Genomic DNA, 225,056 nt, shown 5'->3' on the forward strand with positions numbered 1-225,056 from the left:
GCGCGTGAGCCAGTCGCTGAAGGCGCGCACGCGCGGCGAGAGCTGACGGTTCTGCGCATACATCAGCGAGACCGGCGCGGACGGCGGCGGCGTGTTGGCCAGCACCGTCACCAGGCTTCCGCGCTTGAGATCCTCGGCCACGTGGAAATGCGGCATCTGTGCGAGTCCAAGGCCAAGCCTTGTCGCCAGCAGGTAGCTTTCCGGTCCCGTGACCGAGAAGGGCGCGGCAAGCGGCATATCGTGCATCTTGCCATCGACGACAAAACTCAGCGGTTCGAGTTCGCCGGTGGTGAACCGGCGCAGCCCGACGACCTGGTGTCCGGTGCCGAGATCGCCCAGCGATTTCGGGCGGCCGAAGCGCTTGATATAGGCCGGAGCCGCGCAGGTGATGCGCGTCAGCACGGCGAGGCGGCGCGCCACCAGTCCGCTGTCGGCAAGCTCGCCCCAGCGCAATGCGCAATCGACGCCTTCGTGGACAAGGTCGACCCAGCGATCGCTCTCGCTCATCGATATCTCGATCTCCGGATACTGCGCGAAGAACGCCGGCAGGTTCGGCATCAGGAAATGACGCGCCAGCGTGCCCTGCACCTCAATGCGTAGTGTGCCCTTCGGCTTGGTTCCGGCGAAGGCGCCCTCGGCGTCGTCCACGTCCTGAAGAATGGCGAGACATCGCCGGTAATAGGCTTCGCCGTCGAGCGTCGGGCGCACCACGCGCGTCGTGCGCTGAAGCAGCCGCACGCCGAGCCGGCGCTCGAGCTGATGAATGACCTGCGTGGCGGTCGAGCGCGGCAGGCCGATGTCGTTCGCGGCCTGCGTGAAGCTGCGGCGCTCGACCACGCGCGCGAACAGCCGCATCGCTTCAAATCGGTCCATGGCCTATTGTTCGTCAATTTAGAACAATGATGGCACTTTATGGCAGATTATCTATAGGCCTGCCAAGTGCAAATTCGTCCGTGTCAGCCGCAGACAGCGCGGCGTTCAAACACGGAGAAGGCAAATGTCGAAAGCAAACGGAAAAGTCGCTGTTGTCACCGGTTCCTCGCGGGGCATCGGGGCCGCGATCGTGGAGCGGCTCGCCGCCGACGGTTTCACGGTCGTCATCAATTATGCGGCGGGCGCGGCGGAGGCCGAAGCGCTGGCCAGAAAGATCGAGCAGGCCGGTGGCCGCGCGATCACGGCGCAAGCGGATGTCAGCAATGGCGCCGCGGTCGCGCGCCTGTTCGACATGGCGGATGCGGCCTTTGGTGGGGTCGACCTGCTCGTCAACAATGCCGGGATCATGCGGCTGGCGAGCCTCGCCGAAGCCGACGAAGCTTTGTTCGACAGCCAGGTCGCGATCAATCTCAAGGGCACGTTCAACACGCTGCGCGAGGCGTCACGCCGGCTGCGCAATGGCGGGCGCATCGTCAACCTGTCGTCGAGCCAGACCAGCCTGCTGCACCCGAGCTATGGCGTTTACGCCGCCACCAAGGCCGCAGTGGAAGCGATGACGCATGTGCTCGCCCGGGAACTCCGTGGCCGCAACATCACCGTCAACGCGGTCGCGCCGGGACCGACGGCAACGAAGCTGTTTCTTGACGGCAAGCCGAACGAAGTGATCGAGCGGCTGAAGAATCTCGCGCCGCTGGAGCGGCTCGGCGAGCCTTCCGACATCGCCGCGGCGGTTTCGTTTCTCGCCGGTCCCGACGGCGGCTGGATCAACGGCCAGGTGCTGCGTGCCAATGGCGGGATCATCTGATCCCGCGCCTTAACCCAAGACATTCCCAAACCAGACATCGACAAGTCAGAAGGAGAGATTCCATGAGCAAGGTTGTACTGATCACCGGCGCGTCCAGCGGCTTTGGCCGGCTCACCGCCGAGGCCATCGCCAAAGCCGGCCACGTCGTTTACGGATCGATGCGCCACACCACGACGCGCAACGCGCCGGTCGCGGAAGAGATGACGAAGTTCTCGCAAACCAACCACGTCGACCTGCGCGCGCTCGAACTTGACGTGCAGAACCAGGATTCGGTCGACGCGGCCGTCGCCAGGATGATCGCCGAGCAAGGGCGGATCGACGTGCTGATCCACAACGCCGGCCACATGGTGTTCGGTCCGGCCGAAGCCTTCACGCCGGAACAGTACGCCGAACTCTACGACGTCAACGTGCTCAGCACGCAACGCGTCAATCGCGCGGTGCTGCCGCACATGCGCCGACAGGCGAAAGGCCTGCTGGTCTGGGTTTCCAGCAGCAGTTCCGCAGGCGGAACGCCGCCTTATCTCGCGCCCTATTTCGCCGCGAAGGCAGCCATGGATGCCATTGCCGTGCAATATGCGCGGGAGCTGTCGCGCTGGGGCATCGAGACCTCGATCATCGTGCCCGGCGCCTTCACCTCCGGCACCAATCACTTCGCGCGCTCCGGCCGACCGGCCGACGCCGGGCGGGCCGCGGAATACGAAGCGGGGCCGTATAGCGGCTTTGGCGAGCAAATCCAGCAGGCCTTTACGGCGATCGTTCCGCCCGATGCCGACGCCGGCGCCGTTGCCGAGGCCATCGTGGACGTCGTCGACACCCCGTTTGGAAAGCGGCCGTTCCGCGTTCACATCGATCCCACGCAGGACGGCGCCGATGTCGGCTTTACCGTGCTCGATCGCGTTCGCGCCGAGATGCTGCACCGTGTTGGCTTCAGCGACCTCTTGAAGCCGCGAACGCAGGCGTGAGCATTTCACCATCGACATCCGGCGGACATGCCGCCGGATGTTCGTCCGTCGCGTGTCGTCCGCTAGCGGCCGTCGGGCGTGGTGACGCCCACCCAGTTGTCGCGCACCTGCTGATAATGAACGCTGGGATCATAGGTCGGCGTCGAAAGTCGCAGCACCTGGGGCGACAGGCGTCCCATGGCGTTCAACACGGCGTAAGAGGCCACGACGCGGTCGTGTTGCGCGGTCACCAGCGCGACGCGGGCATTCACCAGCGTCTGCTGGGCATTGAGGATGTCGATGACCGTGCGCTGGCCGACCTGCGCTTCCTTCGTGGTGCCGAGATAGGCGACTTCCGAGGCGTCGACCTGCGACTGCGCGGCCGTTACCTGCGCCTTGCCGGCGACGAGCTGGCCCCAGGCGGTCACGAGGTCGGCGCGCGCCTGGTCGCGGACCTGCTCCATCGTGAGACGCTGCTGTTCCAGCGTTTCCTTGGATTGCCGGATCAGCGAATATTCTGCCCCGCCCTGATAGATCGGCACCGTGAGCTGGACGTTGGTCGCCGCGGTGAATTGATTGATCTGCGTGATGGTCTGCTGCCAGACCTTGGAGACCGTCGCCTGCAACGCGAGCGTCGGATAGAGCGCGCCTTCGTTGATTTTCACGGTGAGAAAACTGACGTCGATACCGTACATCGCGGCAGTCACATTGGGGTTTTCCCGGGTCGCAATCTGCGTCGCGCCTTGCACGGTCGGCGGCAGGTAACGGTCGACCGGAGAGGCGGCCTGGAGGTTGGCCGGCTCGTTGCCGATGATGCGGCGGAAATTCGCCCGCGTGGTGGTCAAGGTCGATTCAGCCGCGAGTTCCTGGCTCTGGGCGGCGGCGAGCTGCGCCTGCGACTGCGCGACATCGGTCGGCGTGACCAGGCCCGCGCTGTAGCGGTCGCGGGTCTGCTTCAAGGTCAGTTCGAGCACGTGGGTATTGCTGCGCTGGACTTCCAGGATCGCGGCGTCGCGCAGGTAGTCCATGTAGATCGTCGCGGCGGCAAGCAGCACCGACTGCTCCATCAGCCGCAGTCCCTCGCGCGCGCCAAACACCTGGCTTTCCGCGGAACGGGTTTTATTGGCGGTCTGGTTGCCGTTGTAGAGCGTCTGCGTGACCGTCAGCGCCGCGGCGTGGGGGCCCTGATCTCCCTGCTCGATCTTCTTGCCGGCCGAGCCGTCAGCGAGCTGATTGATGAACTGGCCGCCGCCGCTGAACGTCAGCGCGGCCTTGGGGCGATAACCGGACAAGGCTTGCGGCACGGCTTCATCGGTCGCGCGCACCGAGGCGCGCTGCGCGTTGAGCTGCGGATTGTTGCGATAGGCGCGCAAAAGCGCCGCTTCCATGGTGTCGGCGCGCACCGGAAGCGCCGCCGATTGACCAAACAAAACGACGGCCGTAGCCGCTCCGCCTAAAAGCCTGCCCCCAAGCATATTCAAGTTATCCAACGCCTTACGTGGCGTGACAACAGCCATACGCAATTCAGGAGTGGATCAAAAGCGCATAGCTGTGCGCATCTCTCACGCCGGCGTGATGGCGCCTCCGAATATCGGTCAGTGTGGCTTTTTCGCGCGGACCGCTCGCTCAAAAATGCGGCAGCACCTGTTTACCTCAGTCCTGGATGCCGTAGCGATGCAGATCGTTGCCGTGCGTGTCCAACCACGTCTTGGCGCGGTCGACATGGCTGCACACTTTGCCGACGACCCTCCAGAACCGTGCCGAGTGGTTCATCTCGACGAGATGAGCGACCTCGTGCCCGGCGAGATAGTCCAGCACATAGGGCGGAGCCAGGATCAGCCGCCAGGAGAACGACAGCGAACCCGCCGATGTGCACGAACCCCAGCGGCTCGACTGGTCGCGGATGGAGATCCGCTTCACCCGCACGCCGAGGCGCTCGGCATAGGACATCGAAGCTTTCTGCAAATCCTTGCGGGCTTCGCGCTTGAGATAATCGTGCACCCGACGCTCGGTGTATTCGACCCCGCCGGCGACGCAGATAATGCGCTCGCCGCTGTCGCGGATTTCGGTCCAGACCGTGCCGCGCTGACCGGCGCGGTGCACGATTTTATGCGGAACGCCGCGCAGCGGCACCACGGTGCCAGGAAGAAACGGTGCAGCCTTCGGCAAACGGCCAAGACGCGCTGCGATCCAGCCGCCGTGACGCTGCGCAAAGTCCTTGGCGTCGGCAATGGTGCCGCGCGGAGGGATGGTCAGGATGGCTTCGCGGTCACTCGGATGGATTCGCAAGGTGTAGCGGCGTGCGCGCCGATGGCGGCGGAGCCTGACCGAATAGATTTGCGAGCCGTGCTTGATCAAAAGCCGGGAAGGCTCGTAGGGCCGCCGATAAAGGAGCGCGCGAGTGGCCATGTCTGTCAGTCCGGGGATTAGAAATTCGCCCGGATTCTGCCATATCCGCCGCCAGGGAAATCGCTCGGCGCAAAAACAAATCATTTGCCCAATATACAGGGGTTGGGCCGCCAGCCGACCCCACAGGATGGGGTCGGAACCCAAAAATTCGATCGGAAAGAGTCCCCGGCAACACCCCCAACTCCGGAATTAAGATTCATTACTTCCGGAGGGCTCAGATTCGCGTTTCCTGGAGTCAATTCAGGGGGTTAACGACCCCCCCCGGCCGACAGCAGTGCTCTCGCGCGAACCCTGGTGTGGCGGTTCAGAAGTCCGCATCATCGTGGCCCGCGAGTCCGTCATGCGGACTTCTGAACCAGAGCTGCAAGTTCCGCGTGGACTGTTTGCGTGTTGGTCCGACTACTACTCTGCAGCGTAAGCGAGCGAGGGCTTCACGGTCGCTGAAGACACCATGAAGTCATGGATGCGCGGCACGATTTCCGATTTGAAACGCGAACCGTTGAACACACCGTAGTGCCCGACGCCCTTCTGCACGTAGTGCACCCGGCGATGGTTCGGGATCGAACTGCAAAGTTCATGGGTTGCTTCGGTCTGACCGAGCCCGGAGATGTCGTCGTTCTCGCCTTCGACCGTCATCAACGCGACACGGCGGACCTTGGAAGGCTCAACCGGCTTGCCGCGATGGGTCATCTCGCCCTTGGGCAGCGCGTGCTTGACGAAAACCGTGTCGACGGTTTGCAGGTAATATTCCGCCGACAGGTCCATCACCGCCAGATACTCGTCATAGAAGTCGCGATGCTTGTCGACCAGGTCGCCGTCGCCTTTCACCAGGTTCCGGAACAGGTCCTTGTGCGCATCCATGTGCCGGTCGAGGTTCATGCTGATGAAGCCATTGAGCTGCAAGAAGCCCGGATAGACATCGCGCATGACGCCGGGATGCGGAAACGGCACCTTGGTGATGACGTTATTGCGGAACCAGTCGATGCCGCGCTCGGCGGCAAGGTTGTTCACCGCGGTCGGATTACGGCGGGTATCGATCGGTCCGCCCATCAGCGTCATCGAAATCGGCACGGACGGATCGTTCTCGGCTTCCATGATGGACACCGCAGCCACGACCGGCACCGAGGGCTGGCACACCGCGATAATGTGCATGTTGCCGCCGAGGACGTGCAGCATCTCGATCAGGTAGTCGACATAGTCGTCGAGGTCGAAACGGCCAGCGGCGAGCGGCACCATGCGGGCGTCGGCCCAGTCGGTGATGTAGACTTCATGGTTGGGCAGGAAGGCCTCTACCGTACCGCGCAGCAGCGTGGCGTAGTGGCCGGACATCGGCGCCACGATCAGCACACGCGGCTGCGGGCTGCGCAACGGACGCGTCAGCTTGCGATCGAAGTACAGGAGCCGGCAGAACGGCTTTTCCCACACGCTGCGAATTTCGACCGGCGTGCGGACGCCGTTGACGTCGGTATCAAGAATTCCCCATTCAGGCTTGCCGTAGCGGCGCGTGGTGCGCTCGAACAATTCGCAGGCGGCTGCAATCGATTTGCCGGCCTCGGTGTGCGACCACGGATTGAGCGGATTCTGAAACAGGATTTTTGTCGCGTCGGTGATGGCGCGCGCCGGGTTGAGCGACGCTTGCGCCATTTCGTACATCCAGTACATCGGCGTCGTTAGCGCCGGACTGCCTTCGACAGCCATCGGCGGCGCACCGCCAAACTCCCCAATCGGCATTTTGCGTTCCTTTTGCGTCGCAGCATAGTGCTAAAAGCACAATAAAGCGTCAATGGATAGATCGGCATTGGCGCGCCGCTTCACAAGCAAAATGCGCGAAAATCCCGGGTTTTAACGGGCTATTCCCCGGTCTGGATCAGCGATCCGTGTTGCCGCGCGCTGCGCAGGAGTACCAAAAACAGGGCAAAAGAGGCTGCAAACAGGGCAACATTGATCACGAGCGCGTCTACCATCAGATCGGCGCGGAATACATGCTCCATTAACAACGCCCGCATGCCCTCGAACACGTAAGTCGGCGGCAGCGTCCAGGCCAGAACCTGCAGCCAATCGGGCAGCACGCTCACCGGATAGTAGATGCAGGCCAGCGGCATCATGGCGAACATCAGCGTCCAGACGATGCTCTCGGCCCCCAAGCCGTGGCGCAGCACGAGCCCGGAGACGAAGATGCCGACCGACCAGCTCGTGAAGATCAGGTTGCAGAAAAAGGCGATCAGCGGAAAGCCGATGCCATAGAAATTGAAGTCGAAGACGAACATCGCCAGCAGCGTCATCGGAATGACGCCGATCGCCAGCCGGATCAGGCTCATCACCATCAGCGCGATCAAAAATTCGATCGGCTTCAAGGGACTCATCAAGAGGTTGCCGAGATTGCGCGCCCACATCTCCTCGAGAAAGGAGATCGAAAAGCCGAGTTGGCCGCGGAACAGGATGTCCCACAGGATCACCGCGCCGACCAGGGTGCCGCCGGCGCGCGCAAAAAAATTGGCGTTCTGCGCGATATAGGTCTGAAGGAAGCCCCAGGTGACGATCTGGAGCGCCGGCCAATACAACAGCTCCAAGAGCCGCGGCCAGGACGACATCAGCAGATACCAGTAGCGCATGATCATCGCCGCGATCCGCCGCGGCGAGATACCTGTCGTGACAGCAAGCTCACTCATGACGTTGCTTCCTGAACCCGGCCGCGGGCGACGTCGAGAAACACTTCCTCCATCGTTGCCCGGTTGTAGCGGGCCATGATCTGTTGCGGGCTGTCGTCGTCCTCGATGCGGCCGCGCTTCATGATGATGACGCGGTCGCACAACCGCTCGACCTCCAGCATGTTGTGGGAGGCAAGCAGGATGGTGGCGGCATTCTCCTTGCGGTAGGTCTCGAGATGCCGGCGGATCCAGTCGGCCGTATCGGGGTCGAGCGATGCGGTGGGTTCGTCGAGCAACAACAGTTCGGGCTGGTTGATCAGCGCCTTCGCCAGCGCCACGCGGGTTTTCTGTCCGGCGGAAAGCTTGCCGCTCGGACGGTCGATGAAGTCGACGAGGTCGAGCTCCGAAGCCAGCTTCTCGATCCGCGCCTTGAGATGCATCACCGAATAGAGACGGCCAAAAATCGTCAGGTTTTGCCGCACGGTCAATCGCGCCGGCATGTCAACGTAAGGACTTTCGAAATTCATCCGGCCAAGCACGTGAGCGCTTTCGCCCGGCATCGGGTGGCCGAGCACGGCGATGCGCCCCGACGTCGGCAACACCAGCCCCATGATCATGGCAATCGTCGTGGTCTTGCCGGCGCCGTTGCCGCCGAGCAGTCCGGTGATGCTGCCGCGCGCGATCGAGAACGAAATATCGTCGACTGCCCGGGTGGTTTTATAGACCTTTGAGAGGTGTACGACCTCGATCGCCGCGGCTTCGCGCCGGTCGATCGGGGCAGGATCTAGCGTCGTCCCATGGCTCGTCATTTGGCTTGTTCATTGAGGCATTCAATCCGCCAACGCAAGGCTTCCCGTGGCTTTACGCCGCGCCAGCGTGGGATCGGGACACTGGGTATGATCAACGAAATTTGTCGCCAGTGGAGTGGATTTGACATTCGCTACTCAGCTAGCCGCGGGTCCATAAGGCGAATGTCAAATCCCAAACTCCACTGGGACCCCAAATTTGCTAGTGGTCCTTTAATTCTAACATTCGCAAAAGTGGAAGCTGCGAAGGGATGCGAATGTTAGAATTGGACCACTAGCCGCTTGCGCAGCTAAAACCCATGTCGATGTCCGATACCGCCGCCACCGACTTCCGCCTGCCGCGCCGCCAGGTTCGTCTCGACACGATCCTGCGGCTGCGCTGGCTCGCCGCGCTCGGCCAGCTCGCGGCCATCTTCATCGTCGAACAGGGACTTGAATTCGACGTCGAGGTGGCGCCGTGCCTGGCCATTGTCGGCTTCTCCGCGCTGTTGAACCTCGTCCTTCAGGTCTGGTTCAACCCAATGGAGCGGCTGGAGCCCGCGTTTGCGTCCGCGCTGCTGGCGCTGAACATCGTCGAACTCGCCGGGCTTCTGTTTTTTACCGGCGGTTTGCAGAACCCGTTTTCATTCCTGTTTCTGGCGCCGGTTCTGATCTCGGCCACTGCGCTGCCGATCAGGTTCACCATCGCGCTCGGCATGCTCGCGGTCGCCTGCGCATCCGCACTGGTGTTCGTTCATTTTCCGCTGCCCTGGGACAGCGACGATCCGCTGGTGCTGCCGCCGATCTACTTGTTCGGCGTCTGGCTTTCGATCGTGGTCGCGATTGCCGTCACCAGCCTCTATGCGTTTCAGGTCGCGGAAGAAGCCCGCAAGCTCTCCGACGCGCTTGCGGCAACCGAACTGGTGCTGGCGCGGGAACAGCACCTGACGCAGCTCGACGGTCTGGCGGCGGCGGCCGCGCACGAACTGGGGACGCCGTTATCGACCATCTACCTTATTTCACGCGAGCTCGAGCACGGCCTCGAGGACAAGCCACAGCTTGCCGGCGACATCAAAACCTTGCGTGAGCAGGCGCAGCGCTGCCGCGAAATCCTTGCCAAGATCACCCAGCTGTCTTCGAGCGGCGCGCCGTTCGATCGCATGCCGCTGTCGGCGCTGATCGAGGAGACGGTAGCTCCGCATCGCGACTTCGAGGTCGCGATCAAGGTGCGCATCGCGGTGGCGGGCACTCCGGAACCTGTCGGCATGCGCAATCCGGCCATCATCTACGGCGTCGGCAATATCCTGGAAAATGCGGTCGATTTTGCCGGCACCGCCGTCGAGGTGAACGCCTGGTGGAATGCCGAGACCGTGGAGATCGTCATTTCCGACGACGGCCCCGGCATCGCGCCGGATCTGCTCAAGCGGATCGGCGAGCCTTATCTGTCGCGCCGGCCGGGGGCGGAGGAGGGCGAGGGCCCGCGCAGCGGCCTTGGCCTCGGCGTGTTCATCGCCCGCACCCTGCTGGAGCGCACCGGGGCCAAGGTTTCCTTTGCCAACCGCGTGTTCCCCGATCACGGCGCAGTGGTCCAGATCGTGTGGCCGCGCAACCGTTTTGAGGTTAGGGAACCGGCCACGGAGTTAACCTGAGGGGGTGAAATCGACTTTGGGCGTCTTGGCGTGCCTGTTTCGACGCCATATGTTGGTGGGGTTGGGTCAACGAGGACACGGTCATCTTGAACGCCATTGCCGAACTAGCCGGACACCCCGATCGTTCGCTTCTGATCGTGGAGGACGATAAGCCGTTCCTGGAACGGCTCTCCCGCGCGATGGAAACCCGCGGGTTTGCCGTGACGTCCTGCGACAGCGTCGCGGACGGCCTGAGCCAGATCGCCAAGGCGGCGCCCGCTTTTGCGGTGGTGGATTTGCGGCTCGGCGACGGCAACGGCATCGATCTGGTGTCGGCCCTGAAACGCAAGCGCCCCGAAGCACGCGCCATCATCCTGACCGGCTACGGCAATATCGCGACCGCCGTGACCGCGGTGAAGCTTGGCGCGGTCGACTATCTTTCCAAGCCGGCCGATGCCGACGACGTGGTGTCGGCGCTGCTTGCGCTCGGTAACCAGAAATCCGAGCCGCCGAGCAATCCGATGTCGGCGGACCGCGTGCGTTGGGAACACATCCAGCGGATCTACGAGATGTGCAATCGCAACGTCTCGGAGACGGCGCGGCGGCTGAACATGCATCGCCGCACCTTGCAGCGAATTCTGGCCAAGCGCGCCCCGCGCTAGTGCGGCGAATTTGAAGTTCCTATCAGTTTTTGCCGCGGGTTCACTATAGGAACTTCAAATTCAAGGCCGCACTAGAAAACAAGGCCGCACTAGAAAAACAATAGTTGCTAGAGCTCTTCTGATTCCGAAGTTCGCATTAGAGGCCGCCTCAATGGTTTGCGAACTTCGGAATCAGAGCTTTAGTTGCCCGGCAAGCGAACCTTTCACGCCGCAAGGTGAATGACACCGAATTCATGTTGCTGATCGCAGTATGAACGTCCTGTTCAGCGCGGCTTCTGTTGTGTCGGTCTAGTTTTCTGCCGTGGTGGATGGCTCCCGCATCCACTTTGAACGGAGAAGCAAGTCATGACCCGCATCAAACTGTTTTCGATGGCTGTACTGACCCTTGCAACACTCGGCACCTCGTTGACGGGCGCATCCGCAGAGACCCTGTGGCAGTACAATCATCCGCGCCGCGCCGAAGTGAACGCGCGTCTCGGTTACCAGAACTACCGCATCGACCAGGGCGAAGCCTCCGGCCGTATTTCGCCTTACCGCGCCGAGCGGCTCCATGCCGAAGACCGTACTATTCGCTACGAGGAACGCGCCATGGCGCGCTTCAACGGCGGCTACATCACCCCTGCCGAGCAGCGCGCGCTGAACCAGCAGGAGAACGTGGTCAGCCGGCAGATCGGCTGGTGATCTTTCTCTCTGTCCCCGAGCGACTGGCCCCGTTGCTGATGCAGCGGGGCCTTCTTGCAGCGAATTCTCGCCAAGCGCGCGCCACGCTGATTGACTTCGCTTAGAATTCTTCGTGACCCTGCGGATCGACCAGGCGGTTGATCCGCTGCGCCGCGGCCATGGCAAACCGCACTGTCATCGACTTGCGGGTCGGCGCCGGCAGCCGGTGTTCGGGCGCCGGACGCTCAAGATGCGCGCCATAGGCGTCGGCGATGATCAGCCCGGTCTCTTCGGGAAAAATCTCGCGCGGCAGATCCTGCAGGAGCGCAAAAAACAGCCGGTCGCAATGCGCGCGGTATTCCGGCCATTTCTGGTCGGCGCGCAAATCCTCGACCGAGGATTTGATCTCGACGATCCAGATCTCGTTGCGGTCGTTGATGGCGACGAGATCGGCGCGGCGGCCCGAGGGCAGCGGCAACTCGCTGATGCAGGCAAAACCCAGCGAATATAACAGCCGTGCGGTGCCGCGTGCGATCGCAAGCGCGTTCTCGGACTGGCGGCGATCGGGTGCCGGCACAATGGCGAGTTTTGGGGCGGGCGATTCCATGACGGTCAGAATAAGGCCTGCCCCGATCAAGTGGAAACGGTTTTGCTTGGGATGCGTTGGATTGGGCGTATGCGGACATCGTTCCGCCGGCGCCAGGTGGGCTCAACTTTCCCTTGGCGGACCGCAAAAAATCGGCAATGTGCACCCATGACAGAGACATCCGAAAACAAGGCCTCCGAAAACAAGGCCAAAGCCGGCGCGATGATCGTTCCGGTGACGCCGTTCGAACAGAACTGCACCCTGATCTGGTGCACGGCGACCCAAAAGGCCGCGGTGATCGATCCCGGCGGCGATCTGCCGCGAATTCAGGCCGCGATCAAAGAGGCCAACGTCACGGTCGAGAAGATCTGGATCACGCACGGCCATATCGACCATGTCGGCGCTGCGGCCGACTTGCGCGACGCGCTCAAGGTGGGCATCGAAGGCCCGCATCTGGCGGACAAGTTCCTGCTCGACAATGTGGTGGCGAGCGGCGAGCGCTTCGGCATCACTGGCGTGCGCAATTTCGCGCCGGACCGCTGGCTCGAGGAAGGCGAGCAGGTTTCGATCGGCGAATTGACGTTCGACGTCCTGCATTGCCCCGGCCATTCACCCGGCAGCGTGGTGTTCTTCAACAAGGAGATGCGCTTCGCCCATGTCGGCGACGTCCTGTTCAACGGTTCGGTCGGGCGCACTGATTTGCCGGGCGGCGATCACGCTACCCTGATCCGCTCGATCAAGGACAAGCTGCTGCCGCTCGGTGACGATGTCGGCTTCATCTGCGGGCATGGCGCAGGTTCCAGAATCGGCCATGAGCGGATGACCAATCCGTTCCTCACCGGCGCGATGTGACCGAGCGTCTGGCGCCGTCCGCAACGACGTCAGGAAATCAATCGCCAGCTATTTCATCAGGCCCGCGGCCGTCAGCGCCCGGGTGATGGCCGCGCCGACATCAAGCGTATTTCGCCGCTTGACCGTCGGTTTTGCCGCTTTCGTCTTTGCGGCATTGCCGGTCTTTGTTTTCGCAGTGGTCGCGACAGGCTTGGCCGTCCCGATGAGCGGCTCCAGAACTTTGCTGAGAACGGGAGCGGGCGGCGCGATCGGGGAGGCCACCGGAATCAACTTCGCGCTGGGCGATTCAGCGCGAGGAAAAGGCCTCGCGAGCTTCGGAATGCCATCGGTGAGGCCGAAGAAACTGGCAATATGATGCGACGACGAGATACCGGCCTCGACCATGAACGCGCCTTGGCGGCCGTAGCGCTGGTCGTTCTCGGCCTTCCCGATCGGCGTGCCGTGGGCCATGCCGGTGATGGTGTAGCTCTCGACGACCGTCTCGCCGTCTTCGTTCCACCAGACCTGATGCGGATAGCCGTCGACGGTGCCCTCGGCCATCGGATGCGACGGCAGGTGATGCAGGTCGAGCCACTGTTTGACGATCTCGTCGGCATTGGCGGGATTGACGGTGCGATCCACGCTGCCGTGCCACACCGAAACCTTGGGCCAGGGCGCACGGTGTTTCGAGGCGTGGCGCACCAGGTTGCCCAGGTCGTTGGCCGAACGCGCGGGCGACCGAAACATGCTATTCAAGGCTTCGCGCATGTTGGTCGCGACGCCGAACGGCAAGCCTGCGATGATCGCGCCGGCGGCAAACACTTCCGGATAAGTCGAAAGCATCACCGACGTCATGGCGCCGCCGGCGGAAAGCCCGGTGATGAAAACGCGGTGCTTGTCGATCCGGTGCTGGCTCACCATGCGCGCGATCATCTGCCGGATCGAGCAGGCCTCGCCGTGGCCGCGCTTGGTGTCTTCCGGATTGAACCAGTTGAAACAGGTATGCGCGTTGTTTGACGCTTGCTGCTCGGGCATCAACAGCGCAAAGCCGTAATGCTTTGCGAGTGTCGACCAGCCGGCGCCGACGTCGTAACCGGCCGCGGTCTGTCCGCAGCCATGCAGCACGACAACGAGCGCAGGCTGTGGCCGCAGGTCTGGCGGCACGAAGGAGAACATCCGCAAGTCGCCCGGGTTGGTGCCGAACTTCCGGGTTTCCACCAGCGAACTGCCGATGGCGCCGGGCATCATGTGGCCGAGGCCATCCCAGCCGTTCAATCCGGGCAGCCGGCGCAGGAATTCGATATTTTTCGCAAGCGACACGGCTGCTCCTCAATGCCCAAAAATCGGGACGCACCTCAAAGCAGATAATTGCTGCACTGCGAAATAAAAAGACCGTGTGCTGTCAGTCCTCAGGAAAATATTTTTCATGAGACGTCGCAAAGACGCGTGATGCGTCCTTGACAAAGGTGCCGTGCATTGGCGCGAAAGATGGCGGAATCAGATCGCCTTCAATTTACGATAGGCAAACCACACCATCTTCAAGAGCAGCCAGCCATCGCGAAAACGTGAGATCTGGGTCTCGCCGAACGTGCGGGCCTTGTAGTGGATCGGCGTCTCGACAATTTTGAGATTCTGCTTCGCCGCGCCGAAGATCAGATCGAAATCGCCGAACGGATCGAAGTTGCCGAAATAGCTGCGCTCGCGCGCCAGCACCTCATAGTCCTTGCGCAGGAGCACCTTGGTGCCGCACAGCGTATCGGTCAGGCGCGTGTTGACGAGATAGCTGAAGAGATAGGCAAACACGCGATTGGCGATGAAGTTGAGCGGGCGCATCGCCTCGTTTTCCATCGGATAGACGAGGCGGGTGCCGTTGACGAACTCTGCTTTGCCGGTCTCGATGATCGCATGAAATTTCGGCAGCGCTTCCGGCGGCATCGTCAGATCGGCGTCGAGAATCATCAGGACATCGCCGGAGGCGGCTGCAAAACCCTTGCGCACCGCGTCGCCCTTGCCTTTGCCGTCCTGCTTGAGAACCTTGATGTCCCAGCTCTCTTTATAGGCGTCGCGCACGCGTTCGCATTCGGCGAAGGTGTTGTCGCTGGAGTTGCCTTCGACGAACAGGATTTCCTGCGCCGCGCCAAATCGTGGCATGCGCCGGATCGCATTCTCGATATTGCCGCTCTCGTTGCGGCAGGGAATGAGAATGCTGGCCGAAAATTTCCGCTCTGGAAACAGACGAACGGGACGCCCGACCAGATAGGTCCGCAGGCACAGGTGGCGGATGCCCGGCAGCGGCGCGATGAAGCGGTTGATGAACGGGCCGAGGCCAAGCCAGTGACGCGGTAGCAGCTGGCGCTGCTCCTGGCCGATCACTTCGAAATCGGCAAGGTCCATCAAATTGAGGAAGTCAGCGGTCGCGACGTAGTTGATGGTCGGCTGTTTGGCGCGCAGGCGCAATAGCTCGGCGGCTTTAAGGATCGGCTCCCACAAATGCGAGTAGTAGGAGATGATGAGCCGCGTCGACGGCGCGCACAAATGATGCACCAGCCGCAACGTCGCATCGATATCCTCGAACATGCCGATGGTGTCGGCGATCACGATGTAATCGAACGGTCCTTCGATCGAGTTGAGCGTGTCGGGATCCTCGACGTCGCCCAGCACGAAACTGAGATCGGGATGCAGCTCGTTGGCTTTCGCGATCGTCCTGGCGCCAAAATCGACACCGACGCCGTAAGAAGGCTCCAGCGCTGCCAATAAATCGCCGCGGCCGCATCCGAGTTCCAGCACCCGCTTGCCCGGCGGAATCAGAAAACGCATGAACTTGAAATCGTCTTCGTGATAGGCGGCGTTGAATTTTCGCCAGCGCTCCAGCTCGTCGACATTGCTCTCGAAGTGGTCGACAAGATCGCGCTTGCGCTGCGTGGGCAGCTCAAGGGAGCGCGCGGCGTCGGACGGCCTCAAATACATCTTGACCTCGGCGGGGGACGAAGGGGTCGTCTTAGCCGATGGGTCGGGAGGTGTAAATTCGCCTAGCCGGCCATAAAGCGGCCGATTTCATGGCCGCGAGGCGCTAGTGGAGTGGATTTGACATTCGCTATCCCTTAGCCGGGAATGCGCAAGGCGAATGTCAAATCCAAAACTCCACTAGAAACTTATATTTGCTAGTGGTCCTTTGATTCTAACATTTGCAAAAGTGCCTGCCGCAATGGGATGCAAATGTTAGAATCGGACTACTAGCAGCGGGGTCTTGGAATAGGCGATTGCCTTGATCTTTCCCGCCCCATAGTTTGATAAGGCGCAATCAAAAAAACTGTTCGGAGAAAACCCAGTGGCTCGTCTCAAATTTGGGGCCTTCCTCGCCCCGCATCACCCGATCGGCGAGCACCCGATGCTCCAGTTCCGCAGGGATCTCGATCTTGTCGAGCAGCTCGATGCGCTCGGCTACGACGAGTTCTGGTGCGGCGAGCACCATTCTTCGGGTTGGGAAATGATTGCATCGCCGGAAATGTTTCTGGCCGCCGCCGGCGAGCGCACCAAGCGCATCAAGCTCGGGACCGGCGTGATCTCGCTGCCCTATCACCATCCTTTCAATGTTGCGCAGCGCATGGTGCAACTCGACCATATGACGGGCGGCCGCGCCTTGTTCGGGTCGGGCCCGGGGGCACTTGCCTCCGACGCGCATACGCTGGGCATCGATCCGATGACCCAACGCGACCGTCAGGACGAGGCGATTGCGATTATTCGCCGGCTGTTTCGCGGGGAGCGGGTGACCGCGAAAAGCGACTGGTTCACGATGAACGACGCCGCATTGCAGATCCTTCCGCTCCAGGAGGAAATGCCGTTCGTGGTCGCCTCGCAAATCTCGCCGTCGGGCATGACGCTGGCCGGGAAATATGGCATCGGCATCATTTCGCTGGGCTCGATGTCGACGCAGGGTTTGATGGCGCTGCCGACGCAATGGGGCTTTGCGGAAGACGCCGCGAAGAAATACGGCACGACCGTCAGCCGCGCCGACTGGCGCGTATTGTTGTCCTGGCACGTCGCTGAAAGCCGCGAGCAGGCGAAAGCCGAGGCTGGCGCCGGGCTGATGCGATGGCACAACGAATACAATGTGAAGACGCTGCAGCGGCCGGGCCTCGAGCCCTTCAAATCGATCGATGAGGCACTGGAGAAAACCGCCGGCGGGGTAGGCATTTCGGCATCCACCATCGGCACCCCCGACGATCTGGTCACCACGATCCGGACGTTGATGGAAGTGTCGGGAGGCGTCGGCACGATTATCGGCTTCGTTCACGACTGGGCCAACCCGGAAAATACCAGGCGAAGCTGGGACATGGTGGCCCGCTATGTGATCCCGGAGATCAACGGCTATGTCACCAAGCTTCGCGAGTCGCAGAAATTCCTGATCGAAAATCGCGCCGTGTTCGATCGGGCGGGGCAGGCTGTGATGGCGAAGATCATGGAGAACGACAAGGCTGCCGCCGCCCTGACACTCACCGGTCCCGGCCGGGTCGCCATTCCGCCCATCAATGCGCCGGACCTGCAGAAGGAAGCGGCGAAGCAGCAAAAGAGCTGATTGGCGCTCTTGATAAGCGCGGCCTCAGCTGGTTCTCACGTCTACCGCTCGCCAACTACTTCTGGGCCTGATCGAACGCCTTGCGCAGGGCCACGTAGCCCTGTTGCTGCGCGGTCCAGTTGCGTCCGCCGGTGATCGCGCCGTCGATCACGAGGTCGTGCCCGTTGATGAAGCTCGATTCGTCGCTGGCGAGAAACACCGCCGCATGCGCGATGTCCTCCGGCAGGCCGGCGCGCGGGATCGGCTGCGCACTTTTGTAGACCTCGCGCATGACATCAGGCGTCTTCTCGGCCGCCTCCACGGACAGGCCGAGCGCCTTGCCGAAGATGCCGGTTGCGATCGCGCCGGGCGAGATGCTGTTGACGCGAATGCCGGCTTCGCCAAGCTCCATCGCAACGCATTTGGTCAGGTGGATGACGGCGGCCTTGGCGGCGCCATAGACCACCGACGACGAGAAGCCGGCGAGTCTTCCTGCGATGCTGCCGTTGTTGATGATGCTGCCGGAACCCTGGCGGCGCATATGCGGCGCGGCATGCTTCATGCCCAGCATCACGCTGCGAACCAGCGTCGCCATCGCGGTATCGAAGCGATCCGCTTCGAGGCCCTCGATCCCGCCAGTCTGGGCCGGTCCGCCGGCATTATTGAATAGGCAGTCGATACGGCCGAACTTGTCGACCGCCTCGCCGATCAGGTCGCGGATGTCGGCTTCGATCGTGACATCGGTGCGATGGAAAAGGCATGCAGGGCCGAGCCGCTTTGCCAGCGCCTCACCTTCCGCCGCGCGACGGCCGGCCACGACGACTTTCGCGCCCTCGGCAACGAAGACTTCCGCGGTACGCAGTCCGATGCCGCTTGTCGCACCTGTGATCACCGCGACTTTGCCATCCAGTCGTCCCATCTCGGTCGTCCTCCTTTTTGACACGGTCGCGTAAAACTATCTCAAATCCACGCAACTAGGCAGCGCAGTTCACGTGTTGTGATGCCAATTCGACCGACGGTTTGATGATCCCGACATCCCAAAAGAGGAAACAAGCGAGCGTCGATACCTCGCCATCTGTGGAGCGCCGGTTCCCCCAGCCGGATTTCAAGCCGCGGAATGCCCTGCACGGCCCCGGTGTTCAAGGGGATAGCGTGCTGTCTCCCGGTGCGGCGCGGCAAAATTCGGCTATGGTGAGCGAGTTTTCGGATCCGGAATGCCCTCATGCGGTCTTTGACAGGATTGATCGATGAATTTCGACAGGGTTGGCAAGGAATCTCCCGGCCTTCATTGTCGTTCAGCATAGGCTTTTCGATCGCCTGCCTGGCGTTGTCGACAACCGCGCGATGGTTGCTCGCGATGATACGGCCGGATGTCTACTTCACGCCGTATTTCCCGGCCGTTTTCTTCGCGACCGCGCTTGGCGGATACCGCACCGGCATCGCCACCGCCGTGGTGGGCGGCGGACTTGGCGTTGCCATGAATTTCGGCGATGCGCCGAGCAATTTCTTTCCGCGTGCGGTGCTGCTCGCCATCTACTGCATCGTATCCGGCCTAACGATCTGGGGCGTGGAGCACTATCGCTCGGTGGCCTCCAGGCAGCGCGAGATTTCGAAGCGGCTGATCCGCGAGGAGGACTACCGCAAGCTTGTCGTCGACGAGCTGCAGCACCGGCTGAAAAACAAGCTGTCGACGGTCCACGCGGTGCTGCATCAGGTTTTGCAGAACCAGCCGCAGGTCTGGGCCAGCATCGATCACCGCCTGCGGGCGCTGGCCGCGACCGACGAACTCATCACCAAGGTCGACGGCGACGGCTGCGACATCAAGGACCTCCTGCTTTCCGAACTCGGCCCTTATGGCCACGTTCGCTTCAACCTGAATGGAAATCGGCTGCTTCTCCCAGCCAAGCTTGCCGTCAGCCTCGCGCTGCTCTTTCACGAGCTTGCGACCAACGCCGGGAAATATGGCGCGTTTTCCGCCGAGCGCGGCATGTTGCAGGTGTCCTGGTCGATGATCGATGACCGGCTGAACATCATCTGGGATGAAACCGAAGGGCCGGCGATTTCGGCGGTCGGGGCGCCCGGCTTCGGCACCAAATTGCTGGAATCGGCGCTCGGGCCATTCGATGGTAAGACCGAGATCAGTTTTTTGAAAAGCGGCGTCCACTGCACCATGCAATGCCGCGTCCCGAAGGCATGATTTCCGGCTACCCGTTAGGTCGTTGACGTTCTGTTAATAACGATCGCGGCGTCCGGTCGTTCAGCCGGCCGCGCTCCACCCCGTAATCGCGTACTTAACCAAAAGTACAAAAGAGTTTGTCACCTTCGGGCGGCAATGAAAAACCCGCTCCCCGATCAGATTCCGTCCTCCGCCCAGCAGCAAGCCGAACTCCCGTTCGACGGCGAGCTTGTCCTGTTGAGAGATATTGTCCGCCAGCTTCCCGCAGGCGTCACGGTTCAGGACGAAGACGGCCGATTTCTTTTGATCAATGACGTGGCTGCCGCGCAGCTCGGGCTCGCTGGTGGCCAGGGCGACGATGTCGCCGCAAAACACCTGAACGAGCGCCGGGCCGCCGGGCTTGAGCTGCTTCGGCACGGCCGTGCGACTGTCGCGGAAGTGGCCGGCGCCGGCAGCAACGGCACGCAGGTTCTCCTCGCGGCCCATCGGCCGATCAGCGTTGCCGGCCGCAATCTGCTGTTGTCGTGTTCGGCCGATATCAGCGAGCAGAAGGCGGTCGAAGATCACCTGTTCCGCTCGGCCTATTTCGACGGGTTGACCGGTTTGCCGATGCGGCGGGTGATCGAACACCGCGTGCAGGGCCTGATCCAGCGCTATGAGCCGGGCAACGCCTTTGCGCTCGCCTTTCTCGACATCGATAATTTCAAGCACATCAACGACTATTACGGCCACTCGGTCGGCGATGCGCTCCTGGTCGAGGTCGCCAAGCGGCTCGGGCTCAATTTGCGTGAAACCGACATGCTGTCGCGGATCAGCGGCGACGAATTTCTGCTGCTGCTCGCACCGATCGATAACGAGGAGGAAGTCGCCGATTATGTCGAGGCGACGTTGCAGCGGCTGAAAGCGCCGTTTTTCATTGATGGATCGGAGATCTTTGCCTCGACCTCGATCGGCGTCAGCCTGTTTCCCGATCATGGCCGCAGCTACGACATGCTGCTCCACAATGCCGATATCGCGATGTATCGGGTCAAGAACGATGGCAAGGGAGCGGCCGCCTTCTTCGATGCCGGCATGGAACGCGAGGCGCTCCTGCGCATGAAGATCGAGCAGTCGCTGCGGCATGCGATCCTGGAAAAGCAGTTCTTCTGCGCCTTCCAGCCGAAGGTCGATATCAGGACCAGGGAAGTCAAAGGCATCGAGGCGCTGGTGCGTCTGCGCGACGACGACGGCATCATCCAGGCGCCCGGCACGTTCATCAATCTGGCGGTCGAGCTCGGATTGATCGATGATCTCACCCATCTCGTGCTGGCCGAGATCGTGCGATCGATCGACCTGATCAACGAGACGTTCGGGCCGACGGCGACGATCAGCATCAACGTCGCGGCAAAGCAGGCTGACAGCCCCACTTTCATGCGCTCCTTCGCCGAGGCGCTGGACGCAACCGGCTTCCCGCGGCGTTTCATGATCGAGGTGACGGAAGACGCCTTCGTCACCAAGACCCGGTTCCAGAGCGAAGTCCTGCCGATCCTGCGCAAGCTCGGGGTCGGTATCTCGATCGACGATTTCGGTATCGGCTATTCGTCATTGTCGGCGCTTGCCGATATCACCGCCGACGAAATCAAGATCGACCGGGCCTTCATCAAGGACATTCACCTTCGCCCGCGCAGCCAGGGAATCCTGCGCGCGATCGAATCGCTTGCCGATGCGCTCGGCATGAGCGTGGTGGCCGAAGGCATCGAGACCTTCGAGGAGCTGGCCTATCTTCAGGCCGCCACCCGCATTCGTTATGCGCAGGGCTTTTACTTTGCCCATCCGATCTTCCTCGAGGAACTCAAGACCGGCGCGCCCGCCTCCAGCGACACGCGCGTCAGCGAGACCAGCCGGCCGATGCAGGAAAATCGCCACAGCGACTATGCGCGTCCCGCCCGCTATCGCCGCTGAGCAGGCCGAGCGCGCCTGCCTTTTGTTGCAAATGTGACGATCTATTAATGCAGCAATTGGTGTCTCGGGTCATTCCGGGCAGGCCTCGTCCTTGCTATCTTGTCGTGTGACGACAACGATCGCGAAAGAGGCGCCATGCAACCCGTATCGATATTTCTGAACATCCTGTGGCTGTTGCTCGGCGGCGTGTGGATGGCCGCGGGCTGGGTCCTCGCCGCGATCATCATGGCGATCACCATCATCGGCCTGCCTTGGGCGCGAGCCGCGTTCAATATCGCCATCTATACGCTGTTGCCGTTCGGCCAACGGGCGGTGCGCCGCGATCTTCTGACCGGCCAGTCCGATTTCGGCACCGGACTGTTCGGACTGATCGGCAACCTGATCTGGTTGGTGCTCGCCGGATGGTGGCTCGCGCTCGGCCATCTCGTGACCGCGGTCATCCTTGCCGTGACGATCATCGGGATTCCGTTCGCGTGGGCGCACCTGAAGCTCGCCGGTATCGCGCTGTGGCCGATCGGTAGGGCGATCGTTCCGGCGTAGTGCGCATTATCCTGTTGGATCTTTTCCGGCGCGGGCGCGGATGGCTTCCTCCACGCTCTGAAACTCGCGATCGGTACCGAGCACGGTATTGATGCCGAAGCGGACGAGCGCGGCCTGCGCGCGTGTGGACTCCAGCCGGGCGATGGCGAAGTCGATGCCGGCGCCGTGGCATTGCCGGATGACTTCGGTCAGGACCTGGGCCGCGGTGAAATCGATCTCGACGATGCCGGTCGCTTCCAGCACCAGCAGTCTTATTTTTTGCGACGGAGACTTCAGGGCTGCGAGAATGTCGCGCCGGAAGTCATAGGCGTTGAGGAAAGACAGCGGCGCCTGGAATCCCACGACGATCACGCCCGACTCCTGTTCGCCCGGCAGCTTGGCGCTCACCGGCCACCAGATCGAGGTGCCGGGCACGCGCTCGAACGGCTGCACGCGGGCGCGCGTCGTGCTCCAGATGCCGTGCAACAGTGACAGCGCGATGCCAAGGCCGACGCCTTGTTCGATCGGCAGCACGATGATGCCGGCCGCGGTCGCCAGGATCAGCAGAAATTCGCCAAGCGATTGCCGCAACACGCTGGCGATCTGGCGAAAGCGGATGATCCGCAGCGCGACAAACAACAGAACGCCGGCAAGCGCGGCGTTGGGAATTCGGTGCAGCAGCGACGTGCCGAAGGCAAGCAACAGAACGACGATGGCGACAGCGGTCAGCCCGGCGATCTGGGAGCGGCCGCCGGTTTCGGAAACCACTGCCGTTCGCGGCGGACTTGCATTGACCGGAAAAGCGCCGACCAGTCCAGCCAGGACGCTGCCGATGCCAACCCCGATGAAGTCACGGTTGACGTCCGGCGGCTCGTTGGGGTCGGTCGGAAAGGATCGCGTGGTGGCCGCGGTCTGCACCATCACGACCACCGAGATGATGAGGCTGAGCGACAACAGGCTCGTGAGGCGGCTGACCGATACGATGGGGACGGTGAGCGCCGGCATGTCGACTGAAATTCCGCCGAGCACGCTCACCCCGCGGCTTTCGAGGCGCAGCAACACCACGGCTGCGGCAGCCAGCGCCAGCCCGATCAGGGCGCCGGGAATCCGCGCGTCGATCTGCTCGGACAGCGCAACGATCGCGAGCACGCCAAGCCCGATGACCAGCGTGAAGCCGTTGGTTTCGCCGAGATGTTCGAGAAGCGCCGCCAGACGCTGGAGCATGGGACCTTCGGGCGATGGCAGGCCGAGGATTGCAGGGAGTTGCGAAATCAGGATATGCGCCGAAATGCCGGTGAGGAAACCGATCGTGACGGGGATCGACAACAGGTCGGCGATCCACCCCAAGCGGAAGATGCCGGCAGCCGCGAGCAGCATCCCGGTCATCAGCGCGAGCGCCGCTGCAAGCGTGGCATAATCCGGTGAGCCCACGGCTGCGAGCGCTGCTAACCCGCCGGCGAAGATCGGCGTGATCGTCGAATCCGCGCCCGACGACAGGAAGCGGTTGCCACCGAACACCGCGAAAGCAATCGAGCCCGCCATGAAAGCGAAAAAGCCGATTTGAGGCGCGAAGCCGCCGAGGCGCGCGGTCGCCATCTGCTCCGGGATGACGATGGCGGCGAGCGTCAGCCCGGCGAACAGGTCGCGGCTGAGATAGGACAGGCGATAGCCGGACAGCGAACGAAAGACGGGCCACGCCATGCCGCCACTGGAAGATCCGGACTGATCTGCCATGGTACGCGTCCCCCTTTAAAGCTTTCCCCGGCGCACACCTCACCGGGACACGACAGGGCCTCTAGCCCCTGCCTGTCACCTGCGTACTTTCAGGCTACTGGACGACGTCCGCCTGACAAAATCAAGATCGGCCGCCGCTCGCCGGCAGGCGCCAACGTGCGGCAATCGCGGCCATGGCGGCGCGCCGGCGGCCATTGCCGATAGCGGGGCAATCGGCTAAATGAACCGCAACGCACCCGTAGCTCAGCTGGATAGAGCGTTGCCCTCCGAAGGCAAAGGTCACACGTTCGAATCGTGTCGGGTGCGCCAGCACGGCTCCGCCTGGCCGGCTGGACTTCTGGCCGCGGTCGCCCTCATCCAGCATCTGCTCGCAGGCAGTCAGACCGCCTTCGCGGCAGAGGCGCCAGCGCCGATACCGGAAAAACTTCGTCTCCTCACCGACTTCTTTGAAGAAGAGGTCGCTTCGGGAAAACTGCCCGGGGCCGTCGTGCTGATTCAGCAGCACGGCCGGCCCGTCTATCTCAAGACATTCGGCGTGCGCGATATCAAGACCGGCCAACCCATAACAGTCGATACGCAGTTCGCGCTTCTTTCCATGACCAAGCCGATCACGAGCTTCGCGGCGATGATGCTGGTCGACGAGGGAAAGCTCTCGCTCGACGATCCCGTGGCGAAATATGTTCCATCCTTCGCCGAGCGGCCGGTGGGTGTGGAGGAGGTGGATGCTTCCGGAAAGCCGACCCTTGACTTCGTCGCGGCGCGGCGGCCGCCAACGATCAGGGATCTGCTTCAACACACCTCCGGTATCGCCGGCGACTACGTCACCGGGTGGGTACGATCGGTATATCTGGAAGCCCATCTGTTCGATGGTCGCTTCGACAATGCCGAGTTTGCCGACCGCATCGCAAAATTGCCGCTCACGCAGCAACCCGGCACATTTTGGCGCTACGGCCATTCGATCGATGTGCTCGGCCGCATCATCGAGATCGTTTCGGGCGAAACACTCTATCATTTCCTGAAGCGGCAGCTCTTCGATCCGCTCGGCATGTCGCACACGAAATTTGTGCTGGATACGCCGGAGGAGCGGGCTTTGATGGCGGAGCCCTTGCCGGACGACACGCTTCTCGTTGAATTGGAAAAGGCACGTCGTTTGCATCCGGAGTGGGAATCGGGCGGCTCCGGACTGGTTTCGACGCTCGTCGACTATGCGCGGTTCGCCCAGATGCTGCTCAACGGCGGCGAATTGGACGGCAAGCGATATCTCAGTCGGGCCGCGTTCGATAACATGACGACGGACCATGTGGGACCGGGATCGGGCGTCGGTCACGATCACTTCTACTTTCCCGGCGACGGCTTCGGATTTGGATATGGCTTTGCGGTGCGAACCGCGGCGGGAGAGATGCGGCTGGCGGGCTCGATCGGTGAGCTGAAATGGGACAGCGGCAGCGGAACCTATTTCGGCGTCAATCCCAAGCTCGATATGATCTACATCCTGATGGAACAGGTCGACAAGGAGAGGGGCCCGATCAGGGATTCTTTGAGGAAACTGATCTACGGCGCCTTTCCGTCTGATCCTTGATTACTTCCTCAAGCCTGACGTCTCCAAAAGCTTCACCAGCCACCAGCGCCAGCGGGGCGCCTGGTAGAAAAGTCCGAGGCCGGGCGAGGGGTTTCCATCGACCGTCTCGGTGAGCTGTCCGTTGGCCATCGACTGGTCGACGGTCCCAACCTTTTTGTCGTTTCGCGTGCAACGCCAATTGAGCGCGTCGCGCACGGCGCAATTGCCAAGCTTTGAGGGCGCGTCGTTGCCGATCCAGACGATGACGCTTTGCTGGTCAGGAAATGCCTTGTAGGTCTCCGGGACCGACGTCAGCTCGTCCCTGAGAACGCAAGGGCTGTCGCCCGCGCGTTCGGAGGTGCAGAACATCCGATAGACCGTCGCCTCGCCGGTCAGGTGTTCATAAACCGGCCACATGAAGAAGGCGGCGAGGCCCAGCAACATGCCGCCGATGATTCCCGCTACGATTTTAATCCCGGCCGCTTCGTGCACGGCGACTTGCCCCGCCTGTTTGCCGGCAACCTAGATGGGCTTGGTGGCTTTGTCGATCCGCGGGAAAACGCCGACCCGATCAGGTTCCGCCGAGGTCGTGGGCCTCGGCGAAGAACAGGTCTTTCCATGACGCCGGCAGGCGCCTCAGGCGGCCGACCTTGTGCATGAATTCGGCGTGCTTCATCAGGTTCGCCGGCGTCGTGGTGTAATCGATGTCGGGGTCGGTGATCATGGTCACGAGATCGTCGGCGGAGTTCTTCTTGTCGTTGACGAGCTTCAGATAGATTTCGGCGGCAGCCTTCGGGTCGCTCTTGATGAAGGCATTGGCCTCTTCATGCGCCGCGCGCACCGCCTGGCAGATTTTCGGATTGGCGTCGTGGAAGGCCCTGGTCGTCACCTGGAGGCCGTTGGTGTGTTTGCCGTCGGTCTCGTAGCTGCTCAGCACCTTGTGGATTCCGGCGACGCGCAGCTCGTAATAATTGAACGGCGCCACGCTGAAATGACTATTCACGGTCTGGCCGGAGACGACGGCCTGCATCGCGTCCGGATGGCCCATGGAAACCGTGAACTCGTCGAGCCGGTCGTATTTTTCGAAACCCCATAATTTCGCGGCAGCCATTTGCAGCGCCATGGCCTGGCCGGAAATTTTCACGGTCGGCACCGCGATGCGGTCGGCGGATGTGAAATCGGCAATGGTCTTCACCGCCGGATTGCGCGTCGTCAGCACATACGGCATCGATTGCACGGCGCACACCGCACGCACTTCCGATGGCGTACCTGATGTCTTGTCCCACAAGGTGGCAAGCGACGGCGAGGCGACATTGACGAATTGAATATTGCCGCTCAACAGCCCGTCGTTCAGCGCGCCGGGGCCGCCCATGGTCTGCCAGACGACGGCAAGACCGCTGACGCCAAGACGCGCCGCATGCGCCTCGATCAGCCTGCGATCTTCCATCACCATCTGCGGCAAAAACGGCAGGCCATATTGCTTGCCGAGCTTGATGCCGGAGACTTCTGCGCGAGCCGACCGCACCAGTGCGGGGAGCGCAATGAGACCGGAGACGAATGCGCGTCGGTTCACTTCGCTCTCCGAGGGTGGTCCGGCGATGAGCCTATACGAAACCGAACAGGCGTGCCGGATTATCAGCGAGAATGCGCTGCCGCATCGCAGGCTCCGGCGCCCATTCGGCCAAGAGATTATAGAGCTGGATCGTTCCGACGCGGTCGTGAAACGACAGGTGCGGAAAATCGCTGCCCCAGATCAACTGATCCGGCACCCGCTCGATCAGCGCCTGCGCCATCGGCTTCACGTCGGCAAAATCCGGCGCCGTGGAGAAGCGATAGATTCCGGTCAGCTTGACCCAGCAGCGCTTCGATCCGTCATCGACCAGATCGAGAAACGACTCGAAGCCAGACTGTTTCGGACCGTCCTTGGCGGGGAACAGTCCCATATGCGCGACCGAAAATTCGACCGGCAGGTCGTACAGCGTCGGCATCAACTCGCTGACCAGCCAGCCCGGCGTCAGGAAATCGAGATGCCAGGTGAGCTCGGCACAGATCCTGGCGAGCCGGAAAATACGCTGCCGCATCGACGCGGCAAGCCCGGCCTCGGGCTTGCGGATCGGCGAGATGTTGACGCGAATGCCGCGCACGCCAAGCGCGTCGAGTTCCGACAGTTCGTTGTCGCTGGTTTTTGTTTCGTCGAAATCAATGATGCCGCGCCGGATCGGCGGATCGAGCTGACGCATGGCGTCCAGCATGCATGAGTTGTCGAAGCCATAGGCGCTCGGCTGAACGAACACATAGCGCACCAGCCCCAGGCGCTGCGCCAGTTCGAGATAGCGCTCGAGCGGTTCGTGAGGCGGCTTGTAGCGGATGTCGGTGCCGTAGGCATATTTGTCGGCCGGACCGAACACATGGAAATGCGCATCGCAGGCATTGGGCGGCGCGGCAAAGGCTGGTTCATAACCGGCATCGGGATCATATTCGCTCATTGCATCCATCGCCGTTCACATCGTGGTTTCGAGTTGCGCCGCAAGGCCGTTCGCCGTCATCGCTTTGGCTCCCGCCCAGGCCGTTGCCCGGATCGACGACCATACGGGAATACGAAAATCGCGGCGCAATTGCAGGATCGCGCGCAGCGTCGGCAGTTGCGAACAGGCCACGAAAAGACTTTTGCTCGATGGTGTCACGGTCTGCCGAGACAGTTCCAGCACCTGATCCTCGGTGATGGCCCCGAGTTCGGCCGTCGTCTTGCAGAGGAAACTGTTCAGGGTCTCGACCTGAATGCCGGAGGCCTCAAGATAACGTCGCAGGCCGTCATTGACCGGCGCAAGATAGGGCGTCACGACGGCAGTCTCGGTCACATTGTCTTCGCGCAGCACGTCGACCATGGCGCCCGCAGTGCTGACGACGACAGCGCCGGTACGCTCGCGCAGGCGTTCGACCATGCGCGCATTGCTGTCGGGGCCGCCGAGGAATCCGGCGGCGGTGCAGCCATAGATCACGAGGTCCCAAGGCTCGTTCGAAGGAGGCTTGTTTTCAAATGGCTGGTCAGTAAACGGCGCGATGGCGTCCAGCGTCGCCTCGGCATAGGCCGGCAGGTCTTCGAGCAACAATGTGCGCGGCGGACGCTTGACGCGGGCAACCGCAAGGGGCGCGAGCGCCGGGCACAGCGCGGCAATTTCCGGTTCGATGGTGGTGTTGTTCTCCGGCAGCACGATCATGACTCGGATGGGTCGCGTCATGGTCTTAGCGTCCCGGCCTAGCCCAGCGGCTTGTTGGAAACCGGCAACGGCGGCAAGCCAGCTTTGGCAGCGGCTTCCTGCAACGCGGCCACTTCCCTGGCGTGGAAGGGAACGCCGGTGCGGCGATGCTGGGCTTCCAGTCGGCGCTCGCGTTCGCCCGGCATGATCACCTCGTCAAATCCTTCCGCGGTTGGATTAAGGTGGACGCGCTTCGCCAGCGTATCCATGCGCCGCATATATTCATCGCGGCTGACGAACAGATCAGGCTTCATCGCCATAATGAAGTGGCCGACGTTCTGCGGAGCTTCGTAATCCTCGAAATGGTTGCGCACGTCGCCGGCGAATGCCGCGCCTGAGATGACGCCGCCCATCACGTCCATCAGCATCGCGAGCGCGGAACCCTTTGGGCCGCCGATCGGCTGCACCGTGCCGCCGTCAAGCGCGGCGTTCGGGTCGGTGGTCCGTCGGCCCTTGGCGTCGAGGGCATAGCCGAGCGGGATTTGCTGGCCGCGACGCGCCGCCCGGCGGATTTTCCCGCGTGCGGCAACGGCCGGCGACATATCCAGGTCAAACGGGGTTTCGAGCCCCGCAGGCGCCGCGACCGCAATCGGACTGGTGCCGAGCAGGCCTTCACGGCCGCCCCATGGCGGCATCGCCCGCGACGCATTGGTGAAAACGATGCCGATAAAGCCCGCGTCCATCGCCTGCAGGGCGTAGTTGCAGGCCGCGCCGAAATGCGTGCTGCGGCGCGCCGAGACGATGCCGACGCCGAACTCGCGCGCCATCTCGATCGCTTCCGCCATGCCCTTGGTCGCGACCACGAAGCCGAAGGCATTTTCGCCGTCCAGCGAGCCGGCCATCGGCGTGACGCGTTCCACCTTCAAATTCGGCCGCGGATTGATCAGGCCGCGACGCACGCGATCGAGATAGTGTGGCAGGGTTTGCAGGCCGTGGGTATCGACGCCGCGCAGATCCGCTTTCACCAGGCAGCGCGCCACTGTGCCTGCGTCTTCCTTCGGCAGATCGTGCGCGACCAGAAGACGCCTTCCAAAGGCCTCTGCCGCCTCGGCATCGACATAAAACGGGCCGGTCGTCGCGTCTGTATGTGTTGTCTGTGCAGATGTCATCGCCGCTCGCTCAGCTGCCGTTCAGTCCATGGGCTTCGGGGAAGAACAGGTCCTTCCACGAAGCCGGCTTTTTCTTGATGCGTCCGACTTCGTGCATGAAGTCAACGATCTTCATCAGGTTGATCGGCGTCGTGGTGTAGTCAACGTCGGGATCGGCGACCATCTTCTCAAGCTGATCGAGCGCGATCTTGTCCTTGGTCACATCCAGATAGATTTGCGCGGCCTCGCGCGGATGCGCCTTGATGAAGGCGTCCGCCTCCTCGAATGCGGCGACGACAGCCGCGCATAGTTTTGGATTGGCGTCGTGGAACTTCTTGGCTGTCAAGAGCACGCCGTTGGTGTGCTTGGCGCCAAGTGTGTCGTAGGACTTCAGCACCTGATGAATTCCCGGCGTCGCCAGTTCGTAGTAATAGAACGGCGCGCTGGCGAAATGCGCGTCGATCTCCGACTGGTTCGACATCAACGCGGCCGCGGCGTCGGCATGCGAGCGTGTAATCGTGATGGAATCGAGCTTGTTATATTGATCCGCGCCCCAGACCTTTGCTGCTTCCATCTCGAGCGCGATGGCGTGCCCGGTCAGCTTGACCGCGGGCAACGCGATCTTGTCCTTGTCGGTGAAGTCGGCGATAGTTTTGATCGCCGGATTGCGCGTCACCAGCACGTAAGGCATCGACTGCATCGCGATCAGTGCGCGGACTTCCTGCGGCGTGCCCACCGTCTTGTCCCAGACGGTCGCCAAGGTCGGGATGCCCGGTCCGATGAAATCGGCCTGGCCTGCCAGCAGCGCATCGAGGTCGGCGGCGGGGCCGGCGCGCTGCGACCATTCCACCGTGACCTCGAGGCCGGCGGCCTTGGCGTTCTTTTCCAGGAGATGCCGGTCCTCGATGACGATCATCGGCAAATAAGGCAGGCCGAATTGCCGCGATACGCGCACCTTGCTGACTTCGGCCTGCGCGGCACTGGTGATAGCCAGGGCCATCAGCGTCATCGTCACCAGAATTTTGCGCGAAACCATCATGTCACGGAAATCTCGCGGACCTGCTTGGCCTTCTCATTCATGGCGGCGAACAGAAACTGGATGTCGGTTCCGGTCGAGAGCAGGCGCGCGCCCATGGCGATGAACTCGGCGGCGAGTTTCGGCCGGGTCGAGAGCCCGCCGACACCGACATGCTTGCCGTATTTGCGGCAGGCCGCAATCGCCCGCGCATAGGCCTCGCGCACCCTGGGATGCTCGAACTGGCCAGCGAGATTAAGATCGGCGAGCAGATCGTTGACGCCGATCAAGACCATGTCGACGCCTTCGACGGCGGCGATCTCTTCGGCCTTCTCAACTGCCTCTGCGGACTCGAACTGCACGATCACCATGGTGGCGTCGTTGATGGCGACGTTCGCTTCGGCTGATGGAAACGGGCGGTATTCCAGATGCGGCAGCGCGCCGCCGGCGCCGCGTTCGCCAAGCGGGGCATATTTCGCGGCCGCGACCACGGCGCGCGCTTCCTCGGCCGATCGCACGCCGGGAGCGATGATGCCGAGCGCGCCGGCATCGAGCACGCGCTGGATATATTCCGGCGTGTTGGCGGGAACGCGCACCATCGGCGTCACGCCGGCGCTTAACGCCGCCTGGCAAATCTGGCCGGTTGCCTCCAGCGTCAGCGTCGAATGTTCGAGGTCGACATAGATCATGTCGAAGCCGGCGGTCGCCGCCATCCGCGCGATTTCGACGCCGCGCACCAGCCGAATGGTCATCGACGACACGACCTCGCCGCGCGCGAGCTTTTCCTTGACGATAGTGCGGACGACCCCGTTCGCCTTCACGAAATCAACTCCTTGTTCATTTCGGGTCCGGCAATTCGATCGCCAGCATCACGTTGCTGTAGCTCTTGCCGTGGATGTCCTGCGCCAGCGAGATCGTGACGCCGCCGGCGAGTGCGTTATCGATCACAAAATTGAACGCCTTGAGATTGCGCAGAGGATAACGCCGGATCGGCCCCTTGGCGATATGACGAAATGCCTGCGCGACGCGCTCGATCGTCAGTTCGCGTTCGAGGAACTCCCAGTGTTTGGCGTCGTAGCAGATCACCGAGATGTTCGAGGTGTTGCCCTTGTCGCCGGCGCGGGAGTGGGCGAGGTCATAGACGCGGACGCTCACAGTGAGCCCTCCACGACCACTTGCGGATTGACCGTGTTTTTCGGCAGCAGCACCGACTTGACGGCGAGCACGTCACGCACCCGTGGTTCGCAGGCGCCTCCGGCGCCGCCCGGTCCGTGCATGTGCAGGGCGCGGACCTCGAAGCCGATGGCGTGCGCCGCCTTTCGATTATGGGTGCGGCCGGCCATCCGCAGGCGGACCTCATAGGGCTCGGGCCGGCTGGCGAGATCATCGTGCAGGCTCGACATGCCGATCAGATCGACGCGGAAATCGTCGTAAGTGAAACCTTGCAGCCTCAAGCGCTCCTTGACGATCTCGGCGGCCCATTTGGCGCGTGCGACCGCGTCGATGCCGCCATAGGACACTTCGCCCTCGCCGATATAACCGTCGGCATAGCCGACGTTTACTTTATAGGTCGGCGTCGCCGGCCGGGCGGTGGCGTTCGCGAGCCGCACGCGGTCGGAAGCTTCCTGCGTGAGCGCGATCGTGGAGATGTCTAGCACGCAGTCCGGCGTGATGTAGGCGGTCGGATCGTGGATCTCGTATATCAACTGCTCGGTGCAGGTCATCACGTCGAGGCGCCCGCCGGTATCCGGCGTCTTGCTGATCACGATGGAGCCATCTGCCTTTACGTCGGCGAACGGAAAGCCGTTGCGGGCGAGATCGGGCACGTCCTTCTTGCCGGGCCAACCGAAGCAGCCGCCGGTCGCCGACGCCGTGCATTCGAGCAGGTGGCCCGCCGCGGTGCCTTGCGCGATCTTCGGCAGATCGTCATAGGCCCAGCCGAATTCGTGCATCATCGGCGCCAGGAACAGCGAGGGATCGGCAACGCGGCCGGACAGCACGATCGGGGCGCCGGTATTGAGCGCCTCGCACACGACATCGGCGCCGAGATAGGCGTTCGCCGAAATCATCTTTGGCAGGATCGATTCCAGCGGCTCGCCGTTTTCGATCAGCCGCAACTCGCCCTTGTGCTGAACGAGGCTCGAGACGTCGTCGCCGAGCACGACAGCGACGGGAACATCGCCGAGGCCGAGTTCGGCGGCTTCCTTGCGCGCCGCGCGCGCTCCGCCGACCGGATTGGCCGCGCCCATATTGCTGACGATGCGGATGTTCTTCTTGATGCAGGTCGGCAGCACCATGCGCAGGCGCGCGTGCAGCGATGGCGCATAGCCTTGATTGGGGTCCTTGCTGCGTGACAGGTTTTCCCGAGACACCGTCCGCTCGGCGAGGCATTCGAAGACGAGGTAGTCGATGTCGCCCCGTTCGGCGAGTTCCAGCGCAGGCACCATCCGGTCGTCAGATGTTCCTGCGCCGGAGCCGACACGCACCGTGTCCTTCGACCTCATGCGTTTCCTCGATTTCTTTTTGTTGGCGATGAGTTTGGGCGGGGATGCGCGACGGCGTCCAATCAGGACCTTGGCATGGTCCATAAGCTCTGCTTATGTGTTCTCAAACGACCCAGGGGAAACGCTCGTCGACCCATGAATCTGCGGCATATGGAAGTCTTCCACGCCATCATGCGCACCGGTTCGGTGACCGGCGCCGCGCGCGCTCTCAATGTGACGCAGCCGGCAGTCAGCGCCATCCTCAAGCACTGCGAAAGCCAACTCAGGATGAAGCTGTTCGCCCGCGTATCGGGCCGGTTGCAGCCGACGGCGGAGGCGAAGGCGATCTTTCCTGAAGTCGATGCGATTTTCGGCCGGGTCGACGCGGTCAATGCGCTGACGCAGGACCTGGTCGGCGGCCGTCTCGGTACGCTCTCGATCGCCGCCGCCTTCCCGATCGCCAACGGCTATCTGGCGAAAGCGGTCGCGACCTTTGTCGCCGAACGGCCGAACGTGCGTGTTGCGCTGCAATCACTGACTTCGCCGCAGGTGCTCGACCGCGTCGTGCATCGCGAGGTCGAATTGGGCATCGCCTACGAGCCGGTCGTCAGTTCGGAAGTCGAAACCAGAGTCCTCATGCGCACCGGAATCGCCTGTGTGATGCCGGCAGGCCACCCGCTCGCCCGCCGCAAGGAAGTCGCGGTCAAGGATCTGGAGCCCTATTCGATCATCACCTATCTGCCGCAGGCGCTGTCGCGCATCTATGTCGATCGCGCGCTGAGCGCCGCCGGCATCGTGCCGAACATCGTCGCGCAGGTGAGCCTTTCGCTCACCGGTATCATGCTGGCGCGCCATGGCGCGGGCGTCGCGCTGGTGGAACCGTTGCTTGTCACCTCGATGGGACTGCCCGGCATTGTGATCCGGCCACTCAAGCCGCGCATCGACATCAAAACATTGTTGATCCGGCACAAGACCGCACCGCAATCCAAGATCATGAACGAATTCATCGGCCATCTGGGCAAAGTCATTGCCGCGGAGCCGAGCCAATAGACAGAGTTATGGAAACCGGCCAAATTGTTATTGGACAGTTATGGGCTAGTGTAGCGAAGTCTCAAGAAAAAAGCGGCCCTCGGGAGGAAAGAGCGGATGACGGGAGGTCCTGCACTCGCGTCAAAAACGACCCCGGACACAAGACTACCATCGGCGTCCGCGGCGCCGCGTGGCCGTGCAGCGCCTGAAAGCGAGGCGGGGCAGCGGCTGCTCGACGTACGCGGCGTCACCATGCGTTACAAGACGCAGGCGCATCTCATCACCGCGACTTATCGCGTTTCTTTCAGTGTGCTGCAAGGCGATCGCTTTGTCGTGGTCGGCCCCTCCGGCTGCGGCAAGTCGACCTTGCTGAAGGCCGTCGGCGGCTATCTGACGCCAACCGAAGGCGAGATCACGCTGAAGGGCGAACGGATCACGAAACCCGGCCCCGACCGGATGATGGTGTTTCAGGAATTCGATCAGTTGCTGCCGTGGAAGACGGTGCTGGAAAACGTCACCTTTCCGCTCAAGACCACCGGCGCGCTGAGCGGAAAGGCCGCCATCGATCGCGCGATGCAGTACCTCGAGAAGGTCAAGCTCGCGGACTTCGCCCACAGCTATCCCCACATGTTGTCCGGCGGCATGAAGCAGCGGGTCGCAATCGCGCGCGGCATGGCGATGGAGCCGGATATTCTTTTGATGGATGAGCCGTTCGCCGCACTCGACGCGCTGACCCGCTCGCGCATGCAGGACGAACTGCTGGCGCTGTGGGACGAGACGCGTTTCACGGTGCTGTTCGTCACGCACTCGATCCCCGAAGCGATCAAGCTCGGCAACCGCATTTTGCTGCTCTCGCCGCATCCGGGCCAGGTCAAGGCCGAGATCAACAGCGTGCCGCGCGGTCAGGAGAATTCCAACGAGGCCACGGCGCTGGGGCGCGAAATTCACGACATGCTGTTCGCCGACCAGATCAAGAAGGCATCCAATGCTTCAGGCGAGTGAACGTCCGAACATTTACTGCGAGACGCTCGGCCCCGATCAGTTCGGCATCATCGAGAAGCCGCTGACGCTCGCCGAGCAGATCTACAACAAGGTCTGGCTGCGCAAGCTCGCGATCCTCGTCGTGCTGGCGCTGGCCTGGGAGCTTTACGGCCGCTGGCTCGACAATCCGTTGCTGGTGCCGCCGTTCAGCGCAGCGGTGCGGGCATTGATCGCCGACGTCGCCAACGGCACCATTCCGAAGCGCGCGCTGAGCTCGATCGAGGTGCTGCTGATCGGCTTTGCCGCCGGCACCGTGCTCGCGGGATTGCTGACGGTGTTCGCCATCTCCAGCAAGATCGGCACGGACTTTCTCGACACCATGACCGCGATGTTCAATCCGCTGCCGGCGATCGCGCTGTTGCCGCTGGCGCTGATCTGGTTCGGTCTCGGCAATGGCAGCCTGATCTTCGTCTTGGTGCATTCGGTGATGTGGGCGGTTTCGCTCAACATGCTCGCCGGCTTCCGCGGCGTGTCGACGACCGCGCGCATGGTCGGACGCAACTACAATTTGAAAGGCCTGCGTTTTGTCGGCCAGATTCTGATTCCGGCGGCGTTCCCAAGCATTCTCGCCGGCTTGAAGATCGGCTGGGCCTTTGCCTGGCGCACGCTGATCGCGGCCGAACTCGTGTTCGGCGTGTCGTCGGGGCAGGGCGGACTCGGCTGGTACATCTTCGAGAGCAAGAACCAGCTCGATATTCCGGAAGTGTTCGCGGGCCTGCTTACGATCATCCTGATCGGACTGGCAGTCGAGAACGGTGTGTTCCGCCTGATCGAAGCGCGCACCGTCCAGCGTTGGGGCATGCAGGCGTAATGACGGCCAGTGCGAAATCAGGAAAAGCCGTGATGTTGCACCGGCGGAATTTCTGCAAGGCGGTCGCCGCCGCGCCGGTGGCGCTCGCATCGCCGATGCTGATGCGCTCGTCGTTTGCCGACGAAGTCTCCAGCATCGTGATCGTCAGCCAGCACGGCCTGCCTTACCTGCCGTTGATGGTGATGGATTCGCTTCAGCTCGTGCAGAAACACGCTGCCCGGCTTGGTATCGCTTCGCTGAAGCCGGAATTCAAAAGCCTCGGCGGCACGCAATCACTGATCGATGCATTGTTGAGCCGGCAGATGGATTTCGGCGTTACCGGCGTGCCGAGCCTCTGTACGCTATGGGACAAGACTGCAGGCACGCCCAACGAAGTGCGCGCGCTATCCGCCGTGCAGTCGATGCCGTTCATGCTGGTGACCAACAAGCCCGAGATCAAGACGATCAAGGATTTCACAAGTGCGGACAAGATCGCGGTGCCCGCGATCAAGGTGTCGAGCCAGGCGATCTGTCTGCAAATGGCGGCTGCGAAGGAATGGGGCGACGATCAATACGCCAGGCTGGATGCTTTCACGATCACGCGCTCGCATCCGGACGCCGCGGTCTCGCTCATCGCCAAGACCGCCGAGATCGACACTCATTACTCGGTCGCGCCCTATTACTACTACGAGCTCGCGACGTCGGGCGTGCACAACGTGCTCAAATCCTACGACACGCTTGGTGGTCCCGGCACCAACGGCGTGATGCTGATGAGCCGGCGTTTCCATGATGCCAACCCAAAGGTGACGCAGGCTGTCCATGCAGCACTGACGGAGGCGGAGGAGTTCATCAACAAGAACCCGGGCGACGCCGCGGAGATCTATATCAAGACCACCAACGAGAAGCGCAGCAATCAGGAGGAAATGACCAAGTTCATTTCCGATCCCGACAACATCTGGACCACCACGCCGCAGCAAACCATGACCTTTGCCGGCTTCATGCACAAGGTCGGCACCATGAAGCGCGAGCCCGTATCATGGAAAGATCTCTACATGCCGGAATGCCATGAACTCGCCGGCAGTTGAAAACGGACCCCGCACAGTGCTGGCCGCTTAGGAGACGATGAATGAAGATTTATGTGCTTGATGCATTTCACCTGAGCGGCGTCGAATTGGCCGAAAAGCAGGCGGAGGTCATTCGGTGGGATGACCCGAGAGCCAAAAATTGGCACGAAGACGCCGCCGGATTGATGGTTCGCGGCAAGAAAATCACCGCAGATGACATGGCGCGCGCCAAAAAGCTGCGTGTCATTTCCAAGCAAGGTGTCGGGATCGATAATATCGACCTGGAAGCCGCAAAGGCCCGCGGAATTGCCGTGTGCAGAACGCCGGGCGTCAACAGCGAGGCGGTGGCCGAAATGGCGTTGTCGCTGGGCTTAAGCACCGTCCGGCGCGTCACGGAATTCGACCGGATGACAAGAGGCGGTAGCAAGGTTCAGCGCGCGGACTTTCTCGGTTACGAATCCTGGCAGAAGACGGTCGGCATTGTCGGCATGGGCAACATCGGCACGCTGGTGGCGCGGAAATGGCGCGGGGCGTTCGACGCCAACATCATTGGCTACGACCCTTACGTGCCCGCCAGCCGCTGGTCCGAGCTGCCGCACAAGCGCGCCGCTTCGCTCGAGGAAATGCTGCCGCAGGTCGATATCCTGACGCTGCATCTGCCGCTGACCCCGGAAAGCCGCAACATGATCGACGCGGCCAGGCTGGCGTTGATGAAGCCGACGGCGATTGTCGTGAACACCTCGCGCGGCGGCATCGTCAATGAGGCCGCGCTCTATCAGGCGATCTCGTCGGGCAAGTTGTTTGGCGCCGGTTTCGACGTCTTCGAGGTCGAGCCGCCGACGTCGGATCATCCGCTGATGACGCTGCCAACCTTCGTGGGAACGCCGCATGCCGCCGCCGGCACGGTCGAAACTCAGATGCGCAGTTCCATGCTGGCGGCGTCGCAACTGCTGGAAGCGCTGGCCGGTGGCCAGCCGCTCGGCCAAGTAGCTTAGAAAGCCGCCTGAGGAACGCGATGGCAGCCGTGGAAAAACTCGTCCACCCGATCAAGCAACGGTTGCAGGCCGGTGACGTCGCCCTCGGCATGCCGGTGCGGCTTGGCCGTTCCGGCGATATCGCCAGAATCGCAAAATCGACGGGCCACGATTTCCTGTTCATCGATTGCCAGCATTCGCTGTTCAATCTCGAGACCATCGGCCACATCGTCTCTACCGCCATGTCGTGCGGGATTGCGCCCTTGGTGCGCGTGCGCGGCATCGACGATCCCGACGTCTCGCTGTTGCTCGATAACGGCGCGATGGGCATCGTCTACCCCGATATCAATACGGCCGAAGAGGCCAAGCGCGCGGTGGAGACTTGCAAGTTCGCGCCGCTCGGCAAGCGCTCGGTGAGCGGCGGCTATCCGCATTTTGATTATCGCTCGGTGCCGCTTGCCGCCGGCGTGCCGTTGCTCAACGACAACTGCCTTCTGGTCTGCATGATCGAAACCGTCGAAGGCCTGAACAATGTCGAGGCGATCGCGGCCGTCAAGGGCATCGACGTGCTGCATGTCGGCAGCAACGATCTGCTCGCCAATATGGGCAAGCCCGGAAAGTTCGACGATCCGGAACTGGTCGCAGCGCAGGAGCGCGTGATTGCTGCCTGCCGCGCCAACGGCATCTTCGCTGGCTGCGGTGGCAACCGCGATCCGGCGCGTCAGTTGGAGCTGATCAAGAAGGGCTGCCGCTTCATCACGACGCAGTCGGATATCGGCTTCCTGTCGGCGGCCGCTTCCGCCTGGACGTCGCAGATCCGCGCTGGGCTTTGAGAGGCCTCACAGCTCTCGAAGCGCGTTGAACTGCGCGACATAGCCTGACGCATCGATCCGCACGCCAATGACGGTGGTCTTTTTCGTCTTCAGCGCGCTGGTCAATGCGTTGCTGAACGCCTGTTCGGTCTCGACCGTGCAGCCATCGGCGCCAAAGGATTGCGCGAGCTTCTCCCAGTCGATGCCGCCGATCGCAACCCCATTGCGCGGAATGCCCTTGATCTCCTGCTTGACGCGGATCAGGCCGATTTCCTGGTCGTCGAACACGATGATGATGATCGGCAGTTTCTCGATCTGTGCGGTCTGTAGTTCCGCGACGGTCATCAGGAAGCCGCCGTCGCCGGTGAACGCAACGATCGGCCGGTCCGGATAGGCCATCCGGGCAGCGAGCGCGCCGGGCACCGCATAGCCCATCGAGGCGAGGCCGTTGGAGGTAAGGAATTCACGCGGGCCGTAGGATTCCCACTTCTGCACGACGAGAAGCCGGCTCGCGCCGGCGTCGCAGGTCGCAATGGTGTCGCGCGGCAGGATCGCGCGCGCGACTTCCATCGTCCGTTGGGGCGAAAGGCCTTTGGCAGGCGTGTTGAGCGCATCGCGCACTTCGCTGCGGAATGTTTTCGCGGATTTCTCGCCCCAACTCGTGCCCTCCGGCGCCCATTGCGCAAGGCCCGCGAGCAGCGCCTTGAGATCGCCGATAATTTCCGGGTCGGCCGGCACCAGCGCATCCGTGCTCGGCACCGAGGACAGCGACAGTACCGGCAATGTGTAGGGCCAGGGTTTCGGTTGCAGTTCGACCGCGTCGAGACCGACGGTGACGATGAGATCGGATTCGGCTACCAGCTTGCGCTCGATCAGTCCGCCGATGATGCAGCCTGCGCGCAACGGGTGATCCTCCGGGATCATGCCCTTGCATTTGGTGGTGGTGAGTACCGGCGCGCCAAGATGTTCGGCAAACTTCACGAATTCAGCTGATGCTTTGCACCAGTAGACGCCCATGCCGGCGATCAGGATCGGGCGCCTGGCGCGGCTCAGCATGTCCAAAGCTGGCTTCAGATCGGCGCGGTCGGGCCCGGGCGTGATCCAGTTCGGTGTCAGCGGCGGCTCGGCCACGAGTTCGCCGGCCTCGCGCGTGGTCTCGCTTTGTGGAAACTCGAAATGCACCGGGCCGGGCGGCGTCGCGGTCGCCGTGCGCATGGCGCGGCGGACCTGCTGACGCACCGTCTTGGCGTCGATGACCGTGCTCCACTTCACGACCGGCTCATAGATCGCCTGCTGGTTGATGCGCTGGCGCAGACCAGTCTCGAATACGGGGCGCGAATAGGTGTCGGTGATCGCGATCAGCGGCGAGCGATCGAGGAAGGCGTGCGCCACGCCATTGACCATGTTGGCCGCGCCGGGGCCGCGCGTGGAAAGGCAGATGCCGGGACTGCCGGTGAGATCGCCCCAGGTCGAGGCGAGCATCGCGCCGGCGACTTCCTGCTTCATCAGGAGAAAGCGCATCTGGCGTTGGCGTGCGGCTTCCATCAACTCCACCGATTCCCCACCGGGATGCCCGACGATGAACGGGGTGCCGGCGTCCTTGAACGCGGCGGCGAGCACTTCGACGGTGGTGGCCATGGCAAGCGTCTCCGAATATTTTCTTATGTTGCCGTTAGCATGGCAGAACTCGCCGCGCTTTCCAACGGCGCGCAGCGGCCATGCCGATAGCTATATCGCCGTCATCCATTACTATAATGATGTGCTGCTCTCCGAACGCGCCGCGGTCCCGATCAGGCCGTTGTCCCGTCCGCGTTGCGCGAGGAGTGCGAACTCGAAGTGATTTTTATTTCGAGCGTGTGACGCGTCGCGCCATCACTTGATCGACGGAATCGGCAAATTTTGGCTTGACCCCGGGCCTCATCAGTCAGAACAATGCACGCGTGGCAGGAACCTAACCCGGCGACACGGCTTCCCGTTGTCGTCACAATCGGACCCGCCGATGAATATTCTCGCTCCACAAGGCCCGATCGCGGCCGCCGAGAAGGTCATCCTCATCGATTCAATCGCGATCATGCTCGCGATCGTCGTGCCGACGATCGTCGCGATCATCGCCTTCGCCTACTACTTCCGCCAGTCGAACAGCCGCGCGTTCTATCTGCCGGATTTCGCCCATTCCGGCCGGATCGAACTTGTGGTGTGGTCGATCCCGACGCTCACCATCATCCTGCTCGGTGGTGTCGCCTGGATCGGATCGCATCAGCTCGATCCTGCGGCGCCGGTCGCTGGCACCGGAAGCCCGGTCAGGGTGCAGGTCGTCTCGCTCGACTGGAAATGGCTCTTCATCTATCCGGACCAGCGGGTTGCGACCGTCAATACGCTCACCGTGCCGGTCGGCGCGCCCCTGCAACTGGAGCTGACATCGTCAAGCGTGATGAACGTCTTTTTCATCCCGCAGCTCGGCAGTATGATTTACACGATGAACGGCATGGTCACGCATCTCAATCTGCGTGCGGATCAGGAAGGCGATACCAAGGGCCTCTCGGCGCATTTTTCCGGTGACGGCTTTCCGGAGATGATGTTCGACGTCCACGTCGTCTCGCCGCTCGACTTCCCCAATTGGGTCGAGGCGACCGCGAAAAGCGGCAGCGCGTTGACCGCCGACACCTACAAGCAGCTCGCAGAGCAGTCCGTCGAGACTGGACGGCCGACCTATCGGCTGCCCGACCCGCGTTTGTTCGATGACATCGCTAGTCAACGTATTCCGCCGGGTCCTGGACCGAAGCTCGCCGACAATCCCGCCAAGCCGCAGCCCGTGAGTGGAGCCGCCAGTGTCAGGTAAGTTACCGTGTTAGGTAAATTGACTTGGGCCGCCATTCCCTTCGGCCAGCCGATTCCGCTGATCACGGGCGCGGCGGTGCTCGTCATTATGCTCGCCGTGATCGCCTGGGTCGTGATCGCGGGCCATCTGCCTTATCTCTGGCGTGAGTGGATCACGAGTGTGGATCACAAGCGGATCGGCGTCATGTACACGCTGCTCGCCTCCGTGATGCTGCTGCGCGGATTTTCCGACGCCATCATGATGCGTGGCCAGCAGGCGGTCGCCTTCCAGTCGCAAGGCTATCTGCCGCCCGAGCATTACAACCAGATCTTCTCGGCCCACGGCACCATCATGATATTCTTCGTCGCTATGCCGTTCGTCATTGGCTTGATGAATCTCGTGGTGCCGTTGCAGCTCGGCGTGCGCGACGTGGCGTTTCCGACGCTCAATTCGGTGGGGTTCTGGCTGACCGCGACCGGTGCACTGCTCGTCAACATCTCGCTGGTGGTCGGCGAATTCGCGCGCACCGGGTGGCTGCCTTATCCGCCGCTGTCGGAGCTGACCTATTCGCCCGGCGTCGGTGTCGACTACTATCTCTGGTCGCTCGAGATTTCCGGGGTCGGCACGCTGGTCGCCGGGATCAATCTCGTCACCACCGTGCTGAAGCTGCGCGCCAAAGGCATGACCTATTTGCGCATGCCGATGTTCTGCTGGACCACGCTGGCCTCGAATCTGCTGATCATCGCGGCGTTTCCGATCCTCACCGCAACGCTCGCGATGCTGATCCTCGACCGCTATTTCGGCTTCCACTTCTTCACCAACGAAGCCGGCGGCAACGTCATGATGTTCATGAACCTGATCTGGGCCTGGGGGCACCCCGAGGTCTACATCCTGGTGTTGCCGGCCTTCGGCATTTTTTCCGAAGTCGTTTCGACATTCTCCGGCAAGCCGCTGTTTGGCTACCGCTCCATGGTGCTGGCGACCATGGCGATCTGCATCATCTCCTTTACGGTGTGGCTGCATCATTTCTTCACCATGGGCGCGGGACCCGAGGTCAACGCGATCTTCGGCATCGCCAGCATGATCATCGCAGTGCCGACCGGCGTGAAGATCTACAACTGGCTGTTCACGATGTATGGCGGCCGCATCCGCTTCGCGACGCCGATGATGTGGTCGATGGGCTTCATGATCACCTTCATTATCGGCGGGCTCACCGGCGTTCTCGTCGCCGTGCCGCCGGCGGATTTCCTGCTGCATAACAGCCTGTTCCTGGTGGCGCATTTCCATAACGTCATCATCGGCGGCGTGCTGTTCGGCGCGTTCGCCGGCTACACCTACTGGTTTCCCAAGGCCTTCGGCTTTCGCCTGCATGAGGGCTGGGGCAAGGCGGCGTTCTGGCTGTGGCTGACCGGCTTCTATGTCTCCTTCATGCCGCTCTACGCCGTCGGCTTTCTCGGCATGACGCGGCGCATGCAGCACTACGACGTGCCGGAGTGGCGGCCGTGGCTAATGATCGCGGGTGTTGGCGCCGTCATGATCCTGGTTGCGATCGTCTGCCAGGTCATGCAGCTCGTGACCAGTATCCGCGATCGCGAGCAACTGCGTGACGTGACCGGCGATCCCTGGGACGGCCGCTCGCTGGAATGGGCGACGGCCTCGCCGCCGCCGGTGTTCAATTTCGCGATTCCTCCCGACGTGACCGGCGAGGACGCCTATTGGCGAATGAAGGCGCATGCGCGCGAGCGGGTTCTGGCGCCGGCCGAGCCCGACTACAGGGACATCGAGATGCCGCGCAACTCGCCGACCGGTTTTGTCTGCGCCTTCTTTGCGAGCGTGATGGGATTTGCGCTGATCTGGCACATCTGGTGGATGGTCATCCTCGGCGGCATCGGCGCCTTCGCCACCTTCGTCGTCTTCGCCTGGCGCGACCATGACGAATACGTCATTCCGGCGGCCGAGGTCGCGCGCATCGACGGCCTCAATCGCGAAGCACGCCGCGTCGCCTTGAACCTTGCGGGGAGCCGATCGTGACCGACGCGGTGTTTCACGGACATGGCGATTCGAATCTGCTCGGCGGACGGCCGCAGGAGGGTCCGGCGTCGAAGCGGATCACGACCGGCTACGGCTTCTGGATCTTCCTGCTCTCAGACATCGTGATGTTCTCCTGCTTCTTCGCGGCCCATGCGGTGCTGTTGGGGCAGACGGCCGGTGGTCCGAAAGGTGCGGAACTGTTCGATCTGCGGAGCGTCGCGGCGGAAACGGCCTTGCTGCTGCTGTCGAGTTTCACCTGCGGGCTCGCGATGATCGCCGCCGACGTGCGGAATACGCTGTGGTATCAAGTCGGCATGGCCGTGACCTGCCTGCTGGGCTTAGGCTTTCTGGCGCTCGAATTCCGTGAATTCGCCGAACTGGTCGGACGCGGTGCGGGACCGACGCGCAGCGCGTTCCTGTCGTCGTTCTTCACGTTGGTCGGGTGTCACGGCGCGCACGTCTCGGCCGGCATTCTCTGGCTGCTCACCATGATGGCGCAGGTGTTCGCCAAGGGATTTCGCGCGGACATCATGCGGCGCCTGTTGTGCTTTGCGCTGTTCTGGCATGCGCTCGACATCATCTGGGTCGCGATCTTCTCCGTGGTGTACCTGCTCGGGAGCGCTGCATGAGCGATCAACATCTGCATTATCCCGCCGATCTCGCCCCCGGTGACGAGGAGGAAGTTCGCGTCGGTCCGCGCCTGCTCGGCTATTGCGTCGGTTTCGGGCTTGCGGTCCTGATGACGGCGACCTCGTTCTTTATCGCCGGCACCGATCTGGTCTGGCAGCCGTCGATTCCGGTAGCGCTGGTCGTGCTTGCGATCGCGCAAATGGGCGTGCATCTGGTATTTTTCATTCACATCACCACGGATCCAGACAACACCAACAACATCCTGGCGCTGGCCTTTGGTCTGTTGATCGTGTTCCTGGTGGTCGGTGGCTCGCTCTGGATCATGTCGCATCTGAACCAGAACATGCCGCCGATGGACCAGATCATGCGGATGCAGCGCTAGTTTCTCCGCAGGCCTTTGAAAAATCCCTTCAGGAGATCGAAGGCGAGCATCAACCCGTTGAGCTGCTTCGGCTGTACGGGCGCCACACCCGAAAGGCTCGCACCGAGATTGCGGGCAAAATCCGCCGTCAGCCGCTTGGCGAGGTCGCGCACCAGCCCCTCGCGCGCGATCTGGGCCAGAAAACCCCGCAGGCTATAGCCGATCGAAAGTTCGACCCGCGTCGATGTTCCGCCCTCGAGCGGCAGCAAGCGATAGCGGACGTCGCCTTGGGTCGACGAGCGGCTGCGCTGGTCGTTTCCGATGCCGATGATCCGGCCCGAAAGCGTTGCCGGGTCGCGCTCGATCCGGACGGCGCCGCGGAAATTCGCCGAGATCGGGCCAAGCTTGACGCCGATCTGGCCTTCGGCGCGATCGGGAGCCGGCGTTGCGGTCAGCGATGCGCCGGGAAGACAGGTGGCGACGCGCTTCACATCGCCGAACATCTCGAAGACTTTTGCCGGCGGGAAAGCGACCGTGAACTGTTCGTCGAAGCTCTTGTCGGGCACGAAATCGGGCACGTCGATTGCGGCGCTGGCTTCCGGCTGCGCCTCGGCGCTTGCCGTCACTGGCCGCGCGGGGCGATTCGATGTGGTCGATGCGCCGGTGCCGGAACCGACGGGGCCGAGCTCGCGGCGTCCCGCGCCCGGAATCGGCACGATGCCGCGGCCCCTCCGCGCATCGATGACCGAGCGGATCGCGCGCACGATTCCGACATAGCCGGTGCAGCGGCAGAGGTTGCCGCTCATGCCGACGCGAATGGCGCGTTCGTCCGATGTCTCCAGGCGAAGCACGAGATCGCGCGCCGAGATCAGCATGCCCGGCGTACAGTAACCGCACTGCAACGCATGTTCGCGGCTGAAGGCGGCGCGCAATTCGGTTGCGACCTCGTCGTCATCGAGGCCTTCGATCGTGGTGACACGTGCGCCGTCGCAAGTCGCCGCAAACGTGATGCAGGAGCGCGCCGGCATGCCGTCGACCAATAGCGTGCAGGCGCCACACACGCCATGCTCACAGCCAAGATGCGTGCCGGTGAGGTCGAGCTGGTCGCGCAAGAAGTCCGCCAGATGCGTGCGCGGATCGAGCGGCTTGCTGACTGCGCGGCCGTTGACGGTGAGGCCGATCGTGGTCATGCGGTGGCCTCTTCGATGGCGCGGCGCAGGATCGCGACGTGAATATGCCGGTCGGTCGCGTTCGCAACGCCGGCCTTTTGCATCAGCGTATCGGCCGCGCTCGCCACGAACTCCTTCTTGAAATTGCCTGATATCTTGCCGCCGAACAGCACCGAAGCGTCGCGTAGCACAATCGGCGGCGCCTCGATCGCGCCGATCACGACGCGTCCCGTGGCCGCCTCAGGATCGATCAGCACGGCGGCGATGGCGTGGGCGAATTCGCCGGGTTTGCGGCAGGCCTTGACGTAAGCCCAGCGCGCCGAAGCGCGCCTTACCGGAACGCGAACGGACTCCACCAGCTCGTTGGCGTCCAGCGCCGACTCCAGCGCGCCGGTCATGAAATCCTCGATCGGCAGATCGCGATGGCCTTTGGGACCGCGCAGCCGGATTTTAGCGCCGAGCGCCGGCAAGGCCGAAACCCAATCCGCCGCCGGATCGGCATGCGAGAGCGAGCCACCGATGGTGCCGCGGTTGCGGACCGCGCGATAGGCGATGTTGCTCGCGACCCGCTGCATCGCACCCCGCGTGACGTCGGGGACGCGGCCGTCCTCGATGTCGCCATGGGTCACGCAGGCGCCGATCACGAGCTCGTCGCCATCGCGTTCCGCCTGCTTGAGTTCGGCGAGACCCGTAATATCGATGATCAGATCCGGCCGGACCAGACGCAGATTGAGCATCGGACCCAGCGACTGGCCGCCGGCCATGATCTTGGCGGCTCCATTCGTCTCGGCCATCAGCGCGATGGCTGCTTTCAGGTTTGACGGCCGTTCGAAGGCGAAGGGCGCGGCTTTCATGCGGCTTCGCCTTTCGATGCGCGCGCGTTCAGCACGGCTTCGACAACCCGCCTTGGCGAGATCGGCGAGTGCAGCAGCTTGACGCCGAACGGCCGCAGCGCGTCGTTTACCGCATTGGTGATCGCGGCCGGTGGCGCGATCGCGCCGCCTTCGCCGATGCCCTTGACGCCGAACATCGTGTAGGGCGAGGGCGTCTCCATGTGATCGAGCCGCGGCTCGGGCACCTCGGTCGGTCCCGGCAGCAGATAATCCGCCAGCGTCGTGTTGAGCGGCTGGCCGGCGGCATCGAACGGCATTTCCTCGTACAACGCCGTGCCGATGCCTTGCGCTAGCCCGCCAAAGATCTGGCCGTCGACCACCATCGGATTGAGCAGCACGCCACCGTCTTCGACGATGACGTAATCCAGTATCTCGATGTCGCCGAGGTCGGGATCGACCGCGACCGTCACCGCATGCACCGCGTAGCTGAACGTACCGCTGTCGCGCTGCGGCTTGTAGCCGCCGGTCGCCTCCAGTCCGGCCGGATCGACATCGGGCGGCAGATCCTGCGGCCGCCGGTACCAGGTATGTGCGATCTCGGAAAGGCCGATGCTGCTGCTCGGCCCGCAGACGCGTCCGTCTCGCAAGGTGACGGAAGCCGGATCGAGTTGCAGAAGCTTGGCGCCGATGCGTTTGGCGCGTTCGGCGATGATCTCGCAGGCGGTGCCGACTGCGCCGCCAGCCATCACCGCCGAGCGCGAACCCCAGGTCCCGGTGGAATAGGGCGTCATCGCAGTATCGCCGTGGATCAGGCGTATCTTGGCGGTGTCGATGCCGAGGATCTGATGCGCGACCTGAGCCAGCGTCGTTTCCATGCTCTGGCCGTGCGATTGCACGCCGACCCGCAATTCCAGCCCGCCGTCGGGCGTCATACGCGCGGTCGCCTGCTCGTGGCCCGGCACCATCGGAATGCCCCAGCCGGAATAGACCGACGTGCCATGCGCGGCCTGTTCGCAATAAATGGAAAGCCCGAACCCGATCAGCCGGCTGTCCGGCTCTCCCGCCTTCTGCCGTTTGCGGATCGCGGCGACGTCAACCGCCTCAAGCATGCGCCGCATGGCTTCCGGATAGTTGCCGCTGTCGAAATGCTTCTTCGTGATGTTCTCGAACGGCATTTCTTCCGGCGCGACCAGGTTGCGGCGCCTGACTTCGTAAGGCTCTAACCCGGCCTCCTTGGCCACCGCATCCAGCATCAGTTCGAGCGCGAAGCAGACGCCGGTCCGCGCCACACCGCGATAAGGCAAAATCGGACATTTGTTGGTGGCGGCCGAATAGGTCCGGCAGCGATAGGCCGGCATCCGATAGGGGCCGGGCAGAATGCTGACGACCTGCGCGGCCTCGAGGCAGGCCGAGAACGGATAGGACGAATAGGCGCCGGAATCGACGATGGCCTCGCAATCGATGCCGCGCAGCTTGCCGTCGCGATCGGCATAGACGGTGATGTTGTAGTGATGTTCGCGGCAATTGGCGGCGCCGCTCAAATGCTCGCGGCGGTCTTCGGTCCAGCGGACCGTCAAGCCTTTATATAAGGCGAGCCAGGAAAGGCAAACCTCTTCCGGCAGCAGAATTCCCTTATGCCCGAAGCCGCCGCCGATATCGGGCGAGACGACGCGAATGCGGCCCTGCTCGATGTCGAGCGTATCGGACAGTCCGTTGCGCACGATGTGCGGCATCTGCGCGCCGGTGTAGAGCGTGAGCTGGTCGAGCCGGTGATCGAAGGTCGCGACAGCGCCGCGGCCTTCCATCGGCGACATGCACTGGCGCGCCGTCGAGATTTCATGCGTGACCTTGATGGGCGCGTCGAATGCCTGCGTGATGTCGACCTCGAAGAAACTTTCGAGGAAGACATTGTCGCCCCAGTGCTCGTGCACCAGCGCGCTGCCGGGTTCGAGCGCCTTGCGCATGTCGTAGATGGCGGGAAGCGGCTCGAGGTCGAGCGTCACGGCGGCGGCGATGTCTTCGGCTTCGGCGCGGGTCGCCGCCACGCACATCGCCACCATCTCGCCGACGTGGCGGACTTTTCCGGTGGCGAGAACCGACTGTTCGGAGATCTTGAAACCGGGCAGCGACGTCACGGCCCGGATCGGCTTTACATTGGTGAGATCGTCCGCCGTGAAGACGACCTCGCGATAGCGCTCCGGAATATGGATGGCCTTGATCCGGGCATGCGCGAGCGGGCTGCGGACGAAGGCGACGTCCTGAAGGCCAGCCAGTCGGATGTCGGCGACGAATTGACCGCGTCCGCGCAGGAAGCGGTCATCCTCCTTGCGAAGCATACGGGCGCCAACGCCCTGACCGGCTTCCGCCGCGGTTGACGCAGACTCAGACTCGCGCTCGCCGGCTACCATCCCCTTTGCCGTTCTCTTGGCCGCTGGTGGCGCTAGGCGGCCACCGCCTGCGGCAGGATCGGGGCAATGGCATCATAACGGACGCCGGCCCGCAAGCAGAACGCCGGTTGCAACAGGCGGTCGGCAACCACTTCCGTCTTCTCGTTGTCTTTCAGGATGTAGCGGCCACGCATTTCGTCGAGCACCGTGACGTCGGCTTCGACGCCGGAGCGCAGTGTACCGATCACGCCGGAAAGCCCGAGCATTTGCGCCGGATTCGAGGTCACCATCGGCACCACCTGTTCGAGCGACAGCCCAAGCGCCATCATCGAACTCATGGCCTGCACCAGGCTGAACTTGGCCTGTCCGGCGAACGGATGGTTTTCGTCGTCCGCGGCCTCGTCGGGCGTTCCCGCGGGCGCCGGGACGTGGGTGTTATAGCCGTGAATGTCGGCGCCGAGCGTGTTCGGGACAATGCCCGCCGCGATCGCCTTTTTCGCCAGGCGGTAGGAGAAATGGCTGCCGTGGCCGACGTCGACCTTCAGTCCCTTGTCGAGCGCGGCCTGGATCACCGGGTGCACCTCGCCCTCGCGATTGACGAAGCCGCCAGGGTGGCGCGTGAACGGATGGGCGAGAACGTCGCCGTCCCGCAACAGCGGAATCACGCGCTCCAGAATGGTGTCGACGTCTTCGCCGTTGGTGCCGCTTTCCGGCAGGCCCCAGAGCTGACCAAAATGCACATAGACCGGCAGATCGGAGCGGCGGCCGATCTCGGCCGCCATTTCGATGACGCGAATGCCCCAGCGGGCGAAGCCGCCGATTTCGGCATGTGCCTTGATGCCGCGCACCAGATCGAGGTTCGCTGTCGCCGCCTTCACCGTGGCGTCGATGTCGACGCCATCGGGGCTATAGAGGTTGGGGTAGTAATGTCCTTCCAGGCCGCCGACGAGGTAGGCCGACAGGAAGGCCAGCGTGCGCGACTTGGCCGGTTCGGCGATGAAATGACGGAAGCCGGGCAGCGTCATGCAGGAGGGGCCGCCCTGATCGACCAGCGTCGTCACGCCGGACTGGACGCCCACCATATCGGCATTCATGCCGAAGCGGCCGGTGACATACTGATAGACATGGGCGTGGGTATCGATCAGTCCCGGCAGGACGATCTTGCCGCTGACGTCGACGACTTCCTTGGCGCTGGCCGGGAGAATATCGGATTGCACGGCGGCGATCTTGCCGTTACGGATCGCCACATCCTTCTGGCCGTCGATACCTGCGGCCGGATCGATCACGCGACCCCCTCGGAGGAGCAGGTCGAAGCTGGTATTCACGGACGCGGCTGGGGACATGAGCAATCTCCTCTTTGCGGAGCTGAAATTTGTCGGCGATTATAAAGACGGCCGAATGCGAAGTACACTTCGTATTTTGGGCGCCGCGGCATTGGTACCATAGGTGCATCAAATGGGCGCAGGGAAGGCCATGGCAGGTTTGACGGGTAAGGCGGTGCGGCAGCGCGGCGGCGGCTGGCCGCTGGACAAACGGCCGGGATTCCTGATCCGGCGGTTGCACCAGATCCATGTTGCGTTGTTTCAGAGGAAATGTGCTGCCTTCGACCTCACGCCGCTGCAATACAGCCTCCTGACCGCGCTCGCCCGATGTGGAACCGCCGACCAGACGACGCTTGCGGCCGAGGTCATGCTCGACCGCACCACCACGACCGGCGCGCTTAAGCGTTTGCAATCCCGCAAATTTATCGAGCGCACCGTTCACAGCCGGGACCGCCGGGCGCAGATGTGCCGGCTGACCAAATCCGGCGAACGCCTGCTGCGGCAGATCGAGGCGTCTGCGCGGGCCGCGCATCACGAGACGCTGGAAGGTCTGAGCAAGGCCGAGCAAAAACGCTTCATCACGATGATGCAAAAGGTCGTCGCCGCGCGGGCCAAAGAGGCGGAAACTGCGGCCAATCCGGACTGATTGGCCTGGCGACCGGGCGAACGATCAGAATCTGTGCAGGCTGCCTGAAAATCCGTCGCTCAATACCGCAGGCTTGCCGTCTGCTTCGCCACTCAAAGCGCAATTGCGAAGTATACTTCGCATTTCGGCGAATGTGACGACCGTGCAGCAACCGCGATTCCCCGCAAGACAGAAGCACTTGGCGTACTGCGCGTGATTTGACCGGCGGGAAAGCATTCGAAGTGCCAGGCTGCCCACAGCCTTGGCATGTCCTTTGCTCCTTATTCCCCGATTGAGTTGGTGGCTAGGGTTCCGCACGCGTCTGCGCGCCGCGCTTCGTGATGGCTGGTCCGAGAGCTGCCGCCTGTGCGGGAGAAATCCGCACAGATCACGGCGGGACAAAATCCCGGGAGACCTCAGTAGCCTTGCATTGGCGCTGCACGGGTCGGTGCCAATCTCCCAAAGTTTTAACGGTGCGGAGTTGGTGATGAACGGCTTGAAACCTCGACCGGCGATGTCGAAACTCGCGGTCGGCGGAGTAGTCCGTCACCAAAACAACCAACTTCGACAAGGGAGGCTGCACGGATGTCCGTGATCGCGGAGAGTTTGGCCCGTCGCTTCGGCGATCGTGGCCCCACGGCGGATGGCGCCGAAGACAATGAACTGATGCGGCGCGTGCTCCAGCGCAGGACGGTACGGCGCTATAGCGAGAAGATGCCGAGCGAAGCGTTGCTGGATCTTCTCACCGCCTGCGCCCTGAGTGCTTCGGCGAAATCGGACTTTCAGCAGGCGTCAATCCTGCGGCTGCGCGACGCGCAAAAACGCGCCGCGATCGGCGCGTTGTTTCCAGCCATGCCGTGGATCGGCAATGCGCCGGTGTTCTTCGTATTTCTTGGTGATTCCAGGCGGCTTCATCGGATCGGCGAATTGCGCGGCAAGCCGGTCGCGAACGGCACGCTGGAAGGTTTTTTTAATGCCAGCATCGATGCGGCGCTCGCCATGCAGACCATGATCCTCTGCGCGGAATCGAACGGGCTCGGCGTCTGCCCGATCAGCGTCATCCGCAACGAGGCCGACAAGGTCGCCGAAATCCTTGAGCTGCCCGACCTCGTCTTTCCGGTCGCCGGGCTTTGCCTGGGCTATCCCTCGGCGGAAGGCTTTGTCAGCCTGCGCCTTCCCCGCGCGATCACCACGCACACCGATCGTTACGACGACAGCGCGCTCGCGGCTTCGATCGACGACTACGACCGCCGTCGCGATGCAATCCACGCCATTCCAAAAGACCAGCAGCGATCCAATGCCGAATTCGGCGAGGCCGCTTTCTATGGCTGGTCCGAGGACAAGGCGCGCCAGGCGGCGAAAGCCGAGGGCGCGACGTTTCCACCCTACCTGCGCAAGCACGGATTCAAGTTCGAGTAATCTTAAATTCGAGTAATCTTAAAAAGGAGCCTCCGATGACGACCGTTTCGTTGATCCGCAATCCGATGCCCAGGCGTCTCGTCCTGGGTCTGGCCGCCGCCTTGATCGCAGTTCCCATGCTCGCTGGCACGTCGAAGGCCGCAGGCCTTGATGAAATCAAGCAGCGCGGGCTGATCGTGGCGACCGAAGACGATTTCCGTCCGTTCGAGTTCGTCAAGGACGGCCAGGCGGTCGGCTTCGACAACGAAATGATCGACGACCTGAAAAAATACGCGCCGTTCGAGATCAAGCAGCAGATCCTGCCATGGACCGGCATTCTCGCCGGCGTCAGCACCGGCAAATACGACGCCGCCATCACGGCCGCGATCATCACCAAGGAACGGCAGCAGTCGCTCGACTTCACGAGCCCGATCGCCGACGCCACGCACTATTATCTCAAGCGCAAGGACGACAAGAGCATCACCTCGATCAAGGATCTGAGCGGCAAGACCGTCGGCGTGCAGGCGGGCAGCGCGCTGCTGGCGCGCTTGCCGGAACTCGGCACGATGCTGGAGAAGGAAGGCGGCAAGCTCGGCAAGGTCGTCGAATACACCTCCTATCCCGAGGCCTATCAGGACCTCGCGCTCGGCCGCGTCGATTACGTCGTCAACACCGTGATCAACCTGCAAACGCTGGTCGCCGAAAAGCCCGGCGTGTTCGAGCTCGGTCAGGCGGTGTCCGGAAAGTCGTTTCCGGCCTGGGCCGTCGCCAAGGGCAATACCGAACTGCTCACCTTCCTGAACGGCTTCATTGCCAAGCAAAAGGAGAGCGGCCGTTTCGCCGAGTTGCAGAAGAAGTGGTTCGGCGAAGCCTTTCCCAATCTTCCAGTAAAGTGGGATCCCGAGTTCTGATCCCAACTCGGACCGGCCGGCCATGAGCGCGGGTGACCTTCTGGCCATCCTTCAGGGTGCCGTCGTGACAGTAACGCTGTCACTGGCCGGCATCCTGATCGGCCTGCCGATCGGCCTTGCGCTGGCGATCCTGCGCTGGGCCGATGTGCCGGTTGTTGCGCGCGTGGTTGCCGTTTATGTCAGCATCCTGCGCGCGACGCCTCTGGTCACTTTGCTGCTGTTGTTGTTCTTCGCGCTTCCCAATATCGGGATCGCGATCGGGCCGATCTCCGCGGCGATCCTGGCGCTGGTCATGAATACGGCCGCGTTCAACTGTGAAGTCTGGCGGGCATCGCTGATGAATTTTCCGAAGGATCAATACGAGGCGGCGCAATCGGTCGGCATGAACGCGGCGTTGCGATTCCGCCGCATCGTGCTGCCGCAGATCGTGCGGGTCAGCCTGCCCGGCCTCGTCAACGAGATGTCGCTGTTGATCAAGGTGACGCCGGTGCTCGCCGTGGTCGGCGTCGTCGACATCACCCGCGCCGCGGTGCGGATCGGCGCCCAGACCTACGATCCCTTGCCGCCGTTTCTGGTCGCGATCGCGCTCTATGCGCCGATCGTGTTCCTGCTGGTCTCGCTGCAGCGCTGGATCGAGCGGCGCCAGATCAGGGCCGAGGCCGCCGCATGATCCACGATTTCGGCATCGTCTGGAGCGAGCGCAGCCTGCTGTTGAGCGGGCTCGGCAACACCACGATCCTGTCGGTGCTGTCGGCGATCGCGGCGCTATTGGTCGGCTTTCTCCTGACGCCCGCACTGATGTCGAAGCAACGATGGCTCGCCTGGATCGCGCGCGGCTTTGTCGACGGCATGCGCTGCGTCCCGTTTCTCTTGTTTGCCTATATCGTCTATTACGGCCTGCCGTCGGTCGGTCTTCGGCTGGACAACTGGACTTCGGGACTGGTGGCGCTGACGATCTATAACGCCGCCTATATGGCGGAAATCCTGCGCGGAGCCTGGGCATCGCAGCCGCGCGAACCGATCGAGGCCGGCGTCGCTTTCGGCTTTTCCAGTCTTTCGCTGTTTCGCCGTATCGTCCTGCCGCCGCTGTTGCTCGCCGCAGGGCCGGTGATCGGCAACCAGATCATCCAGATCGTCAAGGACAGCGCCTTCCTCACCATCATCGCGCTGCCCGAGCTCACTCATGCGGCGGCCTCGATCCAGTCGCGGCATTACGTTCCGTTCGCGGCTTTCATCACCGCGGTGTTTCTCTATTGGGGCTTGTGTCTGGTGATCGAGGCAGGCGTCACGACGGTCGACCGCATGGCGGCGAGCAGGCGGTAGTGGGGTGGATTTGACATTCGCAACAGAGCTAGCCGGCGATTCGCGATGCGAATGTCAAATCTTAAACCCCACTACGAACCTAAATTTGCTGGTGGTCCTTTTGATTCTAACATTCGCAAAAGTGGCCGCTGCGAAGGGATGCGAATGTTAGAATCGGACCACCAGGAGTCGCAATGAGAGACGTCACCAAGGTTCTCGACGTAGTCGGCATATCCAAGAGCTTCGGCGATCTCGAAGTGCTTCGCGATATCAGCTTTCAGGTGCAGAAGGGCGAGACCGTGTGCGTGCTCGGCCCGTCCGGCTCGGGCAAGTCGACATTGTTGCGCTGTATCAACTGGCTCGAGCGGCCCGACGCCGGTCAGATCTATCTGAACGGCAAGGAGATCGGCATCACCACCGGCGGCGTCGTCATGGGCGACCGCGAGCTGTCGAAAATCCGCACCCACATAGGCATGGTGTTCCAGCACTTCGCGCTGTGGCCGCATTTGACCGTACTGCAAAACCTGATGGAAGCGCCGGTTCAGGTGCAGAGGCGCCCGAAGGCCGAGATGAGAGAAGAAGCGCTGGCGCTGTTGGCCAAAGTCGGCCTGTCCGACAAGCGCGACGTATTCCCGGCGAAGCTTTCGGGCGGCCAGAAGCAGCGCGTCGGCATTGCGCGGGCGTTGGCGATGAAGCCCGATCTGTTGCTGTTCGACGAACCGACCAGCGCGCTCGATCCCGAATTGGTCGGCGAGGTGCTGGTGGTGATGCGGGAACTCGCGCGTGAAGGCATGACCATGGTGATCGTGACCCACGAAATGGGTTTTGCGCGCGAAGCTGCCACGCGGGTGCTGTTTCTCGATCGTGGACGTGTCGTCGAGACCGGATCGCCGGAGCAGTTTTTCTCCAATCCCGAAACCGACCGCGCGCGGCAGTTCATTCAGCGCTACGCTGGAGACAGGCCGCCAGCGGCAGGCGTCAAATAAGAGCTGGCAGGGAGTCCGCCGAGGGAGTTCGCCATGGATCCGATTTTTCACCTGCTGCCGGACGCGCCGGCGCCGGTCACGCCCTATAGCCACGCGGTGGAAGCCGGTCCCTTCGTTTTCGTGACGGGTCAGCTCGCAACCGATCCGGACGACGATTCCATCCCGATTCCCGAAGGGATCGAGGCGCAGACGCGCAAGGTGATGGATAATCTGTCGCGCGTCTTGAAAGGCTGCGGCATGTCCTTTGCCAATGTCGTGTTCGCCCGCATCTATCTCACCGATTTCAACCGCGACTACGCGCCGATGAACGCCATCTTCTCCAGCCATTTCACTGACGGCCGGCGGCCCGGCCGAACCACGGTGGGCGTCACGGCGCTGGCGCGCGGCGGGATTGTCGAGATCGACCTGATTGCGTTCAGAGCGTGAGTGAACCGATGCAAAACTTGATCGAAATTCCGGCGCGGCGCGGCAAGGCGGCTTTCGTCGCGGCCGGGCAAACCGTGACCGTGATCAATACCCACGGCGAACAGGTCGTCGATACCTGGGCGTTCAATCGCGCCGATCTTTCCGAGTTCATGTCCAACGAACATACGCGCGCCCACAGCCTGCATCTTGTGCCCAAACCAGGCGACGTGCTGCGAACCAACCAGCGCCGTCCGATCCTTACGCTGATGGAAGACACCTCCGGCGGCGTCCACGACACGCTGATCGCCGCCTGCGACCGCTACCGCTATGCGTTTCTCGGCGTCGAGGGGCATCACGACAATTGCACCGATAATCTCTTTGCCGGCATGGCCGAGCTTGGCCTCACGCCGCCGGAGGTGCCGAGCCCGCTCAACCTGTTCATGAACATTCCCTGGGACGCCAACGGCGCGCTGCAATTCGCCGCGCCGCCGCGGCCGGTCCCGGGCGGCTATGTCCGCCTGCGCGCGGAGATGGATCTCGTCATCGCCTTCTCGGCCTGCCCGCAGGACATCCTGCCGATCAACGGCAAGGCGGCAAAGACGGTCGAGGCTCACTTCACGATTGGCGCATAACACCTTCGGAGTTGGACAATGGCCCAGACGCAAGCGCAAATCGCCGAGAATCGCCGCCGCTATGAAGAGCTTCGCGCCGCAGGGCAGGAACTGACGCCGAAGAGATTGCCGGAGCCGACCGCGCTGGACGGCGCGCCAATTCCAGCCAATGCGGTGATCCATCGCGAGACGGTGCCGCACGGTTGGTACACCACCTTGCTCCTGCGCCGTGGCGAAGCATTGCGAATTGTCGACGACACCGGTCAAGCCAGCGTCTCGGTTCTCGCCTGGCGCGAGGAGGATACTTCCGAGCGGATCAATTGCGCCGATACGATCAAAGTGCAGTGGAGCGCTGCGATCTCGAAAGGCCGCGTGATCTTTTCCGACATGGGACGCGCGGTATTCTCGCTGATCGAAGATAGCTGCGGGGCACATGACCTGTTGGTCGGCGGCTCGACGCCGGCTTCCGTCGTCGCTGCAACCGGCGCCAGTGGACGCAACACCCAGGAGAATTTTCTGGCCGCGGTCTCCAAGATCGGGCTCGGCGTCCGCGACATCTCGCCCTGCATCACGTTCTTTGCGCCGGTCGGGCTCGACGACGCCGGGCGTTTCCTCTGGCACGAGGGCCGCAAGCGGGCAGGGGATTTCGTCGACCTGCGCGCGGAGATGAATCTGATCGTGGTCGCCTCCAACTGTACGCACCCGCTCAATCCGCAGCCGTTGGCCGGCGGCAGCGCCACGCTGATCAAACATCGCGTGCCTTTGGCCACGCGGGAAGACCTGTGCCGCACCGCCTCGCCCGAGGCGATGCGCGCTTTCGACTTCACGGACCGCCTTTACGCTTGAGGAATTTCGAAATGACCGCTTCCGCTGTTCCGGATTTGACTTTTGCCTTCGACATTCCTTCGGAGCGGCCGTGGTCGCGGGTGCTGAAAAAAGGCCAGACCTTGCGGATCATCGACAGCGAAGGGCAGCAGGCGGTCGATGCGCTGCTCTACTGCGCCGGCGATCTTACCGAGCGATACAGCTCGCAGGATACGCTGCGCGTGCAGGGCTCTGCCTATATCGAGCTCGGGACGCGACTGATTTCCAACAAGGGCCGGGTGATGGCGAAGATCACTTCCGATTCATGCGGCAGACATGATACGTCGGCCGGCTGCTGTTCGTGCGAGAGCAATGCCGTGCGGTTCGGGGAAGCGACGAAGTATCAGCACGCCTGCCGCGAGAACTTCATTCTCGAATTGTCGAAGCACGGTCTCACCAAGCGCGACATTGTTTCCAACCTGAACTTCTTCATGAATGTGCCGATCGATCCATCCGGCAATTTCACGGTGGTCGACGGCATCTCGGCGCCGGGCAATCATGTCGACGCGACCGCCGAGATGGATGTGCTGTTCGTGATCTCGAATTGCCCGCAGGTCAACAACCCCTGCAACGGCTTCAATCCGACCCCGATCCGGGTCGAGATCCGCGACGCGCCGGGAATGTAGTTTCGAGAAAGCGTACGCAATTCGTTAACCTTGCCGCTTAGCATTTCCGTAAAATGTTATGCGCTATGCCTTGCCATCAGCGCTGCGAGAGAAACCCGCACGTTATCTATCCAGAACGGCTTGCTTGGACAGAATAACGGGACGGGACCTGGCGTGAACATCATCAAAAATTTCCTGAAAGACGAAAATGCCGCCACGGCCATCGAGTATGGCCTGATTGCGGCAGGCATTGCGCTTGCCATCATCACGGTCGTGAATGGGCTGGGCTCCAAACTCAGTAGCAAGTTCACCGCGATCAATACCTCGTTGAAATAGGTTTCTGGCGCGCCGGCCCCCAAGCGGCGCCCGGAATACAGGCCCCTGCCTGCACGTGCAGGCGCCCCCACCTCCATTTGCAAGGCGGGGGCCTGTCCTCTCACGTCGCGATCGGGCGCGCGGCGGCGCATAGTTAACGACGGCAAAACATCCAGTTAAAACTTGCGACGACCGGCGAAACGGCAATGCAAGTTCGGTTCTGTAGGATGCGTTCGATAACGGGGGCCGAATGCCTTCATCGATCGCAAACGCCAATAGGCCGGGGAAAATCATGCGTGGGCTGTTTCTGACTTCATCTGTTGTCCTGATGCTTTCGTTCGCATCCAACGTTGCCGGCGCGGGCTCGCGCATCATCGAGGTCGCGCCTGCGGAGGTGCCGGCCGGATTCGAAACCTACAAGGGTTACATCTACGACCTGTCCGAAAACGTCGACCGCAAGGACAAAGAGGAGATTGTCGGGCTTCTGAAGAAGCAGCTCGATCTCGTCGAGAACGCCGGCCTTAGCCCGAAGGTGATGCAATTCTTCCACACGGTGCCGATCATCGCCAGCGAGATGGGCTGCACCGACCTCGGACCGCCGATCGCCTGCTATAGTTCGATGCGTCAGGGAACGTCCGCGCGCGACCACACCTTCACGGTCTGGGACCCCAAGACCATGAGCTGGAACAACCCGAATTTCGTTGACCTGGCGGCCGACGCCGGAACCGGCGTCATCAGGTTCCGTCCGAACATGCTGAAATATGCAGAGGACCCGGTCATGCTGCACGAGATGCTGCATGCCTATCACAACAAGCTGGTCGGCAGCGGATTCGAAAATCTCGGCATCAAGGCGATGTACGCCAAAGCTGTGAGCCAGAACGCCTTCCCCAAGGACGACTACGTGATGACGAACCCGCAGGAGTTCTTTGCGGTCACCGCGAGCGTGTTCTTGGCCGGCAAAGGAACCATCTCCGAGCCGAAGACCCGCGCGGCGCTGAAGGATAAGATGCCGAAATATTACAAGTTCCTGGTCGAGCTGTTCGGCTTCGATCCCGAACCGGCGGCGACGCCGGTCGCGGAAGCGCCGAAGCCGGACGCCGAGGCTCAGCCAGCGGTGAAGGCGGCTGACGGGACCTGATATGGACAAAGGCCGGCACCGCGTCGTTCGCAGTCCCGGCCTTATCTATTTTGAAGTTAGCGCTTTCGCCTCAGCAAAAAGCCGCTACCGGCCGCTTCATTCGATCTTGATGTCGGCGGCCTTGACGACCTTCCCCCACTTCTCGGTTTCAGCCTTCATCGTCGCGCCGAATTCTTCCGGCGTGGTGATCAGCGGCTCACCACCAAGCTCGGTCAGACGCTTTTTGACCTCGGGGTCGGCCAGCACCGCATTGATCTCCTTGTTCAGCTTGGCAATGATCTCCGGCGGCGTCTTGGCAGGCGCGCCCATCCCGAACAGCGCGCTGGCTTCGTAGCCGGGAACGGTTTCGCCGACCGTCGGCACATCAGGCAATTCCGGCGAACGCTTTTCCGTGGTCACGGCCAGCGCGCGCAGTTTTCCGCCGCGGATGTGTCCGATGATCGAGGGCATATTGTCGAACATCACCTGGACACGGTTGCTGATCAGGTCGGTGGTGGCGGGAGCTGCGCCCTTGTAAGCGACATGCAGCATCTTGGCGCCGGTCATCGCCATGAACATTTCGCCGGACAGATGCACCGACGTGCCGTTGCCGGACGATGCGAGATTCACCTTGCCCGGATTTGCTTTCACATAAGCGATGAATTCGGCGACGTTTTTCGCAGGTAAATCCACCGGCACCGTCATCACATTGGGCGTGCGATTGAAGCTCGCGACCGGCGCGATATCGCGCAGGAAATCGAAATTGAGATTGGCGTAGAGCGTGGTGTTGATGAAATTGGCGGGGTTGATCAGGAGCACGGTATAACCGTCGGGTTCCGCCCTCGCCACAGTCTCGGTGCCGATATTGTTGCCGGCGCCGGGCTTGTTCTCGATCACGAATTGCTGGCCGAGCCGCTCCGACAGCTTTTGTCCAACCAGCCGTGCCAGAATATCGGTGGAACCGCCGGCCGGATAACCGACGATGAAGCGAACCGGACGCGTGGGATAATCGAGGGCCGAAGCTTCACTGACGGGAAGGATGAATGCGCCCAGGGCGAACGCAAACCAGGCCATCGCGGTGCGGCGGAGCATCATGTTTTTCTCCCTGGCGTCAGGCCGCTTCGAGGGGCCCGACTTGTTGAATTCAACGTGGCCTGCGTTGTAACAAACAAAGTTCGGGGCGGCCAGCGCCGCAACCCCGCCACGGAATACGACGAAAGGATTGCTTATGCCCGTCAAGGTCAACGCGCTCGATCATATCGTGATCAATGTCACTGAGGTGGCGCGCAGCGTCGACTGGTATCGGAAGGTGCTGGGCATGGAGGTCAGGGTATTCGATCCCGGCCACGGCAAGCCGGTGAGGACGTCACTGCTGTTCGGCGATCAGAAGATCAATGTGCGGCCGCGCGGCGCCGACAAGGTCGAATGGTTCACCGCCGACCATGAAGTGCCCGGCAGCGATGATCTCTGTTTTCTCACCGGCAGCGCGCCGGACGAGGTTGTCGCGCACCTCAAGGCGTGCGGCGTCGCGATCGAGGAAGGTCCGGTGACGAAACAAGGCGCGCGCGGCGCGCTGCGGTCGGTCTATTGCCGCGATCCCGACGGCAGCCTGATCGAGATTTCGTCGTACGAGAGCTAGTTAGCCGCAATTCCAGGCCGGTCCGATCGGTGTCTGCGTCCAGCACGGACCGAACGTGCCGCCATTGTAGTGGCCGCGGTAGAAACCCGGCCAGCCCAGATAGTGCCAGTCACCGTCGTAGCCGTAATACTCCGGCGTCGGGTCAATGTACCAGGGACGCTTCCTGTGTTGCGCCAGACGGAACGCGGCAGCTTTCTGGCCATAGAGCGGCTGGCTGTTGCTCGGCGGCTGGTGATAGCCCGGCAGGAAACCGTAGCCGTGCCAGACCGGCTTGGGACGCTTGTGCACAGGTGCTGCTTGCGCTGTCAGCGAAGGCAGCGACAGAGCGGCGGCAATGAATAGACACATCAGGCGTGACATTCGAGGACCTTAGGCAATGGGCGTCAGGAAGACCACTCGATACGCTATCGACGGATCCAAGGCGCGGGAGCTAAAGCTTGATTCAGTGGAATAGGCTATAGAAATATATTCCACATTGCGACACCTACGTCGTTCAAATGGCCGTCGGGGTCAAATTCCAAATCGACGATCCATTGTTTGTTTCCCAAGACATTGGGGGCGAGTGCCTGACAATCGATCCAGCTATCTCTCACCCGAGTGCTGTCCGCTGAGCGTAGCCGTAATCGGGTCTCGGTGATCGGTTTGGCGATCGACTGACAACCAAACCCTTCGCTACGGAGAATAGCTGACGCTTCTTCTCTATCCGTTCCGAGAGGAACAACTCTCAATAGAACGTCACGCGCAAGCGCAGAATCGTTCGTGCTTTGAGATTGAGCGGCGCGCATTTCGCGCAACAGCCGACGCTCTTGGTGAAAATACCACGTCTGGAATTGAAGCCATCCGTATAAAATGAAAGGAGTGGCGGCCACCGCTAGACCGATTGCAGTTATCGAGACGACTAGCTTTCGCGTGGCCATCTTTGTCCACTCGCGTCAGCTCGGGTTAGTACGCGCCGAACGTCACCGGGCGGAAGGCGACCAAGAGGTGCTGGTCGAGCTTGCCTTCCATCTTCTCCATGATCGAGAACGCCTTGGCGTGGGTGAAGGGAATGCGGTAGGGCCGCGATTCCACCAGCGCCGCGTAGATATCGACGATCGTCGTCAGCCGCACGATGTCGCTGATCTCGTTGTCGCTGAGTCCATCCGGATAGCCGCTGCCGTCGAGCAATTCGTGATGGTGCAGGACGACGTCGAGCATCTCGGGCGGATAGCCGCCTTGGGCAGCCAGCGCGTCGTAGCCGAGGCGCGGGTGTTTGCGCATCTCGTTCTTTTCTTCTTCGTTGAGCAAGCCCGGCTTGTCCAGGATCGCCGTCGGGATGAAGGCCTTGCCGACATCGTGCAGCAGCGCGGCTCGCACCAGGCGGCGCTGGTCGTCGTCGCGCATGCCCAGATGCTGCGCAAAGGCAACGGCAAAGCCGGTCACGAACAGGCAGTGACGATAGCTGTCGGCGTGATGGCAGCCGACCGTGGTCAGCCATTCGCGCAACGAGGAGTGTTTGATCGCCTTGATGATCTTGTTTTCGGCCTCGACGACATCGCTGAACTTCAGCGGCTCGCCCGCCGGAAGCTTGTTGAAGATCTTGACCATCACCTCATGGGCGGCGGCGATGCCGCGGTTCAAGGTCTTGCCGCGATTCGTCGCATCGAAGCCATCGCTGTCCGGGAAGGCAGCGCGGATGCGGCGCAAGATGCCGGCCGCGTCGAAGGGGCGTGAAATCGTATCGGTCGCGCCCAGCGCCCAGGCCTGCATCGAACCGTGATGAAGCGCATCGGCGAGCACGAACAGGCGCGGCATGGTGCGATAGGAATCGTGGCGCAGCTTGTTGCGAACCCGCTGCACGCTCTCGGCGGAGCGCAAATTGATGTCGACCACGACGCCGGAGATCTGATCGGCCGGCGTGTCGGGAAGTTCCGACGTCGACAAGGTTTGCACCTCGCTGACCGATTGAAGGATGCGTTCCAGTTCGCGGCTTTGATCGGGGTGGTCGGACGCCAACAGCAGGCGGCGCTTGGTCGACGTGGCTTGGGCTGACATGAACCCCTCATTGGTCAGGCGCGAACGGTGTGGCGCAACCTAGCCTAGAAGTCATTCCCCGAGCCTTAAGAGAGATCGTGAACGAGCCGCTTTCGCGGAAGGTAAAATTTGAATGAGTGCGCGTCTTTAGGCCAAAAAAAGCCGCCGGAGGAAGCCCTCCGGCGGCTGGTATTTGTTGCGAGTTACGAAGGCTTTACGCCTTCATCCCCGCTTTCACCGCCTCTGCGGTAATCGGCAGCGAGCGCACGCGGGCGCCGGAGGCATTGAAGATCGCATTGGCAAGCGCCGGCGCGATCACGGTGACCGCCGGTTCGCCGACGCCGCGGGCCGGCTCGCCATTGGCGATGACGGCGACCGCAACGTCCGGTGTCTGGCTCATCCGTAAGGGTGTGTAGGTATCGAAATTGGTTTGTTCGATACCGCCATTCTTCAGCGTCGCCTTTTCGTACAACGCAAGCGACAACCCCCACAGCGCCGCGCCTTCGACCTGGGCGCGGATGTTGTCGGGATGCACCTGGGTGCCGACGTCGGTCGCCACCGTCAGTTTCTTGACCTTGACCTCGCCGCTCGGCGCGACCGCCACATGGGCGACACAGGCGGTCCAGCTTGCGGTGGCGCGCTCCTGCGACGAAACGCAGGCCACGCCCATGCCTTCGCCTTTCGGCAATTGCTTGGTGCCGTAGCCGGCAAGACCCATGGCCGCGAGCAGCGTGTTACGCAACCGCTGCGCGCCGCCATTGTTGGCGCCCTTGCCATCAAGCAGGTCGATCCGGAATTGCGCCGGATCCTTGCCTGCGGCGTGCGCAAGTTCATCGACCATGCTTTCGACTGCCCAGAACGTCCAGCCCGGCGCGACCGACCGCAACTGACCCGAGGGGGTAGCGGTCTGCGCCATCTCGTTGAGGATGGCGCGAACGTTGTGGTTGGGAACGGTGTAGAAGAAGTCCGCACCGTTCACCGTGAACGCGTCGAGCGCGCCCTTCTTGTCGACTGAAGGCGACAGGAAGGCCGGAATGCCCCAGCGCTTGGTCGGCCATGCCGCCACGACATCGTGGTTCATCGCCACCAGTTTGCCGTCGCCGTCCAGTCCAGCCTTGATCTTCTGGAACGTCAACGGTCGCGAGAAGTCCATCGTCATGTCGTTTTCACGGGTGTAGATGATCTTCACCGGCTTGCCGACGGCCTTCGAGGCCTGCACGGCCGGCACCAGCATGTCGCCCTCGAGACGCCGGCCGAAGCCGCCGCCGAGCCACATCTGATGCATCACGACGAACTTCGGATCGACCCCGGCCGCACCGGCTGCGATCGCGCCGGAGCGTGTCGCAAACTGGTTGCCGGTGTAGACGTGCCAGATGTCGCCCTTCTGCTCGGCTGCCGCCGTCATCGGCTCCATCGGCGCGTGGATGTTGATGCTGGTGGTGTATTCGGCCTCCAGCACCTTCGCCGCCGTCCCGAGCGCCGCGGTCGTGTCGCCGTCCTTGACGAAGAACAGGCCGGAGTCGTCGAGGCCCTGGAGGCGCTTTGCTTCCGCCAGCAGGGATTCGCTCGACAGCTTGGCGTTGGGGCCGCCGTCATAGGTGACCTTGAGCGCTTCGGCTGCCTTGGTCGCGCCGGCAAACGTATTCGCCACCGCAACCACCCATCCGGTGGTCGTGCCCGTCTTGTCGTCGAGCGTGACCGCCTTGATGAAGCCGGGCACCTTCTTGGCGTCGCTGTCGTCGACCGTCTTGACCGTGGCGCCGTAGCGCACCGGCGGGGTGACGACCTTGCCGTAGACCATGCCCGGCAGCATGACGTCGATGCCGTATTTCGCGGTCCCGTTCGTCTTCGAGGGGATGTCGAGCTGCGGAACCGAAACACCGATCATGGTGTACTGATCCGGCGTCTTCAGCTTGATCGCCTTGAGATCGTCAGCACTGAAGGTCTTGGTGACCTTGCCGCTCTTGACGACGTCGGCGAAGCTCATCGACTTCTTCGACTTCGGATCGGTGATCGTCCCGTTTCTCACGATCAACTGGCCGGCCGGAATGCCGCCCATCATTGCTGCGGCGGCTTCGGTCAACGCGATCCGCCCCGCGGCACCCGCGCGGCTCATCGCATCGAAGTTCATCATCGTGCTCCAGCTACCGCCGGTGACCTGCGCGCCAAGCACAGGATCGTTGTACTTCGGATCGTTGGAGGCGAGCTGAACGCGCATATCCTTCCAGCTGGCGCCGAGCTCTTCGCAGATGATCTGCGCCATGGTGGAGGCGATGTGCTGGCCCATGTCGGCCTTGCCGCTGGTGACGGTGACTAACCCGTCCGGCGCGATCGAGAACCACACGCTCGGATCGAAATTACTGGGCGCAGCAAAAGCCTGGTCGGCGCCGAGCAGGCCGGGCAAGGCCGAATAGCCGAGCGCAAGGCCGGTGGCCGCAGAGCCAACGAGGAACGAGCGGCGGCTCAGATCGGCCGGCTCGTGATGGGTGATGTTTTTCACGTGCGAATTCATGTGGCCCTCCGCTCGTTGCCGGCGTTGGAGGCGGTGCGCATTTCGGTGGCCGCGCGCATGATTGCTTTCTGGATGCGCGAATAGGTCATGCAGCGGCAGAGATTGCCGTCCATGTGCGCAACGACTTCTTCCTTGGTCGGATTGGCGTTCTTCGCCAGCAGCGAGGCCGCCTGCATGATCTGGCCGGACTGGCAGTAGCCGCATTGCGGCACCTGCTCGGCGATCCATGCCTTCTGCAAGGGATGATCGCCCTTGGCGGACAGGCCTTCGATGGTCGTGATCTTCTTGCCGACGGCGTCGCTGACTTGCGTCTGGCAGGAGCGTACGGCCTCACCGTTGATGTGAACGGTGCAGGCCCCGCACAGTCCGGCGCCACAGCCGAACTTCGTGCCTGTCATTTGGAGCTGTTCGCGGATAACCCAGAGGAGCGGCGTATCGTTGGCCGCATCGACGGACATAGTCCGCCCGTTGATGGTGAGACTTGGCATAGGTTCTTTCCCTACTCGGTGATGAAAACCGCTTACGGCGGAACTCATTTTTTCTTGTTGGATGGTGCCCACCGGAATGGCGCCAAGAGGAAGAATGATAGCGAACCATTCCCGAGGCAATGAAAATCCGCCGTGGCGAATCTCAAACCTTGGTTGTGCGGTGCGACAGCGATGCTGTCATACCGTTTCCCGGAATATCGCGTGTGTTGACGGCTTGAGATGCCGGTAAAACGGCCAGTTGCGCCGTGGTGCTTTCGCTAGAACCAGCGTTCGCCGACGAGGATGGTATCGCCGGGGCTGATGGCGGTGCCGAGCGGGACGATGCCGCGGCCGGCGTTGTGGGTCAGCGTGACGCTGTCACGCTTGGCGCGGGGCGAGAAGCCGCCGGCAATCGCGACCGCGCTTTCGACGCTCATGTTCGGCACGTAAGGATACTGGCCGGGGGCTGCGACCTCGCCGAGGATGAAGAACGGCCGGTAGGTTTCGACTTCGACCGCGACCGAAGGCTCGCGGATATAGCCGTTGCGCAAGCGGGCCGAAATGTCGGCGGCGAGGCCCGCCGGCGTTTTGCCGCGCGCGGCGACCGCGCCGATCAACGGCATGGTGATCGCGCCGCCGGCATCGATGGCGTAGGTGTTGGTGAGGCCTTCCTGGCCGTAGACGACGACGCGGAGCTTGTCGCCGGCATCGAGGTGATAGGGCGCATCATGCGTGGCCGCGACGGGAGCCGCGGCATAGGCATTGGCGACCACGGCGGGCGTGCTTGCGACCGCTGTCGATGCGTAAGTCGCGCGCGGCGAGGTGGCATAGTTGGCGCGAATAGCGCTGACAGCGCCGCCGGAATCGTTTGAAGCAACGGGGTAAGAGGTTTGCGCGGTCTGGCCGTAGGCGAGGGTATCGAGGTCGTTGCGCGGGGCCATCGCGACCTGCTGGCCCGTCTGCATGCAGCCCGCGAGCGCAAGCGCGGCCATGGCAGCCGTGACCGGCAGAGAGAGCGCGCGCGTGACCCGCAACTTAAGCTGTCCTGTTTTCGAGACAGCTTAAGTCTTGCACCTGTTATGGTTAACAAACCGTTTTTTTGGTCGCGAGCGTCGAGGTGGAGTGGCCGAAAGCCTCGGCCACTCTCTAATAGAGGCGCGCGATCAGGCGGTGACGCCTGTCGGCAACGGACACGACACGCCTGTGCCGCCCAGTCCGCAATAGCCCGCCGGATTCTTGGCGAGGTATTGCTGATGATAGTCCTCGGCGAAATAGAAAGGTCCGGCAGGAGCGATTTCGGTCGTGATCGTGCCGAGCCCCTTGGCCGCCAGCGCCTTCTGATAGGACGTCTTCGAGGCGCCGGCCGCCGCGGCTTGCGCATCGTTCGAGGTATAGATCGCGGAACGATACTGCGTGCCGACGTCGTTGCCCTGGCGCATGCCTTGCGTCGGGTTGTGGGTTTCCCAAAAAGCCTTCAACAGTCGATCGTAGGCGATCTTCGTCGGGTCGAACACGACCAGCACCACTTCGGTGTGACCGGTGCGACCCGAACAGACTTCTTCATAGGTCGGGTTTTGGGTATGGCCGCCGGCATAGCCGACAGCCGTGACATAAACGCCGTCGCCGAGTTCCCAGAACTTGCGCTCTGCACCCCAGAAGCAGCCTAGTCCGAACACGGCCTGCTCAAGGCCGGCAGGATAAGGCGGCTTCAATGGATGGCCGTTGACGAAGTGCCGCGTCGCCGTCGGCATGGGATCGGCCCGGCCCGGCAGCGCCTCGTCGGCGCCCGGCAGCGTAGTGGTCTTGCGCATGAAAAGCATGGATTACCTCCTCGCGGGCCCGCGTTCGCCCCCGGCAGCGAGACGCCGTCGCTCCTATATAGGCTGTTACGCGAAACCCGGCAGCCCCGTTGCGGGCAATTCGCTGTCGTCAGATACCTTCAGCTTCGGGAATAGCCGATCAGCGGCTTCTTCGGCCGGAACAAAAGCATCAGAAGAATGCCGAGCACCGCCATGACCGCGAAAACCGGCTGGTCCAGAATGACGCGAGCGACATTGTTCCAGAGCCAGGGCGAGATGCCCTCGACCCAGACACGGAAGGCCTGCTGGCTGGACTGATGCACATCGTTCCAAAACTGGCCGAACCGGGTAAAGCGCAGGGTATTGTCGGCGACAAACCGCGCCCCGTCATAGACCATGAAGACGAACCCGCCGGCCAGCAGCAACAATCCCACCAGACGGAAAAACCCGCGGATCATGCTTCACCCTATGTTTTGCGTATCCAAATCGTTGTCAGCCATTAGCGGCGCGGCGGAGGAAATTCAACCGCGTCAGCATCTTATCAGGCCTTATTGCAGGCCTTGGGCGCCCGCCGGAGACCCGTTTTGGCCGGGGTTAAGGCGTTGACGCTACGGTATCCGGCCTCTATAACACGCCCCAATTGGCGGCGGGCGCAATCCCGCCGCCGCTGTTCTTTTGAGCGTTGCCGCCTGGTCGCTTAAAGCTCGTATCCGAGCCTTGTAGCTTAAAGTGTGGCAGTCTCGACAGGGCACCCTGAAAACAATCAGCGTCGATCAGGCAAACCGTGGGCAGCTATTTCGCCCACCCGCGATCGGTCACTGCCGAAGGACATTTGAGAACATGGCCAATACGACTTCCGCCAAGAAGGCGACGCGCAAGATTGCCCGCCGCACCATCGTCAACAAATCGCGCCGGACCCAGATGCGCAGCTCGGTCCGAACCGTCGAAGAGGCGATCAACCGCGGCGACCGCGCCGCAGCAGTCAAGGCAATGGCGAGCGCCGAGCCGGAGTTGATGAAGGCAGCGCAGCGCAACATCATTCACAAGAACGCAGCGAGCCGAAAGGTTTCGCGGCTGGCGCATCAAATCGCCAAGCTGGCGAAGTAAGCCAACCCAACGATTAACGACTGCAAGAGCCCGGCTTCGAGCCGGGCTTTTGTTTTTGTGCGGTATTCCTGGAGAAATCTCTCGCCTCCGCGTTTCTACGGAGACGCCGGCACGGACCGACGCGGCGCCGTGACGAAAGACGCAAGCGCAGCCCTTCGCGCCGAAGGATACCGCCTCTTGAAAATCGCGCTCGCGGTTTGGCTTCGAGGGCTACCCTTGTTCGACGAGCAAAAAAAAACGCGTTTGCGTAGTCACTTATCGGCATAGTGGCAGCGACTTGTTTGAAAATTCAGTTCGACTGCGGCCAAACTTAAACGATTTGTGAATTTATTTTGGGCTGTGACGTGAATTGTGACAGCGCCGACGCTTTTCGAATCTTCGCACAGATTCAAAACCTTGCGGCTTTGCACGAAAAGCGCGCGCGGGGATGCGAAACGCCAAGTCGTTTTTGCGGGCAAAGGCGCTGAATCATTTTCGTTGCGGGAAATGAGGCTTGCTGTATCTCTTAGATCGTTCGCAGCGCCCACGGCTCTTGAGACCAGCGCGGATTAAGGACCGAGGCGGACGTGCAAATCGGCGGCGGTGTGCGCGTTAGGCGACGCTTTCCAAAGCGAGCGTTGAGTTCGAACCCATAGCAATATGGGTAACGGAGTTCTGTGTCGAAATTTCTCTAGGCGAAGCCTTCGTGCTTCGTCGCCTCAAAAAAGAAAGAGAGATGCGACACGGTCGAGCCGGCGGCGGGAAAGCGGAGCATGCGAGCGAGAGTTGAGGCGGGCGGAGCGAGTGGCGTAACGGCTGAATAGTTCTTCGGGTGTTTCAGGCGTCGCCGGTCGAATGAGAACATTTTTGGAGTGACGACTTGCCGTGCCTTGTCGCGGCGAGAGGGGGAGGTAGCATGTCTTACGAAATCATTGGAATTCCTGGTTCTCGAATTGAGCATCACAGCGTGTTGAGTGTCGCCGCATCGAACATCGCGGCGCTGAGCGAATTTTCATCGAACGTTTCGGAGGCCGTCGGCAAGCGGCCTTCAGCGCGGGCTCCAGACAATCCGTCGAGTACGCGCTAGCCTCCCGAAGCTTCCCTTAAAGCCCAAAACCTGCCCGACGGCGTTTCGCCGAACGGCCGAGCTATGGCTGAACAGGCTTCGTGCGAGGCGATCGCCGTGCGGCGCACGGCGGACTCACCCATCGAGAGAATTCCACCAAGACCAAGAGAAGTTTTTCGGCAATGACAAATATCCAGCCAGCTATGACGAATATCGAACAGGATCGTTGGTCGCGCGTGAAGGGAAGGTTGCGGACGAGCGTCGGTGAAGACGTTTATACCAGCTGGTTCGCCCGCATGGACCTGGAGAGCGTGCACGACGAGAGCGTGCATCTTTCGGTTCCGACCCGCTTCCTCAAGAGCTGGATCCAGGCGCACTATGCCGAGCGCGTTCTGTCGTGCTGGCAGGCCGAGATGCCGCAAGTGCATCGCATCGATCTCTCCGTGCGCACGGCGATGCGGCACGCCGCGCCGGCCAAGGAGGCCTCGGTTCCGCAGATCGACACGCGCCGCATCGAGCGCACCGACAGCCGGCCCGCGGTCGAATTGCGTTCGGTCGCGACCGCGCCGGTCTCGGCCAGCCACGACGCGCTTGGCGGCTCGCCGCTCGATCCGCGCCTGACCTTTGCAAGCTTCGTCGTCGGCCGCTCGAATACGCTGGCGCATGCGGCTGCGCGTCAGGTTGCCGAAGGCCGTCGCGGCGACCCCGTGATGTTCAATCCACTCTATATCCATGCCGGCGTCGGCTTGGGCAAAACCCATCTGCTCCAGGCCGTGACCTGGGCCGGCAACTCCGGCATCGAGCGCAAGGTGCTGTACCTGACGGCCGAGAAATTCATGTACGGCTTTGTCGCGGCGCTGAAGACGCAGACTGCGCTCGCCTTCAAGGAAGCGCTGCGCGGCATCGACGTGCTCGTCATCGACGACTTGCAGTTCCTGCAAGGCAAATCCACCCAGGCCGAATTTTGTCACACGCTGAATGCACTGATCGATGCGGGCCGTCAGGTGGTGATCGCGGCCGACCGTCCGCCGTCCGATCTCGAAAGCCTGGACGATCGGGTGCGCTCGCGGCTCGCCGGCGGGCTTGTCGTGGAAATGGGATCGCTCGGTGAAGAATTGCGGCTTGGCATTCTCAAGTCGCGCGTGGCGGCTGCGCGGGCGCATCATGCAAGCTTCGACGTGCCCGAGCAGGTGCTGGAATATCTCGCGCGCACCATCACCCATAACGGCCGTGACCTCGAAGGCGCCGTCAACCGTCTGCTGGCGCACTCCAAGCTGAACAATCAGCCGGTGACGCTGGAGATGGCCGAGCGCGAGGTGCGCGACCTGATCCGTCCGCAAGAACCGAAGCGGATCAAGATCGAGGACATTCAGCGTGTGGTGGCGCGCCAGTACAATGTCAGCCGCTCCGACCTGTTGTCATCGCGCCGCACGGCCAACGTCGTTCGCCCGCGCCAGGTGGCGATGTATCTGGCAAAAACCCTCACTCTCAGGTCTTTGCCTGAAATCGGCCGCCGGTTCGGCGGACGCGATCACACCACGGTCCTTCACGCCGTGCGCAAGATTGAGGCACTGGTCGCCAAGGATGTCTCGCTCTCGGAAGAGGTCGAGTCGCTGAAGCGGCAATTGCAGAGCGAATAGCCCGTAAAAATCCTGCTCTCCCCGTATGGGGAGGGCAGATGCGTTGCCAAAAGCGCCGGCCGCCAGGAGTCCAAAAGTGGGGAACGGCCCGCGCCATCCCTTGCGCTTGCCGGTCATCCGCGCCACTTTGGGGTCCCCCCGAGCGGGCGGATCGGACCGGGTTTCGGTCGGCCGTTCGGGTCAGAACGCTGAGGCGCGCTTTCGAGCGCAGCCTGGCTTTTCCCACTTCGGATCAGGCGGATATGGCAATGAAGGTTACCGTCGAACGCGCGCAACTCCTTAAATCGCTAGGCCACGTGCACCGCGTGGTCGAGCGGCGCAACACCATTCCGATCCTCGGCAATGTGCTGGTCCGGGCCGAGAACGCGCAGCTGTCGCTGAAGGCGACCGACCTCGATCTGGAAGTCACCGAAACGCTGGCGGCCGAAACTGCGACCGCCGGTTCCACGACGGTTCCGGCGCACATGTTCTACGACATCGTGCGCAAGTTGCCCGACGGCGCGCAGATCGTGCTGGAAGGCGACGGCGATCGCTCGGTGCTGGCGATCCGCGCCGGCCGTTCCCGCTTTACGTTGCAGACGCTGCCCGAAAACGATTTTCCGGATCTTGCCGCCGGGGAGATGACGCATTCGTTCTCGCTGCCCGCCTCCGACGTGAAGCGGCTGATCGACCGGACGCAGTTTGCGATCTCGACGGAAGAGACCCGCTACTATCTCAACGGTATCTATCTGCATTCCGCCGGCACCGCCAAGGCGGCAACCCTGCGCGCGGTGGCAACCGACGGACATCGCCTGGCGCAGATCGACCTGGTGCAGCCGAAGGGCGCCAGCGGCATGCCGGGCGTCATCGTGCCGCGCAAGACCGTCGGCGAAGTGCAGCGGCTGATCGAAGACAACGAGGCCGAGGTCAAGATCGAGCTGTCGCAAGGCAAGATCCGCCTCACCATCGGCAACGTGGTTCTGACCTCGAAACTGATCGACGGAACCTTCCCCGACTATGGCCGCGTCATTCCGCAAGGCAACGACAAGGAGCTCGTCGTCGACAAGAAGGATTTTGAAGCGGCGGTCGACCGCGTTTCGACGATTTCGAGCGAACGTGGCCGCGCTGTGAAGCTCTCATTGTCGGCGGGCCGGCTGGTCTTGTCGGTGACCAATCCCGACTCCGGCAGTGCAACCGAAGAGCTCGAAGTCGAATACGCTTCCGACCCGCTCGATATCGGCTTCAACTCGCGTTATCTGCTCGACATCGCCGCCCAGATCGAGGGCGAGGTCGCGGTGCTCCGGCTCGCCGATCCCGGTTCGCCGACACTGGTGCAGGACAAGGATTCCAAGGGCGCGCTCTACGTGCTGATGCCGATGCGGGTGTGAGTTTTTCCCTCTCCCCTTGTGGGAGAGGGTGGCGCGTGAAGCGCGCCGGGTGAGGGGTCATCGTCGGCCAGAAAGATTACATGACCCCATCCCGAATCCGCCGCCTGACGCTCACGCATTTCCGCAACTATCGCTCGGCGAGCCTCGAGGCGCAGGCCGACATGGTCGTGCTGGCGGGGCCGAACGGCGCCGGCAAAACCAATTGCATCGAGGCGATTTCGTTTCTGTCGCCGGGACGCGGCCTGCGCCGCGCCATGCTGGAAGACGTCGCCGACAATCAGGGCGATGGCTCCTGGGCGGTGTCCGCCGAGGTCGAGGGCGCGCTGGGCCTCGCCACGCTCGGCACCGGCATCGATCCGCCGGCAGCCGAAGCTTCCTCAAGCCCGCGGCGCTGCCGGATCGATCGCGAACCCGTCACCTCAGCCACCGCGTTCGGGGATCACCTGCGCATGGTATGGCTGACACCGGCGATGGACGGACTGTTTTTGGGTCCGGCCGCCGAGCGGCGGCGTTTCTTCGACCGCCTGGTGCTTGCCATCGACAGCGATCACTCCGCGCGGGTGTCGGCGCTGGACCGCTCGTTACGCTCGCGCAACCGTCTGCTCGAGGTCCGCAATTACGACGATCACTGGTGTGGCGCCATCGAGCGTGAAACGGCGGAACTGGCGGTCGCCGTTGCGGCGATGCGCGGCCAGACCGCCGTCCGGTTGGCCGCGATGCTACGCGCGCGGGGCGCAACATCCGCATTTCCTTCCGCCGAAATCGCGCTCGACGGCTGGATGGAAAATGCGCTGATGTCGGAACCGGCAACCGCGGTGGAAGATCGCTACCGCGAGATCCTGCGCGAGAACCGCGCCCGCGACGCCATCGCCGGCCGCACGCTCGACGGACCGCATCTGACCGATCTCCAGGTGGTCTACGCGCCCAAAAACGTGCCGGCGCGCGACGCCTCGACCGGGGAGCAGAAGGCGCTGCTGATCGGTCTCGTGCTGGCGCATGCGGGCCTGGTGTCCGAGATGACCGGCATCACGCCGCTCCTATTGCTCGACGAGGTGGTCGCGCATCTCGATCCCGCTCGCCGCGCGGCGCTGTTCGATGAGCTTTCGGGGCTCGGCGCGCAGGTCTGGATGACCGGCGCCGACCCCGCCGCATTCGCCGACATCGGCCCGTCCGGCGAAATCTTCGCCGTTGAAGCCGGCCGGATTACGCCCCGCCCGTAAGGCGAAATCCCCCCAAAAGGGGAGGCTGAATAGACTGCCGAATCGCGCTTTTTCGGTGCGCTGGAATCGGCCTTCCAGACACTTGAAAAATCCTTAAAAAATCCCATCTTTTCAGTATCTTGCTAACCAAGACTTTGGGCTAGGCGCGCCCCGGCTTTCGTGGCAGAAATAGCCTCCATCAGCCCTCGTTTTGCGCAGCTGATTCGAAGAGTCCTTCGAAGACATTCCAAAGGCCCCACATGACAGAACCTGCGCGGCAATCGATCGCCGATAACGAGACTCCTGTTCCCGCCGAATATGGCGCGGAATCGATCCGGGTTCTGAAAGGGCTCGATGCCGTTCGCAAGCGGCCGGGCATGTATATCGGCGACACCGACGATGGCAGCGGCCTGCACCACATGGTGTACGAGGTCGTCGATAACGCCATCGACGAGGCGCTTGCCGGCCATGCGACCGCCGTCGAAGTGGTCCTCAACGCCGACGGCTCCGTCACCGTGCGCGACGATGGCCGCGGCATTCCCGTCGACATCCACAAGGGTGAGGGCATTTCCGCCGCCGAAGTCATCATGACCCAACTGCATGCGGGCGGAAAGTTCGACCAGAACTCCTACAAGGTCTCCGGCGGTCTGCACGGCGTTGGCGTGTCCGTCGTCAATGCGCTGTCGAGCAAATTGCAGCTCCGGATCTGGCGCGACGACAAGGAACATTCCATCGAATTCGCCCACGGCGATGCCGTTGCCCCCTTGAAGGTGGTCGGCGATGCGCCGGGCAAGCGCGGCACGGAAGTGACCTTCCTGGCCTCGACCGAGACCTTCACGAATATCGACTACGATTTTGCGACGCTCGAGCACCGCCTGCGCGAGCTCGCCTTCCTCAATTCCGGCGTCAACATCGTGCTGTCCGACATGCGCCACGCGGTCGAGAAGCGCGAGGTGATGCACTACCAGGGCGGCGTCGAGGCGTTCGTCAAATATCTCGACCGCAACAAGAAGGCGATGGTGCCCGCCCCGATCATGGTCAATTCGGAGGCGAATGGCATCAGCGTCGAGGCGGCGTTGTGGTGGAACGACAGCTACCATGAGAACGTGTTGTGCTTCACCAACAACATCCCGCAGCGTGACGGCGGCACCCATCTGGCCGGTTTCCGCGGCGCGCTGACGCGCCAGGTGAACGGCTATGCCGATGCCATGGCCAAGCGCGAGAAGATCGCGCTCACCGGCGACGACTGCCGCGAAGGCCTGACCGCGGTGCTCTCGGTGAAAGTGCCCGATCCGAAGTTCTCCTCGCAGACCAAGGACAAGCTGGTGTCCTCGGAAGTGCGCCCGGTGGTCGAGAACGTCATCAACGAGGCGCTCGCCGCCTGGTTCGAGGAACATCCCTCGGAAGCCAAGATCATCGTCGGCAAAGTGGTGGAAGCCGCCGCCGCCCGTGAAGCCGCCCGCAAGGCGCGCGAATTGACGCGGCGCAAGGGCGCGCTCGACATCGCCTCGCTTCCCGGCAAGCTCGCGGACTGCCAGGAGCGCGATCCCGCCAAGTCCGAACTCTTCATCGTCGAGGGTGACTCGGCCGGTGGCAGCGCCAAGCAGGGACGCAACCGCGAATTCCAGGCCGTGCTGCCGCTGCGCGGCAAGATCCTCAACGTCGAGCGTGCGCGTTTCGACAAGATGCTGAGCTCCGAGCAGATCGGCACGCTGATCACCGCGCTTGGCACCGGCATCGGGCGCGACGACTTCGATTTGACGAAGCTGCGCTATCATAAAATTATCTTGATGACCGACGCCGACGTCGACGGCGCGCATATCCGCACGCTGCTCCTGACGTTCTTCTTCCGGCAGATGCCGACCCTGATCGAAGGGGGCTACCTCTATATCGCCCAGCCGCCGCTGTATAAGGTTTCCCGCGGCAAGTCCGAGCAATATCTGAAGGACGACCCGGCGCTGGTGGATTATCTGATCACGACCGGCCTCGACGATTGCGTGCTCAAGCTTGCGACCGGCGAGGACCGCTCGGGCCGCGATCTGCAAGTGCTGATCGACGACGCCCGGGTCATACGGACGACGCTGAACAACCTGCACAGCCGCTATAACCGCAAGGTGGTCGAGCAGGCCGCGATTGCGGGTGTGATGCGCCATCAGGTTTTTGGCGATCCGCCCAAGGCCATGGCCGCCGCGGAATATATCGCCAAGCGTCTCGACGCCCTGGCCGACGAGGTCGAACGTGGCTGGACCGGCCGCTTCGTCGAAGGGCAAGGTTTCGTGTTCGAGCGCACGGTGCGCGGCGTCAAGGACGTCGCGATCATCGACGATGCGCTACTCGGCTCGGCCGACGCCCGCAAGCTCGATGAATATGCCGCGCGGTTGCAGGAGGCCTATCCGCGGCCCGGCACCTTGCGCCGAAAGGACCGCGAGACCGCGATCCACGGTCCCGTCAGCCTGTTCGAGGCGGTGACCGAGGCCGGCCGCGAAGGCGTCAAGCTGCAACGCTACAAAGGCCTCGGCGAGATGAACCCGGATCAGCTCTGGGAGACCACGCTCGACACCAACGAACGGTCGCTGTTGCAGGTGAAGGTCAAGGAGGTCGACGAGGCCGACGACATCTTCACCAAGCTGATGGGCGACCTGGTCGAACCGCGCCGCGAATTCATTCAGGATAATTCGCTGAGCGCGAATGTGGATGTCTAAGGCTGCCAGCTTGCCGTAAATTGTCCCTGAACTGCGGGTAAGTGCGAGGCGTCAACGGCCCAAGGGGCCAAAGGCTCTCTGGTCTAAGGGATGTCCGATGCCGCACATGCATATCAATCTCTTCATTCAGGGCCGCGGGCATCATGAGGCGGCGTGGCGGCATCCGAAATCGTCAGCCCTGCCCCTGACCGACATCCGTTACACGGTGGAGCTGGCGCAGAAGGCCGAGGCCAGCTTGTTCGACTCGATCTTTCTCGCCGATGTCCTCGGTCTCTGGAACGACGTCGAGAGCACGCCCTTTAACTGGCTTGAGCCGATCACGGCGTTGGCAGCGGTCGCCATGGCGACCCGCCGCATCGGCCTCATCGCCACCTGCTCAACAACCTATACCGAACCCTACAATCTGGCGCGTCAGTTTGCCTCGCTCGATCACATCAGCGGCGGACGTGCCGGGTGGAACATCGTGACCACCTGGTCACCGCAGGCCGGCGCTAACTTCGGTCATATCGGCCAGGTCGGTCATGCCGATCGCTACGAGCGTGCCGAGGAGTTCATGACGGTCGTCAAAGGCCTCTGGGATAGCTGGGCCGATGACGCCGTCCTCGACGACCGCGCGGGCGGACGATATGCCGACCGCACGCGGGTCAAGGCCATCGACCACAAGGGGCCGCATTTTCCGGTGGTTGGCCCGTTGAACATGCCGCGCGCGCCGCAGGGGCGTCCGGTCTTTGTCCAGGCAGGTTCGTCGGACACCGGCAAGAAATTTGCCGCCCGCCATGCCGAGGCGGTATTCACTGCACATCTCGACCAGGGAGCCGCAAAGGCATTTTATGCGGATCTCAAAGGATTGGTCGCAGCCGAGGGGCGCGATCCCCGACATGTTGTCATCCTGCCGGGGATCAATCCCGTCATCGGATCAACCGAGGCGGAGGCCGCGCGCTACGAGGCCGAGCTCAATGAGTTGTCCGATCCCGAAGTCGGCCGCCATCGCCTGTCACAGCGTTTCGGCGGGCATGATTTTTCGCAGCTTCCGCTCGATGCGCCGCTCTCGGTGGACGATTTTCCCGATCCCAGCAAGAACGAGGCGTCGCGCAGCCGGACCGAAGCCGTCGTCGCGCTGGTCAAAAAGGAGAGGCCGACGCTCAGGCAGCTGCTTGCCAAGCTCGCCGGCGCAAGGGGCCATTTCACCGCCGCAGGATCGCCGGAAATGATCGCCGACATCATGCAGGACTGGTTCGAAACCGGCGCGGCCGATGGTTTCAACCTGATGCCGCCGGTGCTGCCGCACCAGCTCGATCTCTTCATCTCGGAAGTCGTGCCGCTCTTGCGCAAGCGCGGCCTGTTTCGCGACGCCTATGAGGGCGAAACCTTGCGGTCGCATTTCGGTCTGTCGCGGCCAGTGGGATGGATTTGACATTCGCTTGACGAACCCGCTGCTTGATGGATAGCGAATGTCAGATCCACTCCGTTAGGAGGATACTCGCGTGGCGCCGATCCAGTACATTATCGAAGGCGGCCATCGGCTGGCCGGCACGATCGAGCCGTCCGGCAACAAGAATGCGGCGCTGCCGATCATTGCCGCCGCCCTTCTCACCGAACATCCCGTCACGCTCGACAATGTCCCGCGCATCCGTGACACCGAAACGCTGGTGGAGCTGATCCGCTCGGTCGGCGCGTCGGCCGAATGGAAAAAGCCCAATCAACTTGCCATCCATGCGAAAGATATTCGCGCCGCCGACCTCGATCCGGAGCTTTGCGCGCGGATTCGCGCCTCGATCCTCCTCGCCGGGCCGCTGCTGGCGCGCTGCGGCGAGGTGGTGTTGCCGCCGCCCGGCGGCGACGTCATCGGCCGGCGCCGGCTCGACACGCATTTTCTGGCCTTCGAACAGCTGGGGGCCACCGTCACGGCCTCGGCCCGGCTTGAGTTGCGCTGTCCGCGCCTCAAGGGCGCCGACGTCTTCCTCGACGAGCCGAGTGTGACTGCCACCGAGAACGCGCTGACGGCCGCTGTCGCTGCCCACGGCGTCACCTATCTGCGCAACGCCGCTTCCGAACCGCATGTGCAGGACCTTGCGCATTTCCTGGTCGCGCTCGGCGCCCGCATCGAGGGCATCGGCACCAACACCATGGTCGTGCATGGGCCGGCGAAGCTTGGCTCTGTCACCTATGCGATCGGCCCCGATCATATCGAGGTCGGTTCGCTGATCGGGCTTGCCGCGGTAACGCGCTCAAAACTTCGCATCGCCCGCGCCGGCCTCACACATCTGCGTTCGATCCGGATGGGCTTTGAACGGCTCGGCATTGCCTGCGACGTCGAAGGCGACGACCTCATCGTCTCGGACCATCAGAGCCTTAAAATCCAGGATGATTTCGGCGGCCATGTGCCGAAGCTCGAAGACCAGCCCTGGCCGGCTTTTCCGGCCGACTTGATGTCGATTGCGATCGTCACGGCGACGCAATGCGCCGGCGTCATCCTGATGTTCGAGAAGATGTTCGAATCCCGGATGTTCTTTGTCGACAAGCTGATCGCGATGGGCGGACGCATCGTGCTGTGCGACCCGCATCGCGCGATTGTCGCTGGTCCCAGCCGGCTCAAAGGCGCGCTGATGAGTTCGCCCGATATCCGCGCCGGCATGGCGATGCTCCTGGCGGCGGCGTGCGCCGAGGGGGTCTCGACCATCAACAATGCCGACCAGATCGAGCGCGGCTATGAGCGGATCGACGAACGCCTCAATGCGTTAGGCGCCAAAATCAGGCGCGTGCCGGCGCGAGAGGTGACGTCATGACGATCCGCGAAATCGAACCCGAAGTCGATCGCGAGCATGTGCTGGCCGGGGCGCAGTTCGCCGACGCTTTCCGGGTGACAGTCGCCGACGCCTCGCTCGACGCACGCGCAGCGGCAGAGCGGATGTTTTCACGCAATCCGCGCTGGGTCCAGTCCTTGCTGGACCTGCGCAACGCCGTCGTCGCGCCGTTCGGCCTGAAGACCTCTGGTGCGAATGACGCAAGTACCCGCGGCATGATCGGGCTGTTCCCCGTGCTCAGCGAGACGCCGCAACGATTGGTCGCCGGGTTCAACGACCATCACCTCGATTTCCGGGTCGTCGTGGATGTCGCGCCCGCGGACCACGGCCAGCAGGTAACCGCCACCACGCTGGTTCTCACCCATAACTGGCTCGGGCGCGCCTATCTAGGCGTCATCATGCCGTTTCACCGCATGATCTCCAAAGCCCTGCTCAAGCAGGTCGGTCAGGCCCCCGCGTCGCACTAGCTGCCGCGCGGCCATGCGATGGCGGCCATTGAAGAAGCCGCGCCGCAGACTTAGGCTCGAAGTAAATCGCGGACCCGGTCCGTGAGAACAATCAGGCCAAAGGACCCGCCATGGCAGAGGAAACCGCCACACTTGCCGCCTACGTCGCCAACTTGCGCTTCGAGGATATTCCCGAAGAAGTGCGCGTGCGCGCCAAGGCCTTGACGCTTGATTTTCTCGGCAGCGCCATCCGCGCGCGGCGCGATGCGGAATCCACGCCCACGCTGTTCAAGACGCTCGAGGCGCTAGCGCTGGATAATCACGGCGAGTCTACCGTGTTCGGCGACACCAGAACCTGGACGCCCGCGATTGCCGCGCTGCTCAACGGCGCGCTCGGTCACTCGCTTGATTTCGACGACACGCATGCCGATTCCTCGCTGCATCCGAGCGCGCCGGTGGTGCCGGCCGCATTTGCGGTCGGTGAACTCGTGGGCGCGTCGGGCCGCCAGGTGCTGACCGCGATCGTCGCCGGTTACGAAGTGTGCTGCCGGCTCGGCAATGCGCTCGATCCGACCTCGCATTACGCGCGCGGCTTTCACCCCACCGCGACCGCCGGCACCTATGGCGCGGCGGCGGCTGCGGCAAAGCTGTTCGGGCTGTCGAAGGAACAGATCATTGCCGCCTTTGGCGTCGCCGGCAGCCAGGCGGCAGGCTCGCTGCAATTTCTGGTCAATGGCGCCTGGAACAAGCGCTATCAGGTCGGCGCCTCCGCCATGAACGGCGTGATTGCTGCGACGCTGGCGCGCAACGACTTTGTCGGTGCGACCCAGTCGGTCGAAGGCAAGCATGGCCTGCTGGTCGGCTATAGCGACAACGCCCATCCGGAAAAGGCGGTCGCCGATCTCGGCAAGGTCTACGAGACCATGAAGATCGGCGTGAAGCCCTATCCGAGTTGCCGCTACACCCATGCGGCGCTCGATGCCTTGATCGCGATACGCCGCGAGCACAATCTGACGCCGGACCAGATCAAGCGTGTCGAGATCGGGCTGCATCGCAATGGCATCACACTCGCGGGCGATCCCGCCACCAAACGCCATCCGACCTCGGTGGTCGGTGGACAGTTCTCGATGTTCTTCACCGGCGCGGTCGCGCTCGATCAGGGCGGCTTCGGCTGGGACGATTACGCGAGACTCGGTGATGCCGCCGTCGATGCGATCGCCGACAAGTTCGACGTCGTGCAGGACAGTCGCCTCGAAGGCCGCACCCATCCGTTCGGCGCGCGCGTCAGCATCACGACGGAGGATGGCGTGCACGAACGGATCCACGATGATCCCTCGGGCGAACCGACGACGTTCCCCGATGCGAAAGCGATGGCGCAGAAATTCCTGACGCTGGCGCGTCCCGTGCTCGACAAGCGCGCCGATCAGTTGGCGGACGCGATCATGTCGCTGGAAAGATTCGACCGCGTCGCACAGGCGACCCAGCTCGGGCGGCAATAGCGACAGTTGAGGCGTTCCCCGGACGCCGCGCAGCACGTTCTTACGTGATGCGCTGCTGATCCGGGGCCCACGCAACTATCGCGCTATGGGTCCCGGATCTGCGGCGCAACGAAAAGAACGTTGCACCGCGTCCGGGACACGACAGCTTGGCCGAGCGTCAGATAAGGGACGCCTTGCCGGCTCAAGGTACGTCGCAGCGAAATTCCCGGTTGGCGAGACTGGCCTCTTCCAGGTCGAGATCGCGCTCGATGTGCCGCCGCGCCTCGTCGGTGATCTTGCCGTCGCGCAGCAGGTCGTGAATGAATTGCCGCTCGGCCTCGATCAATTCGTGGGTCAGGTCGGTTCCGGCCGCGGACAGCAATTGCGCGTCGGGGTCCAGCGAGTTCGGCAATTGATTGGAGCGGGTTTCATGCCGTGCGCGCAGCAGGCGGATGACGTCCTCCGACAAGTCCCGGCTCTCCGTGATGCTCTCCAGCGATTTTAGCGCCACGTCGAGCGCCTCGCGCCGCGCGTTGATCTCGGATTCAAGTTCGGCGAAACGCTCGTTGCGGCCGGCCCGTGCGACGCCGAGCCAGCGCACCACCGGCGCCAGGCCGAGGCCAAATCCGACCAGCGTGATGAAAATGACGCCGAAGGCGACGAACAGGATCAGATCGCGGTAGGGAAATGCGCTGCCATCCGGCAGCGCATAAGGCAGCGCCAGCGCGGCGGCCAGCGAAACCGCGCCGCGGACGCCGGTAAACGAGAGGACGAACGCCCACTGCCAAGGCGGGGCCGGATCGCACCGGCGAATACGCTCGATCATCCGCGGCACGTAGATCGCAGGAAAGGTCCAGGCGAAACGCGCAATCACGATCATCACAGTCACGATGGCGATTGCGATCAGGATATCGTCGAGCGGGAACGACTTGGAGCGTTCGTAGAGAAGCCGCATCTGGAATCCGGTCAAGAGAAACAGTAGCCCCTCGATCAGGTAGATCACCAAATTCCAGAAGAAGATGCCTTGCAGGCGCGTCATCGCCGAGATCAACAACGGCCCGTTCCAGCTTACGTAGAGCCCGCAGGCGACGGTTGCGATCACGCCGGAGCCGCCGACATGCTCCGGCAGCCAGTAGGCCACATAGGGCGTGATCAGCGACAAGGTGATTTCGATCTGCGAGTCCCGCGCCCAGTGGCGCGCGTGCAAGGAGAGCCAGCCGACGGCAATTCCGAACAGGGCCTCGCCGACAACGATGGCCGAAAATTCGCCGATCGCTTTCGGCAGCGAAAAAAGCCCGGTCGCGATCGCGGCCACCGCGAAACGATAGAGGATCAGCGCAGTGGCGTCGTTGGCGAGGCCCTCGCCCTCGAGCACCACCATGATCCGGCGCGGGATCCCGAGCTTGCGCGCCACCGCGAGCGGCGCCACGACATCCGGCGGCGCGACGATCGCCCCTAACAGGAAGCCGACATTCCAGGGCAGACCGATCAGGTAATGTGTCGCGGCGGCGACCGCGAACGCGGTAAAGATCACGCATCCGACGGCAAGCAGGATGATCGGCCGCAGGTTGAACTTGAACTCCCGCCAGCTCATGGCAACCGCCGCCGAATAGATCAGCGGCGGCAGCACCAGCAGGAGGATGAGTTCCGGCGGCAGTTCCGGCGACGGCATGCCCGGCACGAAAGCCAGCGCGATGCCGGCGAGCAGCAGCAGGATCGCAGGTGCGACATCGACACGGCGGGCCAGCAGCGCGGTCCCGGCGAGTACGGCGAGCAAAATAAGAAATAGCTGAAAACTGGCTTCCACGGTCATTTCGATTCACCTCGAGGCAGTTTGCCTGGAAGGTGACCGAGGTCAACGGGGCCGCTCTACGCAGGCTGGCGATCGCGCCCGTTGGCCGGCATTTCGAGCTGAGCGTCGAAGCGCTCAGTCCTTCCGATCGTAACGGAATGACTTGGAGACGATTTGCCAGCCGTCGGGCAATTTCATTGCGACGAGATAGTCGGTGAAATAGCGCGGCGGCAGCTGGCAGCGCACCTTGACGAAGGCGGTATTCTCGTCCGAACGGTCGATGGTGACGATAAAATCCTCGCGCGGCTTGTTTTCGGCTTTCGCCGATGGCCGCTTCCTGACGCCTTCGAGCCAGTTGGGTACCGTCAGGATTTGCAGATCGCCCTTTTCCACCCAGCGCAAATCGGCCGTGGGGTGAAAGATGGCGCCGAGCTTGTCGGCGTCGCCTTCGTACAGCGCGTCGAAATAATGCTGGACGACGGCTTCGACACTGGAACGATCGTAGCTCATGGCGTTTCCTCCCGGCTTGAGTCTGTCACTTGGCGCATGATCTTGTCGGAAAACCGCGGCACACTTTTCCGGATCATGCGCTAGATGGCGCTGGCCGCGATATTGACCATCAGCGCAAGCAGCGCAGTGTTGAACACGAATGAGATGATTCCGTGAACGGTCGCGATGCGGCGGATCGTCTTGCTGGTGATGCCGACATCGGACACCTGCGCGGTCATGCCGATCACGAAGGAAAAATAGACAAAGTCCCAGTAGTCGGCGTGGTCGTCCTTGTCGCCGCTTGGAAACTGAAGGCCGCCCGGCTTGTGGCCGCGGTAGAATTCGTGCGCGTAATGCAGGGCGAATCCGGTATGCACGGCGGCCCAGGACAGCGCGACGGTGAGGATCGCAAACATCAGTTCGGTGGGCTTGTGCTGGCCCTGTCCGAGCTCCAGCACGATCGCGGCCAGGCTCGCGAACGCGCCGAGCGCCGTCAGCAACGGGATCACAAAACGGCCGTCGTCCTGCAGCGCCGCCGTGCGGCGGATGGTGCTCAAGGTGCTGCGCGCCATCATGACATAGACGAGAACGATATAAAGCGCGACGAACGTATCCCAGCCGGTCAACAGCCGCGTGACAAGCCGGAGCGACGTCGGCAGCAGGAAGAACGTGACGACGCCAAGTACGATCGAGATGAATGTTCGCGGTCGCGCGTAAATCACGCGGACGACGCGCGGCATCTTGCGGAAGCGACGAAGCCGTTCTTCGAACTCCTCGCCGCTCATGCCGCTCTAGTTCTTGCGTTCGGCGACAAAGCGCGCGGCCGCGCGCAGGACGTCGCCGCGATTGCCGAAGATCGAGAGCGCCTGGTCGGCGCGCGCGAGCAGGTCGCGCACGCGCTGCTTGGCGCCGTCAATGCCAAGCTGGGTGACGAAGGTGGTTTTGCCGAGCGCCGCATCCTGCCCGGTTTGCTTGCCGAGCGCGGCAGCATCGCCCTCGACGTCGAGCAGGTCGTCGGCGATCTGGAACGCTTCGCCGAGCGCGCGGCCGTAGTCGTCGAGCGCCTGATATTCTTTTGGCGAGGACTGGCCGAGGATCGCGCCGGCGATACAGCCGAAGCGCAACAGCGCGCCGGTCTTCATCTGTTGCAGGCGCGCGACGTCGACCGGTTCGCGATCGCCGAAACGGCCTTCGCCGGCGAGATCCAGCATCTGGCCGCCGACCATGCCGCCGATGCCTGACGCCCGTGCCAGCGCGCGCGTGAGCAGAAGGCGCACGGTCGGATCCTTGTGAATCTCGTCGCGGGTGATGATGTCGAAAGCGAGCGTCAACAGGCCGTCGCCGGCCAGAATCGCGGTCGCATCGTCGGTTTTCTTGTGCAGGGTGGGGCGGCCGCGCCTGAGATCGCTGTTGTCCATCGCCGGCAGGTCGTCGTGGATCAGCGAATAGCAGTGAATGCATTCGAGCGCCGCGCCCGCAAGCAGGGCGGCGTTGCGCGGCACGCCGAAGATCGCCGCGCTCTCGACCACCAGGAACGGCCGCAGGCGCTTGCCGCCGCCAAGGCTCGAATAGCGCATCGCGTCCATCACCCGCTTCGGCCGCGCGATCTCGTCCGGCAATAGCGTGTCGTCGAGGAGCTTTGCTAGAAGCGTTTCGGTGTCCTCGGCGGTCTGGTCCAGTCGCTTGGCAAAGTCCTGGGGTAGCGTCGTCGTCGTCATATTTCGAAAAGCTCCAAATCGATTGGGCCGGACAATCGTTGATGATGCCGCCCGCGTCAATTGCGCTCAGGCCGTTGCGGGGTGCCTTAAAACCGTTGAAAAAATAAGGGATTATCAGCCAGATAACGGTCGAGACGGCCTAATCGATTGAGAAAATCGTTAATTTGCGCATTGCCCGAAATTTACTTCTGATCATCCTGGCCGTGCTTTTGCTGCCCTATCTCGCGGCGCCGCTTTACCGCGCCGGCCATCCGGCTTCGGCCCTGATGGCGTGGCGCTATCTGAGGGGCGCCCCGGTATTGCGGCAGTGGGTCGACCTATCGGCGATGGCGGCGTCCTTGCCGCGTTCGGTGGTCGCCTCCGAGGACGCCAAATTTTGCAGCCACCGCGGCGTCGATTGGGGCGCGCTTCGCGAGGCGATCGACGATGCCGAGGATGGCGAGCCTTCCCGCGGCGGTTCGACCATCACCCAGCAGGTGGCCAAGAACCTGTTTCTGTGGCCGGGCCGCAGCGTGGTCCGCAAGGCGCTCGAGCTGCCGCTGGCGATGTGGATCGATTTCGTCCTGCCCAAGCACCGGATTCTCGAGATCTATCTGAATATCGCCGAGTTCGGACCGACCGGTCAGTTCGGCGTGCAGACCGGCAGCCTGTATGCGTTCGGCCATGGCGCATCGACGCTGACGCCGCGGGAGGCGGCGCTGATGGCGGCGATCCTGCCCAATCCGCATATGCGCAGCGCCCGCGTGCCCGGTGCGGGTGTGCGCCGTCTCGCCGGAATTTACGTGGCTCGGGCCCAGGCCGCCGAATTGCAGCGTTGCTGGGCCGAAAATCGCTAAGGTCCCGATTCCGAAGTTCGGGTGATTTTTGGGCCTTTTTTACCTATTTTGAACCTAGCCTTCGGCGACATCATCCTCTATAAGCGCGGCCTCATCGGCATTTTCAGCTTGCGCCCCGGCGCTTGAGCCGCCCGTTTCGGGACGATGCCAGTTTTCGGAATTAAGAGACGAAAAGGACACCGATATGGCTGTTCCCAGAAGGAAAACGTCGCCGTCACGGCGTGGCATGCGCCGCTCGGCGGATGCCCTGAAGAAGCCGACCTATGCCGAGGACAAGGATTCCGGCGAACTGCGCCGTCCGCATCACCTCGACCTGAAGACCGGCATGTACAAGGGCCGTCAGGTTCTCAAGGCCAAGAAAGACGCCTGATCCGGACGCCGGTGGTCCGCCAGGACCCCGGTCGACGCGCGGGGCATGACGGCTGCGTGCGGCGAAGCGTTGGACCGCTTCGCCATTAGGACCAATTGAGAAGGTTCTTGCCGATGTCGATGGTCGGTTTCCCGCTGCTTCTGATCCCGCTCGCGATCTACAACATCATCGTGTTCCTGATGCCCGGCGTTTCGCTCGCCGAGCCGCTGGTGACGCTGCCATTGCCGTCAGGCGGACAGTGGCCGGTGACCTTGAGCGATGCGCTGGTCGTGCTCGGAATCCTGATGCTGTTGTTCGAGGTGATCAAGGGCGCGCGGCCCGGCGCCAAATATCTCACCGATCATCTCTTGTCGCTGATCGTCTTTGGCGCTGCGGTTGCCGAATTCCTGCTGTGGCCGCGTTTTGCGACCTCGACCTTTTTCCTGCTGACACTGCTTTCGCTGGTGGATTTTCTCTCCGGCGTAACACTGCGCGTCAGGCGAGGCGTTCCGGCCACCGCGTCTTCCGGACGCCTGGCGCGGCACGCACCGGCCACCGAGCTACCTGCGGACATCAGGCAAGAGCCTGTCGTCGCTCATACCGGCACATCGCACACTGGCGCATCACAGACCGGCACATCGCCGCTGGTCGAAGAGGGCCCAACTGGCCCTTCTCATTCCGAAAGCGTGCATTCCGAAAGTCCTGCGCTGTCTGAACCGAGATTCGGTCACCATGAGACGTCAGCGCCTGCATCGGAAGCGCCAGCCGAGGCGCCGCACGCCGGCAACGGCTCGCAGCCCCGTTAAAGTTTAGATCACTTGCCGCGTGAGCCTGCCGGCGCTTGGCGCCGGCGTGTGACCCGTCCGGTACGCCGATTGTGCGTCGGCCGGGCTCGCGCGCCGTAATGTACGCGCTTGCGGAACCTGCTCAGCCGCGGCAATCAGATGCGCCACGAAGATCGGGTCCGGCGCGAAGCGGTACCAGCGCCGCCGCGACCGCCGTTCGATCCGGGGCGTGAGCGGCACCAGCGCCGTGCTGGCGGCTTTGGCCGTCGGGACCTCGTTCGGGCGACTGTCGTTGACCATCGGTGGCGCTCGCGAAACTGTTGCATTTTGGGACACCCGGTCCCGTGCTACAGTTCGCTTCGCAAGGGCCGTGCCGGTTGCGCCGCTCGCGTTCCCGATGGGGCGGCGCGGCGGCGGTTTTCGAAAATATTTATGAACTCTCCATAAGGTAGTGCGCGATCAGGTCCAAGAATCACGAAGGCAATCACGAAGGCGCCCGCGAGTTCAGGCGCTCACCAAAGTCCAGGCCTGTCCCGAAACGAGGCGACCGTGAACCAAGTCCTTCCCCCGGCTTCAGCCATTCTCGCCTCCCTCGGCCAGGCCGCGTTCGTCTGGGATATCGCCTCGGACCAGCTGGTCTGGAGCGAACACCTCGCACAGGTCTTTCCCGACATTCCCCCCGAGCGGCTGGCTAGCGGCGCCGAATTTTCCAACCTGATAGAGCCCCAGCGCTCGGTGCGGTCGGAGGCATTGGTCGCCTCGCCCGCAGCCCAAAGCGCGGAGGGCGCGCCTTACCGGATCGAATATGGCGTGCGGGCTTCGACCTCGGCGCCGGTACAATGGATCGAGGAAACCGGCTGCTGGTTCGCCGGCGCCGACGGCAGGCCAGTGCGGGCGCAAGGCATCATCCGGATCAACAACGAGCGTCATGCCCGCGACGAGCAGCTTGTCCGGCTGTCGCAGAACGATCCCCTGACCGGCGAGCTCAACCGCACCCATCTGATCGCTTCATTGGCCGAGATCATCGAGGAGGCGGTTCGTTTCCGCACCAACTGCGCTTTCCTGCTGATCGGCATCGATCATCTGGCGCGCATCAACGACGCTTTCGGTTTCGACGTGGCGGACGCCGTGATTTCCGAGGTGGCCGGCCGCATTCGTGCGCGGCTGCGCGGCGGCGACGTGCTCGGGCGTTTTTCCGGCAACAAGTTCGGCCTGGTGCTGAAGAACTGCACCGTCGACGACATGAACGTTGCGGCTGAGCGGTTTCTCGCCGCGATCCGCGACGAGGTGGTGCCGACCAAATCAGGACCGGTCTCGGTGACGGCCTCGATCGGCGCCGTCGCGGTGCCGCGCTATGCCCGCAGCGCGGATGAGGCGATCAACCGCGCACACGAATCCCTCGATGGCTCGAAGAGCCGCCGCGCCGGTTCGTTCTCGGTGTGGCGTCCGAATGTCGAACGCGACGCGCAGCGCCGGGTGAATATTCGCGTCACCGACGAAATCGTCACCGCGCTCAACGATCGCCGCATCACCATGGCGTTCGAGCCGGTGGTCGATGCCCGCGGGCGCAATGCGGCTTTTTACGAGTGCCTGGTCCGCATGGAGCAGCACGACGGTCAGGTGCTGCTGGCGCCAGATATCGTCCCGGTGGCGGAGCGCCTCGGGCTGATTCGTCTGGTCGATCACCGCGTGCTCGAACTCGTGGTGGCTGAACTGACCGCATCGCCCCACGTGCAGCTCAGCCTCAACATCTCGCCGGACACCACCATGGATCCGGACTGGTGGACCGGAATCGAGTCGCTGATGCGGGCGCATCCCGGCGCCGGCGAGCGGCTGATCGTCGAGATCACCGAGACGGTGGCGATCCAGGACGTCGATGACGTCCGCGGCTTCGTCACGCGCTTGAAGAATTTCGGCAGCCGGATCGCCATCGACGATTTTGGCGCCGGCTACACCTCGTTCCGCAACCTGCGCAAGCTTGGCGTCGATATCGTCAAGATCGACGGTGCTTTCGTGCAGAATATCGCGCGCATCCCCGACGACCGCGCCTTCGTGCAGACGTTGATCGATCTGGCGCGGCGGCTCAACATCAAGACCGTCGCCGAATGGGTGCAGGACGAAGAAGCCGCCGGCATGCTGCGCGACTGGGGCTGCGACTACATTCAAGGCCGGTTGATCGGGCTCGCTTCATCGCGGCGCCCCTGGCAGCCGCCAGCCGAGACGGTGTTGCCGGCGGCTAGCTAGTGTGGCGGTTCAGAAGTTCGCATCATTTCTGCCGCGCGCTCGTCATGCGAACTTCTGAACCAAAGCCACACTAGATCAATAATTTGCTAGTGCCCCTTCGATTCCGAAGTTCGTAAATCAGGGGCAGCAACATGATACGAACTTCGGAATCGGGACACTAGGCCGCGCGCTGTCGAACCTGATGCCGAAACGGCATCGGGTTGTGCGAAATTCTCTGCTTTCTCGCTCGGACCACGGTTGCTAGCGTCCCTCGTAGCAAGCGGGCGGAGCGATAGACATGTCTTATACCCTTGATGCAACGCGCGTTTCCGAAGCCATCCTGCCCGTCATCGCAGTCGACGGGCTGTCGTCGGCAAAGCTTGCGGATCGCCAACGCGTCGCGGCCGCGTTGCGCAACGCCTGCCTCGACAAGGGTTTTTTTTACGTATCGAACCACGGCATTCCCGCCGGACTGATCGAGGCGGTGTTCGCGGAGGCGCGGCGTTTTTTCGATCTGTCTGGCGAGGCGAAATCTGCCGTCGACAAATCACGCTCATTCTGCAATCGCGGCTATGAACCGTTGCGCGCCCAGACGCTCGAAGCCGGTGCGCCTCCCGACCTGAAGGAAAGCTTCTACATCGGCCCCGAGCTTTGGCTCGATGATCCGCGTGTCGCCGCGCGCCGCTTCAACCGGGGGCCCAATCTATGGCCGCATGACATGCCTGGTTTCCGTCCGACCATGCAGGCCTATTTCGCGGCCATGCTCGATCTCGGCGAACGGCTGATGCGGGGTCTTGCGCTCTCGCTCGATCTTCCCGAAGACCATTTCGGCGCATTCAGCCGCGATCCGCTGGCGACGTTGCGTCTATTGCACTATCCGCCGCAGCCGGCCGACGCGTCGCCTGGCGAAAAAGGCGCTGGCGCGCATACGGACTTCGGTGGCCTGACCTTGCTGCTTCAGGATTCCGTCGGCGGACTGCAAGTGCACGATGCTGCATCCGGCCAATGGATCCACGCCGATCCGGTCCCCGGCACATTCGTCGTCAATCTCGGCGACATGATCGCGCGCTGGACCAACGATCGCTATCGCTCGACCGTGCATCGGGTGGTGAATGCGTCCGGCGGGGAGCGCTACTCCGTCCCGTTCTTTTTCGTCGGGAATCCGGATCACGAGGTCGCTTGCCTCGCCAATTGCCTTGGGCCCGGCGCGTCGCCGAAATATCCGCCTACCACGGTCGAGGGACATCTCCAGGAGATGTATCGGCGGACCTATGCGGCATGACCGGCCGCGTTCCTGACCCGGCCATTCTCATTCACGGCGCCTGGCAGGGGTCCTGGGTGTGGGATCGCGTCATTCCGCTACTTGCCCATTCGGGCGGTATTGCCTCGATCGCGGTCGACTTGCCGGGGAACGGAACCGACCATACGAGTCCCGCCGACGTTTCTCTCGAGCTCTATGTCGATCATATCGGGGCGGTCCTGCGACAGCTCCCCGATCGCGTCAGCCTGGTGGCCCATTCCGGCGGCGGCGTCGTCGCCTCGGCCGTGGTAGAGCGCTTTCCGGAACGCATCGGCCGGATCGCCTATGTGGCAGGAATGATGCTCCCCGATGGCATGGCCTTTGCAGAACTCACCGCGGAGTTGCGAGGCGATTATCCGGCCGTAGCTGGCATCGCCCCGCATCTGATCTGGTCCGACGATCGACTGACAAGCCGGGTACCGATGCAAGCCGCGCTCGCCCACTTCTTTCAGGACTGTCCGCCGGAGGATGCTGCGGCCGCGGCGCAACGGCTGACGCCTCAACCCGAGCGCGGGCGCGCGGTGAGAGCCCGCCTCACTCCGCAAAGATTTGGCCGTGTGCCCCGGCTCTATGTTGAAGCGGAAGCGGACCGCTCCGTCATTTTGGCCTGCCAGCGGCGGATGCAAGAGCTGGTGCCGGGTGCGGAAGTCGCTACGCTGCCGACCGGCCATTGCCCGCATCTGGCGGCCCCAAAACTCTTCGCCGATGTCCTGATCCCATTCCTGAGCAAGGCCGCGTGAGGCCGCCTTTAAAACGACCGGAGCTAGTGCCCAATTTCCGAAGTTCGTGCTCCATCGCAGCACCCACTTTCACGAACTTCGGAAAGTCATGGGCACTAGAAAATCTATTGATTCTAGTACCGCTTTGTCGATCTGAAGTCCCTGACCGAATTCGCCGCTTGCACTGCAGGGACTTCAGATCGGCGGTACTAGCGCGCGAATTTGCAAATGAACTCTCCAAAGCCGGCACCATAACCAACGACAGGAGTTATTTTCATGAGACGTTTGCTTCCAATATCCGCTGTCGTCGCACTTGCGATTACGTTTTCCGAAACCGCACTCGCGGCCGAGACCGTGAGCTTCCTCCTCGACTGGTTGCCCGCCGGCGACAAGGCCGCGGTCTATCTCGGCGCTGAAAAAGGCCTGTTCGAAGCGGAAGGCATCAAGGTGAACATCCAGTCTGGCCGCGGCTCCAGCGATGTCGTGACCAAGCTCGCGACGGGATCTGCCGACATGGGAACGGGCGGGTTAGCTGCGCTGTTGCAGGCCAAGGCAACGGACGATGTGCCTGTGAAGGCCGTCATGTCGATCTATACGTTACAGCCGGACGCCATCTTCACCACCAAGGAGAGCGGCATCAACGACTTGAAGGATTTGCAGGGCAAGACGGTGGCCACCGCCACGTTCTCCTCGTCCAACGTATCCTGGCCGCTGGTGCTCAAGGCCAATGGCGTCGATGCCGAGAAGATCAAGCTGCTGAAGGTTGATCCAGGCGCGCTGGCGCCGATGTTGGCCTCCGGCAAGGTCGACGCGACCATCAACTGGGTTACCGTTGCACCGGCCTTCGCAGGTCCGCTTAACGAGGCCGGCAAATCGTTCAAGGAACTCGCCTGGTCGAAGTACGGCTTCGACGGGTACGGCCTGTCGGTTTTCGTTTCTGACAAGATGATCAAGGAACGCCCCGAGACGGTTCGCAAGTTCCTCAAGGCGTATCAGCGCGCGACCGAAATGGCGATCGCCGATCCGATGGAGGCGGCCAAGGCATTGAAGGCTCACGTGCCGGAAGTGGATGTCGCAACGGCCGCCGAACAATGGAAGGCCTCCATTCCTCTGATGGTCAATGATATCGCCAAAAAGGATGGCAGCGGGGCGTTTGAATCGAAATTGCTGGCCACGACGTGGAAGTGGGTAGCCGAGGCGCAAAACCTGCCGATCGACAAGCTCAATCCCGAGAGCGCCGTCAGCCGCGATTTCCTCAAGTAGTTGCTCGTGGTCTAATTCGGAACGTTGCTGCGCTGTCGGTGAACTCCGGGGGCGCAGCAACAATCAAGTGAGGTATGTGCCGATGGCCGCGCGTCAGTCCGTGATCCGATTCGCCGACGTCGGCCAGACATTCCTCGGTGCCGACGGCAAACGCGTCGATGCTCTCGATGGCCTCTCGTTCGAAATCGATCGTCATGAATTCGTAGCGGTGCTGGGACCGTCCGGCTGCGGCAAATCCACGTTGCTCCGGCTGATCGCGGGACTGATCCATCCGACCTCGGGCAGCGTCGAGATTTTCGGCATGCCGGTTGTGGAGCCGCGCGACGAGATCGGAATCGTGTTTCAAAGACCGACCCTGCTGCCGTGGTTCGATGTGCTTGGCAACGTCACGTTTCCGATGCGCCACAAATACGGCTTCGTCAGCGATGTCGAGCGCACGCGTGCCCGCGAACTTCTCGAACTGGTCGGCCTCGGCGGCTTTGACACGCGACGGCCCGAAGAACTTTCGGGCGGCATGCAGCAACGCGTGGCGATCGCGCGTGCGCTGCTGCTCGATCCCGATATCCTGCTCATGGACGAACCGTTTTCCGCGCTCGATGCCTTGACCCGCGACGAGATGAGCTTCGAATTGCTGCGAATCTGGACCGAGCGGCCCAAGACGGTGCTGTTCATCACCCACTCGATTCCGGAAGCCTTGCTGCTTGCCGATCGCATCATCGTCATGACCGGCCGCCCGGGGCGCGTTCGCGAGGTTCTTGACGTGCCGCTGGCGCGGCCGCGGTCCATGAAGACGCTCTCGGAGCCCGCCTTCCATGAACTCGCCAGTCACATCCGTGGCCGCCTCTTCAGTCGCCCGGTCGCGGCATGAAGCTTCCCGTCGACGGGCGGTTGCTTGTGCTGCTCGACCGGATCGCGCCTGCTGCTGCCTTTGTCGGGCTGCTCCTGCTGTGGGAGGCCACGGTTCGGTTGCTTGCGATCCCGTCCTTCCTGCTGCCTTCGCCCAGCGTCGTCATGCAGGCGATGCTGGCGACGCCCTTGCCGGTCTGGCTGGGGCATATCTGGGCGACTTTGCGGGTTGCGTTGATGGGATACGCGCTCGCGATTCTGATCTCGGTGCCGCTCGCAGTGGCGCTGGCGTCGTCGCGCCTGCTGTCGCGAACGCTATATCCCATTCTCGTCGTGGTGCAGTCGACACCGATCGTCGCTGTCGCTCCGATCATCATCGTCACGCTCGGGGCGTCGGACCTTCCGCGCGTCGTCATCACATTCCTGATCGCCTTTTTCCCGATCGTCGTTTCGACGGTGACCGGCCTGCTGGCAACGCCCGATGAACTCGTCGAGCTGTCGCGTTCGCTTCGCGCCGGCCGCGTGCGGGAGATCCTGCATGTGCGGCTTCCCTTTGCGCTGCCGCATCTGTTCTCGGCGCTCAAGATATCATCGACGCTCGCGGTTATCGGCGCTGTTGTCGCGGAATTCGTGGCGGCGGAACGCGGGCTTGGATTTTTTATCGCATTCTCGACATCGTTCTTCAAAATCCCGAGCGCGTTCGCAGGGCTTGTGATTCTGGTTGCGATCAGCCTGGCCCTGTTTCGCCTCGTTGGCCTTGCGCAAAAGCTGCTCGCACCATGGTCGCTCCCGAAGTCCGAACGGTGAGAGGGCGATTCGATCAGCCCGGTTCTGGCTCCAGAGCTGCGTTTGGAAATGAGAGGTCGCTGCAAATTCACTCGTCATGGCCGGGTCAAGCCCGGCCATGACGAAACAACTTATGGAAGCGAAGGATGGAAGCTAGCGAAGCCGGTTCCCTACTCGCTCTTCGGCTCCTTCGACATGCGATCGAGGCGATCCTGCATGTCCTTCATCTGCTGGCGCAGATCGTCGATATTGTCCGACGCGGGCTCGGCGACTTTCTCGACTTCTCCAGCGCGCAGCGGCACGAACGGCTTGAACATCGAGAACGTCTGCTGAAACAGTTCCATGTTACGGCGGACGTGTTCCTCGAGCGGCGCGAACGGCGTCCCGCTGAAGGTATCGGCCATCTGCTTGCGGAACTTTTCCTGCTCGCGCGTCAGCGTGTCGATGGACTGCTCGAGATATTTCGGCACCACCATCTGCATGCTGTCGCCGTAAAAGCGGATCAGTTGCCGCAGGAACGTCGTCGGCAACAGATTTTGCCCGGCCTTGTTCTCCTGCTCGAAGATGATCTGCGCGAGCACCGAGCGGGTGATGTCGTCGCCAGTCTTGGCGTCGTAGACGAGGAAGTCCTCGCCCTCCTTGACCATCGCGGCGAGGTCCTCAAGCGTCACGTAGGTGCTGGTGCCGGTATTATAGAGCCGACGATTTGCGTATTTCTTGATCGTGGTGGGTTGGTCAGATTTCGCCATGGGCTCTCACAGAAAGGCCGGGAAATGGGAACCCTGCGGCGCCGCCGAGGGCCGAAGTCAATGCATTGCAGCAAAGGTAAGCATTTTCAATGCGGTTCGGCTACCGTTTTGTGCGGCACGGTTAATCCCAAAGCACGGAGACGGCTCAGCAAAGCGTCAGGTCAGCCAATTTGAATGCAACGCCGCGAGATTCCACCCTCCGGCCAATTGACATGCCTCAACGACGTTAACAGGATGAGGGCTGAGAGTGGCCTGCCAGTCCGGCGCCCGCCCCTTCAAAAAGACCCATACCCAGGAGATGTCCATGTCAGACGATGTCGTCATCGTCAGCGCCGCCCGCACCCCGGTCGGAAGCTTCAACGGTGCATTCGCTACGCTACCGGCCCACGATCTGGGCGCTGTCGCGATCAAGGCCGCGCTGGAGCGCGCCGGCATCGAGCCGGCCCGTGTTTCGGAAGTCATCATGGGCCAGATCCTCACCGCGGCGCAGGGCCAGAACCCGGCCCGCCAGGCCTCGATCGCCGCCGGCATCCCGGTTGAAAGCCCGGCATGGGGCGTCAACCAGCTCTGCGGCAGCGGACTTCGCACCGTGGCGCTCGGCTATCAGGCGCTGCTCAACGGCGACTCGGAAATCGTGGTCGCCGGCGGCCAGGAATCCATGAGCATGGCCCCGCATGCCCAATACCTGCGCGGCGGCGTCAAGATGGGCAACCTCGAATTCATCGACACCATGATCAAGGACGGGCTGTGGGACGCCTTCAACGGCTACCACATGGGCAACACCGCCGAGAACGTCGCCAAGCAGTACCAGATCACCCGCGCCCAGCAGGACGAATTCGCGGTCGCCTCGCAGAACAAGGCCGAGGCCGCTCAGAAGGCCGGCAAGTTCAAGGACGAGATCGTCCCGGTCACGATCAAGACCCGCAAGGGCGATGTCGTCGTCGATACGGACGAATATCCGCGTCACGGCGCAACGCTGGAAGCCATGAACAAGCTCCGTGCGGCCTTCGAGAAGGACGGCACGGTCACGGCCGGCAACGCTTCCGGCATCAATGACGGCGCCGCCGCCGTCGTGCTGATGACCGCCAAGCAGGCCGCCAAGGAAGGCAAGAAGCCGATCGCGCGCATCGTGTCGTGGGCCCACGCCGGCGTCGACCCGAAGATCATGGGCACGGGTCCGATCCCGGCCTCGCGCGCCGCGCTCAAGAAGGCCGGCTGGAGCATCGGCGATCTCGACCTGATCGAGGCCAACGAAGCCTTTGCCGCGCAGGCCTGCGCCGTGAACAAGGACCTCGGCTGGGATACCGCCAAGGTCAACGTCAATGGTGGCGCGATCGCGATTGGCCACCCGGTCGGCGCATCCGGCGCGCGCGTGCTGGTGACGCTTCTCCACGAAATGCAGAAGCGCGATGCCAAGAAGGGCCTCGCCACGCTTTGCATCGGTGGCGGCATGGGCATCGCCATGTGTCTGGCTCGCGATTAAAAAGGCGGCAGGATTGCGGAAGGATTATTCTTTCGCAACTGCACATCTCTGAATTAAGAAAAACGCCCGGAACTCGTTCCGGGCGTTTTGTTCTTGATGTTCGTTCAACGGCCCGCTTAATTCGTCAGCTACATAAGAAGCGCATTTCAAAAGCCGGCAAAGCCAAGGGAAGGATTCGATCATGGCACGTGTTGCATTGGTGACGGGCGGAACGCGAGGCATTGGCGCTGCAATCAGCAAGGCGTTGAAGGCTGCTGGTTACAAGGTCGCCGCCAACTATGCCGGCAATGACGCGGCGGCGGAAAAGTTCAAGGCCGAAAACGGCATTCCCGTTTACAAATGGGATGTCAGTTCGTTCGAGGCCTGTGCGGCAGGTGTGAAGCAGGTCGAATCCGATCTCGGCCCGATCGAGGTGCTCGTCAACAATGCCGGCATCACCCGCGACGGCGCATTTCACAAGATGACGATCGAGCAGTGGAATGCGGTGATCAACACCAATCTCGGTTCGCTCTTCAATGTCACCCGCCAGGTGATCGAGGGCATGCGTGCCCGAAAATTCGGCCGCGTCGTCAACATTTCCTCGATCAATGGCCAGAAGGGCCAGTTCGGACAGGTCAATTATTCGGCCGCCAAGGCCGGCGATATCGGATTCACCAAGGCACTCGCGCTGGAGAACGCCAAGGGCGGCATCACGGTGAATGCGATCTGCCCCGGCTATATCAATACCGAGATGGTGCAGGCCGTGCCGAAAGAGGTTCTGGAAAAAAGCATCCTGCCGCAGATTCCGGTCAACCGGCTTGGCGAACCGGAAGAGATCGCGCGCGCCGTGCTGTTTCTCGCAGCCGACGACGCCGGCGCCATCACCGGCTCGACGCTGACGATCAACGGCGGTCAATACATGGTGTGATGACTCGAGCCTCGGCGGGGTGACTTGCGCTGAACTTCGATACTTGTCATTCCGGGATGCGCCCGCTTAGGCGCAGGCCCGGAATCCACCGCACCACGACTATACTGGGAGAGATGGATTCCGGGCTCGCTCGTTTCACTCGCGCCCCGGAATGACGATGAACCCCCGCACCGCGACCCTGATCGGACTGACCGCAATTCTGATGTGGTCACTGCTCGCCGTGCTGACGGTGGCGAGCGGGAAAATTCCGGCCTTTCAGCTCGCCGCAATAACGTTTGCGATCGGCGGGCTGGTTGGACTGTCCACCTTTATCGGACGGCCCGAGGCGCTGTCGTCGCTGCGACAGCCGCCAAAGGTATGGGCCGTCGGCGTTGGCGGATTGTTCGGCTATCACGCGCTGTATTTCCTCGCGCTGCGCTTCGCGCCGCCGGCGGAAGCCGGGCTTCTGAATTATCTCTGGCCGTTGCTGATCGTTGTGTTCTCGTCGTTCCTGCCCGGCGAGCGGCTCGCGCTGCATCACGTCATCGGCGCGCTGGCGGGCCTTGCCGGTGCTTCTGATCGGCGGCGGCCTGTCGGGCTTCGCGCCCGGTCAACTGCCGGGATTGTTCGCAGCCTTTGTCGCGGCGTTCGTCTGGGCGAGCTATTCGGTGATGTCGCGGCGGCTCAAGGCGGTGCCGACGGATGCGGTGGCCGGCTTTTGCCTCGTCACTGCGCTGCTCGCCGCACTCATGCATATGCTGCTAGAGAATACGATATGGCCCGAGACGGCGGCGCAATGGCTTGCGATCGCAGCGCTTGGCGTCGGACCGGTGGGCGCTGCATTCTACACCTGGGACGTCGGCATGAAGCGCGGCGACATCCGCGTGCTGGGCGCCGCCTCTTACGCGACGCCCTTGCTGTCGACGGCGTTTCTGATTCTGGCGGGTTTTGCCAAGGCCAGCGCCAACATCGCGCTCGCGGCCGTGCTGATTGCGGGCGGTGGATTGATCGCGGCGAAAGATCTTTTTCGCAGGCGCTGAGAGGGCTATTTGGGCGCCCAGCCTTGTGGCGCCAGCTCGAAGCCCGCAAACTCGAATCCCGGCGCGACGGTGCAGCCGACCAGCGTCCAGTCGCCGGTCGATTCCGCGGCCTGCCAGGCATGTGCCGGCACGGTCGCCTGCGGCGCTTCGCCGGCTGCGAAATCAGTTCCGAGCCTGAGGTCGCGCGCGCCGTCATCGTCAGCGATCTGCAAGGTCAGCGCATCGCCGGCATAATAGTGCCAGACCTCCACGGCATCGACGCGATGCCAGTGCGAGCGCTCGCCACGCGCCAGCAGGAAGTAGATCGCCGTCGAGCGTGAGCGCCCATTGGCGTCAAGATTCGAATCGCGAAACGTCTCGCGATAATGACCGCCTTCCGGATGCGGCTTCAGATCAAGCCGTGCGATGATCTCGGCAGCCGAAGGTCGCGTCCCCATCGGGATAGCTCTTATCAGGATTTGTTCTTGCGTTCGCGCAGTTCGCCGAAGATTTCGGCGGCGCTGCGGTCCTTCATCCGCACGCTGGCGGCGACTGACGGCTCGTCCGCGCGCAGGAACACGTTGGCTTTCTTTTCCTCGCCGAGCAGGGTCGGGATCGTCGGCCTGTTCGCCTCCCGCAGGCGTCTCACTTCCTCCGCGCGGGCTTTCAGCACGGGATTGTCCGGCTCGATCGTCAGCGCGAACTTGATGTTCGAGGCGGTGTATTCGTGACCGCAATAAAGCTTGAAGTCGTCGGGCAGCGCGCGCAGCTTGAGCAGCGAATCCCACATCATCGGATAGGTACCTTCGAACACCCTTCCGCAGCCGATCGAGAACAGCGTGTCGGCGGCGAACACTGTTTTTTCGTTATCGAAGACGTAGCTGACGTGATCGAGTGTGTGGCCCGGCGTTTCCAGCACCCGCGCCAGCAGGCTTCCGATTTTCAGGACGTCGCCCTGCTTGGTGCGGAGATCGGCATTGGCGATCTTGGTAGACTTGTCGTGCGGCGCGATGACGCGGCATTTGTACTTCTGTTTCAACTCGGCAACCCCACCGACGTGATCGTGGTGGTGATGGGTGATGAGAATGTCGGTCAAGGTCCAGCCCTCGCGCTCGAGTGCTGCGACGATAGGCGCGGCCTCCGGCGCATCGATCGAGGCGGTTGCCTTGGTTGCGGGGTCGTGAATCAGATAGCCGAAATTATCGGACAGGCAGGGGAACAGGCGAATTTCGGCGGCCATGATATCTCCGTGTCGGTCTAACGGGCTCTAGTACCGCCGATCTGAAGTCCCTGTGCCACAAGCGGCGAGTTTGATCAGGGACTTCAGATCGACAAAGCGGTACTAGATTCAATAAGTCTTCTAGTGCCCATGACTTTCCGAAGTTCGTGACGGTGGGTGCTGCAATGGAGCACGAACTTCGGAAAGTGGGCACTAGCCATGAAATAAGGCGTTAACGGCGATTGAGCAATGCGCGATTGGCCGCTCAATTAGACCCATGGCCGTGATAGATTGAGACCATGACTATCGATGTGATCGACCTGAGGGATTTCTACTCCCAGCGCCTGGGTATCGTGGCGCGGCGGTTGATCAATCGCGGCATCCATGCGCGCTGGCCGGAAGCCGAAGGCCAACGCGTCTTGGGCATCGGCTATCCGACGCCGTATCTCGGCCTGTTTCGCGATTCTTCCGAACGCTGCATCGCCCTCATGCCGGCGGCGCAGGGCGTGCTGAAATGGCCGACGGCGCGGCCGACCCTGGCGTCGCTGGTCGATGAGTTGTCGTTGCCGCTGCCAGACGCGGCCGTCGACCGCATTCTGCTGGTTCACGCGCTCGAAATGTCCGACGATCCGGAGGCGCTGTTGCGCGAGGTGTGGCGGGTGCTGGCGCCGTCAGGCCGCATGATGGCGGTGATTCCAAACCGGCGCAGCGTGTGGACCCGCACGGACAGCACGCCGTTCGGCCACGGCCGGCCGTATTCGCGCTCGCAGATCACGCAACTGTTGCGGCAGACGTGGTTCACGCCGATCGGGTGGGGCGAGGCTCTGTTCGTGCCGCCGGTCGCGGCCGGCTGGTTTTTGCGCTCGGCGATGGCGTGGGAGCGCCTCGGCGCTTCGATCTCGATGCCCTTTGCGGGCGTTCACATCGTAGAAGCCACCAAGCAGGTTTACCGCGCTATCCCCGCACACCGCGAACGCACCCGCCTGATACCGGCGTTGCCGCCGGTACTGGTGCCATCGTCATTTCAACGTGACGAGAAATAGCCCGCGCCAGGTCGCGCGAAAGCTAACTATTCATTTCCCGGATTGAAATCGTCGCCGGGTGCTGCAGGCGCCGCGGCCATTCCTTCCGGGCGTGGCCCTTGCGGACGACGGCGACGGCGCGGAAAACGTTCGCGTTCGCCACCATTGCCCTCGAAGCCGGAGTGGCCGCCGTTGATCTGCGGCTGCGGTCCGGTGATGAAGGAGGGCAGGCGATCGACGCCGCCATTATCCGGCATCGGAGGTTGTGGCTGTTGCTGGAATGACGGCTGATTGCGCGGCTCGCGATGCTCACGCGGCTGTTGCTGCTCGCGCGATTGATACGACTGCTGATGATCGCGATCCCGCTGACCACTGTCCCGCTGACCGTTGTCGCGCTGAAAAGGCTGCTGTTGCTGGACGGGGACGAAGCCCGGCTCCTGGCCGAAGCTGCTCGAAAAACCATCCTCTTCCTCGCCCTCTTCGGCAGACACATCGGCATCGGCGCGGGGCTGCGGCTGATTCTGTCGGAATTGCTCATGAGCCGCCGCAATCAGGCGGAAGTAGTGCTCGGCGTGCTGATAGTAGTTTTCCGCCGCGACCGGATCGCCGGAGGAGCGCGCATCGCGCGCAAGCTGCACGTATTTTTCGGCGACGTGAGAGGCCGTGCCGCGAATCTTGATGTCGGGTCCGTTGGATTCGAACACCCGGGTCATCGGGTTCTGGCCACGCCGGTTATTGTTGTTGTTGTTATTATTGTTGTTCCGGTTACGCATCCGCTTGTTGTTTTGACCGTTTCTCATATCGTGCCTTTGATCCAGCCCTGAAATTACCTTGCCGAACTCCTCAAGCCTCAAACGTCGACTGGCTTTTGGAATGTCGTCTTTTGATCCGTTTACCGTTTCGTTTCGTCCAATGCCGCGCGTCCTGATCCGGCCCGCGCGATCGTCTCGCGCGTGCGGGTTAAAAACGGCCGCTCAATTCCACACAGATTTGCCGTACGTCGCAGTCAACAAGGACGCGTTCCCCACCAGCCCGGCGCACGTCGCCGGCCGCAGCAAGTCAATCCGCTTGCCAAAACTAGCACAGGTCCCGAGCGTGATTCATCAAGCGCAATATCAGGCTTTCGTTCGCTTTGCGGTCGATAGCTGCGCAGCTTTTTTTCCAAGCCATCGCGCTCAAAAGGACCTGCGTTTTGGAACCTTTTCACCCGGGGCAGGCTCTCGTTTGAGAACTCCGGCCTCGATCCGTATCTGCCTACGGGGCCAGCAACCCTGGACTGATGTTGGCCGGAACGTAGTCGCTCCGGGGAAATATTCCAAGTGCTTTTTTTGCATTCCAATAGGGCTTTATCGGGGCAGTTTCCGCCCCGAGACAGCCCGCGGGATGCCTGCCAGATCGGCCTTGGGCGGCAGGTCGGGCGTTAACCCGGAGGTCACCATCAAATCGGTTATAGGGCCGCTTTGGCCATATCCTGCCTCGACGATCAGCACGCCACCGGGTGCCAGAAGGCGGGCGGCTTCAGGTGCAATCGCGCGGTAGGCATCAAGGCCATCCGAACCGCCGTCCAGGGCGCGGGCTGGGTCATATTCGCGCACCTCCCGCTCAAGGCCGGCGATGTCGGCCGAGCGAATGTAAGGCGGGTTCGACACGATCAGGTCGAACGTCCCCGACAGGGCCGCCGCGTAGTTGCACACGACAAATGACGCGCGTGGAGCAAGGCCGACGCGTGCTGCGTTGTCACGCGCCGTACGCAAGGCCTCGAGGCTGATATCGGTGCCGACGCCGGTTGCTTTCGGAAGCTCGGATAGCAACGCAAGAAGGATGGCACCCGAGCCGGTACCGATGTCGGCGATGCGTCGCCTGCCATCTATGTGAGGTTGGTCGCGACAGGTTTCAAGCGCGAGCTCGACGACGGTTTCCGTGTCCGGCCTCGGCACCAATGTGGCCGGCGACAATTGCAAGTTCAGACCCCAAAACTCCTTGGTGCCAAGAATCCGCGCGACCGGCTCGCCGGCAGTGCGCCGGTGCAGAAAATCTTCAAGACGCATCGCTTCGTCCGGTGTCACGATTCGCGTCGTGGCTGCGATCATTCCGGTGAGATCGAGGCCGAATACAGCACCCGCCAGCAGACGCGCATCGAGGTCAGCCGAGTCGATGCCGTGCTGTCTGAGCCTTGCTGCCAACGCGCGCCGTGCGGCCTCGACGCTCTCGCCCGCGAAAGCGGCAGATGCCGTCACGCCGCCGCACCTTGCGCCGCCAGTTGCGCGGCCTGATGCTCGGTCGTCAGCGCATCGATCAGTTCGCTCAAGCTTTCGCCGGCAATCACCTGCGGCAGTTTGTAGAGCGTCAGGTTGATGCGGTGATCGGTGACGCGGCCTTGCGGAAAGTTGTAGGTGCGGATGCGCTCAGAGCGATCGCCGGAGCCGACCTTCTCCTTGCGATCGGCCGAGCGCACCGCATCGATGCGCTGGCGCTCGGCGTCGTAAATGCGCGAACGCAGGATGTTCATCGCCGATGCGCGGTTTTTGTGCTGCGACCGGCTGTCCTGCATCATCACGACGATGCCGGTTGGAATATGGGTGATGCGGATCGCGGATTCGGTCTTGTTGACATGCTGACCGCCGGCGCCTTGCGCGCGCATGGTCTCGATTCGCAAATCCTCGTTCTTGATGTCGACGTCGACGTCCTCGACCTCCGGCAGCACCGCAACCGTTGCCGCAGAAGTGTGGATGCGTCCTTGCGTTTCGGTGTCGGGCACCCGCTGTACCCGATGCACGCCGGATTCGAATTTCAGTTTGGCGAAAGCGCCGCGGCCCTGTACCTCGGCGATGATTTCCTTGTAGCCGCCGACCGTGCCTTCGCTCGCCGAAATCACGTCGACCTTCCAGCCCTGCAAACCGGCGAAGCGCTCGTACATGCGGAACAGGTCGCCGGCGAACAGCGACGCTTCGTCGCCGCCGGTGCCGGCGCGGATTTCCAGCACCACGTTGCGATCGTCCATCGCGTCCTTCGGCAACAAAGCGACGCGGATCTTCTGCTCCAGTTCGCCGATATGCGCCTGCAAGGTCTCGCGCTCGGCTCCGGCCATGCTGCGCATTTCCGGATCGATCGCTGCATCCGCAATCAGGCTTTCGGTGTCAGCGAGCTCGCCGCGCGCGGCGCGATAGAGTTTGACGGCATCGATCAGCGGATTGAGCTCGGCAAGCTCGCGCGTGATCCGCACATAGTCTTCCGAGCTCACCTGGCCCAGCAATTGTGCTTCGAGGGAGGCGTGGTGCGCCAGCAGAACGTCCAGTTTGGCTTCGGGTAACGTCGACATCATGGTCTCGAATATAGGTGCTTTTCGCGGGGGGATGAGTAGCGGAACGGAAAACAGGCCCGCTACAACGCCAGCCCTTCGGCCTCGGCAAATTCAGTCAGCTTCTGACGAATCGAAACGCTGCCGGATGGCGCATCGAGCATCGCGCTCATGGCGGCTTCGGCCTTTTTGGCGTCGAGGTCCAGGATCATCGCCTTGACCGGGCCGTGCGCGGTTGCCGACAGCGACAGCGAGCGATAGCCAAGCGCAATCAGCGCCAGCGCGCCGATCGGCTTTGACGCCATTTCGCCGCAGAGGGAGGAAGACTTCTTGGCGAGCTTTGCCTTTTGCACGATCTCGCGCAGCACCCGCAGGATCGGCGCCGACAAGGTGTCGAATCGCTCGGAAACCTTGGCGTTGCCGCGGTCGACCGCGAACAGAAATTGAAACAGGTCGTTCGACCCCACCGAGATGAAGTCGACCTTCTTCAGGAGCTCGTCGAGCTGATAGAGCAAGGCAGGCACTTCCAGCATGGTGCCGATATCGATCCGTTCGGGCAGCGAGTGCCCGTGCTGGCGCAGATACGTCAATTCGCGCTCGACGATGCTCTTGGCGGCATCGAATTCGGCAACTTCCGAGATCATCGGAAACATGATGCGCAGGCTTCTGCCGCCGCCGGCGCGCAGCAGCGCGCGAATCTGTCCACGCAGCAGGCCGGGCCGGTCGAGACCGAGCCGGATTGCGCGCCAGCCGAGCGCCGGATTTTCCTCGATCACGCTCTCCATATAAGGCAGCGCCTTGTCGCCGCCGATGTCCAGTGTACGGAATGTCACCGGCTTGGAGCCTGCGGCATCGAGCACGGTGCGGTACAGTGCGAGCTGGTCACTGGTGCGGGGCAGGCTCTGGCCAACCATGAACTGCAACTCGGTGCGGAACAGGCCGATGCCGGCCGAACCGGTGTCGTCGATATGTGGCAGGTCGATCGCCAGCCCGGCATTGATCAGGAGTTCGACCGGCTGGCCGTCCTTGGTGACGCAGGGCTTGTCGCGCAGCGCCGAGTATTGCGCCTGCCGGCGGGCACGAAACCGTACCCGCTCGGCATAGGCCGCTTCGATCTCCGCCGAAGGGCGGACATAGATCGAGCCTGATGTGCCATCGACGATGATGGCGTCGCCAGGATCGGCAATGCCGGGTGCATTCGGCACTTCGCCGACCGCCGGAATGCCGAGCGCGCGGGCCACGATCGAAACGTGCGAGTTGGCGGTGCCTTCCTCCAGCACCAGGCCGCGCAGGCGCTTGCGATCGTAATCGAGTAGTGCTGCCGGCCCCATCGCGCGCGCGATCAGGATGGCATTATCGGGTAATTGCTCGCGCGACGGCGCGTGATCCTGTCCGACCAGTTGCCGCATCAGGCGGTGACCAAGGTCCTCGAGGTCGTGCAGCCGGTCGCGCAAGTAGGGATCGGTCGAACGCAGCATGCGCGCGCGGGTATCCGACTGCACGCGCTCGACCGCGGCTTCGGCCGTGAGGCCGGTGGCGACGGCCTCATGCAGCTTGTGCGACCAGCCGTGATCGTTGGCGAACATCCGGTAGGCTTCGAGCACGTCGCGGTGCTCGCCGCCGTCGGCGACGTCGCCGCGTTCCAGCATGCGGTCGAGGTCGGCGCGCAGCTTGGCCAGTGCCGCATCGAGCCGCTTGACTTCCTTCGGCAGGTCCTCGGCAATGTAATTGGTGATGACGACGCGCGGCTCGTGCAGCACGACATGGCCGAGCGCAATGCCGTCGGACAGGATCGCGCCCACCTTGTGCAGCGAGTGCCGTGCGGCGGGCTCGGCGCCAGGCTGGGCCAGCGATGACAATTCGCCGGAGGCGATCATCTCCGCCAGCACCATCGCCGTGGTCTGGAGGGCCTCGACCTCTTCCTCGACATAAGTGCGCTTGGCGCGGTTCTGCACCACCAGGACGCCGAGCGTGTTGCCGGCGCGCAGGATCGGCACGCCGAGGAAGGAGTGATAGATTTCTTCGCCGGTTTCCGGGCGGAACGAGAAGGCCGGATGGCTCTGGGCGTCGTTGAGGTTGAGCGGCGTGGCTTCGCTGGCGACGAGGCCAACCAGGCCTTCATGCGCGCTCAGCACGGTGCGGTGCACGGCGTCACGGTTGAGACCTTCGGTGGCGTAGAGTTCGAGCGTATTGTCGACGCGCAGGACGTAGACCGAGCACACCTCCGCCACCATGTTGGCAGCGATCAGCACCACGATCTTGTCCAGACGCTCCTGCGCGCTGACCTGCTCCGCCATGGTTTCGCGAAGCCGTCTCAACAGGACGCGGGGGCCTCCCGACGCGCTTCGCATAGGCTCAAATCCTCTCCCGCCTGGCCAGGCTACCGGGCGGCCGGGAGCTGGCGTCGAACTCTGGACGCAACAATTTTATTCATTCGGCGGTGCCGCGAATCCAGTCTATCGGCCGAATCACCCCGCCAAAACAGTGGCACAGATCACAATCGGGCTCATTCAGGCCGTATACCGAATCGAGCCTTGTTTTGCCAAGCAAAAGCCCTGCCAGTGTGACGGTTCAAAAATCCGTACACGGCATCTGGCTGCACACATCTATGTTGCAGCCGCTAACAGAATTTATTTCTAAACTTGATCGAGGCCGTAGAGCGTGTGCAGCGTGCGCACGGCGAGTTCGGTATAGGCGGTGTCGATCAGCACCGAAAACTTGATTTCCGAGGTGGTGATGGCGCGAATGTTGATGTTGCGCGCGGCAAGCGCCGCGAACGCCGTGGCGGCGACTCCGGCGTGGCTGCGCATGCCGCTGCCGATCACCGAGACCTTGGCGACGTCGGTGGCGCTGTCGAGCCGGGCATAGCCGATCTTGGCCTTGGCAGCCGTGATGGTGTCACGGGCGCGCGTATAGTCGGAAGCCGGCACCGTGAAGGTGAGGTCGGTGGTCTTGCCGTCCTCGGAGACGTTCTGCACGATCATGTCGACATTGATGTTGGCGCCCGCCAGCGGACCGAAGATCGAGGCCGCAACGCCCGGCTTGTCCTCGATTTGGCGGATGGAAATCTGGGCCTCGTCCTTGGAAAAGGCGATACCGGTGACGACGTGGCTTTCCATGATTTGTTCCTCGCTGCAGATCAGCGTGCCCGGCGGCTGGTTGGCGTGGGGGTCGATATCTTCCGGCTTGTCGAAACTGGAGCGAACGAAGATCGGCATGTTGTGCACCATGCCGAGTTCCACCGAACGGACTTGAAGCACCTTGGCGCCCAGCGAAGCCAGTTCGAGCATGTCCTCGAAAGCGATCCGGTCGAGCCGGCGGGCTTTCGGAACCACCCGCGGATCGGTCGTGTAGACGCCATCGACGTCCGTATAGATGTCGCAGCGGTCGGCCCGAATGGCAGCCGCAACGGCTACCGCCGACGTGTCGGAGCCGCCGCGCCCGAGCGTCGTGATCCGGTTGGTCTGCGGGTTGATGCCCTGGAAGCCGGCGATGACGGCGACCTCCTTGCGCTCCTTAAAACGATGGAGCAGCTCGCTGCCGTCGATGTCGAGAATTCGCGCCGAGGCGTGGGCGTCGCTGGTCTTGATCGGGAGCTGCCAGCCCTGCCAAGAACGTGCCTGGATGCCGATCGCCTGCAATGCAATCGCCAGCAGCCCCGCGGTCACCTGTTCGCCGGAGGCCACCACCGCGTCATATTCGCGCGCATCGTGCATGGGCGACGCTTCGCGGCACCAATCCACCAGCTCATTGGTCTTGCCGGACATCGCCGAGACGACGACGGCAACGTCATGACCGGCGTCGACCTCGCGCTTGACGTGACGTGCGACGTTGCGGATGCGTTCGATGTTGGCGACCGATGTGCCGCCGAATTTCATCACGAGGCGACCCATGACGAACTAGAGCTCCGATACCGAAGTTCGCAAAACTGTAACGGCTACCTCCGATGCGAACTTCGGTATCAAAGGAGCTCTAGCAAGATATTGATTCCAGTGCGGCATTGAATTTGACGCTCCTGTCACGGACTGGCCGCGACACCGTAGGAGCTTCAAATTCGCCGCACTGGTACATTCCCCTGCGGACTATTAATGTAACCGGCGCAAAGCTTCACGCGCCTGGCTCGAAAGGCGCGTATACATAGCGGCGCGGTCGGGGGCAAGCCCGGTTCCGGCTATCGGGGGAAACCCGCCACCTGTTTGAGTTAATGAGGCTGTTTGTATGGGGCGTTACATCGACGAGATCCTGCAGCCGGGCGAAAAAGTGCTGTATTCGACCAATGCGCACTGGATCTTCTACCTGCCGGCAATCTTGGCTTGGGTCGTGGTGCTGGCGCTTGCCGCCGCCTCTGTCGCTGTCCCGCCGATGGCCGTGCTGGGCCTGCCCGCGGCCGCGGTGATCGCCGTTGTGGCGCTCTATTTCACGATCAAAGGCTGGTTCCACCGGTTCACCACCGAGACCGATGTCACCGATCGGCGGGTGGTTCACAAGACCGGCTTCATCAATCGCCACACCTTCGAGATCGCGCTCGACAAGATCGCAAGCGTCGAAGTGGACCAGAGTATTCCGGGCCGTCTGCTCAACTACGGCAATGTCTCCATCGTGGGGATGGGAGAAGTGCCGCCGCAGGTAATCAAAACGATCGCCTCGCCCCTGGCGTTTCGCAGCGCCATCACCGCGCACTAGGAACGACGGGCGCCATGGCCATGCAATCCACCCCCCCTGCCTCCGCCGCCGCATCGACCGTCGATCCGGCCGAGATTGCAAAATTCTCGAAATTGTCCGAGCAGTGGTGGGATCCCAAGGGCAAGATGGCCCCGCTGCACAAGATCAATCCGTTGCGCCTGACCTATATTCGCGACGCTGCGTGCCGCAAGTTCGACCGCAACATCAGAAGCCTGAATTGTCTTTCGGGCCTGCGCGTCCTCGACATCGGATGCGGTGCGGGGCTGTTGTGCGAGCCGCTGACGCGATTAGGGGCGCAAGTGATCGGTGTCGATCCGTCGGCCAGCAATATCGCGGCCGCCAGGCTGCATGCCGATCGCGGCCATCTGTCGATCGATTATCGCTGCACGACGGTCGAAGAGATGGACGTGCGGGAGCGCTTTGACATCGTGCTGGCGATGGAAGTGGTCGAGCATGTCAGCGACGTCGGCATGTTCATTGGCCGTTGTGCGGCGATGCTCAAGCCCGGCGGGCTGATGGTGGTCTCCACGCTCAACCGCAACTGGAAGAGCTTTGCACTCGCCATCGTCGGCGCGGAATATGTCCTGCGCTGGCTGCCGCGCGGCACCCATCAATGGGAAAAATTCGTCACCCCCGACGAACTTGCACGTCACCTTCTCGATAACCGGCTAACCATCGCCGAGCAGACTGGCGTAGTCTACAGCCCCTTCGCCGATCGCTGGGGTTTGTCGTCCGACATGGACGTGAACTACATGGTGATTGCGGAAGGCATGATTTGATTTCTGCCTGATTCCTCCTTCCCGCATTCCTTGATGTTCACCGCAGCTTCGCTCTGGATTCCCTTTACCGTTGTCGCCGCGGCCGGTCAGGTCGCGCGCAACGCCATGCAGCGGCAATTGACCGGGCCGCTCGGCACTTGGGGCGCCACCAATATCCGCTTTCTGTTCGGCTTTCCGTTCGCCGTCCTGTTCTTTGCCGGCGTGCTGGCTTTCACGGGCGATGCCATGCCGTCGCCAACGCCGGCGTTCTGGCCGTGGCTTCTGCTCGGTGCACTCTGCCAGATCGTCGCGACCGGGCTGATGCTGGTTGCGATGAACGATCGCTCGTTCGTGGTGACAACGGCCTATCTCAAGACCGAGGCGATCCAGACCGCGATCTTCGGCTTTGTTTTTCTCGGCGATCATCTGACCACCCTGAAGGTGATTGCGATCCTGATCGCCACGATCGGCGTCGTCGTCACGGCGCTGCGGCCAGGCGGTGAAAAGGGATTTGCGGACTGGCGGCCGACCGTGATCGGTCTGGTGTCGGCGGCTGCTTTCGCACTTTCGGCCAACGGATATCGCGGCGCCATCATCACGATCGGGGGCGCCTCGTTCGTGACGGCGGCGACTTATACGCTGGTGTTCGGCCTGTTCGTGCAGACACTGATCCTGACGATCTATCTGTTGGCGCGCGCCCCGAAGGTGCTCAGCGATATTCTCCGGCTGTGGAAACCCTCGCTGCTCGCGGGCTTCATGGGCGCATTCGCCTCGCAATTCTGGTTCCTGGCGTTCGCGCTGACCGCGGCCGCCAATGTGCGCACGCTGGCGCTGGTCGAGGTGCTGTTTGCGCAGGCCGTGGCGTATTATTCGTTCAAGCAGCCGCTTTCGCCGCGCGAACTGTTTGGCATCGCGCTGATCGTGGTCGGGGTCGGGCTGCTCGTGGCCGCCTAACATTAGTTTGGCGCGTTTTCTTAACGCGAACCGGAGGCCACCCCCGGATCAAGTCCGAGGGCAGGCTTCGCTCGAAAACGCTATGTTAGCCCTTGAAGGCAATCAGCACGGCGCCGCCGGCAATCAGTGCAATCCCGATCCACCCCTGAGGCGAGGGGCGCTCGCCGAGAAACACCACGCCGAACAGTGCGACCAGCACGACGCTGAGCTTGTCGATCGGCGCAACCAGCGTGGCGGGGCCGAGTTTCAACGCTCGAAAGTAACAAAGCCACGAGGCGCCGGTGCCGAGCGCGGACAGCACCAGAAAGAGCCAGCTTTTCGGCGAGACCTGGCCAGGGCTCGTGAGTTGCCCGGTCGCAAACAGAATGAGCGACAGGGTGATCAGAACGATGGCGGTGCGGATCAGGGTGGCGAGATCGGAGTTGATGCCCTCGACGCCGACCTTGGCGAAAATCGCTGTCAGTGCCGCAAATACCGCCGACAGCACAGCCCAGATTTGCCAGGATGAAAAGGCTTCCGGATTCATGGGCGCCTCAGCGGTTGACTATTCGTCGCTTCCCGGCGCGGAATCTAGTTCCGGTCGTCCGGTAGCGTCGGAAGCGGCATGACCTCGACGCCCTCGTCGATCAGCGCGCGCGCTTCATCCGGCGACGCCTCACCGTAGATCGGGCGATGCTCGATATCGCCATAATGCATCTTGCGGGCTTCGTTCGGAAATCGCTCGCCGACATTGTCGGCATTGCTGACGATGTGGTCGCGCAATTCCTTGAGCTTGGCGCGCAGCTCGCGCTCCTGCGTCATCAACAGCGGCGTCGACGGGGAAGGCGGGATCACCTCAGTGGCCGGTGCCGGCGACGCCGCGGGTACTGACTCGGCAGGTGCCGTGTCGCGGCCCTTCTTGCTCACGATTTGCGGGGCCATGATGGCCCGTTCGACGTCGCTCGAACCGCACACCGGGCAATTCACCAGCTTGCGCCGCTCCTGCTGTTCGTAAGCAGACGAACTTTGGAACCAGCTTTCGAAAGCATGGCCCTTCTTGCAGCGCAAATTGTAATGGATCATGCCGATCCCCGAACCACATGCAGGTAGTCAGGACCGGATTTCGGATCGGCGACGGAAAAGCGCCGTCCATGCTGCAACGACGGCACCGTCTTGCGCGCGGTCTCGACCAGCGCGGGATCGATTTTCGTCATGAAGACGCCAGGCTCGATGCCGCCTTCGGCCAGCACCTCGCCCCAGGGGGCGACGATCAGCGAATGCCCGAAGGTCTCGCGCTTGTTCTCGTGCAGCCCGGCCTGGGCCGCGGCGAATACGAAGCAGCCGTTTTCGATGGCGCGGGCGCGCAGCAGCGTATGCCAATGGGCCTCGCCGGTCTTTCGGGTAAAGGCGGAAGGCACGGTCAGGAACGATGCGCCGCTTTCGGCAAGCGCGCGATAGAGCGCCGGGAAGCGAACGTCGTAGCAGATCGTCAGCCCGATGCGCCCCCAGGGCAGGTCGGCAATGACGGCGGTCTCGCCGGGCTGATAGTTGGCGGATTCGCGATAGCTCTCGCCGCCCGGCAGATCGATATCGAACATATGGATCTTGTCGTAGCTTGCGATCACGCCGCCGTCGGGGCCGATCAGGAACGAGCGGTTGACCGCGCGTTCGCTCGTGGCGCGCAACGCCAGCGAGCCGATGTGCAGATGGATTTTCAGTTCGGCCGCGAGCGCGCGATAGGCTTTCAGCGAAAGATCGTCGGCCTCGTCGGCGAGATGCTCGAACAGCGCCTTGCGGTTCAGCTGCATCATGTTGCTGACTTCAGGGGTCTGCACATAGTCCGCGCCCTGGGCCGCGGCCTGACGGATCAGCTTGATGCCTTGCTCGAGGCTCTGCTCCGGCAACAGGCCGGTGCGCATCTGCACCATGGCGGCGGTAAAGGAATGATCGGCGCTCATGAGGTGGCCTCTTCGCCAGCGAGCAAGGCGTCAAGCCTGCCGGCGCGGTCGAGCGCGTAGAGCTCGTTGCAGCCGCCGACATGGGTCTGGCCGATGAAAATCTGCGGAAAGGTAGTGCCGGCGCCAGCGCGGTCGTACATCTGTTCGCGGAAAGCGGGATCGTTCGAGATGCTGAGCTCGGTGAACGCGGCCTTCTTGCGCGTCAGCAGCTGTTTGGCCGCGGTACAGTAACCGCAGCCGGGGCGGGTGTAGATTTCAATTGCAGCAGCCATCGCGCGCTCAGTCCGGTAAGACGACCAAATGAGATAATATCCGCGATTATATGGGAGTTCGGTGGCCGTCCACAACCCGGGCAAAGACCAGCACGTCAACGGCTTTGGCTTTGGCGCGCAAAAGTGCTCGTGCGCAGGCATCTACCGTCGCGCCTGACGTCAGCACGTCGTCGATCAGGACCACGCGGCGGCCCGCGACGAGATGTTGCCGATCAGGCGCGACCTTGAACGCCCCCTGGACGTTGCTGGCCCGTTGCGGCCGCGACAGGCCGATTTGCTGCTCGGTCGGACGGATCCGGCGCAGCGCCTCGGCCGCGACGGTAACGCCGGTGTGACGCTCGATGATGCGTGCAAGTGCGCCTGACTGGTTATAGCGGCGGCTCCATCCGCGCCGCCAATGCAACGGCACGGGAACGAGAACATCCGCCTCGCCGAGCAATTCACGGCCGGCCCGCGCCATCCAGCCGCCCATCGCCGGCGCCAGATCCGTGCGGTCCTGGTACTTCAAGGCATGCACGAGCGTTCGCGCCACGTCGTCATAGCGCACGGCCGCGCGGGCCCGCGCATAGGCCGGCGGATTGGCGATTGCCTCCATCGAGAGCATGTCGGGTCCGGGGTCGTACACAAAGGGAATGCCGAGGCGCGGGCAGAACGGCGGCGCGATAAACGAGAGCTTGGCCCAGCAATCGGCACAGACGCCTTCGCCCTCGACCGGCTCGCGACAGGCCACGCATAAGGACGGCAGCGCGACGTCGAGCGCCAGTTTTGAGGCATGCGACCATGCGTCCCGACACGCAGAAAGCACGCCGGCAAGGCGCGCCGGGATGGAGCGGGATGATGAGGTTGGCTCGGCGTCCATGGCTAGTGGTCAAGGTAACGTCGGGCGTGTCTGTGCTCAAGCGGCAACAGCATCATGCTGAGTAGCAGTGCCGATCTTGCCAAATCGCAAGCGCGCGCCAGCTAGATGTGACCGTCGTCTGACCGTGAAGCCGCATCACCATGCTTCAAGTTCTTTTCCCTCAGCCCTATCAAATCGAAGTTTCCAGACTTCGCCAGCAACTCGACGAGGCGCATCTCGCCTGGGTCAAGGCGTGGAAACAAAGACAGGCCGAGTTCAAGTTGGAGAATATCCGCTTCCGCCACGATCCGCTTTGGAAGAAGCGGATTTTCAGCATTCAGGCGGCCCACGACGGCGATATCTGGTTCTGGCGGGCCACCCGCGTCATCTTGGGCTGGGGCGTGGCATCGATTTAGCTGATTACCCTCGCGCCGCGCGCTGGCGAGAGCCTGGCTGATAGGCAAGCCGGCTGTGGCCGGCGCAATAGGGCAGGCCGCCCAGCGGCGGGTTGCCGCAAAAACAGAAGCCCTCTTCGCCGGGGTGATTGATCGGCCAGCGGCACCTTTCCTCGCTCAGCTCGAACAGGGAACAGTGCTGTTCGCTGCGGATCGTATCGTCGCTCTCTTCCGCCGGCGTTGCCTCGGCGAACAGCTTTCGCAAAATCCGGTACTGCAACCTGGGTACCGATCGTGAGCGGCCCGGCTTCGCGTTCTCCCGGCGGCACATCGGCTTCTTTTCGCGGGTCAGACTGAGGCGCGAAAGCTTGCCGATGACGGCGTTACGGCTCACCCCGATTTCGTTGGCGATTTCGCGGCATGAGAGACCTGCGGCGAAATGCTGTTTGAGAAGCTCGATGCGCTCGGTGGTCCAGGTGTTGTCGGGCATTTGAAAAGTCCAAAAAGTATGAGCCGTCACGCCGGCTCCCCCAAGGCCTCCCAGTTGCCGATCCGTCCCGAGTGCCGCGTTACGTGCTCTTGCCGTTGTCGCGGATCGAAAGCAGCCCGTCCTTGATGGCGAGACGAATACCCTCCTCGATCAGGGTCCTCGCTACGCCCGGTACGCTAGTCCCGTGGGTTCCCTGTCTGACCAGTTTTTCGAGATAGGTGATGGTCGAAAGGGCCAAGGTGACTGGAACCCGGTCGGTTTCGGCTTTTTCTGTGGCCATGAAAAACGCTAGCCCTTAACTGGGGTACATAAAAGTATCTATTAAGAGTCTATTAAGCCCCAAAATGGCTCGGATTGCGAGTCGAAAAGCAAGCGCGTACCAACCCGCATGGCTTCGAAACCGGCTGCTGCGCCCCGTCTGTTTGACCGCGACTTGCTGCGCGCCCGCCTCCAGCGGGCACAAAGGCTGGGGACCGCGACCTTTCTGCTGGATCGCGCCGCGGAAGACATGGCCGATCGCCTCAATGCCGTGTTGCGCGATTTCAAAAGCGTGGCCGAAGTCGGCACGCCGGGTGACCAGGTCGCCAAAACCCTCTCGAAGCGCTTCGATCGCTATGTGCGAGCCGATCTGCCGGCGCAGGAATCCGAGCCACTTGCGCTTGAAGCGCTATCGCTCGATCTCGTCGTTTCCGCGCTCGCCTTGCAATTCGTCAATGACTTGCCTGGCGTGCTGGCGCAGATCCGCCGCGCCCTGCGTCCCGACGGATTGTTGATGGCCGCGATGATCGGCGGCGACACGCTCACCGAATTGCGGCAGTCGTTCGCGGCGGCGGAAGCCGAGTTGGAAGGCGGGATATCGCCGCGCGTGGCGCCATTTGCCGATCTGCGCGAGGTCGGCGCGCTGTTGCAGCGTGCGGGCCTTGCGCTTCCGGTCACCGATGTCGACCGCATCGTCGTGCGCTACGACAATGCGTTCGCGTTGATGCACGATTTGCGGCGAATGGCGGCGACCAATATCCTCGTTGAGAGGCGGCGGATGCCGACCCGCCGCGCCACCATGTTGCGGACGGCGGAAATCTACCGCGAACGTTTCGCCGATCCTGATGGCCGCATCCGCGCCACCTTCGACATCATCTGGCTGTCGGGCTGGGCGCCGCACGAGAGCCAGCCCAAACCGCTCAAGCCGGGATCGGCGAAGATAAGTCTCGCTGAAGCGGTGAAGCGAAGCTCTTCGAGCGACTAAAAGGCCTACGTCAACAGATCGATCGGATGCGGGGTCGGCGGAATACCGGCCGGCGGCATCTCGTAGTCGCGCAGCTTGGTGACTCGGACTTAGCCCGGATTCTGGTCCTCCCGCGCCGCCACATTAACGCGCGGTTAACGAGACCGGCGCCCCTGCGCCGTCGCCTAAAACATTTCGACAATAACTTTTCACTATTGTCCGACGACCGGTCAATTGCCACCCGTGCGAGTCGTCTCGATGCCACCGTCCGCTGCGCCAAACGCCAAAGCAAATATCTTCCGCCGCTTCGGCCGCAATAGCCGGGCATCGGCGGCGGTCGAATTCGCGCTGGTTGCGCCGGTCTTCTTCGCCCTGCTGTTTGCGGTCATCGAAACCGCGATCATGTTCTTTGCGAGCCAGGTCCTCGAAAGCGTCGCGCAGGACGCGGCGCGCCAGATCCTGACCGGGCAATCCCAGTCCGCGGGCTATACCTCGGCGCAATTCACGACCCAGGTCATCTGCAAGCAGTCCCAGCCCCTGTTTAACTGCAACACCATCGGCGTCGATGTTGAGAGCGATCCGGCGCAATTCTCGAATCTAGCCATCACAAATCCCGTGACGAACGGAAGTTACGACCCCACCAAGCTCAAATTCAACCCCGGCACGTCGTGCAGCGTCGTCACCGTCACGCTCTATTATCCGTGGCAGATGTTCGTCACCGGGCTCGGCTACAACATCTCAAATCTGAGCGGCGGTATCCGCTTGCTCAGTGCAACCGCGGCCTTCCGCAACGAGCCTTACACCGGGGTTTGCGCGACATGAGCTTTGCGAGGGGAGCCACGAAGACCTGCATGCGCAGATGCATTGCGGTCGCGACCTTTTTCAGGGATTGTCGCGGCATTGCCGCCGTCGAATTCGCGATGATCGTCCCGCTGATGCTGGTACTGCTATTCGCGACGGTCGAATTTGCCTCTGGCCTGGCCATTGACCGCAAGGTTTCGCTGGTGGCGCGCACCATTGCGAACCTGACGTCGCAGGGGGCGACGGCCTCCGTTGCCGATCTGACCAACTACATCGGTGCGGCCAACTTGATCATGGTGCCCTATGTGCAACCCACCTATCCAGCGCCGAATATGACGATTTCGGAGTTGTACATCAATCCAACAACGGGCAACGCCTATGTCCAGTGGAGCTGGGGATCTGCGCCACGCGGCCTCCAGTCGCAGTTTACCGCTCTTCCGCCGAGCATGATCGCTACGGATCCGACGACGCATGCGATCCTTCAGAACCAGTATATCATTGTCAGCGAGGTCAACACCCTCTACACGCCGACGTTTGGCTTCTTCGGAGTGATGGGGAATTCAGGCATCTCGCTGAGTGATATCGCCTATGCGTTGCCGCGACAGTCGACCTGCGTGTTCTATCCCTCGGTACCGGCTATCGTTCCGCCCGCCACGGCACCGGCCTGCCCGACGGGTCCCTGAAATCAAATCCATCAATCTGGGTCATCCGAGCCGTCATTGCCGGGCTTGAACCGGCAATTCATCCGACTCGCGAGAATCTTTTGGAAATTTGATGGATGCGCGGCCTCGTCTCTGCCAACGCTTCGCCCAGGCCACTGGCTCGCTCGGCCGCCGACGTTTCGGGGCTGCAAACCAGCGTATGACGAGAACTTAACTCACATCAATAAGTCGGTCAGATACGGGATCAGCGGGATGTCGGCGGGCGGCATCGGGTAGTCGCGCAGTTTATTGGCGCGCACCCAAGCGAGATTTTGGCCCTCGCGCGCAATCACCTGGCCTTCCCAGCGGCGGCAAATATAAAGCGGCATCAAGAGATGGAAGTCATCATAGGCGTGGCTCGCAAAGGTAAGCGGCGCAAGACACGCTTCCTTCACGGTGATGCCGATCTCCTCATGGAGTTCGCGAATGAGCGTGGCTTCCGGCCGCTCGCCGGGCTCAAGCTTGCCACCCGGAAATTCCCATAAGCCGGCCATCGCCTTGCCTGCCGGCCGCTGCGCGATGAGCACGCGCCTGTCGGCATCGATCAGGGCGCAGGCCACGACCAGAGTCAATTTGATGTCAGACATCTCTTGCCGGCTTTCGGGAAAGTGCACGTCTCGCAGGATGTGGAAAGGATTTGTTAACCCTATTAGGCCCGCGATTTTTCCATCGCAATAAGCTGAATTTAATTCCCAGCCAATAGACCAGTAGGGGAGTTAATCCAGACAGGCGAGCCCCATGCACATTTTTTCCGGCTTGATGAAGCGTTTCCGCACCGATCAGCGCGGCAACATTGCCGTGATCTTCGGTATCGCCGTTATACCCATCATCTCCGCGGTCGGAGTCGCGGTCGACTATTCGGAAGCGTCGCGGATGAAGGCCAAACTGCAATCGGCGGCGGATGCCGCGGCAGTCGCTTCGATCTCGCAGAACTCCCAGGGCTGGCTGGCCGCGTCGCAGATGACCGGTAACGGCGCGGTCACGACCGCCCAGACCGACGCCATGAATATTTTCTACGGCAACGTCTACACGGTCTACAAGCAGGCCGCTTCCAATAATCTGTTCAGCTTGAATACCTCGCTGACCAACGCCACCGTTACAAAGACGGGTGCGGGCCTCACCTCGACCGTCAAGTTCAATGCCACTGTGCCAACCACCTTCATGAACGTGGTTGGCTTTAACTCGCTGGTGGTGCAAGGAAGCTCGAGCGCATCTGCGTCACTGCCGCTTTATCTCGATTTCTATGTGGCGCTGGACGTCTCGGGATCGATGGGCTTGCCGTCGACGACGACCCCCAACGGGGGCGATGCAAAGCGCATGCAAACGATCAACCCGGACAACTGGGTCCAGTATCGCACGGGTTGCACCCTGGCCTGCCATTTCGCGCCCCAAAAGAGCGCGTGCGTCGATCCACCCGTGACTGCCCCGGCCGCGCCACCGCCCAATCCGGCGACCACCGTCACGTCGTATACCCAGCAATACAACACGAATAACTATTGCATGGGCTACATCTACTCCCGCGTGAGCCAGAGCGCGCTTTCGACGCTTCTCAATGCGACGCCATCACAGCTGGGAGGGAGCGGGCCGCCAGTGCCGAAGCAAGTTCCGGGCTTACCAGTCGCCATGCTCCCCACCCTCAATAATTCGATGACCGGCCCGAATTCGTTTATTACCGGTAATTCCGCGAGCACCACGTGGAGCCTGCCTGCGGTCACGTCCTGCCCGACCGCGGGAACGGATGCGTGCATCCAGCTGCGGCTCGACGCGGTCGGCGTCGCCTTGAACGCCACGCAAGCCGTGAACGGTATCGACGGTCTGTTCGCGACGGCCGTCAATCCTCAGTACATGCAGGTGCCCCAACAATTCCGGATCGGGCTTTATCCCTTCATCACGAAGATGGATACGAGCTATGCACCGTTGACCTCCACCATCAACGCCAATCCCAACACCCCGGGCACGATCAACTACCAGGCCCAAAACCTCGCCCAAGAGCTCGACACTAACATGAATACAGCCCTCGGCTCCGGAGGCACGCATATTGACGTGGGGCTTAACTCGCTGAACACCCTGATCACGAGCGTGGGTACTGGCAGCAATTCGAATAACACGCTGCCCTACATATTCCTCATCACGGATGGTGCGCAGGATCCGCAAAGCAAAGGCGTTCCAAATGGAAACTGGTCCGGCAGCAATCACGCGGTCACGCTTGGCGATATCAGCAATCAGTTTCCGAACATCTGCACGACCATCAAGGGCCGGGGCATCGTGATTTCGGTGCTCTATATTCCCTACCAGACGATCAATCCGGTGAACGCGTCTTTCGCCAATGACGAGGACGATTTCGCCAACAACAACATCAACGGTCCTCCGGGCATCAGTACCGCCCTGACGAACTGCGCATCGCCAGGCTTCATGTATACGGCCAATACGCCGGGAGACATCACGACTTCGCTTCAAGCCATGTTCAAGCACGCGCTGATGACAGCCCACCTCACCAACTAAGCGCCGCGACGCATACCGGTCGTGATCATCACGACCGGTAGTCGCCGTTGATCGCGACATATTCCTTGGTGAGATCGCAGGTCAGCACGCGGTCACGGCCCTTGCCGAGGCCGAGCGCAACCTTGATGGCGATCTTCGGCTGCTTCATTGCGTTCGAGACTTCCGCTTCGTCATAAGACGGATCGCGCGCGCCGCGCTGCGCGACGCGGATGCCGTTGAACGCGATCGAGAGCTTGTCGCGATTGGCCGGCTCGCCGGCCTTGCCGACCGCCATCACCACGCGCCCCCAATTGGCGTCCTCGCCCGCGATCGCCGTCTTCACCAGCGGCGAGTTGGCGATCGACATCGCGATCCTGCGGGCCGATGCTTTCGACACTGCGCCCTCGACCGAGATCTCAACCAGCTTGCGGGCGCCTTCGCCATCGCGCGCCACCTGCTCGGCAAGGTTCGCAAGCACGGCGTGAAAGGCCTTCACGAAAGCCTTCAGGCGCGGATCGCTGGCGCGGCTGATCTTCGGCGCGCCGTGGGCCGCGGCCGCGCCGGTCGCAAAGGCGAGCAGCGTATCGGAGGTCGAGGTATCGCCGTCGATGGTGACGGCGTTGAAACTGTCTTCGACGCCCGCCTTCAGAAGCGATTGCAATGCGCCGGCTGAAATTGGCGCGTCGGTGAAAACGAAGGAAAGCATGGTCGCCATGTCGGGCGCGATCATGCCGGCGCCCTTGGCCATGCCGTTGATCGTCACCTTGGCCTTGCCGAGCTTGACCGTTGCGGTCGCGACCTTCGGGAAGGTGTCGGTCGTCATGATCGCGCGTGCGGCGTCCATCCAGCCTTCGGGCGCGGTCTTCGCCGCAAGATCGTCCAGCACGCCGTCGAACTTCGTGGCGTCGAGCGGTTCGCCGATCACCCCGGTCGACGCCAGATAAATGTCGCCGGGCTGGCAGCCGACCGCTTTTGCCGCAATCGAAGCCGTCAGCGCCGTCGACTGACGGCCGGTCTTGCCGGTAAAGGCGTTGGCGTTGCCAGAATTGACCACCAGCGCGCGGGCCTGGCCACGGCCAAGCTTGGCGCGGCACCACTCGACCGGCGCGGAGGGACATTTGGAGCGCGTGAAGACGCCGGCGACCGTCGTCCCTTTTTCCATGATCGCGAGCAGCACGTCGGTGCGGCCCTTGTAACGGATGCCGGCCGCCGCGGTCGCGAGCTTTACGCCGGCAATCGCGGGCATCTCGGGGACGTCGGTCGGGGCGAGGGGAGAGACGGTCGAGGACATGGGACGCCTTATCCTGAAACGGAAGTTGGATCGTCATGGCCGGATTTATTCCGGCCATCCACGTCTTCAGTGCCGTGAACAAGGTCCTAAGACGTGGATGCCCGGCACGAGGCCGGGCATGACGTCAAATACTGAAATTTCGCCGTGAAGTCGATTTACTTCTTCGCCGGCGCCATCTTCGAGTCGACCGGCTTGGCCGCGTCCGGAGCGGGCGTGTTGGAGGCCTGGTCCATGCGCTCGACCTTTGCGGCTTCGCGGAGCTTGGCGACGTATTCGGCCTGCGCCTTGCGGGTCACGTAGGTTTCGATCTGGGGCTTGACCTGGGCGAAGTCAGGCGCCTGGCGGTTGCGCTTTTCCTCGACCTTGATGATGTGCCAGCCGAATTGCGACTTCACGGGGTCGGAAATCTTGCCCGGCTCGAGCGCAAACGCGACGGCGGAGAATTCCGGCACCATCTGGTCCTTGGTGAAGAAGCCGAGGTCGCCGCCATCGGCCGCGCCCGGGTCCTTCGATTTCTTCTTGGCGAGCTCGGCGAAGTCGGCGCCCTTGGTCAGCTCCGCCTTGATCGCCTTGGCCTCGTCTTCGCTCTCGACCAGGATGTGCCGTGCATGCACTTCCTGCTCGCCCGAGATCTGCTTGGCGGCCTCGTCATAGACCTTCTTCATGGCATCATCGGTGGTCGCCGCCTTGCCTTCCGCTGCGAGCAGATTGTCCATCAGCAGGCGGTTGCGGGCGAAAGACAGACGCGCCTTGAAGTCCGGGCGATCCTCGATCTTCTTGTCTTCCGCGGCCTTGGCGACGATCTTCATGTCGATCAGGAAGGCCAGCACGTTTTCCTTCTTGGTCGCAGGATCCATCTGCGCGAGGCTCGGCCCGAGCTCTTCCTCGGCGAGCGCGACATCGCTCTGGCGGATTTCGGCGCCGTTCACCTTGGCAAGCACCGGGTTGGCATCTTCAGCGCGGAGCGGCAGGCTCGCGAACAGGGAAATCGCAAGTACGCAGGTGGCGGCGGCAAAGCGGACGTGCGCACCACGTTTCGCGTCTGATGACGAAGTAGTCATGGAAAATCCTTATCTCGAAAGCCGTATGGCTGTTGCGGCGGGGGCCATTTTCCTGGGTCATGATCTCGTTGGAAAACCGGTTTCCACTCTTCCGGACCATGCCCTAAAGCCGCGCGACACTCGCCCAATCACGCCGCCTTGGCAACGCGAAAAGTCTGTCAAAATGATGAAATTGCGGAAATGCGGGGGGCCTTGGTGGCCGGTGTCATGATGAGACTTTCCGTGGCCGCGGAAGCCCCGACAGGTCCGGATAGTGAACACCCTTCCGCCCCGCGATATGACAGTCCGACAACCCCGGGATGAGGGGCTGTTGCCCCTCCGTGGGGGCGCGGGATCGCGCACCTTTGGCGGCGTTGACAAGCCTTTGGGCCAGCCATATCTCTGCCCAACCTGAGTCAATGGCTATAACGCTAATTTTCCAGCGTTTTGGCCGTTGAACCCCGGACTGCCGAACTCCCACTTATTCGACGACGAACCCGGTCAGGGCCGGACCTTCGCGCGTCACGATGAGTTGATAGGCAGTCCCATCCGGCGGACCACATCACGGCAGCTCTGCCGAAGCTAAAACAGGAAGTTGGCATGATCGGCGCGCTCGCCCGCAAGTTTTTCGGTTCCGCAAATGATCGGCGGGTCAAAGGATATCAGTCCCGCGTCGATGCCATCAACGCGCTGGAGCCGGAGGTCGCCGCACTTTCCGACGAAGCGCTGAAGGCGCGCACCGCGGAATTCCGCAAAGAGCTCGCCGAAGGCAAGACGCTGGACGACATCCTGGTCCCGGCCTTCGCCACGGTGCGCGAGGCAGCCAAGCGCACGCTTGGCCAGCGTCATTTCGACGTGCAGCTGATCGGCGGCATGGTGCTGCACGAGGGCGACATCGCCGAGATGAAAACCGGCGAAGGCAAGACGCTGGTGGCGACGCTGGCGGTCTATCTCAACGCGCTCGCCGGCAAGGGCGTCCATGTCGTTACCGTCAACGATTACCTCGCCCGCCGCGACTCCTCCTGGATGGGACAGATCTACTCGTTCCTCGGCCTGACCACCGGCGTGATCGTCCATGGTCTCGACGATGCCGAGCGCAAGGAAGCCTACGCCTGCGACATCACCTACGGCACCAACAACGAATACGGCTTCGACTATCTGCGCGACAACATGAAGTACCGGCTCGAGGACATGGTCCAGCGCGGGCACTTCTACGGCATCGTCGACGAAGTCGACTCGATCCTGATCGACGAAGCGCGTACGCCCTTGATCATTTCCGGTCCGCTAGACGACCGTTCGGATTTCTACAACACCATCGACACCTTCTTCCCGAAGCTCGACAAGGCCGATTACGACGTCGACGAGAAGCAGCGCACGGTGACGCTCACCGAAGGCGGCATGGAGAAGCTTGAAACGCTGCTGCGCGACGCCGGTCAGCTCAAGGGCGAGTCGCTCTACGACGTCGAGAACGTCTCGGTCGTCCACCACGTCAACCAGGCGCTGCGCGCGCATACGCTGTTCACGCGCGACAAGGACTACATCGTTCGCGACGACGAAGTCGTGATTATCGACGAGTTCACCGGCCGCATGATGCCCGGCCGGCGCTATTCGGAAGGCCTGCATCAGGCGCTCGAAGCGAAAGAGCACCAGACGGTACAACCCGAAAACCAGACGCTGGCTTCGATCACCTTCCAGAACTATTTCCGGATGTACGCGAAGCTGTCCGGCATGACCGGCACCGCGGCCACCGAAGCCGACGAGTTGTTCGACATCTACAAGCTCGACGTGGTCGAAATCCCGACCAACCTGCCGGTCGCGCGTCTCGACGAAGACGACGAGGTCTACCGCACCCAGAACGAGAAGTACGCCGCGATCCTTGCCGAGATCGAGCGTGCGAATTCGCGCTTGCAGCCGGTGCTGGTCGGTACCGCATCGATCGAAAAGTCCGAAGTGCTGGCCGAATACCTCAAGAAGAACGGCTACAAGCAGATCGACTTCGGCAACGAAAGGGCGATGGAGAAGCTTTACGCGGCCGCACGCGCCGGCAAGCCGGCCAAGCTGTTTGCAGTACTGAACGCGCGCTTCCACGAACAGGAAGCCTATATCGTGGCGGAAGCCGGCGTTCCCGGCGCGATCACGATCGCCACCAACATGGCCGGCCGCGGCACCGACATCAAGCTCGGTGGCTCGCTCGACATGCGCATCCAGCACGAGACGGCGGGCATTACCGACGAAGCCGAGCGCAATGCCAAGATCGAACAGATCAAGGCCGACGTCGAACGCTTCCGCGACATCGTGCTGAAGGCCGAGGAGACCATCGAAATCGAACCGGCCAAGGGCTCGAAGCCGGCCAGGACCGTGACCAAGCCGGGCGGACTCTACATCATCGGCTCCGAACGCCATGAATCCCGCCGCATCGACAACCAGCTTCGCGGCCGCTCCGGCCGTCAGGGCGACCCGGGCCGCTCAAAATTCTTCCTGTCGCTGGAAGACGACCTGATGCGGATTTTCGGTTCCGACCGGCTCGACAGCATGCTGACGCGGCTCGGCCTGAAGGAAGGCGAGGCGATCATCCACCCCTGGATCAACAAGGCGCTGGAAAAGGCGCAGCAGAAGGTCGAGGCCCGCAACTTCGATATCCGCAAGAACCTTTTGAAGTTCGACAACGTCCAGAACGACCAGCGCAAGGTGATCTTCGATCAGCGCGTCGATCTGATGAAAGACGAAAGCGTCGCCGAGACCGTCACCGACATGCGTCATGCCTTCGTCGAGGACGTCGTGACCAAGCATGTGCCGGAACACGCCTATGCCGAGCAGTGGGACGTCGCCGGCCTCAAGGAAGAGCTCAAGCGCGTGCTCGACGTCGATCTGCCGGTCGACGCGTGGGCCAAGGAAGAAGGCATCGCCGACGAAGAGCTTCTGACCCGGATCGAGAACCACGTCGACCAGCACATGGCGGCCAAGGTGGCTCAGTGGGGCCCCGACGTCATGCGTTACGTCGAAAAGACCATCCTGCTCCAGACGCTCGACCATCTCTGGCGCGAGCATCTGGTCATGCTCGACCATCTGCGCCAGGTGATCGGCCTGCGCGGTTACGGCCAGCGCGATCCGTTGCAGGAATACAAGTCGGAAGCCTTCAGCCTGTTCGAAGCCATGATCGCGCATCTGCGCGAGGCCGTGACGGCGCAATTGATGCGCGTCGAGATCGTGCCGCCCGAAAACCAGCAGCCGGAGCTGCCGGCGATGGAGGCGCACAAGCTCGATCCGAATACCGGCGAAGATGAAATGGCTTTCGCCAACGCCTCGCTGGTGCCGGCGGCGGCTGCTGATCGCGATCCGAAGAATCCGGCGACCTGGGGCAAGGTCGGCCGCAACGAGGATTGTCCGTGCGGCTCAGGCAAGAAGTACAAGCACTGCCACGGCAAGTATGCGTGAGGGTTAAGGCCCTCACGCCACCATCCCTCCGAGACTTTACGCGCCTAACGCGCCACCTTGAGCAGCGGAATGCTGTTGGGGTCCGGCGGGGCCGGCATTTGCCGCAAGTAGGCGTAGATGTCGGCCGCATCCTGGTCGGAGATCACGGCCGCCTCATAGGGCGGCATCTGGTTGGCGGGATGACGGAGCTGATTGACGAACCCGTCGAACGGAAATTCGGTGCGCGACACGCGCGGCCCCGTCATAGGGGCGCCCTGGCCGGCCAGACCGTGGCACTGATAGCATCCGGTCTCTTGATAGAGCGCCTTGCCGTGTTCGATGTTGCCGAAAGGGGCGCCCGCTTGCTGGGCCGCCGCAGCGCCAACCGTGAGCGTCAGGGTCACAAGCGTGAGGCTGAAGTTCTTCATCGTTTGCACCCTCAACGTGGCTGCGTGATGACGTCGATCAGCACGGGCTGACCGGCTTTCACGGCAGCGATGCCCTTGCGGAACGCGTCGGCCAGATCGTTGGGGTCTTCGATCGGCCCGATGCCGAGCGCGCCATAGCCAAGCGCGATCTTCGCGTAATCGATGTTCGGATTGTCGATGGTGGTGCCGATCGGCGTGTTGCGTATGCCGCGATTGTGCCGGTTCGCCATGCGCTGCACGTGCATGATCTCCTGATGATAGGCGCGGTTGTTCTGGATGATCGTCAGGTAGGGGATGTTGTGATGTGCGGCGGTCCACATTGTATGCGGCGCCATGTTGAACTCGCCGTCGCCGCAGACATTGATCACGACGCGGCCGCCGCCGGCGTCACGATGGGCCAGCGCCGCGCCTAACGCTGCGACCGGCTGATAGCCAACACCATAGGCGCCCGAGCCGCCGATGAAGCGGTAATGTTTTTCCAGCGGCCACAGCCGATGCGGCCAGCGGGACGAAAAGTCGCCGTCGGCAACCAGCGCCCAGTCTTCCTTCTGCACTTGCGCCCACAGCTCCATGTAGAGGCGCGCGGTCGAGATCGGCTTGGCGTCCCATGCGAAGGTCGCCTCGGTGCGCGCGCGTTCCAGTGTGCTGTGGTAGGCCTGACGCAGCTTTTCGCCGCGCATCTCGCTGGCGTTCTTGCCGCTCGAGGATGTCTCGCGCTGCACGGCCTCGATCAGGAAAGGCAGCGTGGTTTGCGCGTCCGCCGTGATGCTGAGATCAGTCGCGGTATAGCGCTGGAAATCCTGATAGTTCGCGCGCACCAGCAGATCGTGCGTCGAGATACTGATGACCTTTACCCCCGGCTTGGTCCGCGGCGAGTCGGTGCGCCAGAGCTGATCGCGCATGGTGTTGAGCTGGCCGAAAAGGTCGACCGGCTCGAGCGAGAGGATGCAGTCGGCCTGCGCGATCAACGAGCCCGCGCGCTCCGACTGGCAGAGGTAATGCGTGTTCGGCATGTTCATGCGCGCACGGTTGTCGATCACCGGCGCCTGCAACAGCTCGGCCAGCCGCACCAGATTCTCCATCGCGCTTTGCGAACGCGCATAGCGATCGGCAATGATGACCGGCGCTTCGGCGGCCACCAGCATCTTGGCGGCCTCGCGCAGTGCGTTCGGATCGCCTGCGGTCTGCGCAGGTATCGTCAAGCGTGGGATCTTGAGTCTGCGCGCTTCATGCTCTTCGAGCGGATCTTCCTGAAGCTTGCCGTCGGCGACGATAAAGACGGGTCCGGGCGGTTGAGCGCAGGAAAGCGCATAACCGCGCACCGTCGACTCGGCGAAATGCTGCAACGACATCGGGTAATCGTCCCACTTGACGAAGTCGCGCACGGTGGCCGCGCCATCCTGCACGCTGTGGAACCACTCGACCCCCGGCCGCCGCTCTTCGACAGGGCCGGCATTGCCGGTGAAGAGCAGCATCGGAACACGATCGCAATAGGCGTTGTAGATCGCCATCGAGGCATGCTGCGTGCCGACGGTGCCATGCATGATCGCCGCCATAGGCTTGCCGGCCACCTTGGCGTAGCCATGCGCCATTCCGACCGATACTTCCTCGTGCAGGCAGGTCAGCCATTCCGGCTTTTTGTTTGCGCCGTAGTTGATGAAGCTTTCCTGTAAGGCGCGGAAGGTCGAGCCGGGGCAGGACGCCATGTAGTCGATATTTAGTGTCTTGCAGACGTCGACCATGAAGTCGGAGCCGGTTTTCTCCGTCGTCAGTTGCTCAAGATCCGGCGGCCGCCCTCGTTCTTTGGCTTGATCCGCCGCCGTGGGCATCGTCGCATTCGCTTTGGCGGGTGGCGCGGTCTGCGCCCGGGATGCGGTCGGCGCGGCCATCGTGGCTCCGCCGGCTGCGACCACCCCTTTGAGAAATCGGCGGCGGTGCAGGCCGGGTGTTTCCGCTTTGGCCATTGCCATCTCCCGTTTTTGACCGGCCATCGGCGAGGACGATCCGGTGTTGTTGTTTGTCCGGGAAGACTAACGCATGATCCGGAAAAGTGGGAACCGGTTTTCCGAAAACATCATGCGGGAATGACAACCCTCAAGCGCGATCGCGTGGGATCGCGCATCGAAGATGTGCAGAGGAAGCGTGAGACGCGAAGTTACTTCGTCGCCGAGAAGCGGCTGTCGAACGAGCTCGTCGATACGATCGGCTGGGCGCCAGCCACGAGACTCGGAGCAGGTTGCGCGGGCGCTGGCGTGGCAGCCGGAGCAGGGGCCGCGGCGGCGGTTTCAGTCACCGCCGGCTTGAGCGGTGGCTTGGCGGAAGCCTGTTTGGTTTCCGTCTTGGCCGATTTCGACGGCTTGACGTCGGCGACCTTCGGCTTGGCCGGGATCGGCGGCGGTGTCGGGTCGGCGGCGGTCGCATCCGCCGACGCGGTGCCACCGAACTTGCGGGCGAGGCTGGAAAAGAAGCCTTCCGATTCGCCACTTGGTGCTGACGCGACCCGCGTCGAAGACGACGAGAGCGAAGCCGTCAGCGGCTCATCCGGCGAAGTCACGGACCCGCGCGGCGGATTGACGTGGTCTAGCGGGATGGTGCCGGGCGCGCGTTCCGGCGGATTGAAGACCGACGGAGTTGGGCCCGCTTCCGAAAGGCCGGTGTTACCGTTCGGAACCCTGGCCGCGAACACCCGATGCATGCCGCCATCGATGCCGGTGTTGAGCTGCGCCACCGGCGTGCCCTTGGAAACCAGCTTGGCGAATTCGGCGTCGTCGGCCTGCTGCTTCTCGCGCACGGCCTGCGCGACCTCATCCGGGATCACATAGGCCGGGCATTTGGACGAGGCTTCAAACACCGGGTCGCGCTTGGCGTCCGGCGGCTTGACGCCGTCGAAGACGTATTTCTTCTCGCAGAAATCGACCTTCGGCTCCTGCCGCGTCACTTCGAAATGATCATTGCCTTCCTTGATCATTTTCCAGAAGGCCATGTGCGGGCTGTTGCGATGGCGCGCCATGTTGAGCGCGGTCATGTGGAACGGATAGGCCTGGAACTGGAACGACTTCTGGCCGCCGAAAAAGGACTCGCGGCCGAGCGAGTAGATTTCCGCGATCTGTTCGTCGGTCATCGCGTAACAGCCGCGCGACGAGCAGTCGCCATGGACCATCAGCTCCGAGCCGGTACGGCCGAGCGAGCGGTCATAGGCATTCGGATAGCCGGTGTTGAAGGAGAGATAATAGGCCGACGTCGGATTCATCTGCCCCGGCGTGATCGCATAGAAACCCTCCGGGGCCTGGCGGTCGCCTTCGCGGACCTTCGGTCCGAGATCGCCCGACCAGCGGCAGATCGGATAGGTCTTCAACAGCGCGAAGCGGCCGGTGCGGTCCTGCTTCCAGACCTCGAGCTCGGCTTCCTGTTTGAAGAGCCGGACCAGGATCGGCGATTGCAGATCCATGTTCTTTTCGACCATCGCCGCGAGCAGTTTGGGCGGGACGGGCTGGTTGGCCTTGGCGTTGGTGGCGAGCGAACCAATCTCGTCGCTATTGCAGCCGGCAAGAAGCGCACCTGCCGACAGCGCGACAGATGTCATGAGCGCGCGAACCAACGAGCCACGAATCAATGCAAAGCTCCACACCCAACAGGCAAATCTCGCACCCCAAACCAGCGTCGATGCCCTGAAGCCATTGAATAAAAGTTTATCCTTAAAGGCCCCGCCGTCGCAAGCCGGGGATGCCTGCGCGACCCATGCGCCGATGCGCATAGTGAACCGAATCTAAACAAGCCGCCAAAGGCCAAATTGCGGCCAAAAGGGCGGAAATTTGGAGAGAATGCGGCAGCGGAGCTTGGTATGAATCGCCAAAAAAGCGCCGCCTCAGAACGGCTTCCGGCCGATATCGAGGAATTTCTGCCGCCGTTGCCTGCGGATCGCGTCGGCGTCCATCTGCTTGAGCTCGCCCAGCGCCTGGGAGATCGCATCGCCCGTGTTGGCGATCATAATAGCCGGGTCGCGATGAGCGCCCCCGACCGGCTCTTTGAGGATCTGGTCGATCACGCCGAATCGCAGCATGTCCTGGGCGGTAATCTTCATGTTGGTAGCGGCCTCCTGGGCCTTGGTCCCGTCGCGCCACAGGATCGAGGAGGCGGCCTCCGGCGAGATCACGCTGTAGATCGCGTGCTCGTACATCAGGACACGATTGGCGGTGGTGATGGCGATCGCGCCGCCGGACATGCCCTCGCCGGTGATGATCGCGACATTCGGCACGCCCAGCGAAAGGCAGGCATCGGTCGAGCGTGCAATCGCCTCGGCCTGTCCGCGTTCCTCGGCGCCGATGCCGGGATAGGCGCCGGCGGAATCGACGATCGACAGCACGGGAATGCCGAAGCGATCCGCCATCTCCATCAGCCGCACCGCCTTGCGATACCCTTCCGGGCGCGCCATGCCGAAATTGTGCTTGATGCGGGAGTCGGTGCTGGCGCCTTTTTCCTGGCCCATCACGCAAATGCTCTCGCCACGGAAACGGCCAAAGCCGCCGACCAGCGCCTCATCCTCGGCGAACTTGCGATCGCCGGCGAGCGGGGTGAATTCCGTGATCAATCCGGCGATGAAATCGGTGAAATGCGGTCGCTGCGGATGGCGCGCGACCAGCGTCTTCTGCCACGGCGTCAGGTTGGCGTAGAGGTCGGCCAGCGCCTGCGCGGCCTTGTCCTCGATCCGCGAAATCTCCTCGCCGATGTCGCTGCCGGACGCTGCAAGCACGCGCAATTCATCGATCTTGGAATCGAGTTCGGCGACCGGCTTTTCGAAATCGAGGTAGCTGCGCATGTGATCCGGCATCAAGACAATATAGGGAGAAAGCCACCCTGGAGCGAAGTGACTCCCGGGTTGCGCGAAGAAAGCGCGCGCTATCAAATAGTTAGCGTACGCTCCAGCGTCAGCGATGATTCCCTTCGGCGAAGCAGGCGGAGGGAAGCGAGCGGAAAAGTTCTTTCGGGGGAGACGCGACCGAAGTCAAGAAGTTCGCCCGGGGGGTGTGTGGATCGGGCCGCTGGGGGCAAGCGCATGCGCTATCCCTCGGATAGCGGATGCAGATCGCGCACCAGGCTCTTCAGCCGCTCCTCGACCACGTGGGTATAGATCTGGGTCGTCGAAATATCGGTGTGACCAAGCAGCGTTTGCACCACGCGCAAATCGGCGCCGTTGTGCAAAAGATGACTGGCGAATGCGTGGCGCAGCACGTGCGGCGACACCAGCCGCGGCGCGAGGCCCGCGGCGGCGGCGAGCTCCTTCAGGTCGCGTGCGAAATGCTGCCGCGTCAGATGCCCGCTTTCGCCGAAGGAAGGAAACAGCCATTTCGAAACGACAGCATTTTTCGCCCTTGAACCTTTAAGCGCCTCCATCGCCGCAAGGTAGTCGGCCATCGCGTGGCGCGATGCCTCGTTGAGCGGCACCAGCCGCTCCTTGTTGCCCTTGCCGCGCACGACGATCATGCGGGCGTCGCTGCGTGAGGCCGACACCGGCAGTGCCACCAGTTCGGAGACACGTAGGCCCGTGGCGTAAAGCACCTCGAGCAGGCAATAAAGCCGCATCGCGCGAAGCCGCTCCTGAGACGAAGTGCCGGCTTCCTCCGCCAAAGCCTTGGCGCGCGTCAACAGGCGATCGACGTCGGATATCGAGAGCACCTTGGGCAGGCCGCGGCCGCGCTTGGGTCCCGACAAGATCGCCGCCGGATCGTCGGCGCGAATCCGCTCGTTGAGCAGGAAACGAAACAGATGCCGCATCGCCGACAGCCGACGCGCTACGCTGGACGACTTGAATCCTCTGGTGTCGAGGTCGGCGAGATAATCGCGCAAGGATTGGGTCTCGGCGCCGGCAAAGCTCTCGCTTTCGCCGGCGAGGAAAGCTGAAAGATCGGTCAGGTCGCGGCGATAGGCATCGAGCGTGTTGGCGCCCGCGCCTTGCTCGGCGGCGAGCATGTCGAGGAACAGGTCGATCAGCCTGGCGTCGGAAGGTTTGGCGCGCATTGGCAAACCCTAACTCGCAAATCCTTGACGAACCCTCTCCCGCCACACCAAGCGGCCGCCGCCAGCCGCACTTACTTCTTGAGGAACTTGTCCGGCGGCACGTTGATGGTCATTTCGCGAGGCTTCGGATTGACGAAGTTCGCCAGCGCAAAGATTGTCCCGTAGACGACCCCCACGATGATCGCGACCACGGTCAAAAAGCGGAACAGGCTCGGCATGTGACAGGGGTCTGATTCAGTCGCCTCGACTGGTGGCGTGGATCTGACATTCGCTACCCATCTGGCCGTTGCGAGGGGACGCGGACGCTAGAATCGGACCACCAGGCAAATTAACCTTGAATTCATCGGAACTGGCCTGACTTGACTACCACCATGTTCGACATTTCGTTGCAAGGGTTTATCGCTATCCCTAGCAACGGTATGAGCGGCGGTAGTATGGTCGCTCGCTAGCCAACTCTGCCGATTGAAGAAATGCCCGATATTGCCTTGCCCAGTGCCGTCAGTACCACCCAGGAAGCCGAGATCGCGGCCGCGCTGGGCGCGCGTTCGATCGTGCTGGTCGGAATGATGGGGGCCGGCAAATCGACCATCGGACGCAGGCTGTCGGCCCGGCTCGGGTTGCCGTTCCTCGATGCCGACGCCGAAATCGAGCAGGCCCACCGCCTGCCGATCCCCGACATTTTCGAAAAGTACGGCGAGCCCTATTTCCGCGACGGCGAGGTCCGCGTGATCGCGCGGCTGCTCGACAACGGACCGGCGGTGATAGCGACCGGTGGCGGCGCCGTCATGCGGGACGAGACGCGCGAGCGGATTCGCACGAAGGCGGTTTCGATCTGGCTCAAGGTCGATACCGACGTGATCATGCGGCGAGTGAAGCGGCGCTCCGATCGCCCTTTGCTCCAGACCGCAGACCCCGAGGCCACCGTCGAGCGTCTGGTGAAGGAGCGCGAGCCGCTCTATGGCCAGGCCGACGTGACGATCTGGTCACGCGATGTTCCGCACGACAAGATCGTCGACGAGTGCCTCGAAGCACTGTACGAAAAGCTTCGCGACGGCCGCGCCACGCAAGGCGATGATAGTTTGGGTGCTGCGCCATGACCGCGCCGCTGAAACACACCGACCTCATCAATGTCGACGTCGCGCTCGGCGATCGTGCCTATGACATCGTGATCGGCCGCGACGTTCTGGCCACGCTTGGCAGGCGAGTAGCGGCGTTGCGGCCGGGGGTGCGCACCGCCATCGTCACCGATCGCACCGTTGCGGGCCATTGGCTCAAAAAGACCGAAGCCTCGCTGACCGAGGCCGGAATTGCGACGTCTCACGTCATCGTCGAGGAAGGCGAGGGCTCCAAGAGCTACGCCGTCCTCGAAAAGGTGAGCGAGGCTTTGATCGCGGCCAGGATCGAGCGTAACGATCTCGTCGTCGCGCTCGGTGGCGGCGTGGTCGGCGACCTCGCCGGCTTTGCGGCCGCGATTCTTCGCCGCGGCGTCGATTTCGTGCAGGTGCCGACCTCGCTGCTGGCGCAGGTCGATTCTTCCGTCGGCGGCAAGACCGGCATCAACTCACCGCAGGGAAAAAATCTCATCGGTGCGTTCCACCAGCCGGTGCTGGTGGTCGCCGATACCGCCGTGCTCGATACGTTGTCACCGCGCCAGTTCCGCGCCGGCTATGCCGAGGTCGCCAAGTATGGATTGCTCGGTGACGAAGCGTTCTTCGCCTGGCTGGAAACGAATCATGCCGATATCTTTTCGGGCAATGCTGCGCGCGAGCATGCGATCGCGACCTCCTGCCGCGCCAAGGCCGCGATCGTGGCGCGCGACGAGCGCGAGAATGGCGAGCGCGCGCTTCTCAATCTCGGACATACCTTCGGACACGCGCTCGAAGCCGCGACCGGCTTCTCCGACCGGCTGTTTCATGGCGAAGGCGTTGCCGTCGGCATGGTGCTGGCGGCGGAGTTGTCGGCGCAGCTCGGGATGATTGCGGACGGCGACGCCATCCGTATCAAGCACCATCTGGCCGACGTCGGCTTGCCGACGGCGTTGCAGGATATTGCAGGCTTTACCCAGGAAGGTTTGGCCGATGCGGATGCGCTGATGGCGCTGATGGCGCAGGACAAGAAGGTCAAGCGCGGCCGCCTCACCTTCATCCTGCTTGAGGCGATCGGCCGCGCCGTCATCGCACCTGACGTCGAGCCGTCACTGGTTCGTGATTTTCTCAAGGTGAAGCTGGAACGCCGGCGCTAGTGCCCACTTTCCGAAGTTCGTGTTACACCTCAGCACACACCGTTCACGAACTTCGGAAAGTCATGGGCACTAGCAAACTCATTAATTCTAGTACCGCATTATCGATCTGAGGTCCCTGATCGAACTCGCCGCTTGTGGTGCAGGGACTTCAGATCGGCGGTACTAGTGTGGCGACACTGACGTTCCTTCAGTTTTGCAGCGAGTTCTTCGAAGGAACGTCAGGGTCAAAGCCACACTAGATCCATATATTTACGAGTGTCCCTTTGGTTCTGACATTCGCAAGAGTGCCCGCTGCGATATAATACGAATGTCAGAACCGGGACACTGGCCCGGCCAAACAAGTAGACGCGCATGGATTGGATCACGTTTTCCATCGTCCTGTTCTGCCTGCTGGTGTCGGCGTTTTTCGCCGGCAGCGAAACCGCCCTGACCGGCGCGTCGCGCGCCAGCATGTTGCGGCTGTCGAAGCAGGGCAATCAAGACGCCGCGATCGTATCGAGCCTGTCGGCGATGCGCGAGCGCCTGATCGGGGCGCTCCTGCTCGGCAACAACATCGCCAACATCGGCGCCTCGGCGCTGGCAACCGGCATCTTCACGGCGTGGTTCGGCGAAGTCGGTGTGCTCTATGCCACCGCCGTGATGACGGTGCTCGTTGTGATCTTCGCCGAGGTGTTGCCGAAGACCATCGCCATCAATGCGCCAGATCGCGTCGCACTGGCCGTGGCGCGGCCCATGAGGGCCATGATGTTCCTGCTCGGGCCGCTGGTCACGGTCGTCGAAGCTGTCGTGCGGCTATTGTTGCGGTTGTTCGGCGTTGCGGCGCACCACAATCAGCCAATCCTGTCGCCATTCGAGCGGCTGCGCGGCGCCGTCGATCTGCTTCATCATGAAGGCAAGGTCGAGAAGCAGGACCGCGATATGCTCGGTGGATTGCTGGATCTGCGCGAGCTTCAGGTTTCCGATGTGATGGTTCACCGCACCGAAATGGTGATGATCAATGCCGACCTTCCGGCGGAAGAACTCGTGCGCGAGGTGCTCGCGACCGAGTTCACGCGCATTCCGCTGTGGCGCGAAAAGCCGGAAAACATCATCGGCGTCCTGCACGCCAAGGACCTCCTGCGCGCCATCCGCGCCGCCGACGGCGACACGTCCAAGATCGATGTCTCCACCATCATGCTGCCGCCCTGGTTCGTGCCGGAGATGCGTCCCGTTTCCGAACAGCTCAAGGCATTCCGCCGCCGCAAGACTCACTTCGCGCTCGTTGTCGACGAGTACGGCGAGGTCGAGGGCATGGTGACGCTGGAAGATATTCTGGAAGAGATCGTGGGCGATATTTCCGACGAGCACGATGTCGTCGTCGCCGGCGTCCGTGCCCAGCCCGACGGTTCGGTGGTCGTCGACGGCTCGGTGCCGATCCGCGATCTCAACCGGGCCATGGACTGGCATCTGCCGGACGAAGAGGCGACGACGGTCGCAGGTCTCGTGATCCACGAGGCGCGCTCGATCCCCGACCGGGGCCAGAGCTTCACCTTCCACGGCTTCCGTTTCCGTGTGTTGCGACGTGAGCGCAACCGCATTACGGCGCTTCGAATCGTCGCGGTGCCGCGTGAGGCCGAGGTCGCCGAAAAGATGCCCAGGCGTGCCGGCAAGGCGTTTTGATCAAGAAGGCTTTTTAATCAAATTTGCTTGTCTGCCCAGCCTCCGGTTTGCGAGGGAGTCGGGAGCCGCTTACCGTACAACTACGAGGTGGTTTCTCCGGGAGCCTGCGCCTTGATCGCCAACGCGTGCACGCCGCCGGCCAGTTCCGGCGCCAGCGCTGAATTAATCATGCGGTGGCGCTCGATCCGGCTCTTTCCTTTGAAGGCATCGGACACAATATACACTCTGAAATGTGTCTCGCCGCCGGGCCTGTGGCCGGCATGGCCTTCATGAAGATGCGATTCATCGGACACGTCGAGGCTTTCTGGCGAGAAAGCTTCGCGCAACTTGTTTGTGATAATGGCTTTGGTGTTCATGGTGGCGGCAATACGTCTGCCATCGATTTTCGTCAATGGCGTCCCGGGAGTGAGCGGTTTCGCAATGTCAAGACTTGAAGCCCGAAGCGTTGCGTAGTCAAAGACAGCATGCCAATTGATTCATCCAAATTCTTCGACTCCATTCGCATCAAGCCGACCAAGGTGAGTGCGAAGCGCCAGGCGCAGACGGGTGCCGAAGCGATGGCCTGTGAATGGGCGGGATGCCAGAACAAGGGCGCCCACCGCGCGCCGAAGGGGCGCGAGAATTCGCGCGAGTACTGGCATTTCTGCCTCGACCATGTCCGCGAGTACAACCAGTCCTACAATTTCTTCCAGGGCATGAATCCGGATGACGTCGCGCGTTACCAGAAGGACGCGCTGACCGGCCATCGCCCGACCTGGAAGATGGGCGCCAATGGCGCCAAGAAAGGCGAGGGCGATATCGCCGGCGCCTCCGATCCGTTCCATATGTTCAGCGAACTCAACGGCCGCGGCCGCTGGCGGCCGGGCCCCGGCGGCGCGCAAGAGGCCAAGCCGGAAACGCGCAAGGTCATGAACGCCGAGCGCAAGGCGCTCCAGGTGATGGGACTTGGCGCCGCGGCGACGCTCGATGACGTCAAGGCCAAGTACAAGGCGCTGGTCAAGCAGCATCACCCCGACGCCAATGGCGGCGACCGCTCCACGGAAGATCGCCTGATCGAGATCATCAAGGCGTATAACTACTTGAAGACGGTGGTGCGCGCGTAAAGCCGGTCAGAGCTTTGCACGGTCGGATTGGACCGCCGGCTCGATGATCCCGCCGCCGCGCCTGCGGCGGATCACCCAGGTCACCAGCGCAACGATCAGAGCGCCAACGACCACCGTCGCGATCCAGTAGTGCTTGGCGATCCCCCCATGCGGCGTAAAGCCGCCGTACCGATGCAGCGCCGTCACGGCGAGCACCCCGGGCAGGACATGGGCCGGGGCCCACAGCAACACGGCCGGAATGTTGACGCCGTAGAACGCCGCCGGCGACATCCCGAGTGCGCCCGCCGTGAGCGGGACGAAGGCGCGGATCGGTGGCACGAAGCGCGCAAAGAACACCGCCAGCGCCCCCCAGCGGTGGAAGAACGCCTCGCTCTGGGCAACGACCTTCGGATGGTTCGATAGCGGCCAGACATTGAGAATTTCGCGCTGTTCGCGATGGCCGAGCAGAAAGGCCGACCCGTCGCCGAGTAGAGCACCGGCGATGGCCACAAGCAGGACCCAGCCGAGTTGCAGCTCGCCGCCGGGTACCAGCGCACTTAGCGCAAAAATGATGGTCGAGCCAGGAATCACCGCGCCGACGATCGGAACCGCCTCCAGAAGCGCCGCCAGAAACAGTGTCAGATAGGCCAGCCACACGTGGGCCGAGACAAAGGCGATCAATGGGTCGATCAGTGAGGCCACGAAAATCCCTATATGTTGGGGGATGGTTGCTTGGCAGGCACGCCTAGCACAACTCGCCAGATGGCTGGAAAGTGCCCGTTCCTTGCCTGTATTGCATTGGTCGCACGAGAGTGCGGCCTGGACTTGACGGGATTCGCAGGGCTGCCTTCCAAAACTGCGTCTGGCTACTATCTTTATGATTATTCAACGGAACTTTGATTACCACTTGGGCTTCTTCCTATCGCCGCTCTCTGATAGGTTTCACTGAGCTACCCATCCGCAGCCTTATCCATACATCTGGTTTCGGGAGCCCCCTGAGACCTCGGAGGATTGATGACGACCGCCGCCACGACCACAGCGCCAGAGCCCACAGGCTTGCCCGATATGAAGGTGTCGGTGCGGCAGGTGTTCGGAATCGACAGCGACCTCGAAGTGCCCGCTTATTCGCAAGTCGACCCGCACGTGCCGGACGTCGATTCGGATTACCGTTTTGATCGCGCCACGACGCTCGCGATCCTGGCCGGCTTTGCGAAGAATCGCCGCGTTATGGTGACCGGCTACCACGGCACCGGCAAATCGACTCACATCGAGCAGGTCGCAGCCAGGCTCAACTGGCCTTGTGTGCGCGTCAACCTCGACAGCCATATCAGCCGTATCGACCTCGTCGGCAAGGACGCCATCGTCGTCAAGGACGGCAAGCAGGTCACCGAATTCCGCGACGGCATCCTGCCCTGGGCCTTGCAGCACAATATCGCGCTGGTGTTCGACGAATATGACGCCGGCCGCCCCGATGTGATGTTCGTGATCCAGCGCGTGCTGGAAGTCTCTGGCCGCCTGACGCTGCTCGACCAGAACAAGGTGATCAAGCCGCACCCGGCCTTCCGTCTGTTCTCCACCGCCAATACGGTCGGTCTCGGCGATACGTCGGGCCTCTATCACGGCACCCAACAGATCAACCAGGGCCAGATGGACCGCTGGTCGATCGTCACCACGCTGAATTATCTCGCCCATGACGAGGAAGTGGAGATCGTGCTGGCGAAGGCCCATCACTATCGCACTACCCAGGGCCGCGACATCGTCAACAAGATGGTGCGGCTTGCCGATCTTACCCGCAACGCGTTCGCCAACGGCGATTTGTCGACGGTGATGAGCCCGCGTACCGTGATCACCTGGGCGGAGAACTCGGAGATCTTCGGCGATATCGGTTTTGCCTTCCGCGTCACCTTCCTCAACAAGTGTGACGAACTGGAACGGCCGCTGGTGGCCGAGTTCTATCAGCGCTGCTTCAACGCCGAGCTTGCCGAATCCGCGGTCAACGTGGCGCTGAGCTGAAACCATGCCGGCGATCGCCGTCGAGCGTACGATCGGCGAGACCAAGCGCGCGGTGATCGGTGGCCTCATCGGCTATAATGAACAGAAGATGGGGAAGCAGCGATACCGCCGCTTCGCCGTCTCGCTCCGCGAGAAGAAAAAGATCGTCGGCGGGGTAGTCGGCGAAGTCTGGATGACGGTGCTGTTCATTCAGCTGTTCTGGATCGACGAGCGGTTTCGCGGCAAGGGTCGCGGAGCGGCGTTGATCAAGAAGATCGAGGATGAAGCGCGCCGGTTCGGGGCAATTCGCTCCTACGTCGATACGATGAGTGTTCAGGCGCCGGGCTTCTACCGTAGGTGCGGCTACAAGGCGTTCGGTTCGATCAAGGGCTATCCTGGCGGCGTGACGCGCCACTGGCTTACGAAGGCACTATGAGCACATCATCCAACAGCAAGTTCCGCACCGGGCCCAAGGAAGCGCCGACCGAGCCGTTCAAGCGCTCCGTCACCGCGTGCCTGCGTGCGATTGCGAAGAAGCCGGAACTTGAAGTGTCGTTTGCGGCCGAGCGGCCGGGTTTGTCGCCGGGCAAGGCGCGGTTGCCGGAGCCGCCGCGCAAGATGACCAAGCGCGATGCCGCGATCGTCCGCGGGCACGCCGATTCGATTGCGCTGAAACTCGCCTGCCACGATCCGAAAGTGCATCGCAAGCTGATGCCCGGCAATCCGCAGGCCCGCGGCGTGTTCGAAGCCGTCGAACAGGCCCGCGTCGAGGCGCTCGGGTCGCGGCGGATGTCGGGCGTTGCCAAGAATCTCACCGCGATGCTCGACGATCATTTCCACCGCGGCAAATTCGACGAGATCACCGACCGTGCCGATGCGCCGTTGTCGGATGCGCTCGCGATGCTGGTACGCGAGCGGCTGACCGGGATGGCGCCGCCGGCCGCGGCACGCAAGATGGTCGACCTCTGGCGTCCCATTCTCGAAGACAAGATCGGCTCGCGGCTCGACCAGCTCGATCGCTTTGCGGAGGATCAGGCCAGGTTCGGCGATGCGGTCCACGATCTGTTGTCGGCGCTTGAACTCGGCGACGACCGCAACGCGGAAGCCGACGAGGACGAGAACCAGGACGACAGCCGCGATGGTGAAAACGACCAGTCCGGCGCCGACGGCTCGCCGGAGTCTGACGCCGCCCAGGAGATGAGCGCCGACCAGGCGCAGGCGACGACCGAAGAAATGTCGGACAGCGCGATGGAAAGCGCGCAAGCCTCGACGTCCGACACGTTCGACGATGGCGAACTGGGCGACGACGAAACGCCGGGCGAGGCGACGCGGCCGAACGCGCGCGGGCAGAACGAGCCGCGGGGCCCGGAGTACCACGCCTTTGCGCCCAAGTTCGACGAGGTGATTGCGGCGGAGGATCTCTGCGATCATGACGAGCTTGAGCGGCTGCGCAGCTATCTCGACAAGCAGCTCGCGCATCTGCAAGGCATCGTGGCGCGGCTTGCCAACCGCCTGCAACGCCGGCTGATGGCCCAGCAGAATCGCGCCTGGGAGTTCGATCTCGAGGAAGGCATTCTTGATCCGGCCCGTCTGTCGCGGGTCGTGACCGATCCCTATCATCCGCTCTCGTTCATGCACGAGAAGGAGGCGACCTTCCGCGACACGGTGGTGACGCTGCTGCTCGACAATTCCGGCTCGATGCGCGGCCGCCCGATCACGGTTGCCGCAACGTGTGCCGATATTTTGGCGCGCACGCTGGAGCGTTGCGGCGTCAAGGTGGAAATCCTTGGCTTCACCACCCGCGCCTGGAAGGGCGGGCAGTCGCGCGAGGCGTGGCTTGCTGCCGGCAAGCCGGCCAACCCCGGCCGTCTGAACGACCTCCGGCACATCATCTATAAATCGGCCGACGCGCCCTGGCGGCGCGCGCGCAAGAATCTCGGGCTGATGATGCGCGAAGGTCTCCTGAAGGAAAATATCGATGGCGAGGCGCTCGATTGGGCGCACAAGCGCCTGCTCGGCCGCCCCGAGCAACGCAAGATCCTGATGATGATTTCCGACGGTGCGCCAGTCGACGATTCCACGCTGTCGGTCAATCCCGGCAACTATCTGGAGCGGCATCTGCGTCATATCATCGAGGAAATCGAGACGCGTTCGCCGGTCGAGTTGATCGCCATCGGCATCGGCCACGACGTCACGCGCTACTATCGCCGCGCGGTCACCATTGTGGACGCCGAAGAACTCGGCGGCGCCATCACCGAGAAACTGGCCGAATTGTTCAGCGAGACCCACGGGCCCGCGCCGGCCTCAACAGGATCGCGGCGCCGGCTGCACTCCTGATTTCCGCGTGATCCTGCGCAGTAAAACGCTGCCAGACCTGCGCGGTTCACGCCGCGCTTTCATGCAACTCGCGGCAGCCGGCCTGTCGACGGCGGCCGCGTCCCGCGTCGCAAGCGCCCAGTTCGTTCCGCCGCCGGTCTCGCCCGGCCAGTCCGACGACAATTCGAGCCCAGCTCCGGTATCGATCGAGGTCAAGGCCAGCCCCATTCCCTGGTTTGACCGGCATGACCACAATCGCGTGCGATTCGGCGCGCTCGAATTTCGCAGTGGGCTGGTGCTGACGTCATCTTTCCGGCGGTTCGGCGGACTATCCGGATTGCGGCTCGACGCGAAAGGCGAACGCTTCATATCATTCAGCGACAAGGGACACTGGTTCACCGGGCGCATCGTGTATGAGGGGCGTGCGATGGCAGGGCTTGCCGATGTCGAGTCGGCGCCGATGCGGGGGCCTGACGGAAAACCCATCCCCGCCTATGGCTGGTATGATTCGGAGTCGATCGCAATCGACGGTTCGTTCGTCTATATCGGGCTTGAGCGGGCCAACAAGGTGTTGCGCTTCGATTTCAGCAAGGGATTTACCCGCTCGAGGGGCGAAGTCGTGCCACTGCCGACAGCGGCAAGCCGGCTGCCCAACAACAAGGGGCTTGAAGCCCTGGTGTTCGTGCCGAAGGGCCAGCCGCTGGCCGGGACGCTGATCGCCATCTCCGAGCGCGGTCTCGATCCAAACGGCAATCTCGTCGCATTTTTGGTCGGAGGCCCGACGCCGGGCCAGTTCAGCGTTCGCCGTACCGAAGAGTTCGATGTCAGCGACGCGGTGTTGCTGACTGGCGATCTCTTGATCCTGGAACGGAAATTTTCCTGGACGTCCGGGGTTGGCATTCGTATCCGGCGCATTCCGCTTCAATCGGTCGCGCCCGGCGCCGTGGTCGATGGCCCCTCGATTTTCGAGGCCGACCTCGGTAACGAGGTCGACAACATGGAAGGCATCGACGCCCACGTCACCGCGGAGGGCGAGACCGTGCTGACCATGGTGTCCGATGATAACTTCTCGATGATCCAGCGCACCTTGCTGCTGCAATTCACGCTTGCAGGGTGATATGTCCTGCCGGATTTCGACTGGACTTAATGGTGGAGAGCGGAGTGCCAATGCGTAGATTATCGGGGTGGGTGTTCGTTGCGGCCGGCGTGTTGCTGGCAACCGCTGCGCAGGCCGAGAACTGGCCATCGCATCTGATCAAGGCGACAATCCCCTTTGGCGCGGGAAGCGCTGCCGATGTCGTGCCGCGCGTCTTCTTCGACCGGCTCTCGGCGCAACTTGGCCAGGCCATCGTCGTCGAAAATCGTCCTGGCGCCGGCGGCACCATCGGTACGGCGGTCGTCGTGAAGGCGGAGGCTGACGGTTACAGCATCCTCGCCCAATCCTCGGCGTTGTCGATTTCGCCCGCGATCTATCCGAAACTACCCTTCGACATTTCCAGGGACCTGTCGTCGGTCCTGATGATCGGGGTTAGCGCCAACGTGATGATCGTTCCGGTGTCGCGGCCCTGGAAAACCGTGCAGGACTTCATCGCCGACGCCAAGGCTAAGCCCGGCTCGATCTCGTTCGGCTCGGTCGGTGTCGGTAGTGCGACCCATATCAGCGCGGAGAAGTTTCGCCTCGCGGCCGGGGTCGAAACCACCCATGTGCCTTATCGCGGCGGCGCCGAGGTGATCGCCGATATTCTCGGCGGCCGGCTCGATTTCTACTTTTGCCCGCTCGCAACCGCGCTGCCGCTGATCAAAGAGGGTCGCGTACACGCGCTCGTGATCTCAACGCCAAAGCGCGCCGCCGATTTGCCCGACGTGCCGACTCCGGCCGAGGCGGGCCTGAAGAACGCCGAAAGCCTGTTCTGGCTCGGCGTGTTCATGCCTGCAAAAACGCCACGCGACGTCATTCAGAAGTTTTATGATGCGGGAACCAGGCTTCTGGCCGATTCCTCGATGCAGGAAAGCCTGACCAAACTCGGCGTTGAACCGTCCCCGATGAAGCCTGCGGAGATGGATGCGTTCGTGGCGCACGAGATCGCCGAGAATCTAGAGGTAATCAAAGCCGCCGGGATTAAGCCTTAAGGCTACGGGATTAAGCCTTAAGGCTGAGACCGTTGCGTTTCAGGAAGCCCGTTCTACCCATTCGACATTCGACGACCGTCATCAGAGTGAATTATAGATCGGTGTAGACGATCTGTCCTTGGTGTCGGATACCGCTTTATGAGCGCCCTGTTTTCTCCAATCCGTCTGCGCGACCTTGCGTTGCCCAACCGGATCATGGTCGCGCCGATGTGTCAGTACTCGGCGGAAGGCGGCAAGGCGAACGACTGGCATTTCACGCACATCAATAGCCTGGCGCTGTCGGGCGCGGCGATGTTCTGCCTGGAGGCGACGCATGTCGAGGCGATCGGCCGCATCACGCCGGGTTGCCTTGGGTTGTGGAACGACGCCACAGAATCGGCGCTGCGGCCGATTCTGGCGTCGGTGCGCCGGCACTCGACCATCGCGATCGCCATTCAGCTTGCCCATGCAGGCCGCAAGGGATCGAGTCACAAACCCTGGGATGGGGGTCAGCAAATACCGCTCACCGAGGGGGGATGGCAGACGGTTGGGCCGTCGCCTGTCGCGCACAAGGACGGCGAATTGAAACCGCTCGAACTCGATGCCGTCGGCCTGAAGCGCGTTCGCGACGCCTTCGTCGAATCGGCGCGGCGTGCCGACCGGCTCGGCATCGATGCCATCGAACTGCATGGCGCGCACGGCTATTTGCTGCACCAGTTCCTTTCACCGATCTCCAACAGGCGCGAGGACAAGTATGGCGGGTCCTTGCAGAACCGGATGCGGTATCCGCTCGAAGTGTTCGACGCGGTGCGCGCGGTGTTTCCTTCGAAAAAGCCGGTCGGCATCAAGATCTCCGCAACCGACTGGGTCGACGGCGGGTGGGATCTCGACCAGTCCATTGCCTTCGCCAAGGAATTGAAGAAGCGTAACGTCGACTGGATCGACGTCTCGTCCGGCGGGGTGTCGCCGCAGCAGAAGATCCCGCTGTCGCCCGGTTATCAAGTGTCGTTCGCGCAAGCGATCAAGGAAGCGACCGGCGTGACCACGATGGCGGTCGGCCTGATCACGGAAGCAAACCACGCCGAGGAAATCGTCGCTTCCGGCAAGGCCGATATGGTCGCACTCGCCCGCGGCATGCTTTACGATCCGCGCTGGGCCTGGCACGCCGCAGCCGAGCTCGGCGGCGAGGTGTTCGCCCCGCCGCAATATTGGCGCTCGCAGCCGTCATCGCACAAGACGCTGTTCGGCGAAACGACCTTCGGCGTCCGGTAAAGATCGTGCGGGGGCGAAATCGACGATCGATCCTCGGCTGCTTCGCGGCTCTGGCCGTTGCGGGCCTGATCGCTGGGCAGGCGAGCGGCGCCGAACAGGCCAGCGGGAGAGAGATGAAGATGCCGGCGTTCGACATCGAAGCCCATCGCGGTGGCCGCGCGCTGTTTCCGGAAAACACGCTGGTGTCTTTTGCCGGGGCGCTCTCGATGGGCGTCAACACGCTCGAGCTCGATATCGGCGTGACGCGCGACGGCGCGATCGTGGTCTCCCACGAGCGCGGCCTCAATCCGGACCTCGCCCTCAGCCCCGACGGCAAATACGTTACTGCGCCCGGCACGCCCCTGGTCCAGCTCTCGCTGGCGGAAGTGAAGCAGTACGACATCGGACAAATCCGTCCCGGCAGCATCTATGCCGCGCAATTTCCCGACCAGCGTGCGGCGCCCGGAACGAAGATGCCGACGTTGAAGGAGCTGATCGATCTGGTTCGCCGATCCGGCGACGAGAAGGTACGGCTGAACATCGAGACCAAGATCGATCCAAACCACCCCGACGAGTCGCTGCCGCCGGATCGCTTTGTTGCGGTGCTGCTCGATCTGTTGCGGGTCGAGAAATTCGAAAGCCGCGTCATGGTGCAGTCGTTCGATTGGCGGACGCTGCAACTGGTGCAGAAACTCGCGCCGGAAATCCCGACCGTGTATCTGACGGTGCAAGGCGGAAGAGATCCGACGGTTTTCTCCGACAAGGCATCGGAATGGACCGCCGGCTTCAATCCGGCCGAGCACGGAAAATCGATTCCGCGCACCATCAAGGCGGCGGGCGGCGTGATCTGGTCGCCCTATCTTCGCGACCTCACGCCGGAAGCGGTCACGGAGTGCCATACGCTCGGTCTCAAGGTCGTGGTGTGGACCGCCAACCAGCCTGCCGATATCGCGCGGCTGATCGATATGGGTGTGGACGGAATCATCTCCGACCGGCCGGATTTGCTGCGCCAGACGGCCGCCGAGAAGGGCATTGCGCTGCCGGCCGCTCACCCTGTGACGCCATAAGGTTTGAGACATCTCGGCCTCGCCCTTCGAGACGACGCTTCGCGTCTCCTCAGGACGAGGTGAAATAGCGTTCCTCATGGTGAGGAGCGCGGCTTCGCGCGTCTCGAACCATCAGGCCATAGGTCTGAACCTTACATCCCGAACACGGCGACCGCGCGGATCGGCGATGCCGTGCCGCCGCGCCACTTCATCGGCAGGCCGATGAAAGTGAAGGGACCGGCGCCGAGCAGGGTCTCGAGATGGCACAGGCTTTCGATATGGGTAATGCCGAGTTCGAAACAGGCCTTGTGCACGAGCAGGTTCTCCGGACCTTCCGGTCCCGGCCGCATCGAATCGATGCCGAAATGCACCACGCCTTTTTGCGCGAGCCACTCGGTCGCCTTCACGTTGACGCCGGAATTCTCCGTCGCATATTCCTTGCGCGGAAACGTCCGCTCGTGATGGCCGGTACAAAGCAGCACCGTGCCGCCTTTCGGCACCGGATGGCCTGATTTCTCGACCGCCGCTTCGAGATCGGCCGGCGTGATCTCGGCGCGGGGTGCGATGTGGCGCAGGTCGATGCAGATACCCGGCACGATGCAGTTCTCGAGCGGATATTGATCGATCCCCTCGCCGCGCTTGTCGAAATGCAGGGGCGCGTCGATATGGGTGCCGCCATGGTCGGGCATGGCGAAGTACATCGATGCAAGCCCGTGCACCTTGCCGCCGTCGGCAAAGGATTCTTCGTGAGTCTTCCACATGCCGTGAATGATGGCGGAATGGCCGGGATAGTTCGGGGTGCGATGGTAAAGCTCGCGGCTGAGATCGACGATCTTCACGAAGGGTCCTTTCTTGCTCTTGTTGTCACACCGGCTTGATGCCGGCTTTGGCGATGACGTCGTGCCATTTCGGCACCTCCGTCACGATGCGCTGGCGCAAGCCGTCCGAGCCGTTGGCGATGACTTCGAAACCGTTGATGCGCAACTGCTCGACAATTTCCGGCTTCTTCATGACCTCGACCGACTTCGCCGACAATCGCGCAACGATATCCGGCGGCGTCTTGGCCGGCGCCAGGAAGGCCTGAAACGTGTCGGCAATGAAATCCGTGTAGCCGAGTTCGATCATGGTCGGGACGTCAGGCAGATCGACCCAGCGCCGGGCGCCTGTGACCGCAAGCGCCTTGATCGAACCGTTTTCGATATAGGGAATGGCGGGCGGCAGCGCGGTCACCGCAAGCTGGGTCGTGCCGCCGAGCAGCGCCTGGATCGCGGGGCCCGCGGCGGAAAACGGCACATGGGTGATCTCGATGCCGCCGACAATCTTGAGCAGTTCGCCGGAGAGATGCGGCGTGGTGCCGGCACCCGGGCTCGCATAGTTGAACGCATCGGGCTTTGCCTTGACGCGCGCGATCAGCTCCGCAATCGAATTGATGCCGAGCTTGGGATCGATCATGATCGCGTTGGGTGAGGTGCCGAGTTCGGCGATCGGCGCGAAATCCTTGAAGGGATCGTACGGGACCGTGGCGTAGAGGCTGGGATTGACGACATAGGCGCTCGAGGTGACGAGCAGCGTATAACCGTCGGCCTCCGCATGCGCCGTATAGCCGATCCCGATATTGCCGCCGGCGCCGGAGCGGTTTTCGACAATGACATTGCCGGAAAGTGCGATGCCGAGATTCTGGCCGAGAATTCGCGCCATGATGTCGGTCGGGCCCGCGGGCGCAAACGGCACGATGATCCTGATCGGCCGCTCCGGATAGCGGGCAGCGAGTGCCCGCCTGACGCCGAACGCCGGCACGGCTGCCGCGGTAGCCGCAAGGCTTACAGCTTTGAGGCTTGCAGCTTTCAGAAATTGCCGGCGCGAGGGCAGGGGGCTCTTGTGGCGAGGCATCGTTTTCTCCCTGGGCTTTTGATGCATCTCAGCATATGCGGCGCCGTCGTGAAAGCCGTGACGCCGCATGGCCCCGCCTTCGAGCCTCATGGTTCTCCTGGCGATGCCTTGCATCGTCCAGAGACGGCGCCCTTTGGTGTGCACCGTTCGCAACGACCTCGCAGGCTCGGTCTGCTCGGGTGCGCGCGCCTCCTCACCATGAGGGCCAATATCTCCGCTCGCCGCGGCCTCATCCTGAGGAGCCGCCAACGGGTCCGCGCAAAGCTCGGCCCGATGACAGGCTCCGCGGCGTCTCGAAGGATGGTCCCAAGCACAGCTACCCGTTCCCGCGGCCTCGTCAGTCCGGGCTATGCCAAATACGGTCCCTCCGAAACAGAGGGCGCAGGGAATGCCGGGCGCCGGTTAGCGCCCGCAGCCTCGCGTGCAAATGAAAAAAGCACGCAAGTTATTCACCACGGTCGAAACCGGACACATCCGGCATTCCCCGCACGATGGTTTTAACGGGTTCCTTCGCACTCTCCCCGGGGATCGGGCTTTCTTGCCCCCGTCGCCGGCGCGATGCGCGAGCATCGTCGCCAACTTGACATCAGCGTCGAGATGTTAGGACCATGCGACTTCGCCGTCCGCAACGGCGCGCTCGTCATGCGCATCGTCGCGTCCACCGCATCTCCTGCTCAACGTTCAGTGACGATCGCGAAACGCCCCTCTTCTCGGGCAGGAGACGCGCGGAGAATTGCCAGCGATTTGCCCGTCGTCACAAGCGAAGGCGTCTGCGACACATTGGCACGACGGGCAAATCAGGTGGCGCTACCAAAAACTGTCAAGGCTTCGTCGTCGTCCTTGCGAAAGCAAGGACCCATACGCCGCGGCTTCTCTTGAGGCAAAGCGCCCGACGGCTTTCTGTCAAACACGACGATCGGTGGTTATGGGTCCCTGCGTTCGCAGGGACGACAGATTGGTAATTTCACCCCCGACTGAGTATTTTCTTCGCCTTCGACTCCGGCCATTTGTCACCAAGCTGCCGGACGCGGACCCGCGTCCCGTCATCGGCGTTGATGAGCGCATGCGTTGCGACGTCGTCATTGATCTCGAACAGCCGCAATTCGGTTGTCGGCAGCCAGGCCAGCGTTTGGTCGATATCACCGGGGAATATTTGCCACGCCGACCCGTCCTGCATTTTGACAATGTGGCTCTCGGAATGTTCGAGAATCTTCATCGCACTACTTTCATCAGCCGGCGGAATCGGACGATCCCAGGTTTTCCGGCACATGGCCGTTGCCGCCACGCGCGATGGGAATACGCGAGGGCGAAACCTCTCCATCGAGCCAGTCCTGCTCGTTGGCGAGCGCGCGCCAGGCGGCCTCCATGCGCTTGTAGCGGTTGAAGAGGGGTTCGCTGGTGGCGCCCTCTGCAAGCTGCGCGCAGTTCTCGGCGTTTTCGCGGAAGATCTCGGATTGCTTCATGGTGTCCTCTCCTCTCATGAAGAATACGTATGCTGCGGACGAGCGATTACAACGAAGTTCCAATGAAGGATCGGTAAGGCTTGCACAGGGCCACGCCGTGTCACAACGTCGCGATGGCCTGAACGATTCAGCCAGCGTTCATCTGGACGCGCGCCGGCGGCTGATTGCCGGTTCCGCCCGGTACATCAAAACAAGACGGCGACTTCGCTGCCGATTGAGCGTACAGCCGTTACAGTCGCCGCGCTGGGCAGGCCTCCTGCGGTGACGGGAGCGAACAACACGGCTGCAAAATTTGAGGGAGAACATCGATGGCTTCGTCGGAGCACTATAGCCAAGAACTGAACGCTCAGTTTGGGCGTGCGGTCTCGCGAGGCATGTCGCACATTCTGATCAACGCACGCGAGCTGCATTCCTCGCTCGGTGACTTTCCAGGCTCAAACGACAGGTTGGTCTCATGTCGCCTGGTGATGCGTAATGAAATGAAAGCCGGCGACGTCGTGGTGGTCGAGGAGGACCACCTGGTGGGCATGACGGTGCGCTACCTGTTGCCACGAGCGGCCCATTGATAGGCCGTCCGCGACCGCTATCAATGCTTCCTTGGCGCTGCCCACGCCTCCGTCACTGTGCTTTCGATGACGTGCCGCTGAACTCTCTGGCAATGCGGGCAAGCAAATGTCCGCAGATCCTGGTCCCACATGCTCGGTTCGATCACCGTCAACCTCATGGGGGAGCCGCATGCGGTGCATTGCGGGCCTTGGCTTTGTTTATCGAGCATGTGGCGCTCCCTTAGAGCCAGCCCTTAGTTCGGCGTCCTGAGTTCGCCAGCGAGCCCGCCGGCCGCCTTCGATCTGTGGGGATCCGATGCAATAATCCTCATCTCGACTTGGTCGCATTTGGGGCATTCGAACAGCCGGCGTTCGAAACCAATTGGTCCTGCCGAAACGCGTTCAAGCATCATCCGCGTTTGGCAACGAGAGCAGCGAGCGCGCTCGATATCGGTCAAGAATGGGTCGGGTAAGGTCACGGCTTTTCTCCATACAAGGCGGGAGCGTTACCGAACTCTCGGTCACCGATGGCAGCCAACATGGCGCGGTAGTGGAGCAATCATGCTCGCTTGAGCTTCGGGATGCTGTTCAACACAGCTCACATTCCGAAGTTAATGATGGTTGGTCCTAGTCACGCTCTTTGAGCAGGGGCTTCTCGTGCAAAACCGCAGACAGCAGCGAGTTGTTGACCTCGATATGGCCGTTGTAGCTGATGAGCCCCAGCTTTCGAAATTTGTTCATGAAATGGCTGACGCGGGATCGAGTGGTGCCAACCATCTCGGCCAGTGTTTCCTGGCTGATATTCGGGCTGATCCGCTGTGGCTCGCCGTCCTTGCCGAAATTGGCGAGCAGCAAAAGCAGCCGGGCAAGCCGCCGCTCGCTTGAATTGAACAGCTGGTCGATCAGGTCCTCCTCGATCCGGCTGTTCCGGGTCAGGAGATAAGACATGAACAACTCGGAGAATTTCGGCTCATCATGGAGCGCGGTGATCATGGCTGCCTTGGCGATGGAAGTGATCACACAATCTTCCATCGCTGTTGTCGTCGATATGCGCAGTCTATGGCCATTCATGCAGCCTTCGCCGAAGAAATGCCCGGGCTCAAGGATCGCGACGACGGCCTCCTTGCCCTGTTCGGACAAGACGGTGAGCTTGACCTTCCCCTTTTGAATATAAAATACCGTCTCGGCGACGTCGCCCTGTTCGAAAATTTTCTGGTTCTTGTGAAGTTCGAGGATCGCTTTCCCGTCTCCGACTTTGGCGAGAAACTCCTTCGCGTCAAACATGTCCTTGGGTGGTTTGCTCACAACGGGCCTCCTTTGGCTCGGGCGAATGTCGTCAACGCTCGCCGGCTGCCCGAGTGGCTAGTGGTCCGATTCTAACATTTGTATCCCGATGGGGCAGGCACTTTTGCAAATGTTAGAATCAAAGGACCACTAGCAAATACAGGTTTCTAGTGGAGTTTTGGATTTGACATTCGCTTTACGCATTCCCGGCTACGGGGTAGCGAATGCCAAATCCACTCCACCAGGCCTCGCGGTGTGCGGAATTGGCAGGGGAAACGCGCTTCCAGCGTCAGTCGTCCAACGTATGGCTTTCGCGCCATGTCTTGTTCTTGAAGAGGCTGCGAAGCGATAAAGCAATTTGCCGGTGCTGATTACGTTCGGCTCCCGGTCGGATCGACCTGGCGTACCGCAACATTTTACGCCGAATCTCGATAAAATAGGACATCTTGCGGCGGGTGTCGGGTTGCGGTTCTCGTGCTCTGTCAGGAGACGGCATGATGCCCCCTTTGGATCAGGCGAGAGCTTTGCTCTCGTCACCAGTAATTGCCTGCTGCGGTGCTGTGACGAGCATCATGGCGCGGTTTCGGTCTGAGCCAGTGGTCAATTTTGCTCACATCCAGATAGAAAACGGCCTCAGTGCGGGGGGGTGGCGGTATTGTTCCAAGGTTTCAGGCCGGCGCGACCAGCGACGCCATGGGAACGTCGAGCGCATAGACAAAGCCGGTCGGGGCATAGTCCAGTTTGACCTGGCCCTTCAGTTGTTGGCCGAGAGAGCCGATCAAGCGCGTCCCAAAGCTATTCCGGGAAGGAGAAGATACCGAGGGACCACCTTTTTCGGACCACGTCATCTTTAGTTGTCGTTTTTCCTCGTCGACGTTCCACGCGATGTCGACGCTTCCCCCTGGCACCGACAACGCGCCGAATTTCGTCGTATTGGTGCAAAGCTCATTGAGCGTCATCGCCAGCGCGATCACCGCGCCTGACGTAATTTTGATGTCGGGTCCTGAAATCGAAAACCGGCCCCCGCCTCGGTTGTCGTACGGCTCGGTCGCGCCTCGAATCGTGTTGGCGAGATCTGCGTTTGCCCATCGGGCCTGCAAAAGCAGGTCGTGCGCTCGACCGAGCGCGATCAGACGCCCTTCAATAGCCTGTTGGCCGTGCTCAATGCTTGACGCTGTCCGCAGGCTTTGAGACGCAATGGCGCTTACGGTTGCAAGCGTATTTTTGATCCGGTGGTGCAATTCCTCCAGGATGAGTTTCTGCAATTTATCGGCAGCCTCACGTTCCTTGGCGTCGATGCCCGCCTGTTCCAATAAAACTTCTGCGTCGATGCCAGCCTGTTCGAGCAACAAGCGAAGACTGTCGTTTTCCGCCGTCAGAAATTCATTGGAAGCCTGACCGTTTGACGCCTCCCGCGCGCGACGGCTTGGAGTTTCAACGGGGGAGAAATCGGGCAGTCCGATTTTCAGCGCGCCTTGACCGATCATCTCCTGCATTTCCGCGATCATCTGTTTCACCTCAAGCGGCTTTCCAAAGAAGCGGCTATCGGTGGGTCTTTCGCTATTGGTCGGCGTCAATTTGCCGGACACAAGGATGATCTTGATGGATGGCCACCGTTCGTGGACGGCATACGCCAGTTTCAGGCCATCCATACTCCCGGGCATCTGAATATCCGTGAACAGAAGATCGACATCCGAGCGGGATTCAAGAATGGCGAGCGCTTCGTCGGCGTTCGCAGCTTCTATCGGGGTGAAGCCTGCGTCCTCCACGATATCCACGGCGCGCATGCGCAGCAGCATCTCGTCTTCGACGACGAGAACTTTAGGTAGTTCCGGCGTGTCATGCAAAACCATCGGGACCTCGGCAGTTTCTTGGTGAGTTGAAATGACTGGTCGGTGCGGCCGCTTGCTCACGGCTTCGAATACGCAATCACGCTCCCCAAACGCCGATTGTGCATCCGCTTGTAGCACGGGCCGGATGGCAGCGCGGAATGAGGGCCGATCTAAATGTGAGCGTTTTTGCTCACCCCAGGCGGGAGAGCAGACGGGGCTTCCGGATCAAAAAGCATCACCGGTGCCGTCATCGTTTGCGGGGGGAGTATTGGACTGTGTCTGAATATCATTCTCGAAAACTGCAGAGCAACCGGCAACGGCCAACTGTAGAGAGGCAGCCGATCAAGGCCACCTAACCCGCTTGCTTGTCGTCGCCTTGGAGCCCGAGCGCGGCCAGTCCGGCATTGCGTAGCCGCATCACGTTGCGTTCGCCGGTCCTCGTCGCCTCAATGATGCGCTTGGCGATGACTTCATACACGATGGCGGGTTGCCCGGTATCGTGCAGCTCATTGCAGGCGCTGTCGAAGGCCTCACCCATGATCTCGGTCACTCGATCGTCAAACACGGTACCCGCCTTTCGGATAAACGGCAGAATGGACGCCACGTTGGTTTTCCTTAGTTAATGGTCCTGCTTTCGATGTTGACGGCGCGATCTGCCGGCTTCACGAGCCGAGCGCAGACGCCAAGACTGTCGTGTTCGAATTGAAGTTCGGCGTTGAGCCCAATCGCCAGCGCCCGCATGAGCTGAAAGCCGAGGCCGCCGTCGACGGCAGGATCGAAGTTCTCGGGGAAGCCGATGCCGTCATCGGTCACTTCGACCAGGAATGCGCCGTCGTCTTCGGTCTCGCAGCGCACCTGTATCTTCACGGGCACGCCGGTCGGATGCGCATACTTGACGGCATTGGTGAGAAGCTCGGCAGTGATAAGTCCGGCGTGAAGCGCGTCGCGCGGCTGGATATAGCCTTCGTCGGAACAAGCGAAAGTCAGCTTCATCCGCCCCGCGGGGCAGAGCGTGCCAATCATCTCGGCCACCTCCCGCAGGAAATTTCCGAGATCCACACCGTTTCCGTTGCCGGCGAGTGCAAGGGATTTGTGGAGTTTCGCGGTCACCTCGATGCGCGCGCTGATATCGTCGAGCAACAGGCAAACCTGCTCCGCTGTGAGGCTCTTGCCGCTCTTCGAAATGACGTTGCGTTGCAGGCGAACCGCGCCGCTCAAGCTGGCGAGGTTATTGGCGATCCGATGATCAGCCTCGGCCAGTCCGATGTCCGCGTGGTTGATCAAAATTGCCATTGTCAGGTTCTCTCAAAATCTGAGAGTGCGCTCTGCGGGGCTGGCAATCAAGAAAACAATAGTAAGATCAAAGTGTTGTTGACGGATTGGACGCTTTTTAAATCCTATTTGCCAACGACTAAGACAGCAATTAATGAGTATAAATAGTTAGGAACTCATTTTGATGTTCTGGCGTTGAAGGAGTGAGTTTCAAGAAGGGGAATGGCAGATGGGCGAACTCAATCGAGGCGAACGGCTCCAGATCATGCTTACCCACGACGAATTGCGGATCGTCGATACATGGCGCTTTGCCAAGCGGATGCCGAGCAGGGCGGCGGCCATTCGCGAGTTGCTCAAGCGCGGGATGGCGGCCGAAGGATTTGCGGAAGTGGCTGACGGATCGAAGTCCAAGGACTTCTCGGTGATGCCGGACGGCCTGTCTCCGGACGAGGCGGCCGAGTAGCTCCTGCGGCCGTCTTCAGGTCCTGCGCCGTAATTTTCGGGCGGCAGAGCGACCTTCAAAACAAACGGCCGGGTCTTTTGACCCGGCCGTTTTGTTTTCTGGAAAAGTATGGGCGAAAGCGTCAGCTCGCCTTGGCGACCGGCTGGCTGGCGACCTTCTTCTCGATCTGCCGCTTCAGTTCGAGCGCGCGCGGCGAGAGGTTGGCAGCGCGGGCCTTCAACAGGAAGGTGTCGAGGCCGCCATTGTGATCGACGCTCTTGATCGCGTTGGTCGAGACGCGCAGGCGCACGTTGCGGCCCAGTGCATCGGAGATGAAAGTCACGTTGCACAGGTTCGGCAGAAACCGCCGCTTGGTCTTGATATTGGAGTGGCTCACCTTGTGACCCACTTGCGGGCCCTTGGCCGTCAGTTCGCAGCGCCGCGACATCTCGAAAAATCCTCTTCCATCCTAGCCTCCGCCCATATCGGATGGGCCAGCGCCAAGGGTCTAAAACTCGTCCATTGGAGGAACCGCGGGTGTATAGGGGCAGATGGCCGTGGCGTCAAGGTTGGCTTGTCGCCGCAAAGGTGCGGAAAACCCGGTTTTGGCGGGTATTTTGCCGCTTTTGCGATCACATAAAGGGCGTATTCGCCACCCATATCAGGGTTCCATGATAGCATGCCACCACGGCGGCGCCATCATGGGAGCGCGACGCCTTCAATTTTGCGGCGCTCCGATTTACCTAAAGCACGCGAAGCCGTTGTTCGCCGGGTTTTTTGCTTTAATGAAATACCTCCGCTTTTCATCAAGGACCGTGGCTCCCATGAATTCGCTCCGGCCGAACTGGATTTTCGCCGGGCTCTGCGCGTTCACCGTCGTTCTTGCTGCGCCCTCGGGCCCAGCGTTCGCACAAGGCAAACTCGAAGCGCAATATGAGGCCACGCTTGCGGGCATCCCCGTCGGCCGGGGCGCCTGGAATATCGACATCTCCGACGACCAGTATTCGGCATCCGCCGTCGGCGGCACGGCAGGGCTCCTGAAAACCTTCGCCAGCGGCACCGGCTCAAGCAACGCGCAAGGCCGCGTCGTCAACGGCGTGCTGGTTCCGACCAACTACACCGCCACGACCACCACGCCGAAAAAGTCCGAAACCATCCACATGGTGCTCAACAACGGCACCATCAAGGAATACGCGATCGAGCCCGAGCCGCCGGTCGATCCCGACCGCATTCTGGTGACGGAGGCGCACAAGAGGGGCGTGTTCGATCCGATGACGGGTTCGATGCTGCGCGTGCCCGGCACCGCTGATCCGGTCAGCCCCGAAGCCTGCCGCGGTAGCGCGGCCGAATTCGACGGCCGCATGCGTTACGACCTGAAGCTTGAATTCAAGCGCATGGAAACCGTGAAGTCCGAGAAGGGCTATCAGGGTCCGGTCGTGGTCTGCGCGATCTATTTCACGCCGGTCGCGGGCTACATCCCCGACCGCCCGGTGATCAAACATCTTTCCGCCGCGCGCAACATCGAGATCGCGTTCGCGCCGGTGCTGGGAACCCGCATTCTGGTTCCCTACCGCATGGTGATCCCGACGTATCTTGGCGTCGCGATGCTGGAAGCGACCTCGTTCATCACGACGGCAACGCCGCCGCGCGTGGCCAAGACGAACTGATTTTCCTTGTCGTCCCCGCGAACGCGGGGACCCATAACCACAGGCCTTTATTGTTGAGGCAGGCGTCAGCCATCAGCCATTCCGTTCAACCATAGAGATCACGCGGTATGGGTCCCGGCTCGCGCTTCGCTTGGCCGGGACGACGACGAGGCGAGAATCCCTGTTGACTCTTTGCCGCTTCTGATTCGACTCCAGACGGGCGCGCGCTTTAAGATTTCTGTCGTCAAACCGTCGCTTGCAGCGCTGCGGCAAACTTGATCTAGTGCCGTAAGACGCAGTCTCGCGCGATATGTTGAGTGAACGAAGCAGGACGATCCCGGGAGTCAGCGATTCGGGCGCGATTCGTTCCGTACCCGTTCCGAAGCTTAAATCCGGCCCTCACAAGCGTCACATTGTGAGACACTCCTTGGGTGGTTGGTTGGCGCCTCCGCCGATCACAAGCTCCGACCCTCACGCCATTTGCATGCGACGCCGAAAGCCGTAGAAACTCCTTAAAACATGGCTCTTTCGTCAACTTCCTTCTCGCACCTCAGCAACGGAAAGGCTCCCGGCGCAGGCGTCACTGCCGTGCTCGGGCCGACCAATACCGGCAAGACGAGTCTGGCGATCGAGCGCATGCTGGCGCATTCCTCGGGCCTGATCGGCCTGCCGCTGCGGCTGCTCGCGCGCGAGGTCTATAACAAGATCGCCGACCGCGCCGGCACCGAGGCCGTGGCGCTGATAACAGGCGAAGAGAAGATCAAGCCACAGAGGCCGCGGTTCTGGGTGTCGACGGTCGAAGCGATGCCGCGCGATCTCGACGTCTCGTTTCTTGCCGTCGACGAAATCCAGATCGCGGCCGATCTCGAACGCGGCCATGTCTTCACCGATCGCATTCTCAACCGGCGCGGCCGCGACGAGACCCTGCTATTGGGCGCGGCGACCATGCGCGGGATCGTCGAGCGGCTGTTGCCCGGTGCCAACATCGTCACCAGGCCGAGGCTTTCGCAGCTTGAATTCGCCGGCGACCGCAAGATCACCCGTCAGCCGCGGCGCACCGCGATCGTCGCCTTTTCCGCCGACGAGGTCTACGCCATCGCCGAGTTGATCCGCCGCCAGCACGGCGGTGCGGCGGTGGTGCTCGGTTCGCTCAGCCCACGCACGCGAAATGCACAGGTCGAACTGTTCCAGAACGGCGATGTCGATTATCTCGTGGCGACGGATGCGATCGGCATGGGCCTCAATCTCGACGTCGACCATGTCGCATTCGCCTCCGACCGCAAATATGACGGCTATCAGTTCCGCCGCCTGATCCCCGCCGAATTTGCCCAGATTGCGGGCAGGGCGGGCCGCGCCACGCGCAACGGGACGTTCGGCACCACCGGCCGCTGTGCGCCGTTCGAGCCCGAACTGGTCAATGCGTTGCAGAACCACACCTTCGAAAGCGTGCGGATGTTGCAATGGCGCAACTCGAAGCTGGATTTCTCATCGGTCAGCGCGCTTCAGGTGTCGCTCGCGCTCTCGCCCGCCCATGAAGTCCTGACCCGCGCCCCGATCGCAGAGGACCTGCGCGTGCTCGACCATGTCGCGCGCGATGCCGATATCCGCGAAATGGCGGAGGGCGCGAAGGCGGTCGAGCGCCTCTGGGAGGCCTGCCAGATCCCCGACTACCGCCGGATCGCGCCGGCCGCCCATGCCGAGCTTGTCACGAGCCTGTTTCGATTCCTGATGCAAAAAGGGCGTATCCCGGATGCATGGTTTGCCGCACAGGTCGACCAGGCGGACCGGGTGGACGGCGATATCGACACGTTATCGGGCCGGATTGCGCAAATCCGTACCTGGACCTTCGTCGCCAATCGTCCGGACTGGCTTGCCGACCCCGACCATTGGCAAGGAATCGCGCGCGAGGTCGAAAATAAATTATCCGATGCGCTGCATGAACGGCTCACAGAGCGTTTCGTTGATCGTCGTACCAGTGTATTGATGCGCCGCCTGCGGGAGAACGTGGTTTTGAATACGGAAATCGGCAAGACCGGCGAAGTGATCGTGGAAGGCCATGTGATTGGCCGTCTGGACGGTTTTACCTTTGCGCCAGATGCGGCCGAAGCCGGCTCCGAGGCCAAGGCCTTGCAGGCGACCGCGCAAAAGGCGCTGGCGGGTGAGATCGATGCGCGGGCCGAAAAGCTCGCCGCCTCGCCCGACGACCAGTTCGTGCTCACGTCCGAAGGAACCGTTCGCTGGACCGGCGATGCGGTCGCGCGGCTGACGGCCGCGGACGACGCGCTGCATCCGCGCATTCGCATCATCTCCGACGAACGGCTGACGGGCGCGCCGCGCGAGGCCGTCGAGAAGCGGCTCGATCTGTGGCTCAAGACCCATATCGAGAAGCTTCTCGGGCCGCTGTTCGAATTGAGCAAGGCCGAGGACGTGACGGGAATCGCGCGCGGCATCGCCTTCCAGCTGATCGAGGCGATGGGCGTGCTCGAGCGCTCGAAAATTTCTGCTGAAATGAAGGATCTCGATCAGCCGTCGCGGGCATCTTTACGCAAATACGGCGTGCGCTTTGGCGCCTACCACATCTACGTGCCGGCGCTGCTCAAGCCGGCGGCGCGCGCGCTGGCCTCGCTGCTCTGGGCGTTGAAGCAGGCCAATGTCGATCTGTCCGTGCTGTCGGGTGCGCAGCATCTGGCGGCCAGCGGCCGGACCTCGTTTCCGGTCGACAAGACGTTGCCGCGCGATGCCTATCGCGTGCTCGGCTATCGCCAATGCGGCGAGCGCGCGGTCCGCGTCGATATTCTGGAGCGGCTCGCCGATCTGATCCGCCCGGCGCTGGCCTGGCGCGAGACCTCGCTTGGCGAAAAGCCGCCCGGCGCATTCGACGGTCGCAGCTTCGTGGTGACACAGGCGATGACGTCGCTGACGGGATCGGCCGGCGAGGATTTCGCCTCGATCCTGCGTGCGCTCGGCTATCGTATGGATCGCCGTCCACAGCTCGCCCCGAAGCCGGCCGTGGTTGAAGCAGCGCCTTCGGACACCGCGCCCGTCGAGACATCTGCGGAAGCCCCGGCCACGCCGCCTTCGGGCGAGACGGCGTCCGAAGCAACGCTCTCCGACGCAACACTCGATGCGGTTGCGGAAACCGTGGCGGGCGAGACCGTATCAACGGTCGAGGCTGCGCCAGCCGCTGCCGTTGTCGAGGCGCCGGTTGTCGAGGAGGCCGCCGCTTCCTCGACGTTATTGCCCCAGGTCGATTTCGCGCAAAAGCGGGACATCCTCAACGTCGCAACGACGGACCAGGAAGCCAGGACGACGGCTCCCGAAGTTGTCGAGGCGGCTCCGTCCGTTGCGATCGAAGCGCCGGCCGCACAGAGTTCGGCTGAAGCGTCTTCTGAAGCGGCGAGCGCAAGCGAGGCGACGCCGGCTGACGCTACGGCAGTGCCTGCGCAGGCGGAACTGGTCGAGGTCTGGCGTCCGGGTGGCCGCTCCGACGAGCGCCGTCCGCCTCGCCACGATCGCAAGGGACATCATCGCCGTCCCGAACGGGCGGCCGCCGACGGCGCGTCGGCAGCGCCAGGCGAAAGTGCGTCAGGTGAAAAAAGCGAGGGCACGGGACGTGAGCGCCACCGGCATGGCCGGCGCGACCGTCACCGTGATTTTAACAAGCCGCGCACCGATCAGCCGGCCGATGGCGCCGTTGCCGCTCCTGCTGACGGCGCGCCTGCACGCGAGGAGCGGCGGGACGACAAGAATGCCCGGCCGCGCGAGCGCTTCGACGGCAAGGGACGCGAGGACCGCAACAGATCCAAGTTCCGCGACGATGCGGGGCGCGAAGGCGGACGGGACAAGGGCCGCGGCGGACGCGATCGCGACCGGGGTGGCCGGGAGAACGGGCCGTCGCACCGGCAATATGCCTCGAGCGCGGCGCCGCGCGAGCGGGATCGTCCGGTCGATCCCAATTCGCCATTCGCCAAGCTCGCCGCGCTCAAGGAACAGATGACGGCGAACCGCAAGGATTAGCGTTTCAAAGCGAAGCATGCCCTCGGACTTGATCCGGGGGTGGGCACCGGTTCGCGTGAAGAAAACGCGTCAAAAAAAGATCAAGCTTTCTCGCTTGGGTGTTTCGTGGAGCGCCAGCGTCTCGACAAATGGCTGTGGCACGCGCGCCTGGTGAAGGCCCGCACCAGCGCCGCTGCACTTGTCGCGGCAGGCCACGTCCGCATCAACGGCGTGCGCGAGACTTCGCCCGGCCACGCGCTCAAGGCGGGCGACGTCGTCACGGTCGGGCTTGATCGCTCCGTGCGTGTGCTCAAGGTGATCGGGTTTGCCGAGCGGCGGGGCGACGCCGCCTCGGCGCGCGTGCTGTATGTCGATTTGCAGGGCTAGTGGAGTGGTTACACGGTTAGTGGAGTGGATTTGACATTCGCTAGTCACCTAGCCGCGAGTTCGGAAAGCGAATGTCAAATCCAAAACTCCACTAGATCCCTATATTTGCCAGTGGTTCCATGATTCTAACATTCGCAAAGGTCGTGCTGAGACGGGATGCGAATGTTAGAATCGAACCACTGGCGCGGAGTGACTATCTGCTCTCGTGTGGTTGGGTTACTTGACAGCCTGCATTCCCTTGCAGCGCACTGCTTCCTGCGCTACCCAACCCATTAAAATTGACCCGTTCCGGAGCCCTGGATGACTTACGTCGTCACTGAAGCCTGCATTAAGTGCAAATATACCGACTGCGTCGAGGTATGCCCCGTGGATTGCTTCTACGAGGGCGAGAACATGCTGGTCATCCATCCGGACGAATGCATCGATTGCGGCGTGTGCGAGCCGGAGTGCCCGGCCGACGCGATCAAGCCCGACACCGAGCCGGGGCTCGAAAAATGGCTCGAAGTGAACAGCGAATACGCCAAATCCTGGCCGAATATTACCCAAAAGAAGGAATCGCCGGCTGACGCCAAGGAATTCGAAGGCGCCGAAGGCAAGTTTGAGAAATATTTTTCTCCGAAGCCCGGCGAGGGCGACTGACCCGCCAAAGCCCGATTTTCGGGGCTTATCCACAGGCTTGGACGAGGCTGTGGATGGTTATTTGGCTTAACCCTGTTTGCGGGTTCGATGACAAAACCGCCACCCGGCAGCGCTGGGAGGGCATAAATCATTGATTTTTGCGGGAAATGTGCTATATTGGTGCATTAACTAGCCGAACCCGTCCGCCCGCTTCGCGGCCCTAAGGGTTCCCGTGAAAACATCGAACAGGGGCGTGGCAGTTCCGCGCGCAGGCTGTGTCACAAAAAACGCGTACTAAGAGTACTTCGAAGACGTCCAAAAAAGCCGCCGCGGCCATTAGCCGGGGCGCAACCAAAGGCCGTGCCCCGGCGTCTTCAAAGGACCCTCGGAAATCTAGCAAGGCATCGGCTGCCAAATCCTCCAAAAACAAAAGAAGCTCAATGCCAAACAAGCCTGCGAAAACTGCCGCGAAAGCGACCGGTTCGAAGACCACTGCTTCGAAGGTCGCCGCCTCCAAGACTGCTGCCCACAAGCCTGCCGCGAAGGCCGTTGCACCCAAGGCCCCCGTCAACAAGGCGCCGGTCGCCGCTGCCAAGCCTGTCGTTGCTGCGAAACCCGCGGCGGCCGCTCCGCGCGTTGAAGAGAAGAAGCCGCTGACCCAGCGTCAGGGCTTCAAGACCCATGAATTCGTGGTTTATCCGGCCCACGGCGTCGGCCAGATCCTCGCGATCGAGGAACAGGAAATCGCCGGCGCGAAGCTTGAGCTGTTCGTGATCAATTTCATGAAGGACAAGATGACGCTGCGGGTGCCGACGGCGAAGGTCGCCAATGTCGGCATGCGCAAGCTGTCGGAGCCGGCGCTGGTGAAGAAGGCGCTGGAAACCCTCAAGGGCCGCGCCCGCGTCAAGCGGACCATGTGGTCGCGCCGCGCCCAGGAATACGAAGCGAAGATCAATTCGGGCGACATCGTCGCGATCGCGGAGGTCGTGCGCGATCTCTATCGCTCCGAATCGCAGCCCGAGCAGTCCTACAGCGAACGCCAGCTTTACGAAGCGGCGCTCGATCGGCTGTCGCGCGAGATCGCCGTGGTCCAGCACGTGACGGAGACCGAGGCGGTCAAGGAAATCGAAAGCCAGCTCGCCAAGAGCCCGCGCCGCGGCGCCAAGGCGGAAGCCGACGCTGAAGCGGACGGCGAGGCCGAAGCCGACGAGGCGGATGCCGATGTCGACGGCGACGATACCGCCGTTGCGGACGAAGCGGCGTAAGCTGGTTCAAGCGATGACATAAAAAGCCCGACCGCAACAGGCTGTGTGGAAACGAGAGGCTGCGGTGATCCGGGGCCTCTTTTTTAATTTTTAGGGTCAGGCGAGCCTAATCTTGAGGCTTTGCGAGCCGATGAGATTGATGACCCGCATGATGTTGTAGACAAGAACGCTGAGGGCGGCTTCAGTCTTGACGTTGGTAAGGCCTCGGGTGAGGAACCTGCCGCCAGCCGTCATCCGCTTGATGGTTCCGAACGGGTGTTCAGCCGCGCATCGCCGCTGCCGCATGAGGTGTGGATCGGCTTCGACGCGGGCATTCATGCGTTGAAGCGCGTCCTCGTAAAGGTGTCTTTGAACGAAGCGGCGCTCGACGCGGGTGCATCTCGGCTTGAGCGCGCAACCCGAACAATCGTCGGCGATATACAAGACGCTCTGCTTTCTGGTGAGGATTTGCTTGCGCACCAGTGTTCGGCCCGCCGGACAACGAAAACTGTCGGTTTGCGGCTCATAGATGAAGGCCGTGCGGTCGAAGAAGTCGCCTTGATTGTTGACGGCCCGGTTCGCTGGCACACAAGGCGTGATGCCATCGTTCTCGCAGGCTGCCGCGTCTGCTCCGTTCGAATAGCCAGCGTCCGCCACCACCGTGAGCGTATCGGCCGCCACCGCATCCTTCGTCGCCTTGGCCATCGGATGGAGCAGCCGGTTGTCGGTGGGTTCGGTTGTAACCTCATGGTGGACGATCAGCCCCGTCGCAGCATCGACCGCCGTCTGGACATTGTAGGAAGGAGGCTTGGAGCCTGCCCCTTTACCCATCGGCCGCGCATCGAGCTCACCTTCTACAAGACTAGTCCGATCTTCCGCCTTAAGTCGCGCCGCCAGAGCATCAAGGTCGGTGCGGCGTGCCCTGAGAGCCTGGAGAGCCGCAGCCGTTTGTTCCGCATCGCTATCGGCCCGCTCGCCCGCATCGATGCTGTCGAGGTTGGCAAGATAAGCCGCGATCTGTTGATCGATCCGGCCGGCCTCTTCGGCGACCTTGCGTTCGCCCATAATCCGCTTGGCGCTCGCCACCGCCCGGAACTTCGAACCGTCGAGGGCCACCAGACGGGCCGCAAATAGTCCCTGCTCGCGGCAGAACAGCACGAAGGCCCGGCATGCCCCTACGATCCCGGCTGCATTGTCCCGCCGAAAGTCCGCAATTGTTTTGAAGTCGGGGGCAAGCCGCCCCAACAGCCACATCAGTTCGACATTGCGCCGGCACTCGCGTTCCAGCTTGCGGCTCGAACGAACCTCGTTGAGGTACCCGTAGATATAGAGCTTCAGAAGATCGCGCGGGTCATAGCCGGGCCGCCCGGTCGCCGCCGGTGTCGCTCGAACCAAGCCGAGCCCGAACATATCGAGACCTTCAACAAAGGCATCGATTACCCGCACCGCCGCATCAGCGGCAACGTAATCATCGATCCGTGCCGGCAAAAAACTCGCCTGGTTACGGTCCCCACCTCGAATGTAGCGCATGAAAAAGGCCGCATCATTAATGATGCGGCCTCTCTATCTGATTTGCCCCAGTTCTCACACAGCCTGGCAAGGCCGGGTTTTTTGTTTTGAGGGATCGAGCAAAGCAGTTTGTCGTTCGAGATCCCGGGTTCGCGGCTCAAGCGCGCCCTCAGATGCGCAATTGCGCATCAGAGATGACACCTTCGGTGTCAATCCACCACGATCTTGACGCGGTCGCGCGCCTTGATCTGGGCGTGAGCCTCGATTCCGTTGATGATGCGGAAGCGCTCTGTCGGACGGTCGACGCCGGCCATGCGATGCGACAGCGATTCAACCGTGTCGCCGGGCTGCACGTTGATCACCTTGATGCGTAGCGGCCGCGCCGACTGGATCTCGTCGAGCGTCAATCGGCGGAACGAGTTCACGGTCTCCCGCGCATTGCGTTCGCTCTCCGTGGTCTTCTGCTTGGCGGCGAAGATGAAGCGGTAGACGTCGGTGCCGAAGCGCAGCGCATAGACCTTGAACTGCCACTGATCGCCGCTGGCAACCGCGGAGGCCGCAGGCAAGCCGTTGATGGTGACGTCTTCCGTGGACGACTTGTCGACGTTCTCCATCCAGCCGGAATTGAGATAGTCGCCGAGACTCTGCTCGGCCGGCACGCGCACGACGTCGAAGCGCATCGCCTGCGCCCCGCCTTCGCGCACGCCGATCACGGCTTGCGCCGTATTGTCGAGTGTAAAATTCTCCGGCGCCGTAAAGGTGAAACCCAGCTTGGGATGCAGGAACCTGCGCCCGCGCACAAAGCCTTCGCTCGGATCTTCGCCATAGACGATGTTGTCGATCGCGGCCAGATAGCTGTCGCGGTCGCGTTCGCTGGAGTCAGGCGAAGAGTATTGCCGCGCGGTGTTCTGCGCATTGGCGACGCGCTCGGGCGTTGCCGGATGCGAGGACAGGAAATCCTGGGCGCGCGGATCGACCGAGGATTTCCCCGCCTTCAGCTCGGCATTGCGCTCCATCGCCGACAAGAACCGCGATGCGCCGTAGGGATCGAAATGCGCGCGCGCGGCAATGCCGACACCGATGCCGTCCGCTTCAAATTCCTGGGTGCGGGAGAAGCTTGCAAGCGTGAGCTTGTTCTTGGCGAGCGCCAGCGCCGTGATGTCGGGATCGTTGCCCATGTCGGCGAGGACGCGGGTGGCAACCGCGGCTTCGCGCACCTTGTCCTCGCGAATGGTGGCGTGCTTGGCAATCACATGCGCCATCTCATGGCTCAGCACCGAGGACAATTCGGAGGTGTCGCAGGCAAGCGCAACGAGGCCCCTCGTCACATAAAGCTGGCCGGTCGGCAGCGCGAAGGCGTTCACCGCGCCGGAATTGAGGATGGTCACCTTGTAGACCTGGTCGGGGCGGTCCGATGCCGCCACCAGCCGTTCGACGGTCTTGCTGATCAAACCCTCGAGCTTGGGGTCGTCATAGGCGCCGCCGTACGACGACAGGATGCGTTCGTGCTCTTTTTCGGCGGCGGGGCTTTGAACGAACGTGCTGCGGGTGGGCTTGGACGGCGGAGCCGACGCCACCGGGCCTGGGGTTTGAAAGCGCGTGAAGTCGCCACCGCAACCGGCAAGCAGCAGCGGCGCGCCCAACAGGATGGGCGCCGCCCAAAGCCGGCTCATTGTCGCCTTGCGATGTCCCACGCCATCCACCACGCCAGCCACGTCCGAAAAACTCGCGACGAGCTATTTCTCGCCGATCAGCTCAATTTGTCCCGCCTGAAGCACTTCAATCCGCGGCCCGGTACGCGCTTCAACAAATCCTCGGATACGGATACGCTTATTTTCCAACGACTTAGGTACAAGGCCGGCTGCCGCCAAATTGGCGAGCGCCCGCCTTGGAATAATCACAGCAAAGTCCCGTGTCCAGTTCCGTCCAAAGTTCAGATAGGTGGTTGCCCCTGCTTGCCGAACGGACAGAACCTTGCCCTCGACCAGCGTATAACGCCCAATCCCAGACAAAATACCGCCCGGACTTTCAGTGTTTTTTATGGCCGTTGGGTCGGCCCAGATGCCTCTTTTTGTCTCGCGCGCCGTGGCCTCGGCGGCCAGAAGCGCGGCCGCGCACTCCCCGTCGTTCACTTCAGGCGAAACGAGCGCCTCGCCCTGCGTCAAAAGTTCCTGCTGTATCAGCACCTCGTCGGGCAACCGCCACGCGAAAACCGTCTGGCGGCCATAACGGTCGGGTGTGTCGTCGTCACTGTGCAGCCGAACGTGACGTCCCGCGAGCAGGACGGCGAGTACGCGTCCGCGCTCAGCGGCGGACTTGCCGGGGAAGGCCGGCTCAATCCCGGCAAGACGTATCTCGCGCCCGTCTTCCAGGCGAAAGCTGCGGGCATCGATCACTTCGGTCACGCGCCCTTCGCCCTGCGGTTCGAATTCGCAAGGCGCCGCGGATGCGTGAGGCGTCGTCATAGCGACGGCCCCGATGCATGCGACGATCGTCAGTCGCCGAGGCCCGATTGATAGGGTCGAGACCTGCGTCCAGCTCACATCGATATCCCATTCCACGCGACGGAAAGACACCCCTGGCGTCGCTTGCCGCTTCCCTATGCTTGCGGCATGATCGCCATAATGGCAATTGCGGCGCTACCGCAAGGGAATAGGGAGGTTTTCATGCGGCGGGTTGTCTCCGGCTTTCTTGCCGCGATGTGCGCTGTCGTTTCGACCGCAGCACTCGCGCAGGGCAAACCTCCGCTCAAGCTCGGCGGCATCCTCGATATGTCCGGCCTCTACGCCGACATCACCGGTCCCGGCGCGGAGACTGCGGCGAAAATGGCAGCCGAGGATTTCGGCGGCGAAGTGCTCGGCCGCAGAATCGAGATTCTCGCAGCCGATCATCTTAACAAGGCCGACCTGTCCGCCAATATCGCCCGCGACATGCTGGACAATCAGGGCGTCGAGATGATCTACGACGTCGCGGCTTCCGCGACCGCGCTGGCGGCTTCGGAGATCGCCAGGGCGCGCAACAAGATCATCATGTTCAACGGACCCGGATCGATCCGCCTCTCCAACGAGGCCTGCGGTCCCTACACGGTCCACTACGTCTTCGACACTTATTCGCAGGCCAACGTCACCGGACTTGCCGCGGTCAAACAGGGCCTCGACAGCTGGTTCTTTATCACCGCCGACTACGCCTTCGGTCACGACCTCGAAAAGGACACGGCCAATGTCGTGCAAAAGGCCGGCGGCAAGGTGCTCGGCGATGTCCGCCATCCGCTGAACTCGTCGGATTTCTCGTCCTATCTGCTCCAGGCCCAGGCCTCCAAGGCCAAGGTGATCGGGCTTGCCAATGCCGGCGGTGACACCATCAACACGATCAAGCAGGCGGCCGAATTCGGCATCATGAAGGGCGGGCAGAAGATCTCGCCATTGCTTGTCTTCATCACCGACATCGACAGTGTCGGGCTTGAGACCGCGCAGGGGCTCTTGCTGTCGGAAGCCTTCTACTGGGATCTCAACGATGAAAGCCGCGCTTTCGCCAAGCGCTTCATGCAGCGGGTCGGGCGCGTGCCCGGCGCCGCGCAGGCCGGCGTCTACTCGTCGGTGACGCACTACCTGAAAGCCGTCAAGGCCGCCGGCACCACCGACGCCGCCGCCGTCATGAAGATCATGAAGGAGACCCCGATCAACGACATGTTCGCGAAAAACGGCCGGATTCGCGAGGACGGCCGCATGGTCCACGACATGTATCTGTTCGAGGTGAAGAAGCCGTCGGAATCGAAGGGCCGCTGGGATGACTACAGGCTGCTGGCGACCATTCCCGGCAATGAAGCGTTTCAACCGCTGTCGGAGTCACGCTGTCCGCTGGTAAAGAAGTGACGGCCTTTCGTCGTCCCCGCGAACGCGGGGACCCATACGCCGCGGCCTATCGTTTCGGACGCGGCGAGATAGCTTGGCAACAACTAGCGTCCGGGATTATGGGTCCCTGCGTTCGCAGGGACGACGCCAACCAATAGCAATAAGGCATCATCTCATGAGCACCGAAACCGTCCTGCAAAACCTCGACCAAGGCCTGTTGACCATCACCATGAACCGGCCCGAGCGGCGCAATGCGCTCAACCCGGATATGACGCTGGGGCTGGTCGCGGCCGCCAAACGCGCGGCCGAAGATCCGGAAGTGCGCGCTGTGCTGCTGAAGGGCGCCGGCGGCACTTTCTGTGTCGGCGGCGACGTCAAGTCGATGGCGGACGGCAGCCGGGCGCCGATGTCCTTCGAGACCCGGATCGTCAATTTGAGGCGCGCGATGGAGGTCTCGCGAATCCTGCACGAGATGGCGAAGCCGGTGGTGGCGCAGCTCGACGGCGCGGCCGCCGGTGCGGGATTGTCGATCGCGTTATCCTGCGACTTTCGCGTGGCGTCTGCTTCCGTGAAGATCACGACCGCCTTCGCCAAGGTCGGTCTGTCCGGCGACTATGGCGGGACTTACTTTCTCACCCAGATGCTCGGCAGCGCCAAGGCGCGCGAGCTTTATCTGTTGTCGCCGGTATTGACCGCGCAGGAAGCGCTCGGGCTCGGCATGGTCACGCGTGTTGTTCCTGATACGGAGGTCGAGACCTCTGCGCGTGAACTCGCGATGTCGCTGGCGCAGGGACCGACCATCACGTACGGCTACATCAAGCGCAACATCAACAATGCCGAGCGCTTGTCGCTGGAAGCCTGCTTCGATGGCGAAGCCCTCCACCATTCGCGTTCGAACGAGACCGCCGATCACAAGGAAGCCGCCAAGGCCTTCGTCGAAAAACGCAAGCCCTCGTTCGGGAATCACTGAGGCCGGAGCTGCCGCAGGTCAGCGCCCCTTGAAGTTCGGCACGCGCCGCTCTTCGGTCGCCTTGACGCCTTCCTTGAAGTCTTCGGTGGCGCGAAGGCGGGTCTGCTCGGCGAGTTCATGGTGGGTGGCGGCGAGCACCCGGTCGGCAAGCCCCGCGCGCATCGTGGCGCGGGTCGACAGCAGGCCGAGCGGCGAGCACTCGGCGATCTCCTGCGCGAGCTTCATCGCGGCAGGACGCACCTGATCTTGCGGCACGCATTCGTTGGCAAGGCCCATCCGGTAGGCTTCCTCGCCCGTGACGCGGCGGGAAGTGTAGAAAATCAGCTCGGCGTTGTTCTTGCCGACCAGTTCGGGAAGCGTCGCCGTCAGTCCAAATCCCGGATGAAAACCGAGCCGGGTGAAATTGGCGGCAAAGCGCGCTTCGGGGCAGGTGACGCGGAAATCCGCCGACACCGCTAGTCCCAGCCCGCCGCCGATGGCGGCGCCATGAATGGCGGCCACGATCGGCTTCTGGGCGCGGAAAATGCGCACTGCCTGAATGTAGAGATGCGCGATCGGGCCGAGACCCGAGGCCGGATCGGTCTTGGCGCGCGCTTCCTGCTCCTGCCGTGCCGGGTCGTTGAAATTGGCGCCGGCGCAGAACGCCTTGCCTTGCGCGGCGAGCACCGAGGCGCGGATTTCGATATCGCGGTCGAACTCTTCCAGCGCATCCGCAATCTGGTTGATCAGCGAGATGTCGAAAAAATTCAGCGGCGGCCGCCGGATCTCGATCAAGCCAACGTGCCCGATCTTCTCGACGCCGATATCCTTATAGGTGGTCATTGGTCTTGTCTCCGGTTGGCGGGTGAGCCGCGCCTTAGCGCAAACCCAGTCCGCGCGCGATGATGCCGCGCAGAACTTCGGTCGTACCGCCCTGAATCGTGAGCTTCGGCGCGGTCTTCATGGCGAAAGCGAGCTGGTTCTCCAGCGTCTCGTGATTGGTGACGTCGGCGTCGACGAAGGCGGCGAGGTCTCGCACCCGATGCGGCAGTTGCTGTTCCCAGATGGTGCCGATGTCCTTGACGATCGAGGCTTCCACCACCGGCTCCTTGCCGGCTTGCAGCATGCCGGCGACCGACACCGACATCCTGCGCATGGTGTGGAGCTGCGCCACGAGCCTTCCGATGCCTTCGGCGGCGCGCGTATCGGGCGAGGGGCCGACCGCGCGCACGAGTTCGGTCAGAACGTAATAGGTTTCCAGAAAACGCTCGGGGCCCGAGCGTTCATAGGCCAGCTCGCTGGTTGCCTGTTTCCAGGCGCCGTCGATTTCGCCGAGCACATGGTCTTCGGGAATGAAGGCGTCGGTGAATACGACCTCGTTGAACTCGAACTGGCCGGTGATCTGGCCGATCGGGTTGACCTTGATGCCCGGCGTCTTCATGTCGACCAGGAACTGCGTCAGGCCGTGCCGGCGGTTTTCCTTGGTCGATGGCGAGGTGCGGAAGATCGCGATCATGTAATCGGCGATGTGCGCCGACGACGTCCAGATCTTGGTGCCGTTGATCAGAAAGCCGCCGTCGGCTTTGGTCGCCCTGGTTTTGGCCGCGAACAGGTCCGAGCCGGAATTCGGTTCGCTCATGCCGATTGCAAAGCAGACTTCGCCGCGGCAGATGCGCGGCAGGATATCCATCTTGATGCGCTCGTTGGCGTATTTCAGCAGCACCGGTCCGCTCTGGCGGTCGGCGACGAAAAAGCGCCGCGTCGGCGCGTTGGCGACGCGCATCTCTTCGGTGACGACGTAGCGCTCCAGGAACGTTCGTTCATGGCCGCCGTATTTCCTCGGCCAGGTCATGCCGAGCCAGCCGCGTGCGCCGACGCGGCGGGAAAACTCCGGCGCGTCGCTGTCCTCGCGGTTCGGCTTGTGCGGGTCGAAGGTGCCGGCCGCGATTTCCTCGGCGAGAAACGCGCGCACTTCCTGGCGCAGTTTGACGCATTCGGGCGGCAGGCGGATCGGGTCAAAACGAAGGGCTGCGGTCATGCGAAATCCCGAAACAAGTGCAAGCGAAGTTCTCTTTTTTGAGCATGATCTTTTTCGGAAAACCGGTTTCCACTTTTCCGGATCATGCTCACCGCGAGGCCACCAGCGGCCACAGCTCGTCGGCGCCGTTGGCGGCAACACGCTTGCCGAGTTCGACGGCCCAGTAGCTCTCGGAGCCGAAGTCGTCGCGCCAGGCCAGTGCCCGCAGCGTATAGCGATGCAGGATGTGCTCGATGGTGAAGCCGATCGCGCCGTGAACCTGGTGGGCGATCGCGGCCGCCTTCTCGGCTGCTTCCGAGCAGCGGATCTTGGCGGAGGCAGCTTCGAGAAAGGCGGCGTCTTTCGGAGTTGCGGGATCGGCCAGCGCGTCCGCAGCCGAGGTTGCGGCAGCGAGCGCCGCCGCCGATTCGCCCGCGAGCCTCGCCAGGTTGTGCTGGACCGCCTGAAACTTCGAAATCTTCTTTTCGAAGGCGACGCGTTCGTTGGAATATCGCACGCTGATCTCGAGCATCGATTCAAGGCTGCCCGCGATCTGAAGGCTGCGTGCCACCGCGCCCATCAGGAGAGCCGAGGTCAGGTCAAAGTCGTCGGGCGCGGGCTTGACCGCGACAGGAGTTACGCGATCGAAGGTGACGATATCGGTGTGGTCGCCGCCGAGATTGAGGCTGGATTCGATCCGGCATTTGTCCGCGCTGACGAGCGCGATCGATGGCTTTGCTTTTTCGTCGTGCGCGAGCACCGCGATATGCCTGGCCTCTTTCGCAAAGGGAACGCCGCGTGCGCGCCCCGATAGCGTCGCGTCACCATTGAGCGTGATGCGGTCTTTCGGACCGGCCGGCACCAGCGTCATTTCGCCTTCCGGGCAGGCGATCTTGCCGAGTGACAACAGCCAGCCCGCCAGCATGGTCTCCGCGAGCGGAACGGGAAGCGCGGAACGCCCCGCGGCGCTCAGGACACCAAAACCTTCCGCGAGCGTGGCGCCCGAGCCGCCATATTCTTCAGCCACCCAGGACAGCGGCAGGCCGGCTTCGCTCAGCGCCCGCCACAGCGGGGCCTTCCAGCTCCCTTTCTTGTCGCTGTTGATGGTTTGCGCATCGGCCAAATCGGCAAATATCCGCTCGGCAGTCTGCGCAACAATGTTCTCGGCGTCTTCCACGGCGTTCCTCGAAGGCTCTTGTTTGGCGGCCATGATGGGGAAAAGGCCAAGTCCTGACAAGCGCTAGTGATTGCAAAGGGCCCTGCGGGCGCGGAATGAAGCGAGCGCGGCGGATCGCAGTTATTCCGCGCAATGGAGTTTCTCTTGCGTCCGGCCCTGTGCTAGATCGCCACAAACATTCGAGAGGAACACGCAATGTCGAAGGATGGTCTCTGCGCAATCATAACCGGCTCTGCCTCGGGCCTTGGCGCGGCGACCGCGCTCATTCTCGCCAGAGGCGGCGGACGCATCGTCATCAATTATTCCTCCAGCCAGAAAGAGGCCGAAGAGACCGCCGATCTCTGCCGTAGCGCCGGCGGTGAGGTTGTCGTGGTTCAGGGCGACGTGTCGCGCGACGAGGACTGTCGGAAGATCGTGGCCGCGGCCGTGCCATGGGGGCGGCTCGATGCGCTGATCAACAATGCCGGCATTACCAAGCACGTTGCGCATGGCAATCTCGATGGCTTGTCGGCGGAAGATTTTCAGCGGCTGTTTGGCGTCAACACGATCGGGCCGTTCCAGATGGTGCGCGCCGCCCGTCCGCTGCTGGAAGCCGGTGCGAACGCCTCTAGCCACGCGTCCGCCGTCGTGAATGTCTCGTCGGTCGCCGGAATCAGCGGTATCGGCTCATCGGTCGCTTACGCCGCGAGCAAGGGCGCGCTGAACGTGATGACGTTGTCGCTGGCGCGTGCGCTGGCGCCGCTCATTCGCGTCAACGCCGTGTGCCCCGGCTACATGGACACGCCCTGGTTTACCAAGGGCCGCGGCGCTGACGGCGCGGCGAAGGTCCGCGACGCCGTGATTTCGAAGGTGCCGCTGAAGGTCGCCTCATCAGCGGAAGATGTTGCGAACGCGGTCTGCTTTCTCGCGACGCCTCAGTCGGGCAACATGACCGGCGAAACGGTCCGGATCGACGCCGGCGCGCACCTGATTACGTGAACCGTCATTGCCGGGCATAGCCGTTCGAAGAACGGCGTCGCTTCCGCTCGCCCGTAGCCGTTCGAAGAACGGCGTCGCTTCCGCTCGCCCGTAGCCGTTCGAAGAACGGCGTCGCTTCCGCTCGCCTATGACCCGGCAATCCATCTTTCTCTGAGAAGTCTCTTGGCGAAGGTAGATGGATGCCCGGATCAAGTCCGGGCATGACGGCGGTGTTAGCCGCTACCTGTTGAAGTCCCGGAGCACGCCGCTCGCCACCAGCCTGTTCCAGATGAACAGCACGATCAGCGCGCCGATGGTTGCGGTGATGAAGCCCGCGCCCTGATCCGGGCCGTAGTGGCCGATCGCCTGGCCGATAAAGGTGGCGAGAAACGCGCCGACAATTCCGAGCACGGTGGTGAGGATGAAGCCGCTCGGGTTGTTAGGGCCCGGCGAGAGCAGCCGCGCGATAATGCCGGCAACAAATCCGACGATGATGATCCAGATAATTCCGCTCATGACGATCCTCCTGCTCGAAAAGCCCGACTAGAAATTACCAACTCGTTTAGAGCCGGCCCGATAATTCGTCATCCGTCGGCAGCCGGCCATCGGGTGTCAGATGATTGATGACGTCGGGCAGCTGTTGGCTCAGTCCGTTCAGCAGTTCCTCTCGCGACAGTCCGCTTTGCGACATCAGATGGTTGATCTGGTCGGAGCCAAGTGCGTTAGCCAGATCGCCCGGCGCGATCTGCTTGTTCGGTCCCGGGCTCACCCAGGAATTGGCGGTATCGCCGTGACCGTTTTGCTGGAATTGCTTGAGCAGGTCGCCCAGTCCGCCGCTCAGGACGCTCCCCGCCGCACCTCCGGCAAGGACGCCACCGAGGAGGCCGCCGAGACCTCCACCACCGAGGCTGCCGCCCAGTCCGCCACCAACTCCACCGGGAGCCGGGGATGGTGCGGGCGCGGGTGCCGACTGTGACGCCGTGGAGCCCGTCACGTGCTTGACGGCCTTGTAGGCCAGCAGCGCCAGGATCGCCATGGTCATCGGCGACATCCCGCCGCCGGATTGCGCGCTAGGGGTGGAGGGGCCGCGCGGACCGTTCTGCATTCCATTCAATACGTCGAGTAAGCCCATCGTCATCTCCTGCCGATAATCCGCCCCGCCACACGAAGCTTATCGGCGCGGTATGACGGTTACAAGGCGACAAGCGCGCCGAGGTCGGCTACCAGAGGCAGCCGGTGCAACGCGGATTTGCTGAAATTTTTAGTGGGCAACACATGATGCGGGATGGGCCGATCGTGGTGGCGGGTGCCGGCAGCATCGGCTGCTTTGTCGGCGGCCTGCTCGCCTCTGCCGGCCGCCGCGTGTCGTTCCTGGCACGTCCGCGCGTCATTGAAGAGGTCGAGCGCTTCGGGCTCGCCCTGACCAGCCTGGAAGGCTCAAGCTGGCATGTGGCATCTCGGCAAGTAAGGCTGTCGGAGGATCCGAAGATTCTCACTGATGCAAGCGTGGTGCTGGTGACCGTCAAGAGCGCCGATACCGCTGATATCGCCGATGCCATCGCCCGTTGCGCACCGCAGGATGCCGTCGTGGTCAGTTTGCAGAACGGCGTCGCCAATGCCGCGACGTTGCGCGACCGGTTGCCTGGCCGAAAGGTGCTTGCCGCCATGGTGCCATTCAATGTGATCGCAGCCGGGGAAGGGCGGTTTCATCGCGCCACGTCGGGCGATGTCGTGATCGAGCGCGACGCGGCCAATCATGCAGCCCGGCTTTCGGTGCCGGGGCTGGTCATGCGCCCGACCGACAACATCGTGGGCGTGCAATGGGGCAAGCTGCTCGTCAACCTCAACAACGCGATCAATGCGCTGTCCGGATTGCCGCTGCGTGAGCAACTCGGCAGTCGGGACTGGCGGCGTTTGTTTGCCGACCAGATCGCCGAGGGCCTGATGGCGGTGCGCGCCGACGGGATCAAGCCGATATCGCCGACGCCGGTGCCGCCGGGCTGGACGGCGCATCTGCTACGCCTGCCCGACGCTCTGTTCAAGATCGCGCTGGCGCCGGCGATGAAGATCGACCCGCAAGCGCGCTCGTCGATGTGGGAAGACCTCGAGCGCCGCCGCCGCACCGAGATCGATTACCTTCAGGGCGTCGTCACCGAAATCGCCGCCCGGCGTGGACTGAAAACGCCGCTGTCGCGGCGGATCGTGGCGCTGATCAGGGCTGCCGAAGCAAAGGGCGAGGGCTCGCCGCGTCTGTCGGTGGCGCAGATCCGCTCCGGCGTCGCAAAACGCTAGCATTTCTCAACGCTATAATTTCAACGTCAGCTGCGCTTGTCCCTGCTGGACTGCCCGAACAGCACCTTCTTGATGTCGCTGATGCCTTCGGAAAGCCGCGGCCACTCGCATGAAAAGGAATGCTTCGGGCAGCCGATCGGCCTGACCCGCCTGAGGTCGGTGGTCGCCTTTGGCGGCTGCTTGGCGATGCTGCTCGTCGCAGTCGGCGCCTTTTCGGGTTCGCTGTTCAGCGAAGCCTGCTGCAATTGTTGCTGCTTTGCCGCGAAGGCGGCTGCGATGCTGCTGCGTCGCTGATTTTCGAGATAGATCGCATATTGCTCGTCGATATGCCGTTGTTCTTCCGGCGTCGGGTTAGGGCCCGCGATGTCGAAATTCTTGTTTTGCATGAAATCGAAATAGGCGTAGCCGCCGCCGGGCTTGCGGCGGCCGGCGAACTTGGCGTTGCATTCGGAAAGCGCGGCGGCCCTGGCTTCCTTGGCCGGGTTCTTCTCGGCGATGTCGGCGCATTCCTCGAAATCCGCGGGGCCGCGCGACCACCATTGTGCCGCGGCCTGCGACGACGCAAATGCGGCGCAGCCGACGATGGCAGCCATCAGGACGATCTGGTGACGTGGTGCAGTCAAACGATGTCCTGCAATGGATGCGAGAAGTCGATGATGCCGCGGATTGTCGCCATTATTGGTGGACTTGTCGACCCCGAAACGATCGGTGCACATTTGGCGGAGCGGACTTGACATCCCCCGTGCTGCGAGGCTGCGCGTTGGGCGCGCCACGAACGACGCGCTAGTGCGGCGAATTTCTAGTGCGTGATGCGCCAGATCGCGCCATTGCCGTCTTCCGAAACCAAGAGGGCGCCGTCGCGCGTGACCGTCACACCGACCGGCCGTCCCCACACCTCGGAATCGTTGATGACAAAGCCGGTCATGAAGTCCTCATACTCGCCGGTCGGCTGGCCGTCCTTCATGCGAATACGGATCACCTTGTGGCCGGTGCGCCGGGCCCTGTTCCACGAGCCGTGCTCGGCGGCAAAGCCGTCACCGCGGTATTCAGCCGGAAACGCGCTGTCGTCATAGAAGGTGAGTCCGAGCGAGGCGGAGTGTGGCTGGATCAGGACGTCGGGAACGGTGACCTTGTCCTTCAGGTCGGGCCGCTCGCCTGCGTGATGCGGATCTTCGTGGTTGCCGATGTAGAACCACGGCCAGCCAAAGAATGCGCCCTCGCGCACCCGGGTGACGTAATCGGGTACGAGGTCGTCGCCAAGTCCGTCGCGCTCGTTGGTCGAGCAATAGGGGTCACCGGTCGTGGGGTGAACCGCGAGCCCTACGCAGTTGCGGATGCCGGTGGCAAAGACTTTTTCGCTTGTGCCGTCCGGATTGAACGAGAGCACGTCGGCGCGGCGGGTCTCGTAACCCAGGCTGATCCCGGGGACGGACTTTGAATCACTGGAGGGGCTGCTTTGAACCCCTGCTGCATCATTGCTGGCAGAGCCGACCGAGACCAGCATCCGCTTCCCGTCTCTGGTGAAGACGATGTCCCGGGTCGAATGCCCGCCACGCGGCAGCTCGGCGACCACCGTCTCCGGCTTGTCGGCGGCTGTCAGGTCGCCATCCTGATAGCGGAAGCGAACCACGCTGCCGGTATTGGCGATGTAAACCCATTGCGGCTTGTCGCTCGGAAAGAAGCCGATCCCGAAGGGCTGGCTGAGGCCGCTGGCAAAGATTTCGTTCTTGACGACTTTCGAGCCGTCGTCCGAAAGCCGCAGCACGCGAATTCGCCCGAAGCGGGTTTCCGAAACAAAAATATCCCCATTCGGCGCCGTCCTGATTTCGCGCGGTCCGCTCAGCCCCTCGGCGAGCAGTTCGACCTTGAAGCCCGAGGGCACCTTGGGCATCGCGCCGGCGGGGCGCGGCACCACATGCGAGACATTGGCGGACGAGGCCGTCGCGCCCGGCTTCGGCAAATCCGCGGGCCGGATCAGGCGTACCAGCCCCGGTCTGTCGGTGCGCCAGTCGCCGAACGCGGCATCTCCGGCCAGCGGCCCCGATTGCGCCAGCGCAGGCGCAGCGACGGCGAGCAGCGCCGCGGAAACAACCGCCAGCGACGATTGGCGGAAGAGGCCGAATAGCCCGGAGGTCGTTGCCGCTGTCGTCGCGCGAGGCTTCATGTCAGGTCCCTTGCCGTTATGTTCGATGAGGAACCTACAGGGCGGATGTTGCGCCAACCATATCGGACACCGGCGTTGACGATGATGTGTAGACATCGGTGCCAATTCTGCCCGGCTTTGCTCGCTACAGTGGTGAACCAATTTGCAGTTCCGCCGTCATATTAAGCAGCGGTCAGCGCCGACTGCCAATCAATGGAACTTATAGATGTGCGATCGTTGCGAGCGACTCGACGAAAAGATCGGGCACTACAAGAAAGTGATTTCAGCGATGACCGACCAATTGACCATTGAGAGGATCTCAGCCCTCGTCCTGGAAATGCAAACCCAGAAAGCGTCGTTGCATCCGGAGCGCCCTGGCGGTCCTGCCAGATAGCGAACGGGTCGTCGCGGGCGGTGAGATCGTCATGGGCGTGCCCGGTTTTGCACCTGCGAACAGTGCTGCGGGGATGGCTGTCTGCTCCCCAACCCGATATTGAATTCGCGATATTGAATTCGTCAGTCGTCCTTCGTACCCTTGCAGGTGCGCTTCCGAGTCCGACCTGAGAGGAGCTACCTGCGATGTTCCTCGTCTTCCTTCGTCACGGCAGTATCACCGCGCTCATTGTGGGCGTGGTCGTCGTGGTGTTGGCGTTTCTGTCGGGCGCGATCGCGCCGATGCCGCTGTTTATCATCCTCGGCGCGCTGATGTTCTACCTCAGCGAATATGGCATGCACCGTTTTGCCTTTCATGCGCCGCCAGTGCCGTGGCCGTGGTTACGCAAGATGCAGCATCGCTTGCATTACGACCACCATGTTGAACCGAACAGGCTTGATCTTCTGTTCCTGCCGCTGTGGTTTCTGGCGCCGAACCTCGCGGTTGCGACCGGGATCTTTGCGCTGATCTTCGGCGCGGAAGCCTCGGCCTCGGCGCTGTTTGGAATGATGCTCGCGATCCTGCACTACGAATGGGTGCATTATGTCGCCCATATTCCGTACCAGCCGCGAACGCGCTTCGGCCGGTGGATCAAGCAATATCATTTGCGCCATCACTTCATCAGCGAGAGGCACTGGTTCGGCGTCAGCAACCCGACGCTGGATACCGTGTTCGGCACATTCCGCGGACCCGATGCCACGGAGAAGAGCGCGACCGTCCGCAAGCTCTATTGATGGCCGGCGCGCCGCCGTCCAAGCGCTGAGGGTCAGGCCGCCCGGATGCCGGACAGAAATTTTCCGGTGACGCTCTTGAGCTCTTCGGATTGTGCGCTGAGCTGTCCGGCCGCATTGAGCACCTGCGTCGAGGCGGCCCCAACGTGACCCGACGCCTCGCGCACGCCGAAGATGTTCTGCAGGACATCCTGCGTTCCCTGCGAGGCTTGCTGCACGCTTCGGGCGATCTCCTGCGTCGCGGCGCCTTGCTCCTCGACGGCGGCGGCGATCGCATTCGTGATTTCGTTCATTTGGCCGATCGTGGCGCCGATTTCGTGAATAGCACCGGCGGTCGCGCCGGTCGCATCTCGGATGGCGCCGATCTGGCTCGTGATCTCCTCGGTCGCCTTGGCGGTTTGTGCCGACAGCGCCTTGACTTCGTTGGCGACGACCGCAAAGCCCTTTCCGGCTTCTCCCGCACGCGCGGATTCGATTGTCGCATTGAGCGCGAGCAAATTGGTTTGTCCCGCGATGGTCTGAATTAGAGCGATGACCTCACCGATCTTCTGCGTCGCGCTCACCAGGCTTTCAACCATGGTCCCGGTTCGGGCGGCCTGCTGAACCGCATTCTGCGAAATCGAGGCGGATTGCGTCACCTGTCGGGAGATCTCGTGGATGGAGGAGGACAATTCCTCGGCTGCCGCGGCGACGGTCTGCACGTTGGCAGCCGTTTGCTCGGCGGCGCCCGCCACCTTCGTGCCCTGATCGGTGACGCCGTCGGCGATGGCGGTCATCGATGATGCCGAGCTTTCCAATTCGCCCGCAGCTTGAGCGGTTCCGCGGATGACGCCGCCGACATTGCGTTCAAATTCGTCTGCGATCTGTGCAAGAACGGCGCGCCGGTCCTGTGCCGCACGAACCTTCGACTCCTCTTGTTCCGCACGAAGCCTCGTCGTCTCGGTCAGGTGGTCCTTGAAGATGCGGAGACTGCGGGCGATCTGGCCGATCTCGTTCTTCCGGTCCGTGAAGGGGATGTCGAAGCCGAGATTGCCCTTGGTCAGTTCGTCCATGGCGCCGCAGGCCTGTGCAAGCGGAACAACCAGGCCGCGGCCGAGCCAGAAGCCGACCAATATAGCCACGGCGAGCCCGGCCAGGCCGCCACGGCGAGCCCGGCCAGGCCGCCAACGGCGGCCCACAGCGCGCGATGAAAGACGGCCGCGTCGATGTCATCGACGTAGGCGCCGGCCTGGAGCGCAAGTTGCTTGTCTCCCGTTCCGAACGAACCGACGTAGGAGAGTTTGCGAAGTTCCTGGCCACCCGAGGAGCGGGGCGCCATATATTCATCGTAGCCGCCGCCCGAACGTGCCGTCCGGACGATGTCCTGAATCAGCAGCCTGCCTTGGCTGTCCTTGAACTCCCATCGGTTCACGTTCACGTATTTCGGATTGCCGTGCACATAGGTGACGCCGGCATCGGCGCTTCCTGCGCCGTAAATGCCGACATAATCGGAATATTCGCCCCAACGCATCGCGCCGATCGAAGCGAATGCGGTTTGACGAGCCTGATCGGGCGACATCTTGCCCGCTTTTGCTTCATCCTCGTAATGCGCCAGGATCTTCTGTGCCGCTTCCACGAGGTTGCGCACCGCTGCTCGTCGCTCGTCCATGACGGTATCGCGCAGCACCAGCACCTGAGCGACCGAGACCGCGAAGAACGTGATCGAAAGCACCGCGATAATCATCGCCAGACGCTGATAGACCGTGAGATGGCGCATCCGCCTGCCCCTTCGTATTCGGGAATCCGCGCTTGTCTATCAACCTGGTATTAATTCGCCGTTAGTAAGTGGGGAGGCCGGCTGCGACATCGTCATGTCATCTTGGCTCGCCGGAAAGCAGGGAATCTGGAGGGGCACTGGCGGTCCATCAGCGGCTCTGGTAAATGGAGGCCGAGATGCCGCTTGCCGAAAGCGGAAGGCTCCGGTCCCGTAGCTCAGCTGGATAGAGCGACGGTTTCCTAAACCGTAGGTCGCATGTTCGAGTCATGCCGGGATCGCCAGTTTCCTTCATTTTCGATGAAGCCCGTTGATGCCCGGCCGGATCGACGCCTGGACGCATATTTTTCCGAAAGCCTATTTCGAGAAGCTTCAGACCGTGGCGTCTGCGACCGGCCCGCTGAAGCGCTGGCTCAAGCTGACGTCGCTTTACGATCTCGACCATCGCTTTCGCCTGATGGACGGCTTCGAAGGCTATCGGCAGTTGCTCACGCCCTCGATGCCGGCGATCGAGGATCTGGCCGATGGTCAGGCCGCGGTCGATCTGATGCGCCTGATGAACGACGGCCTTGCCGAACTGGTGGCGCGCCATCCCGATCGCTTTCCGGCGTTTGCCGCGGCACTGGCGCTGCACGACGTCGATGCGGCCCTTGCCGAGATCGATCGCGCGGATCGAAACGGCGCGGTCGGCTTTCAGCTCTGCACCCATATGCGCGGTACTCCGCTCGACGATCCGCGTTTTGAGCCGGTGTTTGCCGAGATCGCCCGTCGAGGTCTTGTCATCTGGCTGCATCCGATCCGTGGGCCGACGCCTGATTACCCGACCGAGACCAAGTCACGCTATGAGATCTGGTGGGCTTTCGGCTGGCCTTACGACTCCTCTGCCGCGATGGCGCGGCTGGTATTTTCCGGCCTGTTCGATCGTCATCCCGACTTGAAGATCATCACCCACCACATGGGCGCGATGATTCCTTATTTCGAAGGCCGCATCGTGCAAGGCTGGGATCTGGAGATGGGTGCGCGCACGCCGCCCGCCGATGCCGCGCTATTGCCCGGACCGTTGAAACGCAAGGCGCAGGACTATTTCAAGATGTTCTTTGCCGACACCGCGTTATCAGGAGCGGTCGGCGCGACGCGGTGCGGGCTCGAATATTTCGGCGCCGACAAGGTGGTTTTCGCCAGCGACTTCCCGTTCGACGCCGAAGGCGGCAGCTATCTGGTGCGCGAAACCATCCGTGCGCTGGATGCGCTGGAATTGCCGGATGCCGTCCGCCGCCGGATCGATGCCGGCAACATCTCAGCGCTGATTGCAGCGACCAAAGCGCGATGAAACATTGCGCGTCGCAGAGCCTGACGATCGACACCGGAAAGTCAGGACCGGTCTCGGCGCTGCTGGTTTCACCTGATACGCCGCGCGCGTGCTACGTGTTCGCCCATGGCGCGGGCGCCGGAATGACGCATTCGTTCATGGAGGCGTTTTCGAAAGGTCTGTGCGAACGCGGCATCGCGACGCTTCGTTATCAGTTTCCCTACATGGAAAAACGCAGCAAGCGGCCGGATCCGCCGGCGGTCGCGCAAGGAGCGGTGCGCGCAGCAGTGGCAAAGGCGGCCGAAACCTTTCCCGGCCTTGGCCTGATCGCGGGTGGCAAATCGTTTGGCGGCCGCATGACCTCGCAGGCCCAGGCGGCAGCGCCGTTGCCTGGCGTGCGCGGCCTTGCGTTCGTGGGCTTTCCATTGCATCCGGCCGGCAAGCCGTCGATCGAACGCGCGGAGCATCTCGCGAAGATCGACATTCCCTTGCTGTTTCTACAGGGCACGCGAGATACGTTGGCGGAAGTGGCGTTGATCGAACCCGTCGTACAACGGCTCGGTCCGCGTGCGACCTTGCATCTTGAGGAAGGCGCCGACCATTCGTTCCACGTGCTGGCGCGTTCGGGCCGCAACGACCGCGAGGTGATGGCCGAAATTCTTGATGAATTCGCGAAGTGGACGGAACCCATCGTCTGCTGAACGCAGCGCGAATTTTCGAGTCGTCTCCCCCGATCGAATGAGATGCGCAAAAGTCTCACAGCGGAATAGAAATGCGGCTGACGCGCGCGAATGCGTCGTATGTTGCTCATCATGTTTCGACGCTCGTCTATAGCGACGCGATCGAATTCACTACCGTTCGCTTCGGGGCTTGTTCACATGAAACGTCTTCTTGCTATCTCTTCAGCGCTCGCTGTCCTCGCGATCACACCGCAGGCCTCGGCCGCCGATCTCGCCGCGCGCACCGCGCCGGTCTACACCAAGGCGCCGGAATATGCGCCTGTGGTGAGCAGCTGGGCCGGCCTCTACATCGGCGGCAACGTCGGATACGGCTGGGGGAATGGCGATATGACGTTCGGCGATGCGGTAGGCGCTCCTGGAACACCCTTCGGGATATTGAACCAAACTTTGGCCAATCGCGTGAACGGTGTCTTCGGCGGTGCCCAGATTGGTTACAACTGGCAGATGGGGTCGATCGTCACGGGTCTCGAAGCCGACATTCAAGGCTCCGGCATCAAGGGCACTGCGCAGGGCCCAACTGCTACGTCGTTTAACTTGGCGGCAGATGAAACTATCACGGCATCATCAGAGTCGAAACTTAATTGGTTCGGCACGGTGCGCGGCCGTCTGGGTGTTACCGTGACGCCAAATTTCTTGCTCTACGGCACTGGCGGGTTGGCTTATGGCGAAGTCAGCCACTCGGGAAATGTGGTTGATGTATTTACTAGCAACGGACATCCAGCCACAGATTCGTTTCCTACATCCGTGTCTCAAACCAAGGCGGGTTGGGCGGCTGGTGTGGGAGCAGAATGGATGTTCACGCGCGGCTGGTCCGCCAAGGTGGAATACCTGCATATCGATCTCGGCAGCAGCTCCGCGAGTGGCAACTTTTTATTTAATGGCAATCCTTTCAGTAGTGTTGCCCCCGTCGCATACTCTTGGAACAATCGTTTCGACACGGTTCGCTTCGGCGTGAACTACCACTTCAACTGATCGCCGATCAGAGACGAATTCGAAAGCCCGGCCTCAGCAGGCTGTGTGGAAACGAGAGGCTGCGGTGATCCGGGGCCTCTTTTTTAATTTTTAGGGTCAGGCGAGCCTAATCTTGAGGCTTTGCGAGCCGATGAGATTGATGACCCGCATGATGTTGTAGACAAGAACGCTGAGGGCGGCTTCAGTCTTGACGTTGGTAAGGCCTCGGGTGAGGAACCTGCCGCCAGCCGTCATCCGCTTGATGGTTCCGAACGGGTGTTCAGCCGCGCATCGCCGCTGCCGCATGAGGTGTGGATCGGCTTCGACGCGGGCATTCATGCGTTGAAGCGCGTCCTCGTAAAGGTGTCTTTGAACGAAGCGGCGCTCGACGCGGGTGCATCTCGGCTTGAGCGCGCAACCCGAACAATCGTCGGCGATATACAAGACGCTCTGCTTTCTGGTGAGGATTTGCTTGCGCACCAGTGTTCGGGCCGCCGGACAACGAAAACTGTCGGTTTGCGGCTCATAGATGAAGGCCGTGCGGTCGAAGAAGTCGCCTTGATTGTTGACGGCCCGGTTCGCTGGCACACAAGGCGTGATGCCATCGTTCTCGCAGGCTGCCGCGTCTGCTCCGTTCGAATAGCCAGCGTCCGCCACCACCGTGAGCGTATCGGCCGCCACCGCATCCTTCGTCGCCTTGGCCATCGGATGGAGCAGCCGGTTGTCGGTGGGTTCGGTTGTAACCTCATGGTGGACGATCAGCCCCGTCGCAGCATCGACCGCCGTCTGGACATTGTAGGAAGGAGGCTTGGAGCCTGCCCCTTTACCCATCGGCCGCGCATCGAGCTCACCTTCTACAAGACTAGTCCGATCTTCCGCCTTAAGTCGCGCCGCCAGAGCATCAAGGTCGGTGCGGCGTGCCCTGAGAGCCTGGAGAGCCGCAGCCGTTTGTTCCGCATCGCTATCGGCCCGCTCGCCCGCATCGATGCTGTCGAGGTTGGCAAGATAAGCCGCGATCTGTTGATCGATCCGGCCGGCCTCTTCGGCGACCTTGCGTTCGCCCATAATCCGCTTGGCGCTCGCCACCGCCCGGAACTTCGAACCGTCGAGGGCCACCAGACGGGCCGCAAATAGTCCCTGCTCGCGGCAGAACAGCACGAAGGCCCGGCATGCCCCTACGATCCCGGCTGCATTGTCCCGCCGAAAGTCCGCAATTGTTTTGAAGTCGGGGGCAAGCCGCCCCAACAGCCACATCAGTTCGACATTGCGCCGGCACTCGCGTTCCAGCTTGCGGCTCGAACGAACCTCGTTGAGGTACCCGTAGATATAGAGCTTCAGAAGATCGCGCGGGTCATAGCCGGGCCGCCCGGTCGCCGCCGGTGTCGCTCGAACCAAGCCGAGCCCGAACATATCGAGACCTTCAACAAAGGCATCGATTACCCGCACCGCCGCATCAGCGGCAACGTAATCATCGATCCGTGCCGGCAAAAAACTCGCCTGGTTACGGTCCCCACCTCGAATGTAGCGCATGAAAAAGGCCGCATCATTAATGATGCGGCCTCTCTATCTGATTTGCCCCAGTTCTCACACAGCCTGTCAGTGCCGGGCTTTTGTGTGCTTAGGATAGTGCAGCTACTCAGGGACGCGACACGCGCGCTCAGCACCCGCGGCAGATGCCGTGAAGCTGACGGTTCAGTTCCGCGTCCTCTTGCTTCATCTGCTGGAGCGATTCCATCGTCGTGTCGCGCTTCGGCTCCGGCTTGTTGCGCTTGGCCGCCAGATCAGCCTCCTGCCGCGCATAGCAGGCCTCGCGTTCCGGCTTGGCCTGGATGAACCGGCATTGTTCCACCGCGGCGGCGGAAGAAACGCTGAGCGCAAGCGTGGCGCAGGATAGCAGGCCGGCCAGTAAAACGGCGCTTTTCGGTTCAATGATGTTCATGCCCTGCTTTCGCGTTTGACATCGCAGCTATGGCGCAACGATGCCGATCTTCGATAGCAAAAAAGCTCGTCTCAGGGCATTATAATCGTCCCATCCACCGGAAATCCGACTTGCCCTTCCTATCAATTGAAAAATCCGCTCGCCGCGCCAATGGCTGGACGAGGGGAATAGGCCCTATTTTTCTGTGCCTGCTGCTGTCGTTGACCGCAGTGGCGACCGCGCGAGCCGATGAGACGAAAATCAAGCTCGGCGTCTTGCGGCTGTCCTCGTCGGCGCCGGTCTTCATCGCGCAGGACAAGGGCTACTTTCGCGACGCTGGCCTGGATGTCGAGCTGAAGTTCTTCGATGCCGCGCAGCCGGTGGCGGTCGCGGTTGTCTCGGGCGACATCGATTTCGGCATCACGTCGCTGACAGCTGGTCTCTACAATCTCGCCGGCAAGGGAACGCTGAAGGTGATCGGCGGCCTGAGCCACGAGAAGGCAGGCTTTCCCCTGATCGGCTATTTCGCGACCGAGAAGGCCTATGCGAGCGGACTCAGGACGCCGAAGGATTTGGCGGGAAAACGCATCGCGATGACGCAGGTCGGCTCGAGCTTCCATTACTCGCTGGGGCTACTGGCCGACAAATACGGCTTCAAACTCGCCGAGATGAAACTCCTGCCGATGCAGTCGCTGTCCAATGTCGGTGCCGCGCTGAAGGGCGAGACGGTCGATGCGGCGCTGTTACCGATTTCGGCGGCGCGAAAGCTGCTGGACGAAGGCGGCATCAAGCAACTCGGCTGGGTCGGCGATGAGACGCCGTGGCAGGTGGGGGCGGTGTTTGCCTCGCCGAAGACGCTGGAAAGGACAGCGCTCGTCACGAAATTCCAGGCGGCGCTCGAACGCGCCGACCGCGAATATCACGACGTGATTCTGACGGCCGTTGCCGGCGGCGAAGCCCCGATCAACGACAAGACGCGGCCACTGCTCGAGATCATCGCAAAATACACCAACCTTCCGCTGGAACAGGTCGTGGGCAATTGCGCCTATGTCGATCCCGAAGGCAGGCTGGACGTGAAGGACGTCGCCAACCAGATCGAATGGCTGCAAGGCCAGGGCTTTGTCGACAAAGGGATAACGGCGCAGGCCATCATCGCCAGCGATTTTGTGAAGCCTTACTGAAAAGCCTGTCGGCCTCATCTTCGAGACGCCGCGTTGCGGCTCCTCAGGATGAGGGGATCGTGCTATCCGCGGAGATCAAGACTTTCCCTCATGGTGAGGAGTGCAAGGCGCCCGAGCCGGCCGTGCTCTTGCGAGGCCGTCAGCGAATGGCGCAAATAGACGAGGCCCGTCTCCGGACGATGCTTTGCATCGCCGGGAGAACCATGAGGCCACGCAGTAGCCAGGGGCAGCATGGACCTGATCGCCGACCATATCTCCCATCGTTTCGGCGCGCTCGACGTGCTCGACGACGTGTCGTTCACGGCGCGCGCCGGCGAGGTGGTGGCGGTTGTCGGCCCTTCCGGCTGCGGCAAGAGCACGCTGCTCTCGATTCTTGGCGGACTGCTGGAGCCATCTTCCGGCGTCGCAAAACTGCGCGGCGTAGCGCCGCCAGAAAGTCTCAATCCGCTGACCTTCGTGTTCCAGGATTTTGCGCTGCTGCCGTGGTGCACGGTGGCTGAGAATGTCGAATTCCCATTACTGAACGCGATCGTGGACGCTGCGGCACGGCGCGCGGTGGTCGATGACGCGCTTTCCCGCACCGGGCTGTCGGATTTTCGCAAAGCCTATCCGAAGCAGCTTTCGGGCGGCATGCGCCAGCGCGTCGGGATCGCGCGGGCGCTGGCTGTTCGCCCGGCTATACTGCTGATGGATGAACCGCTGTCGGCGCTGGATTCCCAGACCCGCGAATTGCTGATGGAAGATTTCGTCCGCTTGCTCGCAGATGCCACGATGGGCGCGGTCTATGTCACTCACAATCTCGAAGAAGCCGTGCGTCTCGCCGACCGCATCGTGGTGCTGTCGCGCCGCCCCGGCCGCGTGCGTGAGGTCGTACCCATTCCGATGACGCGCGCCGAGCGCGGCGAGCTTCATGCGCGGGAAAAACTGCTCGCGCTGCAAAACGAGCTGTGGTCGTTGATCCGGACCGAAGCCATCGATGTCGAACGCGAGGTTCAGCGTGGTTGAGCGTGGCAACGACGAGGTGAGCCCGGCACAAGCAAGCGGCGGCGACTTGCGCGACGTCGGCTTTCGTGGCGCCGGCTTCCTGCCGCAGACATCGCGTTATGCCGGTCTTGTTGCGATCGCGGTCGTGATTGGACTCTGGCAACTCGCCGGCAGCCTGTCGCTGATTAATCCGGTGTTTCTGCCGACGCCGCTGGCGATTCTGCGCGCGATGATTCAACTCGCGCTGTCCGGCGCGCTTTGGCGGCACCTGGCTTATTCGATTTTGCGCATCGGCACCGGATGGCTACTGGGGACACTGGCCGGCATTATTGTCGGATTCGCGATCGGACTATCCACGCTGGCGCGGAGCGTCGGCATCACCTTCATTTCGGCGCTGTTTCCGATCCCGAAAATTGCGCTGCTGCCGCTTCTGATCTTGTGGCTGGGGATCGGCGAAGAGCCGAAGATCGCAACCATCGCGCTCGGCGTCTTCTTCTCCACCGCGATTGCGGTCTATAGCGGGGTCGATGCGGTGCCGCGCAACCTGATCCGGATGGCGCAGAGTTTTAACGTGCCGTTTTCTGCGATCGTCCGCCGCGTGGTCTGGCCGGGCGCATTGCCGTCGATCCTGGCCGGTTTTCGGATCACCGCGTCGGTGGCGCTGCTGCTGGTCGTGAGTGCCGAAATGATCGGCGCCGAATACGGCATCGGCGCGTTCGTGTTGCAGGCCGGCAACCTGATGCAGACCGATCAACTGCTCGCCGGCGTCGTCATCCTGTCGCTGTTTGGCCTTGTGGTCGGATGGCTGGTCAGCTGGCTGGAACGGCGGCTGTTGCGCTGGCGGTGAGAGTGGTGTCCCACCATAGGTGTCATGGCCGGGCATAGCCGTTCGAAGAACGGCGTCGCTTCCGCTCGCCTATGACCCGGCCACCCACGTCTTCGTCGTCGCGAGAAGTAAGTCATGGATGCCCGGGTCAAGCCCGGGCATGACGGTGGATAGATCCGTAACGCGCCTTACGCGTTTCCCCTGTCCTCGCGGAACAGGTCGAGCTTCTGCTGCACCGGACGGTCGGAGAACGAGAACAGCACCGAGTCGGCGTCGGCCTCGTGCGTCACCCACTGCCAGCTTGGCACCACGAACAGGTCGCGCGGTCCCCATTCGAAGGTCTGGTCGCCTACCCGCGTGCGGCCCTTGCCTTCGATCGCCGCGAACACGGTCGCGTCCGTCGAGCGATAGCGCGCGGTCTTGAAACCCTTCGGCAGCAACTGGATGAAGGTGCCGATGGTCGGCATCGCGAAATCGCCAGTCTCGGGATTGGAGAATTTCAGCTTCAGGCCGTGACAGGCGTCCCATTCGTTGCGCTGCTTCGCCGCTTCCAGCGCCTCGCGCGTGTAGGAATAGGGATAGTTGAAGATCGGCGAGGTCTTGGATTTGCGTTTCTCGTCGACCGGCAAGAGATTGTGGCCGTAGCGGGCGAAGCTGTCGCCTGCGGGACGGGTGAGCTTCTGCTGGTCTTCCTTCGACGGTTCGGCAAAGGATGCGTCAAAGAACTGCACCATTGGGATGTCGAGGCCGTCGAGCCAGAACATCGGCTCCGAGGTTTCATTGGAGTGATCGTGCCAGGTCCAGGCCGGCGTGATGACGAAGTCGCCCGGCGACATCGCCGTGCGCTCGCCATCGACGGAGGTATAGGCGCCCTGGCCCTCGAGCACGAAGCGCAGCGCCGACTGGCTGTGCCGATGTGCCGGCGCGACGTCGCCCGGCACCACCATCTGCACGCCGGCAAACAGCGAGGTCGTCACCTTCGACTGGCCACGCAATCCCGGATTTTCCAGGACCAGCACGCGCCGCTCGGCTTCCTTGGCGGTGATCAGTTTCCCCGCCTCGTTCATGTAGGCGCGGATCGCGTCGAACTTCCACAGATGCGGCTGGCAGGCGCTTCTCGGCTCCGGCGTCACCAGGTCGCCGAGCACGGTCCACAGCGCGGTAAGATTTTCGCCGTCGATCTTCTTGTAGAACGCCTCGCGTTCCGGCGTCTTCGACACGGCTTCCATGAGCTTCTCCCGTTGCGGTTGTCGCTGTTATTCGTTTCTTGATTGACAGTATACTGCCAATTTGGTTAGCGTCAATCAAGGCCGGCAAGGCCGGTGTACAAATAAAAGGGGAGGTCTCGCGATGAAGCTGCACGGCTATTTCCGCAGCAGCGCGTCCTATCGGGTGCGAATCGCATTGAACCTGAAGGGGTTAAGTGCGGAACACCTGAGCTACCATCTGCGCAAGGGCGAACAGCGCGCTCCCGACTATCTGGCGCTCAACCCGCAAGGCCTGGTTCCGACGGTTCAGGGCAATGATGGCGTCATTCTCACCCAGTCGCTCGCGATCATCGAATGGCTCGATGAAGCCCACCCGACGCCGCCGCTGCTTCCGGAAGACCGGCTCCGCCGCGCCCAGGTCCGTGCTTTTTCACAAGCGATCGCCTGCGATATCCATCCGGTCCAGAACCTGAAGGTCCTGGCGAGGTTGCGCGAACTCGGACTTGCGGAAGAGAAAGTCACGGAGTGGGCGGCATGGGCCAACCGCGAAGGCCTTGGCGCGTGCGAAAAGCTGATCGCCCGCGAAGCCGGGCCGTTCTGCTTCGGCGACACGGCGACCCTTGCCGATCTCTGTCTTGTGCCGCAACTCGCCAATGCGCGACGCTTCGGCGTGGACGTCGCGGCGTTCCCGCGCCTGTTGAAAGCGGAAACGGCGGCGAAAGCGCTCAAGGCGTTTGCCGACGCCGCACCGGAGCGGCAGCCCGATGCCGAATAACAAGGACAATGTCACAATGGACGCGGTCTACACCGCGCCCGGCTATCTCTTTCGCCGGATGCAGCAGATCGCGGTCGCGATCTTCATCGAGGAATGCAGGGATTTCGACCTGACGCCGGTGCAATATGCCGCGCTGATCGCGATCCGTACCCATCCTGGCATCGACGCCACGCGTCTTTCTGCGGTGATCGCCTTCGATCGTTCGACGCTCGGCAGCGTGATCGAGCGGCTGGAAGCCAAGAGCTATATCGAACGCAAGCCCGCGCCCGAGGACAAGCGGGTCAAGCTTTTGTACCTGACCAAGGCCGGCGCCAACCTGTTGCGTGACATCCTGCCGTCGGTCGATCGCGTCCAGGCGCGGATCTTGCAGCCGCTCAAGCCAGCCGACCGCAAGACGCTGCTGACGTTGCTCGAGCAGCTCGTCGATCTCAACAACGAGGCCTCGCGCGTGCCGCTTCGCGCCGAGGACGCCTTGGAGCATTTGGGGAAGGTGGGCTGATGTCGGGCGCTGGCACGCAACCGGTCTTGATCGCGGGTGGCGGCATCGGCGGAGTCGCCGTCGCATTGGGGCTCGCGCAGAAGGGTATCAGTTCAATCGTGCTCGAAAAGGCCTCGTCCCTGGGCGAGATCGGCGCCGGTATTCAGCTCGGGCCGAACGCCTTTCACGCCTTCGACTATCTCGGCGTCGGCGAAGCCGCACGCAACATGGCGGTCTACGTCGATCAGCTTCGGCTGATGGACGCGATGACCGCTGAGGAAATCTGCCACGTCGATCTCGGCGACGCCTTCCGCACGCGCTTCGGCAACCCCTATGCCGTGGTGCATCGCGGCGACTTGCACGGCGTCTTTCTGAAAGCCTGCCGCGACAGCAATCTGATCGATTTGCGCGTCAGCTCCGAAGTTGTCGGTTACGACCAGGACGGCTCGTCGGTCACCGCAAGGCTCGCCTCGGGCGATCGCGTGGCCGGTTCGCTGTTGATCGGCGCCGACGGGTTATGGTCGAACATCCGCAAGCAGGTCGTCGGCGACGGCAAGCCGCGGGTCTCCGGCCACACCACCTACCGTTCGGTGATTCCGACCGAGCAGATGCCGGAGGACTTGCGCTGGAACGCGGCGACGCTCTGGGCTGGTCCGAAATGCCATCTCGTGCACTATCCGTTGTCAGGCTGGAAAGTGTTCAATCTTGCCATCACCTGCCACAACGATGCGCCGGAACCGGTTGCCGGCAAGCCGGTGAGCGAAGCAGAGGTGATGAAGGGATTCGCGCATATTCACGAGCGGGCGCTTGAGATCATCCGCCACGGCACCAACTGGAAACTCTGGGTGCTTTGCGATCGCGATCCGACCGAACGCTGGGTCGATGGCCGTGTCGCACTGCTCGGCGACGCCGCCCATCCGATGCTGCAATACTTCGCGCAAGGCGCCTGTCAGGCGATGGAAGATGCGGTGTGCCTGTCGCATATGTTGGGGAGCCACGCGAGCGACCACGAACGTGGCTTGCAAAAATACTGCGAGCAGCGTTTTCCGCGTACCGCGCGCGTGCAGATGATGTCCCGCGTCATCGGCGAGCACATTTATCATCCGTCAGGCGAACACGCGCGGCTGCGCAACGCCGTCATGAGTGCGAAGTCGCAAGAGGAATGGTGCGGTGAACTCGCCTGGCTCTATGGCGGCACGGGGCTGAAGGCGTAGCGATCAACTATCTCCGTCGTCCCGGACAAGCGAGTGAAGCGAGCGCGATCCGGGACCCATAACCACGGACGGTAATGTTTTTCCAGGCTGCTCGTTGTCTACTTTTTTGAAAAGATCCGCCGCGGAGTATGGGTCCCTGCGTTCGCAGGGACGACACGGAGTTTGTTGAAGGTTCACATCCGCATCACAGCCTGGCGGTCGATCTTGCCGGTGCCGGTCTTCGGCAACTCGTCGACGAACCTGATCTCGCGCGGATACTTGTAGGGCAACAGCTTCGCCTTGACGAAGTCTTGCAGCAGCTTTGTCGTCTCGAGTTCGTCAGCCGCCGCCTTGTTCATGACGACGACGGCTTTCAGCGTCATGCGCCGGTCCGGCAGTTCGGCGGCGAACACCGCGCACTCGCGCACGCCGGGATGTTCGGCCAGACACAGTTCGACCTCGAGCGGATAGACCCACTGGCCGGAAATCTTGATCAGGTCGTCGGCACGGCCACGGAAGAAATAGAATCCGTCCGTGTCGCGCACGAAGCGGTCGCCGGTATAGATCCAGCCGCCCTCGCGAATGGTCTCCGCGGATTTGTCCGGCCGGTTCCAGTACAACGGCGTATTGGAATCGCCGCGTACCCACAAAATGCCTTCCGTGTTGTCGCCGACCTCCTTGCCGTTGCTGTCTTTCAGCGCGATCTCGTAGCCCGGCACGCGAAGGCCGGCGGCGCCGAGCTTCTTGTTCTCGGCGCGGTTCGAGAGATAAATGTGCAGCACTTCGGTTGAACCGAGTCCCTCCATGATCTCGAGGCCGGTCAGTTTTTTCCAGCCGTTGAAGACCTCGGATGAAAGCACCTCGGCAGCCGAAACCGCCATGCGCAGCGAGGAGAAGTCGGCTTTGTCGGCACCGTCAGCCTTGGTCAGCGACGTGTAGAGTGTCGGCAGTCCAAAAAAGACGGTCGGGCGGTAGCGTGCAATGGCCTCGAAAATGGCTTGCGGCCTCGGTTGGCCCGGCAGCAGCAGCGTCGCCGCGCCGCCGGCGAATGGAAAGGTGACGGAGTTGCCGAAGCCGTAGGCAAAGAACATCTTTGGCACAGAGAAGCAGATGTCGTCGGCCGTCAGCTTGAGGAAGTTCTTCGCATAGGCCCGGTCGCTATAGGCCATGTCGTGCTGGAGATGGACGATGCCTTTGGGTCGCCCGGTCGAGCCCGACGAATACATCCAGAACGCCATTTCATCGCGGTGCGTATCGGCCTCGGTCAGATCGGCGAAAAATTTCGGCAGCCAGTCTTTCGACACGACCGTGTTTGGAACGGCGTGGTCGCCGGCCTCGCCATTGACCACGATGAGTGTGTGCAGCGCCGTGTCCTTGCAGGCGACATCGTCAAATCGCGCGCAAAATTCCGCGTCGGCAACAGCGACGGTCGCGCCTGAATCCGACAGGTAGAATTGCAACAGATCGGGCGGCGTCAGCGTGTTGATCAGGAGCGGCACGAAGCCCGCCCGTACCGCGCCGAAGAACGCGGCCGGATAGGCCGGCGTGTCGTCGAGAAACATCAGAACGCGATCGCCTCGCTTGAGACCGAGCGAGACCAGCCCGTGGCCCCAACGCGAAGCTTCGGCACATAGCGCCGCGTAAGTCACGTTGCCAAGCGGACCGGTCAGCGCAAGCCGGTCGCCGTTTCCCTTGTCGAGGTTGTCGAAGAGAACGCGGCTCGCATTGTAGGTTTCGGGAACGGAAAAGCCGATCTCGCGCGCGCCATCGCTGTCGGGAGGCACCTGGTCTGCGATTTCAAGTGAGGTGGCCGACGTCATGCCGGGTCTCCGTCGGCGGACTTCGGCTGCGATGCCTCGTAGCGGGTCATGAAAGCGGGCGACATCGTGCGCAGACGCGCGTCGTCGATCCGCCCCGAGCGGGTGATGTAGCTGTAGGCAAAATCCATCAGATCAAGCTTCATGTGCTCCGCAAAGTTGGCGTACCAGTCGGCGCTGGTGTGCGCCGCGGTCACGAGCTTCTTTACGATCGGCTTGCGGTCGGCCTCGTAACGCGCAAGCGCCGTCGTGACATGCGCCTCCGCCTCCAGTGCCTTGACCAGCGCAATCGCGTCCTCGATGGCCAGCCGCGTGCCGGAGCCGATCGAGAAATGCGCCGAATGCAGCGCATCGCCAATCAGGACGATGTTCTTGAAAGACCAGCGCTCGTTCCACACCCAGGGAAAATTCCGCCACGCGGATTTGTTTGAGATCAGCATGCCGCCACCGAGCGCCTCGGCGAATACTTCCTCACAGATCGCCTTGGACTGGTCGGCGTCCTTGTAGGCAAAACTGTAATGGTCCCAGGTCGCGCGGTCGCACTCGACCAGGAACGTGCTCATGTCGTCGGCGTAGCGATAGTGATGCGCGTTGAACGTTCCGCGTCCGGTATCCACGAAGGTCTGCGACAGCGTCTCGAACCGCTTGTGGGTGCCGTACCAGGCGAATTTGTTGGTGGAGTAGGAGACGGAGAAGCCGAAATCGCCCTCGAAGGCGCGGCGCACCAGCGAATTGAGGCCATCGGCCGCAACAATCAGGTCGTAACCGTTCAACTGATCGAGCGTGACTTGCGTGTCAAAATGCAGGACGACACCGACGGATGCTGCCCGCGTCTGCAACGTCTTGAGCAACTCCAGCCGGCCGATCGAGGAAAATCCGACGCCATCGATTTCGACGCTCTTGCCGCGAAGGTTGAGCGTGATGTTCTTCCAGCTTTCCATTTTCGGCGCGATCGCATCGACCGTTTCGGGGTCGTCGGCGCGCAGGAATTCCATCGCCTGGTCGGAGAACACCACGCCAAACCCCCAGGTCGCGTCGGCCGGATTCTGTTCGAACAGGTCGACGTTTGCATCCGGATGGCGCTGCTTCCAGAGATAGCTGAAATAGAGGCCGCCGGGGCCTCCGCCGATAACGGCGATACGCACAATCGCCTCCCTGATCGACAGTATACTTACAATTTTGGGGCCAATGTAGCGCCCGCGGCTCGCCGGCGCTACCTGAAACTTTAGTGTTTTGACCGGATCAGCTTAAGAGCAGCGCTTCACCTTGGCGCCGTCGACCCAGACCGTCTTGCAAACGACGACCGGCTTCCTGACCACCACCGCGCCACGCGGCCCGGCGCAGCCTGCGCGGTAGACGCCATTGGCGCAGACCGCGGCGCTGGCCGCGCCGGATTGGAGAATCATGAAAGCCGCAAAGGCGAGCAGGGTGGCGCCTGCGTAGAGCAATGAGCGCATGTTGTTCTCCCTTGGAATGTTTGTTGTCGGCAATGTTCTGCGGATGAAAACCTACTTCTTCTCAGCCGTTGCCAGGACCTTCTGACAGGCCGGCGTCAGCTGATCGTTGTGCGCGGCGAGGCAGGCGATGATCCGCCCGCCGCCGGGCGTGGTGCCCTTGCAGAATTTTCCATAGTCGCCCCCGCAGGCGTCGCGCTGGGCGGCCGTCAGTTGCTGCGCCAGGGCGTTGGAGGCAAACAGCAAGGCTGCGGTAGCGATCGTGATGCGTAGCATTGGTCGTTTCCTTTCCTTCGATTCCCTAGTGCTTCACCTTGGTCGGCCTTCCGCCAGCTTGCTTCACGGCCGAAGACTCGTTGTATTGATGGTTTTGTAGTGATGGCCTTGTGCTGATTTCGGTCACCGCTTCCTCTTGCAAGGAGAACCCATGGCAGAACCCAGAGTCAGGTGGCTTGCCTTCTATGCCGAGAATGTCGAGCCAATTTTCAAAGAGATCGTTTCCCACGTCGAGAAGATCATCATCGGAACGCTGATCATTTCGGCAGGTGCTCACGTGTCGAGTAATGAGCCGGCTATTCAGTTATTCGGATATCTGCGCCACAGCCTGGTCGGCCGCGGCGTCATGCTGATCGGCATCATCATCCTGCTTCTGAATTTCATCGACGGCCTCTACAGGCTCGCGAAGGTGAACTGGCATGTGGCATGGCAGATCGTGATGTCGGTGTTCTACATTGCGCTGTCGGTCCGCATGATCCAGCTTATCCTGGCGTTTCGCGGCGAATGACCGGCGGCCGCTATTCGGCTGCCGATGCGAGTTTTTAACGCGCCGCGAACGGCGCAAGCACCTCTTGGCAGGCCGGGGACAGATCGGCCGCGCGGTCGGCGATGCACTGCATGATACGGCCACCGCCGGGCGGGACACCTCCGCACAGGGCACGGACGTCGGCGCCGCAAGCCGAGCGCAGCACGAACAGTTCTTCGCGCGGTCGCATCGGCCGCAGCACGATCGCAGCCGGAGCAGCCGCAGGCGCCACTCCGGCCGCTGTCGGGGCCCCGCTCGTAGCCGGCGCGGCGGTGTCGCCGCTTGCAGCTGCAAGCGCCTTGCCGCAGGCCGCCGAAACGCTGGCCTTGTTCTTCTGGAGGCACTCCAGCGCCGGTGCGCCGCCGGTCGGAACGCCCGCGCAAACCTTCGTATAGTCGCCACGGCAGGCGCTGCGGATCGCGGAAACCTGCGCGCTGGTCGGCTTCTTTGCCGCTGTTGCCGCAGGCTTGGATTCGCCCTTGGGCTCAGCCGCGGTCGTCCCGGTCTTCGGCGCCGCAGCAGGCGCGGCCTCGGTGTTGGTGGTTTCGCTCTTGGCGGGTTCGCTCTTTGGCGTCACGGAAGCTTCGACGGCGCGCACCGCGCTCTGGCAGCTCGACGACAGGCTCGACATGTTCTTGGCGAGACATTGCAGCGCTGCTTCCCCGCCCGGCTGCACGCTGGAGCAATGCGCCATATAATCGGAGCGGCAGGCCGACTTGACGGCTGCCTTTTGCGCCTCGGTCGGGCCTTGCGAGAAGGAGGGGGTTGCGATGGCGCCAATTGCCACCGTGACAAGCGCACAGAATACCGTACGTCTCAACGCGTCAAACATTTGGACAAATCCTTTTGACTAAATGGCTTCGAGCAATCCTTTCAGTTGTCGCTGGCGCTGCAGCTTCAACGCTGTAAATTCCAGCTCCTAAATCTCTCAAACCCCGGCCGGTTGGCACAACAACCTACACGGGAGATCATTTTCGCTTTCCGGTTTCACTACAAGCGGATTATTGCTATCAAGGCGCGACAGAACGCCTCCTCGATAAGCGTCCTTATCTCTGAACCAAATCGCACTTCGATAGACGTGTTTTGATTTAAAGCAGACTGCAATTGGGGCACGGGATGAGGTCTTCGCGTTTGCACAACGCTGCCACCGCCTCGCGTATCGCGTTTGCCGTGTCAGCATGCGCCATACTAAGCGCCTGCGAACAAAATACTTTCGTGCCGCCGCCACCGCCGAAGGTGGACGTCGCCGCGCCGATGCAGAAATCGATCACGCGCTATCTCGATGCCACCGGCAACACCGCACCGGTCAAATCGGTCGATCTGGTCGCGCGCGTGCAAGGCTTTCTGCAAACGATCAACTACAAGGACGGCAGTCCCGTAAAGGAAGGCACCACGCTGTTCACGATCGAGCCGGAGACCTACAAGCTCAAGGTCGATCAGGCGCAGGCGGCGGAAGCGGGCGCCCAGGCTTCGCTGAAACAGGCGGAGCTTGATTACAAGCGTCAGGTCGACCTGGTGCAGAAGCAAGCCGTGTCGCAGTCGACACTGGATACGTCCACGTCCAACCGCGACAATGCGCAGGCCAACCTTCAGCAGGCGCAGGCCAACACCAAAATCGCGCAGGTCAACTTCGGCTACACCAACGTCGCCGCGCCGTTTGACGGCATCGTGACGGCGCATCTTGTTTCGGTCGGCGAGCTCGTCGGCGTGGCGTCGCCGACGCAACTCGCCACCATCGTGGCAACCGATCCGATCTATGTGAATTTCAGCGTCAACGAACAGGACGTGCTGAGGATTCGCGAGGAAGCGCGCCGCCGCGGCATAACCGTCGATGACCTGCGCCAAATCCCGATCGAGATCGGGTTGCAGAGCGAGACTGGCTATCCGCACAAGGGCACGCTCGATTATGTCGCGCCCCAGCTCAACCAGTCGACAGGCACGCTCGCGGTGCGAGGCATTTTGAAAAATTCCGATCGCCAGTTGCTGCCCGGCTATTTCGCCCGGGTCCGGGTGCCGGTCGAGCAGAACGTCAAGGCGATGCTGGTTCCCGACGTCGCGCTCGGCAGCGATCAGGCCGGCCGCTATGTGCTGGTGGTCAATGCGGAGAATGTCGTCGAGCAGCGCAAGGTGACGGTTGGCCCGCTGGGAGGCGATCTACGCGTCATCGAAAGCGGGTTGAAGGTAGACGACAAGGTCGTCGTCGCCGGGCTGTTGCGCGCGATCCCGGGCCAGAAGGTCGATCCGCAGCCGAAGAATATCGAGTCCGGCGACGCCGCCGCGAAGTAGGAGCCGGCCATGATCTCGAAGTTCTTCATCGAGCGCCCGGTTCTTTCCAACGTCATCGCGATCCTGATGATCCTGATTGGCGGCGTGGCGCTGTTCAACCTCGCCATCGCCCAATATCCTGACGTGGTTCCTCCGACCGTGCAGGTCACGACCCGCTATCCCGGCGCCAGCGCCAAGACCGTGATCGACACCGTGGCGCTGCCGATCGAGCAGCAGGTCAACGGCGTCGAGGACATGATCTACATGCAGTCCTATAGCGGCGCCGACGGCACCTATACGCTGACGGTGACGTTCAAGATCGGCACGGACCTCAACTTCGCACAGGTCCTGGTCCAGAACCGCGTGTCGGCTGCGTTGTCGCAATTGCCGCAATCGGTGCAGAGCCAGGGCGTCACGGTGCAGAAGAAGTCCACGGCGATCCTACTGTTCGTGACGCTGACCTCGCCGAACGCGACCTACGACAGTCTGTTCCTGAGCAACTACGCCACCATCAATCTGCGCGATGAGCTCTCGCGCCTGCCGGGGGTGGGCAACGTCACGGTGTTCGGCGCCGGTCAATATTCGATGCGGGTCTGGCTCGATCCTAGCAAGCTGCAGGTTCGCGGGCTGATGCCGCAGGACATCATTGCCGCGATCCAGCAGCAGAGCCAGCAGGTCACTGCGGGCCAGATCGGCGCGCCGCCAACGCCGGCCGGGCAGGCATTCCAGTACACGCTCAATGTTGCCGGACGCCTCGACGACAAGACCGGGTTCGAGAACATCATCGTCAAGACCGGAAGCAACGGCGACGTTACGCGGGTGCGCGATGTCGGCTGGGTCGAACTCGGTGCGCAGACCTACAGCCAGGTCTTCTCGCTCAACAAGAAGCCTGCCGCCGGCGTCGGCGTGTTCCAGTCGCCGGGAGCCAACGCGCTCGAAGTCGAGAAGGCCGTCGAGAAGAAGATGACGGAGCTCGCCAAGGCCTTCCCGCAAGACGTCAAATACGACACCCCGTTCGACACCACCAAGTTCGTCCAGGCTTCGATCAACGAGGTCTACAAGACCCTGTTCGAAGCGGGCCTGCTGGTGCTGATCGTGATCCTGGTGTTTTTGCAGGACTGGCGCGCGATGCTGGTGCCGGCGACCACGGTGCCGGTGACCATCATCGGCGCGTTCGCCGCGATGGCGGCGCTCGGCTTCACGGTCAATCTGTCGACGTTGTTTGCCATCGTGCTCGCGATCGGCATCGTGGTTGACGACGCCATCGTCGTGGTGGAGGGCGCCGCGCACAACATCGAACAGGGCATGTCCGGCCACGATGCCGCGATCAAGGCGATGGATGCGCTGTTCGCGCCGATCGTCGGCATCACGCTGGTGCTGATCTCGGTGTTCCTGCCGGCCGCGTTCCTGCCGGGTCTTACCGGGCGAATGTATGCGCAATTCGCACTCGTGATCGCCGCAACCGCGCTGTTGTCGGCCGTCAACGCCGCGACGCTGAAGCCGACGCAATGCGCGCTGTGGCTGCGCCGGCCGGTGCCGCCGGAGCAGCGCAACTTGTTCTATCGCGGCTTCAACGCCGTCTATGCGCGCGTGGAGCGCGGCTATAGCTCGCTGATCGGCAGCCTGGTGCGGCACAGCGGCGTGTCCGTGATCGGCGCGCTGATCCTGATCGTTCTCGGCGGCTACGGCCTGTCACGCGTCCCGACCGGCTTCATTCCCATCGAGGACCAGGGCTATCTGCTGGCCGCCGTGCAATTGCCTGACGGTGCCGCGCTCGACCGCACCCAGAATGTGTTGGACCACGTGCAGGAGATCGCGAGTACGCAGCAGGGCGTCGACCAGATCATGACCATCGCTGGGATATCGGCGCTCGACAACAGTTCGAGCCTCGCCAATGCCGGCGTTGCCTATATCGTGCTCAAGGATTGGAGCCAGCGCGGCAAGGGCGAGGACCTGCGTTCGCTGTTCACAGGCCTGAACGAAAAGCTGTCGACCATTCAGGAGGCGCGCATCCTGGTCATTCCACCGCCGCCGATCCAGGGCATCGGCAACGCGGCAGGCTTTGCCATGCAGGTCGAGCTGCGCGACGGAAATTCCGACTTCAGCAAGCTACAGGCCATCACCGATGCGATAATTTCCAATGGGCAGTCGCAAAGCGCGCTGCAACGCGTCTCGTCGTCGTTCCGCGCCATGGTGCCGCAATTCGACATCGAGGTGGATCGTGTCAAGACGCAGACGCTGTTCGTCACCACCGACCAGATCTTCTCGACGCTATCAAGTTATGTCGGCGCGTCCTACGTCAACCAGTTCAACAAATTTGGCCGCACCTTCCAGGTCTACACTCAGGCTGATTCCCAGTTCCGCCTGACCACACGCGACATCGAGAACCTGATGGTGCGCAACTCGCAAGGCGACATGATTCCGATCGGCACCGTGGCGAAAGTGACGCCGACCGTCGGTCCGTCGCTGATCAGCCTTTACAACCTCTACCCGTCATCGACCGTCATTGGTCTGCCATCGCAGGGCTTCAGCTCCGGCGAGTCGATGAAGCTGATGGAGGAGATCGCGGCGAAGACGCTGCCGCGCGGCGCCGGCTATGAATGGACGGCGATGTCCTACCAGGAGAAGATCGTCGGCGCGCAACTCTATCTGGTGTTCGGCCTTGCCATGCTGCTGGTCTATCTGGTGCTCGCCGGGCAGTATGAGAGCTGGTATGCGCCGATCTCCGTCATACTGGCGGTGCCGCTGTCGCTGCTCGGCCCGATGGCGGTGCTGACCGTCCTGCGCATCGACAACAATCTCTATACCCAGATCGGGTTGATCCTGCTGATCGCGCTGTCGGCGAAGAACGCCATCCTGATTGTCGAGGTAGCGCTCGAACTGCATGTGCGCGACGGCAAGCCGATCATGGAATCGGCTATCGAAGCCGCGCGCGCCCGTTTCCGGCCGATCCTGATGACGTCCTTCGCGTTCATCCTGGGCGTCGTTCCCCTGGTACTCGCGACCGGGGCCGGCGCCAGCGCCCGAAAATCGATCGGCATCACCGTGTTCTCAGGCATGATCGCCTCGACCTGCCTTGCCGTGCTGTTCGTGCCGACATTCTTTGTCGTGGTGCAGCGCTTCGAGAACTGGCTTGCCGAACGCAAGGGCAACAAGGCCGGCGCGCAGACGGCCGGCGGTACGCCGGGCAGGGCGCCATAGCCGTTCGAAGAACGACGTCGCTTCCGTTGCTTATGTCAGGCCCTCACACCTTGACCATCCGCTTGCCGCGGTTTTCGCCGGCGAGCAGGCCGATCAGTGCCTGTGGCGTGTTCTCAAGCCCGCTGATGATGTCCTCCTGGACCTTGAGCGCGCCGGAAGCGACCCAGGATTGCAGGTCGCGCAGCGCCTCGTTGCGTCGCTCCATATAGTCCATCACGATGAAGCCCTGCACGGTGAGCCGCTTGACCACGATCAAGCCCGGCACGCCGCGCGGCCCGGTCGCCGATGGCGCGCCGTCATATTGCGAGATCGCGCCGCAGCAGGCGATGCGGCCGTTGTTGTTCATCTGCGCGAGGCACGCTTCGAAGATATCGCCGCCGACATTGTCGAAGTAAACGTCGATGCCGTTTGGCGCGGCGGCCTTGAGCGCCTTGAAAACCGCGCCGTCCTTGTAGTCAACGGCGGCATCGAAACCGAGTTCGGAAGTGAGCCAATGGCATTTGTCCTTGCCGCCGGCGATGCCGACGACTTTGCAGCCCTTGATCCTGGCGATCTGGCCGACGATCGAGCCGACCGAGCCGGCGGCCGCGGACACCACCACGGTCTCGCCGACCTTGGGCTTGCCGACGTCGAGCAGCCCGAAATAGGCGGTGAGGCCGGCGATGCCATAGACGCTGAGCAGGTAGGTCATCGGCTCGATCTTCGGCATCTTGCTCAGATGTTTTGCGGGGACCGCCGCATACTCCTGCCAGCCGGTGTCGCCAAACACGATGTCGCCTTCAGCCAACCCGGGCGACTTCGACGAGATCACCTCGGCAATGCCACCTCCTGCCATCACCGTGTTGGCCTCGACCGCCGCGCGATAGGTCGCGCCGTGCATCCAGGCTCGGTTGGCAGCGTCGAGCGAGATATAGCGCACCTTCAACAGGGCTTCGCCGTCGCGCGGCTGCGGGATGGTTCCATTCCGCATATCGAAATGCTCCGGTCCGAGCTTTCCGGCCGGCTTATCCACGAGAAGGATCTGGCGATTGATGCCGCTATTCATGGCTTCCTCCCTGGCTGTTCTTGAATTGGCTGTTCTTAAAGCAGGTGGCGCGCAAGAAATGCGCATCCCCTGCATTGTGCATTGCATAACAGGCTATTCCGATGCCGCCCGTTCCACAACGGTAACATCGTGGCCTTTGATGCGTGTTGCGTCGGCTATGAAATCTGCCAAACTCAGAGGCTTGTGAACGGGGGTAAGACATGTCCAACAGGTTTACGCAATACATCCTCATCGCGATGGCGCTTGGCATCGTGATGGGGACGCTGGTCTTCAACTATCTGCCCGACAGCCGCGCCGAGATCGCGGCCGACGTAAACCTGATCGCCATGCTGTTTTTGCGCCTGATCAAGATGATCATCGCACCGCTCGTGTTCGCAACCCTCGTCGGCGGCATCGCTCACATGGGGAGCGGCGCCAAGCTTGGGCGCATCTTTGCCAAGACCATGGGCTGGTTCGTCAGCGCCTCATTCGTGTCGCTGCTGCTTGGCCTCGTGATGGTCAACCTGTTACAGCCCGGCGCCAACTTCCCGGGCACGCTGCCCGACAAGGCGCAGTCGACCGGATTGCCGGTGTCGGCGTTCTCGATCGAAAAATTCCTGACCCATCTGATTCCGACCTCGATTGCGGATGCGATGGCGCAGAACGAAATCCTGCAGATCGTCGTGTTTGCCGTGTTCTTCGCGGTTGCGCTCGGCGCGATGCCCGAACGGTCGAAGCCGATCATGGGACTGATCGATGATCTCGCCCATATCATGCTCAAGGTCACCGGCTACGTCATGCTGTTTGCGCCGATCGCGGTGTGGGCCGCGATCATGGCGACCGTGTCGAAGAACGGCCTCGGCGTGCTGTGGAAGCTCATCGTGTTCATGGGCGGTTTCTACCTTTCGCTGCTGCTCCTCTGGGGCATCCTCGTCATCGTCGGCTTCGTCGTCATCGGACCGAGATACAGCCACTTGCTGCGGCTGATCCGCGAACCCCTGATGATCGCGTTCTCGACAGCGTCGTCGGAGGCCGCCTATCCGAAGACGCTCGAGGGCTTAAATCGCTTCGGCGCCTCGTCGCGGATCTCGGCATTCGTGCTGCCGCTCGGCTACTCGTTCAATCTCGACGGCACGATGATGTATTGCACGTTCGCGAGCATCTTCATCGCGCAGACCTACCAGATCCCGATGTCGCTCGGCACGCAGCTCGCGATGCTCGCGACATTGATGATCACATCGAAGGGCGTTGCCGGCGTTCCCCGCGCTTCGCTGGTGGTGATCGCCTCGACGCTCAGCCAGTTCGGGATTCCCGAGGCCGGACTGCTGATGATCATGGGCATCGATACCTTTCTCGACATGGGCCGCAGCGCCACCAACGTGATCGGCAACTCGCTCGCGACCTCGGTGGTGGCAAAATGGGAGGGCGAGCTGAAGACCGAGCATGAACTCGGACCGGACGACGCCGTGCCCTCGGACACCGTTCCTGGCGACGCCGTGCCAGCGCACTGACGGGAGGGCGTGATGCGCCAAACGGTGCGAAGATCGATTGGGGCCTGCGGCCTATGGCTCGCAGGCTGCCTGGTGGCCACGGCCGCAGGCGCCCAGACCTCCGGCGAAGGGCTCAGTCCGACGCTGGCCGCCATCAAGAGCCGGCACGTCGTGCATCTCGGCTATCGTGAAAGCTCGCCGCCGTTCTCTTTCCTCGACCAGGCCAACCGGCCGATCGGCTATAGCCTCGAACTGTGCGAGGCGATCGTGGAAGAGATCGGCGCCGAGGTCGACGACCCCGCCCTCAAGATCGAATACGTGAAGGTCACTTCCGACGACCGCATTCCCGCGGTCGTGCAGGGCAAGATCGATCTGGAGTGCGGCTCGACTACAGCCAATGCCGAACGTGCGAAACAAGTGGCGTTCTCGCCGCTGATGTTCGTGGCCGGCACCAAGCTGATGGTGCCGAAGGCTTCCACGATTTCGGCGCCGAAAGACCTGCAAGGCAAGACGGTCGTCGTCACCAAGGGGACGACCAACGAGCAGGCGATGCATGCGGTCGACAAGAAGTTCAACCTTGGTCTGAATATCGTGACCGGCTCCGATCACGAGCAGTCCTATCAGATGCTGGTGGACGGCAAGGTCGATGCCTTTGCGACCGACGACATCCTGCTTTACGGCCTGATCACGCGGCACAAGTCGCAGGACAAATTCAAGGTCACCGGCGATTACCTGTCCTATGATCCGTACGGCATCATGTTCCGCAAGGGAGAGCCGCAACTCGCGGCGGTTGTGGAACGCACGTTCCGCAAGCTTGGCACCAACCACGACCTCGTCCCGCTCTACAACAAGTGGTTCGTGTCCCGCATGCCGACCGGCGAGCGGATGAACGTGGCGATCTCGCCGCAGCTCGAAGACGCCTTCAAGGCGCTCGACGATAGCGATGGCGTGAGCAACTAGTTCAGATCCCGCGGGCCACCAGTGCCGCCTATTTGACGTTCCTGCAGCACAAGCCGCGAGTCCGCCTCAGGAACGTCAAATAGAAAAAGCGGCACTAGAATTAATTAGTTTGCTAGTGCCCGTGACTTTCCGAAGTTCGTGAAAGGTGTGCGCCGAGGCGTAACTTCGGAAAGCGGGCACTAGGCTCGCGGGCGTGTCCTTTCGGACCGGCCTGAAAATTACTTGATGTGAAGCGCGGCCTTGGTGGCGTTGACGACGCTGTCGTAGGCCGCCTTGGTCTGGCCTGCGATGGTCGTGGCTTCGTATGTTGCGCCGGAGGAGAAACCGGTTTTCGGCCGCAGCCCGACCGCGACCTGGGTCTGGTTGAGCATATTGGCGAAGACCGACCCGGTCGCCGCCTTGGCCTGGTTCACGTTGTTTGCCTGCCTGTTGAGAAAGGCCGTGGTGGAAGACGAAACGGATGTCGTGTCGGTCATGGGACTCTCCCCCGGGAGACGTCGTCACCATCGGCTGGTTATGGTTAATGAATCGTTAACCGCAAAAACCTTCAGAAAAAGCCGAGCTGTTTCGGGTCCAGTCCGCGCGCCGTCGCGGCAAATTCGATCGCAGTGAATAATCCGCCGGCGACGTAGATTCGCCGCTTGAGCGAGGCGGCCAGCGCCCGGCTCGAGCTGAAAGCCTGCTCGATGGTGGCCGCTATTTCGATCCGCGCAACCGGATTGGCGCTGCGCATGGCGGCGGCGAGCGCGGCTGCGTCGCCGCCTTTGTGATGCGCAGAGGTGCAGATGATGGTGTCGAAGTGCGGCGCAAGCAGGCCGGCGATCTCGTCGGCCTTCTTGTCGAAGGAAACGCCAGCGACCAGGATCCAGTCTCGCGCTCCATAAATCCCGTGAAGCCCGGCGACCGATCGCCTGATGCCATCGGGGGTGTGACCGACGTCGATGACGGTCAGGGGATTTTGCGCGATCGTCTCGAGGCGCCCCGGCCAGTGCGCCTCACGCAAGCCGCTTCGTACGACCGCCCCAATTTGGGCGGCCGGGCCGTTGGGCCGCGTGCGCCCCATCCAGTCGATGACCAGCGCCGCTGCGATCGCGGCGTTGTTGAGCTGGAAGCCGCCGGGCATCGCGATATCGAGGTCGCGGACATCGTGGTGGCGAAAGGCGAGGTCGAAGCGGTGGCAGCCGGCTGTGGCGGATTCATTGCCGATCGAAACTTCGTCGCGGACGAACAGGCTCTCGACATTCCGGTTGCGGTTATATTCGACGATGTGCTGGCGCAAGCCGCGGCAATTCTCGCCATAGATGATGGTGCCGCCAGCGGCGCAGGCGTCGCTCTTGTCCGACACGATCAGTTCCAGCGAATTCCCGAGCAGTTCGACGTGCTCGTAATCGACCGAGGTAACCGTGGTGCTGCGACTGCCGAGCAAGCGAATGGGATCATAGCGTCCGCCGATCCCGGCCTCGAACACCATGACGTCGCAATCGTTGTCCTGAAAAAACAGGCAGGCCAGCGCGAACATGGCTTCAAACGCGCCGAACTTTTCCGCGCGACGTTTCGTAACGGCCGCGATTGCGGATTCGACGCGCGTGACGAGCTGGTGCAACAGTTCATCGTCGATCGGCACGCCGTCGATCTGAAACCGTTCGTTGACGCGAAACAGGTGCGGCGAGGTGAACAGGCCGGTGCGCAAGCCGCAAGCGCGTCCGATCGAGGCGCAGAAGGCCGCGGTCGAGCCCTTACCGTTCGATCCGGCAATGGCGATCGAGCGTTGCTGCAAGCGGCCGCGGTCGATGGCGAGCCGGTCCAGCAAGTCGGTCATCCGTGCGAGGCAGATGCCTTCGCCGTATTTTGGCAGGTCAAACATTGATAAGTCCGGCCGCAATAAAGCTATGACGCCAGATTTTCAGGATCAGATCCGGCCGCTGCAACTCCTCGAGCAAACGGATTGAGGGGTTGGAGTTCACTTCGATGATCGCGATGTCGTCCGGGTTGCCGCCGATGTCCGTAAACAGGTCGACGGCGGCGGCGCGCAGCCCGATCGCACGGGTCGCCTCCCGCGCCATCTTGAGCGCAGTCGGATGGGGCGAGGCGAACGTCATATGCCCGCCTGCGCTCAGATTGGTGCGGCCGTGAATTTTCCAGCGTTCGCCCGGGGCCAAGACTTGCTTGAGCTCGGCGGGCGCGATCCTGTCCGGATCGATCGCGGAAAGGCCGCGCGCCTCAAGCGTGGCGTTGTGCTCATGGAGCAGATCGCCAACGCTGCGCGCGCCATCGCCTTCGAGTGCGGCAGAGAATTTTCGCGCAGAATAGACGACCTCGTCGTCGAGCAGAAAAATCCGGTACTCGTCGCCGCTGACGACCGGCTGCATCAGGACCGCATCGTAGTATGCCGAAACCTCGTCCAGATACCGCTCTAGCGCGGGCTCGCCATCGACGGTTTGCGCATAATCTCCACGCGACCCCGTCAGCGGTTTGAGGAAGGCGCTTGCGTTCAGCGTCTTGAAGTAGGCGAAAGCGTCCGCACGGTCGTGGCCGGTCGGCCGCAAGCCACGGTGCCGCTCGCTCAGGAAGAAATAGCCGCCGCCGAGGTTCGGGATTCCCCGCGCTTTGAGAATGCAGTTGGCGAAATATTTGTCGGAGGCGAGCGTCGCTGCTGTCGCATTGTTTTGCGGATACCAGGAGCAGCGACCGGCGCCGAAATAAACGGAGGTGGATGCCGAGGTGGCACGAAAGACCAGCCCGGTGCCGCCGTCGATGCTTTCAAAGTCCAGACCAAGCTCGGCGCAGGCAAAGGCGGCGTACACCGCCTGATCCGGATAGTAGGCGGGCTTTCCCGCGCGAAATTCCCGCAACTTTCGCATGCAATATCGGGCGATCTGACATTCCGGCTGTTTCGAAGAATATCTCTAACGTTTTTTGTGCGCCCGGTGCGGCAATTAATCACCGAATTGCGCGTGTTCTCAGCAAGTTAATTGCACGGGAACGGCCACGCGGAGAAGGTTTTCCACGAAAGTCGTGCAAGATGGCTGGCCCTGCAATTTTCGAACCCTTATCCCGCATCGCAGCATATTGACACTGGCCGAAAATGGGGTAGTTGAAGGCCATAATTCCTCAATCGCCACAGTGGCTTCCGCTGTTTGGAGCGGCGGGTCCCTGTCGGCTTTCGCAAGACGGAATCGGAAAAGCAGGCCCATGAGCGCGTTTCATCGAGAGAAGGTTCTTTCCGTTCGGCACTGGACGGACACGCTGTTCAGCTTCCGCGCCACGCGTGACACCGGCTTTCGATTCCAGAATGGCCAGTTCGCCATGATCGGCCTTGAGGTCGATGGCCGGCCCTTGCTGCGCGCTTATTCGATGGCGAGCGCCAATCACGAAGAACAACTCGAGTTCTTTTCGATCAAGGTGGCCGATGGTCCGCTCACCTCGCGCCTGCAAAAGATCAAGGAAGGCGACACCATCCTGGTCGGCCGTAAGGCGACCGGCACGCTGATCACCGACAACCTGCTTCCGGGCAAGCGCCTGCTTTTGCTATCGACCGGAACCGGCCTTGCTCCGTTTGTCAGCCTGATCAAGGACCCCGATGTCTATGACAGGTTCGAGCAGATCGTGCTCGTGCACGGCTGCCGTCAGGTTTCCGAACTCGCCTACGGCGAGGAGGTCGTCAGGAATTTGCAGAGCGACGAATTGTTCGGACCGCTGCTCGCCGAAAAGCTCACTTATTATCCGACGGTCACTCGCGAACCCTTCCGCAACCGCGGCCGCATCACCGACTTGATCACGTCGAAGCAGATTTTCAACGATATCGGCCAGGAGCCGCTGAATATTGAAGGCGACCGCATCATGATGTGCGGCAGCCCGGCGATGCTCGAAGAGCTGCGTCAGATGTTCGACGGCCGTGGCTTCTCGGAAGGAAACCACAGCGAGCCCGGTCACTTCGTGATCGAGAAGGCGTTCGTGGAGCGCTAAGCTCCCGCAGCGTTTCGCATCCCTCTCAGTCGACGATAAACAATTTCGCGCCGATCTTTGTCGACGACCGGTGTGCGGCATCGCCAAGATCCGAGACCTGATAGCTCATGCCTGGCCGTAGCGTGAAGCTGCGGCCGTCGCGCAACTCGGTGACAAGCTCTCCCTCCAGCACGTAAAGCACATGGCCGCGGTCGCACCAGTGATCGGCGAGATATCCGGCCGTGTATTCGACCATCCGCACACGCACGTCGCCGATATTCAGGGTACGCCAGAGCGCCTGCCCGGTCTCGCCGGGATGGGTGGTGGCCGCGACCTGGCTCCAGTCGGTGACGGTGAAGGGCAGTGTTGGAATCTTCATGGGCAATATCCTGAAATCTTACGCGCGAACCATATCCATCGGCGCGCGATTGTCACGATCTTCTCACCCTCCGTTCACGGCCCGCTATTCCACAGGTGTCCGCGCCACACCTGTTCTTGATGATGCGCCCCGCAGCACCGTTTGCTATAGTTTGCCAAAATGACGCGCGCTTATCGGGCGACGCGTTGAGTTCGGGGGGAGATCCTTGTCCGCGTCGGTTCAAGACGATAGGGCGAAGACGGCGTTCGTCTTCGCCGGCGGCGGCAGCTTTGGTGCAATCCAGGTCGGCATGCTGCACTCGCTGATCGCCAACGGCGTTACCGCCGATATGGTGGTCGGTTCCAGCGTCGGCGCCATCAATGGCGCTTATTATGCCGGTTGCCCGACACTGAAAGGCGTTCTCGAGTTAGAGACCATCTGGCGCGGGTTGACGCGTCACGACGTTTTCCCGGTCACCTGGCGAACGCTATTGGGATTTCTCTGGCGGCGGGATTTCCTGATCCCCCATGACGGCATTCGCAAGCTGCTCGAGGATCATCTGCCGTTTCGTAACCTGCAAGACGCGCGGCTTCCCCTGCACATCGTCACCACCGACATCGTGTCCGGCGAGACCGTCGTGCTTTCGGAAGGATCGGCGGTGGAAGCCATCGTCGCCTCTACCTCGATCCCTGGCGCGTTTGCGCCCGTGCCCTACAAGGACCGATTTCTCGCCGACGGCGCGATTGCTGCCAACACGCCGGTCAGGGTTGCGGTCGCGAAGGGCGCGCGCCGCCTGATCATCCTGCCGACCGGCTATGCCTGCGCAGCCGATACGCCACCGGTGGGTGCGGTTGCCAATGCGCTGCACGCGTTGACGTTGCTGATTGCACGGCAGCTCGTGGATGAGCTGGAACAGCTGCCGCCCGACATCGAATATTTCGTCGTGCCGCCTTTGTGCCCGTTGGTGGGATCGCCTTATGATTTCTCGCTGACGTCAAACCTGATCGAGCGCTCAATCAAAAGCACGGACGACTGGCTGGCCCATCACGGTCTGGAGAAGCAGCACATTCCCGGTGAACTCCGGAATCACGACCACTGAGCGCCTTTGTCGGGGGGATGGTAACCGCCACGTTGCAGTGCGAAAGTGGGTCGTCGCAGGGGCCTGGCCACCCGGACGGATTGATCATTCAGTCAATCATTGGGTAGCCTCGGCAATAGGCCAAATCGGCTGCCGACAATTGTCATATCCGTGACCGTTGTCGCCGATATCGTGGATAGACCGGCAACCTGCCTGAGGGACCCATGGAAACATTGATGCTGCCGTTCTCACCGCGTTTCATCATTCTCACGATCTGCTCCGTGGTGACGGCGCTGCTTCTCGGCATCGGTATCGTCGACCACAAGGCGTTCGACCTGATCCTCATTCCATTGGTGGTCTTTGGCGCGCTGACGCTGCTCGGCATTCGCGATCTGACGCAGAAGAGCCATGCGGTGTTGCGCAACTATCCGATCTCGGCGCATTTGCGATTTCTGCTCGAGGAAATCCGCCCCGAGATGCGGCAATACTTCTTCGAGAGCGAGAAGGACGGCATGCCGTTCTCCCGCGATACCCGCGCGGTGATCTATCAGCGGGCCAAGATGGTGCTCGACAAGCGGCCGTTCGGCACGCAGGAGGACGTCTATCGCGACGGCTACGAATGGATTCACCACTCGGTGGCGCCGAAGGTTCACGCAAACCAGAATTTTCGCATCACCGTCGGCGGACCGGATTGCGCCAAGCCGTATTCAGCGTCGGTCTTCAACATCTCGGCGATGAGCTTTGGGGCGCTCAGCCCCAACGCGGTGCGCGCGCTCAATGCCGGCGCCAAGAAGGGCAGCTTCGCCCACGATACCGGCGAAGGCGGCGTCAGTCCTTATCACCGCGAGAACGGTGGCGACATTATCTGGGAAATCGGCTCCGGCTATTTCGGCTGCCGCAACCGCGACGGCAGCTTCAATCCGGAAGAATTCGCACGCGTCGCCGCCGACGACCAGATCAAGATGGTCGAACTCAAGATCAGCCAGGGCGCCAAGCCCGGGCATGGCGGCGTGCTGCCGGCGGCAAAAGTCTCCGAGGAGATTTCGCGGATCCGGGGCGTCGCGATGAACGAGGATTGCATCTCGCCGGCCTTTCACCGCGCGTTCTCGACGCCATTGCAGATGATGGCCTTTATCGGCGAGATGCGCCGACTGTCCGGCGGCAAGCCGGCCGGCTTCAAGCTCTGCATCGGTCATCCCTGGGAGTTTTTGGCGATCTGCAAGGCGATGCTGGAAACCGGCATCTATCCTGATTTCATTGTGGTCGACGGCAATGAAGGCGGCACCGGCGCGGCCCCGCTCGAATTCATGGATCACATGGGCATGCCGATGCGTGAGGGCGTCAATTTCGTCCACAACGCGCTGGTCGGCGTCAATGCGCGCAGCCGAATTCGTATCGGCGCTTCCGGCAAGATCGCGACCGCCTTCGACATGGCACGCGCGATGGCGATCGGGGCCGACTGGTGCAATTCGGCGCGCGGTTTCATGTTCGCGCTTGGCTGCATCCAGTCGCTGAGTTGCCATACCGACCGCTGCCCGACCGGTGTGACCACGCAAGACCCTTCGCGTAACCGCGCATTGGTCGTGCCGCACAAGATCGAACGGGTCTACAACTATCACCACGCCACGCTGCACGCGCTGGCGGAGCTGTTGGCGGCCGCCGGGCTCGACCATCCGCAGGACCTGCGGCCGATCCATTTCTCGCAGCGGACCTCGACCACCGAGGTGCAGACCTTCGCCAAGCTCTACCCGTCGCTGCGGCCGGGCGAACTGATCGACGGCACCAACGATCCTCGCTTCGTCGACGCCTGGGCGATGGCGCGGGCGGATACCTTTGCGCCGACGGGTCTAAACTGAGCTAGTGCGGGTTTTCCAGGCTGAAGGTTTCCGACTGCTCGTCATAAGCGAACAGCTCGGCGTAGCGTCCCCATGAGATGATGGTCTTCAGCGTCTCGTCGGCAGCGCCCTCGCTCATGTAATCCTCGAGTTCGTTGCGGAAGCGCGCCTCGGGCGCGTTGTGCGACGGCCGCTCATCCAGCACGCGCTTGATCAGACCGACCACCGGCACGTAAGTGGTCATGTGCTCGGCGAACAGCTTTTTGCGTGCGTCGGTCTCCAGATTCGCAAAGCGCTTGCCGGCATCGGTCAGCATCAGATCGCCTTCGCTCAATTGGGCAAAGCGCAGCAGTTGCAGGGACTCGCCGAGGTGGAAGATCTCGTCCGCCTCGAGTTGTAGGTGGTTCGCCAGAACCGGCAAGTCGGCATGACCGTTGTAGGGAGGGGCCGCCAGCGTCTCGAGTAGACCCGAGAGTACGTTGGACGACACGTGGTTGAGGATCATGCCGACGCCGGTGCCCTGAATGCCTTCGAGGGTGGGCGACTTGGCCTGCGCACGCTGGGTCATGCGGGCATAGATGCTGTCGACCAATTGCCGGAACGCGGGATCGAGGCGATTACGCGGATGCGGGAAGTCGACCTTGATCTCGGCGGCGACGCGGCCGGGATTGGACGAAAACACCAGGATGCGGTCGCACATCAGCACCGCCTCCTCGATGTTGTGGGTCACCATCAACACCGATTTGATCGGCAAGCGGCCTTCGATCCAGAGATCGATCAGGTCGGTTCGGAGTGTCTCGGCCGTCAGCACGTCGAGCGCCGAGAACGGTTCGTCCATCAGCAGCAGGTCGGGATGCACGACCAGCGCGCGCGCAAAGCCGACGCGCTGACGCATGCCGCCCGACAATTCCTTCGGGTAGGCGGATTCAAATCCGTCGAGGCCGATCAGGTCGATCGCGGCCAGTGCGCGCTTGCGGCGCTCGGCGCTGTCCACGCCCAACGCCTCAAGCCCGAGTTCGACGTTTTGCAGCACGGTCAGCCAGGGAAACAGCGCGAACGATTGAAACACCATGGAGACGCCGTTCGGCGGCCCCACGATGGTTTCGCCGCGGCATTTCGCGTCGCCCGAGGACGGCGAGACGAGACCGGCGATGATGCGCAAGAGCGTGGACTTGCCGGATCCGGAGCGGCCGAGCAGACCCACGATCTCGCCCGAACGGATCGTGAGATCGACCTTTTCGAGAACCAGAAGTTCCTCGCCGCTGCCTTTCGGGAATGAACGGCAGACGCCGCGGATATCGAGCAGGTTGGTATCCTTAGACGTATCGAGCATGGGACTTTCCTTACATCTTATCCGAGGCGAAGGCGGCGTTCTCCGAAGGCGTAAAGCGGCCTCCAGAGCAGGCGGTTGAACAGAGTGACGAGAACACACATCACGACGATGCCGAGCACCACGCGCGGGAAATCGCCGGCTTCGGTCGCCTGCGCTATATAGGAGCCCAGCCCCCTGGCCGTCAGATGGGTGTCGCCCCAGCTTGCGACTTCCGCGACGATGGACGCATTCCACGACCCGCCCGAGGCGGTGATGGCGCCGGTGATGTAATAGGGGAAGATTCCGGGCAGGATCGCCTTGAGCCACCACCGCCAGCCGCGCAGATGGAAGCTGCCGGCGGCTTCGCGCAGGTCGGTCGGGAAGGCGCTGGCGCCGGCAATCACATTGAACAGGATGTACCACTGGGTGCCCAGGATCATCAGCGGGCTGAGCCAGATATTGGCGTTGAGGCCAAAGTGCACGATGATCACGACGAAGACCGGAAAGGCGAGGTTGGCCGGGAAGGCGGCCAGAAACTGTGCCAGCGGCTGTACGCGTTCGGCGAGCTTCGGCCGAAGCCCGATCCAGACGCCGATCGGCACCCAGATCAACGACGCCAGTGCAATCAGTACGACCACGCGGGCCAGCGTGATGAAGCCGTCACCGATGGCCGTGAACACATCCGCAAGCTGCAGCGTGGTCGACATGAATTGATAGGCGCGCCAGCCGGCATAGCAGGTCGAGACCGCGATCAGCGCGAGCCAGAGCGTGTCGACCACACGCGACGAGACGCGGGACCCGAAAGAGAACCGCATGCCTTGCGGCAAGGTCACATGCAGGTTCGAAAAAACCTTGTTGGTGGCGGCAAAGGGCAGGGTGAGCGCCCGCAAGGCCCGCGTGCGGCGGAACAGGTCGAGCATCCAGGAGGTCGGCGCGGCGGCGGAAGCCGTCTGCTCGAAGCGGAACTTGTCCGCCCATGCCACCACCGGGCGGAATAGGAGTTGGTCATAGGCGATGATCACGAGCAGCATGGTCAGGATGGCATAGCCGATCGCCGGCAGGTTCTGCTGCGCGATGCCAAGCGCGACATAGGAGCCGATGCCGGGCAGGGTGACCGTGGTATTCCCCACGGTGATCGCCTCCGATGCCACGACGAAGAACCATCCGCCGGACATCGACATCATCGTGTTCCAGATCAGGCCGGGCATGGCGAAGGGTACGTCGAGCCGCCAGAAGCGCTGCCACCCCGAAAGATGAAAGCTCTTCGAGGCCTCCTCGAGATCCTTTGGTACGTTGCGGATCGACTGGTACAGACTGAACGTCATGTTCCAGGCCTGGCTCGTGAAGATCGCGAACACGCAAGCGAGCTCGGCGCCGAACACCTGGCCGGGGAACAGATTGAGGAAGAACACCACCGTAAAGGTGAGAAAGCCGAGGATCGGCACCGATTGCAGGATGTCGAGCAGCGGGATCAGCACCATCTCGGCGCGGCGGCTTTTGGCGGCAAGGGCCGCGTAGACGAAGGTAAAAATGATCGAGCAGACGATGGCGAGCAGCATGCGCATCGTCGTCCGCAGCGCATAGAGCGGCAAATGGATCGGATCGAGTGACACCGGGGAGGTATCGAGCGCCGACAGCGGCAGCGTGGTCTGCTCGCCGCCATAGACGATCAGCACCAGCGCGCCGACCACCAGGATCAGCGCGACGGCGTCCCAGACGTTCGGCCGCAACGCCTGCCCCAGTCTCGGCGACAGAATATCATCCAGCGTCATGCGTACTGCCTCATATGCGATGCGTTATTCGAGAACGGGCGCGACGCTCCAGCTCGCCGCCGAAACGGTCGACTCCAGGCTGAGGCGGCCGACGACCTGCTCGAGCACCGCGTCGTTCTTGGCGGGCGAGGTAAGTAGCGCCGTGACCTCGACACGTCCGGCTTCCTCGATGTCGGTAGAGTCGAGCTGGCGCAGGCTGAGATGGCCGTTCGCGGAGCTCTGCAATAGCAGCGCCCGGATATGGGCCTCTTCCGGGCTTCGGCACACCACCCGAACGCTGTAGCGGAAATCGCTTTCGGCCTGAACGATCGGCTGCCGGTTGATGAGCCGCACCAGCGGACGCAGCGTCAGGTTGACCAGCACGACAAAGGCCGTGGCGGCAGCGGCGTGCAGCGGATGGCCGCTGCCGGCGAGCAGTCCCACCGCCGCCGAACACCACAGCGTCGCTGCGGTATTGAGGCCGCTGACCTGAAGTCCCTCGCGAAAGATGATGCCGGCCCCGAGGAAGCCGATCCCCGAGACGACTTGCGCCGCCACGCGGGTCGGACTTCCGTCGTCGGGAAACAGGCTTTCGAAAACAACAAAGCTCGCTGCGCCGATTGCAACCAGCGTATTGGTGCGCAGCCCGGCCATCCGCTGGCGCCATTGGCGCTCAAAACCGATGCAGGCGCCGAGCAGCGTCGCCACGCCGAGGTTGAACGCGGTCTGTTCGATCGATGTGATCATGACCAAACCCCCGTCCGGCGTAGCGGATGGCGGTCAGGCCGTGGGCGTGCGCCCGACAGGCCCACCCAGATAGTCTGGCTGTTCTTGTTGAACATCGCTCGCCTCCACGTCCGCGATCCACGCGGCAGGCCGGTGAGCGACCGGCCGCCTAGGGGCGACCGTCCATCCTCACGCAGCAAGAGCCGGCGCGATCGAACCAGAATGTTGCCGGCATCGCAGGCCCAGTCGTCGCCGGGGTGACGTTGCCGAAGGTGGTACTGCCCATATCCGCTTTGTCAGGATTGAAGGATTTGTTTGACACTAGTGTTACGGGCGCAACTACGCCCGGTTCCATCGGCTGTCAACCGCCGATTTACGCGAGGTGTTGGACCTCGATCGTGACGTGCGAAAGGTCGGAGAATTGCGCGAGGCGCTGGCGATAGTGCACAGCTTCGCGCGGCTCAGATGTCACCACGGAAACAATGGCGCCGAGATGGCCCGGCCCCAGCCGCCAGAGATGCAGGTCGGTGACCTCATCGCCCTCGCTTTCGATCGTAGCCCTGATCTTCGCGGCCATGCCGGGGTCGGGCATTCGATCCAGCAGAATGGCGCCGGTATCGCGCAACAGACCGACCGACCAGCTCGCAATCACGAGGGAGCCGATGAACCCCGCGAGCGGGTCCATCCAGAGCCAGCCAAACTGGCGCGCCAGCAGCAGGCCGACGATGACGAGCACGGAGACGGCGGCGTCCGCCATCACGTGAACGACGGCCGCGCGCATGTTGTTGTCGCGATGATGCCTCTCGCCGGCATGATCATGAGGGCCGTGATCGTGATGGGCGTGATCATGGTGATCGTCGTCGTGGTCATGGTCGTGCGGATGGTCATGATCGTGGGCGTGATCATGAGAATGGCCGTGGCCGTGAGAGTGGCCGCCGGCCAGCAGCCAGGCGCTGGCAATATTGACCAGAAGCCCGAGGGCGGCGATCGGGATCGCTTCATCGAAAGCGATCGGGACCGGATCGAAAAAGCGCGTGATGGCTTCATAGGCGATCAGGAGCGCAATCATCGCCAGCACGATGGCGCTGGAATATCCGGCGAGGTCGCCGAATTTGCCGGTTCCGAACGTGAAGTTCGCGTCGGAGGCATATCGGCGGGCAAAGGTATAGGCCAGCGCGGCGAGCAGCAGCGCGCCCGCATGCGTCGACATGTGCAACCCGTCCGCGATCAGGGCCAGCGAGCCGAACATGGCGCCGCCGACGATTTCGGCCACCATCATCACCACGCAAAGGATGATGACCGCCCACGTCCGCCGCTCCGCGCGCGCATGGTCCTCGCCGAGGAACACGTGGCTATGCGGCGAGATCTGAAAGGTCGTCATGTCCGCCTCACTTCAGATAGGTATGAACGACGTCGATCAGTTGATCGGCTGCCTCGGCGTTGAGAGCGCCGGGGTTCCTGTCGGGATCAACCAGGTGGGTGCGGATATGATCCTCGACCACTTCTGCCATCAGCCCGGCAACGCTGCCGCGAATGCCCGCGATCATATGCATGATGCGCTCGCATTCGGTCTCTTCGGTCAGCGCGCGCTCGATCGCCTCGACCTGGCCGCGGATGCGGCCGACGCGCGCGAGCAGCTTCTTTTTCTCTTTGATGGTATGGGACATGGTCCGCGCTATATAGGGTACCCCCCTATACTATGTCAACCATGCCCCTGAGCCGGCCCTCGCCTAAAGCGAGATCAGGCCCGGGTCAGGTTTCGGGGCGATTGGACAAAAGCTGGAGGTCGAACCGGTCGACGTCATCGAGCAGTTCGCAGAAGGCCTTCGCGCCCTGATCGATCAGGCGCTCGCCTTTTTCGGCCGAGGCCTGTGTGGCATCGCCGACCGCGCCGCTCGGGTGGAGGTCCTGGGTCTGCCAGGCGAAAGGCGCCGGCCGTTGCGTGGAGAGCCAGCGGAAATTCTTCTTCATCACGATCGTGAGGGGGCGAAAATCAGCGATCGCCTCGCGCTTCACCTGCGCGCCATACCGCGCCAGCATGATCGATGTCTCGACGGCGCCGCCATGAATGCCATGCTCGACCTCCTCGGCGGGAAATAACGTCTCGGCTGCCGAGAGGCGTCCCCATGAAGTCGTGACGGCGAGCATCCGCTGCTGTGCGCGCAGCTCCTGCGCAACAATGCTCATCGCGGCGCTGTTGCCGCCGTGGCTCGTGACCATCACGAGCTTTTTGAGCCCGGCGCGCGCCACGCTTTCGCCGATGGCCATCCAGCTTCTGATCGCCGCTTCCGGCGACAACGTCAGCGTGCCGGGAAAATCCGTATGTTCGGACGAAATTCCGATTCCCTCGATCGGAAGAAACGTGACGGGCGCGGTGCTGGAAATCAATTCGCGCACGCGCGCAAGATAGGCTTGCGCGATCAGGACGTCGGTTTCCAGCGGCAAATGCGGTCCGTGCTGTTCGGTCGCGGCCAACGGCAGCACCGCGATCCAGCGCGCGCGATCGCGGCCTGCCATTTCGGACCAGCGAATGTCGGTCCAATCGCGGGGAGGAAGGGTTGAAGTCATCGCGCAAAGATAGTTTGTATGGGCATTGGGATCGCCCCCATCATGCGGCCAAACGGCCCACGGAGTCCAACCATGAAGTACCCTTCTCTGCCGCGAGCGTTAATGGTTCTCGTGGTGGCCGTGATGGCGGCCATCTCGCCGGGGCGGGCGCAGACCACGCTGGACAAGGTGTCTTTTGGCACCAACTGGGTCGCCGAGGCCGAACATGGCGGGTTCTTCCAGGCGGTGGCCGATGGCACCTACGCGAAATACGGTCTCGATGTCACCATCATTTCCGGCGGTCCGAACGAGAACAACCGCATGCTCTTGATTGCCGGCAAGCTCGATTTCTTCATGGCCGCCAACACGCTGATGTCGTTGGATGCGGTCGCCAACGATGTGCCGGTCGTCACGGTGGCTGCGATCTTCCAAAAGGATCCGCAGGTGCTTTTGACCCACCCGGAATACAAGATCACCAAGCTGGAAGAGCTCAAGCCGTTTACGCTGTTCGTCTCCAAGGAAGGTATCTCGAGCTATTTCCAGTGGCTGAAGTCGGAATACGGATTTGGCGAAGACAAGGTCAGGCCCTACACCTTCAATCCGCAGCCATTCCTGGCCGACAAGCACAGCGCGATGCAGGGCTATGTCACGTCCGAACCATATGCCGTCGAAAAGACCGCCGGCTTCAAACCCGGAATCATCCTGCTCGCCGATTACGGCTTCAACACCTATTCGACGCTGGTCGAGACGCGACGCGACCTGATCGACAAGAAGCCGGACCTGGTGCAGCGCTTCGTCAGCGCCTCGATCATCGGCTGGTACAACTATCTCTATGGCAACAATGCTGCCGCCAATGCGCTGATCAAGAAGTTCAACCCCGAGATGACGGATGAACTGCTCGCTTATTCGATCGCGCGGATGAAGGAATACGGCATCGTGGATTCCGGCGACTCCTTCCGCGATGGCATCGGCGCCATGAACGATGACCGGATGGCGAGCTTCTTCGACAAGATGGTGCGCGCCCATGTCGTGAAGCCCGATGTCGACTATCGCAAGTCCTATACGCTCCGTTTCGTCAACAAGGGCATTGGCGTCGAATTGCGGCCGAAGAACTAGGACCTGGGCGACATGGTTGATCCGGCCGCGCTGGCTGACATGGGCACCGATCCGGCGGGAAACGTCGCGGTGTCCTTGCGCGGCGTCACCAAGACCTATGACAATGGCGTGGTTGCGCTTGGTCCGATCGACCTCGAAGTCCGGCGCGGCGAGTTCGTGTCGCTGCTCGGGCCTTCCGGCTGCGGCAAATCCACCGCGCTTCGTCTGATCGCGGGCCTCGGCACGCCGAGCTCCGGGACGGTCCGTGTGGCGCGAACCGCCGTCGAAGCGAATGGCGGACATGCCGTCGGCTTCGTGTTTCAGGAGCCGACCTTGATGCCGTGGACGACGGTGCGCGAAAACGTCCGCTTGCCCTTGAGGCTCGCGCATGTCCCGCTGTCGAGCGCCAACGCACGCGTCGATCAGGCGTTGGCGCAAGTCGGCCTCTCCGAGTTCGCCAACGCTTACCCGCGCGAATTGTCTGGCGGCATGAAGATGCGCGTCTCGCTTGCGCGTGCGCTGGTGACCGACCCGGACATTCTGCTGATGGACGAGCCGTTCGCGGCGCTGGACGAAATCACGCGCTTTCGCCTCAATAACGACCTGCTGGCGTTGTGGCGCTCCTTACGCAAGACCGTCATTTTCGTCACGCACTCCGTGTTCGAATCGGTCTATCTGTCGCAGCGGGTCGTCGTGATGACATCGCGGCCCGGACGCATCGCGACCGAAATCAGCATCGAAGCCACCGAGCCGAGAGGGGAGGACTTCCGTACCTCGGCCGACTATGCCGGCTATTGCCGGAAGGTGTCGAGCGCGCTCGCGCCGGCCTATTCGGGACCATCGGCATGAGTGCAGGTGAACGCGTGTCATTGTCGTCCGCGCCGTCACCGCCCGGCAACTCCGCCGCGCGTCTCGTCCGTCTCGTATTGCCCATCATCGTGCTCGCAGCAGGCCTCGGGCTGTGGGAATTCGTGGTGCGCGTCAACGACATCAAGCCCTATGTGCTGCCAGCACCGTCCGCTGTGTTCACGACGCTGGTCCGCGACTGGGACGTGCTCTCCCAGTCGCTCCTGACCACGCTATTGACCACCTTCGAAGGTTTTCTCGCCGCCGCGATCGGCGGCATCGTGCTGGCGCTGTTGTTCAACCTGTCAAAATGGCTGGAATATTCGTTGTTCCCTTATGCGGTTGTGTTGCAGGTCACGCCGGTGATCGCGATTGCGCCACTATTGTTGATTTATCTGCCGCAAACCACGGCGGTCGTAGTCTGCGCCTGGATCGTCGCCTTCTTTCCCGTGTTGTCCAACACCACGCTCGGCCTGAATTCAGTGGATCGGAACCTCGCCGGCCTGTTTCAGCTTTACCGCGCCTCGCGGTTGCAGACCCTGTTCTTTCTCAAATTGCCGGCTGCCTTGCCCTACATCCTCGGCGGGCTTCGCATCGCTGGCGGCCTGTCCTTGATCGGTGCGGTCGTGGCCGAAATCGCGGCAGGCTCGGCCGGCGCGGGGTCGGGATTGGCGTACCGGATTGCGGAATCCGGCTATCGCCTCAACATTCCCCGAATGTTCGCAGCCTTACTGTTGCTCTCGGCCGCCGGAATTGTCATTTATGGGCTGCTGGCGCTGACCTCGCATCTGGTCCTGCGGCGCTGGCATGAGAGTGCGCTTGGAAAGGAAAGCTAAAAATGGCGGGCGGAAATCTTTCATCGGAAAAAATCGATCTTCTGGTCTATGGGCCGAACAAGCCGATCATCGACAAGGGTTTTTCCGATCAATTCGTGCTTCACCCCGCCGAGACGCGCGCCGACCTCGAGCGCATCAGCCCGGCGGTCAAGGAGAAAATTCGCGGCACCGCCGTGACCTACAGCACCGCCCGCTGCGACGGCGGCGTGATGGGAATGTTCCCGAAGCTGGAGATCGCGGCCTCCTTCGGCGTCGGCTACGACCACGTCGATGCCAACTATGCGCGCGAACATAACATCGTCGTCACCAACACGCCGGACGTGCTGACCGAAGAGGTCGCCGACATCGCGATGGGGCTTCTGATCGCCACGCTTCGCGAGTTCGTCAAGGCCGACCGCTATCTGCGTTCCGGTCTCTGGACCACGCAGCAGTATCCCTTGAGCGTCGGCTCGCTGCGCGACCGCAAGGTCGGTTTCGTCGGCATGGGCCGCATCGGCCAGGCCATCGCGCGCCGGCTCGATGCGTCGCTGGTGCCGGTGGTTTATCACACGCGCAACCCGGTCGCAGGCTTGAGCTACAAGCACTATCCCGATCTGATCGAAATGGCGAAAGCCGTCGATACGCTGATGGTGATCGTGCCCGGCGGTCCTTCGACCGCGAAAATAATCAACGCCGACGTGCTCAAGGCGCTTGGCCCCCGCGGCGTCATCATCAACGTCGCGCGCGGTTCGGTCGTCGACGAAGAAGCGATGATCGCGGCGTTGAAGTCGGGCACCATTCTCGCTGCCGGCCTCGACGTCTTCGCCAACGAACCGGCCGTGCCGGACGAACTCAAGGCGATGCAGAATGTCGTCTTGCTGCCGCATATCGGTTCCGCCTCGGTCGTCACCCGCAATGCGATGGACCAACTGGTGGTCGACAACCTGAAAGCCTGGTTTGCCGGCAAGCCGCCGCTGACACCGATTGCGGAAACGCCGGTGAAGGGTCGCTAAGTGCGAATTCTGCGGCGCCTCGCGTTAGCGATGCTGGCGGCGCCGCTGGCTTGCGCGCATCCGGCCGCTGCGCAGGATGCGACTTCCCTGAAGAAAGACATGGTCGGCCAGTGGGAGCTCTCGACCACCGAGCGCAGTAAAACCTGTGTCGTCACGTTGAAGGGCGACGCGGCGCCGCAAGGCTTCAAGCTCGAACTCGAACCAGGTTGCGCCAACGCGCTGCCGTTTGCGAAAGATATCGCCACCTGGAATGTCAAAGGGCTCGATATCGTTCGTTTGCAGGACACGAGCGGCCAGCCGGTGATCGATTTCACCGAAGTCGAGAGCGGGATCTTTGAAGGGGTCAGACAGAACGAGGGCGTCTATATCCTGCAAAACCTCGCGGCCGCGCGTTCGCTTGCCAAATCGATGGACCAGATGATCGGCGACTGGGCCATGGTGCGCAGCAGCGGCCAGATGATTTGCGGCCTCACGCTCACCAATACCGATGCGGGCCAGGACAATTTCCAGGTCTTCCTGAAGCCGAAATGCGATCCCATGGTCACGGCCTTCGCGCCGAAGCGCTGGCGGCTGGAGCATGGCCAGATGCTGCTGATGTCGGACAAGGGCGAGACCTGGCAGTTCGAAGCCGACGACAACGCGCAGTGGCGGCTGGTGCCGGACAGCACCGATCCTTTGCTGATGATGCGGCAGTAGGCGGTCTCTCGACCGGCGGCCAATTGGCCCGGTCGCGGGATGTGAATTTTTCTATAACTCGTGTCGATTTGCAGCTGGTTGCTTCGTCGAACCATTAGCGAGACAATTCGGGGGCAATGTGCCCGCGGCTCGCCTGAAGGAGTTTTCACATGCGCTTCATGTATCTGGTCACACATCCCGGCCCTCCCGCAAATCCAGCCCCCGAACTATTGGAGGCCATGCACAAACTGGCTGAGCGAGAAATCAAGGCGGGCCGCATGCTCGACAATGGGGGGTTGATGCCGGTTGAGACAGGGGCGCAGGTGCGCATCAAGGGCGGCAAGCTCAGCGTGATCGACGGTCCCTTCGTCGAAGCCAAGGAAGTGGTCGGCGGCTACGCGATCTTCGAGCTTCGCGACAAGGAGGAGGCGGTGGCGATGGCGAGGGAGTTCATGCAGCTTCATCTCGACCACATGCCCGGTTGGGAAGGGACGTGCGAACTTCGCGCGTTCGCTGGCCCGTGACCGACGGCTCGCGCGGCCGGCCCGCTCTGCCGTGACGGCCGGCGACATCCACCATGCCATTCTGGCGGCCTGGCGGGTCGAACAGCCCGGGCTCATCACCGGCCTTTCGAAAATGCTGCGCGATGTGCCGCTGGCAGAGGAGCTGACGCAGGACGCGCTGCTGGCGGCGCTCGAGCATTGGCCCTCGAGCGGCATTCCGGAAAGGCCGGGCGCGTGGCTGGCGACGACTGCCAAACGGCGCGCGCTCGACTATCTGCGCCGGTCCCGGATGCTCGCGCGCAAGCATGAACAGGTTGCGCGCGAGCTGGAAGCGGAGCAGCAGGCGATGCCCGATCTCGAGGCTGCGCTCGATGATGATATCGGCGACGAGATGCTTCGGTTGATCTTTACGGCGTGCCATCCGCAGCTGTCGCAAGAGGCGCGCGTGGCCCTTGCGCTTCGGATGATCTGTGGCCTCACCACCGAGGAAATCGCGCGGGCCTTTCTGGTCTCGGATGCGACCATTTCGCAGCGTATCGTTCGTGCGAAGCGAACACTTTCGGAGTCGGGGCTGGTCTACGAGACCCCTCGCGGTGAAGAGTTGTCGGAACGGCTCGCCACCGTGCTCGAAGTCGTCTATCTGATTTTCAACGAGGGCTACACCGCTGCAACGGGGGAGCATTGGCTGCGTCCGCAGCTTTGCCAGGAGGCGCTCCGGATCGGTCGTATCCTGACGTCGATCGCGCCCCGTGAGCCCGAAGCTCACGGCCTGCTTGCGCTGATGGAGCTGAACGCCTCTCGTAACGTGGCGCGCACCGATGCGGCGGGCGCGCCGGTTCTGATTCTCGAACAGAATCGCGCGCTGTGGGACCTGCTGCAAATCCGGCGCGGAATGCAGGCGCTCGCCCGCGCGCGCGAGCTTGGCGGGGCATTTGGATTCTACGCGCTTCAGGCGGCCATCGTCGCCTGCCATGCGCGGGCCGCGACTGCCGCGGAGACCAACTGGACGCAGATTGCGGCGCTTTACCTGGAACTGACCAAACGCGTGAATTCGCCGGTCATCGAACTCAACCGCGCGGTCGCGGTCGGCATGGCCGAGGGGCCGGCGGCGGGGCTTGAGATCGCGGACCGGCTGGTGGGCGAGCCGGCGCTCAGGACCTATCACCTGCTTGAGAGTGTGCGTGGCGACCTGCTCTACAAGCTTCAGCGTTTCGAGGCGGCCAAAGCGGCCTTCACGGCGGCCGCGGAACTTGCGGGCAACCAGCGCGAGCGCGATTTCTTGCTGCGCCGCGCCATCGAGGCCGCAAAAGCATCCAATCATCCGATCGAATAGAGCCTTAGCGTTCAGATCAGGCGCGTGCCCTGCTAGCTCGCGTGTCTTTTCGGGATCGATCTGCGGCGAGATCTGGAGCGGGCCTGATGGGACGCTCCAGATCAATCGCAGCGTGGTTTGCCGCTTACGCCCTGGCGTGCGGACGTTCAGCCGTCCTTCCCGGCACGACGACGGTCGTCGGCGACC

217 protein-coding genes, 2 tRNA genes, 1 pseudogene and 1 riboswitch (2 of these 221 cut by a window edge) are annotated in these 225,056 nt (G+C 62.4%); of the genes and pseudogenes, 114 read left to right on the forward strand and 106 right to left on the reverse strand.

Features of this window, described 5'->3' with window-relative positions:
* Window positions 1-873 carry the 5' portion of a LysR family transcriptional regulator gene (locus BUA38_RS14635; RefSeq protein WP_072818698.1) on the reverse strand. 51 nt of this gene lie to the left of the window's left edge, so 873 of the gene's 924 nt are visible here — the first part of the coding sequence; the start codon lies at window positions 871-873; its stop codon lies beyond the left edge, outside the window.
* A gap of 124 nt (window positions 874-997) precedes the next feature.
* Between BUA38_RS14635 and BUA38_RS14640 the strand changes: the two genes are divergently transcribed.
* Both BUA38_RS14640 and BUA38_RS14645 read left to right on the forward strand, forming a co-directional pair.
* On the forward strand, window positions 998-1,738 hold the full coding sequence (locus tag BUA38_RS14640) for an SDR family oxidoreductase (RefSeq protein WP_072818699.1): 741 nt from the start codon (window positions 998-1,000) through the stop codon (window positions 1,736-1,738).
* 62 nt (window positions 1,739-1,800) lie between these two features.
* On the forward strand, window positions 1,801-2,700 hold the full coding sequence (locus BUA38_RS14645) for an SDR family oxidoreductase (protein ID WP_072818701.1): 900 nt from the start codon (window positions 1,801-1,803) through the stop codon (window positions 2,698-2,700).
* A 62-nt stretch (window positions 2,701-2,762) separates the two neighbouring features.
* On the opposite strand, the gene BUA38_RS14650 is transcribed toward BUA38_RS14645, so the two are convergent.
* The 5 genes from BUA38_RS14650 to BUA38_RS14670 form a co-directional block, all read right to left on the reverse strand.
* The gene (locus BUA38_RS14650; RefSeq protein ID WP_072818703.1) at window positions 2,763-4,154 is read right to left on the reverse strand and encodes a TolC family outer membrane protein; all 1,392 of its coding nucleotides are present in this window, start codon (window positions 4,152-4,154) and stop codon (window positions 2,763-2,765) included.
* A gap of 178 nt (window positions 4,155-4,332) precedes the next feature.
* Entirely contained in the window at window positions 4,333-5,172 is an 840-nt protein-coding gene (locus BUA38_RS14655; protein ID WP_072818705.1) for a M48 family metallopeptidase, read from the reverse strand.
* Between the two features lie 318 nt (window positions 5,173-5,490).
* On the reverse strand, window positions 5,491-6,819 hold the full coding sequence (locus BUA38_RS14660; RefSeq protein ID WP_072818707.1) for a polyhydroxyalkanoate depolymerase: 1,329 nt from the start codon (window positions 6,817-6,819) through the stop codon (window positions 5,491-5,493).
* A gap of 119 nt (window positions 6,820-6,938) precedes the next feature.
* Window positions 6,939-7,757, reverse strand: coding sequence for an ABC transporter permease (locus BUA38_RS14665; protein ID WP_072818708.1), 819 nt, complete (start codon window positions 7,755-7,757; stop codon window positions 6,939-6,941).
* Window positions 7,754-8,545: an ABC transporter ATP-binding protein gene (locus tag BUA38_RS14670; protein WP_072818710.1), complete on the reverse strand. Its 792-nt coding sequence runs from the start codon at window positions 8,543-8,545 to the stop codon at window positions 7,754-7,756. Before BUA38_RS14670 ends, BUA38_RS14665 begins: the two co-directional genes overlap by 4 nt.
* Window positions 8,546-8,847: 302 nt before the next feature.
* Here BUA38_RS14670 and BUA38_RS14675 point away from each other — a divergent pair, with 302 nt between their 5' ends.
* From BUA38_RS14675 to BUA38_RS14685, 3 genes are all read left to right on the forward strand, one after another.
* On the forward strand, window positions 8,848-10,170 hold the full coding sequence (locus BUA38_RS14675; RefSeq protein ID WP_072826124.1) for an ActS/PrrB/RegB family redox-sensitive histidine kinase: 1,323 nt from the start codon (window positions 8,848-8,850) through the stop codon (window positions 10,168-10,170).
* 86 nt (window positions 10,171-10,256) lie between these two features.
* Complete coding sequence (locus tag BUA38_RS14680; RefSeq protein ID WP_072818711.1) at window positions 10,257-10,811, forward strand: ActR/PrrA/RegA family redox response regulator transcription factor; 555 nt, start codon at window positions 10,257-10,259, stop codon at window positions 10,809-10,811.
* Between the two features lie 345 nt (window positions 10,812-11,156).
* Window positions 11,157-11,492 (forward strand): hypothetical protein, encoded by a 336-nt coding sequence (locus tag BUA38_RS14685; RefSeq protein ID WP_072818713.1) that lies wholly within the window; start codon window positions 11,157-11,159, stop codon window positions 11,490-11,492.
* Between the two features lie 100 nt (window positions 11,493-11,592).
* On the opposite strand, the gene BUA38_RS14690 is transcribed toward BUA38_RS14685, so the two are convergent.
* The gene (locus tag BUA38_RS14690; RefSeq protein ID WP_072826125.1) at window positions 11,593-12,078 is read right to left on the reverse strand and encodes an MmcB family DNA repair protein; all 486 of its coding nucleotides are present in this window, start codon (window positions 12,076-12,078) and stop codon (window positions 11,593-11,595) included.
* Between the two features lie 147 nt (window positions 12,079-12,225).
* Between BUA38_RS14690 and BUA38_RS14695 the strand changes: the two genes are divergently transcribed.
* Complete coding sequence (locus tag BUA38_RS14695) at window positions 12,226-12,909, forward strand: MBL fold metallo-hydrolase (RefSeq protein WP_072818715.1); 684 nt, start codon at window positions 12,226-12,228, stop codon at window positions 12,907-12,909.
* A gap of 48 nt (window positions 12,910-12,957) precedes the next feature.
* Here BUA38_RS14695 and BUA38_RS14700 read toward each other — a convergent pair whose 3' ends face one another.
* Both BUA38_RS14700 and BUA38_RS14705 read right to left on the reverse strand, forming a co-directional pair.
* Complete coding sequence (locus BUA38_RS14700) at window positions 12,958-14,208, reverse strand: extracellular catalytic domain type 1 short-chain-length polyhydroxyalkanoate depolymerase (protein ID WP_072818717.1); 1,251 nt, start codon at window positions 14,206-14,208, stop codon at window positions 12,958-12,960.
* Between the two features lie 177 nt (window positions 14,209-14,385).
* Window positions 14,386-15,855, reverse strand: coding sequence for a bifunctional class I SAM-dependent methyltransferase/glycosyltransferase family 2 protein (locus tag BUA38_RS14705; protein ID WP_072818718.1), 1,470 nt, complete (start codon window positions 15,853-15,855; stop codon window positions 14,386-14,388).
* Window positions 15,856-16,216: 361 nt separating this feature from the next.
* Between BUA38_RS14705 and BUA38_RS14710 the strand changes: the two genes are divergently transcribed.
* On the forward strand, window positions 16,217-17,464 hold the full coding sequence (locus BUA38_RS14710) for an LLM class flavin-dependent oxidoreductase (RefSeq protein ID WP_072818720.1): 1,248 nt from the start codon (window positions 16,217-16,219) through the stop codon (window positions 17,462-17,464).
* 55 nt (window positions 17,465-17,519) lie between these two features.
* Here BUA38_RS14710 and BUA38_RS14715 read toward each other — a convergent pair whose 3' ends face one another.
* Window positions 17,520-18,362, reverse strand: a complete 843-nt coding sequence (locus BUA38_RS14715) for an SDR family NAD(P)-dependent oxidoreductase (protein ID WP_072818722.1) — start codon at window positions 18,360-18,362, stop codon at window positions 17,520-17,522.
* A 312-nt stretch (window positions 18,363-18,674) separates the two neighbouring features.
* Here BUA38_RS14715 and BUA38_RS14720 point away from each other — a divergent pair, with 312 nt between their 5' ends.
* From BUA38_RS14720 to BUA38_RS14730, 3 genes are all read left to right on the forward strand, one after another.
* Entirely contained in the window at window positions 18,675-19,640 is a 966-nt protein-coding gene (locus BUA38_RS14720) for an HWE histidine kinase domain-containing protein (RefSeq protein ID WP_156898959.1), read from the forward strand.
* A 135-nt stretch (window positions 19,641-19,775) separates the two neighbouring features.
* The gene (locus BUA38_RS14725) at window positions 19,776-21,560 is read left to right on the forward strand and encodes a putative bifunctional diguanylate cyclase/phosphodiesterase (RefSeq protein ID WP_072818726.1); all 1,785 of its coding nucleotides are present in this window, start codon (window positions 19,776-19,778) and stop codon (window positions 21,558-21,560) included.
* 135 nt (window positions 21,561-21,695) lie between these two features.
* Complete coding sequence (locus tag BUA38_RS14730) at window positions 21,696-22,100, forward strand: YccF domain-containing protein (RefSeq protein WP_072818729.1); 405 nt, start codon at window positions 21,696-21,698, stop codon at window positions 22,098-22,100.
* Window positions 22,101-22,106: 6 nt separating this feature from the next.
* Here the strand turns inward: BUA38_RS14730 and BUA38_RS14735 are convergent, their stop codons facing one another.
* Entirely contained in the window at window positions 22,107-23,813 is a 1,707-nt protein-coding gene (locus BUA38_RS14735; RefSeq protein ID WP_072818731.1) for a SulP family inorganic anion transporter, read from the reverse strand.
* A 232-nt stretch (window positions 23,814-24,045) separates the two neighbouring features.
* Between BUA38_RS14735 and BUA38_RS14740 the strand changes: the two genes are divergently transcribed.
* Window positions 24,046-24,122: transfer RNA gene (locus BUA38_RS14740), tRNA-Arg, on the forward strand.
* A gap of 46 nt (window positions 24,123-24,168) precedes the next feature.
* Window positions 24,169-25,392 carry a serine hydrolase domain-containing protein gene (locus BUA38_RS14745; protein WP_244553311.1) on the forward strand — a complete coding sequence of 408 codons (1,224 nt, stop codon included), beginning with the start codon at window positions 24,169-24,171 and terminating at the stop codon, window positions 25,390-25,392.
* Here BUA38_RS14745 and BUA38_RS14750 read toward each other — a convergent pair whose 3' ends face one another.
* The 9 genes from BUA38_RS14750 to BUA38_RS14790 form a co-directional block, all read right to left on the reverse strand.
* Window positions 25,393-25,815, reverse strand: a complete 423-nt coding sequence (locus BUA38_RS14750; protein WP_156898528.1) for a hypothetical protein — start codon at window positions 25,813-25,815, stop codon at window positions 25,393-25,395.
* 127 nt (window positions 25,816-25,942) lie between these two features.
* Entirely contained in the window at window positions 25,943-26,944 is a 1,002-nt protein-coding gene (locus BUA38_RS14755; RefSeq protein ID WP_072818734.1) for an ABC transporter substrate-binding protein, read from the reverse strand.
* A 31-nt stretch (window positions 26,945-26,975) separates the two neighbouring features.
* Window positions 26,976-27,857 (reverse strand): amidohydrolase family protein, encoded by an 882-nt coding sequence (locus BUA38_RS14760; RefSeq protein ID WP_172806029.1) that lies wholly within the window; start codon window positions 27,855-27,857, stop codon window positions 26,976-26,978.
* Between the two features lie 15 nt (window positions 27,858-27,872).
* The gene (locus BUA38_RS14765; protein WP_156898529.1) at window positions 27,873-28,610 is read right to left on the reverse strand and encodes a maleate cis-trans isomerase family protein; all 738 of its coding nucleotides are present in this window, start codon (window positions 28,608-28,610) and stop codon (window positions 27,873-27,875) included.
* Window positions 28,611-28,627: 17 nt separating this feature from the next.
* Entirely contained in the window at window positions 28,628-29,737 is a 1,110-nt protein-coding gene (locus tag BUA38_RS14770; RefSeq protein ID WP_072818739.1) for an Ldh family oxidoreductase, read from the reverse strand.
* A gap of 10 nt (window positions 29,738-29,747) precedes the next feature.
* Window positions 29,748-30,755, reverse strand: a complete 1,008-nt coding sequence (locus BUA38_RS14775) for an ABC transporter substrate-binding protein (RefSeq protein ID WP_072818741.1) — start codon at window positions 30,753-30,755, stop codon at window positions 29,748-29,750.
* Window positions 30,752-31,552, reverse strand: coding sequence for an HpcH/HpaI aldolase family protein (locus BUA38_RS14780; RefSeq protein ID WP_072818743.1), 801 nt, complete (start codon window positions 31,550-31,552; stop codon window positions 30,752-30,754). The genes BUA38_RS14775 and BUA38_RS14780 overlap by 4 nt, the downstream gene beginning before the upstream one ends.
* A gap of 16 nt (window positions 31,553-31,568) precedes the next feature.
* Entirely contained in the window at window positions 31,569-31,886 is a 318-nt protein-coding gene (locus BUA38_RS14785; RefSeq protein WP_072818745.1) for an AtuA-related protein, read from the reverse strand.
* Window positions 31,883-33,235, reverse strand: coding sequence for an acyclic terpene utilization AtuA family protein (locus tag BUA38_RS14790; protein WP_072826127.1), 1,353 nt, complete (start codon window positions 33,233-33,235; stop codon window positions 31,883-31,885). The genes BUA38_RS14785 and BUA38_RS14790 overlap by 4 nt, the downstream gene beginning before the upstream one ends.
* A gap of 135 nt (window positions 33,236-33,370) precedes the next feature.
* Here BUA38_RS14790 and BUA38_RS14795 point away from each other — a divergent pair, with 135 nt between their 5' ends.
* The 6 genes from BUA38_RS14795 (at window position 33,371) to BUA38_RS14820 (ending at window position 38,945) form a co-directional block, all read left to right on the forward strand.
* Window positions 33,371-34,264 (forward strand): LysR family transcriptional regulator, encoded by an 894-nt coding sequence (locus BUA38_RS14795; protein WP_072818747.1) that lies wholly within the window; start codon window positions 33,371-33,373, stop codon window positions 34,262-34,264.
* A 231-nt stretch (window positions 34,265-34,495) separates the two neighbouring features.
* Window positions 34,496-35,245: an ABC transporter ATP-binding protein gene (locus BUA38_RS14800; RefSeq protein ID WP_072818748.1), complete on the forward strand. Its 750-nt coding sequence runs from the start codon at window positions 34,496-34,498 to the stop codon at window positions 35,243-35,245.
* Window positions 35,229-36,095 carry an ABC transporter permease gene (locus BUA38_RS14805; RefSeq protein WP_072818750.1) on the forward strand — a complete coding sequence of 289 codons (867 nt, stop codon included), beginning with the start codon at window positions 35,229-35,231 and terminating at the stop codon, window positions 36,093-36,095. The genes BUA38_RS14800 and BUA38_RS14805 overlap by 17 nt, the downstream gene beginning before the upstream one ends.
* Window positions 36,096-36,127: 32 nt before the next feature.
* A complete protein-coding gene (locus tag BUA38_RS14810; RefSeq protein ID WP_072818752.1) occupies window positions 36,128-37,159 on the forward strand; it encodes an ABC transporter substrate-binding protein in 1,032 nt (343 codons plus the stop codon).
* Window positions 37,160-37,200: 41 nt separating this feature from the next.
* Window positions 37,201-38,133 (forward strand): hydroxyacid dehydrogenase, encoded by a 933-nt coding sequence (locus BUA38_RS14815; RefSeq protein WP_072818754.1) that lies wholly within the window; start codon window positions 37,201-37,203, stop codon window positions 38,131-38,133.
* A gap of 20 nt (window positions 38,134-38,153) precedes the next feature.
* The gene (locus BUA38_RS14820; protein WP_072818756.1) at window positions 38,154-38,945 is read left to right on the forward strand and encodes an HpcH/HpaI aldolase family protein; all 792 of its coding nucleotides are present in this window, start codon (window positions 38,154-38,156) and stop codon (window positions 38,943-38,945) included.
* Window positions 38,946-38,951: 6 nt separating this feature from the next.
* On the opposite strand, the gene BUA38_RS14825 is transcribed toward BUA38_RS14820, so the two are convergent.
* A complete protein-coding gene (locus tag BUA38_RS14825; protein ID WP_072818758.1) occupies window positions 38,952-40,562 on the reverse strand; it encodes a thiamine pyrophosphate-binding protein in 1,611 nt (536 codons plus the stop codon).
* 361 nt (window positions 40,563-40,923) lie between these two features.
* On the opposite strand from BUA38_RS14825, the gene BUA38_RS14835 reads away from it, so the two are divergent.
* From BUA38_RS14835 to cyoD, 4 genes are read left to right on the forward strand one after another with little or no spacing between them, the layout of a single operon-like run.
* Complete coding sequence (locus BUA38_RS14835) at window positions 40,924-41,763, forward strand: cytochrome ubiquinol oxidase subunit II (protein ID WP_072818762.1); 840 nt, start codon at window positions 40,924-40,926, stop codon at window positions 41,761-41,763.
* A 6-nt stretch (window positions 41,764-41,769) separates the two neighbouring features.
* Complete coding sequence (cyoB, locus tag BUA38_RS14840) at window positions 41,770-43,773, forward strand: cytochrome o ubiquinol oxidase subunit I (protein WP_072818764.1); 2,004 nt, start codon at window positions 41,770-41,772, stop codon at window positions 43,771-43,773.
* Between the two features lie 8 nt (window positions 43,774-43,781).
* A complete protein-coding gene (locus tag BUA38_RS14845; RefSeq protein ID WP_072826128.1) occupies window positions 43,782-44,402 on the forward strand; it encodes a cytochrome (ubi)quinol oxidase subunit III in 621 nt (206 codons plus the stop codon).
* Window positions 44,399-44,785, forward strand: coding sequence for a cytochrome o ubiquinol oxidase subunit IV (gene cyoD, locus BUA38_RS14850; RefSeq protein ID WP_072818766.1), 387 nt, complete (start codon window positions 44,399-44,401; stop codon window positions 44,783-44,785). Before BUA38_RS14845 ends, cyoD begins: the two co-directional genes overlap by 4 nt.
* Here the strand turns inward: cyoD and BUA38_RS14855 are convergent.
* The 4 genes from BUA38_RS14855 to BUA38_RS14870 all read right to left on the reverse strand — a co-directional run bounded on the left by BUA38_RS14855 (window position 44,782) and on the right by BUA38_RS14870 (window position 50,496).
* On the reverse strand, window positions 44,782-45,954 hold the full coding sequence (locus BUA38_RS14855; RefSeq protein ID WP_072818768.1) for a xanthine dehydrogenase family Fe-S subunit: 1,173 nt from the start codon (window positions 45,952-45,954) through the stop codon (window positions 44,782-44,784). The genes cyoD and BUA38_RS14855 overlap by 4 nt on opposite strands.
* Entirely contained in the window at window positions 45,951-46,787 is an 837-nt protein-coding gene (locus BUA38_RS14860) for an FAD binding domain-containing protein (protein ID WP_072818769.1), read from the reverse strand. The genes BUA38_RS14855 and BUA38_RS14860 overlap by 4 nt, the downstream gene beginning before the upstream one ends.
* Window positions 46,784-49,102: a xanthine dehydrogenase family protein molybdopterin-binding subunit gene (locus BUA38_RS14865; protein ID WP_244553255.1), complete on the reverse strand. Its 2,319-nt coding sequence runs from the start codon at window positions 49,100-49,102 to the stop codon at window positions 46,784-46,786. The genes BUA38_RS14860 and BUA38_RS14865 overlap by 4 nt, the downstream gene beginning before the upstream one ends.
* A gap of 104 nt (window positions 49,103-49,206) precedes the next feature.
* A complete protein-coding gene (locus tag BUA38_RS14870) occupies window positions 49,207-50,496 on the reverse strand; it encodes an amidohydrolase/deacetylase family metallohydrolase (RefSeq protein ID WP_072818773.1) in 1,290 nt (429 codons plus the stop codon).
* A gap of 130 nt (window positions 50,497-50,626) precedes the next feature.
* On the opposite strand from BUA38_RS14870, the gene BUA38_RS14875 reads away from it, so the two are divergent.
* From BUA38_RS14875 to BUA38_RS14930, 12 genes are all read left to right on the forward strand, one after another.
* Window positions 50,627-51,121 carry a MarR family winged helix-turn-helix transcriptional regulator gene (locus BUA38_RS14875; RefSeq protein WP_072826129.1) on the forward strand — a complete coding sequence of 165 codons (495 nt, stop codon included), beginning with the start codon at window positions 50,627-50,629 and terminating at the stop codon, window positions 51,119-51,121.
* A gap of 272 nt (window positions 51,122-51,393) precedes the next feature.
* Window positions 51,394-51,515, forward strand: a riboswitch (guanidine-I (ykkC/yxkD leader).
* Between the two features lie 170 nt (window positions 51,516-51,685).
* On the forward strand, window positions 51,686-52,519 hold the full coding sequence (locus tag BUA38_RS14880; protein ID WP_072818775.1) for a nitroreductase family protein: 834 nt from the start codon (window positions 51,686-51,688) through the stop codon (window positions 52,517-52,519).
* Between the two features lie 35 nt (window positions 52,520-52,554).
* Entirely contained in the window at window positions 52,555-53,409 is an 855-nt protein-coding gene (locus BUA38_RS14885; protein ID WP_072818777.1) for a transporter substrate-binding domain-containing protein, read from the forward strand.
* Window positions 53,410-53,431: 22 nt separating this feature from the next.
* The gene (locus tag BUA38_RS14890) at window positions 53,432-54,079 is read left to right on the forward strand and encodes an amino acid ABC transporter permease (RefSeq protein ID WP_072818779.1); all 648 of its coding nucleotides are present in this window, start codon (window positions 53,432-53,434) and stop codon (window positions 54,077-54,079) included.
* Entirely contained in the window at window positions 54,076-54,732 is a 657-nt protein-coding gene (locus tag BUA38_RS14895; RefSeq protein ID WP_072818780.1) for an amino acid ABC transporter permease, read from the forward strand. The genes BUA38_RS14890 and BUA38_RS14895 overlap by 4 nt, the downstream gene beginning before the upstream one ends.
* Window positions 54,733-54,905: 173 nt before the next feature.
* The gene (locus BUA38_RS14900; protein ID WP_072818782.1) at window positions 54,906-55,697 is read left to right on the forward strand and encodes an amino acid ABC transporter ATP-binding protein; all 792 of its coding nucleotides are present in this window, start codon (window positions 54,906-54,908) and stop codon (window positions 55,695-55,697) included.
* A 33-nt stretch (window positions 55,698-55,730) separates the two neighbouring features.
* The gene (locus tag BUA38_RS14905) at window positions 55,731-56,123 is read left to right on the forward strand and encodes a RidA family protein (protein ID WP_156898530.1); all 393 of its coding nucleotides are present in this window, start codon (window positions 55,731-55,733) and stop codon (window positions 56,121-56,123) included.
* Window positions 56,124-56,131: 8 nt separating this feature from the next.
* Window positions 56,132-56,734 (forward strand): DUF1989 domain-containing protein, encoded by a 603-nt coding sequence (locus BUA38_RS14910; RefSeq protein WP_072818784.1) that lies wholly within the window; start codon window positions 56,132-56,134, stop codon window positions 56,732-56,734.
* Window positions 56,735-56,752: 18 nt separating this feature from the next.
* Window positions 56,753-57,559, forward strand: a complete 807-nt coding sequence (locus tag BUA38_RS14915; protein ID WP_072818786.1) for an urea amidolyase associated protein UAAP1 — start codon at window positions 56,753-56,755, stop codon at window positions 57,557-57,559.
* Window positions 57,560-57,570: 11 nt separating this feature from the next.
* On the forward strand, window positions 57,571-58,203 hold the full coding sequence (locus tag BUA38_RS14920) for an urea amidolyase associated protein UAAP2 (protein ID WP_072818788.1): 633 nt from the start codon (window positions 57,571-57,573) through the stop codon (window positions 58,201-58,203).
* Window positions 58,204-58,356: 153 nt separating this feature from the next.
* A complete protein-coding gene (locus BUA38_RS14925) occupies window positions 58,357-58,518 on the forward strand; it encodes a Flp family type IVb pilin (protein ID WP_072818790.1) in 162 nt (53 codons plus the stop codon).
* 271 nt (window positions 58,519-58,789) lie between these two features.
* Window positions 58,790-59,635: a hypothetical protein gene (locus BUA38_RS14930; protein ID WP_072826131.1), complete on the forward strand. Its 846-nt coding sequence runs from the start codon at window positions 58,790-58,792 to the stop codon at window positions 59,633-59,635.
* 96 nt (window positions 59,636-59,731) lie between these two features.
* Here the strand turns inward: BUA38_RS14930 and BUA38_RS14935 are convergent, their stop codons facing one another.
* Window positions 59,732-60,709 carry a Bug family tripartite tricarboxylate transporter substrate binding protein gene (locus BUA38_RS14935; protein ID WP_072818792.1) on the reverse strand — a complete coding sequence of 326 codons (978 nt, stop codon included), beginning with the start codon at window positions 60,707-60,709 and terminating at the stop codon, window positions 59,732-59,734.
* A 133-nt stretch (window positions 60,710-60,842) separates the two neighbouring features.
* Between BUA38_RS14935 and BUA38_RS14940 the strand changes: the two genes are divergently transcribed.
* Entirely contained in the window at window positions 60,843-61,253 is a 411-nt protein-coding gene (locus BUA38_RS14940) for a VOC family protein (RefSeq protein ID WP_072818794.1), read from the forward strand.
* On the opposite strand, the gene BUA38_RS14945 is transcribed toward BUA38_RS14940, so the two are convergent.
* The 8 genes from BUA38_RS14945 to BUA38_RS14975 all read right to left on the reverse strand — a co-directional run bounded on the left by BUA38_RS14945 (window position 61,254) and on the right by BUA38_RS14975 (window position 68,502).
* Window positions 61,254-61,613, reverse strand: coding sequence for a hypothetical protein (locus BUA38_RS14945; protein WP_072818796.1), 360 nt, complete (start codon window positions 61,611-61,613; stop codon window positions 61,254-61,256). It lies immediately after the preceding gene.
* Between the two features lie 95 nt (window positions 61,614-61,708).
* Window positions 61,709-62,170 carry a hypothetical protein gene (locus tag BUA38_RS36700; protein ID WP_156898531.1) on the reverse strand — a complete coding sequence of 154 codons (462 nt, stop codon included), beginning with the start codon at window positions 62,168-62,170 and terminating at the stop codon, window positions 61,709-61,711.
* Between the two features lie 25 nt (window positions 62,171-62,195).
* Window positions 62,196-63,287: an HD-GYP domain-containing protein gene (locus tag BUA38_RS14950; RefSeq protein WP_072818797.1), complete on the reverse strand. Its 1,092-nt coding sequence runs from the start codon at window positions 63,285-63,287 to the stop codon at window positions 62,196-62,198.
* A 193-nt stretch (window positions 63,288-63,480) separates the two neighbouring features.
* A complete protein-coding gene (locus BUA38_RS14955; RefSeq protein ID WP_072818799.1) occupies window positions 63,481-65,778 on the reverse strand; it encodes a xanthine dehydrogenase family protein molybdopterin-binding subunit in 2,298 nt (765 codons plus the stop codon).
* Window positions 65,775-66,266 carry a (2Fe-2S)-binding protein gene (locus BUA38_RS14960; RefSeq protein WP_072818801.1) on the reverse strand — a complete coding sequence of 164 codons (492 nt, stop codon included), beginning with the start codon at window positions 66,264-66,266 and terminating at the stop codon, window positions 65,775-65,777. The genes BUA38_RS14955 and BUA38_RS14960 overlap by 4 nt, the downstream gene beginning before the upstream one ends.
* 257 nt (window positions 66,267-66,523) lie before the next feature.
* Window positions 66,524-67,237 carry a polysaccharide biosynthesis/export family protein gene (locus BUA38_RS14965; RefSeq protein ID WP_072826132.1) on the reverse strand — a complete coding sequence of 238 codons (714 nt, stop codon included), beginning with the start codon at window positions 67,235-67,237 and terminating at the stop codon, window positions 66,524-66,526.
* Window positions 67,238-67,408: 171 nt separating this feature from the next.
* Complete coding sequence (gene msrA / locus BUA38_RS14970; protein WP_072818803.1) at window positions 67,409-68,065, reverse strand: peptide-methionine (S)-S-oxide reductase MsrA; 657 nt, start codon at window positions 68,063-68,065, stop codon at window positions 67,409-67,411.
* Window positions 68,066-68,184: 119 nt separating this feature from the next.
* Entirely contained in the window at window positions 68,185-68,502 is a 318-nt protein-coding gene (locus BUA38_RS14975; RefSeq protein WP_072818805.1) for a hypothetical protein, read from the reverse strand.
* A gap of 382 nt (window positions 68,503-68,884) precedes the next feature.
* On the opposite strand from BUA38_RS14975, the gene rpsT reads away from it, so the two are divergent.
* The 9 genes from rpsT (at window position 68,885) to BUA38_RS15020 (ending at window position 81,853) form a co-directional block, all read left to right on the forward strand.
* Complete coding sequence (rpsT, locus tag BUA38_RS14980) at window positions 68,885-69,151, forward strand: 30S ribosomal protein S20 (protein ID WP_072818806.1); 267 nt, start codon at window positions 68,885-68,887, stop codon at window positions 69,149-69,151.
* A gap of 1,248 nt (window positions 69,152-70,399) precedes the next feature.
* Window positions 70,400-71,836, forward strand: a complete 1,437-nt coding sequence (gene dnaA / locus BUA38_RS14985; protein ID WP_244553256.1) for a chromosomal replication initiator protein DnaA — start codon at window positions 70,400-70,402, stop codon at window positions 71,834-71,836.
* 248 nt (window positions 71,837-72,084) lie between these two features.
* Window positions 72,085-73,203 (forward strand): DNA polymerase III subunit beta, encoded by a 1,119-nt coding sequence (gene dnaN / locus BUA38_RS14990; RefSeq protein ID WP_072826133.1) that lies wholly within the window; start codon window positions 72,085-72,087, stop codon window positions 73,201-73,203.
* Between the two features lie 80 nt (window positions 73,204-73,283).
* On the forward strand, window positions 73,284-74,423 hold the full coding sequence (gene recF / locus BUA38_RS14995; RefSeq protein WP_072818810.1) for a DNA replication/repair protein RecF: 1,140 nt from the start codon (window positions 73,284-73,286) through the stop codon (window positions 74,421-74,423).
* Between the two features lie 239 nt (window positions 74,424-74,662).
* Window positions 74,663-77,104, forward strand: coding sequence for a DNA topoisomerase (ATP-hydrolyzing) subunit B (gyrB, locus tag BUA38_RS15000; RefSeq protein ID WP_072818811.1), 2,442 nt, complete (start codon window positions 74,663-74,665; stop codon window positions 77,102-77,104).
* 97 nt (window positions 77,105-77,201) lie between these two features.
* Window positions 77,202-78,518 (forward strand): LLM class flavin-dependent oxidoreductase, encoded by a 1,317-nt coding sequence (locus BUA38_RS15005; RefSeq protein ID WP_197685933.1) that lies wholly within the window; start codon window positions 77,202-77,204, stop codon window positions 78,516-78,518.
* A 70-nt stretch (window positions 78,519-78,588) separates the two neighbouring features.
* Window positions 78,589-79,890 carry a UDP-N-acetylglucosamine 1-carboxyvinyltransferase gene (murA, locus tag BUA38_RS15010; RefSeq protein ID WP_072818813.1) on the forward strand — a complete coding sequence of 434 codons (1,302 nt, stop codon included), beginning with the start codon at window positions 78,589-78,591 and terminating at the stop codon, window positions 79,888-79,890.
* The gene (locus BUA38_RS15015; RefSeq protein ID WP_072818814.1) at window positions 79,887-80,375 is read left to right on the forward strand and encodes a DUF2867 domain-containing protein; all 489 of its coding nucleotides are present in this window, start codon (window positions 79,887-79,889) and stop codon (window positions 80,373-80,375) included. The genes murA and BUA38_RS15015 overlap by 4 nt, the downstream gene beginning before the upstream one ends.
* A 110-nt stretch (window positions 80,376-80,485) precedes the next feature.
* The gene (locus BUA38_RS15020) at window positions 80,486-81,853 is read left to right on the forward strand and encodes an MmgE/PrpD family protein (protein ID WP_072818815.1); all 1,368 of its coding nucleotides are present in this window, start codon (window positions 80,486-80,488) and stop codon (window positions 81,851-81,853) included.
* 181 nt (window positions 81,854-82,034) lie between these two features.
* Here BUA38_RS15020 and BUA38_RS15025 read toward each other — a convergent pair whose 3' ends face one another.
* The 4 genes from BUA38_RS15025 to BUA38_RS15040 all read right to left on the reverse strand — a co-directional run bounded on the left by BUA38_RS15025 (window position 82,035) and on the right by BUA38_RS15040 (window position 85,831).
* Window positions 82,035-83,639, reverse strand: coding sequence for a Na+/H+ antiporter (locus BUA38_RS15025; protein ID WP_072826135.1), 1,605 nt, complete (start codon window positions 83,637-83,639; stop codon window positions 82,035-82,037).
* A gap of 120 nt (window positions 83,640-83,759) precedes the next feature.
* Window positions 83,760-84,134, reverse strand: a complete 375-nt coding sequence (locus tag BUA38_RS15030; RefSeq protein ID WP_072818816.1) for a nuclear transport factor 2 family protein — start codon at window positions 84,132-84,134, stop codon at window positions 83,760-83,762.
* 80 nt (window positions 84,135-84,214) lie between these two features.
* Entirely contained in the window at window positions 84,215-84,898 is a 684-nt protein-coding gene (locus BUA38_RS15035) for a DUF1345 domain-containing protein (RefSeq protein ID WP_072818817.1), read from the reverse strand.
* 6 nt (window positions 84,899-84,904) lie between these two features.
* Window positions 84,905-85,831: a polyprenyl synthetase family protein gene (locus BUA38_RS15040; RefSeq protein ID WP_072818818.1), complete on the reverse strand. Its 927-nt coding sequence runs from the start codon at window positions 85,829-85,831 to the stop codon at window positions 84,905-84,907.
* Between the two features lie 164 nt (window positions 85,832-85,995).
* Here BUA38_RS15040 and BUA38_RS15045 point away from each other — a divergent pair, with 164 nt between their 5' ends.
* From BUA38_RS15045 to BUA38_RS37825, 3 genes are all read left to right on the forward strand, one after another.
* Complete coding sequence (locus BUA38_RS15045) at window positions 85,996-86,667, forward strand: transglycosylase domain-containing protein (protein WP_072818819.1); 672 nt, start codon at window positions 85,996-85,998, stop codon at window positions 86,665-86,667.
* Between the two features lie 184 nt (window positions 86,668-86,851).
* The gene (gene rpmF / locus BUA38_RS15050; protein WP_072818820.1) at window positions 86,852-87,037 is read left to right on the forward strand and encodes a 50S ribosomal protein L32; all 186 of its coding nucleotides are present in this window, start codon (window positions 86,852-86,854) and stop codon (window positions 87,035-87,037) included.
* A gap of 113 nt (window positions 87,038-87,150) precedes the next feature.
* The gene (locus BUA38_RS37825; RefSeq protein WP_197685934.1) at window positions 87,151-87,822 is read left to right on the forward strand and encodes a hypothetical protein; all 672 of its coding nucleotides are present in this window, start codon (window positions 87,151-87,153) and stop codon (window positions 87,820-87,822) included.
* A 3-nt stretch (window positions 87,823-87,825) separates the two neighbouring features.
* Here BUA38_RS37825 and BUA38_RS15060 read toward each other — a convergent pair whose 3' ends face one another.
* On the reverse strand, window positions 87,826-88,101 hold the full coding sequence (locus tag BUA38_RS15060) for a hypothetical protein (RefSeq protein ID WP_072818821.1): 276 nt from the start codon (window positions 88,099-88,101) through the stop codon (window positions 87,826-87,828).
* 228 nt (window positions 88,102-88,329) lie between these two features.
* Here BUA38_RS15060 and BUA38_RS15065 point away from each other — a divergent pair, with 228 nt between their 5' ends.
* The 6 genes from BUA38_RS15065 to BUA38_RS15090 all read left to right on the forward strand — a co-directional run bounded on the left by BUA38_RS15065 (window position 88,330) and on the right by BUA38_RS15090 (window position 94,959).
* Window positions 88,330-90,045 carry a bifunctional diguanylate cyclase/phosphodiesterase gene (locus BUA38_RS15065; protein ID WP_083587586.1) on the forward strand — a complete coding sequence of 572 codons (1,716 nt, stop codon included), beginning with the start codon at window positions 88,330-88,332 and terminating at the stop codon, window positions 90,043-90,045.
* A gap of 277 nt (window positions 90,046-90,322) precedes the next feature.
* Window positions 90,323-91,306, forward strand: coding sequence for an isopenicillin N synthase family dioxygenase (locus BUA38_RS15070; RefSeq protein ID WP_072818823.1), 984 nt, complete (start codon window positions 90,323-90,325; stop codon window positions 91,304-91,306).
* Window positions 91,303-92,064 carry an alpha/beta fold hydrolase gene (locus BUA38_RS15075; protein WP_072818824.1) on the forward strand — a complete coding sequence of 254 codons (762 nt, stop codon included), beginning with the start codon at window positions 91,303-91,305 and terminating at the stop codon, window positions 92,062-92,064. Before BUA38_RS15070 ends, BUA38_RS15075 begins: the two co-directional genes overlap by 4 nt.
* A 255-nt stretch (window positions 92,065-92,319) precedes the next feature.
* A complete protein-coding gene (locus BUA38_RS15080) occupies window positions 92,320-93,306 on the forward strand; it encodes an ABC transporter substrate-binding protein (protein ID WP_072818826.1) in 987 nt (328 codons plus the stop codon).
* Window positions 93,307-93,388: 82 nt separating this feature from the next.
* Window positions 93,389-94,174, forward strand: coding sequence for an ABC transporter ATP-binding protein (locus tag BUA38_RS15085; RefSeq protein WP_072818830.1), 786 nt, complete (start codon window positions 93,389-93,391; stop codon window positions 94,172-94,174).
* Window positions 94,171-94,959 (forward strand): ABC transporter permease, encoded by a 789-nt coding sequence (locus BUA38_RS15090; protein WP_072818834.1) that lies wholly within the window; start codon window positions 94,171-94,173, stop codon window positions 94,957-94,959. Before BUA38_RS15085 ends, BUA38_RS15090 begins: the two co-directional genes overlap by 4 nt.
* Before the next feature lie 149 nt (window positions 94,960-95,108).
* On the opposite strand, the gene phaR is transcribed toward BUA38_RS15090, so the two are convergent.
* A complete protein-coding gene (gene phaR / locus BUA38_RS15095) occupies window positions 95,109-95,687 on the reverse strand; it encodes a polyhydroxyalkanoate synthesis repressor PhaR (RefSeq protein ID WP_072818837.1) in 579 nt (192 codons plus the stop codon).
* Between the two features lie 304 nt (window positions 95,688-95,991).
* Between phaR and BUA38_RS15100 the strand changes: the two genes are divergently transcribed.
* The 3 genes and pseudogenes from BUA38_RS15100 to BUA38_RS15110 all read left to right on the forward strand — a co-directional run bounded on the left by BUA38_RS15100 (window position 95,992) and on the right by BUA38_RS15110 (window position 99,096).
* Window positions 95,992-97,170, forward strand: a complete 1,179-nt coding sequence (locus BUA38_RS15100) for an acetyl-CoA C-acetyltransferase (RefSeq protein WP_072826137.1) — start codon at window positions 95,992-95,994, stop codon at window positions 97,168-97,170.
* Window positions 97,171-97,351: 181 nt separating this feature from the next.
* Window positions 97,352-98,077 carry an acetoacetyl-CoA reductase gene (phbB, locus tag BUA38_RS15105; protein WP_072818840.1) on the forward strand — a complete coding sequence of 242 codons (726 nt, stop codon included), beginning with the start codon at window positions 97,352-97,354 and terminating at the stop codon, window positions 98,075-98,077.
* Between the two features lie 157 nt (window positions 98,078-98,234).
* A pseudogene (locus BUA38_RS15110) lies at window positions 98,235-99,096 on the forward strand (DMT family transporter).
* 5 nt (window positions 99,097-99,101) lie between these two features.
* Here the strand turns inward: BUA38_RS15110 and BUA38_RS15115 are convergent.
* Both BUA38_RS15115 and gloB read right to left on the reverse strand, forming a co-directional pair.
* Window positions 99,102-99,533, reverse strand: coding sequence for a cupin domain-containing protein (locus BUA38_RS15115; protein ID WP_072818844.1), 432 nt, complete (start codon window positions 99,531-99,533; stop codon window positions 99,102-99,104).
* A gap of 14 nt (window positions 99,534-99,547) precedes the next feature.
* A complete protein-coding gene (gloB, locus tag BUA38_RS15120) occupies window positions 99,548-100,315 on the reverse strand; it encodes a hydroxyacylglutathione hydrolase (protein ID WP_072818848.1) in 768 nt (255 codons plus the stop codon).
* 278 nt (window positions 100,316-100,593) lie between these two features.
* On the opposite strand from gloB, the gene BUA38_RS15125 reads away from it, so the two are divergent.
* Window positions 100,594-101,337, forward strand: a complete 744-nt coding sequence (locus BUA38_RS15125; RefSeq protein WP_072818851.1) for a class I SAM-dependent methyltransferase — start codon at window positions 100,594-100,596, stop codon at window positions 101,335-101,337.
* 26 nt (window positions 101,338-101,363) lie between these two features.
* Here the strand turns inward: BUA38_RS15125 and BUA38_RS15130 are convergent, their stop codons facing one another.
* The 5 genes from BUA38_RS15130 to BUA38_RS15150 all read right to left on the reverse strand — a co-directional run bounded on the left by BUA38_RS15130 (window position 101,364) and on the right by BUA38_RS15150 (window position 108,507).
* Window positions 101,364-102,116 (reverse strand): DUF4167 domain-containing protein, encoded by a 753-nt coding sequence (locus BUA38_RS15130; RefSeq protein WP_072818854.1) that lies wholly within the window; start codon window positions 102,114-102,116, stop codon window positions 101,364-101,366.
* Window positions 102,117-102,662: 546 nt separating this feature from the next.
* Complete coding sequence (gene prmC, locus BUA38_RS15135) at window positions 102,663-103,553, reverse strand: peptide chain release factor N(5)-glutamine methyltransferase (RefSeq protein ID WP_072818857.1); 891 nt, start codon at window positions 103,551-103,553, stop codon at window positions 102,663-102,665.
* Complete coding sequence (prfA, locus tag BUA38_RS15140; RefSeq protein ID WP_072826138.1) at window positions 103,550-104,635, reverse strand: peptide chain release factor 1; 1,086 nt, start codon at window positions 104,633-104,635, stop codon at window positions 103,550-103,552. The genes prmC and prfA overlap by 4 nt, the downstream gene beginning before the upstream one ends.
* 62 nt (window positions 104,636-104,697) lie before the next feature.
* On the reverse strand, window positions 104,698-106,965 hold the full coding sequence (ptsP, locus tag BUA38_RS15145; RefSeq protein WP_072818859.1) for a phosphoenolpyruvate--protein phosphotransferase: 2,268 nt from the start codon (window positions 106,963-106,965) through the stop codon (window positions 104,698-104,700).
* Window positions 106,966-107,250: 285 nt separating this feature from the next.
* Window positions 107,251-108,507 carry an aspartate kinase gene (locus BUA38_RS15150; protein ID WP_072818861.1) on the reverse strand — a complete coding sequence of 419 codons (1,257 nt, stop codon included), beginning with the start codon at window positions 108,505-108,507 and terminating at the stop codon, window positions 107,251-107,253.
* Window positions 108,508-108,832: 325 nt separating this feature from the next.
* Between BUA38_RS15150 and BUA38_RS15155 the strand changes: the two genes are divergently transcribed.
* The 3 genes from BUA38_RS15155 to BUA38_RS15165 are packed head-to-tail and all read left to right on the forward strand — an operon-like array spanning window position 108,833 to window position 111,009.
* Window positions 108,833-109,297 (forward strand): PH domain-containing protein, encoded by a 465-nt coding sequence (locus BUA38_RS15155; protein ID WP_072818864.1) that lies wholly within the window; start codon window positions 108,833-108,835, stop codon window positions 109,295-109,297.
* Between the two features lie 14 nt (window positions 109,298-109,311).
* The gene (gene ubiG / locus BUA38_RS15160) at window positions 109,312-110,076 is read left to right on the forward strand and encodes a bifunctional 2-polyprenyl-6-hydroxyphenol methylase/3-demethylubiquinol 3-O-methyltransferase UbiG (RefSeq protein WP_072818865.1); all 765 of its coding nucleotides are present in this window, start codon (window positions 109,312-109,314) and stop codon (window positions 110,074-110,076) included.
* 33 nt (window positions 110,077-110,109) lie between these two features.
* Window positions 110,110-111,009, forward strand: coding sequence for a DMT family transporter (locus BUA38_RS15165; protein WP_072818866.1), 900 nt, complete (start codon window positions 110,110-110,112; stop codon window positions 111,007-111,009).
* 85 nt (window positions 111,010-111,094) lie between these two features.
* Here BUA38_RS15165 and BUA38_RS15170 read toward each other — a convergent pair whose 3' ends face one another.
* Genes BUA38_RS15170 through BUA38_RS15190 form a run of 5 tightly spaced genes read right to left on the reverse strand, consistent with a single transcriptional unit; the run spans window position 111,095 to window position 114,077 of the window.
* A complete protein-coding gene (locus BUA38_RS15170; protein WP_072818867.1) occupies window positions 111,095-111,535 on the reverse strand; it encodes an EamA family transporter in 441 nt (146 codons plus the stop codon).
* Between the two features lie 44 nt (window positions 111,536-111,579).
* Entirely contained in the window at window positions 111,580-112,071 is a 492-nt protein-coding gene (locus BUA38_RS15175) for a DUF1178 family protein (protein WP_072818869.1), read from the reverse strand.
* A complete protein-coding gene (locus tag BUA38_RS15180) occupies window positions 112,068-112,946 on the reverse strand; it encodes a carbon-nitrogen hydrolase family protein (RefSeq protein WP_072818871.1) in 879 nt (292 codons plus the stop codon). Before BUA38_RS15180 ends, BUA38_RS15175 begins: the two co-directional genes overlap by 4 nt.
* On the reverse strand, window positions 112,943-113,218 hold the full coding sequence (gene grxC, locus BUA38_RS15185; RefSeq protein WP_072818872.1) for a glutaredoxin 3: 276 nt from the start codon (window positions 113,216-113,218) through the stop codon (window positions 112,943-112,945). Before grxC ends, BUA38_RS15180 begins: the two co-directional genes overlap by 4 nt.
* A 46-nt stretch (window positions 113,219-113,264) precedes the next feature.
* Window positions 113,265-114,077, reverse strand: coding sequence for a ComF family protein (locus tag BUA38_RS15190; protein WP_072818874.1), 813 nt, complete (start codon window positions 114,075-114,077; stop codon window positions 113,265-113,267).
* 140 nt (window positions 114,078-114,217) lie between these two features.
* On the opposite strand from BUA38_RS15190, the gene BUA38_RS15195 reads away from it, so the two are divergent.
* The gene (locus tag BUA38_RS15195) at window positions 114,218-114,472 is read left to right on the forward strand and encodes a hypothetical protein (RefSeq protein WP_072818876.1); all 255 of its coding nucleotides are present in this window, start codon (window positions 114,218-114,220) and stop codon (window positions 114,470-114,472) included.
* 4 nt (window positions 114,473-114,476) lie between these two features.
* On the opposite strand, the gene BUA38_RS15200 is transcribed toward BUA38_RS15195, so the two are convergent.
* Window positions 114,477-114,941, reverse strand: coding sequence for a GcrA family cell cycle regulator (locus BUA38_RS15200; protein ID WP_072818878.1), 465 nt, complete (start codon window positions 114,939-114,941; stop codon window positions 114,477-114,479).
* Between the two features lie 79 nt (window positions 114,942-115,020).
* Complete coding sequence (locus BUA38_RS15205) at window positions 115,021-115,221, reverse strand: hypothetical protein (RefSeq protein WP_072818880.1); 201 nt, start codon at window positions 115,219-115,221, stop codon at window positions 115,021-115,023.
* Between the two features lie 108 nt (window positions 115,222-115,329).
* Between BUA38_RS15205 and BUA38_RS15210 the strand changes: the two genes are divergently transcribed.
* From BUA38_RS15210 to BUA38_RS15220, 3 genes are all read left to right on the forward strand, one after another.
* Complete coding sequence (locus BUA38_RS15210; protein WP_072818882.1) at window positions 115,330-116,184, forward strand: methyltransferase domain-containing protein; 855 nt, start codon at window positions 115,330-115,332, stop codon at window positions 116,182-116,184.
* Between the two features lie 237 nt (window positions 116,185-116,421).
* Complete coding sequence (locus BUA38_RS15215; RefSeq protein WP_072818884.1) at window positions 116,422-116,985, forward strand: TadE/TadG family type IV pilus assembly protein; 564 nt, start codon at window positions 116,422-116,424, stop codon at window positions 116,983-116,985.
* Window positions 116,986-117,014: 29 nt separating this feature from the next.
* On the forward strand, window positions 117,015-117,647 hold the full coding sequence (locus BUA38_RS15220; protein WP_072826139.1) for a TadE/TadG family type IV pilus assembly protein: 633 nt from the start codon (window positions 117,015-117,017) through the stop codon (window positions 117,645-117,647).
* Window positions 117,648-117,841: 194 nt separating this feature from the next.
* On the opposite strand, the gene mutT is transcribed toward BUA38_RS15220, so the two are convergent.
* Complete coding sequence (gene mutT / locus BUA38_RS15225; protein ID WP_072818886.1) at window positions 117,842-118,252, reverse strand: 8-oxo-dGTP diphosphatase MutT; 411 nt, start codon at window positions 118,250-118,252, stop codon at window positions 117,842-117,844.
* Window positions 118,253-118,424: 172 nt separating this feature from the next.
* Between mutT and BUA38_RS15230 the strand changes: the two genes are divergently transcribed.
* Window positions 118,425-120,167 carry a TadE/TadG family type IV pilus assembly protein gene (locus tag BUA38_RS15230; RefSeq protein WP_244553312.1) on the forward strand — a complete coding sequence of 581 codons (1,743 nt, stop codon included), beginning with the start codon at window positions 118,425-118,427 and terminating at the stop codon, window positions 120,165-120,167.
* 28 nt (window positions 120,168-120,195) lie between these two features.
* Here the strand turns inward: BUA38_RS15230 and argJ are convergent, their stop codons facing one another.
* Complete coding sequence (argJ, locus tag BUA38_RS15235) at window positions 120,196-121,437, reverse strand: bifunctional glutamate N-acetyltransferase/amino-acid acetyltransferase ArgJ (RefSeq protein ID WP_072818889.1); 1,242 nt, start codon at window positions 121,435-121,437, stop codon at window positions 120,196-120,198.
* A 155-nt stretch (window positions 121,438-121,592) separates the two neighbouring features.
* Complete coding sequence (locus BUA38_RS15240) at window positions 121,593-122,498, reverse strand: peptidylprolyl isomerase (RefSeq protein ID WP_072818891.1); 906 nt, start codon at window positions 122,496-122,498, stop codon at window positions 121,593-121,595.
* A gap of 579 nt (window positions 122,499-123,077) precedes the next feature.
* Here BUA38_RS15240 and secA point away from each other — a divergent pair.
* On the forward strand, window positions 123,078-125,912 hold the full coding sequence (gene secA / locus BUA38_RS15245; protein ID WP_072818892.1) for a preprotein translocase subunit SecA: 2,835 nt from the start codon (window positions 123,078-123,080) through the stop codon (window positions 125,910-125,912).
* A 44-nt stretch (window positions 125,913-125,956) separates the two neighbouring features.
* Here secA and BUA38_RS15250 read toward each other — a convergent pair whose 3' ends face one another.
* The 6 genes from BUA38_RS15250 to BUA38_RS15275 all read right to left on the reverse strand — a co-directional run bounded on the left by BUA38_RS15250 (window position 125,957) and on the right by BUA38_RS15275 (window position 132,552).
* Window positions 125,957-126,319 carry a c-type cytochrome gene (locus tag BUA38_RS15250; protein ID WP_072818894.1) on the reverse strand — a complete coding sequence of 121 codons (363 nt, stop codon included), beginning with the start codon at window positions 126,317-126,319 and terminating at the stop codon, window positions 125,957-125,959.
* Between the two features lie 11 nt (window positions 126,320-126,330).
* On the reverse strand, window positions 126,331-128,283 hold the full coding sequence (locus BUA38_RS15255; protein ID WP_072826140.1) for a thiamine pyrophosphate-binding protein: 1,953 nt from the start codon (window positions 128,281-128,283) through the stop codon (window positions 126,331-126,333).
* Window positions 128,284-128,474: 191 nt separating this feature from the next.
* A complete protein-coding gene (locus BUA38_RS15260; protein ID WP_072826141.1) occupies window positions 128,475-129,902 on the reverse strand; it encodes a L,D-transpeptidase family protein in 1,428 nt (475 codons plus the stop codon).
* 282 nt (window positions 129,903-130,184) lie between these two features.
* Window positions 130,185-131,147, reverse strand: a complete 963-nt coding sequence (locus tag BUA38_RS15265) for an acetyl-CoA carboxylase carboxyltransferase subunit alpha (protein WP_072818896.1) — start codon at window positions 131,145-131,147, stop codon at window positions 130,185-130,187.
* Between the two features lie 230 nt (window positions 131,148-131,377).
* Window positions 131,378-132,334 carry a site-specific tyrosine recombinase XerD gene (xerD, locus tag BUA38_RS15270; RefSeq protein WP_072818898.1) on the reverse strand — a complete coding sequence of 319 codons (957 nt, stop codon included), beginning with the start codon at window positions 132,332-132,334 and terminating at the stop codon, window positions 131,378-131,380.
* 71 nt (window positions 132,335-132,405) lie between these two features.
* Window positions 132,406-132,552 (reverse strand): histidine kinase, encoded by a 147-nt coding sequence (locus BUA38_RS15275; protein WP_072818900.1) that lies wholly within the window; start codon window positions 132,550-132,552, stop codon window positions 132,406-132,408.
* Window positions 132,553-132,804: 252 nt separating this feature from the next.
* Here BUA38_RS15275 and BUA38_RS15280 point away from each other — a divergent pair, with 252 nt between their 5' ends.
* The 3 genes from BUA38_RS15280 (at window position 132,805) to BUA38_RS15290 (ending at window position 136,235) form a co-directional block, all read left to right on the forward strand.
* Window positions 132,805-133,431, forward strand: a complete 627-nt coding sequence (locus BUA38_RS15280; protein ID WP_072818901.1) for a shikimate kinase — start codon at window positions 132,805-132,807, stop codon at window positions 133,429-133,431.
* Window positions 133,428-134,576, forward strand: a complete 1,149-nt coding sequence (gene aroB / locus BUA38_RS15285) for a 3-dehydroquinate synthase (RefSeq protein ID WP_072818903.1) — start codon at window positions 133,428-133,430, stop codon at window positions 134,574-134,576. Before BUA38_RS15280 ends, aroB begins: the two co-directional genes overlap by 4 nt.
* A 351-nt stretch (window positions 134,577-134,927) precedes the next feature.
* Window positions 134,928-136,235 (forward strand): HlyC/CorC family transporter, encoded by a 1,308-nt coding sequence (locus BUA38_RS15290; protein ID WP_072818904.1) that lies wholly within the window; start codon window positions 134,928-134,930, stop codon window positions 136,233-136,235.
* A gap of 80 nt (window positions 136,236-136,315) precedes the next feature.
* Here BUA38_RS15290 and BUA38_RS15295 read toward each other — a convergent pair whose 3' ends face one another.
* On the reverse strand, window positions 136,316-136,591 hold the full coding sequence (locus tag BUA38_RS15295) for a BolA family protein (RefSeq protein WP_072826142.1): 276 nt from the start codon (window positions 136,589-136,591) through the stop codon (window positions 136,316-136,318).
* Between the two features lie 108 nt (window positions 136,592-136,699).
* Between BUA38_RS15295 and BUA38_RS15300 the strand changes: the two genes are divergently transcribed.
* Window positions 136,700-137,338 (forward strand): J domain-containing protein, encoded by a 639-nt coding sequence (locus BUA38_RS15300; RefSeq protein ID WP_072818906.1) that lies wholly within the window; start codon window positions 136,700-136,702, stop codon window positions 137,336-137,338.
* Between the two features lie 6 nt (window positions 137,339-137,344).
* Here BUA38_RS15300 and BUA38_RS15305 read toward each other — a convergent pair whose 3' ends face one another.
* Window positions 137,345-138,019, reverse strand: coding sequence for a DedA family protein (locus BUA38_RS15305; protein ID WP_072818908.1), 675 nt, complete (start codon window positions 138,017-138,019; stop codon window positions 137,345-137,347).
* Window positions 138,020-138,331: 312 nt separating this feature from the next.
* Here BUA38_RS15305 and cobS point away from each other — a divergent pair, with 312 nt between their 5' ends.
* From cobS to BUA38_RS15340, 7 genes are all read left to right on the forward strand, one after another.
* On the forward strand, window positions 138,332-139,330 hold the full coding sequence (cobS, locus tag BUA38_RS15310) for a cobaltochelatase subunit CobS (protein WP_072818910.1): 999 nt from the start codon (window positions 138,332-138,334) through the stop codon (window positions 139,328-139,330).
* Window positions 139,331-139,334: 4 nt separating this feature from the next.
* On the forward strand, window positions 139,335-139,745 hold the full coding sequence (locus BUA38_RS15315) for a GNAT family N-acetyltransferase (RefSeq protein ID WP_072818912.1): 411 nt from the start codon (window positions 139,335-139,337) through the stop codon (window positions 139,743-139,745).
* Complete coding sequence (cobT, locus tag BUA38_RS15320) at window positions 139,742-141,646, forward strand: cobaltochelatase subunit CobT (RefSeq protein WP_072818914.1); 1,905 nt, start codon at window positions 139,742-139,744, stop codon at window positions 141,644-141,646. Before BUA38_RS15315 ends, cobT begins: the two co-directional genes overlap by 4 nt.
* 61 nt (window positions 141,647-141,707) lie before the next feature.
* Entirely contained in the window at window positions 141,708-142,742 is a 1,035-nt protein-coding gene (locus BUA38_RS15325; protein WP_072826143.1) for an esterase-like activity of phytase family protein, read from the forward strand.
* A gap of 50 nt (window positions 142,743-142,792) precedes the next feature.
* Entirely contained in the window at window positions 142,793-143,755 is a 963-nt protein-coding gene (locus BUA38_RS15330; protein ID WP_072818916.1) for a Bug family tripartite tricarboxylate transporter substrate binding protein, read from the forward strand.
* 138 nt (window positions 143,756-143,893) lie between these two features.
* A complete protein-coding gene (locus tag BUA38_RS15335) occupies window positions 143,894-145,006 on the forward strand; it encodes an NADH:flavin oxidoreductase/NADH oxidase (protein ID WP_072818917.1) in 1,113 nt (370 codons plus the stop codon).
* A gap of 113 nt (window positions 145,007-145,119) precedes the next feature.
* Window positions 145,120-146,052, forward strand: a complete 933-nt coding sequence (locus BUA38_RS15340) for a glycerophosphodiester phosphodiesterase (RefSeq protein WP_072826144.1) — start codon at window positions 145,120-145,122, stop codon at window positions 146,050-146,052.
* Between the two features lie 131 nt (window positions 146,053-146,183).
* Here BUA38_RS15340 and BUA38_RS15345 read toward each other — a convergent pair whose 3' ends face one another.
* The 4 genes from BUA38_RS15345 to BUA38_RS15360 form a co-directional block, all read right to left on the reverse strand.
* Window positions 146,184-146,870 carry a cyclase family protein gene (locus BUA38_RS15345; protein ID WP_072818919.1) on the reverse strand — a complete coding sequence of 229 codons (687 nt, stop codon included), beginning with the start codon at window positions 146,868-146,870 and terminating at the stop codon, window positions 146,184-146,186.
* Window positions 146,871-146,895: 25 nt separating this feature from the next.
* The gene (locus tag BUA38_RS15350) at window positions 146,896-147,921 is read right to left on the reverse strand and encodes a Bug family tripartite tricarboxylate transporter substrate binding protein (RefSeq protein ID WP_072826145.1); all 1,026 of its coding nucleotides are present in this window, start codon (window positions 147,919-147,921) and stop codon (window positions 146,896-146,898) included.
* Window positions 147,922-148,885: 964 nt separating this feature from the next.
* Complete coding sequence (locus BUA38_RS15355) at window positions 148,886-149,137, reverse strand: hypothetical protein (RefSeq protein WP_072818921.1); 252 nt, start codon at window positions 149,135-149,137, stop codon at window positions 148,886-148,888.
* Window positions 149,138-149,150: 13 nt separating this feature from the next.
* Window positions 149,151-149,384 (reverse strand): hypothetical protein, encoded by a 234-nt coding sequence (locus BUA38_RS15360; protein WP_072818923.1) that lies wholly within the window; start codon window positions 149,382-149,384, stop codon window positions 149,151-149,153.
* A gap of 308 nt (window positions 149,385-149,692) precedes the next feature.
* Between BUA38_RS15360 and BUA38_RS15365 the strand changes: the two genes are divergently transcribed.
* Complete coding sequence (locus BUA38_RS15365; protein ID WP_072818925.1) at window positions 149,693-149,950, forward strand: hypothetical protein; 258 nt, start codon at window positions 149,693-149,695, stop codon at window positions 149,948-149,950.
* 606 nt (window positions 149,951-150,556) lie between these two features.
* Here BUA38_RS15365 and BUA38_RS15370 read toward each other — a convergent pair.
* The 4 genes from BUA38_RS15370 to BUA38_RS15385 form a co-directional block, all read right to left on the reverse strand.
* Complete coding sequence (locus BUA38_RS15370) at window positions 150,557-151,234, reverse strand: Crp/Fnr family transcriptional regulator (RefSeq protein WP_072818927.1); 678 nt, start codon at window positions 151,232-151,234, stop codon at window positions 150,557-150,559.
* A 647-nt stretch (window positions 151,235-151,881) separates the two neighbouring features.
* A complete protein-coding gene (locus BUA38_RS15375; RefSeq protein ID WP_072818929.1) occupies window positions 151,882-153,066 on the reverse strand; it encodes a sensor histidine kinase in 1,185 nt (394 codons plus the stop codon).
* A gap of 331 nt (window positions 153,067-153,397) precedes the next feature.
* Complete coding sequence (locus tag BUA38_RS15380; protein WP_072818930.1) at window positions 153,398-153,649, reverse strand: hypothetical protein; 252 nt, start codon at window positions 153,647-153,649, stop codon at window positions 153,398-153,400.
* 11 nt (window positions 153,650-153,660) lie between these two features.
* A complete protein-coding gene (locus BUA38_RS15385; RefSeq protein WP_072818932.1) occupies window positions 153,661-154,338 on the reverse strand; it encodes a sensor histidine kinase in 678 nt (225 codons plus the stop codon).
* Window positions 154,339-154,546: 208 nt separating this feature from the next.
* On the opposite strand from BUA38_RS15385, the gene BUA38_RS15390 reads away from it, so the two are divergent.
* Entirely contained in the window at window positions 154,547-154,780 is a 234-nt protein-coding gene (locus tag BUA38_RS15390) for a hypothetical protein (protein WP_072818934.1), read from the forward strand.
* 121 nt (window positions 154,781-154,901) lie between these two features.
* Here BUA38_RS15390 and rpmB read toward each other — a convergent pair whose 3' ends face one another.
* Complete coding sequence (rpmB, locus tag BUA38_RS15395) at window positions 154,902-155,207, reverse strand: 50S ribosomal protein L28 (protein ID WP_072818936.1); 306 nt, start codon at window positions 155,205-155,207, stop codon at window positions 154,902-154,904.
* Window positions 155,208-155,583: 376 nt separating this feature from the next.
* Between rpmB and BUA38_RS15400 the strand changes: the two genes are divergently transcribed.
* The 5 genes from BUA38_RS15400 to BUA38_RS15420 all read left to right on the forward strand — a co-directional run bounded on the left by BUA38_RS15400 (window position 155,584) and on the right by BUA38_RS15420 (window position 162,671).
* On the forward strand, window positions 155,584-156,426 hold the full coding sequence (locus BUA38_RS15400) for a DUF3108 domain-containing protein (RefSeq protein WP_072818937.1): 843 nt from the start codon (window positions 155,584-155,586) through the stop codon (window positions 156,424-156,426).
* 498 nt (window positions 156,427-156,924) lie between these two features.
* On the forward strand, window positions 156,925-160,422 hold the full coding sequence (locus BUA38_RS15405; protein WP_072818939.1) for a helicase-related protein: 3,498 nt from the start codon (window positions 156,925-156,927) through the stop codon (window positions 160,420-160,422).
* 105 nt (window positions 160,423-160,527) lie between these two features.
* Window positions 160,528-160,788, forward strand: a complete 261-nt coding sequence (locus tag BUA38_RS15410; RefSeq protein ID WP_072826146.1) for an RNA-binding S4 domain-containing protein — start codon at window positions 160,528-160,530, stop codon at window positions 160,786-160,788.
* Between the two features lie 300 nt (window positions 160,789-161,088).
* Window positions 161,089-161,427, forward strand: a complete 339-nt coding sequence (fdxA, locus tag BUA38_RS15415; protein WP_072818941.1) for a ferredoxin FdxA — start codon at window positions 161,089-161,091, stop codon at window positions 161,425-161,427.
* 419 nt (window positions 161,428-161,846) lie between these two features.
* The gene (locus BUA38_RS15420; RefSeq protein WP_072818942.1) at window positions 161,847-162,671 is read left to right on the forward strand and encodes a CarD family transcriptional regulator; all 825 of its coding nucleotides are present in this window, start codon (window positions 161,847-161,849) and stop codon (window positions 162,669-162,671) included.
* A 96-nt stretch (window positions 162,672-162,767) separates the two neighbouring features.
* Here BUA38_RS15420 and BUA38_RS15425 read toward each other — a convergent pair whose 3' ends face one another.
* The 3 genes from BUA38_RS15425 to BUA38_RS15435 form a co-directional block, all read right to left on the reverse strand.
* Window positions 162,768-164,180 carry an IS1182 family transposase gene (locus BUA38_RS15425; RefSeq protein ID WP_072816060.1) on the reverse strand — a complete coding sequence of 471 codons (1,413 nt, stop codon included), beginning with the start codon at window positions 164,178-164,180 and terminating at the stop codon, window positions 162,768-162,770.
* 188 nt (window positions 164,181-164,368) lie between these two features.
* Window positions 164,369-165,832 (reverse strand): M48 family metalloprotease, encoded by a 1,464-nt coding sequence (locus BUA38_RS15430; protein ID WP_072818944.1) that lies wholly within the window; start codon window positions 165,830-165,832, stop codon window positions 164,369-164,371.
* A 63-nt stretch (window positions 165,833-165,895) separates the two neighbouring features.
* On the reverse strand, window positions 165,896-166,564 hold the full coding sequence (locus tag BUA38_RS15435) for a thermonuclease family protein (protein WP_338076357.1): 669 nt from the start codon (window positions 166,562-166,564) through the stop codon (window positions 165,896-165,898).
* 261 nt (window positions 166,565-166,825) lie between these two features.
* Here BUA38_RS15435 and BUA38_RS15440 point away from each other — a divergent pair, with 261 nt between their 5' ends.
* Both BUA38_RS15440 and BUA38_RS15445 read left to right on the forward strand, forming a co-directional pair.
* Entirely contained in the window at window positions 166,826-168,031 is a 1,206-nt protein-coding gene (locus tag BUA38_RS15440; protein ID WP_072818946.1) for an ABC transporter substrate-binding protein, read from the forward strand.
* A 154-nt stretch (window positions 168,032-168,185) separates the two neighbouring features.
* Window positions 168,186-168,980: an enoyl-CoA hydratase gene (locus tag BUA38_RS15445; RefSeq protein ID WP_072818947.1), complete on the forward strand. Its 795-nt coding sequence runs from the start codon at window positions 168,186-168,188 to the stop codon at window positions 168,978-168,980.
* A gap of 18 nt (window positions 168,981-168,998) precedes the next feature.
* On the opposite strand, the gene BUA38_RS15450 is transcribed toward BUA38_RS15445, so the two are convergent.
* The 3 genes from BUA38_RS15450 to BUA38_RS15460 form a co-directional block, all read right to left on the reverse strand.
* Window positions 168,999-169,802, reverse strand: a complete 804-nt coding sequence (locus BUA38_RS15450; protein ID WP_072818949.1) for an enoyl-CoA hydratase/isomerase family protein — start codon at window positions 169,800-169,802, stop codon at window positions 168,999-169,001.
* A 34-nt stretch (window positions 169,803-169,836) separates the two neighbouring features.
* Window positions 169,837-170,997 (reverse strand): acyl-CoA dehydrogenase family protein, encoded by a 1,161-nt coding sequence (locus BUA38_RS15455; RefSeq protein ID WP_072818951.1) that lies wholly within the window; start codon window positions 170,995-170,997, stop codon window positions 169,837-169,839.
* Between the two features lie 88 nt (window positions 170,998-171,085).
* On the reverse strand, window positions 171,086-172,186 hold the full coding sequence (locus tag BUA38_RS15460) for an acyl-CoA dehydrogenase family protein (protein WP_425304957.1): 1,101 nt from the start codon (window positions 172,184-172,186) through the stop codon (window positions 171,086-171,088).
* 162 nt (window positions 172,187-172,348) lie between these two features.
* Here BUA38_RS15460 and BUA38_RS15465 point away from each other — a divergent pair, with 162 nt between their 5' ends.
* Window positions 172,349-173,131: an SDR family NAD(P)-dependent oxidoreductase gene (locus BUA38_RS15465; protein WP_072818953.1), complete on the forward strand. Its 783-nt coding sequence runs from the start codon at window positions 172,349-172,351 to the stop codon at window positions 173,129-173,131.
* 219 nt (window positions 173,132-173,350) lie between these two features.
* On the opposite strand, the gene BUA38_RS15470 is transcribed toward BUA38_RS15465, so the two are convergent.
* Window positions 173,351-173,626, reverse strand: coding sequence for a GlsB/YeaQ/YmgE family stress response membrane protein (locus tag BUA38_RS15470; protein ID WP_072818954.1), 276 nt, complete (start codon window positions 173,624-173,626; stop codon window positions 173,351-173,353).
* Between the two features lie 46 nt (window positions 173,627-173,672).
* The gene (locus tag BUA38_RS15475) at window positions 173,673-174,242 is read right to left on the reverse strand and encodes a YidB family protein (RefSeq protein ID WP_072826149.1); all 570 of its coding nucleotides are present in this window, start codon (window positions 174,240-174,242) and stop codon (window positions 173,673-173,675) included.
* A gap of 143 nt (window positions 174,243-174,385) precedes the next feature.
* Here BUA38_RS15475 and BUA38_RS15480 point away from each other — a divergent pair, with 143 nt between their 5' ends.
* Entirely contained in the window at window positions 174,386-175,402 is a 1,017-nt protein-coding gene (locus BUA38_RS15480) for a 2-dehydropantoate 2-reductase (RefSeq protein WP_072818956.1), read from the forward strand.
* Between the two features lie 26 nt (window positions 175,403-175,428).
* Here BUA38_RS15480 and BUA38_RS15485 read toward each other — a convergent pair whose 3' ends face one another.
* Together BUA38_RS15485 and BUA38_RS15490 are read right to left on the reverse strand one after the other, a co-directional pair.
* Complete coding sequence (locus BUA38_RS15485; protein WP_072826150.1) at window positions 175,429-175,995, reverse strand: hypothetical protein; 567 nt, start codon at window positions 175,993-175,995, stop codon at window positions 175,429-175,431.
* Between the two features lie 206 nt (window positions 175,996-176,201).
* On the reverse strand, window positions 176,202-177,566 hold the full coding sequence (locus BUA38_RS15490; RefSeq protein WP_072818957.1) for a PQQ-dependent sugar dehydrogenase: 1,365 nt from the start codon (window positions 177,564-177,566) through the stop codon (window positions 176,202-176,204).
* Window positions 177,567-178,124: 558 nt separating this feature from the next.
* Here BUA38_RS15490 and BUA38_RS15495 point away from each other — a divergent pair.
* On the forward strand, window positions 178,125-178,712 hold the full coding sequence (locus tag BUA38_RS15495; RefSeq protein WP_072818959.1) for a sterol desaturase family protein: 588 nt from the start codon (window positions 178,125-178,127) through the stop codon (window positions 178,710-178,712).
* Between the two features lie 32 nt (window positions 178,713-178,744).
* Here the strand turns inward: BUA38_RS15495 and BUA38_RS38030 are convergent, their stop codons facing one another.
* Together BUA38_RS38030 and BUA38_RS38035 are read right to left on the reverse strand one after the other, a co-directional pair.
* On the reverse strand, window positions 178,745-179,830 hold the full coding sequence (locus BUA38_RS38030) for a methyl-accepting chemotaxis protein (protein WP_244553258.1): 1,086 nt from the start codon (window positions 179,828-179,830) through the stop codon (window positions 178,745-178,747).
* Window positions 179,749-180,465, reverse strand: coding sequence for a cache domain-containing protein (locus BUA38_RS38035; protein ID WP_244553259.1), 717 nt, complete (start codon window positions 180,463-180,465; stop codon window positions 179,749-179,751). The genes BUA38_RS38030 and BUA38_RS38035 overlap by 82 nt, the downstream gene beginning before the upstream one ends.
* A 204-nt stretch (window positions 180,466-180,669) precedes the next feature.
* Here BUA38_RS38035 and BUA38_RS15505 point away from each other — a divergent pair.
* The 4 genes from BUA38_RS15505 (at window position 180,670) to BUA38_RS15520 (ending at window position 183,483) form a co-directional block, all read left to right on the forward strand.
* A tRNA-Arg gene (locus tag BUA38_RS15505) sits at window positions 180,670-180,746 on the forward strand.
* Between the two features lie 29 nt (window positions 180,747-180,775).
* Window positions 180,776-181,792: an amidohydrolase family protein gene (locus BUA38_RS15510; protein ID WP_072818961.1), complete on the forward strand. Its 1,017-nt coding sequence runs from the start codon at window positions 180,776-180,778 to the stop codon at window positions 181,790-181,792.
* On the forward strand, window positions 181,789-182,472 hold the full coding sequence (locus BUA38_RS15515) for an alpha/beta family hydrolase (RefSeq protein WP_072818963.1): 684 nt from the start codon (window positions 181,789-181,791) through the stop codon (window positions 182,470-182,472). Before BUA38_RS15510 ends, BUA38_RS15515 begins: the two co-directional genes overlap by 4 nt.
* A gap of 177 nt (window positions 182,473-182,649) precedes the next feature.
* Window positions 182,650-183,483: an outer membrane protein gene (locus BUA38_RS15520; protein WP_072818965.1), complete on the forward strand. Its 834-nt coding sequence runs from the start codon at window positions 182,650-182,652 to the stop codon at window positions 183,481-183,483.
* A 96-nt stretch (window positions 183,484-183,579) separates the two neighbouring features.
* Here the strand turns inward: BUA38_RS15520 and BUA38_RS15525 are convergent, their stop codons facing one another.
* Window positions 183,580-184,992: an IS1182 family transposase gene (locus tag BUA38_RS15525; RefSeq protein ID WP_072816799.1), complete on the reverse strand. Its 1,413-nt coding sequence runs from the start codon at window positions 184,990-184,992 to the stop codon at window positions 183,580-183,582.
* 127 nt (window positions 184,993-185,119) lie between these two features.
* A complete protein-coding gene (locus tag BUA38_RS15530) occupies window positions 185,120-185,401 on the reverse strand; it encodes a hypothetical protein (protein ID WP_072818967.1) in 282 nt (93 codons plus the stop codon).
* A gap of 167 nt (window positions 185,402-185,568) precedes the next feature.
* On the opposite strand from BUA38_RS15530, the gene BUA38_RS15535 reads away from it, so the two are divergent.
* From BUA38_RS15535 to BUA38_RS15545, 3 genes are all read left to right on the forward strand, one after another.
* Window positions 185,569-186,561, forward strand: coding sequence for an ABC transporter substrate-binding protein (locus BUA38_RS15535; protein WP_072826151.1), 993 nt, complete (start codon window positions 185,569-185,571; stop codon window positions 186,559-186,561).
* A 231-nt stretch (window positions 186,562-186,792) separates the two neighbouring features.
* Window positions 186,793-187,566 carry an ABC transporter ATP-binding protein gene (locus BUA38_RS15540; protein WP_072818968.1) on the forward strand — a complete coding sequence of 258 codons (774 nt, stop codon included), beginning with the start codon at window positions 186,793-186,795 and terminating at the stop codon, window positions 187,564-187,566.
* A complete protein-coding gene (locus tag BUA38_RS15545) occupies window positions 187,538-188,392 on the forward strand; it encodes an ABC transporter permease (protein WP_083587592.1) in 855 nt (284 codons plus the stop codon). The genes BUA38_RS15540 and BUA38_RS15545 overlap by 29 nt, the downstream gene beginning before the upstream one ends.
* A 167-nt stretch (window positions 188,393-188,559) precedes the next feature.
* Here the strand turns inward: BUA38_RS15545 and gtdA are convergent, their stop codons facing one another.
* Entirely contained in the window at window positions 188,560-189,600 is a 1,041-nt protein-coding gene (gene gtdA, locus BUA38_RS15550; RefSeq protein ID WP_072818970.1) for a gentisate 1,2-dioxygenase, read from the reverse strand.
* 121 nt (window positions 189,601-189,721) lie between these two features.
* Here gtdA and maiA point away from each other — a divergent pair, with 121 nt between their 5' ends.
* Genes maiA through BUA38_RS15565 form a run of 3 tightly spaced genes read left to right on the forward strand, consistent with a single transcriptional unit; the run spans window position 189,722 to window position 192,046 of the window.
* Window positions 189,722-190,354, forward strand: coding sequence for a maleylacetoacetate isomerase (gene maiA / locus BUA38_RS15555; protein ID WP_072818972.1), 633 nt, complete (start codon window positions 189,722-189,724; stop codon window positions 190,352-190,354).
* Window positions 190,344-190,853 (forward strand): MarR family winged helix-turn-helix transcriptional regulator, encoded by a 510-nt coding sequence (locus BUA38_RS15560; RefSeq protein ID WP_072818973.1) that lies wholly within the window; start codon window positions 190,344-190,346, stop codon window positions 190,851-190,853. Before maiA ends, BUA38_RS15560 begins: the two co-directional genes overlap by 11 nt.
* A complete protein-coding gene (locus BUA38_RS15565; protein WP_072818975.1) occupies window positions 190,853-192,046 on the forward strand; it encodes a 3-hydroxybenzoate 6-monooxygenase in 1,194 nt (397 codons plus the stop codon). The genes BUA38_RS15560 and BUA38_RS15565 overlap by 1 nt, the downstream gene beginning before the upstream one ends.
* Window positions 192,047-192,219: 173 nt before the next feature.
* On the opposite strand, the gene BUA38_RS15570 is transcribed toward BUA38_RS15565, so the two are convergent.
* From BUA38_RS15570 to BUA38_RS15585, 4 genes are all read right to left on the reverse strand, one after another.
* Window positions 192,220-193,845, reverse strand: a complete 1,626-nt coding sequence (locus BUA38_RS15570; RefSeq protein WP_072818976.1) for a benzoate-CoA ligase family protein — start codon at window positions 193,843-193,845, stop codon at window positions 192,220-192,222.
* Window positions 193,842-194,987, reverse strand: a complete 1,146-nt coding sequence (locus BUA38_RS15575; protein ID WP_072818978.1) for an FAD-dependent monooxygenase — start codon at window positions 194,985-194,987, stop codon at window positions 193,842-193,844. Before BUA38_RS15575 ends, BUA38_RS15570 begins: the two co-directional genes overlap by 4 nt.
* A gap of 102 nt (window positions 194,988-195,089) precedes the next feature.
* A complete protein-coding gene (locus BUA38_RS15580) occupies window positions 195,090-195,299 on the reverse strand; it encodes a hypothetical protein (RefSeq protein ID WP_072818980.1) in 210 nt (69 codons plus the stop codon).
* A gap of 51 nt (window positions 195,300-195,350) precedes the next feature.
* On the reverse strand, window positions 195,351-195,572 hold the full coding sequence (locus BUA38_RS15585) for a cysteine rich repeat-containing protein (RefSeq protein ID WP_072818982.1): 222 nt from the start codon (window positions 195,570-195,572) through the stop codon (window positions 195,351-195,353).
* A gap of 151 nt (window positions 195,573-195,723) precedes the next feature.
* Between BUA38_RS15585 and BUA38_RS15590 the strand changes: the two genes are divergently transcribed.
* On the forward strand, window positions 195,724-196,080 hold the full coding sequence (locus BUA38_RS15590; protein ID WP_072818984.1) for a hypothetical protein: 357 nt from the start codon (window positions 195,724-195,726) through the stop codon (window positions 196,078-196,080).
* A 34-nt stretch (window positions 196,081-196,114) separates the two neighbouring features.
* Here the strand turns inward: BUA38_RS15590 and BUA38_RS15595 are convergent, their stop codons facing one another.
* On the reverse strand, window positions 196,115-196,930 hold the full coding sequence (locus BUA38_RS15595; protein WP_072818986.1) for a hypothetical protein: 816 nt from the start codon (window positions 196,928-196,930) through the stop codon (window positions 196,115-196,117).
* Window positions 196,931-197,214: 284 nt separating this feature from the next.
* Here BUA38_RS15595 and BUA38_RS15600 point away from each other — a divergent pair, with 284 nt between their 5' ends.
* Both BUA38_RS15600 and BUA38_RS15605 read left to right on the forward strand, forming a co-directional pair.
* On the forward strand, window positions 197,215-198,384 hold the full coding sequence (locus tag BUA38_RS15600; RefSeq protein ID WP_072818988.1) for an efflux RND transporter periplasmic adaptor subunit: 1,170 nt from the start codon (window positions 197,215-197,217) through the stop codon (window positions 198,382-198,384).
* Window positions 198,385-198,393: 9 nt separating this feature from the next.
* A complete protein-coding gene (locus BUA38_RS15605; protein WP_072818990.1) occupies window positions 198,394-201,564 on the forward strand; it encodes an efflux RND transporter permease subunit in 3,171 nt (1,056 codons plus the stop codon).
* A gap of 43 nt (window positions 201,565-201,607) precedes the next feature.
* Here the strand turns inward: BUA38_RS15605 and BUA38_RS15610 are convergent, their stop codons facing one another.
* Window positions 201,608-202,609: an NADP-dependent oxidoreductase gene (locus tag BUA38_RS15610; protein WP_072818991.1), complete on the reverse strand. Its 1,002-nt coding sequence runs from the start codon at window positions 202,607-202,609 to the stop codon at window positions 201,608-201,610.
* A 200-nt stretch (window positions 202,610-202,809) separates the two neighbouring features.
* Here BUA38_RS15610 and BUA38_RS15615 point away from each other — a divergent pair, with 200 nt between their 5' ends.
* Together BUA38_RS15615 and BUA38_RS15620 are read left to right on the forward strand one after the other, a co-directional pair.
* Complete coding sequence (locus BUA38_RS15615; protein WP_072818993.1) at window positions 202,810-204,099, forward strand: dicarboxylate/amino acid:cation symporter; 1,290 nt, start codon at window positions 202,810-202,812, stop codon at window positions 204,097-204,099.
* Between the two features lie 12 nt (window positions 204,100-204,111).
* Entirely contained in the window at window positions 204,112-205,038 is a 927-nt protein-coding gene (locus tag BUA38_RS15620) for an amino acid ABC transporter substrate-binding protein (protein ID WP_072818995.1), read from the forward strand.
* Between the two features lie 218 nt (window positions 205,039-205,256).
* Here the strand turns inward: BUA38_RS15620 and BUA38_RS15625 are convergent, their stop codons facing one another.
* The 3 genes from BUA38_RS15625 to BUA38_RS15635 form a co-directional block, all read right to left on the reverse strand.
* On the reverse strand, window positions 205,257-205,514 hold the full coding sequence (locus BUA38_RS15625) for a hypothetical protein (protein WP_072818996.1): 258 nt from the start codon (window positions 205,512-205,514) through the stop codon (window positions 205,257-205,259).
* A gap of 71 nt (window positions 205,515-205,585) precedes the next feature.
* A complete protein-coding gene (locus tag BUA38_RS15630; protein ID WP_072818998.1) occupies window positions 205,586-206,902 on the reverse strand; it encodes a bifunctional folylpolyglutamate synthase/dihydrofolate synthase in 1,317 nt (438 codons plus the stop codon).
* Complete coding sequence (locus BUA38_RS15635) at window positions 206,895-207,899, reverse strand: ATP-grasp domain-containing protein (RefSeq protein ID WP_072819000.1); 1,005 nt, start codon at window positions 207,897-207,899, stop codon at window positions 206,895-206,897. Before BUA38_RS15635 ends, BUA38_RS15630 begins: the two co-directional genes overlap by 8 nt.
* Before the next feature lie 331 nt (window positions 207,900-208,230).
* Here BUA38_RS15635 and BUA38_RS15640 point away from each other — a divergent pair, with 331 nt between their 5' ends.
* Window positions 208,231-209,004, forward strand: a complete 774-nt coding sequence (locus tag BUA38_RS15640) for a ferredoxin--NADP reductase (RefSeq protein ID WP_072819002.1) — start codon at window positions 208,231-208,233, stop codon at window positions 209,002-209,004.
* Window positions 209,005-209,029: 25 nt separating this feature from the next.
* Here BUA38_RS15640 and BUA38_RS15645 read toward each other — a convergent pair whose 3' ends face one another.
* The gene (locus tag BUA38_RS15645; RefSeq protein ID WP_072819003.1) at window positions 209,030-209,362 is read right to left on the reverse strand and encodes a DHCW motif cupin fold protein; all 333 of its coding nucleotides are present in this window, start codon (window positions 209,360-209,362) and stop codon (window positions 209,030-209,032) included.
* Between the two features lie 205 nt (window positions 209,363-209,567).
* Here BUA38_RS15645 and BUA38_RS15650 point away from each other — a divergent pair, with 205 nt between their 5' ends.
* Window positions 209,568-210,440 carry a patatin-like phospholipase family protein gene (locus BUA38_RS15650; RefSeq protein WP_072819005.1) on the forward strand — a complete coding sequence of 291 codons (873 nt, stop codon included), beginning with the start codon at window positions 209,568-209,570 and terminating at the stop codon, window positions 210,438-210,440.
* 203 nt (window positions 210,441-210,643) lie between these two features.
* Window positions 210,644-212,275 (forward strand): FMN-binding glutamate synthase family protein, encoded by a 1,632-nt coding sequence (locus BUA38_RS15655; protein ID WP_072819007.1) that lies wholly within the window; start codon window positions 210,644-210,646, stop codon window positions 212,273-212,275.
* Window position 212,276: 1 nt separating this feature from the next.
* Here BUA38_RS15655 and BUA38_RS15660 read toward each other — a convergent pair whose 3' ends face one another.
* From BUA38_RS15660 to BUA38_RS15685, 6 genes are all read right to left on the reverse strand, one after another.
* Window positions 212,277-213,587, reverse strand: coding sequence for an AAA-associated domain-containing protein (locus BUA38_RS15660; RefSeq protein WP_072819009.1), 1,311 nt, complete (start codon window positions 213,585-213,587; stop codon window positions 212,277-212,279).
* 17 nt (window positions 213,588-213,604) lie between these two features.
* Window positions 213,605-215,338, reverse strand: a complete 1,734-nt coding sequence (locus BUA38_RS15665; RefSeq protein ID WP_072819010.1) for an ABC transporter permease — start codon at window positions 215,336-215,338, stop codon at window positions 213,605-213,607.
* A gap of 24 nt (window positions 215,339-215,362) precedes the next feature.
* Window positions 215,363-216,064, reverse strand: a complete 702-nt coding sequence (locus BUA38_RS15670; RefSeq protein WP_072819012.1) for an MgtC/SapB family protein — start codon at window positions 216,062-216,064, stop codon at window positions 215,363-215,365.
* 352 nt (window positions 216,065-216,416) lie between these two features.
* Window positions 216,417-217,424 (reverse strand): CDF family Co(II)/Ni(II) efflux transporter DmeF, encoded by a 1,008-nt coding sequence (gene dmeF, locus BUA38_RS15675; RefSeq protein ID WP_072819014.1) that lies wholly within the window; start codon window positions 217,422-217,424, stop codon window positions 216,417-216,419.
* Window positions 217,425-217,431: 7 nt separating this feature from the next.
* Window positions 217,432-217,710: a metal/formaldehyde-sensitive transcriptional repressor gene (locus BUA38_RS15680; protein WP_072819015.1), complete on the reverse strand. Its 279-nt coding sequence runs from the start codon at window positions 217,708-217,710 to the stop codon at window positions 217,432-217,434.
* An 85-nt stretch (window positions 217,711-217,795) separates the two neighbouring features.
* Complete coding sequence (locus BUA38_RS15685; RefSeq protein ID WP_072819017.1) at window positions 217,796-218,611, reverse strand: creatininase family protein; 816 nt, start codon at window positions 218,609-218,611, stop codon at window positions 217,796-217,798.
* A gap of 102 nt (window positions 218,612-218,713) precedes the next feature.
* Here BUA38_RS15685 and BUA38_RS15690 point away from each other — a divergent pair, with 102 nt between their 5' ends.
* The 7 genes from BUA38_RS15690 (at window position 218,714) to BUA38_RS15720 (ending at window position 224,870) form a co-directional block, all read left to right on the forward strand.
* On the forward strand, window positions 218,714-219,706 hold the full coding sequence (locus BUA38_RS15690; RefSeq protein WP_244553313.1) for an ABC transporter substrate-binding protein: 993 nt from the start codon (window positions 218,714-218,716) through the stop codon (window positions 219,704-219,706).
* Between the two features lie 12 nt (window positions 219,707-219,718).
* Window positions 219,719-220,534, forward strand: a complete 816-nt coding sequence (locus BUA38_RS15695) for an ABC transporter ATP-binding protein (protein ID WP_072819021.1) — start codon at window positions 219,719-219,721, stop codon at window positions 220,532-220,534.
* Window positions 220,531-221,367: an ABC transporter permease gene (locus BUA38_RS15700; protein WP_156898535.1), complete on the forward strand. Its 837-nt coding sequence runs from the start codon at window positions 220,531-220,533 to the stop codon at window positions 221,365-221,367. Before BUA38_RS15695 ends, BUA38_RS15700 begins: the two co-directional genes overlap by 4 nt.
* Before the next feature lie 2 nt (window positions 221,368-221,369).
* A complete protein-coding gene (locus BUA38_RS15705; RefSeq protein WP_072819023.1) occupies window positions 221,370-222,359 on the forward strand; it encodes a 2-hydroxyacid dehydrogenase in 990 nt (329 codons plus the stop codon).
* Between the two features lie 30 nt (window positions 222,360-222,389).
* Complete coding sequence (locus BUA38_RS15710) at window positions 222,390-223,055, forward strand: AprI/Inh family metalloprotease inhibitor (RefSeq protein ID WP_072819024.1); 666 nt, start codon at window positions 222,390-222,392, stop codon at window positions 223,053-223,055.
* A 149-nt stretch (window positions 223,056-223,204) separates the two neighbouring features.
* Window positions 223,205-223,558 (forward strand): YciI family protein, encoded by a 354-nt coding sequence (locus tag BUA38_RS15715; protein WP_072819026.1) that lies wholly within the window; start codon window positions 223,205-223,207, stop codon window positions 223,556-223,558.
* A gap of 31 nt (window positions 223,559-223,589) precedes the next feature.
* Window positions 223,590-224,870, forward strand: a complete 1,281-nt coding sequence (locus BUA38_RS15720) for an RNA polymerase sigma factor (RefSeq protein WP_072819028.1) — start codon at window positions 223,590-223,592, stop codon at window positions 224,868-224,870.
* A gap of 124 nt (window positions 224,871-224,994) precedes the next feature.
* On the opposite strand, the gene BUA38_RS15725 is transcribed toward BUA38_RS15720, so the two are convergent.
* Window positions 224,995-225,056, reverse strand: the 3' end of a protein-coding gene (locus BUA38_RS15725) for a hypothetical protein (protein ID WP_072819030.1). Its footprint extends 616 nt past the window's final position; 62 of the gene's 678 nt are visible here — the last part of the coding sequence; the start codon falls outside the window, past its right edge; its stop codon occupies window positions 224,995-224,997.

This window comes from Bradyrhizobium erythrophlei (genome assembly GCF_900142985.1).
In the GTDB taxonomy this organism is placed as follows: domain Bacteria; phylum Pseudomonadota; class Alphaproteobacteria; order Rhizobiales; family Xanthobacteraceae; genus Bradyrhizobium; species Bradyrhizobium erythrophlei_B.

Bases quoted from the DNA above. Each gene is read 5' to 3' on its own strand.
- BUA38_RS14880 (WP_072818775.1), top strand. From the start codon at position 51,686: ATGTCCGTGATCGCGGAGAGTTTGGCCCGTCGCTTCGGCGATCGTGGC.
- BUA38_RS15180 (WP_072818871.1), bottom strand. From the start codon at position 112,946: ATGAGCGCCGATCATTCCTTTACCGCCGCCATGGTGCAGATGCGCACC.
- maiA (WP_072818972.1), top strand. From the start codon at position 189,722: ATGAAGCTGCACGGCTATTTCCGCAGCAGCGCGTCCTATCGGGTGCGA.
- prfA (WP_072826138.1), bottom strand. From the start codon at position 104,635: ATGTCGACGTTACCCGAAGCCAAACTGGACGTTCTGCTGGCGCACCAC.
- aroB (WP_072818903.1), top strand. From the start codon at position 133,428: ATGACCGCGCCGCTGAAACACACCGACCTCATCAATGTCGACGTCGCG.
- BUA38_RS15540 (WP_072818968.1), top strand. From the start codon at position 186,793: ATGGACCTGATCGCCGACCATATCTCCCATCGTTTCGGCGCGCTCGAC.
- BUA38_RS14750 (WP_156898528.1), bottom strand. From the start codon at position 25,815: ATGTTGCTGGGCCTCGCCGCCTTCTTCATGTGGCCGGTTTATGAACAC.
- BUA38_RS14825 (WP_072818758.1), bottom strand. From the start codon at position 40,562: ATGGCCACCACCGTCGAAGTGCTCGCCGCCGCGTTCAAGGACGCCGGC.
- BUA38_RS15700 (WP_156898535.1), top strand. From the start codon at position 220,531: ATGAGTGCAGGTGAACGCGTGTCATTGTCGTCCGCGCCGTCACCGCCC.
- fdxA (WP_072818941.1), top strand. From the start codon at position 161,089: ATGACTTACGTCGTCACTGAAGCCTGCATTAAGTGCAAATATACCGAC.
- ubiG (WP_072818865.1), top strand. From the start codon at position 109,312: ATGGCCATGCAATCCACCCCCCCTGCCTCCGCCGCCGCATCGACCGTC.
- BUA38_RS15485 (WP_072826150.1), bottom strand. From the start codon at position 175,995: ATGGCTGCCATCGTCGGCTGCGCCGCATTTGCGTCGTCGCAGGCCGCG.
- BUA38_RS15035 (WP_072818817.1), bottom strand. From the start codon at position 84,898: ATGAGCGGCGAGGAGTTCGAAGAACGGCTTCGTCGCTTCCGCAAGATG.
- BUA38_RS14655 (WP_072818705.1), bottom strand. From the start codon at position 5,172: ATGATTTGTTTTTGCGCCGAGCGATTTCCCTGGCGGCGGATATGGCAG.
- BUA38_RS15660 (WP_072819009.1), bottom strand. From the start codon at position 213,587: ATGCTCGATACGTCTAAGGATACCAACCTGCTCGATATCCGCGGCGTC.
- BUA38_RS14725 (WP_072818726.1), top strand. From the start codon at position 19,776: ATGAAAAACCCGCTCCCCGATCAGATTCCGTCCTCCGCCCAGCAGCAA.
- BUA38_RS15020 (WP_072818815.1), top strand. From the start codon at position 80,486: ATGGCAGAGGAAACCGCCACACTTGCCGCCTACGTCGCCAACTTGCGC.
- BUA38_RS15195 (WP_072818876.1), top strand. From the start codon at position 114,218: ATGCTTCAAGTTCTTTTCCCTCAGCCCTATCAAATCGAAGTTTCCAGA.
- BUA38_RS15625 (WP_072818996.1), bottom strand. From the start codon at position 205,514: ATGACCGACACGACATCCGTTTCGTCTTCCACCACGGCCTTTCTCAAC.
- BUA38_RS15215 (WP_072818884.1), top strand. From the start codon at position 116,422: ATGCCACCGTCCGCTGCGCCAAACGCCAAAGCAAATATCTTCCGCCGC.
- cobT (WP_072818914.1), top strand. From the start codon at position 139,742: ATGAGCACATCATCCAACAGCAAGTTCCGCACCGGGCCCAAGGAAGCG.
- secA (WP_072818892.1), top strand. From the start codon at position 123,078: ATGATCGGCGCGCTCGCCCGCAAGTTTTTCGGTTCCGCAAATGATCGG.
- BUA38_RS15465 (WP_072818953.1), top strand. From the start codon at position 172,349: ATGTCGAAGGATGGTCTCTGCGCAATCATAACCGGCTCTGCCTCGGGC.
- BUA38_RS15545 (WP_083587592.1), top strand. From the start codon at position 187,538: ATGTCGAACGCGAGGTTCAGCGTGGTTGAGCGTGGCAACGACGAGGTG.
- BUA38_RS14765 (WP_156898529.1), bottom strand. From the start codon at position 28,610: ATGACGCGACCCATCCGAGTCATGATCGTGCTGCCGGAGAACAACACC.
- rpmB (WP_072818936.1), bottom strand. From the start codon at position 155,207: ATGTCGCGGCGCTGCGAACTGACGGCCAAGGGCCCGCAAGTGGGTCAC.
- BUA38_RS14960 (WP_072818801.1), bottom strand. From the start codon at position 66,266: ATGCCAAGTCTCACCATCAACGGGCGGACTATGTCCGTCGATGCGGCC.
- phaR (WP_072818837.1), bottom strand. From the start codon at position 95,687: ATGGCGAAATCTGACCAACCCACCACGATCAAGAAATACGCAAATCGT.
- BUA38_RS15565 (WP_072818975.1), top strand. From the start codon at position 190,853: ATGTCGGGCGCTGGCACGCAACCGGTCTTGATCGCGGGTGGCGGCATC.
- BUA38_RS15405 (WP_072818939.1), top strand. From the start codon at position 156,925: ATGGCTCTTTCGTCAACTTCCTTCTCGCACCTCAGCAACGGAAAGGCT.
- BUA38_RS14890 (WP_072818779.1), top strand. From the start codon at position 53,432: ATGAGCGCGGGTGACCTTCTGGCCATCCTTCAGGGTGCCGTCGTGACA.
- BUA38_RS37825 (WP_197685934.1), top strand. From the start codon at position 87,151: ATGTCGATGGTCGGTTTCCCGCTGCTTCTGATCCCGCTCGCGATCTAC.
- BUA38_RS14795 (WP_072818747.1), top strand. From the start codon at position 33,371: ATGAATCTGCGGCATATGGAAGTCTTCCACGCCATCATGCGCACCGGT.
- BUA38_RS15130 (WP_072818854.1), bottom strand. From the start codon at position 102,116: ATGAGAAACGGTCAAAACAACAAGCGGATGCGTAACCGGAACAACAAT.
- BUA38_RS15450 (WP_072818949.1), bottom strand. From the start codon at position 169,802: ATGACCACCTATAAGGATATCGGCGTCGAGAAGATCGGGCACGTTGGC.
- BUA38_RS15595 (WP_072818986.1), bottom strand. From the start codon at position 196,930: ATGTTTGACGCGTTGAGACGTACGGTATTCTGTGCGCTTGTCACGGTG.
- BUA38_RS15365 (WP_072818925.1), top strand. From the start codon at position 149,693: ATGGCTTCGTCGGAGCACTATAGCCAAGAACTGAACGCTCAGTTTGGG.
- BUA38_RS15600 (WP_072818988.1), top strand. From the start codon at position 197,215: ATGAGGTCTTCGCGTTTGCACAACGCTGCCACCGCCTCGCGTATCGCG.
- BUA38_RS15665 (WP_072819010.1), bottom strand. From the start codon at position 215,338: ATGACGCTGGATGATATTCTGTCGCCGAGACTGGGGCAGGCGTTGCGG.
- BUA38_RS14685 (WP_072818713.1), top strand. From the start codon at position 11,157: ATGACCCGCATCAAACTGTTTTCGATGGCTGTACTGACCCTTGCAACA.
- BUA38_RS14905 (WP_156898530.1), top strand. From the start codon at position 55,731: ATGGATCCGATTTTTCACCTGCTGCCGGACGCGCCGGCGCCGGTCACG.
- BUA38_RS15080 (WP_072818826.1), top strand. From the start codon at position 92,320: ATGAGACGTTTGCTTCCAATATCCGCTGTCGTCGCACTTGCGATTACG.
- recF (WP_072818810.1), top strand. From the start codon at position 73,284: ATGACCCCATCCCGAATCCGCCGCCTGACGCTCACGCATTTCCGCAAC.
- BUA38_RS15460 (WP_425304957.1), bottom strand. From the start codon at position 172,186: ATGGCCGCCAAACAAGAGCCTTCGAGGAACGCCGTGGAAGACGCCGAG.
- BUA38_RS15525 (WP_072816799.1), bottom strand. From the start codon at position 184,992: ATGCGCTACATTCGAGGTGGGGACCGTAACCAGGCGAGTTTTTTGCCG.
- ptsP (WP_072818859.1), bottom strand. From the start codon at position 106,965: ATGCGAAGCGCGTCGGGAGGCCCCCGCGTCCTGTTGAGACGGCTTCGC.
- BUA38_RS15615 (WP_072818993.1), top strand. From the start codon at position 202,810: ATGTCCAACAGGTTTACGCAATACATCCTCATCGCGATGGCGCTTGGC.
- BUA38_RS14900 (WP_072818782.1), top strand. From the start codon at position 54,906: ATGAGAGACGTCACCAAGGTTCTCGACGTAGTCGGCATATCCAAGAGC.
- BUA38_RS14895 (WP_072818780.1), top strand. From the start codon at position 54,076: ATGATCCACGATTTCGGCATCGTCTGGAGCGAGCGCAGCCTGCTGTTG.
- BUA38_RS15475 (WP_072826149.1), bottom strand. From the start codon at position 174,242: ATGGGCTTACTCGACGTATTGAATGGAATGCAGAACGGTCCGCGCGGC.
- BUA38_RS15515 (WP_072818963.1), top strand. From the start codon at position 181,789: ATGAAACATTGCGCGTCGCAGAGCCTGACGATCGACACCGGAAAGTCA.
- BUA38_RS15290 (WP_072818904.1), top strand. From the start codon at position 134,928: ATGGATTGGATCACGTTTTCCATCGTCCTGTTCTGCCTGCTGGTGTCG.
- BUA38_RS14640 (WP_072818699.1), top strand. From the start codon at position 998: ATGTCGAAAGCAAACGGAAAAGTCGCTGTTGTCACCGGTTCCTCGCGG.
- BUA38_RS14935 (WP_072818792.1), bottom strand. From the start codon at position 60,709: ATGATGCTCCGCCGCACCGCGATGGCCTGGTTTGCGTTCGCCCTGGGC.
- BUA38_RS14800 (WP_072818748.1), top strand. From the start codon at position 34,496: ATGCGTTACAAGACGCAGGCGCATCTCATCACCGCGACTTATCGCGTT.
- BUA38_RS14940 (WP_072818794.1), top strand. From the start codon at position 60,843: ATGCCCGTCAAGGTCAACGCGCTCGATCATATCGTGATCAATGTCACT.
- BUA38_RS15425 (WP_072816060.1), bottom strand. From the start codon at position 164,180: ATGCGCTACATTCGAGGTGGGGACCGTAACCAGGCGAGTTTTTTGCCG.
- msrA (WP_072818803.1), bottom strand. From the start codon at position 68,065: ATGCTTTTCATGCGCAAGACCACTACGCTGCCGGGCGCCGACGAGGCG.
- BUA38_RS15275 (WP_072818900.1), bottom strand. From the start codon at position 132,552: ATGCCGAGCCTGTTCCGCTTTTTGACCGTGGTCGCGATCATCGTGGGG.
- grxC (WP_072818872.1), bottom strand. From the start codon at position 113,218: ATGGCTGCTGCAATTGAAATCTACACCCGCCCCGGCTGCGGTTACTGT.
- BUA38_RS15085 (WP_072818830.1), top strand. From the start codon at position 93,389: ATGGCCGCGCGTCAGTCCGTGATCCGATTCGCCGACGTCGGCCAGACA.
- BUA38_RS14975 (WP_072818805.1), bottom strand. From the start codon at position 68,502: ATGATCCGCGGGTTTTTCCGTCTGGTGGGATTGTTGCTGCTGGCCGGC.
- BUA38_RS15580 (WP_072818980.1), bottom strand. From the start codon at position 195,299: ATGCGCTCATTGCTCTACGCAGGCGCCACCCTGCTCGCCTTTGCGGCT.
- BUA38_RS15125 (WP_072818851.1), top strand. From the start codon at position 100,594: ATGACTATCGATGTGATCGACCTGAGGGATTTCTACTCCCAGCGCCTG.
- BUA38_RS15325 (WP_072826143.1), top strand. From the start codon at position 141,708: ATGCAACTCGCGGCAGCCGGCCTGTCGACGGCGGCCGCGTCCCGCGTC.
- BUA38_RS15250 (WP_072818894.1), bottom strand. From the start codon at position 126,319: ATGAAGAACTTCAGCCTCACGCTTGTGACCCTGACGCTCACGGTTGGC.
- BUA38_RS15040 (WP_072818818.1), bottom strand. From the start codon at position 85,831: ATGACGACGACGACGCTACCCCAGGACTTTGCCAAGCGACTGGACCAG.
- BUA38_RS15150 (WP_072818861.1), bottom strand. From the start codon at position 108,507: ATGGGTCGCCTCGTGATGAAATTCGGCGGCACATCGGTCGCCAACATC.
- BUA38_RS14815 (WP_072818754.1), top strand. From the start codon at position 37,201: ATGAAGATTTATGTGCTTGATGCATTTCACCTGAGCGGCGTCGAATTG.
- BUA38_RS15715 (WP_072819026.1), top strand. From the start codon at position 223,205: ATGCGCTTCATGTATCTGGTCACACATCCCGGCCCTCCCGCAAATCCA.
- BUA38_RS14930 (WP_072826131.1), top strand. From the start codon at position 58,790: ATGCGTGGGCTGTTTCTGACTTCATCTGTTGTCCTGATGCTTTCGTTC.
- BUA38_RS15620 (WP_072818995.1), top strand. From the start codon at position 204,112: ATGCGCCAAACGGTGCGAAGATCGATTGGGGCCTGCGGCCTATGGCTC.
- gtdA (WP_072818970.1), bottom strand. From the start codon at position 189,600: ATGGAAGCCGTGTCGAAGACGCCGGAACGCGAGGCGTTCTACAAGAAG.
- BUA38_RS14735 (WP_072818731.1), bottom strand. From the start codon at position 23,813: ATGGCAGATCAGTCCGGATCTTCCAGTGGCGGCATGGCGTGGCCCGTC.
- dnaA (WP_244553256.1), top strand. From the start codon at position 70,400: ATGACGAATATCGAACAGGATCGTTGGTCGCGCGTGAAGGGAAGGTTG.
- BUA38_RS15340 (WP_072826144.1), top strand. From the start codon at position 145,120: ATGAAGATGCCGGCGTTCGACATCGAAGCCCATCGCGGTGGCCGCGCG.
- BUA38_RS14945 (WP_072818796.1), bottom strand. From the start codon at position 61,613: ATGTCACGCCTGATGTGTCTATTCATTGCCGCCGCTCTGTCGCTGCCT.
- BUA38_RS15510 (WP_072818961.1), top strand. From the start codon at position 180,776: ATGCCCGGCCGGATCGACGCCTGGACGCATATTTTTCCGAAAGCCTAT.
- BUA38_RS36700 (WP_156898531.1), bottom strand. From the start codon at position 62,170: ATGGCCACGCGAAAGCTAGTCGTCTCGATAACTGCAATCGGTCTAGCG.
- BUA38_RS14695 (WP_072818715.1), top strand. From the start codon at position 12,226: ATGACAGAGACATCCGAAAACAAGGCCTCCGAAAACAAGGCCAAAGCC.
- BUA38_RS15200 (WP_072818878.1), bottom strand. From the start codon at position 114,941: ATGCCCGACAACACCTGGACCACCGAGCGCATCGAGCTTCTCAAACAG.
- BUA38_RS14790 (WP_072826127.1), bottom strand. From the start codon at position 33,235: ATGAGGTCGAAGGACACGGTGCGTGTCGGCTCCGGCGCAGGAACATCT.
- BUA38_RS15605 (WP_072818990.1), top strand. From the start codon at position 198,394: ATGATCTCGAAGTTCTTCATCGAGCGCCCGGTTCTTTCCAACGTCATC.
- BUA38_RS14675 (WP_072826124.1), top strand. From the start codon at position 8,848: ATGTCCGATACCGCCGCCACCGACTTCCGCCTGCCGCGCCGCCAGGTT.
- BUA38_RS15070 (WP_072818823.1), top strand. From the start codon at position 90,323: ATGTCTTATACCCTTGATGCAACGCGCGTTTCCGAAGCCATCCTGCCC.
- xerD (WP_072818898.1), bottom strand. From the start codon at position 132,334: ATGCGCGCCAAACCTTCCGACGCCAGGCTGATCGACCTGTTCCTCGAC.
- BUA38_RS15680 (WP_072819015.1), bottom strand. From the start codon at position 217,710: ATGTCCCATACCATCAAAGAGAAAAAGAAGCTGCTCGCGCGCGTCGGC.
- BUA38_RS15400 (WP_072818937.1), top strand. From the start codon at position 155,584: ATGAATTCGCTCCGGCCGAACTGGATTTTCGCCGGGCTCTGCGCGTTC.
- BUA38_RS14915 (WP_072818786.1), top strand. From the start codon at position 56,753: ATGGCCCAGACGCAAGCGCAAATCGCCGAGAATCGCCGCCGCTATGAA.
- gloB (WP_072818848.1), bottom strand. From the start codon at position 100,315: ATGGCCGCCGAAATTCGCCTGTTCCCCTGCCTGTCCGATAATTTCGGC.
- BUA38_RS15585 (WP_072818982.1), bottom strand. From the start codon at position 195,572: ATGCTACGCATCACGATCGCTACCGCAGCCTTGCTGTTTGCCTCCAAC.
- BUA38_RS14950 (WP_072818797.1), bottom strand. From the start codon at position 63,287: ATGTCAGCCCAAGCCACGTCGACCAAGCGCCGCCTGCTGTTGGCGTCC.
- BUA38_RS15685 (WP_072819017.1), bottom strand. From the start codon at position 218,611: ATGACTTCAACCCTTCCTCCCCGCGATTGGACCGACATTCGCTGGTCC.
- BUA38_RS15030 (WP_072818816.1), bottom strand. From the start codon at position 84,134: ATGAGCTACGATCGTTCCAGTGTCGAAGCCGTCGTCCAGCATTATTTC.
- BUA38_RS38035 (WP_244553259.1), bottom strand. From the start codon at position 180,465: ATGCGCCATCTCACGGTCTATCAGCGTCTGGCGATGATTATCGCGGTG.
- BUA38_RS15635 (WP_072819000.1), bottom strand. From the start codon at position 207,899: ATGCGAAAGTTGCGGGAATTTCGCGCGGGAAAGCCCGCCTACTATCCG.
- BUA38_RS15590 (WP_072818984.1), top strand. From the start codon at position 195,724: ATGGCAGAACCCAGAGTCAGGTGGCTTGCCTTCTATGCCGAGAATGTC.
- BUA38_RS14705 (WP_072818718.1), bottom strand. From the start codon at position 15,855: ATGTATTTGAGGCCGTCCGACGCCGCGCGCTCCCTTGAGCTGCCCACG.
- rpsT (WP_072818806.1), top strand. From the start codon at position 68,885: ATGGCCAATACGACTTCCGCCAAGAAGGCGACGCGCAAGATTGCCCGC.
- BUA38_RS15630 (WP_072818998.1), bottom strand. From the start codon at position 206,902: ATGTTTGACCTGCCAAAATACGGCGAAGGCATCTGCCTCGCACGGATG.
- gyrB (WP_072818811.1), top strand. From the start codon at position 74,663: ATGACAGAACCTGCGCGGCAATCGATCGCCGATAACGAGACTCCTGTT.
- BUA38_RS15690 (WP_244553313.1), top strand. From the start codon at position 218,714: ATGGTTCTCGTGGTGGCCGTGATGGCGGCCATCTCGCCGGGGCGGGCG.
- BUA38_RS15115 (WP_072818844.1), bottom strand. From the start codon at position 99,533: ATGGGGACGCGACCTTCGGCTGCCGAGATCATCGCACGGCTTGATCTG.
- dnaN (WP_072826133.1), top strand. From the start codon at position 72,085: ATGAAGGTTACCGTCGAACGCGCGCAACTCCTTAAATCGCTAGGCCAC.
- cobS (WP_072818910.1), top strand. From the start codon at position 138,332: ATGACGACCGCCGCCACGACCACAGCGCCAGAGCCCACAGGCTTGCCC.
- BUA38_RS14805 (WP_072818750.1), top strand. From the start codon at position 35,229: ATGCTTCAGGCGAGTGAACGTCCGAACATTTACTGCGAGACGCTCGGC.
- BUA38_RS15155 (WP_072818864.1), top strand. From the start codon at position 108,833: ATGGGGCGTTACATCGACGAGATCCTGCAGCCGGGCGAAAAAGTGCTG.
- BUA38_RS15670 (WP_072819012.1), bottom strand. From the start codon at position 216,064: ATGATCACATCGATCGAACAGACCGCGTTCAACCTCGGCGTGGCGACG.
- BUA38_RS15495 (WP_072818959.1), top strand. From the start codon at position 178,125: ATGTTCCTCGTCTTCCTTCGTCACGGCAGTATCACCGCGCTCATTGTG.
- BUA38_RS15315 (WP_072818912.1), top strand. From the start codon at position 139,335: ATGCCGGCGATCGCCGTCGAGCGTACGATCGGCGAGACCAAGCGCGCG.
- BUA38_RS15205 (WP_072818880.1), bottom strand. From the start codon at position 115,221: ATGGCCACAGAAAAAGCCGAAACCGACCGGGTTCCAGTCACCTTGGCC.
- cyoD (WP_072818766.1), top strand. From the start codon at position 44,399: ATGAGCGATCAACATCTGCATTATCCCGCCGATCTCGCCCCCGGTGAC.
- BUA38_RS15005 (WP_197685933.1), top strand. From the start codon at position 77,202: ATGCCGCACATGCATATCAATCTCTTCATTCAGGGCCGCGGGCATCAT.
- dmeF (WP_072819014.1), bottom strand. From the start codon at position 217,424: ATGACGACCTTTCAGATCTCGCCGCATAGCCACGTGTTCCTCGGCGAG.
- BUA38_RS14665 (WP_072818708.1), bottom strand. From the start codon at position 7,757: ATGAGTGAGCTTGCTGTCACGACAGGTATCTCGCCGCGGCGGATCGCG.
- BUA38_RS14690 (WP_072826125.1), bottom strand. From the start codon at position 12,078: ATGGAATCGCCCGCCCCAAAACTCGCCATTGTGCCGGCACCCGATCGC.
- BUA38_RS14670 (WP_072818710.1), bottom strand. From the start codon at position 8,545: ATGACGAGCCATGGGACGACGCTAGATCCTGCCCCGATCGACCGGCGC.
- BUA38_RS15655 (WP_072819007.1), top strand. From the start codon at position 210,644: ATGGAAACATTGATGCTGCCGTTCTCACCGCGTTTCATCATTCTCACG.
- BUA38_RS15230 (WP_244553312.1), top strand. From the start codon at position 118,425: ATGAAGCGTTTCCGCACCGATCAGCGCGGCAACATTGCCGTGATCTTC.
- BUA38_RS14920 (WP_072818788.1), top strand. From the start codon at position 57,571: ATGACCGCTTCCGCTGTTCCGGATTTGACTTTTGCCTTCGACATTCCT.
- BUA38_RS15280 (WP_072818901.1), top strand. From the start codon at position 132,805: ATGCCCGATATTGCCTTGCCCAGTGCCGTCAGTACCACCCAGGAAGCC.
- BUA38_RS15090 (WP_072818834.1), top strand. From the start codon at position 94,171: ATGAAGCTTCCCGTCGACGGGCGGTTGCTTGTGCTGCTCGACCGGATC.
- BUA38_RS15015 (WP_072818814.1), top strand. From the start codon at position 79,887: ATGACGATCCGCGAAATCGAACCCGAAGTCGATCGCGAGCATGTGCTG.
- BUA38_RS14775 (WP_072818741.1), bottom strand. From the start codon at position 30,755: ATGATGGTTTCGCGCAAAATTCTGGTGACGATGACGCTGATGGCCCTG.
- BUA38_RS14760 (WP_172806029.1), bottom strand. From the start codon at position 27,857: ATGAGCGAATATGATCCCGATGCCGGTTATGAACCAGCCTTTGCCGCG.
- BUA38_RS14965 (WP_072826132.1), bottom strand. From the start codon at position 67,237: ATGGCCGCGCTTGCGCTCGCGGGCTGCATGCAGACGGGCCAGCAGGTC.
- BUA38_RS14910 (WP_072818784.1), top strand. From the start codon at position 56,132: ATGCAAAACTTGATCGAAATTCCGGCGCGGCGCGGCAAGGCGGCTTTC.
- BUA38_RS14870 (WP_072818773.1), bottom strand. From the start codon at position 50,496: ATGTCCCCAGCCGCGTCCGTGAATACCAGCTTCGACCTGCTCCTCCGA.
- BUA38_RS15430 (WP_072818944.1), bottom strand. From the start codon at position 165,832: ATGAGCCGGCTTTGGGCGGCGCCCATCCTGTTGGGCGCGCCGCTGCTG.
- BUA38_RS15190 (WP_072818874.1), bottom strand. From the start codon at position 114,077: ATGGACGCCGAGCCAACCTCATCATCCCGCTCCATCCCGGCGCGCCTT.
- BUA38_RS14860 (WP_072818769.1), bottom strand. From the start codon at position 46,787: ATGAAAGCCGCGCCCTTCGCCTTCGAACGGCCGTCAAACCTGAAAGCA.
- BUA38_RS15645 (WP_072819003.1), bottom strand. From the start codon at position 209,362: ATGAAGATTCCAACACTGCCCTTCACCGTCACCGACTGGAGCCAGGTC.
- BUA38_RS14730 (WP_072818729.1), top strand. From the start codon at position 21,696: ATGCAACCCGTATCGATATTTCTGAACATCCTGTGGCTGTTGCTCGGC.
- BUA38_RS15260 (WP_072826141.1), bottom strand. From the start codon at position 129,902: ATGACATCTGTCGCGCTGTCGGCAGGTGCGCTTCTTGCCGGCTGCAAT.
- BUA38_RS15330 (WP_072818916.1), top strand. From the start codon at position 142,793: ATGCGTAGATTATCGGGGTGGGTGTTCGTTGCGGCCGGCGTGTTGCTG.
- BUA38_RS15610 (WP_072818991.1), bottom strand. From the start codon at position 202,609: ATGAATAGCGGCATCAATCGCCAGATCCTTCTCGTGGATAAGCCGGCC.
- BUA38_RS15210 (WP_072818882.1), top strand. From the start codon at position 115,330: ATGGCTTCGAAACCGGCTGCTGCGCCCCGTCTGTTTGACCGCGACTTG.
- BUA38_RS15240 (WP_072818891.1), bottom strand. From the start codon at position 122,498: ATGACTACTTCGTCATCAGACGCGAAACGTGGTGCGCACGTCCGCTTT.
- BUA38_RS14660 (WP_072818707.1), bottom strand. From the start codon at position 6,819: ATGCCGATTGGGGAGTTTGGCGGTGCGCCGCCGATGGCTGTCGAAGGC.
- BUA38_RS14885 (WP_072818777.1), top strand. From the start codon at position 52,555: ATGACGACCGTTTCGTTGATCCGCAATCCGATGCCCAGGCGTCTCGTC.
- BUA38_RS14865 (WP_244553255.1), bottom strand. From the start codon at position 49,102: ATGCTTCGCAAGGAGGATGACCGCTTCCTGCGCGGACGCGGTCAATTC.
- mutT (WP_072818886.1), bottom strand. From the start codon at position 118,252: ATGTCTGACATCAAATTGACTCTGGTCGTGGCCTGCGCCCTGATCGAT.
- BUA38_RS15360 (WP_072818923.1), bottom strand. From the start codon at position 149,384: ATGAAGCAATCCGAGATCTTCCGCGAAAACGCCGAGAACTGCGCGCAG.
- BUA38_RS15170 (WP_072818867.1), bottom strand. From the start codon at position 111,535: ATGAATCCGGAAGCCTTTTCATCCTGGCAAATCTGGGCTGTGCTGTCG.
- phbB (WP_072818840.1), top strand. From the start codon at position 97,352: ATGGCACGTGTTGCATTGGTGACGGGCGGAACGCGAGGCATTGGCGCT.
- BUA38_RS14645 (WP_072818701.1), top strand. From the start codon at position 1,801: ATGAGCAAGGTTGTACTGATCACCGGCGCGTCCAGCGGCTTTGGCCGG.
- BUA38_RS14650 (WP_072818703.1), bottom strand. From the start codon at position 4,154: ATGCTTGGGGGCAGGCTTTTAGGCGGAGCGGCTACGGCCGTCGTTTTG.
- BUA38_RS15695 (WP_072819021.1), top strand. From the start codon at position 219,719: ATGGTTGATCCGGCCGCGCTGGCTGACATGGGCACCGATCCGGCGGGA.
- BUA38_RS14715 (WP_072818722.1), bottom strand. From the start codon at position 18,362: ATGGGACGACTGGATGGCAAAGTCGCGGTGATCACAGGTGCGACAAGC.
- BUA38_RS15520 (WP_072818965.1), top strand. From the start codon at position 182,650: ATGAAACGTCTTCTTGCTATCTCTTCAGCGCTCGCTGTCCTCGCGATC.
- BUA38_RS14770 (WP_072818739.1), bottom strand. From the start codon at position 29,737: ATGACATCTGCACAGACAACACATACAGACGCGACGACCGGCCCGTTT.
- BUA38_RS15560 (WP_072818973.1), top strand. From the start codon at position 190,344: ATGCCGAATAACAAGGACAATGTCACAATGGACGCGGTCTACACCGCG.
- BUA38_RS15470 (WP_072818954.1), bottom strand. From the start codon at position 173,626: ATGAGCGGAATTATCTGGATCATCATCGTCGGATTTGTTGCCGGCATT.
- BUA38_RS15480 (WP_072818956.1), top strand. From the start codon at position 174,386: ATGATGCGGGATGGGCCGATCGTGGTGGCGGGTGCCGGCAGCATCGGC.
- BUA38_RS15335 (WP_072818917.1), top strand. From the start codon at position 143,894: ATGAGCGCCCTGTTTTCTCCAATCCGTCTGCGCGACCTTGCGTTGCCC.
- BUA38_RS15455 (WP_072818951.1), bottom strand. From the start codon at position 170,997: ATGACCGCAGCCCTTCGTTTTGACCCGATCCGCCTGCCGCCCGAATGC.
- BUA38_RS15375 (WP_072818929.1), bottom strand. From the start codon at position 153,066: ATGGTTTTGCATGACACGCCGGAACTACCTAAAGTTCTCGTCGTCGAA.
- BUA38_RS15165 (WP_072818866.1), top strand. From the start codon at position 110,110: ATGTTCACCGCAGCTTCGCTCTGGATTCCCTTTACCGTTGTCGCCGCG.
- BUA38_RS15255 (WP_072826140.1), bottom strand. From the start codon at position 128,283: ATGGCCAAAGCGGAAACACCCGGCCTGCACCGCCGCCGATTTCTCAAA.
- BUA38_RS15420 (WP_072818942.1), top strand. From the start codon at position 161,847: ATGCCAAACAAGCCTGCGAAAACTGCCGCGAAAGCGACCGGTTCGAAG.
- BUA38_RS15570 (WP_072818976.1), bottom strand. From the start codon at position 193,845: ATGACGTCGGCCACCTCACTTGAAATCGCAGACCAGGTGCCTCCCGAC.
- BUA38_RS15175 (WP_072818869.1), bottom strand. From the start codon at position 112,071: ATGATCCATTACAATTTGCGCTGCAAGAAGGGCCATGCTTTCGAAAGC.
- BUA38_RS15445 (WP_072818947.1), top strand. From the start codon at position 168,186: ATGAGCACCGAAACCGTCCTGCAAAACCTCGACCAAGGCCTGTTGACC.
- BUA38_RS15640 (WP_072819002.1), top strand. From the start codon at position 208,231: ATGAGCGCGTTTCATCGAGAGAAGGTTCTTTCCGTTCGGCACTGGACG.
- BUA38_RS15710 (WP_072819024.1), top strand. From the start codon at position 222,390: ATGCTGGCGGCGCCGCTGGCTTGCGCGCATCCGGCCGCTGCGCAGGAT.
- BUA38_RS14955 (WP_072818799.1), bottom strand. From the start codon at position 65,778: ATGAATTCGCACGTGAAAAACATCACCCATCACGAGCCGGCCGATCTG.
- BUA38_RS14875 (WP_072826129.1), top strand. From the start codon at position 50,627: ATGGCAGGTTTGACGGGTAAGGCGGTGCGGCAGCGCGGCGGCGGCTGG.
- BUA38_RS15530 (WP_072818967.1), bottom strand. From the start codon at position 185,401: ATGAACATCATTGAACCGAAAAGCGCCGTTTTACTGGCCGGCCTGCTA.
- BUA38_RS15220 (WP_072826139.1), top strand. From the start codon at position 117,015: ATGCGCAGATGCATTGCGGTCGCGACCTTTTTCAGGGATTGTCGCGGC.
- BUA38_RS14810 (WP_072818752.1), top strand. From the start codon at position 36,128: ATGTTGCACCGGCGGAATTTCTGCAAGGCGGTCGCCGCCGCGCCGGTG.
- BUA38_RS14835 (WP_072818762.1), top strand. From the start codon at position 40,924: ATGAATATTCTCGCTCCACAAGGCCCGATCGCGGCCGCCGAGAAGGTC.
- BUA38_RS15295 (WP_072826142.1), bottom strand. From the start codon at position 136,591: ATGAACACCAAAGCCATTATCACAAACAAGTTGCGCGAAGCTTTCTCG.
- BUA38_RS15490 (WP_072818957.1), bottom strand. From the start codon at position 177,566: ATGAAGCCTCGCGCGACGACAGCGGCAACGACCTCCGGGCTATTCGGC.
- BUA38_RS14820 (WP_072818756.1), top strand. From the start codon at position 38,154: ATGGCAGCCGTGGAAAAACTCGTCCACCCGATCAAGCAACGGTTGCAG.
- BUA38_RS15265 (WP_072818896.1), bottom strand. From the start codon at position 131,147: ATGCCGGATCACATGCGCAGCTACCTCGATTTCGAAAAGCCGGTCGCC.
- BUA38_RS15075 (WP_072818824.1), top strand. From the start codon at position 91,303: ATGACCGGCCGCGTTCCTGACCCGGCCATTCTCATTCACGGCGCCTGG.
- BUA38_RS15350 (WP_072826145.1), bottom strand. From the start codon at position 147,921: ATGCCTCGCCACAAGAGCCCCCTGCCCTCGCGCCGGCAATTTCTGAAA.
- rpmF (WP_072818820.1), top strand. From the start codon at position 86,852: ATGGCTGTTCCCAGAAGGAAAACGTCGCCGTCACGGCGTGGCATGCGC.
- BUA38_RS15440 (WP_072818946.1), top strand. From the start codon at position 166,826: ATGCGGCGGGTTGTCTCCGGCTTTCTTGCCGCGATGTGCGCTGTCGTT.
- BUA38_RS15355 (WP_072818921.1), bottom strand. From the start codon at position 149,137: ATGAAGATTCTCGAACATTCCGAGAGCCACATTGTCAAAATGCAGGAC.
- BUA38_RS15060 (WP_072818821.1), bottom strand. From the start codon at position 88,101: ATGGTCAACGACAGTCGCCCGAACGAGGTCCCGACGGCCAAAGCCGCC.
- BUA38_RS14855 (WP_072818768.1), bottom strand. From the start codon at position 45,954: ATGACCACGATCGGCCTCACCGTCAACGGCCGCGCAGTCAGCAAGCCG.
- argJ (WP_072818889.1), bottom strand. From the start codon at position 121,437: ATGTCCTCGACCGTCTCTCCCCTCGCCCCGACCGACGTCCCCGAGATG.
- BUA38_RS15385 (WP_072818932.1), bottom strand. From the start codon at position 154,338: ATGGCAATTTTGATCAACCACGCGGACATCGGACTGGCCGAGGCTGAT.
- BUA38_RS15300 (WP_072818906.1), top strand. From the start codon at position 136,700: ATGCCAATTGATTCATCCAAATTCTTCGACTCCATTCGCATCAAGCCG.
- BUA38_RS15100 (WP_072826137.1), top strand. From the start codon at position 95,992: ATGTCAGACGATGTCGTCATCGTCAGCGCCGCCCGCACCCCGGTCGGA.
- BUA38_RS15705 (WP_072819023.1), top strand. From the start codon at position 221,370: ATGGCGGGCGGAAATCTTTCATCGGAAAAAATCGATCTTCTGGTCTAT.
- BUA38_RS15390 (WP_072818934.1), top strand. From the start codon at position 154,547: ATGGGCGAACTCAATCGAGGCGAACGGCTCCAGATCATGCTTACCCAC.